The organism is Cytobacillus sp. FSL W8-0315 (genome assembly GCF_038002905.1).
GTDB classification, from domain to species: Bacteria; Bacillota; Bacilli; order Bacillales; family Cytobacillaceae; genus Cytobacillus; species Cytobacillus pseudoceanisediminis.
Map to the genome: position 1 here is coordinate 2,018,945 of NZ_JBBOOC010000001.1, position 227,515 is coordinate 2,246,459.

Annotated in this window: 269 protein-coding genes, 1 pseudogene, 1 riboswitch and 2 other annotated features (2 of these 273 cut by a window edge); of the genes and pseudogenes, 235 read left to right on the top strand and 35 right to left on the bottom strand. The window is 41.2% G+C overall.

Features of this window, described 5'->3' with window-relative positions; all coding sequences use genetic code 11:
* Positions 1–541, top strand: the 3' portion of a protein-coding gene (locus MKY20_RS10225) for a M24 family metallopeptidase (protein ID WP_009332912.1). The gene continues 521 nt to the left of window position 1, outside the view; only the last 541 of its 1,062 coding nucleotides appear in the window; the start codon falls outside the window, past its left edge; the stop codon is at positions 539–541.
* 25 nt (positions 542–566) lie between these two features.
* The gene (gene efp / locus MKY20_RS10230) at positions 567–1,124 is read left to right on the top strand and encodes an elongation factor P (RefSeq protein ID WP_009332911.1); all 558 of its coding nucleotides are present in this window, start codon (positions 567–569) and stop codon (positions 1,122–1,124) included.
* A gap of 35 nt (positions 1,125–1,159) precedes the next feature.
* On the opposite strand, the gene MKY20_RS10235 is transcribed toward efp, so the two are convergent.
* From MKY20_RS10235 to MKY20_RS10245, 3 genes are all read right to left on the bottom strand, one after another.
* Positions 1,160–1,327 (bottom strand): hypothetical protein, encoded by a 168-nt coding sequence (locus MKY20_RS10235; protein ID WP_009332910.1) that lies wholly within the window; start codon positions 1,325–1,327, stop codon positions 1,160–1,162.
* Between the two features lie 85 nt (positions 1,328–1,412).
* Complete coding sequence (locus MKY20_RS10240) at positions 1,413–2,099, bottom strand: SIMPL domain-containing protein (RefSeq protein ID WP_019380187.1); 687 nt, start codon at positions 2,097–2,099, stop codon at positions 1,413–1,415.
* Positions 2,100–2,172: 73 nt separating this feature from the next.
* The gene (locus tag MKY20_RS10245; RefSeq protein WP_251175083.1) at positions 2,173–3,555 is read right to left on the bottom strand and encodes an alkaline phosphatase; all 1,383 of its coding nucleotides are present in this window, start codon (positions 3,553–3,555) and stop codon (positions 2,173–2,175) included.
* Positions 3,556–3,746: 191 nt separating this feature from the next.
* Between MKY20_RS10245 and spoIIIAA the strand changes: the two genes are divergently transcribed.
* From spoIIIAA to MKY20_RS10325, 16 genes are all read left to right on the top strand, one after another.
* A complete protein-coding gene (gene spoIIIAA, locus MKY20_RS10250; protein WP_019380189.1) occupies positions 3,747–4,670 on the top strand; it encodes a stage III sporulation protein AA in 924 nt (307 codons plus the stop codon).
* Positions 4,671–5,186, top strand: coding sequence for a stage III sporulation protein SpoIIIAB (spoIIIAB, locus tag MKY20_RS10255; RefSeq protein ID WP_009332906.1), 516 nt, complete (start codon positions 4,671–4,673; stop codon positions 5,184–5,186).
* A 54-nt stretch (positions 5,187–5,240) separates the two neighbouring features.
* Positions 5,241–5,447 carry a stage III sporulation protein AC gene (gene spoIIIAC / locus MKY20_RS10260; protein ID WP_009332905.1) on the top strand — a complete coding sequence of 69 codons (207 nt, stop codon included), beginning with the start codon at positions 5,241–5,243 and terminating at the stop codon, positions 5,445–5,447.
* 15 nt (positions 5,448–5,462) lie between these two features.
* Positions 5,463–5,852: a stage III sporulation protein AD gene (gene spoIIIAD, locus MKY20_RS10265; RefSeq protein ID WP_172581968.1), complete on the top strand. Its 390-nt coding sequence runs from the start codon at positions 5,463–5,465 to the stop codon at positions 5,850–5,852.
* Positions 5,853–5,943: 91 nt separating this feature from the next.
* Complete coding sequence (gene spoIIIAE / locus MKY20_RS10270) at positions 5,944–7,143, top strand: stage III sporulation protein AE (protein ID WP_019380190.1); 1,200 nt, start codon at positions 5,944–5,946, stop codon at positions 7,141–7,143.
* Between the two features lie 12 nt (positions 7,144–7,155).
* Positions 7,156–7,788 (top strand): stage III sporulation protein AF, encoded by a 633-nt coding sequence (spoIIIAF, locus tag MKY20_RS10275; RefSeq protein WP_009332902.1) that lies wholly within the window; start codon positions 7,156–7,158, stop codon positions 7,786–7,788.
* Positions 7,781–8,449 carry a stage III sporulation protein AG gene (gene spoIIIAG / locus MKY20_RS10280; protein WP_009332901.1) on the top strand — a complete coding sequence of 223 codons (669 nt, stop codon included), beginning with the start codon at positions 7,781–7,783 and terminating at the stop codon, positions 8,447–8,449. The genes spoIIIAF and spoIIIAG overlap by 8 nt, the downstream gene beginning before the upstream one ends.
* A gap of 3 nt (positions 8,450–8,452) precedes the next feature.
* Positions 8,453–8,992: a SpoIIIAH-like family protein gene (locus MKY20_RS10285; protein ID WP_009332900.1), complete on the top strand. Its 540-nt coding sequence runs from the start codon at positions 8,453–8,455 to the stop codon at positions 8,990–8,992.
* A gap of 378 nt (positions 8,993–9,370) precedes the next feature.
* On the top strand, positions 9,371–9,877 hold the full coding sequence (gene accB, locus MKY20_RS10290) for an acetyl-CoA carboxylase biotin carboxyl carrier protein (RefSeq protein WP_019380191.1): 507 nt from the start codon (positions 9,371–9,373) through the stop codon (positions 9,875–9,877).
* Positions 9,878–9,890: 13 nt separating this feature from the next.
* Positions 9,891–11,243: an acetyl-CoA carboxylase biotin carboxylase subunit gene (gene accC, locus MKY20_RS10295; protein WP_009332898.1), complete on the top strand. Its 1,353-nt coding sequence runs from the start codon at positions 9,891–9,893 to the stop codon at positions 11,241–11,243.
* 20 nt (positions 11,244–11,263) lie between these two features.
* A complete protein-coding gene (locus MKY20_RS10300) occupies positions 11,264–11,671 on the top strand; it encodes an Asp23/Gls24 family envelope stress response protein (protein ID WP_009332897.1) in 408 nt (135 codons plus the stop codon).
* A gap of 278 nt (positions 11,672–11,949) precedes the next feature.
* Positions 11,950–12,339: a transcription antitermination factor NusB gene (gene nusB, locus MKY20_RS10305; protein WP_019380192.1), complete on the top strand. Its 390-nt coding sequence runs from the start codon at positions 11,950–11,952 to the stop codon at positions 12,337–12,339.
* Between the two features lie 107 nt (positions 12,340–12,446).
* A complete protein-coding gene (gene folD / locus MKY20_RS10310) occupies positions 12,447–13,322 on the top strand; it encodes a bifunctional methylenetetrahydrofolate dehydrogenase/methenyltetrahydrofolate cyclohydrolase FolD (RefSeq protein WP_009332895.1) in 876 nt (291 codons plus the stop codon).
* A 362-nt stretch (positions 13,323–13,684) separates the two neighbouring features.
* Positions 13,685–15,025 (top strand): exodeoxyribonuclease VII large subunit, encoded by a 1,341-nt coding sequence (gene xseA, locus MKY20_RS10315; RefSeq protein WP_019380193.1) that lies wholly within the window; start codon positions 13,685–13,687, stop codon positions 15,023–15,025.
* 5 nt (positions 15,026–15,030) lie between these two features.
* Positions 15,031–15,264, top strand: a complete 234-nt coding sequence (gene xseB / locus MKY20_RS10320; RefSeq protein WP_009332893.1) for an exodeoxyribonuclease VII small subunit — start codon at positions 15,031–15,033, stop codon at positions 15,262–15,264.
* Positions 15,265–15,266: 2 nt separating this feature from the next.
* Positions 15,267–16,157: a polyprenyl synthetase family protein gene (locus MKY20_RS10325; protein ID WP_009332892.1), complete on the top strand. Its 891-nt coding sequence runs from the start codon at positions 15,267–15,269 to the stop codon at positions 16,155–16,157.
* Between the two features lie 63 nt (positions 16,158–16,220).
* On the opposite strand, the gene MKY20_RS10330 is transcribed toward MKY20_RS10325, so the two are convergent.
* Positions 16,221–16,379 (bottom strand): hypothetical protein, encoded by a 159-nt coding sequence (locus MKY20_RS10330; protein WP_019380195.1) that lies wholly within the window; start codon positions 16,377–16,379, stop codon positions 16,221–16,223.
* Between the two features lie 162 nt (positions 16,380–16,541).
* Here MKY20_RS10330 and dxs point away from each other — a divergent pair, with 162 nt between their 5' ends.
* From dxs to spo0A, 6 genes are all read left to right on the top strand, one after another.
* Positions 16,542–18,434, top strand: coding sequence for a 1-deoxy-D-xylulose-5-phosphate synthase (dxs, locus tag MKY20_RS10335; RefSeq protein ID WP_019380196.1), 1,893 nt, complete (start codon positions 16,542–16,544; stop codon positions 18,432–18,434).
* 3 nt (positions 18,435–18,437) lie between these two features.
* Positions 18,438–19,280, top strand: coding sequence for a TlyA family RNA methyltransferase (locus tag MKY20_RS10340; protein ID WP_251175084.1), 843 nt, complete (start codon positions 18,438–18,440; stop codon positions 19,278–19,280).
* A 267-nt stretch (positions 19,281–19,547) separates the two neighbouring features.
* Positions 19,548–19,997, top strand: coding sequence for a transcriptional regulator AhrC/ArgR (gene ahrC / locus MKY20_RS10345; RefSeq protein ID WP_009332889.1), 450 nt, complete (start codon positions 19,548–19,550; stop codon positions 19,995–19,997).
* Between the two features lie 475 nt (positions 19,998–20,472).
* On the top strand, positions 20,473–22,155 hold the full coding sequence (gene recN / locus MKY20_RS10350) for a DNA repair protein RecN (RefSeq protein WP_251175085.1): 1,683 nt from the start codon (positions 20,473–20,475) through the stop codon (positions 22,153–22,155).
* 182 nt (positions 22,156–22,337) lie between these two features.
* The gene (gene spoIVB, locus MKY20_RS10355; protein ID WP_251175086.1) at positions 22,338–23,627 is read left to right on the top strand and encodes a SpoIVB peptidase; all 1,290 of its coding nucleotides are present in this window, start codon (positions 22,338–22,340) and stop codon (positions 23,625–23,627) included.
* A gap of 367 nt (positions 23,628–23,994) precedes the next feature.
* On the top strand, positions 23,995–24,783 hold the full coding sequence (gene spo0A, locus MKY20_RS10360; RefSeq protein WP_019380201.1) for a sporulation transcription factor Spo0A: 789 nt from the start codon (positions 23,995–23,997) through the stop codon (positions 24,781–24,783).
* Between the two features lie 132 nt (positions 24,784–24,915).
* Here spo0A and MKY20_RS10365 read toward each other — a convergent pair whose 3' ends face one another.
* Together MKY20_RS10365 and MKY20_RS10370 are read right to left on the bottom strand one after the other, a co-directional pair.
* Positions 24,916–25,056 (bottom strand): YycC family protein, encoded by a 141-nt coding sequence (locus MKY20_RS10365; RefSeq protein ID WP_009332885.1) that lies wholly within the window; start codon positions 25,054–25,056, stop codon positions 24,916–24,918.
* 19 nt (positions 25,057–25,075) lie between these two features.
* Positions 25,076–25,312 carry a DUF2627 domain-containing protein gene (locus tag MKY20_RS10370; protein WP_019380202.1) on the bottom strand — a complete coding sequence of 79 codons (237 nt, stop codon included), beginning with the start codon at positions 25,310–25,312 and terminating at the stop codon, positions 25,076–25,078.
* Between the two features lie 154 nt (positions 25,313–25,466).
* Between MKY20_RS10370 and MKY20_RS10375 the strand changes: the two genes are divergently transcribed.
* The 17 genes from MKY20_RS10375 to MKY20_RS10455 all read left to right on the top strand — a co-directional run bounded on the left by MKY20_RS10375 (position 25,467) and on the right by MKY20_RS10455 (position 46,344).
* The gene (locus tag MKY20_RS10375; protein WP_251175087.1) at positions 25,467–27,533 is read left to right on the top strand and encodes a sigma 54-interacting transcriptional regulator; all 2,067 of its coding nucleotides are present in this window, start codon (positions 25,467–25,469) and stop codon (positions 27,531–27,533) included.
* Positions 27,534–27,740: 207 nt separating this feature from the next.
* Positions 27,741–28,643, top strand: a complete 903-nt coding sequence (gene yqiS, locus MKY20_RS10380) for a phosphate butyryltransferase (RefSeq protein WP_009332882.1) — start codon at positions 27,741–27,743, stop codon at positions 28,641–28,643.
* A gap of 112 nt (positions 28,644–28,755) precedes the next feature.
* Complete coding sequence (gene bcd, locus MKY20_RS10385; RefSeq protein WP_009332881.1) at positions 28,756–29,850, top strand: branched-chain amino acid dehydrogenase; 1,095 nt, start codon at positions 28,756–28,758, stop codon at positions 29,848–29,850.
* A 163-nt stretch (positions 29,851–30,013) separates the two neighbouring features.
* Positions 30,014–31,123 (top strand): butyrate kinase, encoded by a 1,110-nt coding sequence (buk, locus tag MKY20_RS10390; protein ID WP_009332880.1) that lies wholly within the window; start codon positions 30,014–30,016, stop codon positions 31,121–31,123.
* Between the two features lie 14 nt (positions 31,124–31,137).
* Positions 31,138–32,559, top strand: coding sequence for a dihydrolipoyl dehydrogenase (lpdA, locus tag MKY20_RS10395; protein ID WP_009332879.1), 1,422 nt, complete (start codon positions 31,138–31,140; stop codon positions 32,557–32,559).
* A 79-nt stretch (positions 32,560–32,638) separates the two neighbouring features.
* Positions 32,639–33,634 carry a thiamine pyrophosphate-dependent dehydrogenase E1 component subunit alpha gene (locus MKY20_RS10400; protein ID WP_009332878.1) on the top strand — a complete coding sequence of 332 codons (996 nt, stop codon included), beginning with the start codon at positions 32,639–32,641 and terminating at the stop codon, positions 33,632–33,634.
* Between the two features lie 12 nt (positions 33,635–33,646).
* Complete coding sequence (locus MKY20_RS10405; protein ID WP_019380204.1) at positions 33,647–34,630, top strand: alpha-ketoacid dehydrogenase subunit beta; 984 nt, start codon at positions 33,647–33,649, stop codon at positions 34,628–34,630.
* A gap of 124 nt (positions 34,631–34,754) precedes the next feature.
* Positions 34,755–36,074 (top strand): dihydrolipoamide acetyltransferase family protein, encoded by a 1,320-nt coding sequence (locus MKY20_RS10410; RefSeq protein WP_019380205.1) that lies wholly within the window; start codon positions 34,755–34,757, stop codon positions 36,072–36,074.
* 199 nt (positions 36,075–36,273) lie between these two features.
* Positions 36,274–38,136 carry a methylmalonyl-CoA mutase subunit beta gene (locus MKY20_RS10415; RefSeq protein ID WP_251175088.1) on the top strand — a complete coding sequence of 621 codons (1,863 nt, stop codon included), beginning with the start codon at positions 36,274–36,276 and terminating at the stop codon, positions 38,134–38,136.
* The gene (gene scpA / locus MKY20_RS10420; RefSeq protein WP_251175089.1) at positions 38,126–40,318 is read left to right on the top strand and encodes a methylmalonyl-CoA mutase; all 2,193 of its coding nucleotides are present in this window, start codon (positions 38,126–38,128) and stop codon (positions 40,316–40,318) included. The genes MKY20_RS10415 and scpA overlap by 11 nt, the downstream gene beginning before the upstream one ends.
* Positions 40,319–41,434, top strand: coding sequence for a methylmalonyl Co-A mutase-associated GTPase MeaB (gene meaB, locus MKY20_RS10425; RefSeq protein ID WP_251175090.1), 1,116 nt, complete (start codon positions 40,319–40,321; stop codon positions 41,432–41,434).
* Between the two features lie 231 nt (positions 41,435–41,665).
* Positions 41,666–42,103, top strand: a complete 438-nt coding sequence (locus MKY20_RS10430; RefSeq protein ID WP_009332872.1) for a BrxA/BrxB family bacilliredoxin — start codon at positions 41,666–41,668, stop codon at positions 42,101–42,103.
* Between the two features lie 324 nt (positions 42,104–42,427).
* Positions 42,428–43,219 carry a transporter substrate-binding domain-containing protein gene (locus MKY20_RS10435; protein WP_009332871.1) on the top strand — a complete coding sequence of 264 codons (792 nt, stop codon included), beginning with the start codon at positions 42,428–42,430 and terminating at the stop codon, positions 43,217–43,219.
* A 97-nt stretch (positions 43,220–43,316) separates the two neighbouring features.
* On the top strand, positions 43,317–43,976 hold the full coding sequence (locus MKY20_RS10440) for an amino acid ABC transporter permease (RefSeq protein ID WP_009332870.1): 660 nt from the start codon (positions 43,317–43,319) through the stop codon (positions 43,974–43,976).
* A complete protein-coding gene (locus MKY20_RS10445; RefSeq protein WP_251175091.1) occupies positions 43,969–44,691 on the top strand; it encodes an amino acid ABC transporter ATP-binding protein in 723 nt (240 codons plus the stop codon). Before MKY20_RS10440 ends, MKY20_RS10445 begins: the two co-directional genes overlap by 8 nt.
* 117 nt (positions 44,692–44,808) lie before the next feature.
* A complete protein-coding gene (locus tag MKY20_RS10450) occupies positions 44,809–45,801 on the top strand; it encodes an aromatic acid exporter family protein (RefSeq protein WP_217026205.1) in 993 nt (330 codons plus the stop codon).
* 21 nt (positions 45,802–45,822) lie between these two features.
* A complete protein-coding gene (locus tag MKY20_RS10455; protein ID WP_009332867.1) occupies positions 45,823–46,344 on the top strand; it encodes a L,D-transpeptidase in 522 nt (173 codons plus the stop codon).
* Between the two features lie 208 nt (positions 46,345–46,552).
* On the opposite strand, the gene prli42 is transcribed toward MKY20_RS10455, so the two are convergent.
* On the bottom strand, positions 46,553–46,648 hold the full coding sequence (gene prli42 / locus MKY20_RS10460; protein ID WP_019380208.1) for a stressosome-associated protein Prli42: 96 nt from the start codon (positions 46,646–46,648) through the stop codon (positions 46,553–46,555).
* Positions 46,649–46,827: 179 nt separating this feature from the next.
* Between prli42 and mce the strand changes: the two genes are divergently transcribed.
* The 6 genes from mce to gndA all read left to right on the top strand — a co-directional run bounded on the left by mce (position 46,828) and on the right by gndA (position 53,591).
* Complete coding sequence (gene mce, locus MKY20_RS10465) at positions 46,828–47,238, top strand: methylmalonyl-CoA epimerase (protein ID WP_009332866.1); 411 nt, start codon at positions 46,828–46,830, stop codon at positions 47,236–47,238.
* Positions 47,239–47,241: 3 nt separating this feature from the next.
* Positions 47,242–48,792, top strand: coding sequence for an acyl-CoA carboxylase subunit beta (locus tag MKY20_RS10470; RefSeq protein ID WP_009332865.1), 1,551 nt, complete (start codon positions 47,242–47,244; stop codon positions 48,790–48,792).
* 77 nt (positions 48,793–48,869) lie between these two features.
* Positions 48,870–49,982, top strand: a complete 1,113-nt coding sequence (locus MKY20_RS10475; RefSeq protein WP_009332864.1) for a tripeptidase T — start codon at positions 48,870–48,872, stop codon at positions 49,980–49,982.
* A gap of 137 nt (positions 49,983–50,119) precedes the next feature.
* On the top strand, positions 50,120–50,596 hold the full coding sequence (locus tag MKY20_RS10480) for a chemotaxis protein CheW (RefSeq protein WP_009332863.1): 477 nt from the start codon (positions 50,120–50,122) through the stop codon (positions 50,594–50,596).
* 121 nt (positions 50,597–50,717) lie between these two features.
* Positions 50,718–52,010: a DNA polymerase IV gene (locus tag MKY20_RS10485; RefSeq protein ID WP_034296531.1), complete on the top strand. Its 1,293-nt coding sequence runs from the start codon at positions 50,718–50,720 to the stop codon at positions 52,008–52,010.
* 171 nt (positions 52,011–52,181) lie between these two features.
* Complete coding sequence (gene gndA / locus MKY20_RS10490; RefSeq protein WP_009332861.1) at positions 52,182–53,591, top strand: NADP-dependent phosphogluconate dehydrogenase; 1,410 nt, start codon at positions 52,182–52,184, stop codon at positions 53,589–53,591.
* 111 nt (positions 53,592–53,702) lie between these two features.
* Here the strand turns inward: gndA and zwf are convergent, their stop codons facing one another.
* Positions 53,703–55,205 carry a glucose-6-phosphate dehydrogenase gene (gene zwf / locus MKY20_RS10495; RefSeq protein WP_019380210.1) on the bottom strand — a complete coding sequence of 501 codons (1,503 nt, stop codon included), beginning with the start codon at positions 55,203–55,205 and terminating at the stop codon, positions 53,703–53,705.
* A 331-nt stretch (positions 55,206–55,536) separates the two neighbouring features.
* On the opposite strand from zwf, the gene rnz reads away from it, so the two are divergent.
* The 3 genes from rnz (at position 55,537) to MKY20_RS10510 (ending at position 58,805) form a co-directional block, all read left to right on the top strand.
* A complete protein-coding gene (gene rnz / locus MKY20_RS10500) occupies positions 55,537–56,475 on the top strand; it encodes a ribonuclease Z (RefSeq protein ID WP_251175092.1) in 939 nt (312 codons plus the stop codon).
* Positions 56,476–57,021: a histidine phosphatase family protein gene (locus tag MKY20_RS10505; RefSeq protein ID WP_009332858.1), complete on the top strand. Its 546-nt coding sequence runs from the start codon at positions 56,476–56,478 to the stop codon at positions 57,019–57,021. It begins immediately after the preceding gene.
* An 87-nt stretch (positions 57,022–57,108) separates the two neighbouring features.
* Positions 57,109–57,324 (top strand) — a binding site (T-box leader).
* 143 nt (positions 57,325–57,467) lie between these two features.
* Entirely contained in the window at positions 57,468–58,805 is a 1,338-nt protein-coding gene (locus MKY20_RS10510; RefSeq protein ID WP_009332857.1) for a sodium-dependent transporter, read from the top strand.
* 256 nt (positions 58,806–59,061) lie between these two features.
* Here MKY20_RS10510 and namA read toward each other — a convergent pair whose 3' ends face one another.
* The 3 genes from namA to proC form a co-directional block, all read right to left on the bottom strand.
* Entirely contained in the window at positions 59,062–60,081 is a 1,020-nt protein-coding gene (gene namA / locus MKY20_RS10515) for an NADPH dehydrogenase NamA (RefSeq protein WP_009332856.1), read from the bottom strand.
* Positions 60,082–60,178: 97 nt separating this feature from the next.
* Positions 60,179–61,318 carry a glycosyltransferase gene (locus MKY20_RS10520; protein WP_251175093.1) on the bottom strand — a complete coding sequence of 380 codons (1,140 nt, stop codon included), beginning with the start codon at positions 61,316–61,318 and terminating at the stop codon, positions 60,179–60,181.
* Between the two features lie 68 nt (positions 61,319–61,386).
* On the bottom strand, positions 61,387–62,217 hold the full coding sequence (gene proC, locus MKY20_RS10525) for a pyrroline-5-carboxylate reductase (RefSeq protein WP_009332854.1): 831 nt from the start codon (positions 62,215–62,217) through the stop codon (positions 61,387–61,389).
* A 67-nt stretch (positions 62,218–62,284) separates the two neighbouring features.
* Positions 62,285–62,533, bottom strand: a binding site (T-box leader).
* 360 nt (positions 62,534–62,893) lie between these two features.
* On the opposite strand from proC, the gene MKY20_RS10530 reads away from it, so the two are divergent.
* Together MKY20_RS10530 and MKY20_RS10535 are read left to right on the top strand one after the other, a co-directional pair.
* A complete protein-coding gene (locus tag MKY20_RS10530) occupies positions 62,894–63,868 on the top strand; it encodes an MBL fold metallo-hydrolase (protein WP_009332853.1) in 975 nt (324 codons plus the stop codon).
* 1 nt (position 63,869) lies between these two features.
* A complete protein-coding gene (locus MKY20_RS10535; protein ID WP_009332852.1) occupies positions 63,870–64,664 on the top strand; it encodes an SDR family NAD(P)-dependent oxidoreductase in 795 nt (264 codons plus the stop codon).
* 37 nt (positions 64,665–64,701) lie between these two features.
* Here MKY20_RS10535 and MKY20_RS10540 read toward each other — a convergent pair whose 3' ends face one another.
* On the bottom strand, positions 64,702–64,908 hold the full coding sequence (locus tag MKY20_RS10540; RefSeq protein ID WP_009332851.1) for a YqzH family protein: 207 nt from the start codon (positions 64,906–64,908) through the stop codon (positions 64,702–64,704).
* 239 nt (positions 64,909–65,147) lie between these two features.
* Between MKY20_RS10540 and MKY20_RS10545 the strand changes: the two genes are divergently transcribed.
* The 3 genes from MKY20_RS10545 to MKY20_RS10555 all read left to right on the top strand — a co-directional run bounded on the left by MKY20_RS10545 (position 65,148) and on the right by MKY20_RS10555 (position 66,996).
* Positions 65,148–66,407, top strand: a complete 1,260-nt coding sequence (locus tag MKY20_RS10545) for a Y-family DNA polymerase (RefSeq protein WP_009332850.1) — start codon at positions 65,148–65,150, stop codon at positions 66,405–66,407.
* Positions 66,408–66,421: 14 nt separating this feature from the next.
* Positions 66,422–66,757 (top strand): YolD-like family protein, encoded by a 336-nt coding sequence (locus MKY20_RS10550; protein WP_009332849.1) that lies wholly within the window; start codon positions 66,422–66,424, stop codon positions 66,755–66,757.
* A gap of 80 nt (positions 66,758–66,837) precedes the next feature.
* A complete protein-coding gene (locus MKY20_RS10555; RefSeq protein WP_019380330.1) occupies positions 66,838–66,996 on the top strand; it encodes a hypothetical protein in 159 nt (52 codons plus the stop codon).
* A gap of 19 nt (positions 66,997–67,015) precedes the next feature.
* Here the strand turns inward: MKY20_RS10555 and MKY20_RS10560 are convergent, their stop codons facing one another.
* Positions 67,016–67,234 (bottom strand): CDGSH iron-sulfur domain-containing protein, encoded by a 219-nt coding sequence (locus tag MKY20_RS10560; RefSeq protein ID WP_009332847.1) that lies wholly within the window; start codon positions 67,232–67,234, stop codon positions 67,016–67,018.
* A 114-nt stretch (positions 67,235–67,348) separates the two neighbouring features.
* Here MKY20_RS10560 and MKY20_RS10565 point away from each other — a divergent pair, with 114 nt between their 5' ends.
* The gene (locus MKY20_RS10565) at positions 67,349–67,675 is read left to right on the top strand and encodes an iron-sulfur cluster biosynthesis family protein (protein ID WP_009332846.1); all 327 of its coding nucleotides are present in this window, start codon (positions 67,349–67,351) and stop codon (positions 67,673–67,675) included.
* Positions 67,676–67,866: 191 nt separating this feature from the next.
* Complete coding sequence (locus tag MKY20_RS10570; protein ID WP_009332845.1) at positions 67,867–68,403, top strand: hypothetical protein; 537 nt, start codon at positions 67,867–67,869, stop codon at positions 68,401–68,403.
* A gap of 45 nt (positions 68,404–68,448) precedes the next feature.
* Here MKY20_RS10570 and MKY20_RS10575 read toward each other — a convergent pair whose 3' ends face one another.
* Both MKY20_RS10575 and MKY20_RS10580 read right to left on the bottom strand, forming a co-directional pair.
* Positions 68,449–69,375 carry an alpha/beta hydrolase gene (locus MKY20_RS10575; protein ID WP_009332844.1) on the bottom strand — a complete coding sequence of 309 codons (927 nt, stop codon included), beginning with the start codon at positions 69,373–69,375 and terminating at the stop codon, positions 68,449–68,451.
* 373 nt (positions 69,376–69,748) lie between these two features.
* Positions 69,749–70,657: a hydroxymethylglutaryl-CoA lyase gene (locus MKY20_RS10580; RefSeq protein ID WP_071157015.1), complete on the bottom strand. Its 909-nt coding sequence runs from the start codon at positions 70,655–70,657 to the stop codon at positions 69,749–69,751.
* A 192-nt stretch (positions 70,658–70,849) separates the two neighbouring features.
* Between MKY20_RS10580 and MKY20_RS10585 the strand changes: the two genes are divergently transcribed.
* The 5 genes from MKY20_RS10585 to MKY20_RS10605 all read left to right on the top strand — a co-directional run bounded on the left by MKY20_RS10585 (position 70,850) and on the right by MKY20_RS10605 (position 74,420).
* Complete coding sequence (locus tag MKY20_RS10585) at positions 70,850–72,037, top strand: acetyl-CoA C-acetyltransferase (protein ID WP_192907758.1); 1,188 nt, start codon at positions 70,850–70,852, stop codon at positions 72,035–72,037.
* 61 nt (positions 72,038–72,098) lie between these two features.
* Positions 72,099–72,788 (top strand): CoA transferase subunit A, encoded by a 690-nt coding sequence (locus tag MKY20_RS10590; protein ID WP_071157019.1) that lies wholly within the window; start codon positions 72,099–72,101, stop codon positions 72,786–72,788.
* Between the two features lie 24 nt (positions 72,789–72,812).
* Positions 72,813–73,481, top strand: coding sequence for a CoA transferase subunit B (locus MKY20_RS10595; RefSeq protein WP_009332840.1), 669 nt, complete (start codon positions 72,813–72,815; stop codon positions 73,479–73,481).
* 244 nt (positions 73,482–73,725) lie between these two features.
* Positions 73,726–74,097 carry a VOC family protein gene (locus tag MKY20_RS10600; RefSeq protein ID WP_009332839.1) on the top strand — a complete coding sequence of 124 codons (372 nt, stop codon included), beginning with the start codon at positions 73,726–73,728 and terminating at the stop codon, positions 74,095–74,097.
* A 77-nt stretch (positions 74,098–74,174) separates the two neighbouring features.
* Entirely contained in the window at positions 74,175–74,420 is a 246-nt protein-coding gene (locus tag MKY20_RS10605; protein WP_009332838.1) for a YqkE family protein, read from the top strand.
* 163 nt (positions 74,421–74,583) lie between these two features.
* Here MKY20_RS10605 and MKY20_RS10610 read toward each other — a convergent pair whose 3' ends face one another.
* Both MKY20_RS10610 and mciZ read right to left on the bottom strand, forming a co-directional pair.
* Positions 74,584–75,507: an aldo/keto reductase gene (locus tag MKY20_RS10610; RefSeq protein ID WP_009332837.1), complete on the bottom strand. Its 924-nt coding sequence runs from the start codon at positions 75,505–75,507 to the stop codon at positions 74,584–74,586.
* 72 nt (positions 75,508–75,579) lie between these two features.
* The gene (gene mciZ / locus MKY20_RS10615) at positions 75,580–75,714 is read right to left on the bottom strand and encodes a Z-ring formation inhibitor MciZ (RefSeq protein WP_019380336.1); all 135 of its coding nucleotides are present in this window, start codon (positions 75,712–75,714) and stop codon (positions 75,580–75,582) included.
* A gap of 78 nt (positions 75,715–75,792) precedes the next feature.
* On the opposite strand from mciZ, the gene MKY20_RS10620 reads away from it, so the two are divergent.
* Positions 75,793–76,344: an NUDIX hydrolase gene (locus MKY20_RS10620; protein WP_009332836.1), complete on the top strand. Its 552-nt coding sequence runs from the start codon at positions 75,793–75,795 to the stop codon at positions 76,342–76,344.
* 1 nt (position 76,345) lies between these two features.
* Positions 76,346–77,512: an endonuclease Q family protein gene (locus MKY20_RS10625; protein ID WP_009332835.1), complete on the top strand. Its 1,167-nt coding sequence runs from the start codon at positions 76,346–76,348 to the stop codon at positions 77,510–77,512.
* 15 nt (positions 77,513–77,527) lie between these two features.
* Here the strand turns inward: MKY20_RS10625 and MKY20_RS10630 are convergent, their stop codons facing one another.
* Complete coding sequence (locus MKY20_RS10630; protein WP_009332834.1) at positions 77,528–78,103, bottom strand: GNAT family N-acetyltransferase; 576 nt, start codon at positions 78,101–78,103, stop codon at positions 77,528–77,530.
* A gap of 169 nt (positions 78,104–78,272) precedes the next feature.
* On the opposite strand from MKY20_RS10630, the gene spoIIM reads away from it, so the two are divergent.
* From spoIIM to lysA, 16 genes are all read left to right on the top strand, one after another.
* Positions 78,273–78,917 (top strand): stage II sporulation protein M, encoded by a 645-nt coding sequence (gene spoIIM / locus MKY20_RS10635; protein WP_009332833.1) that lies wholly within the window; start codon positions 78,273–78,275, stop codon positions 78,915–78,917.
* A 235-nt stretch (positions 78,918–79,152) separates the two neighbouring features.
* Positions 79,153–79,626 carry a ferric iron uptake transcriptional regulator gene (gene fur, locus MKY20_RS10640; RefSeq protein WP_009332832.1) on the top strand — a complete coding sequence of 158 codons (474 nt, stop codon included), beginning with the start codon at positions 79,153–79,155 and terminating at the stop codon, positions 79,624–79,626.
* Between the two features lie 484 nt (positions 79,627–80,110).
* Complete coding sequence (locus MKY20_RS10645) at positions 80,111–80,338, top strand: YqzK family protein (protein ID WP_009332831.1); 228 nt, start codon at positions 80,111–80,113, stop codon at positions 80,336–80,338.
* A 9-nt stretch (positions 80,339–80,347) separates the two neighbouring features.
* Positions 80,348–81,241 carry a site-specific tyrosine recombinase XerD gene (xerD, locus tag MKY20_RS10650; protein WP_341000945.1) on the top strand — a complete coding sequence of 298 codons (894 nt, stop codon included), beginning with the start codon at positions 80,348–80,350 and terminating at the stop codon, positions 81,239–81,241.
* A 321-nt stretch (positions 81,242–81,562) separates the two neighbouring features.
* Entirely contained in the window at positions 81,563–82,747 is a 1,185-nt protein-coding gene (gene deoB / locus MKY20_RS10655; RefSeq protein WP_009332829.1) for a phosphopentomutase, read from the top strand.
* A gap of 30 nt (positions 82,748–82,777) precedes the next feature.
* Positions 82,778–83,599, top strand: coding sequence for a purine-nucleoside phosphorylase (locus tag MKY20_RS10660; protein WP_019380339.1), 822 nt, complete (start codon positions 82,778–82,780; stop codon positions 83,597–83,599).
* Positions 83,600–83,827: 228 nt separating this feature from the next.
* Positions 83,828–85,132, top strand: coding sequence for a pyrimidine-nucleoside phosphorylase (locus MKY20_RS10665; RefSeq protein WP_019380340.1), 1,305 nt, complete (start codon positions 83,828–83,830; stop codon positions 85,130–85,132).
* Between the two features lie 148 nt (positions 85,133–85,280).
* Complete coding sequence (locus tag MKY20_RS10670; RefSeq protein WP_009332826.1) at positions 85,281–86,444, top strand: D-alanyl-D-alanine carboxypeptidase family protein; 1,164 nt, start codon at positions 85,281–85,283, stop codon at positions 86,442–86,444.
* Between the two features lie 225 nt (positions 86,445–86,669).
* Positions 86,670–87,020: an anti-sigma F factor antagonist gene (gene spoIIAA / locus MKY20_RS10675; RefSeq protein ID WP_009332825.1), complete on the top strand. Its 351-nt coding sequence runs from the start codon at positions 86,670–86,672 to the stop codon at positions 87,018–87,020.
* Between the two features lie 3 nt (positions 87,021–87,023).
* Positions 87,024–87,464, top strand: coding sequence for an anti-sigma F factor (gene spoIIAB, locus MKY20_RS10680; RefSeq protein ID WP_009332824.1), 441 nt, complete (start codon positions 87,024–87,026; stop codon positions 87,462–87,464).
* A 12-nt stretch (positions 87,465–87,476) separates the two neighbouring features.
* On the top strand, positions 87,477–88,235 hold the full coding sequence (sigF, locus tag MKY20_RS10685) for an RNA polymerase sporulation sigma factor SigF (protein WP_009332823.1): 759 nt from the start codon (positions 87,477–87,479) through the stop codon (positions 88,233–88,235).
* Between the two features lie 226 nt (positions 88,236–88,461).
* Positions 88,462–89,082 carry a stage V sporulation protein AA gene (locus tag MKY20_RS10690; RefSeq protein WP_009332822.1) on the top strand — a complete coding sequence of 207 codons (621 nt, stop codon included), beginning with the start codon at positions 88,462–88,464 and terminating at the stop codon, positions 89,080–89,082.
* Positions 89,072–89,494 (top strand): stage V sporulation protein AB, encoded by a 423-nt coding sequence (locus MKY20_RS10695; RefSeq protein WP_113884466.1) that lies wholly within the window; start codon positions 89,072–89,074, stop codon positions 89,492–89,494. The genes MKY20_RS10690 and MKY20_RS10695 overlap by 11 nt, the downstream gene beginning before the upstream one ends.
* A gap of 56 nt (positions 89,495–89,550) precedes the next feature.
* A complete protein-coding gene (locus tag MKY20_RS10700) occupies positions 89,551–90,141 on the top strand; it encodes a stage V sporulation protein AE (protein WP_019380344.1) in 591 nt (196 codons plus the stop codon).
* Entirely contained in the window at positions 90,113–91,597 is a 1,485-nt protein-coding gene (locus MKY20_RS10705) for a spore germination protein (RefSeq protein WP_009332819.1), read from the top strand. Before MKY20_RS10700 ends, MKY20_RS10705 begins: the two co-directional genes overlap by 29 nt.
* Before the next feature lie 185 nt (positions 91,598–91,782).
* Entirely contained in the window at positions 91,783–93,102 is a 1,320-nt protein-coding gene (gene lysA, locus MKY20_RS10710; RefSeq protein ID WP_019380345.1) for a diaminopimelate decarboxylase, read from the top strand.
* A gap of 26 nt (positions 93,103–93,128) precedes the next feature.
* Here the strand turns inward: lysA and MKY20_RS10715 are convergent, their stop codons facing one another.
* Positions 93,129–93,998, bottom strand: coding sequence for a DUF1002 domain-containing protein (locus tag MKY20_RS10715; RefSeq protein ID WP_009332817.1), 870 nt, complete (start codon positions 93,996–93,998; stop codon positions 93,129–93,131).
* 488 nt (positions 93,999–94,486) lie between these two features.
* Here MKY20_RS10715 and MKY20_RS10720 point away from each other — a divergent pair, with 488 nt between their 5' ends.
* Complete coding sequence (locus tag MKY20_RS10720) at positions 94,487–94,861, top strand: GNAT family N-acetyltransferase (protein WP_019380347.1); 375 nt, start codon at positions 94,487–94,489, stop codon at positions 94,859–94,861.
* A 3-nt stretch (positions 94,862–94,864) separates the two neighbouring features.
* Here the strand turns inward: MKY20_RS10720 and MKY20_RS10725 are convergent, their stop codons facing one another.
* Entirely contained in the window at positions 94,865–95,386 is a 522-nt protein-coding gene (locus MKY20_RS10725) for a DUF309 domain-containing protein (RefSeq protein WP_019380348.1), read from the bottom strand.
* Between the two features lie 197 nt (positions 95,387–95,583).
* A complete protein-coding gene (locus MKY20_RS10730; RefSeq protein WP_019380349.1) occupies positions 95,584–95,682 on the bottom strand; it encodes a YjcZ family sporulation protein in 99 nt (32 codons plus the stop codon).
* Positions 95,683–95,893: 211 nt separating this feature from the next.
* On the opposite strand from MKY20_RS10730, the gene MKY20_RS10735 reads away from it, so the two are divergent.
* The 19 genes from MKY20_RS10735 (at position 95,894) to MKY20_RS10825 (ending at position 114,910) form a co-directional block, all read left to right on the top strand.
* Positions 95,894–96,655, top strand: coding sequence for a segregation/condensation protein A (locus MKY20_RS10735; RefSeq protein WP_009332813.1), 762 nt, complete (start codon positions 95,894–95,896; stop codon positions 96,653–96,655).
* Position 96,656: 1 nt separating this feature from the next.
* A complete protein-coding gene (gene scpB / locus MKY20_RS10740) occupies positions 96,657–97,244 on the top strand; it encodes an SMC-Scp complex subunit ScpB (protein ID WP_071157033.1) in 588 nt (195 codons plus the stop codon).
* Positions 97,245–97,363: 119 nt separating this feature from the next.
* A complete protein-coding gene (locus tag MKY20_RS10745) occupies positions 97,364–97,783 on the top strand; it encodes a hypothetical protein (protein WP_019380351.1) in 420 nt (139 codons plus the stop codon).
* Between the two features lie 31 nt (positions 97,784–97,814).
* Positions 97,815–98,303: a YpuI family protein gene (locus tag MKY20_RS10750; RefSeq protein ID WP_009332810.1), complete on the top strand. Its 489-nt coding sequence runs from the start codon at positions 97,815–97,817 to the stop codon at positions 98,301–98,303.
* Positions 98,304–98,485: 182 nt separating this feature from the next.
* Positions 98,486–99,376: a superoxide dismutase gene (locus MKY20_RS10755; RefSeq protein WP_071157035.1), complete on the top strand. Its 891-nt coding sequence runs from the start codon at positions 98,486–98,488 to the stop codon at positions 99,374–99,376.
* A gap of 224 nt (positions 99,377–99,600) precedes the next feature.
* The gene (locus MKY20_RS10760) at positions 99,601–100,752 is read left to right on the top strand and encodes a D-alanyl-D-alanine carboxypeptidase family protein (RefSeq protein ID WP_341000960.1); all 1,152 of its coding nucleotides are present in this window, start codon (positions 99,601–99,603) and stop codon (positions 100,750–100,752) included.
* Complete coding sequence (locus tag MKY20_RS10765) at positions 100,745–101,332, top strand: nucleoside recognition domain-containing protein (RefSeq protein WP_019380355.1); 588 nt, start codon at positions 100,745–100,747, stop codon at positions 101,330–101,332. Before MKY20_RS10760 ends, MKY20_RS10765 begins: the two co-directional genes overlap by 8 nt.
* Positions 101,333–101,339: 7 nt before the next feature.
* On the top strand, positions 101,340–101,876 hold the full coding sequence (locus tag MKY20_RS10770) for a spore maturation protein (protein ID WP_009332806.1): 537 nt from the start codon (positions 101,340–101,342) through the stop codon (positions 101,874–101,876).
* A gap of 457 nt (positions 101,877–102,333) precedes the next feature.
* Complete coding sequence (gene rluB / locus MKY20_RS10775; protein WP_019380356.1) at positions 102,334–103,059, top strand: 23S rRNA pseudouridine(2605) synthase RluB; 726 nt, start codon at positions 102,334–102,336, stop codon at positions 103,057–103,059.
* Positions 103,060–103,243: 184 nt separating this feature from the next.
* Positions 103,244–103,768 carry a thiol-disulfide oxidoreductase ResA gene (gene resA / locus MKY20_RS10780; RefSeq protein WP_019380357.1) on the top strand — a complete coding sequence of 175 codons (525 nt, stop codon included), beginning with the start codon at positions 103,244–103,246 and terminating at the stop codon, positions 103,766–103,768.
* A gap of 19 nt (positions 103,769–103,787) precedes the next feature.
* Positions 103,788–105,419: a cytochrome c biogenesis protein ResB gene (gene resB, locus MKY20_RS10785; RefSeq protein WP_251264360.1), complete on the top strand. Its 1,632-nt coding sequence runs from the start codon at positions 103,788–103,790 to the stop codon at positions 105,417–105,419.
* Between the two features lie 12 nt (positions 105,420–105,431).
* Positions 105,432–106,613 carry a c-type cytochrome biogenesis protein CcsB gene (ccsB, locus tag MKY20_RS10790; protein WP_009332802.1) on the top strand — a complete coding sequence of 394 codons (1,182 nt, stop codon included), beginning with the start codon at positions 105,432–105,434 and terminating at the stop codon, positions 106,611–106,613.
* Positions 106,614–107,313: 700 nt separating this feature from the next.
* Positions 107,314–108,030, top strand: coding sequence for a response regulator transcription factor (locus MKY20_RS10795; protein WP_019380359.1), 717 nt, complete (start codon positions 107,314–107,316; stop codon positions 108,028–108,030).
* Positions 108,027–109,811 carry an ATP-binding protein gene (locus tag MKY20_RS10800; protein ID WP_251175099.1) on the top strand — a complete coding sequence of 595 codons (1,785 nt, stop codon included), beginning with the start codon at positions 108,027–108,029 and terminating at the stop codon, positions 109,809–109,811. The genes MKY20_RS10795 and MKY20_RS10800 overlap by 4 nt, the downstream gene beginning before the upstream one ends.
* A 254-nt stretch (positions 109,812–110,065) precedes the next feature.
* The gene (gene sigX, locus MKY20_RS10805; RefSeq protein ID WP_019380361.1) at positions 110,066–110,617 is read left to right on the top strand and encodes an RNA polymerase sigma factor SigX; all 552 of its coding nucleotides are present in this window, start codon (positions 110,066–110,068) and stop codon (positions 110,615–110,617) included.
* Positions 110,592–111,860, top strand: coding sequence for a hypothetical protein (locus tag MKY20_RS10810; protein ID WP_251175100.1), 1,269 nt, complete (start codon positions 110,592–110,594; stop codon positions 111,858–111,860). Before sigX ends, MKY20_RS10810 begins: the two co-directional genes overlap by 26 nt.
* Positions 111,861–112,078: 218 nt before the next feature.
* On the top strand, positions 112,079–112,978 hold the full coding sequence (locus MKY20_RS10815; protein WP_251266916.1) for a LysM peptidoglycan-binding domain-containing protein: 900 nt from the start codon (positions 112,079–112,081) through the stop codon (positions 112,976–112,978).
* Positions 112,979–113,047: 69 nt separating this feature from the next.
* Positions 113,048–113,860 carry a histidinol-phosphatase gene (locus tag MKY20_RS10820; RefSeq protein ID WP_071157041.1) on the top strand — a complete coding sequence of 271 codons (813 nt, stop codon included), beginning with the start codon at positions 113,048–113,050 and terminating at the stop codon, positions 113,858–113,860.
* A 131-nt stretch (positions 113,861–113,991) separates the two neighbouring features.
* A riboswitch (FMN riboswitch) is annotated at positions 113,992–114,163 on the top strand.
* A gap of 162 nt (positions 114,164–114,325) precedes the next feature.
* The gene (locus MKY20_RS10825; protein WP_009332794.1) at positions 114,326–114,910 is read left to right on the top strand and encodes an ECF transporter S component; all 585 of its coding nucleotides are present in this window, start codon (positions 114,326–114,328) and stop codon (positions 114,908–114,910) included.
* A gap of 145 nt (positions 114,911–115,055) precedes the next feature.
* Here the strand turns inward: MKY20_RS10825 and MKY20_RS10830 are convergent, their stop codons facing one another.
* Positions 115,056–115,304, bottom strand: coding sequence for a ferredoxin (locus MKY20_RS10830; protein WP_009332793.1), 249 nt, complete (start codon positions 115,302–115,304; stop codon positions 115,056–115,058).
* A 260-nt stretch (positions 115,305–115,564) separates the two neighbouring features.
* Between MKY20_RS10830 and MKY20_RS10835 the strand changes: the two genes are divergently transcribed.
* The 5 genes from MKY20_RS10835 to MKY20_RS10855 all read left to right on the top strand — a co-directional run bounded on the left by MKY20_RS10835 (position 115,565) and on the right by MKY20_RS10855 (position 120,089).
* Positions 115,565–116,623 (top strand): helix-turn-helix domain-containing protein, encoded by a 1,059-nt coding sequence (locus tag MKY20_RS10835; RefSeq protein WP_019380366.1) that lies wholly within the window; start codon positions 115,565–115,567, stop codon positions 116,621–116,623.
* On the top strand, positions 116,620–118,119 hold the full coding sequence (locus MKY20_RS10840; protein WP_341000970.1) for a RecQ family ATP-dependent DNA helicase: 1,500 nt from the start codon (positions 116,620–116,622) through the stop codon (positions 118,117–118,119). The genes MKY20_RS10835 and MKY20_RS10840 overlap by 4 nt, the downstream gene beginning before the upstream one ends.
* Positions 118,120–118,125: 6 nt before the next feature.
* The gene (locus MKY20_RS10845; RefSeq protein ID WP_019380368.1) at positions 118,126–118,749 is read left to right on the top strand and encodes a CPBP family intramembrane glutamic endopeptidase; all 624 of its coding nucleotides are present in this window, start codon (positions 118,126–118,128) and stop codon (positions 118,747–118,749) included.
* Positions 118,750–118,803: 54 nt separating this feature from the next.
* Positions 118,804–119,538, top strand: a complete 735-nt coding sequence (locus tag MKY20_RS10850) for a LysM peptidoglycan-binding domain-containing protein (RefSeq protein ID WP_071157048.1) — start codon at positions 118,804–118,806, stop codon at positions 119,536–119,538.
* A gap of 92 nt (positions 119,539–119,630) precedes the next feature.
* The gene (locus MKY20_RS10855; RefSeq protein ID WP_019380370.1) at positions 119,631–120,089 is read left to right on the top strand and encodes a YpbF family protein; all 459 of its coding nucleotides are present in this window, start codon (positions 119,631–119,633) and stop codon (positions 120,087–120,089) included.
* A 57-nt stretch (positions 120,090–120,146) separates the two neighbouring features.
* Here MKY20_RS10855 and MKY20_RS10860 read toward each other — a convergent pair whose 3' ends face one another.
* The 3 genes from MKY20_RS10860 to MKY20_RS10870 all read right to left on the bottom strand — a co-directional run bounded on the left by MKY20_RS10860 (position 120,147) and on the right by MKY20_RS10870 (position 121,280).
* Positions 120,147–120,716 (bottom strand): manganese catalase family protein, encoded by a 570-nt coding sequence (locus MKY20_RS10860; RefSeq protein WP_009332784.1) that lies wholly within the window; start codon positions 120,714–120,716, stop codon positions 120,147–120,149.
* A gap of 76 nt (positions 120,717–120,792) precedes the next feature.
* Positions 120,793–121,053 (bottom strand): spore coat protein CotJB, encoded by a 261-nt coding sequence (locus tag MKY20_RS10865; protein WP_009332783.1) that lies wholly within the window; start codon positions 121,051–121,053, stop codon positions 120,793–120,795.
* A gap of 2 nt (positions 121,054–121,055) precedes the next feature.
* A complete protein-coding gene (locus MKY20_RS10870) occupies positions 121,056–121,280 on the bottom strand; it encodes a spore coat associated protein CotJA (protein WP_019380371.1) in 225 nt (74 codons plus the stop codon).
* Positions 121,281–121,426: 146 nt separating this feature from the next.
* Between MKY20_RS10870 and MKY20_RS10875 the strand changes: the two genes are divergently transcribed.
* The 7 genes from MKY20_RS10875 to MKY20_RS10905 all read left to right on the top strand — a co-directional run bounded on the left by MKY20_RS10875 (position 121,427) and on the right by MKY20_RS10905 (position 128,078).
* A complete protein-coding gene (locus tag MKY20_RS10875) occupies positions 121,427–122,059 on the top strand; it encodes a CBS domain-containing protein (RefSeq protein ID WP_019380372.1) in 633 nt (210 codons plus the stop codon).
* A gap of 59 nt (positions 122,060–122,118) precedes the next feature.
* The gene (locus MKY20_RS10880; protein WP_009332780.1) at positions 122,119–122,523 is read left to right on the top strand and encodes a hypothetical protein; all 405 of its coding nucleotides are present in this window, start codon (positions 122,119–122,121) and stop codon (positions 122,521–122,523) included.
* A gap of 28 nt (positions 122,524–122,551) precedes the next feature.
* Positions 122,552–123,322 (top strand): metallophosphoesterase, encoded by a 771-nt coding sequence (locus MKY20_RS10885; RefSeq protein WP_009332779.1) that lies wholly within the window; start codon positions 122,552–122,554, stop codon positions 123,320–123,322.
* Positions 123,323–123,393: 71 nt separating this feature from the next.
* On the top strand, positions 123,394–124,299 hold the full coding sequence (locus MKY20_RS10890; RefSeq protein ID WP_009332778.1) for a MerR family transcriptional regulator: 906 nt from the start codon (positions 123,394–123,396) through the stop codon (positions 124,297–124,299).
* Positions 124,300–124,422: 123 nt separating this feature from the next.
* Positions 124,423–125,004, top strand: a complete 582-nt coding sequence (locus MKY20_RS10895) for a genetic competence negative regulator (protein ID WP_009332777.1) — start codon at positions 124,423–124,425, stop codon at positions 125,002–125,004.
* A 418-nt stretch (positions 125,005–125,422) separates the two neighbouring features.
* Positions 125,423–126,697, top strand: a complete 1,275-nt coding sequence (locus tag MKY20_RS10900; RefSeq protein WP_009332776.1) for a Glu/Leu/Phe/Val family dehydrogenase — start codon at positions 125,423–125,425, stop codon at positions 126,695–126,697.
* 406 nt (positions 126,698–127,103) lie between these two features.
* Positions 127,104–128,078, top strand: a complete 975-nt coding sequence (locus MKY20_RS10905; RefSeq protein WP_445293096.1) for a YpdA family putative bacillithiol disulfide reductase — start codon at positions 127,104–127,106, stop codon at positions 128,076–128,078.
* Positions 128,079–128,109: 31 nt separating this feature from the next.
* On the opposite strand, the gene MKY20_RS10910 is transcribed toward MKY20_RS10905, so the two are convergent.
* Positions 128,110–129,078 (bottom strand): asparaginase, encoded by a 969-nt coding sequence (locus tag MKY20_RS10910; RefSeq protein ID WP_341000977.1) that lies wholly within the window; start codon positions 129,076–129,078, stop codon positions 128,110–128,112.
* Between the two features lie 132 nt (positions 129,079–129,210).
* On the opposite strand from MKY20_RS10910, the gene prsW reads away from it, so the two are divergent.
* The 9 genes from prsW to fni all read left to right on the top strand — a co-directional run bounded on the left by prsW (position 129,211) and on the right by fni (position 137,329).
* Positions 129,211–129,900 carry a glutamic-type intramembrane protease PrsW gene (gene prsW / locus MKY20_RS10915; RefSeq protein WP_009332773.1) on the top strand — a complete coding sequence of 230 codons (690 nt, stop codon included), beginning with the start codon at positions 129,211–129,213 and terminating at the stop codon, positions 129,898–129,900.
* A gap of 125 nt (positions 129,901–130,025) precedes the next feature.
* Complete coding sequence (sleB, locus tag MKY20_RS10920; protein WP_341000979.1) at positions 130,026–130,865, top strand: spore cortex-lytic enzyme; 840 nt, start codon at positions 130,026–130,028, stop codon at positions 130,863–130,865.
* 14 nt (positions 130,866–130,879) lie between these two features.
* Positions 130,880–132,229, top strand: coding sequence for a germination protein YpeB (gene ypeB, locus MKY20_RS10925; RefSeq protein ID WP_341000981.1), 1,350 nt, complete (start codon positions 130,880–130,882; stop codon positions 132,227–132,229).
* Between the two features lie 147 nt (positions 132,230–132,376).
* The gene (locus MKY20_RS10930; RefSeq protein ID WP_009332770.1) at positions 132,377–133,036 is read left to right on the top strand and encodes a flagellar brake protein; all 660 of its coding nucleotides are present in this window, start codon (positions 132,377–132,379) and stop codon (positions 133,034–133,036) included.
* A 90-nt stretch (positions 133,037–133,126) separates the two neighbouring features.
* Positions 133,127–133,309: a YpfB family protein gene (locus MKY20_RS10935; protein WP_341003322.1), complete on the top strand. Its 183-nt coding sequence runs from the start codon at positions 133,127–133,129 to the stop codon at positions 133,307–133,309.
* 190 nt (positions 133,310–133,499) lie between these two features.
* Entirely contained in the window at positions 133,500–134,180 is a 681-nt protein-coding gene (gene cmk / locus MKY20_RS10940) for a (d)CMP kinase (protein ID WP_341000983.1), read from the top strand.
* Entirely contained in the window at positions 134,177–134,758 is a 582-nt protein-coding gene (locus tag MKY20_RS10945; protein ID WP_009332767.1) for a lysophospholipid acyltransferase family protein, read from the top strand. Before cmk ends, MKY20_RS10945 begins: the two co-directional genes overlap by 4 nt.
* A 357-nt stretch (positions 134,759–135,115) precedes the next feature.
* Positions 135,116–136,255, top strand: a complete 1,140-nt coding sequence (gene rpsA, locus MKY20_RS10950; RefSeq protein ID WP_217028179.1) for a 30S ribosomal protein S1 — start codon at positions 135,116–135,118, stop codon at positions 136,253–136,255.
* Positions 136,256–136,267: 12 nt separating this feature from the next.
* Positions 136,268–137,329 (top strand): type 2 isopentenyl-diphosphate Delta-isomerase, encoded by a 1,062-nt coding sequence (gene fni, locus MKY20_RS10955; protein ID WP_071157058.1) that lies wholly within the window; start codon positions 136,268–136,270, stop codon positions 137,327–137,329.
* A gap of 380 nt (positions 137,330–137,709) precedes the next feature.
* Here fni and MKY20_RS10960 read toward each other — a convergent pair whose 3' ends face one another.
* Positions 137,710–137,853 carry a YpzI family protein gene (locus tag MKY20_RS10960; protein ID WP_217028182.1) on the bottom strand — a complete coding sequence of 48 codons (144 nt, stop codon included), beginning with the start codon at positions 137,851–137,853 and terminating at the stop codon, positions 137,710–137,712.
* A gap of 147 nt (positions 137,854–138,000) precedes the next feature.
* On the opposite strand from MKY20_RS10960, the gene MKY20_RS10965 reads away from it, so the two are divergent.
* The 35 genes from MKY20_RS10965 (at position 138,001) to MKY20_RS28680 (ending at position 168,032) form a co-directional block, all read left to right on the top strand.
* Positions 138,001–138,609, top strand: a complete 609-nt coding sequence (locus MKY20_RS10965) for a YphA family membrane protein (protein ID WP_009332763.1) — start codon at positions 138,001–138,003, stop codon at positions 138,607–138,609.
* Positions 138,606–139,493 carry a YIEGIA family protein gene (locus tag MKY20_RS10970; RefSeq protein WP_009332762.1) on the top strand — a complete coding sequence of 296 codons (888 nt, stop codon included), beginning with the start codon at positions 138,606–138,608 and terminating at the stop codon, positions 139,491–139,493. Before MKY20_RS10965 ends, MKY20_RS10970 begins: the two co-directional genes overlap by 4 nt.
* 3 nt (positions 139,494–139,496) lie before the next feature.
* A complete protein-coding gene (locus MKY20_RS10975) occupies positions 139,497–139,682 on the top strand; it encodes a capping complex subunit for YIEGIA (protein ID WP_009332761.1) in 186 nt (61 codons plus the stop codon).
* A 237-nt stretch (positions 139,683–139,919) separates the two neighbouring features.
* On the top strand, positions 139,920–141,230 hold the full coding sequence (der, locus tag MKY20_RS10980) for a ribosome biogenesis GTPase Der (protein WP_009332760.1): 1,311 nt from the start codon (positions 139,920–139,922) through the stop codon (positions 141,228–141,230).
* Positions 141,231–141,325: 95 nt separating this feature from the next.
* Positions 141,326–142,387 (top strand): NAD(P)H-dependent glycerol-3-phosphate dehydrogenase, encoded by a 1,062-nt coding sequence (locus tag MKY20_RS10985; protein WP_026041599.1) that lies wholly within the window; start codon positions 141,326–141,328, stop codon positions 142,385–142,387.
* 244 nt (positions 142,388–142,631) lie between these two features.
* On the top strand, positions 142,632–142,835 hold the full coding sequence (locus tag MKY20_RS10990) for a DUF2768 domain-containing protein (RefSeq protein ID WP_019380380.1): 204 nt from the start codon (positions 142,632–142,634) through the stop codon (positions 142,833–142,835).
* 25 nt (positions 142,836–142,860) lie between these two features.
* Positions 142,861–143,574 carry a hypothetical protein gene (locus tag MKY20_RS10995; protein WP_019380381.1) on the top strand — a complete coding sequence of 238 codons (714 nt, stop codon included), beginning with the start codon at positions 142,861–142,863 and terminating at the stop codon, positions 143,572–143,574.
* A 349-nt stretch (positions 143,575–143,923) separates the two neighbouring features.
* A complete protein-coding gene (gene spoIVA / locus MKY20_RS11000) occupies positions 143,924–145,402 on the top strand; it encodes a stage IV sporulation protein A (protein ID WP_019380383.1) in 1,479 nt (492 codons plus the stop codon).
* 437 nt (positions 145,403–145,839) lie between these two features.
* On the top strand, positions 145,840–146,112 hold the full coding sequence (gene hbs / locus MKY20_RS11005) for a non-specific DNA-binding protein Hbs (protein ID WP_009332755.1): 273 nt from the start codon (positions 145,840–145,842) through the stop codon (positions 146,110–146,112).
* A gap of 218 nt (positions 146,113–146,330) precedes the next feature.
* Positions 146,331–146,897, top strand: coding sequence for a GTP cyclohydrolase I FolE (folE, locus tag MKY20_RS11010; protein ID WP_009332754.1), 567 nt, complete (start codon positions 146,331–146,333; stop codon positions 146,895–146,897).
* 120 nt (positions 146,898–147,017) lie between these two features.
* Positions 147,018–147,254 carry a trp RNA-binding attenuation protein MtrB gene (gene mtrB, locus MKY20_RS11015; protein ID WP_009332753.1) on the top strand — a complete coding sequence of 79 codons (237 nt, stop codon included), beginning with the start codon at positions 147,018–147,020 and terminating at the stop codon, positions 147,252–147,254.
* Positions 147,255–147,534: 280 nt separating this feature from the next.
* Positions 147,535–148,344: a heptaprenyl diphosphate synthase component 1 gene (locus MKY20_RS11020; protein WP_019380385.1), complete on the top strand. Its 810-nt coding sequence runs from the start codon at positions 147,535–147,537 to the stop codon at positions 148,342–148,344.
* A gap of 3 nt (positions 148,345–148,347) precedes the next feature.
* Entirely contained in the window at positions 148,348–149,049 is a 702-nt protein-coding gene (gene menG / locus MKY20_RS11025) for a demethylmenaquinone methyltransferase (RefSeq protein ID WP_009332751.1), read from the top strand.
* An 83-nt stretch (positions 149,050–149,132) separates the two neighbouring features.
* Positions 149,133–150,095, top strand: a complete 963-nt coding sequence (gene hepT, locus MKY20_RS11030) for a heptaprenyl diphosphate synthase component II (RefSeq protein ID WP_341000994.1) — start codon at positions 149,133–149,135, stop codon at positions 150,093–150,095.
* 167 nt (positions 150,096–150,262) lie between these two features.
* Positions 150,263–150,709 carry a nucleoside-diphosphate kinase gene (gene ndk / locus MKY20_RS11035; protein ID WP_019380387.1) on the top strand — a complete coding sequence of 149 codons (447 nt, stop codon included), beginning with the start codon at positions 150,263–150,265 and terminating at the stop codon, positions 150,707–150,709.
* Positions 150,710–150,830: 121 nt separating this feature from the next.
* Positions 150,831–151,604, top strand: coding sequence for a CheR family methyltransferase (locus tag MKY20_RS11040; protein WP_341000996.1), 774 nt, complete (start codon positions 150,831–150,833; stop codon positions 151,602–151,604).
* 208 nt (positions 151,605–151,812) lie between these two features.
* Positions 151,813–152,985: a chorismate synthase gene (aroC, locus tag MKY20_RS11045; protein ID WP_009332747.1), complete on the top strand. Its 1,173-nt coding sequence runs from the start codon at positions 151,813–151,815 to the stop codon at positions 152,983–152,985.
* The gene (aroB, locus tag MKY20_RS11050) at positions 152,985–154,061 is read left to right on the top strand and encodes a 3-dehydroquinate synthase (RefSeq protein ID WP_019380389.1); all 1,077 of its coding nucleotides are present in this window, start codon (positions 152,985–152,987) and stop codon (positions 154,059–154,061) included. The genes aroC and aroB overlap by 1 nt, the downstream gene beginning before the upstream one ends.
* A 64-nt stretch (positions 154,062–154,125) precedes the next feature.
* Positions 154,126–154,500, top strand: a complete 375-nt coding sequence (gene aroH, locus MKY20_RS11055; protein ID WP_009332745.1) for a chorismate mutase — start codon at positions 154,126–154,128, stop codon at positions 154,498–154,500.
* An 86-nt stretch (positions 154,501–154,586) separates the two neighbouring features.
* The gene (gene hisC, locus MKY20_RS11060; protein ID WP_019380390.1) at positions 154,587–155,687 is read left to right on the top strand and encodes a histidinol-phosphate transaminase; all 1,101 of its coding nucleotides are present in this window, start codon (positions 154,587–154,589) and stop codon (positions 155,685–155,687) included.
* Between the two features lie 90 nt (positions 155,688–155,777).
* The gene (locus MKY20_RS11065; protein ID WP_009332743.1) at positions 155,778–156,884 is read left to right on the top strand and encodes a prephenate dehydrogenase; all 1,107 of its coding nucleotides are present in this window, start codon (positions 155,778–155,780) and stop codon (positions 156,882–156,884) included.
* A 43-nt stretch (positions 156,885–156,927) separates the two neighbouring features.
* Entirely contained in the window at positions 156,928–158,223 is a 1,296-nt protein-coding gene (aroA, locus tag MKY20_RS11070; RefSeq protein WP_217028187.1) for a 3-phosphoshikimate 1-carboxyvinyltransferase, read from the top strand.
* A 200-nt stretch (positions 158,224–158,423) separates the two neighbouring features.
* Positions 158,424–159,329, top strand: a complete 906-nt coding sequence (locus MKY20_RS11075) for a hypothetical protein (RefSeq protein ID WP_251175110.1) — start codon at positions 158,424–158,426, stop codon at positions 159,327–159,329.
* Between the two features lie 19 nt (positions 159,330–159,348).
* Positions 159,349–160,611, top strand: a complete 1,263-nt coding sequence (locus MKY20_RS11080) for a tetratricopeptide repeat protein (RefSeq protein ID WP_217028192.1) — start codon at positions 159,349–159,351, stop codon at positions 160,609–160,611.
* An 88-nt stretch (positions 160,612–160,699) separates the two neighbouring features.
* Positions 160,700–161,245 carry a ReoY family proteolytic degradation factor gene (locus tag MKY20_RS11085; RefSeq protein ID WP_341001002.1) on the top strand — a complete coding sequence of 182 codons (546 nt, stop codon included), beginning with the start codon at positions 160,700–160,702 and terminating at the stop codon, positions 161,243–161,245.
* Positions 161,246–161,369: 124 nt separating this feature from the next.
* A complete protein-coding gene (locus MKY20_RS11090) occupies positions 161,370–161,834 on the top strand; it encodes a YpiF family protein (protein ID WP_019380393.1) in 465 nt (154 codons plus the stop codon).
* 149 nt (positions 161,835–161,983) lie between these two features.
* Positions 161,984–162,490 (top strand): ubiquinol-cytochrome c reductase iron-sulfur subunit, encoded by a 507-nt coding sequence (locus MKY20_RS11095; RefSeq protein WP_009332737.1) that lies wholly within the window; start codon positions 161,984–161,986, stop codon positions 162,488–162,490.
* A gap of 3 nt (positions 162,491–162,493) precedes the next feature.
* Complete coding sequence (qcrB, locus tag MKY20_RS11100) at positions 162,494–163,168, top strand: menaquinol-cytochrome c reductase cytochrome b subunit (protein ID WP_009332736.1); 675 nt, start codon at positions 162,494–162,496, stop codon at positions 163,166–163,168.
* Positions 163,169–163,211: 43 nt separating this feature from the next.
* A complete protein-coding gene (locus MKY20_RS11105; RefSeq protein ID WP_009332735.1) occupies positions 163,212–163,979 on the top strand; it encodes a menaquinol-cytochrome c reductase cytochrome b/c subunit in 768 nt (255 codons plus the stop codon).
* Positions 163,980–164,102: 123 nt separating this feature from the next.
* Positions 164,103–164,699 carry a DUF1405 domain-containing protein gene (locus MKY20_RS11110; protein WP_009332734.1) on the top strand — a complete coding sequence of 199 codons (597 nt, stop codon included), beginning with the start codon at positions 164,103–164,105 and terminating at the stop codon, positions 164,697–164,699.
* A gap of 148 nt (positions 164,700–164,847) precedes the next feature.
* Complete coding sequence (gene ypjB, locus MKY20_RS11115; RefSeq protein WP_341001006.1) at positions 164,848–165,624, top strand: sporulation protein YpjB; 777 nt, start codon at positions 164,848–164,850, stop codon at positions 165,622–165,624.
* Between the two features lie 430 nt (positions 165,625–166,054).
* Positions 166,055–166,735, top strand: coding sequence for a zinc metallopeptidase (locus MKY20_RS11120; protein ID WP_019380396.1), 681 nt, complete (start codon positions 166,055–166,057; stop codon positions 166,733–166,735).
* A 124-nt stretch (positions 166,736–166,859) separates the two neighbouring features.
* Positions 166,860–167,063, top strand: coding sequence for a transposase (locus MKY20_RS28670; RefSeq protein ID WP_369010369.1), 204 nt, complete (start codon positions 166,860–166,862; stop codon positions 167,061–167,063).
* 136 nt (positions 167,064–167,199) lie between these two features.
* Entirely contained in the window at positions 167,200–167,736 is a 537-nt protein-coding gene (locus MKY20_RS28675) for an IS3 family transposase (RefSeq protein ID WP_369425969.1), read from the top strand.
* Complete coding sequence (locus MKY20_RS28680) at positions 167,715–168,032, top strand: transposase (RefSeq protein ID WP_445293097.1); 318 nt, start codon at positions 167,715–167,717, stop codon at positions 168,030–168,032. The genes MKY20_RS28675 and MKY20_RS28680 overlap by 22 nt, the downstream gene beginning before the upstream one ends.
* A gap of 99 nt (positions 168,033–168,131) precedes the next feature.
* Here the strand turns inward: MKY20_RS28680 and MKY20_RS11130 are convergent, their stop codons facing one another.
* A complete protein-coding gene (locus MKY20_RS11130; RefSeq protein WP_019380451.1) occupies positions 168,132–169,004 on the bottom strand; it encodes a YitT family protein in 873 nt (290 codons plus the stop codon).
* Positions 169,005–169,222: 218 nt separating this feature from the next.
* Here MKY20_RS11130 and MKY20_RS11135 point away from each other — a divergent pair, with 218 nt between their 5' ends.
* From MKY20_RS11135 to MKY20_RS11225, 19 genes are all read left to right on the top strand, one after another.
* Positions 169,223–169,555, top strand: a complete 333-nt coding sequence (locus MKY20_RS11135) for a nucleotide pyrophosphohydrolase (protein WP_019380450.1) — start codon at positions 169,223–169,225, stop codon at positions 169,553–169,555.
* A gap of 14 nt (positions 169,556–169,569) precedes the next feature.
* Positions 169,570–170,373 carry a 4-hydroxy-tetrahydrodipicolinate reductase gene (gene dapB, locus MKY20_RS11140; RefSeq protein ID WP_009332726.1) on the top strand — a complete coding sequence of 268 codons (804 nt, stop codon included), beginning with the start codon at positions 169,570–169,572 and terminating at the stop codon, positions 170,371–170,373.
* Between the two features lie 14 nt (positions 170,374–170,387).
* Positions 170,388–170,810, top strand: coding sequence for a methylglyoxal synthase (gene mgsA / locus MKY20_RS11145; protein WP_009332725.1), 423 nt, complete (start codon positions 170,388–170,390; stop codon positions 170,808–170,810).
* The gene (bshB1, locus tag MKY20_RS11150; RefSeq protein ID WP_009332724.1) at positions 170,797–171,513 is read left to right on the top strand and encodes a bacillithiol biosynthesis deacetylase BshB1; all 717 of its coding nucleotides are present in this window, start codon (positions 170,797–170,799) and stop codon (positions 171,511–171,513) included. Before mgsA ends, bshB1 begins: the two co-directional genes overlap by 14 nt.
* Positions 171,510–172,655 (top strand): N-acetyl-alpha-D-glucosaminyl L-malate synthase BshA, encoded by a 1,146-nt coding sequence (bshA, locus tag MKY20_RS11155; protein ID WP_217028271.1) that lies wholly within the window; start codon positions 171,510–171,512, stop codon positions 172,653–172,655. Before bshB1 ends, bshA begins: the two co-directional genes overlap by 4 nt.
* The gene (locus MKY20_RS11160) at positions 172,652–173,860 is read left to right on the top strand and encodes a CCA tRNA nucleotidyltransferase (protein ID WP_009332722.1); all 1,209 of its coding nucleotides are present in this window, start codon (positions 172,652–172,654) and stop codon (positions 173,858–173,860) included. Before bshA ends, MKY20_RS11160 begins: the two co-directional genes overlap by 4 nt.
* The gene (locus tag MKY20_RS11165; protein ID WP_341001013.1) at positions 173,833–174,816 is read left to right on the top strand and encodes a biotin--[acetyl-CoA-carboxylase] ligase; all 984 of its coding nucleotides are present in this window, start codon (positions 173,833–173,835) and stop codon (positions 174,814–174,816) included. The genes MKY20_RS11160 and MKY20_RS11165 overlap by 28 nt, the downstream gene beginning before the upstream one ends.
* A gap of 269 nt (positions 174,817–175,085) precedes the next feature.
* A complete protein-coding gene (panB, locus tag MKY20_RS11170) occupies positions 175,086–175,922 on the top strand; it encodes a 3-methyl-2-oxobutanoate hydroxymethyltransferase (protein WP_019380446.1) in 837 nt (278 codons plus the stop codon).
* Positions 175,919–176,776 carry a pantoate--beta-alanine ligase gene (panC, locus tag MKY20_RS11175; RefSeq protein ID WP_019380445.1) on the top strand — a complete coding sequence of 286 codons (858 nt, stop codon included), beginning with the start codon at positions 175,919–175,921 and terminating at the stop codon, positions 176,774–176,776. Before panB ends, panC begins: the two co-directional genes overlap by 4 nt.
* Before the next feature lie 14 nt (positions 176,777–176,790).
* A complete protein-coding gene (gene panD, locus MKY20_RS11180) occupies positions 176,791–177,174 on the top strand; it encodes an aspartate 1-decarboxylase (protein ID WP_009332718.1) in 384 nt (127 codons plus the stop codon).
* 173 nt (positions 177,175–177,347) lie between these two features.
* Complete coding sequence (dinG, locus tag MKY20_RS11185; protein WP_019380444.1) at positions 177,348–180,149, top strand: ATP-dependent DNA helicase DinG; 2,802 nt, start codon at positions 177,348–177,350, stop codon at positions 180,147–180,149.
* Positions 180,150–180,303: 154 nt separating this feature from the next.
* A complete protein-coding gene (locus MKY20_RS11190; protein WP_019380443.1) occupies positions 180,304–181,152 on the top strand; it encodes a hypothetical protein in 849 nt (282 codons plus the stop codon).
* Positions 181,153–181,460: 308 nt separating this feature from the next.
* On the top strand, positions 181,461–181,631 hold the full coding sequence (locus MKY20_RS11195) for a YpmA family protein (RefSeq protein WP_009332715.1): 171 nt from the start codon (positions 181,461–181,463) through the stop codon (positions 181,629–181,631).
* A gap of 15 nt (positions 181,632–181,646) precedes the next feature.
* A complete protein-coding gene (locus tag MKY20_RS11200; RefSeq protein WP_019380442.1) occupies positions 181,647–182,120 on the top strand; it encodes a cell wall elongation regulator TseB-like domain-containing protein in 474 nt (157 codons plus the stop codon).
* A gap of 59 nt (positions 182,121–182,179) precedes the next feature.
* Positions 182,180–183,364, top strand: coding sequence for a pyridoxal phosphate-dependent aminotransferase (locus MKY20_RS11205; protein WP_026041604.1), 1,185 nt, complete (start codon positions 182,180–182,182; stop codon positions 183,362–183,364).
* Between the two features lie 246 nt (positions 183,365–183,610).
* Positions 183,611–184,903, top strand: a complete 1,293-nt coding sequence (asnS, locus tag MKY20_RS11210; RefSeq protein ID WP_157888601.1) for an asparagine--tRNA ligase — start codon at positions 183,611–183,613, stop codon at positions 184,901–184,903.
* Positions 184,904–185,083: 180 nt separating this feature from the next.
* On the top strand, positions 185,084–185,794 hold the full coding sequence (locus tag MKY20_RS11215) for a DnaD domain-containing protein (RefSeq protein ID WP_019380439.1): 711 nt from the start codon (positions 185,084–185,086) through the stop codon (positions 185,792–185,794).
* 51 nt (positions 185,795–185,845) lie between these two features.
* Positions 185,846–186,502 carry an endonuclease III gene (nth, locus tag MKY20_RS11220; protein WP_009332710.1) on the top strand — a complete coding sequence of 219 codons (657 nt, stop codon included), beginning with the start codon at positions 185,846–185,848 and terminating at the stop codon, positions 186,500–186,502.
* Positions 186,499–187,023, top strand: a complete 525-nt coding sequence (locus MKY20_RS11225) for a YpoC family protein (protein WP_251175489.1) — start codon at positions 186,499–186,501, stop codon at positions 187,021–187,023. Before nth ends, MKY20_RS11225 begins: the two co-directional genes overlap by 4 nt.
* A 692-nt stretch (positions 187,024–187,715) precedes the next feature.
* Here MKY20_RS11225 and MKY20_RS11230 read toward each other — a convergent pair.
* Together MKY20_RS11230 and recU are read right to left on the bottom strand one after the other, a co-directional pair.
* On the bottom strand, positions 187,716–190,436 hold the full coding sequence (locus MKY20_RS11230) for a PBP1A family penicillin-binding protein (protein ID WP_251175488.1): 2,721 nt from the start codon (positions 190,434–190,436) through the stop codon (positions 187,716–187,718).
* 42 nt (positions 190,437–190,478) lie between these two features.
* Positions 190,479–191,090, bottom strand: a complete 612-nt coding sequence (gene recU, locus MKY20_RS11235; protein WP_009332707.1) for a Holliday junction resolvase RecU — start codon at positions 191,088–191,090, stop codon at positions 190,479–190,481.
* A 197-nt stretch (positions 191,091–191,287) separates the two neighbouring features.
* On the opposite strand from recU, the gene MKY20_RS11240 reads away from it, so the two are divergent.
* From MKY20_RS11240 to MKY20_RS11250, 3 genes are all read left to right on the top strand, one after another.
* Positions 191,288–192,280 carry a DUF2515 domain-containing protein gene (locus MKY20_RS11240; protein WP_251175487.1) on the top strand — a complete coding sequence of 331 codons (993 nt, stop codon included), beginning with the start codon at positions 191,288–191,290 and terminating at the stop codon, positions 192,278–192,280.
* A 569-nt stretch (positions 192,281–192,849) separates the two neighbouring features.
* The gene (locus MKY20_RS11245) at positions 192,850–193,113 is read left to right on the top strand and encodes a hypothetical protein (protein ID WP_019379767.1); all 264 of its coding nucleotides are present in this window, start codon (positions 192,850–192,852) and stop codon (positions 193,111–193,113) included.
* 333 nt (positions 193,114–193,446) lie between these two features.
* Positions 193,447–193,824, top strand: coding sequence for a YppE family protein (locus tag MKY20_RS11250; protein ID WP_019379766.1), 378 nt, complete (start codon positions 193,447–193,449; stop codon positions 193,822–193,824).
* Positions 193,825–193,850: 26 nt separating this feature from the next.
* On the opposite strand, the gene MKY20_RS11255 is transcribed toward MKY20_RS11250, so the two are convergent.
* Positions 193,851–194,066, bottom strand: a complete 216-nt coding sequence (locus tag MKY20_RS11255; RefSeq protein WP_009332703.1) for a YppF family protein — start codon at positions 194,064–194,066, stop codon at positions 193,851–193,853.
* Between the two features lie 320 nt (positions 194,067–194,386).
* On the opposite strand from MKY20_RS11255, the gene MKY20_RS11260 reads away from it, so the two are divergent.
* Entirely contained in the window at positions 194,387–194,959 is a 573-nt protein-coding gene (locus tag MKY20_RS11260) for a YppG family protein (RefSeq protein ID WP_019379764.1), read from the top strand.
* 6 nt (positions 194,960–194,965) lie between these two features.
* Here MKY20_RS11260 and MKY20_RS11265 read toward each other — a convergent pair whose 3' ends face one another.
* Together MKY20_RS11265 and MKY20_RS11270 are read right to left on the bottom strand one after the other, a co-directional pair.
* Positions 194,966–196,117, bottom strand: coding sequence for a site-specific integrase (locus MKY20_RS11265; RefSeq protein WP_341001021.1), 1,152 nt, complete (start codon positions 196,115–196,117; stop codon positions 194,966–194,968).
* 303 nt (positions 196,118–196,420) lie between these two features.
* The gene (locus tag MKY20_RS11270; RefSeq protein ID WP_341001023.1) at positions 196,421–196,759 is read right to left on the bottom strand and encodes a helix-turn-helix domain-containing protein; all 339 of its coding nucleotides are present in this window, start codon (positions 196,757–196,759) and stop codon (positions 196,421–196,423) included.
* A 234-nt stretch (positions 196,760–196,993) separates the two neighbouring features.
* On the opposite strand from MKY20_RS11270, the gene MKY20_RS11275 reads away from it, so the two are divergent.
* From MKY20_RS11275 to thyX, 16 genes and pseudogenes are all read left to right on the top strand, one after another.
* Complete coding sequence (locus MKY20_RS11275; protein ID WP_341001025.1) at positions 196,994–197,185, top strand: helix-turn-helix transcriptional regulator; 192 nt, start codon at positions 196,994–196,996, stop codon at positions 197,183–197,185.
* A 50-nt stretch (positions 197,186–197,235) separates the two neighbouring features.
* Positions 197,236–197,406 (top strand): annotated as a pseudogene (locus MKY20_RS11280) (helix-turn-helix domain-containing protein); the annotation flags it as partial.
* A gap of 15 nt (positions 197,407–197,421) precedes the next feature.
* Positions 197,422–198,207, top strand: a complete 786-nt coding sequence (locus MKY20_RS11285) for a phage antirepressor (RefSeq protein WP_341001026.1) — start codon at positions 197,422–197,424, stop codon at positions 198,205–198,207.
* Positions 198,208–198,438 (top strand): hypothetical protein, encoded by a 231-nt coding sequence (locus MKY20_RS11290; protein WP_341001027.1) that lies wholly within the window; start codon positions 198,208–198,210, stop codon positions 198,436–198,438.
* 79 nt (positions 198,439–198,517) lie between these two features.
* The gene (locus tag MKY20_RS11295; RefSeq protein ID WP_341001029.1) at positions 198,518–198,970 is read left to right on the top strand and encodes a hypothetical protein; all 453 of its coding nucleotides are present in this window, start codon (positions 198,518–198,520) and stop codon (positions 198,968–198,970) included.
* The gene (locus MKY20_RS11300; RefSeq protein ID WP_341001031.1) at positions 198,963–199,190 is read left to right on the top strand and encodes a hypothetical protein; all 228 of its coding nucleotides are present in this window, start codon (positions 198,963–198,965) and stop codon (positions 199,188–199,190) included. Before MKY20_RS11295 ends, MKY20_RS11300 begins: the two co-directional genes overlap by 8 nt.
* Positions 199,165–199,359 (top strand): hypothetical protein, encoded by a 195-nt coding sequence (locus MKY20_RS11305; RefSeq protein ID WP_341001032.1) that lies wholly within the window; start codon positions 199,165–199,167, stop codon positions 199,357–199,359. Before MKY20_RS11300 ends, MKY20_RS11305 begins: the two co-directional genes overlap by 26 nt.
* Positions 199,352–199,747, top strand: coding sequence for a YopX family protein (locus MKY20_RS11310; protein WP_341001034.1), 396 nt, complete (start codon positions 199,352–199,354; stop codon positions 199,745–199,747). The genes MKY20_RS11305 and MKY20_RS11310 overlap by 8 nt, the downstream gene beginning before the upstream one ends.
* A gap of 62 nt (positions 199,748–199,809) precedes the next feature.
* On the top strand, positions 199,810–199,956 hold the full coding sequence (locus MKY20_RS11315; protein WP_341001035.1) for a hypothetical protein: 147 nt from the start codon (positions 199,810–199,812) through the stop codon (positions 199,954–199,956).
* On the top strand, positions 199,949–200,593 hold the full coding sequence (locus MKY20_RS11320) for a hypothetical protein (protein WP_341001037.1): 645 nt from the start codon (positions 199,949–199,951) through the stop codon (positions 200,591–200,593). The genes MKY20_RS11315 and MKY20_RS11320 overlap by 8 nt, the downstream gene beginning before the upstream one ends.
* The gene (locus MKY20_RS11325; protein ID WP_341001039.1) at positions 200,574–201,230 is read left to right on the top strand and encodes an ERF family protein; all 657 of its coding nucleotides are present in this window, start codon (positions 200,574–200,576) and stop codon (positions 201,228–201,230) included. Before MKY20_RS11320 ends, MKY20_RS11325 begins: the two co-directional genes overlap by 20 nt.
* 13 nt (positions 201,231–201,243) lie before the next feature.
* Positions 201,244–201,468 (top strand): hypothetical protein, encoded by a 225-nt coding sequence (locus MKY20_RS11330; RefSeq protein WP_341001041.1) that lies wholly within the window; start codon positions 201,244–201,246, stop codon positions 201,466–201,468.
* Between the two features lie 23 nt (positions 201,469–201,491).
* Positions 201,492–201,809: a hypothetical protein gene (locus MKY20_RS11335; RefSeq protein WP_341001043.1), complete on the top strand. Its 318-nt coding sequence runs from the start codon at positions 201,492–201,494 to the stop codon at positions 201,807–201,809.
* Between the two features lie 337 nt (positions 201,810–202,146).
* Positions 202,147–202,389 (top strand): hypothetical protein, encoded by a 243-nt coding sequence (locus MKY20_RS11340; protein WP_341001045.1) that lies wholly within the window; start codon positions 202,147–202,149, stop codon positions 202,387–202,389.
* Positions 202,373–202,852: a hypothetical protein gene (locus MKY20_RS11345; RefSeq protein WP_341001046.1), complete on the top strand. Its 480-nt coding sequence runs from the start codon at positions 202,373–202,375 to the stop codon at positions 202,850–202,852. The genes MKY20_RS11340 and MKY20_RS11345 overlap by 17 nt, the downstream gene beginning before the upstream one ends.
* Before the next feature lie 250 nt (positions 202,853–203,102).
* Positions 203,103–203,852 carry an FAD-dependent thymidylate synthase gene (gene thyX, locus MKY20_RS11350; RefSeq protein ID WP_341001048.1) on the top strand — a complete coding sequence of 250 codons (750 nt, stop codon included), beginning with the start codon at positions 203,103–203,105 and terminating at the stop codon, positions 203,850–203,852.
* Positions 203,853–203,869: 17 nt separating this feature from the next.
* Here thyX and MKY20_RS11355 read toward each other — a convergent pair whose 3' ends face one another.
* A complete protein-coding gene (locus MKY20_RS11355; RefSeq protein WP_341001049.1) occupies positions 203,870–204,067 on the bottom strand; it encodes a hypothetical protein in 198 nt (65 codons plus the stop codon).
* A gap of 58 nt (positions 204,068–204,125) precedes the next feature.
* Positions 204,126–204,362, bottom strand: a complete 237-nt coding sequence (locus MKY20_RS11360) for a helix-turn-helix domain-containing protein (protein WP_341001051.1) — start codon at positions 204,360–204,362, stop codon at positions 204,126–204,128.
* 160 nt (positions 204,363–204,522) lie between these two features.
* Between MKY20_RS11360 and MKY20_RS28685 the strand changes: the two genes are divergently transcribed.
* The 40 genes from MKY20_RS28685 to MKY20_RS11555 all read left to right on the top strand — a co-directional run.
* The gene (locus MKY20_RS28685; protein ID WP_445293098.1) at positions 204,523–204,729 is read left to right on the top strand and encodes a helix-turn-helix domain-containing protein; all 207 of its coding nucleotides are present in this window, start codon (positions 204,523–204,525) and stop codon (positions 204,727–204,729) included.
* A 14-nt stretch (positions 204,730–204,743) separates the two neighbouring features.
* The gene (locus MKY20_RS11365; RefSeq protein WP_341001053.1) at positions 204,744–205,433 is read left to right on the top strand and encodes a DUF4373 domain-containing protein; all 690 of its coding nucleotides are present in this window, start codon (positions 204,744–204,746) and stop codon (positions 205,431–205,433) included.
* A 1-nt stretch (position 205,434) separates the two neighbouring features.
* A complete protein-coding gene (locus MKY20_RS11370; protein ID WP_341001054.1) occupies positions 205,435–205,704 on the top strand; it encodes a replicative helicase loader/inhibitor in 270 nt (89 codons plus the stop codon).
* Entirely contained in the window at positions 205,685–206,974 is a 1,290-nt protein-coding gene (locus MKY20_RS11375; RefSeq protein ID WP_341001056.1) for a replicative DNA helicase, read from the top strand. Before MKY20_RS11370 ends, MKY20_RS11375 begins: the two co-directional genes overlap by 20 nt.
* Positions 206,964–207,164 (top strand): hypothetical protein, encoded by a 201-nt coding sequence (locus MKY20_RS11380; RefSeq protein WP_341001058.1) that lies wholly within the window; start codon positions 206,964–206,966, stop codon positions 207,162–207,164. The genes MKY20_RS11375 and MKY20_RS11380 overlap by 11 nt, the downstream gene beginning before the upstream one ends.
* Positions 207,157–207,480, top strand: a complete 324-nt coding sequence (locus tag MKY20_RS11385; RefSeq protein WP_341001060.1) for a DUF3310 domain-containing protein — start codon at positions 207,157–207,159, stop codon at positions 207,478–207,480. Before MKY20_RS11380 ends, MKY20_RS11385 begins: the two co-directional genes overlap by 8 nt.
* Positions 207,473–207,619: a hypothetical protein gene (locus MKY20_RS11390; protein ID WP_341001061.1), complete on the top strand. Its 147-nt coding sequence runs from the start codon at positions 207,473–207,475 to the stop codon at positions 207,617–207,619. The genes MKY20_RS11385 and MKY20_RS11390 overlap by 8 nt, the downstream gene beginning before the upstream one ends.
* A complete protein-coding gene (locus tag MKY20_RS11395; RefSeq protein WP_341001062.1) occupies positions 207,619–207,804 on the top strand; it encodes a hypothetical protein in 186 nt (61 codons plus the stop codon). Before MKY20_RS11390 ends, MKY20_RS11395 begins: the two co-directional genes overlap by 1 nt.
* A gap of 15 nt (positions 207,805–207,819) precedes the next feature.
* Entirely contained in the window at positions 207,820–208,098 is a 279-nt protein-coding gene (locus MKY20_RS11400; RefSeq protein WP_341001063.1) for a hypothetical protein, read from the top strand.
* The gene (locus MKY20_RS11405; RefSeq protein WP_341001066.1) at positions 208,099–208,335 is read left to right on the top strand and encodes a hypothetical protein; all 237 of its coding nucleotides are present in this window, start codon (positions 208,099–208,101) and stop codon (positions 208,333–208,335) included.
* A complete protein-coding gene (locus MKY20_RS11410; protein WP_341001068.1) occupies positions 208,332–209,012 on the top strand; it encodes a DNA cytosine methyltransferase in 681 nt (226 codons plus the stop codon). Before MKY20_RS11405 ends, MKY20_RS11410 begins: the two co-directional genes overlap by 4 nt.
* Positions 208,970–209,302 carry an HNH endonuclease gene (locus MKY20_RS11415; protein WP_341001069.1) on the top strand — a complete coding sequence of 111 codons (333 nt, stop codon included), beginning with the start codon at positions 208,970–208,972 and terminating at the stop codon, positions 209,300–209,302. Before MKY20_RS11410 ends, MKY20_RS11415 begins: the two co-directional genes overlap by 43 nt.
* A 74-nt stretch (positions 209,303–209,376) precedes the next feature.
* Complete coding sequence (locus MKY20_RS11420) at positions 209,377–209,886, top strand: HNH endonuclease (protein WP_341001071.1); 510 nt, start codon at positions 209,377–209,379, stop codon at positions 209,884–209,886.
* 12 nt (positions 209,887–209,898) lie between these two features.
* A complete protein-coding gene (locus tag MKY20_RS11425) occupies positions 209,899–210,324 on the top strand; it encodes a single-stranded DNA-binding protein (protein WP_341001072.1) in 426 nt (141 codons plus the stop codon).
* A gap of 10 nt (positions 210,325–210,334) precedes the next feature.
* Complete coding sequence (locus tag MKY20_RS11430) at positions 210,335–211,009, top strand: sigma-70 family RNA polymerase sigma factor (protein ID WP_341001073.1); 675 nt, start codon at positions 210,335–210,337, stop codon at positions 211,007–211,009.
* Positions 211,006–211,338: a nucleoside triphosphate pyrophosphohydrolase family protein gene (locus MKY20_RS11435; RefSeq protein ID WP_341001074.1), complete on the top strand. Its 333-nt coding sequence runs from the start codon at positions 211,006–211,008 to the stop codon at positions 211,336–211,338. The genes MKY20_RS11430 and MKY20_RS11435 overlap by 4 nt, the downstream gene beginning before the upstream one ends.
* A gap of 106 nt (positions 211,339–211,444) precedes the next feature.
* Positions 211,445–211,735, top strand: a complete 291-nt coding sequence (locus MKY20_RS11440; RefSeq protein WP_341001076.1) for a hypothetical protein — start codon at positions 211,445–211,447, stop codon at positions 211,733–211,735.
* The gene (locus MKY20_RS11445) at positions 211,732–211,914 is read left to right on the top strand and encodes a hypothetical protein (RefSeq protein ID WP_341001078.1); all 183 of its coding nucleotides are present in this window, start codon (positions 211,732–211,734) and stop codon (positions 211,912–211,914) included. The genes MKY20_RS11440 and MKY20_RS11445 overlap by 4 nt, the downstream gene beginning before the upstream one ends.
* The gene (locus MKY20_RS11450) at positions 211,911–212,075 is read left to right on the top strand and encodes a hypothetical protein (protein ID WP_341001080.1); all 165 of its coding nucleotides are present in this window, start codon (positions 211,911–211,913) and stop codon (positions 212,073–212,075) included. Before MKY20_RS11445 ends, MKY20_RS11450 begins: the two co-directional genes overlap by 4 nt.
* Complete coding sequence (locus MKY20_RS11455) at positions 212,076–212,486, top strand: hypothetical protein (RefSeq protein WP_217032946.1); 411 nt, start codon at positions 212,076–212,078, stop codon at positions 212,484–212,486.
* Entirely contained in the window at positions 212,487–212,906 is a 420-nt protein-coding gene (locus MKY20_RS11460) for an ArpU family phage packaging/lysis transcriptional regulator (RefSeq protein WP_341001081.1), read from the top strand.
* A gap of 15 nt (positions 212,907–212,921) precedes the next feature.
* Complete coding sequence (locus MKY20_RS11465) at positions 212,922–213,155, top strand: hypothetical protein (protein ID WP_341001083.1); 234 nt, start codon at positions 212,922–212,924, stop codon at positions 213,153–213,155.
* 426 nt (positions 213,156–213,581) lie between these two features.
* Positions 213,582–214,349, top strand: coding sequence for an HNH endonuclease (locus MKY20_RS11470; protein WP_341001085.1), 768 nt, complete (start codon positions 213,582–213,584; stop codon positions 214,347–214,349).
* Between the two features lie 26 nt (positions 214,350–214,375).
* Positions 214,376–215,152 carry a metallophosphoesterase gene (locus tag MKY20_RS11475; protein ID WP_341001087.1) on the top strand — a complete coding sequence of 259 codons (777 nt, stop codon included), beginning with the start codon at positions 214,376–214,378 and terminating at the stop codon, positions 215,150–215,152.
* Between the two features lie 154 nt (positions 215,153–215,306).
* Positions 215,307–215,552, top strand: a complete 246-nt coding sequence (locus MKY20_RS11480) for a hypothetical protein (RefSeq protein ID WP_341001089.1) — start codon at positions 215,307–215,309, stop codon at positions 215,550–215,552.
* Entirely contained in the window at positions 215,549–215,803 is a 255-nt protein-coding gene (locus MKY20_RS11485) for a Gp49 family protein (protein ID WP_341001090.1), read from the top strand. Before MKY20_RS11480 ends, MKY20_RS11485 begins: the two co-directional genes overlap by 4 nt.
* Before the next feature lie 15 nt (positions 215,804–215,818).
* Positions 215,819–216,193, top strand: a complete 375-nt coding sequence (locus MKY20_RS11490) for a terminase small subunit (protein ID WP_341001092.1) — start codon at positions 215,819–215,821, stop codon at positions 216,191–216,193.
* Positions 216,186–217,862, top strand: coding sequence for a phage terminase large subunit family protein (locus tag MKY20_RS11495; RefSeq protein ID WP_341001093.1), 1,677 nt, complete (start codon positions 216,186–216,188; stop codon positions 217,860–217,862). Before MKY20_RS11490 ends, MKY20_RS11495 begins: the two co-directional genes overlap by 8 nt.
* 11 nt (positions 217,863–217,873) lie before the next feature.
* Positions 217,874–219,652, top strand: a complete 1,779-nt coding sequence (locus MKY20_RS11500) for a portal protein (RefSeq protein WP_341001095.1) — start codon at positions 217,874–217,876, stop codon at positions 219,650–219,652.
* Between the two features lie 69 nt (positions 219,653–219,721).
* Entirely contained in the window at positions 219,722–220,486 is a 765-nt protein-coding gene (locus MKY20_RS11505) for a hypothetical protein (RefSeq protein WP_341001097.1), read from the top strand.
* Between the two features lie 14 nt (positions 220,487–220,500).
* Positions 220,501–221,433 (top strand): N4-gp56 family major capsid protein, encoded by a 933-nt coding sequence (locus MKY20_RS11510; protein ID WP_341001099.1) that lies wholly within the window; start codon positions 220,501–220,503, stop codon positions 221,431–221,433.
* Positions 221,434–221,492: 59 nt separating this feature from the next.
* Positions 221,493–221,762 carry a hypothetical protein gene (locus MKY20_RS11515; protein ID WP_341001101.1) on the top strand — a complete coding sequence of 90 codons (270 nt, stop codon included), beginning with the start codon at positions 221,493–221,495 and terminating at the stop codon, positions 221,760–221,762.
* Positions 221,763–221,799: 37 nt separating this feature from the next.
* A complete protein-coding gene (locus tag MKY20_RS11520) occupies positions 221,800–222,339 on the top strand; it encodes a phage adaptor protein (protein WP_341001103.1) in 540 nt (179 codons plus the stop codon).
* Positions 222,339–222,563, top strand: a complete 225-nt coding sequence (locus MKY20_RS11525; RefSeq protein WP_341001105.1) for a hypothetical protein — start codon at positions 222,339–222,341, stop codon at positions 222,561–222,563. The genes MKY20_RS11520 and MKY20_RS11525 overlap by 1 nt, the downstream gene beginning before the upstream one ends.
* A complete protein-coding gene (locus tag MKY20_RS11530) occupies positions 222,564–224,618 on the top strand; it encodes a hypothetical protein (RefSeq protein ID WP_341001107.1) in 2,055 nt (684 codons plus the stop codon).
* A 34-nt stretch (positions 224,619–224,652) separates the two neighbouring features.
* Positions 224,653–226,023: a hypothetical protein gene (locus MKY20_RS11535; RefSeq protein ID WP_341001109.1), complete on the top strand. Its 1,371-nt coding sequence runs from the start codon at positions 224,653–224,655 to the stop codon at positions 226,021–226,023.
* A 13-nt stretch (positions 226,024–226,036) separates the two neighbouring features.
* The gene (locus tag MKY20_RS11540) at positions 226,037–226,858 is read left to right on the top strand and encodes a hypothetical protein (RefSeq protein ID WP_341001111.1); all 822 of its coding nucleotides are present in this window, start codon (positions 226,037–226,039) and stop codon (positions 226,856–226,858) included.
* Positions 226,855–227,115 (top strand): XkdW family protein, encoded by a 261-nt coding sequence (locus MKY20_RS11545; RefSeq protein WP_341001112.1) that lies wholly within the window; start codon positions 226,855–226,857, stop codon positions 227,113–227,115. The genes MKY20_RS11540 and MKY20_RS11545 overlap by 4 nt, the downstream gene beginning before the upstream one ends.
* Positions 227,116–227,256 carry a hypothetical protein gene (locus tag MKY20_RS11550; RefSeq protein WP_341001114.1) on the top strand — a complete coding sequence of 47 codons (141 nt, stop codon included), beginning with the start codon at positions 227,116–227,118 and terminating at the stop codon, positions 227,254–227,256. It abuts the gene before it with no gap.
* A gap of 1 nt (position 227,257) precedes the next feature.
* Positions 227,258–227,515, top strand: partial view of a hypothetical protein gene (locus MKY20_RS11555; RefSeq protein ID WP_341001115.1) — the beginning only. 372 nt of this gene lie beyond the right edge of the window; 258 of the gene's 630 nt are visible here — the first part of the coding sequence; its start codon is at positions 227,258–227,260; its stop codon lies off the right edge, out of view.

Sequence of the window (227,515 nt, forward strand, 5' to 3'; positions counted from 1 at the left end):
GGGTGCAGTTTCATCATCGTTTGATATTATCGTAGCATCCGGATACCGTTCAGCACTTCCGCATGGAGTCGCCAGTGATAAGGTTATCGAAAAAGGCGATTTTGTCACACTGGACTTCGGCGCTTATTATAAGGGCTATGTTTCAGATATTACCCGCACGGTTGCTGTTGGAGAACCTGAAGATAAGCTGAAAGAAATCTATACAATCGTGCAGGAAGCTCAGGAGCGGGGGATGGAAGGCATCAAACCGGGAATGAGCGGCAAAGAAGCAGATGCCTTAACTCGTGATTATATTTCTGGTAAAGGCTATGGCGAGTATTTTGGCCATTCTACCGGACATGGCATCGGGCTTGAAGTGCATGAAGGGCCTGCATTGTCATTTAAGTCTGATGTTATCCTTGAACCTGGAATGGTTGTAACGGTGGAGCCGGGCATTTACATACCGGGCCTTGGCGGTGTCCGCATTGAGGACGATACAGTCATTACAAAGGATCACAACGAAACGCTTACTCATTCTACTAAAGAATTGATCATTCTTTAATTGTACACAATAGGAGGACAAACTCATGATTTCTGTAAACGATTTTCGTACGGGATTGACGATTGAAGTTGATAACGGCATTTGGCGTGTAATGGATTTCCAGCACGTTAAACCTGGAAAAGGAGCGGCATTTGTACGTTCCAAATTGCGCAACCTCCGTACAGGTGCCATTCAGGAAAAAACCTTCCGCGCAGGTGAAAAAGTAGGGAAGGCACAAATTGATAACCGCAAAATGCAATACCTTTATGCAAATGGAGATCAGCATGTTTTCATGGACAATGAGTCTTATGAGCAAATCGAGCTGCCTGCATCTGCAATTGAGTACGAATTAAAGTTTCTAAAAGAAAACATGGAAGTTGCTATTATGCTTTACCAGGGAGAGTCTCTTGGAATCGAGCTTCCTAACTCTGTTGAACTTACAGTGACTGAAACAGAACCAGGCATTAAAGGGGATACTGCTTCCGGCGGAACGAAACCTGCTACACTTGAAACAGGCCTGACTGTACAAGTTCCTTTCTTTGTCAATGAAGGGGATAAGCTGATCATCAATACAACTGATGGTTCCTACGTGTCTCGTGCATAATTTGAAAAAAAAATCCCGATTTCTCGGGATTTTTTTTATCCTTTATATTTCCTGCCTTCAGCTCCAGGGGATATGTCAGTATCATTGCGATTATTATAATCAGGGTCAGATGCAGGAGCATTTCTGTTATCGCGTGTTCCGCCAAGATAAGCCCTGTCGCCTTTTTTCTGGTATTTTAAAAATTCACCTAAGTTCTCATTCATCCTTAAACCTCATTTCTCTGGGAAGTTACTAAGTGAGACATTATTAGTATTAGCTTTATCCTCAAGATTATAAGACGAAGATCTTTTAACTATAATATGTGAACTCTGCTGTGATTTGGCTTTCTATGTCTATGGTTCCCGGCTGGATAGGTGTACTGACGGCACTTTTCACAAAAGTGGAGGATTGAAACGAAATAGGCTGCTCCATGCCTAAAGTTCCTTCCGCAACGGATAGCGGGGTGCTGATTAATTGTACTCTTAGTGCAGAGGCAATTGTTTCTGCCTTTTTGTAAGCATCCATAACGGCCAGACTTAATGCCTGCCGGTACAATTCAGACTGGTTTTCAGCTTCAAAATGAATTCCTCTGATAGTGTTTGCACCATTATTCACTGCTGTATCCACAACGAGTCCCGTATTTTCTATCTCATCGACAGTAATGCCTAGTATATGCTCGACCCTGTATCCGCGGAAAATTTGCTTGCCATCCACAAAATCGTATTGCGGAAAAATGGTGAAATCGGACGTTTTAATCTGCTGATCTGTTATTCCAATAGCATTAAGAGCCTTTTTGACACTTGAAATGGCATCTGCATTCTGTTCCTGTGCCTTCAGAAGCTCCTTGTCTTCTGTTAAAACTCCCAGTTTTATGTTAGCCTGGTCAGGCTGTACAGCTAGCTTTCCCTCACCTGAAACCCTTAAAATATTTCTGTTTGATCTGGAATGGCTACCTGTTTGTACAGAATTGCGGACAAAGGGCTGATAATAATACATGAATTTCATTCCCCGCTTTCATTGAGGTATCATTCTAGAATTACGCCGGGGAAAGAGAGAAAATGCTACATAATTAATCCCAGCTGTAATTCATCAGCTCCGCAATTCTCTTTGGGATATCTGTATTCTCCATCACTCCTGTAAAAGTTTCGCTTCCATTGCCATAAGCAAATAAAGGGATCATATTGCCTGTATGTCCTCCGGTTGAGCTGAGAGATCTTACTTTATTTGTTAAAATGCCCCCATGATACTTTTCTGCAATCAGGCTTCCTATTTCCCATGCTGCTATATATTGAGGATAAACTTGGCTGTCTGTGGTCATCAGCTTGCCATTAAATGCTTTAATTTCCTGCTCGGTTAAATCAATATTTGCATACTTTTTTAAAACATCCTTCACGCTTTCTGACCGGTAAGTACCTCTGTTTTCACCTTTTGCAAATTGGCTGACCATATACTGCGGCGTCGCCTTGATTTCTTTTAACTGCTGTATATCCAGCGGTTCTGATGCTGATATCCCCATTGTTTCATGATCAGCGGCAACCAATACCAGTGTTTCTTTGTCCTTTTTTGCCCATTCAACTGCATATTTTACAGCTTCATCAAATTCAATGGTTTCTTTCCAGATGCTTGTAATATCGCCTGCGTGAGAAGCATGGTCAATCCTTGCGCCTTCTGCCATAAGAAAAAATCCCTGTTTTCCTTTTGAAAGTACACTGATCGCTTTTTCAGTCATCTCTTTTAAGCTTGGTTCTTTGCTGTTTTTTAGAGGACGGTCCAGTTTAAAGTTCATATATCCATTATTGAACAATCCGAGAAGCTTTCCCCCTTTGGCATTCTGCATTTCCTCCCGATTGGCTGCATAGTCATACCCTTTCAGCCTGGCCTCGTTAATTAAATCCTTCCCATTTTGCTTATCCGGGCCGAAATAGGCTCTCCCGCCTCCCATTAACACATCGACCTCATTATTCAGCTGCTGGCGTGCAATTTCCTCCTGTCCGGACCATCTGTTTGAAACACTTGCTGTAAAGGCGGCAGGTGTTGCATCTGTAATTGTATTGGTAGAGATAACCCCCGCCTTCTTTCCGTTTTTCTTGAATAAATCCAGAATGCTGTCTATTTCCTTGCCATCAGGAGTAACTCCAATCATTTCATTATTCGTCTTTTTTCCAATTGCAAGTGCAGTACCACCGGCAGCTGAGTCTGTAACGAAATTATTGGCAGATTCGGTATGCACCAATGCCGTGTGGGGGAGAGATTCCAGGAACAGCCGCCCATCCTTTCCATATTCCAGTTTTCTTGCAATCTCAATCTGGCCTATTCCCATTCCATCTCCAATCATAAGAATGACATTTTGCGGTCCTTTTGTATTTCCCTGAAGAGCCATTCCTTCTGAAGGGAAGATGCCAAGGACTAAAAGAAGAAAAATAACCAGAATGTAAGTGCATTTAGCTTTCATAAATTGACACCAGCCTTTTTCAATGTTCTTATTGGATTATTTTTTGAAAAAAAGATTTTTTTTACTCAGCAAAAAGCTTGTCCTAAATAATTATGAAGCTTGCAAATCTAAGTCATATTGTTTTGCCTCAGGCATACATTTTAAATAATGAGAAGCTAGTCCGAAATCAGATGATGAATGGAGGAGCAGACATGGAAACGATTATAGCCTTTTTGCCGAAAAAAATTGCCGAACAAATACAGAGAATCCCTCCGCAAATCTTAGAGGATCTGGAGGAAATCAGGGTCCGTATTTCCAGACCCATTGAGCTGACAGCAAGGGGGATGCCGCATTATCTCCCATATATAGTTGAGTCAGAGGATGCTGTGCATTTGCTGAATAAAATAAGCCATTTTTCCATTTACACACTGGAGGAAGAACTGAAGAGAGGTTATATCACGATTGAAGGCGGCCATAGGGTAGGACTAGCAGGGAAGGTCATTCTTGAACAAGGGAAGGTTAAGGCAATCAGGGATATTTCCTCTTTTAACATAAGAATTGCCAGGGAGAAAATTGGCATTGCCCAGAATCTGATTCCCAGAATTTACAGGGATGGGTGGCTGCATACCATGATTATTGGTCCGCCGCAGACTGGTAAAACCACCTTACTGCGCGACATTGCAAGAATCATTTCATCTGGTGATCCAAATAATGACTTTCCTGCCAGCAAGGTTGGGATTGTGGATGAACGCTCCGAAATAGCAGGATGTGTGAACGGGATTCCGCAAATGACATTTGGGAATAGAATTGATGTCCTTGATGCCTGTCCAAAAGCTGAAGGCATGATGATGATGATTCGTTCCATGAGCCCCGAGGTTCTGGTTGTTGATGAAATTGGCAGGCATGAAGATGCAGAGGCCATAATGGAGGCTGTAAATGCCGGAATAAAGCTGATAATGACTACACATGGGAATTCACTGGAAGAAATTAAGAAGCGCCCCACTTTAAAAGCCATATTGGAAATGGGCATTTTTCAGCGATTTATTGAACTGGGCAGGAAAGAAGGGCCAGGCAGCATTGTGTGCATTAGAAACTCAGACAGTGCGGGATATCCTCATAAAGCGGGCGTGATGTAAATGATGAAGGTTATTGGAGCTGTTTTGATCATCGTTGCTACAACGTGGGCAGGATTTGAAGCTTCGAGGCATCTGACCGAACGGCCGCGCCAGCTTCGCCAGCTTAAATCGGCACTGCAGTCCCTGGAGGCTGAAATTATGTATGGACATACGCCACTTCATGAAGCAGCCAGAAGACTTTCTGCCCAGCTTTCCAAGCCATTATCCTGGTTCTTTGAATCCTTTGCAAAGAAATTGACTGATTCCGAGACGACCGTTAAGGACGCCTGGGAAGAAAGTTTGAAGGAAATATGGAAAATGACGGCTTTTAAACAAGGGGAATTCGAGATTATGAAGCAATTTGGCGAAACACTTGGAAGACATGACCGTCTTTCCCAGCAAAAGCAGATTATGCTGACCCTTTCCCACCTGGAACGTGAAGAAGCAGATGCACATGACAGACAAGTGAAATACGAGAGAATGGTCAAAAGTCTGGGTTTTTTATCCGGATTGCTCTTAATCATTTTACTAATGTAGGAAACGCCGGCAGCCTGAATGCCGGACGCTGATCAGAGCTTAGGGGGAGAAAAGATGGGCCTAGAGGTAGATATCATATTTAAGATTGCAGGTGTCGGAATTGTTGTAGCCTTTTTGCATACTATTCTTGATCAGGTGGGCAAAAAGGAATACGCACAATGGGTGACGCTGTTCGGATTTATATATATCTTGTTCATGGTTGCTTCCATTGTAGATAACCTATTCCAAAAAATAAAATCTGTTTTTTTGTTTCAGGGTTAAAAGGGGGGCTCAGCCATTGAAATTCTGCAGATAGTCGGATTTTCGCTTGTAGCCACTTTCCTGGCGCTGATTGTTAAGGAGCAAAAACCCAATTTTGCTTTTTTGCTGATTGTTTTTGTCGGCTGTGCCATCTTTCTTTTTCTGGTAGACCAAATTTATGCCATTATCCATATGATTGAAAAGATTGCCGTCAATGCAAAGGTGAATATCGTATATGTTGAAACCATTTTAAAGATAATCGGAATAGCCTATATTGCTGAATTTGCAGCCCAGATCACGAAAGATGCAGGTCAGGGGGCCATTGCAGCAAAAATTGAAATGGGCGGGAAAATACTTATCCTCGCCATGGCTATCCCGATCCTTACTGTATTAATCGAAACCATCATTCGCATGATTCCGAGCTAGCTTATGCCGGCCTGCTGAATAGGCTGGGCGCCGGAATGGACAAGCACATATTGCGGGCATTAGACAGGGTCTTTTAAAAGAGGTGAAAAAAATGAAGCAAAGGATGCAGAAAACGTTATGGTTAAGCTTAATTCTATTCTTTTTCCTGGCACCAATTGTACAAGCCTCACCTAAGACCGGCGAAGCAGAGGAAACGATATCCCCCCAGGATTTAGTGGAATCACAGGTGGAGAAGTTAGATCTTAATGAATTGAAAGGGTTTTGGGAAGAAATCACAACAGAGTATGGAGGCTTTTTGCCTGAAAGCCAAAAGGGGAGCCTTTATGAATTTATAAAGGGAGAAAAAGAATTCTCACTAAAAGAGTGGGCTGCCGGCGCAATGAAGTTTGTGTTCCATGAGTTTATTGTAAATGGAAAACTGCTTGGAACCTTAATATTGCTGACGGTATTTAGCATGTTCCTCCAGTCCCTGCAGAATTCATTTGAAAAAAGCACTGTCAGTAAAGCGGCCTATTCAATCGTTTTCATGGTTTTAATAATTATTGCACTGAATAGCTTTCATGTTGCGATCACTTATACACAGGAAACCATTTCAACCATGGTGTCATTCATAATGGCTCTAATACCGCTGCTGCTTGCACTGATTGCTTCTTCGGGAGGTGTGGTATCCGCTGCTTTTTTCCACCCGGTGATTTTATTTCTGATGAATGTCAGCGGACTATTTATCCAGTATATCATCCTTCCACTCTTATTCTTATCCGCTCTGTTAAGCATCGTCAGTACATTGTCAGAGCATTACAAGGTAACCCAGCTTGCCAATCTGCTGCGGAATTGGAGCATAGGACTTCTCGGCATGTTCCTGACAGTCTTTTTAGGAGTCATTTCAGTTCAGGGAGCCTCAGCGGCGGTTACCGATGGAATTACCATACGTACAGCGAAATTTATTACTGGAAATTTCATTCCAGTCATTGGGAGGATGTTTACAGATGCGACCGATACAGTCATTAGCGCTTCGGTGCTATTGAAAAATACTGTTGGGATAGCAGGAGTCGCCATTCTCCTTATTATCGCAGCTTTTCCTGCAATCAAGATTTTAATGATTGCGTTTATATATAAATTCGCGGCTGCCATTTTACAGCCGCTGGGGGGAGGGCCGATCATATCCTGCCTGGATATAATCAGCAAAAGCATCATCTATGTTTTTGCCGCTCTGGCCATCGTCTCCCTGATGTTTTTCCTTAGTATTACGGTTATTATAGCAGCCGGTAATTTGACCATGATGGTCAGGTAGGGAGGGAATGAAGTGGATTTCATAAAAGAATGGGTAACGAACATCATATTATTTGTTCTGCTTGCCACTGTCATAGATATGCTCCTCCCCAATTCAAAGCTTCAGAAATACACAAAAATGGTGACAGGGCTGCTGCTGATTGCGATTATTCTTACACCGATTTTAAGAATTATATCAAGTGATTTTGAAGAGGCTCTTGTTTCAGTGCCAGTTTTTGAGGCATCTGGTGAAAAAAACATGGAAAATTTAATAGAAATGAAGAAAAAAGAAATACAAGCCTCAAGTGATGCATATATTTTAGAACAAATGGCTGTCCAAATGGAAAAGGACGCAGAAGAGGAGTTGATGGAACAGTACGGTCTGGAAATTGCCAACATTGATATTTTAGTAGATGAAAGCAGTGATCAAGCCTTCCCGGATAACCTGCAAAAGGTCATGATCCAACTTAAAGCAGAAGATGCAGAAGCAGAAGCTGTAGAAGTGGTTAAAACAGTGGATATCAATACCGGGGAACCTCTTCCATCCAGCGGACCCGATCATGAAGACACAAAAGGAATCGCTTCTTTTCTCGCACAAAAGTGGAATGTAGACGCAAACTCAATCGAAGTTCTGGCAGAAGGGGGGAATATGGATAAGGATGGATAATGAAAAAGGACCTTTCACGTGGATAAAAAAGATAATTTCCAAAGACGGGCAGTCTGACAAGAAGCCTGGGAAATTCCATTATTTGCTTCTAGTTCTCCTTTTTGGAGCAGCGATCATGCTGATCAGCAATACACTGTTTCAAGAAGACAGCTCCACCGAGGATTTGTCCGTTTTTAAAAATGGGGAAGAAGCGAAGCAGAAAGAAGAGGTGCCGGTATTCGGCCAGCAGAAATCCGGAGGAAATGATACAATCTCCAATTATGAAAAGGCATACGAAGCTCAAATAAAAGAGGCCCTTGATGCAATCGTAGGGGTTGAAGATGCAACAGTTGTGGTAAATGTGGATGCCACAGAGAAGAAAGTCCTTGAAAAAAATAAAACGACCCAAACACAGAAAACCGATGAAACTGATCGGGAAGGCGGCAAAAGGAAGGTTGAGGATCAGTCACAGGAAGAACAGCTTGTGATCGTCCGAAATGGAGAAAAAGAGGTTCCGATTGTCATAGAAACCAAGAAACCTGAAATAAGGGGAGTGCTGGTCGTGGCAAAAGGGGCAGAAAATATACAAGTGAAAAAATGGATTATTGAGGCAGTAACAAGGGCACTCGATGTCCCAAGTCATAGAGTATCCGTAATGCCTAAAAAAACAAAGGGGGAATAATAGATGCTTTTAAAGAAACAAACAGTCTGGCTTTTAACAATGCTAAGTTTGGTGGTTGTATTATCCGTATATTATGTAACATCTCCGGAGCAAAAAGGCAGTGACCTGGCTGCTATGGAAGAGAAGGCAAAGGGTGAAATGGAATCAGTTGAAAGTGAAGATGGCAAGGCGATTATTACAAACACTGCCAGTGATGAAATGTTTGAAACTTTGCGCCTTCAGCTTGACGATGAGCGCAGCCGCATGAAGGAAGACCTTACGTCAGTTCTTGGGCAAACAGATCTTCCGGCTGAAGAAAGAATGAAGGCAAAAGATCAAATTGATGAATTAAATGAAATCGCCCAAAAAGAAGCGATGCTTGAAACATTAATCAGAGCGATGGATTATGAAGATGTACTTGTCCGTGCTGACGGCAAGAAGGTTCAAATTACGGTTAAAGCAAAAGATCATTCAGCTTCTGCTGCAAACAATATCATTCAGGAAGTAAGGAACGAAATTGGACAGCTTGAGGCAGTCGCCGTTGAGTTCCAGGTTGAAAAGTAAATAATATAGAGGGAGCCTGCATAATTCCTGCGGGCTCCCTTTTATAATTTTATTTTATGTTTGGTAACTTTTTCATATAAGTGCATAATATAAAAGTCCTGTTTACTATAGAAATCTGGCTGAATTTCATGTAAAATCCTTAAATATTTCACAAAAAATTAGAAAAATATTAAAATGGAACACAGGATGGATAGAGAAATTATTATCCAGTACATAATAGGATGTTGAAGTTTTATAAGGTCTTATCGTATGATATTAGTATCTAGTCATAATTAAATCATGCAGAACATTCCTGCCGTATGTTCTAATTCTTTGCATCAAAAGGATAAATACGGATTAAAGGGATTGTCATGCAGTGAGAAAACAAGGGGTGCCAAAATGTTAAAAGTACAAGAAATCCGTGAACTGATTAAATTAGTTGATCAGTCAAATATTGATGAATTTGTATATGAGCATGAAGGTTCAAAAATTAAGATGAAGAAAAAGGGCAATGAAGCAGCCGTTGTTCAGCAAGTTCAGCCGGCAGCTGTTCAAGCGATAGCTCCTGCTCCGCAGCCAGTCCAGCCAGCTGCTGTAAAAGTGGAAGAGCCAAAAGCAGAAGCGCCAGCGCAAGTGCCGGCACCACAGGCTGATGCCGCGGAAGATTTACATAAGATTGTTTCACCAATGGTAGGGACCTTTTATCAATCATCTTCACCTGATGCCGATGCTTATGTAAAAGCCGGCTCCAAGGTTACAAAAGATTCCATTGTCTGCATTGTAGAAGCAATGAAGTTATTTAATGAAATTGAAGCAGAAGTTAATGGCGAAATTGTAGAAGTGCTTGTAAAGGATGGCCAGTTAGTAGAATATGGCCAGCCACTATTTTTAGTAAAGCCTGAATAAGGAGCGGTTACAGATGATCAAAAAACTCTTGATTGCCAACAGAGGAGAAATAGCGGTGCGCATCATTAGGGCAGCCCGCGAGATGGGGATAGAATCTGTAGCTGTATTTTCAGAAGCTGACAGGGAAGCACTCCATGTTCAGCTGGCCGATGAGGCTTACTGCATTGGCCCAACAGCGTCAAAGGACAGCTATTTGAATTTCACCAATATAATTAGTGTCGCTAAGCTTACAGGCTGTGACGCGATCCATCCAGGTTATGGATTCCTTGCTGAAAATGCGGACTTTGCTGAACTGTGCAGAGAATGCAATATTATCTTTGTCGGCCCGACTCCAGAAGCCATCAGCAAAATGGGCACAAAGGATATTGCAAGGGAAACCATGAAGGAAGCAGGAGTACCGATTGTTCCTGGCTCCAACGGAATCATAAAGGATACAGAAGATGCTATTCAGCTTGCTGAAAAGATTGAATATCCGGTAATTATTAAAGCGACTGCCGGCGGAGGCGGGAAAGGAATCCGTGTAGCCCGTACTGAGCAAGAGCTTATTAAAGGAATTACGATCACTCAGCAGGAAGCACTAACGGCTTTCGGAAATCCTGGCGTTTATATTGAAAAATATATTGAGGACTTCCGCCATGTGGAGATCCAGGTTCTTGCAGATAATTACGGGAACACCGTTCATCTGGGAGAAAGGGATTGCTCCATTCAAAGGCGTCTGCAAAAGCTGCTGGAGGAAACGCCTTCACCTGCCCTTGACGGGGAAACACGCGAAGAAATGGGAAATGCAGCTGTTAAAGCAGCAAAAGCGGTTGATTATACAGGCGCTGGCACGATAGAATTTATATACGATTATCAAAATCGCAAATTCTATTTCATGGAAATGAACACGCGTATTCAAGTGGAGCATCCAGTTACAGAAATGGTTACAGGGGTCGATTTAATCAAGGAGCAAATTAAGGTTGCTTCAGGTGAAAAGCTTAATTTCACACAGAGTGATGTTACTTTTAGCGGCTGGTCGATCGAATGCAGAATTAATGCGGAAAACCCTGAGAAGAACTTTATGCCATCAGCAGGAAAGATCAATATGTACCTGCCTCCTGGCGGGCTGGGTGTCAGAGTGGACTCTGCTGCCTACCCTGGCTATATGATTCCTCCATATTACGATTCAATGATTGCAAAAGTGATCACTTACGGCAATACTAGAGAAGAAGCCATTTCCCGAATGAAACGGGCATTAAGTGAATTTGTAGTGGAAGGGGTACATACAACAATCCCATTCCACCTCAAGCTCCTAAGCCACGAAAACTTTGTGGAAGGGCAGTTTAATACGAAATTTCTTGAATTGCATGATGTAATGAATTCTTAAAGACTTGTGGAGGTGCTAAAATGAGCGAAAATAATATTCTCGAAATGAGCCCTGAAAATTCTGGCCTTGGCAAGGTGGAAATTGCACCGGAAGTTATTGAGGTTATTGCCGGCATTGCTGCTTCGGAAGTAGAAGGCGTAGCGCAAATGCGCGGAAACTTTGCTACAGGAGTGGTTGAAAGGCTCGGTAAGAAGAACCATGGCAAAGGCGTAAAAGTCGAATTAACAGAAGAAGGCATCAAAGTTGATGTATATTGTCTGATGAAATTCGGCGTCTCCATTCCAAGCGTTGCCCAAAAAATTCAGGATAACATCCGTCAGGCCCTCCTGAATATGACAGCCCTTGACGCCCAGGAAGTAAACATCCACGTAGTAGGAATCATGTTTGAAAACCAAAAGCATGAGGTTGAATACGAACAGGAAATGTAACCCACCATCAAGCCAAAGACATAGAATTCGTCTTTGGCTTTTCTCATGGTTCAGTCTCCTTCATCATTCACTCCTTAAGACGTAATAAAGGAGTTTTTAAAGGGAAAATTAAATTTATAAGTTTCCAGCCTGAAATCATGTTTCTGTCCAAACATAATGCTCTTGTTGTAGTGCGAAGATTCCTTACTTATGCTATTATCTTCTTATGCAATTTTTGGACGTGCAAATGCTCAAAAATGAAAAATTACTATGTTAAGCCATAAAGGGGTTTTATAAAGATGAAGAGAAGAACAGCCAGAGAAAAAGCATTGCAGGCTTTATTTCAAATTGATGTAAGCCAGGCAGAACCGGAGACCGCCATCGAACATGTTTTAGAGGGTGAAAAAAGCGATGAGTACCTAAACAAACTAGTATCGGGTGTCCTGCAGCATAAAGAAACAATTGATGGCAAAATCAAAGGATTTCTTGAAAAATGGACACTGGAGAGGCTTGCTACTGTAGACCGCAATCTTCTGCGCTTATCCGTTTACGAGCTGCTGTATTTAGCGGAGGAAGTCCCGGCCAATGTGGTGCTCGATGAAGCTATTGAAATCGCCAAACTTTACGGTGATGATCAATCAAGCAAGTTTATTAATGGTGTTTTATCAAAGGTAAAAGAAAAGCTTTAAAAATAATAGAGTTCTGACTCATACTGGATGTGCTGGCACTTTTTAGATGCAAGCGAGCCGGCAGTCCTTATCATAGGCGCTTCCGAGTTCCTGATAGGGGGATGAAAATGGCTGCAGAATTAATAGATGGAAAAGAAATTGCAAGAAAGAAACAGGATCATATCGGTTCAGAAGTTCAAAAGCTGAAGGCGGAAGGGATCACGCCAGGCCTGGCCGTTATTTTAGCAGGGAATAATCAGGCATCCAGGACATATGTGAAAAACAAGCAGAAAACATGCGATAAGCTGGGAATGAATTCTATGCTTATTGAACTTCCCGAAAGCGTCAGTGAGCAAGAGCTTATCAGAAAAATCACTGAGTTAAACGAAAGTGAAGATATCCATGGAATCCTTGTCCAGCTTCCGCTCCCAAGCCATATTAATGAAAAAGCCATCATCGAGGCCATATCTCCTGACAAAGATGTAGATGGGTTTCATCCCATAAATATTGGCAGGATGATGACAGCTCAGGATGCATTTATCCCCTGTACTCCCGCAGGGATAATTGAAATGCTGGATAGCATTGGTACAGACATTTCCGGAAAGCATGTAGTGGTTATTGGGAGAAGCAACATTGTAGGAAAGCCCGCCGGGCAGCTGTTCCTCAATGAAGACGCTACTGTCACATACTGCCATTCGAAAACGGCTGATTTGAAGGAATATACAAAGCGGGCGGATATACTGGTGGCAGCAGCAGGCAAAGCGAAATTAATCACGAAAGACCACGTTAAAAATGGTGCAATCGTGATAGATGTCGGCATGAATCGAAATGAGGGAGGAAAGCTTTGCGGCGATGTTGATTTCGAGGCAGTGAAGCACAAAGCAGGATTTATTACTCCTGTTCCAGGCGGAGTGGGGCCGATGACAATTACCATGTTAATGCATAATACGCTAAAAGCAGCAAAGCTTTCCATAAGCAAAGTTAAAAGTAATGGCCGCCATTGATGCAAAATCTGTCCATTTCCATTATCCTGTATTTAGGAAACCTGTCATGCAGGAAAAAGCATGCAGGCAGAATGGAAGGACAGTTTTTTTGATAGATAGGAAAGTATAACCTTGAACTTTGATAACTGTCCAGCTTCGCAAGGAAAGCTTCGACAGCTTTATCATCGCACGAATAAAAGCGCTAGCTTTTAGAAGGAGCGCCTACCCCCTCGAGATCATAAGCCGTGCCTCACAAAAAGGCAAAGAACGCCTTTCTATGAGTCGCGTCTTGTGCTTATCAGTGGTGGGCAAGGCGCTTGTGCTTTTCTTGCGTTATTGCTCTGCAGGAGATGCAATGCAGCTTCAGCATAAAGGAGATTGTTATGAAGGAACAGCAGTATCTGACAGTAAACGCACTGACCAAATACATAAAACGAAAATTTGATGCCGACCCTCATCTGCAAAATATTTTGGTTAAGGGGGAAATCTCAAACTTTAAACAGCATTCAAGCGGTCATATGTACTTCACTTTAAAGGATGAGAAAGCCCGAATTTTAGCCGTAATGTTTGCAGGAAATGCGAGGACAATGAAATTCAGGCCGGAAAATGGCATGAAAGTCTTAGTTCGCGGAGCCATATCCGTTTATGAATCCAGCGGGCAATATCAAATATACGTACAGGAAATGCAGCCCGACGGGATAGGAGAACTTTATCTGGCTTATGAACAGCTTAAAGAAAAACTTGAGAAAGAAGGATTCTTTTCACCTGCGCATAAAAAAGATATACCGCGTTATCCAAAAACAGTTGCGATAATCACATCCCCTACTGGAGCTGCAATCAGAGATATTTTGACAACGCTCAAAAGGCGCTATCCAATTGCGAACATACTTATATACCCTGCGCTTGTTCAGGGGAACCAGGCAGCTCCCTCAATTGTGAAAGCGATAACGGAAGCTAATACCTCCAGGGATGCAGATGTCTTAATCATCGGACGGGGCGGAGGCTCCATTGAAGAGCTTTGGGCCTTTAATGAAGAAGCCGTAGCAAGGGCAATATTTAAGTCTGAAATACCTATAATTTCAGCTGTAGGCCATGAAACGGATTTTACAATAGCAGATTTTGTTGCAGATTTAAGGGCCCCAACCCCAACGGGAGCTGCAGAATTGGCTGTTCCGCATATCGATGACTTGACGGAAAGACTTTTCAACAGGCAATCACGGCTGATAAGAGCGATGAAAGAACAAGTTGCACTGCAAAATGAAAGGCTTCTAAGGGTGCAGAAATCATACGCTTTCCGATACCCGCAAAAATTGTATGAGCAAAAAATGGAACAGCTGGATAAAGTGACCGAACAGCTAATGAGAGGTTCAAGAAGGCTGCACGATTTAAAGCTTGAGCAGGCAGAAACCCTGCAAAAAAGGCTGGTTCGGAGTCATCCAGGGCAGCTGAAGAATCAGGCGAAAGAAAACAATGATCGGCTTCATAAACTTTTAAACAGAACAATGACAAACATCCTGGCTGCAAAAGAAAAGGACTTTGCGAGAGTTATTTCAACCCTCGAGGCGCTCAGTCCGCTAAAAATTATGGATAGGGGCTATAGCCTTGCTTATACAGAAAATGAAACCCTGATAAAGACCGTGTCCCAAGTTAAAGCGGATGATATGATAAAATTGAAGGTGTCTGATGGAAGCATTGAATGCAAGGTAACGGATATTGAGGAGTGAATGGCATGGCGGATGAAAAACAACTTTCATTTGAACAAGCAATGGAAGAACTTGAAGTTATTGTGGAAAAGCTTGAAGAGGGAGATGTTCCCCTTGAAGAGGCTATTAATATTTATAAAAAAGGCATGGAGCTTTCAAAATTATGCCATGATAAGCTTAAAAATGTAGAATCACAGCTTACGGAAATACTGGCGGAGGATGGCCGTAAATCGAACTTTGCCATTCCGGAGGAGGAATAATTTTGCATCAATCCTTAAGTTCTTTCTCTGAACTGCATAAAGAGAAACTGGAAATTCATTTAAAGGATTACGTACATAAATTAAATGCTCCTCCTGAGGTCAAGGAATCAATGCTGTATTCACTTGAAGCCGGAGGAAAGCGGATAAGGCCAATGCTGTTATTTGCTTCATTGGCTGCTTTTGGCGAGGATACGTCGAAAGGGCTGTGGACTGCGGCGGCGATTGAAATGGTCCATACTTATTCGCTCATTCACGATGACTTGCCAAGCATGGATAATGATGACTTAAGAAGAGGCAAACCGACGAACCATAAAGTATTTGGAGAAGCATTCGCCATCCTGGCAGGCGATGCCTTGCTTACATACAGCTTCCAAACAATTGCGGAAACGCCTGACGAATTTGCTTCTGCTGAAACAAAGCTTTCTTTAATTAAAGAGCTGTCGAAAGCTTCCGGTGCTGAGGGGATGGTAGGCGGCCAGGCAGCAGACATTAAAGGGGAAGGCAAGCAGCTGGGCTTAGAGGATCTTGAGTACATCCACGTGCACAAAACGGGCAAACTGCTGGAATGCAGTGTTGTATCAGGAGCAATTTTGGCAAATGCCAGTCAGGAAACAATTCAGGCTCTATCTAAATTTGCCTATCACCTGGGACTGGCTTTTCAAATCAGGGATGATATCCTCGACCTTGAAGGGACAGAGGAGATAATCGGGAAGCCTGTAGGCAGTGATGAATCAAAAGATAAAAGTACTTATCCATCTCTTCTTTCAATGAGCGGGGCGAAAGAGGCGCTTGAAGAACATATCAGATCTGCAAAAGAAAAGCTGAGGGAAACAGGCCTTCAAACAGAGCTGCTCGAAGAAATAACAGATCTAATTGCAAACAGGGATCACTAAATCGGAAGTCAGGGTGCCAAAAATGAATTAGAAAAACGATGGTCTTGCCGCTGTACTTTTGTATCAGCGGCATTTGCTGTTTAATAAAATGATGGTCTTCAATGTGTATATTTTGGTATCATAGGAATTGCTGCTGGAGAAGCTTGCACTTTTTTTCCTGTGGATGCATTGGCCAGCGGAAGAGACACCATCAAGACTAAAGCTGTTTAATATGAAAAGCATTTGGAAAATCTCCTGTAATAAGGTAATCTTAAGATACTATCTTTTAGACAGGCTAGACGCTGTAATAAATAGGCTTGTTTTGTTTAGGCTTATACAAACACTGCCTAACATTACGTAAAAAGAAAACGGATGAATAAGAAACGAAAGTGAGTGGTCCGCAGTATGGATCTGTTATCAATTAAAGACCCTTCCTTTTTAAAAGGGCTCTCGAATAAAGAATTGGAAAGTTTGAGTCAGGATATCCGCACTTTTCTAATAGAAAAGCTTTCAGGCACCGGGGGGCATATTGGGCCTAATCTTGGAGTTGTTGAGCTGACTGTCGCATTGCATAAATGTTTTGACAGTCCGAAGGATAAAATTATTTGGGATGTCGGACATCAGTCTTACGTCCATAAAATTCTTACGGGCCGTGCGTGTCAATTCGATACTTTAAGACAATATAAAGGTCTTTGCGGTTTTCCGAAAATGATTGAAAGCGAGCATGATGTATGGGAAACGGGGCACAGCTCCACTTCTTTATCTGCAGCAATGGGAATGGCTATTGCCAGAGACTTGAAAAAAGAGAACAATTATGTCATTCCAGTAATTGGGGACGGTGCATTAACAGGCGGAATGGCTTTAGAAGCCTTAAACCATATCGGTCATGAAAAAAAGGACATGATTGTCATATTAAATGATAATGAAATGTCAATTGCACCTAATGTTGGTGCTCTTCACAATGTACTTGGAAGGTTAAGGACTGCAGGCAAGTATAATTGGGTGAAAGATGAACTTGAATATTTATTAAAAAAGGTTCCGGCAGTCGGCGGAAAGTTGGCCTCAACTGCTGAAAGACTGAAAGATAGCCTAAAGTATCTGTTTGTGTCAGGCATGTTCTTCGAAGAATTAGGTTTTACCTATTTGGGACCTGTCGATGGGCATAACTATGAAGCCTTATTCGAGAACCTTGCTTATGCTAAGAAAACAGAAGGCCCAGTGCTCCTCCATGTTATAACGAAAAAAGGAAAAGGCTATCACCCTGCAGAAAGCGACCGGGTTGGCACATGGCATGGTACGGGACCTTATAAAATGGAAACAGGCGACTTTTTGAAACCTGCAAGTACACCGCCAGCATGGAGCAAGCTTGTCTCGGAAACCGTCAGGAAGCTTGCGAGAGAAGATGAAAGAATCGTTGCAATTACTCCTGCAATGCCTGTTGGCTCGAAGCTTGAAGGCTTTGCAAGTGAATTTCCGGATCGGATGTACGATGTTGGTATTGCTGAACAGCACGCAGCAACGGTAGCTGCCGGGCTGGCAACCCAAAACATGAAGCCGTTTCTTGCAATTTATTCTACTTTCCTGCAGCGTGCTTATGACCAGGTGGTACACGATATTGCTCGCCAGAACTTGAATGTATTTATCGGAATAGACCGGGCAGGACTTGTGGGTGCAGATGGTGAAACCCATCAGGGTGTATTCGATATTGCGTTTTTAAGGCATTTGCCGAATATGGTATTGATGATGCCAAAAGATGAAAATGAAGGCCAGCATATGGTAAAAACAGCTATAGAATATAATGATGGCCCTATCGCAATGCGTTTCCCGCGCGGAAATGGCATAGGAGTACCTATGGACACAGAACTTAAGCCAATTCCAATTGGAACATGGGAAGTTCTGCTCGATGGCAATGATGGAGCGATTTTAACCTTTGGGACAACCATTCCAATGGCTTTGAAGGCAGCACAAATCCTGGAGAAACAGGGACACTCCATTAAAGTCATTAATGCAAGGTTTATTAAGCCGCTTGATGAAAAGATGCTGCATGAATTGTTCACAGCCAATATGCCAATTCTCACTATAGAAGAAGCTGTGCTGCAGGGTGGCTTTGGCAGTGCAATTCTTGAATATGCTCACGAACATGGCTTCCATCATGCGGAAATCGACCGTATGGGGATACCTGATAAATTTATTGAGCATGGCAGTGTAAATGAACTATTAGAAGAAATCGGCATGACTTCAGAAGATGTTGTTGAGAGAATGGGAAAACTGGCAAGAAAAAAACAAAAAAGGGCTTAAAAAATGAAAACAAAGAAAGAACGATTAGACGTTTTATTAGTTGAAAGAGGTCTTGCTGAGACAAGAGAAAAAGCGAAAAGAGCCGTTATGGCCGGCCTGGTGTTCAGCAATGAAAGCAGGATGGATAAGCCGGGCGAGAAGGTTAGTGCGGACATTCCGCTTACTTTAAAGGGGAAGGTCATGCCTTATGTCAGCCGGGGAGGCTTGAAGCTTGAGAAAGCTCTAAAAGTTTTTAATTTAGAAATCGAAGGCAAGATCCTCCTTGACATTGGGTCCTCAACCGGGGGCTTCACAGATTGTGCCCTGCAGAATGGCGCCAAATTGTCATATGCATTAGATGTCGGATATAATCAGCTTGCCTGGAAATTAAGGCAGGATGAACGAGTAGTTGTAATGGAAAGGACCAATTTCCGGTATGTAACCCCTGCCGATCTTTCAGCCGGTATGCCTGATTTTGCTTCCATTGATGTTTCGTTCATTTCTCTAAAGCTTATATTGCCTGTATTAAAAACGCTGCTTGTTCCGGGCAGTGACACAGTTGCCCTAGTGAAACCCCAGTTTGAAGCTGGACGGGAACAGGTTGGGAAAAAGGGGATTGTCAGAGATCCTAAAGTACATGAAGCAGTGCTTGATAAAATTATCGGATTTGCACTGAGCCTCGGTTATGATGTCAAGGACGTTTCCTATTCACCCATTACAGGCGGAGACGGCAACATAGAATTTCTCCTCCATCTGTATTGGTCAGGCAGCAGAGAGGAAGGAGAAAACCTTCTTAAAGCCCAGACAGATGAAGTTGTTAAAGAAGCCCACGCCGAACTGAAAACGAAGGTTAGAGAAGAGGAATAGGCTGATGCCTGTTCCTCTTTTTAAAAAGGATATATAATGTCTGCTTCGAGAACTATCCAGCGCAAGCAGCCTGCCCTTCGAAGGTTTCGGGTGGGAATGGCCCTTGCGCTTTTCTTAAAGGAATTTGTCGAGTTTGAACGAATAATAATAAATAATATACGGGAAAATTGTACTTTATTGAGAAAATCAGCTAACATTAGAGTACAAAATACTTTAAATTAATTTTTTTCTGCCCGCTGTTAAGCGGCTGATTATAGAGGTGAAAAAATGAATAAAGGGCAAAGACATATTAAAATCCGGGAGATTATTACAAATAACGATATTGAAACACAGGATGACCTGGTGGATGAATTGAAAAACGCCGGGTTTAATGTAACTCAGGCGACTGTCTCAAGAGATATTAAAGAGCTTCATCTGGTAAAAGTTCCTTTGATGGACGGAAGATATAAATACAGTCTTCCAGCGGACCAGCGCTTCAATCCGCTGCAAAAGCTTAAACGAAATTTAATGGATGCCTTTGTCAGAGTGGATACTGCAGGACATCTCCTTGTAATGAAGACTCTCCCGGGCAATGCCATGGCTATTGGCGCACTTATTGATAACCTTGACTGGGAAGAGATTCTGGGGACAATCTGCGGGGACGACACATGCCTGATCATATGCAAAACCCCAGAAGATACAGAAGCAATTTCAAACCGTTTTCTTGAAATGCTGTAGATATTTCAAGCTCCGAGCGCCGTCGCTTATGCCGATAGGCTGGTGTTCATCGTGTTTCTTAAAAGATAAGAATGTATGAATACTGAAGTTAGATAACTGCCTAGCTCCAGAGACTGCCCCATCGAGGTCACAAGCTTGTCTAGTTGCGGCTCCTAGAGACTCTCAGATCTAAGCCGTTTCCTTACAGAAGAAACGCCTTCTTACAAGAACCGTCTTATGCCTGAGGCCCGCAGGACAAGGAAAGCTTCGTCAGCATAAACATCGCACGACCGAAAGCGGAAGCTTTTGGAAGTGTACGGGTCATGCAGACGTTGCCATAGGACGTGGCGCTTTTAGTCTGCATTCCTTGAAAGGGCAGTCGCCTTCACATTTCAAGCAAGCCCCCAAAAAGGCAAATAACGCCTTTCCGGGAGGCACGTCATGTGCTTGTCGGGGTTGGGCAAGGCGCTTGCGCTTTTCTTAAGAGGTGATATGATTGTTAAACGAATTATCCATACGAAATTTTGCCATAATCGAAGCCCTTTCTGTCTCATTTGAAAAGGGCTTAACTGTTTTAACTGGTGAAACAGGGGCGGGAAAGTCCATCATTATCGATGCCATTCACTTGCTGGCTGGAGGCAGGGGATCTGCAGAATTTGTCCGCCATGGTGAGGATAAGGCTGAAATTGAGGGGCTTTTTATCCTGGATGATCTTAAACATCCTTGCTATAAACGGTCTGCTGAATTTGGGATAGAGATTGAAGATGGAATGATTGTTCTCCGCAGGGATATATCAAAGACAGGGAAAAGCGTCTGCAGAGTGAACGGAAAACTTGTCACTATATCTGTATTGAGAGAAATCGGAAGTTCCCTTATTGATATACATGGCCAGCACGAACATCAGGAATTAATGGATGAAACCTTTCATCTTCCTCTCCTCGATCAGTTTGGGGGATCCAAATTATCCGCTGCTTTAACTGAATACCAGGATATCTACAGGTTATATGAAAACACACTGAAAAAGCTTAAAAATTTAAGTGAGAATGAACAGCAAATGGCGCACCGGCTTGATTTAATTCAATTTCAGCTGGATGAAATTCAATCTGCTCAGCTTAAATTGAACGAAGATGAAGATTTGATTGAAGAAAAAAGAAAGCTTTCCAATTTTGAACGTATTTTTGATTCTCTTCAGTCAGGCTATAATGCCCTTCAAGGAGAACAAAAAGGGCTTGATTGGATCGGAATGGTTATGGGCTATATGAATGATGCCGCGGAACTGGACCCCGCCTATAAAGAAATAGCGGAAAATGTGGCAAACAGTTTTTATTTGCTTGAAGATGCAGCGAGATCACTCCGCAATGAAATGGACTTTATGGAATATGATCCCCAAAGACTTAATGAGATAGAAAGCAGATTGAATGAAATTAATGGGTTGAAAAGAAAATATGGAAAAACGGTTGAAGAAGTGCTGGAATACGCTGCACAGATAGAAGAAGAAATTGAAACCCTGCTAAATAAAGAAACCCATATTGATAAGCTGCAAAAGGAAGTTGCTGCCCTGAAAAAAGACCTTCTGGTTGAAGGAGAAGAATTGAGCAAGCTGCGCAGAAAATCTGCCCTTAAACTTACCAAGTTAATTCACAAAGAGCTTAAGGAATTATATATGGAAAAGACAGTCTTTGAGGTCAGATTCTTTTCTGATTCCGAAGTCTTCCTGAAAAACGGAATTGACAGGGCTGAGTTCTACATTTCCACCAATCCGGGAGAACCGCTTAAGCCGCTGTCTAAAATTGCATCAGGCGGTGAATTGTCCCGAATCATGCTTGCTTTAAAGAGCATATTTTCAAAGCATCAGGGTGTCACAAGTATTATTTTCGATGAGGTGGATACAGGCGTGAGCGGCAGGGTTGCACAAGCCATCGCGGAAAAGATTCATCACGTTTCCGTGGATTCACAGGTTCTGTGCATCTCTCATCTTCCTCAGGTTGCGGCCATGGCAGATACTCATTTATTTATTGCTAAAAACACAAAGGATGGGCGGACAAAAACAACAGTAAAACCGCTCACTGAAGATGAGAAAATCAAAGAAATCGGCCGTATGATTTCCGGGGTGGAAATTACTGATTTAACAAAAGAGCATGCGAAAGAGCTGCTGCACCTGGCTAATCAGCTAAAGTAATTTTGATCCATTATAAGGTCTGTTCCCGCCAGCGGCGCTATCAGATCTAATACCTTGAAAAGCTATCCAAAGCAGGATAGCTTTTTTTATGTGAATGGCTGTTATAAATGCCCTCAATGCAGGCAAAATTAAAGATGTAGCCATTTGACGTGGATGGACTAGAAGCGAGGAGAGTGAAAAATTTGACATATGATGTTTTACGCAAAATAATTGGTGGAATTCTCCTTGTTTCATTAATTGCTTTAGGTTTTTCCAAGCCTGTTCAGGAATATTTGCAAGTACCTGCAAATATTACTCTTTTTGAAGGGCAGCAGCTGGACATTGCAAAGGCAGAAGCAGTGTCGGCCGGACTGTCCATAGATAATACAAGTGTTTCACTTAAAGAAGATAACCATTCGATTTCGCTTCATGCAAAAGAAAATGGAAAAAATGAAATGCTTCTCGAACTGGCAGGTTTTCCGATAAAGAAAGTTGATGTTAACATCTTAAAAGATTTTAAAGTTATTCCAGGAGGCCAATCGATTGGGGTTAAACTGAATACAGTAGGCGTGTTAGTAGTTGGACACCATCAGGTTAATACGGCTGAAGGAAAAGCTTCGCCTGGCGAAACGGCCGGCATAAAAATTGGAGATATCATTACAGAAATCAATGGAACGAAAATAGAAAAAATGTCAGATGTTGCTCCCTTTGTTCAAGAAGCTGGCAAAAGCGGCAATCCGCTCCAAATTATCGTAAGCCGTGAAAGCGGAAAGGTGAAAACAGAGCTGACACCCTTGAAAGAAAACGGGGAAGAAACCTATAAGCTTGGATTATATATACGTGACTCTGCAGCAGGTATTGGGACGATGACCTTCTATCACCCGGAATCGAAAAAATATGGAGCACTCGGCCATGTTATTTCCGATATGGATACAAAGAAGCCAATTGTGGTTGAAGACGGGCAAATTGTCCGATCAACTGTTACTTCAATTGAAAAAGGAAGCAATGGCAATCCTGGTGAAAAACTTGCACGATTTTCTTCAGATAAAGAAATAATCGGGAATATTGTCAGAAATAGTCCATTCGGAATATTTGGGGAATTAAACCGGGATATGAAGAACGGAATTTTTGACAAACCGATGCCTATAGCCTTATCTCATCAAGTCAAAGAGGGCGCTGCCCAAATTTTAACTGTGGTCGACAATGACGAAGTACAATTGTTCGATATTGAAATTGTCAGTACGATTCCGCAGAAGTTTCCGGCAACAAAAGGAATGGTCATAAAAGTGACGGATCAGAAGCTGCTTGATAAAACAGGCGGCATAGTCCAGGGGATGAGCGGAAGCCCGATTATCCAGGATGGCAGGATTATTGGAGCAGTGACCCATGTATTTGTAAACGACCCTACTTCAGGATATGGTGTTCATATTGAATGGATGTTAAATGAAGCAGGTATTGATATATATGAAAAAGCTGAAGAAAAAGCATCCTAATACTGAATGGATCTTAAAAAAGGCGGGTTAAACCCGTCTTTTTTTTACTGCTCTTGCAGTGAAAAAACAGGCCGCATTATAGGCTAAACAAAAACTATGAGTAAAATAGTTATGTTAAAATGAAAATAAAGAATTTTCGACAAAGAAACACGGATTGTAAAGAGTATGACGAAATCGGTCGAAAACAGAAGAAAACAAAAGAATAAATGAGGTTTAGTTGGTTTTTTAAGAAAATTTCAAAAAAGTAGAGGAATTTTTGTTGCATTGTCGAATTTCTCATTTAGAATAGAAAATAGATATCAAAAAGAGCATGTTCGAAAATGAACATTTATTAAAGAGACCATAATTGGACCGAGGAGGAAAGTAAGTGAAGAAAATAAAAGTTTGTGTTGTGGATGATAATAGGGAACTGGTCGGGCTTTTAGAGGAATATATATCTTCTCAGGAAGACATGGAAGTTGCCGGTGTGGCACATAATGGACAGGATTGCCTCGAAATATTAGAGCATACACAGCCCGACGTTCTTGTATTGGATATCATCATGCCTCACTTGGATGGACTTGCTGTACTCGAAAAAATGAGAGATTTAAATTTGAAAACACTCCCTAATGTAATCATGCTCACTGCATTCGGACAGGAGGATGTTACCAAGAAGGCAGTGGATTTGGGAGCCTCATACTTTATCCTTAAACCATTTGACATGGACAATTTGGCAAGTCATATACGCCAAGTCAGCGGAAAATCGAATTCATTTCTCCGCAAACCCGCTCAATCTTACCGTCCTCAGGGAGAAGCAAAGCCTAAGAACCTGGATGCCAGCATCACCAGCATCATCCATGAAATTGGCGTTCCTGCCCATATTAAAGGATACTTATATCTCCGTGAAGCCATTTCAATGGTATACAACGATATAGAACTTCTCGGTTCCATTACAAAAGTGCTGTACCCTGATATTGCTAAGAAGTTTAATACTACTGCAAGCCGTGTGGAGCGTGCAATCCGCCATGCGATTGAAGTTGCGTGGAGCCGCGGTAATATTGATTCCATTTCCTCTCTTTTTGGGTATACAGTCAGCATGACAAAAGCAAAGCCAACCAACTCGGAATTCATTGCAATGGTTGCAGATAAGCTGCGTCTGGAGCACAAAGCTTCTTGAAAGGGTAAGGACTTATAACAAAATCATTTATTTTTTATGCTGCGCTCCTTATGGGGCGTTTTTTTATTGTCCTCAAAATTCAGCGGAAACAAAAAAGTTCAGTTTGAAATTTTTCAAACTGAACTTATTAATTTATTTCTTTTCTTCATTCTCAAGCTCCATCATCTTTTGAATCAAAATGTGCTGAGGCATGTGCATGATTTGCTCAAGAGGAAGATTTAGTTTTTCAGCAAGCTTTAATGCTGTTTCCGGTGATAACTGCAGCGGCTTCACTTTTTATCCCCCCACTAACTTATTTGGTTTTAAATCGTTCCTGAACTTTGTTTCTCTTTCGATCGCGATAAAGAATAAATCCTGCGATAAAGCCAAGACCTATGATTAAGAAAAGGAAACCTGAAACAAATTGAAGCCATAAATATGGAAATGGGCTTTGCAGGATGCCAAAGACCATATCTCTCATTAATTTTATCCCATAGACAGCCAATATGCCTGGCAGGAGTAAAATTAATAAAGCAATTAGTCTAATCATAAAAAAATTCCCTTCAAATCGAATTACCTATCGAAATCATAAATCATTAAATAAATTTGTCAAGTACCGCTGCTGTGCTAAAATAAATTCATGAAGAATGTTGCACGGAATAATGTCAAGCGTGCAAGAATTTTCAATGAAAGCAGGTAGAAAAATGCAAACAGTAATGATTGTCGGTGCAGGTAAAGGCGGTACGGCCATCCTTAAAATTATAAAGGAAACGGCTGTTCTGGATGTAAAAGCTATGGTGGACATTAATCCGGGTGCTGAAGGACTTCGGATTGCCAAAGAAAGCGGCATCCCGATTGGCACTGATTGGCGTTATTTTATGGATCAGGATATTGATATCATTATTGAAGTTACCGGAAATGAACAGGTGTTTATCGACATCAGGGAAGCCAGGAGCAAAAATACGGTCCTGATTCCTGGAAGTGTAGCTTTCTTAATCGCGAAATTACTTGAAGAAAAGGAAGAACTGATTTCAAAATTCAGAAATGAAACGTATAAGCATGATTTGATTTTTAATTCGACTGATGACGGTATGATTGTAATCAACAACTTTAGTGAGATTACAGTCTTTAATCGAAGTGCGGAGAGAATGACAGGAATTAAGAGGAAAGACGCTTTAGGGAAAAAAATTAATGAAGTCATTACAGACAGCATGCTTCCCAGAGTTATGGCAACAAGGAGAATTGAAGCGAATCAGGAAATGACTTTGGCAAATGGCCTGAAAATTATTACGACAAGAATACCGATGCTTGGAGAAAATAACGAATTAATGGGTGCGTTTGCTGTTTTTAAGGATATAACAGAAGTAGTCTCGCTTGCGGAAGAAATTACGAATTTGAAAGAGATACAGACAATGCTTCAGGCGATTATTCAATCAAGTGAAGAAGCCATTTCTGTGGTTGATGAAAATGGGAAAGGGATTTTGATCAATCCGGCATATTCGAGGCTAACAGGCCTTGAAGAAGAAAAAGTGATCGGGAAGCCTGCCACAGCTGATATTTCCGAAGGTGAAAGTGTGCATATGAAGGTTCTTCAAACGAGAAGGGCAATGAGAGGTGTGGCCATGAGGGTCGGACCGAAAAGAAAGGATGTTATTGTAAATGTTGCGCCTGTCATTGTTGATGGAAAGTTAAAAGGAAGTGTGGGAGTTATTCACGACGTATCGGAAATTCAGAATCTGAATCGTGAATTAAGCCGGGCAAGACAGATTATCCGTACATTGGAAGCGAAATATTCATTCGAGGATATTATTGGATCATCTGAAGAGATGAAGCTTGCAATTGAACAGGCAAGACTCGGGGCTAAAACTCCAGCTACCGTTTTGCTAAGAGGAGAGTCAGGGACAGGCAAAGAATTGTTCGCCCACGCTATACATAATGCCAGCGACCGAAAATATAACAAGTTTATCAGGGTTAATTGCGCAGCATTATCAGAGTCTCTTCTGGAAAGCGAATTATTCGGTTATGAAGAGGGGGCGTTCTCAGGAGCAAAAAGAGGCGGCAAACGGGGTTTGTTTGAGGAAGCTGATAAAGGCAGTATCTTTCTGGATGAAATTGGCGAGCTGACAGCTAACACTCAGGCGAAACTGCTCAGGGTTCTTCAAGAACATGAAATTACAAGAGTGGGAGGGACCAAGCCCATTTCAATAGATGTTCGAGTTATTGCTGCGACCAATGTGAATTTAGAAAAAGGAATTGCAGACGGCACTTTCAGGGAAGACTTATACTACAGGCTGAATCGAATGCCTATACATATTCCTTCATTAAGACGCAGAAAGGAGGATATTCCTCTTCTATGCAGCAGGCTTATTCAAAAGATCAACCAGGAATATGGACGGAATGTAGAAGGTGTAACAGAACAAGCAGTTAATAAACTAATGGCCTATGATTGGCCGGGAAATGTGAGAGAACTTGATAATATCCTCGGCAGAGCCATTATTTTTATGAATTACAACGAAACAGATATAGAGGAAAGGCATATTCCGGATTTGATAGGTGCCAATAAGCCGTCTCCAAGTGTTGAAAAAAGTGAAGAAGCACAAACTAAAACATTAACTCAGCTGGTAGAGCAATATGAGGCAAAAATGATCAGACAAACACTTCACAAGCTGGATGGAAATAAAACCAAGACTGCTAAATCGCTTGGACTCTCTGTCAGGAATCTTTACTATAAATTGGAGAAATACGATATTGCAAAAGATGGCATGCAATAAATTTCACAGTGTGCAATTAATTGCGCACTTTAACTCAGTGAATAAAGCGTTTTCACAGTAATTTTAAGTTGGCACACTTCTTGCAGGTATAATAAACGGATGGACATCAAGAAAAAGGCGCCGGTAATTGTCTAGCACAATCAGCCTGCCCCGCGAGGTGCCGTGGGAGGGCGAGGCGCGCGCTTTTCTAGTAAGGGGGTTGAACAGATGAAATTGGATTCGCTTCTAACGAAAGCAACCCAATATGGTGAGAAAACAGTAGCCGTAGCCGCAGCGGAAGACGAAGAAGTTCTCGAAGCAGTTGCTGAAGCAATTAAGCTGAACTTAGCAAGCTTTTTATTATTTGGGGATCAAGTAAAAATCCGCGAAATCATAAATCGGAACCATAGCGCAGCAGCTGAAAGCCCTAAGCTTGAAATCCTTCATGCAGAATCGCCTGCATATGCTGCAGAATTGGCAGTAAGGGCTGTAAAAGAGCAGAAAGCCAATGTGCTGATGAAGGGAAATATCCCGACGGCAGGTATTTTAAAAGCTGTCTTAAATAAAGAATTCGGCTTAAGAACAGGAAATGTTTTATCACATGTGGCGGTATTTGAGGTTCCAGGTTTTGAACGATTTACGATTGTCACTGATGCAGCAATGAATATTGCACCGGACCTCAATCAAAAAGCACAAATCCTGAAAAATGCAGTTGAAATTGCAAGGAGCATAGGAATAGAAAAGCCTCTTGCAGCCCCGATTGCTGCAGTAGAGGTTGTTAATCCTGCTATGCAGGCAACTCTGGATGCCTCAGCATTAACTCTTATGAACCAAAGGGGCCAGATAAAAGATTGTCTTGTCGACGGTCCCCTGGCTTTGGATAATGCAATTTCTTTTGAAGCGGCTGAACATAAGGGGATCAAAAGTGAAGTTGCCGGACAGGCAGATATTTTATTGGTGCCGACTATAGAAGTTGGGAATACTTTATATAAATCACTTGTCTACTTTGCGAAAGCAAAAGTAGGAGCTGTTATCGCAGGTGCCAAAGCGCCGATCGTTCTTACTTCAAGAGCAGATTCGGCAGAAAGCAAGGTTTATTCCCTTGCTTTAGCGATATGCTCAGCAAAGTAATGGGCTCTGAAAGAAAGAAATTAATTCATTCAGTATTTTATAAATCGTAAATTAAATTTTTTTTAACAAAACGAACATATTACTTTTAAAGAATCCGGGGAGGAATTATAACATGGAAATCTTCAAATACCTAGAAACTTATGATTACGAACAAGTGGTGTTTTGCCAGGACAAACAATCAGGATTAAAAGCTATTATTGCTATTCATGATACCACTTTAGGCCCAGCACTAGGCGGTACACGCATGTGGACTTATGAATCTGAAGAAGCTGCTATTGAGGATGCATTGCGTCTTGCACGCGGCATGACATATAAGAATGCAGCAGCTGGTTTAAATCTTGGAGGCGGTAAAACAGTTATTATCGGCGATCCGCGCAAAGATAAAAACGAAGAAATGTTCCGTGCATTCGGACGCTATATCCAAGGTTTAAATGGACGTTACATTACTGCTGAGGACGTGGGTACTACAGTAGCTGATATGGACCTGATTCATGAGGAAACAGACTATGTAACAGGAATTTCACCTGCGTTCGGCTCTTCCGGCAACCCTTCACCAGTTACAGCTTATGGCGTATACAGAGGTATGAAGGCTGCAGCAAAAGCGGCATTCGGAACTGATTCTCTTGAAGGCAAAACAATTGCTGTTCAAGGAGTTGGAAACGTTGCGTTCAATCTTTGCCGCCATCTGCATGAAGAAGGTGCACAGCTGATTGTTACGGATATTAATAAAGAAGCAGTTCAGCGTGCAGTTGAAGAGTTCGGTGCTAAAGCAGTTGAACCAAATGAAATTTATGGAGTTGAATGTGATATTTATGCTCCTTGTGCTTTAGGTGCGACAGTTAATGATGATACAATCCCGCAGCTGAAAGCAAAAGTAATCGCTGGAGCTGCCAACAACCAGCTTAAAGAAACACGCCACGGTGATTTAATTCATGAGATGGGCATCGTTTATGCTCCTGACTATGTAATTAATGCAGGCGGAGTTATTAATGTTGCGGATGAGCTGTACGGATACAACCGTGAACGAGCAATGAAAAAAGTTGAAACTGTATACAATAATATTGAAAAAGTTATTGAGATTGCTAAAAGGGATGGAATTCCGACATATAAAGCGGCTGACCGCATGGTTGAGGAAAGAATTGAAAGAATGCGTAATTCACGCGGACAATTCCTCCAAAATGGCCATCATATTCTAAGCCGCAGATAAGCTTTAGGGAGGAGTAACTTTCCTGAAATGCAAAGCGCTGAATGGAATATTCAGCGTCTTTGCCTTTAAAAACAGAGTAGAAAAAATTCGGCGGCAGTTAATAGTACCTGAGTAAGAGTATACTTTTACAAGGGAGATTTCCGCTCTTTATGGAGGTTTAAACGTGCTAGAACAAGAACATCGAATTCTCGTCATCAATCCGGGATCCACTTCAACTAAGATTGGAGTTTTCGATAATGAGATCTCTGTCCTGGAGAAGACATTGCGCCATGATGCAGATGTCATTAACTCTTATGAAAGTATTATCGATCAATATGAATTCCGAAAGCAGACCATTCTGGAAACATTGGATCACGAAGGAATCAATATCTCCAAATTAAGTGCAGTGTGCGGCCGCGGGGGGCTGCTGCGACCGATTGAAGGAGGCACATATTCAGTTAATGATGCAATGCTAGAGGATCTTCGTGCCGGTTTTGCTGGTCAGCATGCTTCAAACCTTGGCGGAATACTGGCATATGAGATTGCTTCTGGTTTAAATATTCCTTCGTTCATTGTCGATCCGGTGGTGGTTGATGAATTGGATCCAATTGCCCGAATTTCAGGCTTTTCAATGATAGAAAGAAAAAGTATTTTCCATGCCTTGAATCAGAAAGCTGTTGCCCGGAGAGTAGCCAAAGAACTTGGCAAAAAGTACGGGGAGCTTAACCTAATCGTTACGCATATGGGCGGAGGTATAACTGTAGGTGCTCATAAAAAAGGCAGAGTGGTGGATGTTAATAACGGACTTCATGGAGACGGGCCATTCAGTCCGGAACGGGCAGGTACAGTACCTGCCGGTGATTTGGTGGGACTTTGCTACTCCGGAAGCTTTTATCGTGAAGAAGTGATGAAAAAGCTTGTTGGACAAGGCGGTCTCGTTGGTTACCTGGGAACAAATGATGCAGTAAAGGTTGAAAAGATGATTGAAAGCGGAGATGAGAAAGCAAAGCTTGTCTACTCCGCAATGGCTTATCAGGTGGCTAAGGAAATCGGATCTGCCAGTGCAGTGCTTGGCGGAAAGGTTGATGCCATCATCCTTACAGGGGGTCTTGCCTATGGCAAGGACTTTGTAAACGAAATCAGTGAACGGATTAACTGGATTGCAGATGTCATCGTACAGCCTGGTGAAAATGAACTGCAGGCACTCGCTGAAGGTGCTCTTCGTGTACTCCGCGGTGAAGAGACTGAAAAAGAATATCCTGGAAAAAAAGCTGACAAAGCAGCGTTGAAATAGAAGGGGGAAGCAATTTGGCACAGGAATATGATTTGGTGATTTTAGGCGGAGGCACAGGCGGCTATGTAGCTGCCATCCGTGCTTCACAGCTTGGTTTAAAAACGGCAATCGTTGAAAAAGGAAAACTTGGAGGTACTTGCCTTCATAAAGGCTGTATACCAAGCAAGGCTTTATTAAGAAGTGCTGAAGTGTTTGCTACCGCAAAGCACAGTGAAGATTTTGGCGTAGTGACAAGTGATGTATCCATCAATTTCAATAAGGTACAGGAAAGAAAAAATAAAATCGTTGATCAGCTTCATAAAGGTGTTCAGCACTTGATGAAGCAAGGCAAGATTGATGTATTCGAAGGAACAGGCCGCATACTTGGACCATCTATTTTCTCTCCGATGCCAGGCACAATTTCTGTTGAAATGAACAATGGGGACGAAAATGAAATGCTGATCCCTAAAAATGTTATTGTAGCAACTGGATCACGTCCTCGTACTCTGCCAGGATTGGACATTGATGGACAACTTGTAATGACTTCGGATGAGGCTTTAGCTTTGGAAGAAGTGCCAAGCTCCATTATAATTGTTGGCGGTGGAGTCATCGGCATCGAATGGGCATCTATGTTATCAGACTTTGGTGCTGAGGTAACAGTAATCGAATATGCTGACCGCATTATACCTACGGAAGATAAAGAAATTTCAAAAGAAATGCAGCGCCTTATGAAGAAAAAGGGAGTCAAAATTGTAACAGGAGCAAAAGTGCTTCCTGAAACCCTTCAGAAAGGCGACGGAGTTACGATTTCAGCTGAAGTGAAAGGATCTCAGCAGGAATTCTCCGCCGAGAAATTGCTTGTTTCAGTGGGGCGTCAGGCAAATACAGAGGGTATTGGCATTGAAAATACTGACATTCAGATAGAAAAGGGATTTATTTTAGCAAATGAATACTTCCAGACAAAGGAATCCCATATTTATGCGATTGGTGACGTCATTGGCGGCCTTCAGCTGGCTCATGTTGCTTCTCATGAAGGAATCGTAGCCGTTGAGCACATTGCCGGCAAGAATCCTTCTCCAATTGACTATAGCCTGGTTTCTAAATGCATTTACAGTTCACCTGAAGCGGCAAGTGTAGGATTAACAGAGGATGAAGCAAAAGAAAAAGGCCATAATGTCAAAACGGGCAAGTTCTCATTCCGGGCAATCGGAAAGGCACTGGTATTTGGTGAATCCGACGGTTTTGTGAAAATTGTGGCAGATAAGGATACCGATGATATCCTGGGTGTCCATATGATAGGCCCGCACGTTACAGACATGATCTCAGAAGCAGGTCTGGCCCGTGTTCTTGATGCAACTCCATGGGAAGTAGCACATACAATCCATCCTCATCCGACGTTATCTGAAGCAATCGGTGAAGCTGCCCTTGCAGTTGATGGAAAAGCTATCCACGGATAAAGTTCCAATTGAATAAACAGAAAAGTCCAGGCTTCTTTTGGGAGCCCGGTGATACATATTAGCTTAGGAGGTTGTATAAATGGCTGAAAACCGACATAAAGATTTAGGTTTAAGTGATGAGAAAGTTCTTGAAATGTATGAGACGATGCTATTAGCTCGCCGTATTGATGAGCGTATGTGGCTTTTAAACCGCGCGGGAAAAATCCCTTTCGTTATTTCTTGCCAGGGACAGGAAGCTGCTCAGGTAGGTGCTGCATTTGCACTTGATCGCGAGAAGGATTATGTCCTGCCATATTATCGCGACATGGGAGTAGTCCTTACGTTCGGCATGACAGCCAAGGAATTAATGCTGTCAGGGTTTGCTAAAGCCGAAGATCCAAATTCAGGCGGCCGCCAAATGCCAGGACATTTCGGTCAAAAGAAAAACCGAATCGTAACGGGCTCTTCACCTGTTACTACACAGGTGCCTCATGCTGTTGGAGTTGCTCTTGGCGGAAAGCTGGAAGGAAAAGATCTGGTAACCTTTGTAACTTTTGGTGAAGGTTCTTCAAACCAGGGGGACTTCCATGAAGGTGCGAACTTTGCAGGTGTTCATAAGCTCCCTGTTATCTTTATGTGTGAGAATAATAAATATGCAATCTCTGTACCGATTGAAAAACAGCTTGCTTGCGAAAACGTATCTGACAGAGCTATCGGCTACGGTATGCCAGGTATAACAGTTGATGGAAACGATCCGCTTGAAGTCTATAAAGCTGTGAAAGAAGCAGCGGACAGAGGCCGCCGCGGAGAAGGGCCGACATTGGTCGAAACCATTTCATACCGTTTAACACCACACTCATCTGATGATGATGACCGAAGCTACCGTGCTCCTGATGAAGTGGCTGAAGCGAAAACAAAAGATCCGATTATTACTTTTGGCGCATACCTGAAAGAAAATGGTGTAATGGATGATGCGATTGAAAAGGAAATTAATGACCGGATTATGAAATTGGTAAACGAAGCAACTGATTATGCTGAAAACGCTCCATATGCAGAAGCGGAATCTGCTTTAAAGCATGTCTATGCTGAACAGTAAGGGGGAGAGAATATGGCTGTAATTTCTTATATCGATGCGGTAACTATGGCAATCCGCGAGGAAATGGAAAGAGATTCAAAGGTATTTGTTTTAGGTGAAGACGTAGGTAAAAAAGGTGGCGTGTTTAAAGCGACACAAGGACTGTATGATAAATTTGGCGAAGACCGTGTAATTGATACTCCGCTTGCTGAATCAGCAATTGCAGGGGTTGGAATCGGTGCAGCGATGTATGGAATGCGCCCGATTGCTGAAATGCAATTTGCCGACTTTATAATGCCGGCGGTTAACCAGATTATTTCTGAGGCAGCACGCATCCGCTATCGTTCCAACAATGACTGGAGCTGTCCGATCGTTGTTCGTGCACCATATGGCGGCGGTGTTCATGGAGCACTATACCATTCCCAATCTGTCGAAGCAGTATTTGCGAATCAGCCGGGACTTAAGATTGTTATGCCTTCTACGCCTTATGATGTTAAGGGATTATTGAAAGCGGCAATCCGTGACGAGGATCCTGTACTGTTCTTTGAGCATAAGCGTGCATATCGCCTGATTAAGGGTGAGGTTCCTGATGATGATTATGTGCTGCCAATCGGAAAAGCGGATGTAAAACGCGAGGGTGAAGATATCACTGTGATCACTTATGGCCTATGCGTTCATTTCGCACTGCAGGCTGCTGAAAGACTTGCCAAAGATGGCATCTCAGCGCATATCCTTGATTTAAGGACGGTATATCCGTTAGATAAAGAAGCAATTATCGAAGCTGCGACAAAAACAGGAAAAGTGCTTCTTCTTACTGAAGATAATAAAGAAGGCAGCATTATGAGCGAAGTTTCTGCCATTATTGCAGAGAACTGCCTGTTTGAATTGGATGCACCAATCAAACGCGTTGCCGGTCCTGACGTGCCAGCAATGCCTTACGCCCCGACTATGGAAAAATACTTTATGGTTAACCCTGATAAAGTAGAAAAAGCAATGCGCGAATTGGCTGAATTTTAATAAAGGCATTAGTTAATAAAAATGGAAAGAGCAGATGGTGCAGCTTTCCGGCTGGAATTCATACCGGATCAGCTGTACTAGCTGCATGACCCGCAAATGCGGGCAGCTAGAAGGAGGTTACCCAATGGCTATTGAGCAAATTAAAATGCCCCAGCTTGGGGAAAGTGTTACTGAAGGGACAATCAGCAAATGGCTGGTTTCCGTTGGAGATAAAGTAAATAAATATGATCCGCTTGCTGAAGTAATGACTGATAAAGTAAATGCTGAGGTCCCATCCTCTTTCTCTGGTGTAATCAAAGAGTTGGTTGCAGAAGAGGGAGAAACTTATGAAGTTGGCCAGGTTATTCTGACAATTGAAACTGAAGGCGGCGGAGAAGCAGCTCAGGAAGCCCCATCAGAATCTAAAGCAGAGGACAAAGCTGAAGCTGCACCTTCAGGTGTGGCGCCTTCTGCACCAGCGGCACCTATTTCGGCAGATGCTCCAAAAGGAGTCCGCTATTCACCTGCCGTCTTAAAGCTTTCTCAAGAGCATGGCATTGACTTAAACCAGGTGACAGGTACAGGCGGAGGCGGACGCATTACGCGTAAAGACCTTATGAAAATCATTGAGTCCGGAGATATTCCTACAGCGGCAGCTGCTGCATCAGCACCAGCACCGGAAAAGACAGAGGCACCGGCTCCAGCACCTTCCCAGCCTGCACAGAAACAGGCAGCGCCAGCACCTAATGTTCCAGTAATGCCGGGTGATGTTGAAATCCCTGTTACTGGAGTGCGTAAAGCGATTGCAGCCAATATGCTTCGCAGCAAACATGAAGCACCACATGCCTGGACAATGATGGAAGTAGATGTTACAAATCTTGTTGAATACCGTAACAGCATTAAAGGTGAGTTTAAGCAAAAAGAGGGCTTCAACCTTACGTTCTTTGCTTTCTTCGTGAAAGCTGTTGCGCAGGCCCTTAAAGAATTCCCGCAGATTAATTCTATGTGGGCAGGTGATAAGATTATCCAGAAGAAGGATATCAACATCTCCATTGCAGTTGCAACAGATGACGCGTTATTCGTTCCGGTCATCAAAGCAGCTGATGAAAAAACGATTAAGGGTATTGCCCGTGAAATCAATGATCTTGCCTTAAAAGTACGTACAGGTAAATTGACTTCCGCTGAAATGCAGGGTGGAACTTTCACTGTAAATAATACCGGTTCATTCGGGTCTGTCCAGTCAATGGGCATTATCAATTATCCTCAGGCTGCAATTCTTCAGGTTGAATCCATTGTGAAGCGTCCTGTAGTAATGAACAATGGCATGATTGCTGTCCGTGATATGGTTAACCTTTGTATGTCACTCGATCACCGTGTATTAGACGGCCTGGTTTGCGGCCGCTTCCTGCAGCGTGTGAAGGAAATTCTGGAGAACACTTCTAAAGAAAATACAACTATTTATTAGTAATTAAAATTGCCGCTGTCCTGCTTTGGGACAGCGGTTTCTTATTGTTCATTGCTTGTTTCTCTTTTGTATACTAAAATAGGTATATGGAGAATTTAGAATTTTATTATAATTTTCTTGCGGCATTGTTTCTTATAAGAAACGGGTCCGCTGCCGCATGAGGGGAGGGAACGCTGTCAGCTACAAGGACAGCAAATTTATGTCATTAAAGAAAATGATTGAAGAAAAATTCCCGCAGCAGACAAATGAAGATTGGGAACAAAGTGCGGAAAGAACTCTTAAAGGGAAATCCTTAGAAACATTATCACGAAATACATATGAAAACATAAAATTGAAACCGCTTTATTCCAGAGAAGACCTGGAAACAGGTGCATTATCACAGTATCCGGGCTTAGAAGATTTTAGAAGAGGTTCCTATGCAGCCGGATACCTGTCTGAAGAATGGAAGGTTGCACAGAAAATTAGTGCTTCCTCTTCCGAAGAGCTGTCAGATAAACTTCTTGCTGCCATCAAGACAGGGCAGACAGCTCTTGCGTTTGAGCCTGAACAGTTAAAAAATCCAGAGAAGATAAGCCTGTCTGTAGGCGAACTTTATGAAAGGTACCCTTTCAGTGTGGATGCCGGACGAAATCAGCATGTATTAATAGCAGGACTTGGAAAAGTAAAAGAAAGAGAAAAAGTCTCCGGATATGTTGCCGCAGATCCACTTGCTATTGCTGCTGCCGATACATTGAACGACCGCTCAATCGATGAACTATACGAAGCTTTGAATAAAACGATGAGTAATGCAGAAGAAAATCTGCCAAGCCTGAAAACAATCATGGTGAATTCAGCGGTTTATCATAATAGCGGTGCAAATGCCGTCCAGGAACTTGCATTTTCTCTTGCAGCAGGAGTAAATCACCTGCAATATCTTCTTGATAAAGGCAAAGGCCTTGAACAAATATTATCTAAAATGGTCTTTAAGTTTGCTGTTGGCTCAAACTTTTTTATGGAAATTGCCAAGCTGCGTGCTGCAAGAGTATTATGGGGCAAAGTGGCGGAAGCATTCGGAGCTGGGGGTGACAGTAAAAAAATGGTCATTTCAGCAGAGACGTCCTTCTTTACAAAGTCTGCCTATGATTCCTATGTAAATATGCTGAGAGCGGGGAATGAAGCGTTCGCAGCAGTATTGGGAGGAATACAATACCTTCATGTCAGTCCATATAATGATCTGGAAAGAGCCAAATCTCCTTTTTCAGAACGGATTGCCCGCAATACTCAGTTGATTTTAAGGGAAGAGGCGCATTTACTAAAGGTCTCTGATCCAGCAGGCGGCTCCTGGTATATTGAGCATCTGACAAATGAACTGATTTCCAAATCATGGGGACTTTTCCTTGAGATAGAAGAGCTGGGAGGAATGAAGGATGCCCTTCAAACAGGATGGGTTCATGATCAGATTACCCAAATTCTTGAAAAGAAGAAGAAAGATGTTCATACAAGAAAACAAAGTATCATCGGAACGAATATATATGCAAATCTTGATGAAAAGCCGCTTCAGACAGAATTGGAAACCGTCCAGAACAGCAGGAGTGATCTCAAGATTATCCAGCAGGTTCGTCTTTCTGAGTCCTTCGAGGGTTTGCGGAATTTATCTGAAAGATTAAAAGGAAAGGGCATTCGTCCAGAAGCAGGTCTTATCTGTCTGGGAGCATTGAAAGACCATAAGGCGCGTGCTGATTTTATTTCAGGCTTCCTGGCTCCTGGCGGGGTTGAGGCAGTTAAAAGCGGTTCGGTATATAATCCTGAAGATGCTGAAGCATTTATTCAAAAAACAAATTGCAGGCATTATTTTATTTGCGGATCAAATGAACTATACGATAGCATAGCTGTACCTTTAATTAAACAATTGAAAGAAACTTTCCCGTCAGCTGAAATCTATTTAGCCGGCCTTCCCGAAGAGAGGAAAAAGGATGAATATCAGAACGCTGGCATCGGCGGATACATTCATGTAAAAAGCGATTGCTATGAAACTCTCTTAAATATGCTGAACGAGATGGAGGCGGCAAGCAATGGCCAATAAACCTGATTTTAAAAGCCTGGATATTCTTGAAGTAAAACAATCAGCCAAAGATGACTGGAAAAGAAAAGCAGAGGAAGAAATCGATTCATCCATTGATCAACTTCTCTTTGAAACAAATGAGCAAATAAATGTAAAGCCTCTGTACACAAATGAAGATCTTAGAGACATGGAGCACCTAAACGATAAGCCTGGACTGCCCCCTTATACAAGAGGGCCATATTCAACCATGTATGTGAACAGGCCATGGACTGTCCGGCAGTATGCCGGTTTTTCTACTGCAGAGGAAAGTAATGCCTTTTACCGGCGCAACCTTGCAATGGGTCAAAAAGGCTTATCAGTCGCTTTCGATCTGGCTACTCATAGAGGCTATGATTCAGATCATCCAAGAGTCGAGGGAGATGTCGGGAAAGCTGGCGTAGCCATTGATTCCATCCTGGATATGAAGATGCTGTTTGATGGGATACCTTTAGATCAAATGTCTGTATCCATGACGATGAATGGAGCGGTATTGCCTGTCATGGCTTTTTATATTGTTACAGCGGAAGAGCAGGGAGTAATCCAGGAGAAACTTTCTGGAACGATCCAGAATGATATCCTAAAAGAATATATGGTGCGCAACACATATATATATCCTCCGGAAATGTCCATGAAGATCATTGCCGATATTTTTGAATATACTTCAAAATACATGCCTAAGTTCAATAGCATCAGTATTTCTGGCTATCATATGCAGGAAGCGGGGGCTCCTGCTGATATTGAACTTGCCTATACGCTGGCTGATGGTCTCGAATATGTAAGAACCGGCCTTAAAGCTGGAATCGATATCGACTCCTTTGCGCCAAGGCTCTCGTTTTTCTGGGCAATCGGCATGAATTACTTCATGGAAGTGGCAAAAATGCGCGCAGCCCGCTTCATTTGGGCAAAAATGATGAAGACCTTCGAGCCGGATAATCCCAAATCAATGGCGCTTAGAACGCATTCGCAAACTTCCGGCTGGAGCTTAACAGAGCAGGATCCGTTTAATAATGTAACAAGGACTCTCATTGAGGCGCATGCAGCTTCAATGGGCCATACACAATCCCTTCATACTAATGCGCTGGATGAAGCCATTGCATTGCCGACAGACTTTTCTGCCCGTATAGCCAGAAATACGCAGCTGTACCTTCAGGAAGAGACAGGGATCACGAATGTAATTGATCCATGGGGCGGCTCTTATTATGTTGAAGCTTTAACAGATCAGTTAATTAAGCGAGCCTGGGAGCATATTAAAGAAATCGAAAATCTTGGCGGAATGGCCAAAGCGATTGAGACAGGCTTGCCAAAAATGAGAATCGAAGAAGCGGCAGCCAGAAGGCAGGCACAAATTGATTCCGGAAAAGAAACCATTATTGGTGTGAATAAATACCGGCTGGAAAAAGAAGAGCCGATTGATATTCTTGACATTGACAACACGGCTGTCCGATTAAAGCAAATCGAGAAGCTGGAGCAGCTAAAGGCTTCCCGCGACAATGAGAAAGTTGCTGAAGCTTTGGCGGCTATTACAAAAGCTGCAGATACAGGGGAAGGCAATCTTCTTGAGCTAGCAGTAAATGCAGCCAGGGTTCGAGCCACTCTCGGGGAAATTTCTGAAGCGATTGAAAAAGTTGCCAACCGCCATAAAGCAATTATCCGTTCTATCAGCGGCGTGTACAGTTCTGCTTTTTCCAACGAAGAAGAAATTGCAGAAGTAAAGCAGATGACAGATGAATTTCTTGAAAATGAGGGAAGGAGACCGCGGATTCTGATTGCCAAGATGGGGCAGGATGGACATGACAGGGGAGCAAAAGTGATTTCAACAGCCTTTGCCGATCTCGGTTTTGATGTGGATATCGGCCCTCTTTTCCAGACACCGGAAGAAACAGCCATGCAGGCTGTAGAAAATGACGTTCATGTCATTGGGATCAGCTCACTTGCTGCCGGTCATAAGACTCTTCTGCCGCAGCTCGTTGCTGAACTGAAAAAATTGGATAGGGGAGATATTATTGTCGTAATTGGCGGGGTTATCCCTGCGCAGGATTATCAGTATTTATATGAGCATGGAGCATCTGCCATTTTTGGACCGGGCACAGTCATTCCAGTGGCAGCCCAAAAAGTCATCAGGGAGATCTACAGCCGTCTCGGGTATGAGGAAGTGACCCAGTAAATGACTGAGGATAAGAAACCGGAATGGTTTGATGAAGAAAAGGCAGATAATTTTACAAGCATTGTGCGCGGTGGTGTGGATACAGGCGAGCCGGAGCTGAAATTTGAGAAAAAAGGCAGGTTTCAAAAAAAATCTGCCTCCCTCCCTGATCTAAACGTTCTTGAAGAAGGCATTTTGAATGGCAGCAGAGGTCTGCTTGCCAGAGCGATCACTCTGATTGAAAGTAACGCTGAACATCATTTTCTCCATGCACAGGAAATCCTGCACAAACTTTTGCCCCATTCAGGACAATCGCTTAGGATTGGGATAACAGGAGTGCCGGGAGCAGGAAAGAGCACGTTCATTGAATCTTTTGGGACATACTTATGTGATTTAGGGTTAAAAGTAGCGGTGCTTGCGGTCGATCCGAGCTCCAGCTTGAGCGGCGGCAGCATCCTTGGCGATAAAACAAGGATGGAGCAGCTTTCCAGAAATCCCCGGGCATTCATAAGACCTTCACCTTCTGCAGGAAAATTGGGTGGAGTTCACCGGAAAACGAGAGAGACCATGCTGCTGTGTGAAGCGGCAGGCTTTGATGTTATTCTGGTAGAAACAGTTGGTGTGGGACAAAGTGAAGTCATTGTCAGGGACATGGTGGACTTTTTTATGCTATTAACGCTGACAGGGGCTGGCGATGAATTGCAGGGAATGAAAAAAGGCATTATGGAACTGGCTGATGCGGTAATTGTCAACAAAGCCGATGGAAGCAACAAAAAATTAGCGGAGAAAACAAAAGCAGAGTATAACCGTATACTTCACTTTCTCCAGCCTGCTACAAAGGGATGGCAAACCAGAGCCTACACCTGCTCTTCTGTTTTGAAAGAGGGCATCCCTGAGATATGGAAAGTGATCAAAACGTTCGAAGATACTGCAAAATCTTCAGGTGTATTTGAGGAAAGAAGAAGACTCCAGACAAAACAATGGATCCATTCCATGATCCTGGATCAGCTTCAATTCAGCTTTTTTTATCATCCTGCCATTAAGCCGCTCCTTCCGAAAATCGAAAATGAGGTTATCTCAGGAAACAGGACGGTTACATCTGCAGTGGAAGAATTGTTTAATGTCTATTCGAAATGAAGCTGTCCTTCAACAGGGCAGCTTTTCCTGAAAAAAAATGGCCAGTGCCTTGTGGGCACTGGCGAATCTAGGGAGTTTAGGGGTATGGATCTAGCTGTAGTTTTATCTTTCCCCCATAACCCAGATGCTAAACTTTTTTATTCAAAAAAATGACTTGATTGTAAATTTTGTTCTTGTATTGGTATTATGTATATAGTGAAAAAGATTAATCAGCATAAGGAGCGATGATCTATGAATATGGATTTCAATTTATTTATGAATGATGTTGTAAGGCAGGCACGCCAGGAAATCGTGCATGCCGGCTATACAGAATTAACTACACCGGAGGAAGTGGATGAAGCCCTTAATAAAAAAGGCACCACACTTGTAATGGTGAACTCAGTCTGCGGATGTGCAGGCGGAATTGCCCGCCCTGCGGCCATGCATTCCCTGCATTATGATAAGCGCCCTGACCATTTGGTGACTGTATTTGCCGGCCAGGACAAAGAAGCAACCGAAAAAGCAAGATCTTATTTTACCGGCTATCCGCCATCATCACCATCTTTTGCTCTTCTTAAAGACGGAGAATTATGCACGATGATCGAGCGCCATGAAATTGAAGGCCATGAGCCAATGGCTGTTGTTCAAAAACTGCAGGATACCTTTGAGAAATATTGCGAAGAGCTTTAAACAGGAAAAGCGGAAGCGCCTTGCTCGCGAAGGAACGCCACTTCCTCCCAAAAGCTGCCGCTTTCGGTCGTGCGATGTAAAGCTGTCGAAGTATTCCTTTTGGAACTAGATAGTTTTCGACGTTCAAAGTTTTCTTTTTTATTTCACCAGGAAAAGTCCCGAATTACGGGACTTTTTTTATGTCCATTTATCTGAATAATTAAACTTCTAATAAATATTTAAAAATCTTATTGCATAAATATAAAAATCTGTTAAAATTCATTTTAGTGAATATTTATTAATAGTTATGCAGAGATTATTCATATTTTATAGGGGGAAACTAAAATGAAAAAAGTCATCATGTTTGCTTTAAGCATACTTTTAGTTGGCGTATTAGCTGCATGCGGCACAAGTGAAGAAGCCAGCACTGGAAGCGGCTCAGGGGAAAACTCAGATAAAAAAGTATTAACTATGGGTACATCAGCTGATTATCCGCCATTTGAATATGTAGATTCCGCAAAAGGGGAAGAAATCATCGGTTTTGATGTGGATTTGGCCAAAGCGATCGCTGAAAAATTGGGTTATGAGATACAAGTGAAGGATATGGACTTTAACGGACTGATTCCTGCATTGGAAACTAACCAGGTCGATTTTGTTCTTTCGGGGATGACACCTACTGAAGAGCGCAAGCAAAACGTTGATTTCAGTGATGTATATTATACAGCGAGTCATATGATCGTTTCGAAAAAAGGAAGCGGAATTGAGTCATTGGAAGATTTGAACGGCAAAACTTTAGGTGTGCAGCTTGCCTCTATTCAGGCTGATAAAGCAGAAGAAATTGGTGAGACAGTTGATATGAAAGTAGAAAACCGCAACCGCATCCCTGAATTGATTCAGGAAATTATGGCAGACCGTTTTGATGCTGCCATGATTGAAGATATTGTTGCAAAAGGATACTTTGAAAAAAATGAAGATCTTGCCGGTTTTACGATCGAAGAAGCTGAAGCGGAGGCAGGTTCTGCCATGGCTTTTCCAAAAGGCAGCGAATTAACTGAGAAATTTAATGCAGAGCTTGTGAAGATGAAAGAAAACGGTGAATTGGAAGACCTGATCGTAAAATGGTTTGATAACAAATAATTCCGCTGGGAATTGGCGTCCAAGGCATATTTTCCTTTGGACGCTTTATTCTTCTTGGAAACTAGTAAACTATTTATAGAGAGAGGATGGAAAGATAGTGAATCTGGATTTTCAGCAGTTCGTTCCCTCCCTTCCATATATACTTAAAGGCATTGGCGTTACGCTACAAATAGTTTCTATGGCAGGCATATTGGGTTTTGTATTAGGCATTATTCTATCATTCTTTAAAATCAGCAGATTTAAAATTCTTGGGTGGATAGCAGATGCCTATACCTCCGTTTTTAGAGGAACACCTCTTGTTCTTCAGCTGATGCTCATTTATTATGGATCGCCCCAGCTGATCGGGTATAAAATTGATCCGTCAACAGCTGCCGTCCTGTCATTTGGACTAAACTCAGCTGCCTATATTTCGGAGATTATCCGGGCAGGCATCCTGGCTGTTGATAAGGGCCAAAGTGAAGCGGCCATGGCTTTAGGTGTCCCATATAGGCCGGCCATGATGGATATTATTCTCCCGCAGGCGATGAAAAACATTTTGCCTGCTTTGATGAACGAGTTTATTACCCTTACAAAAGAATCTGCAATCGTAACAGTTATTGGGGTAACAGACGTGATGCGCCGGGCTTACATCGTGGGAGGCGAAAAGTTTTCCTACTTTGAACCAATACTGATTGCCGGGCTTATCTATTACATTATGGTAATGATCCTGACTGTGCTTGGAAAAGGGATTGAAAGGAGAATGAGACGCAGTGATTAAAGTGGAAAATTTGCATAAACATTTCGGTAAACTTGAAGTTCTTAAAGGAATTTCAACCAGTATTCAAGATGGCGAAGTAGTAGCTATTATTGGTCCATCCGGTTCCGGCAAGTCAACATTGCTGCGCTGCATCAATCTCCTGGAAGTGCCTGCAGATGGCAGGATCATGATTAACGGGCAGGACATTACGGATAAGGGCACAAACATTATGAAAGTGCGCCAAGATGTGGGAATGGTTTTTCAGCATTTTCATTTATTTCCGCACAAAACGGTTCTTCAAAACCTGACCTATGCACCAATGAAGGTTAAGGGAGTTTCGAAATCGGAAGCTGAGAAAACAGGGCTCGAGCTTTTGGAGAAGGTCGGATTATCGGCCAAAGCCTACGAATATCCAAATCGGTTATCCGGAGGACAGAAGCAAAGGGTTGCGATATCCAGAGCTCTTGCTATGAAACCTGATGTCATGCTGTTTGATGAGCCCACATCCGCTCTTGACCCGGAAATGGTGAAAGAAGTACTGGACGTTATGAAAAATTTAGCCCATACAGGCATGACAATGGCGATTGTTACCCATGAAATGGGATTTGCCCGTGAAGTGGCAGACAGGGTGCTTTTCCTGGATGGCGGCGTGCTTGTAGAGGATTCTTCACCTAAAGAATTTTTTTCTAATCCTAAGAGTGAACGTGCAAGGGATTTCTTGCAAAAAATGCTATAATCGATATATGCTATGGGAGAAGATGGTCAAAAGGATCATCTTCTCTTTCACTTTTCTTAAAACAAACAGCCTTCTTTAAATTTAGGTGCGGGCAAATGAATATAGGAGTTTGACTATATGAAATACAGAATTGGCTACCGGACAATCAAGACTGCCGTGGGAACTTCCATTAGCATCATGATTGCACAGATGCTGCAGCTTGACAATTTTGTCTCTGCAGGAATATTGACTATTTTATGCATAAAAGTAACGAAGAAAAAATCTCTGCGAGCTTCATGGGACCGTTTTTTTGCCTGCTTAATGGCAATGGTGTTTTCTTCCTTGTTCTTTGAGGGGATTGCCTATCATCCGCTTGTAATAGGACTGCTGCTTTTGTTTTTTATTCCCGCAGCTGTCATGTTAAGGGCCAGCGATGGTATTGTGACAAGCTCCGTTATTATTCTGCATATTTATTCAGCAGGGGAAGTTTCAAAGGAACTCCTGCTGAATGAGCTGGGCATTATTACTGTCGGAATTGGTGTGGCGCTCATCGCAAACCTCTATATGCCAAGTCTGGAATCGAAGCTTAAGGAGTATAGGCTCGAGATAGAAGATAACTTTAAGATTATCTTTGATGAAATCGTGAAGTATTTGCGTACACATGAAAGCAGCTGGGATGGCAGAGAAATCACTGAAACGATGGAATTAATCGATAAGGCTAAAACATTGGCCTTCAGAGATGTCGAAAACCACTTCCGAAGGAATGATAACTTATATTATCACTATTTTAAAATGAGGGAAAAGCAATTCGAGATTATTGAGCGTGTTCTTCCAAGCGTAACGTCCCTAGCCCTGCCTGTTGAACAGGGGGAGATGATTGCTGATTTTATTGAGGAGCTATCGGACCACATTCATCCAGGGAATACGGCCATTCAATTTCTGGATAAATTATACAGAATGAGAGTTTCCTTTGAAAATATGGAGCTCCCCAAGACAAGAGAGGAATTTGAGGCACGGGCTGCGCTGCTTCACTTTGTAAAAGAAATGGAACAGTATTTAATTATAAAAAGCTCTTTTAAAGGATTAAAGGATAGGGAAATGAATCAAGACCGGACAGCAGAAGCAAACTAAGGAAAAGGAATTGGAGCGTGAATGATCATGCTGAAGTTTGCTGCAGCGGCCATCATGTTTTTTTCATTTTCCCCAATCTGGCCATTGGGACCCAACCCGCTGCCCGGAGATCCATTTTTAATTGTCAATAAACAGACAAATGAAGTCGCGTTTATTCATGATCATAAAGTACAAAGTGTAATCACAGCTGCAACCGGGAAAACCGATGATCTTACACCTGAAGGGATGTTCACTGTCACTGTTAAGGCAGCTAATCCTTATTACAGGAAAAAGGATATTAAGGGCGGTGACCCACGTAATCCACTCGGGACTAGATGGATTGGATTTGACGCAGAGGATACAGATGGAAGGATTTATGGCATTCACGGTACGAACGACCCTGCATCCATCGGCAGGTACGTCTCAAATGGATGCATTAGATTGCAGAATGAAGCAGTCGAGTCGTTATATGAATCTGTACCGGTTGGTACGAAAATTTTAGTTGTCAGCTCCCCAAAAAATTTTGATGAACTTGGAAGAGAGTACGGGGCAATAAAAAAATGATCCTTTGAAATAATAATTAGCTGCATCTGAATGGATGCAGTTTTTTTATGCATTGCAGAGCGTTTAAGAAGTAAAATAAAATGGTATGCATGTTAGGTAAATTGAGAATATGCTGAATAAAAAATAGAACATAAGAAAAATTCATGCCAGAAAAAAAGCTGCCCGGAATTGCCCTCCGCAGCAGCTGAAAAAGTCTACATAATTTCTGTTATAAAAACATCGACATCCCCATAATGAGGGTAGATGCGAGCATTGCAAATATCATTAAATAAACAATCACTTTTGTCATTTTCTTATTTGACATTCTATTCCTCCTCGTTCCAATTCTTACTATTATTTTACTAAGAATCTTCAAATTGAACAACCGCTCAATTTTTAAAAGGATTTTCGACATTTTTAACGAATATTTAAATAATAGACCCAAAATATGCCCGCATTCTGCGGGAAATTGATAAATTCCGACATCCATGAGGAGGAAAACATATGATCAAGAAGGTGGACCATATAGGTATCGCTGTCAGGTCTCTTGATGAAGCGCTTCCATTTTATATTGAAGTGCTTCAGCTTGAATTTCTCGGAATTGAGGAAGTGGACAGCCAAGGAGTAAAGGTTGCTTTTATTAAAGCAGGGGAAACGAAACTTGAGCTGCTTGAGCCGACAAGTGAAGAAAGTCCAATTGCCAAGTTTATAGAGAAGCGAGGCGAAGGTCTTCATCATGTAGCATTAGGTGTTGACAGTATACAGGAACGCATTAATCAAATGAAGGAACAGGGCATCAGGATGCTGCAGAATGAACCGAAGATTGGTGCTGGCGGTGCCCAGGTAGCCTTTATGCACCCGAAATCAACAGGTGGCATATTATATGAATTTTGTGAAAAGAAAGGATTGAAATAAAGCATGGCAGACATCTATGAGAAAATAAATGAGTTATACGACCGCCGCAGGGAAGTCGAACTTGGCGGAGGGGATGAGCGTATACAAAAACAGCATGAAAAAGGGAAGCTGACTGCCCGTGAACGAATCGATTTATTAGTTGACCCGGGCACATTCGTTGAGCTGAATCCATTTATTGAGCACCGCAGCACGGATTTTGGATTGGAAAACCAAAAAGGCCCTGGCGATGGTGTTGTAACTGGCTATGGTAAAGTCAACGGACGTCCTATCTTCTTATTTTCCCAGGACTTTACTGTTTTTGGCGGCGCCCTGGGGGAAATGCATGCAAAAAAAATTGCTAATGTAATGGATTTGGCAGCTGAAAATGGGGCTCCATTTGTAGGCTTGAATGATTCCGGCGGTGCCAGAATTCAGGAAGGTGTTGTTTCCCTTGATGGGTACGGCCATATTTTCTACCGGAATTCCATTTATTCAGGAGTGATTCCGCAGATCTCTGTCATTATGGGGCCATGTGCAGGCGGAGCGGTTTATTCTCCAGCGATCACGGATTTTGTCTTCATGGTGGAAAAGACGAGCCAGATGTTCATAACTGGCCCAAAAGTAATCGAAACGGTTACTGGGGAAAAAATTTCACCGGAGGATTTGGGCGGTGCCCGTGTGCATAACACAATCAGCGGAAACGCACACTTTAGAGGCGAGTCCGAAGAGGAAGTTATTGAGCAGGTACGAAGTCTGTTAAGCTACCTTCCGCAGAATAATGAGGAAAAACCGCCAATGTCAGAACGGGATGAGGACGATGATTACCGTCCGGATCTCACAGACGCCATTCCTTTTGATGCCCTTCGTCCATATGACGTCCGAAAAGTCATTGAACAGGTAGTGGATAAAGATACTTTTATGGAGGTACAGCGTGACTTTGCTAAAAATATTGTAGTCGGGCTTGCCCGAATCAAGGGTGAGACGGTGGGACTTGTCTGCAATCAGCCGAAGGTAATGGCAGGAGGCCTTGATATTGATTCTTCCGATAAGGCTTCAAGGTTTATCCGGTTCTGTGATTCCTTTAATATTCCCCTTATTACATTTGAGGACGTTACAGGCTTTTTCCCAGGTGTTAAACAGGAGCATGGCGGGATCATACGGCATGGCGCAAAGATTCTTTATGCTTACTCAGAAGCAACAGTGCCAAAGCTTACTGTAATTTTAAGAAAAGCATTCGGAGGAGCCTACGTTGCCCTGAACAGTAAATCTATTGGCGCAGATCTTGTATTTGCATGGCCGAATGCGGAAGTAGCTGTAATGGGTCCTCAAGGTGCAGCCAACATTATTTTTGCAAGGGAAATCCAGAATAGTGAAGATCCTGAGGCTACCAGGGCACAAAAAATCGAGGAGTACAGAGAAAAGTTCGCCAATCCATATGTGGCAGCAAGCCGAGGCATGGTGGATGATGTCATCGATCCGCGAGAAACCAGAATCAAGATCATTCAGGCGCTTGAAATGCTGCGAAATAAAAAAGAAAGCAGGCCTCATAAAAAGCATGGAAATATCCCGCTATAATGGATTCCTGATTTGCTGTGCCAAAATATTGGAGTTATACTTGCTTAGTAAGCTTAAATTTGGAGGTTTGTACATAAATGATTAATGAGGAACGGTTATTAAACGAATTTCTGGAACTGGTGCAAATTGATTCTGAAACAAAGTATGAAGCTCAAATTGCAAAAGTGCTGAAGAAAAAATTCAGGGATCTTGGGGTTGAGGTATATGAAGACGATACAACTGCACAGACCGGACACGGTGCAGGCAACCTCATCTGCACTCTTCAGGGAACCAAAGAAGGAACAGATATAATCTATTTCACTTCCCACATGGATACGGTTGTTCCTGGAAAAGGTATTAAACCTTCCATCAAGGACGGCTATGTTGTAACCGATGGAACAACGATCCTGGGTGCCGACGACAAAGCAGGACTTGCCGTTATGCTTGAAGTTGTTAAAGTCCTGAAAGAGCAGAATATTGCTCATGGAACTATCCAGTTCATTATCACAGTTGGGGAAGAATCCGGACTGGTCGGAGCGAAGGTACTCGACCCTTCACTTGTTAAAGCGAAGTTTGGCTACGCACTGGACAGTGACGGCAAAGTCGGAAATATTATCGTTGCCGCCCCGACACAAGCGAAAGTTAAGGCTGCTATTCTAGGGAAAACAGCACATGCCGGTGTAGCCCCTGAGAAAGGCATTTCGGCTATCACTATGGCAGCGAAAGCGATCTCAAGAATGCCTCTGGGCCGCATTGATGAAGAAACAACGGCTAACATTGGCCGTTTTGAAGGCGGACAGCAGACGAATATCGTGTGTGACCATGTTGATATTTTAGCAGAAGCACGTTCATTAATTCCTGAAAAGATGGAACAGCAGGTTGCTAAAATGAAAGAAGCTTTTGAAAGTGCTGCTGAAGAAATGGGGGGCAAAGCTGAAGTGGATGTTCAGGTTATGTACCCTGGCTTTAAATTTGGCGAAGGCGACCATGTCGTTGAAGTGGCCCGAAAAGCGGCTGAAAAGATTGGCCGAAGCTCCGAGCTTCTTCACAGTGGCGGCGGAAGTGATGCGAACGTTATTGCCGGTTTAGGCATACCAACAGTCAACCTTGCTGTTGGCTACGAAGAAATTCATACAACCAATGAGCGCATGCCTATTGAAGAATTAAATAAACTGGCTGAAATGGTCATTGCCATTATCGAAGAAGTCTAAAGTCTAAGCTTAAAGAAAGGGAACCCGAAGCGGTTCTCTTTTTTATATCACTTAATTCTATTAGATCCTCTCTAGTTAGAAAATAATGCCTATGGTATATTAGTTCTATACATAAGAGTTTCCGGGGAGGAAATGGAATGACTGAAAATAATAAAGCTGTCGTTTTCCGGGCAGGAAATGAGGAATATGCCACACCCATTCCCTTTGTTATATCCATTGAGAAAATGGAAGGCATAACACCGATCCCTCATTTGCCCAGTTATGTAAGAGGAATTGTCAAAGTCAGAGGAGAGCTAATTCCTGTTGTTGATTTTGAAGAAATTCTTTACAGCCGGGCACTGTCCGATAGCGGTTCGGCAAGGATGATCGTGCTGCAGACAGAAGAGCTATCATTTGCAGTGCTGGTGACTGAAGCCAAGGAAATTTTAGATATTCCAGCAGACTGCCTGAAACAGCCAGGTTTGATTGCCTATCAAAAAACCAATTATTTTACAGGGGTAGCCAATATCGATCATAGGCTGATTACTATAATCGACCCTGCAAATCTGGTGGAATCTCTGGAAGGAATAAGGGAAATAAAAGAGTATATGAAAACACAGAAAACAACAGCATAGCGGGCGAATTCAAAAACAGAGGAGCAAGATTCTCTGTTTTTGCTTTTATAATCCTCATAATAAAAGAAAAGAAGAATATCTGCTAAAATAGAAGTGAATGATTTTACAGGGAAGTGCCGGCATGAAGCAAATGTATCCGAAAAACGGGAGAGTTATCCTCCATGTTGATATGAATAGTTTTTATGCTTCGGTTGAGATGGCTTATGATCCCACATTAAAGGGCAAGCCTTTAGCGATCGCAGGCAATCCGGAGGAGAGGCGCGGAATAATCGTGACTTGCAGCTATGAGGCAAGGAGCTTCGGGGTAAAAACCACCATGCCTCTGTGGGAGGCTAAAAAGCTCTGTCCCCAGCTGATTATTATGAAGCCAAATTTTGAGAGATATCGTGCAGCTTCTATGGGAATGTTTGATATATTGCACGAATATTCCACTCTTGTTGAACCTGTATCCATTGATGAAGGATATGTGGACATTACAGACAGCTATGAGTTTGGGAGCCCAATAGAAATTGCTGAGACGATACAGAAGCAGATTTTCCAGCAGCTCGATTTGCCCTGCAGCATCGGTGTTGCTCCCAACAAATTTCTAGCCAAGATGGCTTCTGACATGAAAAAACCAATGGGGATTACAGTTCTTAGAAAAAGAGATGTACCCCATATTTTATGGCCGATGCAAGTGGAAGAAATGCACGGAGTCGGCAAGAAGACCGGGGAAAAGCTGAGAAATCTGAACATCGCCACAATCGGTGAATTGGCAAAAGCGGATGAAATTGTATTAAAAGCAGCCCTGGGGATCAATGGCCCGAGACTGAAACAAAAAGCCAATGGCCAAGATCTTAGGAAAGTTGATCCGGAATCGGCATCCGAATTTAAAAGTGTAGGAAATTCCACCACACTGCCAAGGGATGTTTCGAATCAAAGAGAGCTGCTTCAAGTATTTGAAAAATTGTCTTCACAGGTTTCTTCCAGACTGAAAAGAAAAAAGGTAATGGCGGTTTCTCTGGGGATTACCATTAGGTATAAGGATAGAAAGACCATTACCAGAAGCCGCAAACTGAAGAATCCTATTCAGCAGGATGAAGAAATTTATCGAATGGCAAAGGAGCTTTTTATAAAACATTGGAATGGAAACGCTGTACGGCTGCTGGGCATTACAGGAACAGACCTTGTCGAACCCGATCAGGCAGTTAAACAGCTGGATTTATTCAGTTTTGAAAAAGATGCTAAAAAAGAGCCGTTATTTCAGACAATGGACCTTTTGCGAAAGAAATATGGGGCTAAAATAATTGACAATGCAGGTGCACTTTCGGAAATGAAATTGCCCCGCCCCAAAATCGGCACTGATACCAGCTTTAATAAAGACTTTTTGCAGAGTAGGCCAGGGAAGGGCAGTAAAAAAGATGATATTTCATGAGTTTTTCAGGCGGCTATAAGCTAAACTAAGACAGGAAAGTTGAATAAGAATAGGAATCTTGCTAAAGTAAAGTGGATTCTTTTATTGGATGATGTTCAAATAATCTTAATAAAGATCTTCTTTTTGAACAAGCAATTACACGCTTAAAGGCTGGAAGGGAAGTAATAAAAGATGACGAAATCACAGTTTGGTGTTATCGGCTTAGCCGTAATGGGCAAAAATCTTGCCATGAATATTGAAAGCAGAGGCTACTCTGTATCCGTTTTTAACCGGTCACGCGAAAAAACGGATGAGATGCTTAAGGAAGTCGAAGGAAGAAATTTTAAAGGTACATATACAATTGAGGAGTTTGTTGATTCCCTGGAAAAACCGCGCAAAATCATGCTTATGGTTAAAGCAGGCGGCCCGACAGATGCGACCATTGAGCAGCTAAAGCCTTTATTGGATAAAGGGGATATTTTGATTGATGGCGGAAATACCTTCTTTGTGGACACGCAGCGCCGCAATAAGGAATTAAGCGAGCTGGGCATACACTTCATCGGTACTGGTGTATCCGGCGGTGAAGAAGGCGCATTAAAAGGGCCTTCCATTATGCCTGGCGGCCAAAAAGAAGCCTACGAGCTGGTTGCCCCTATTTTTCAAGATATCGCGGCAAAGGTTAATGGCGAAGCATGCACAACATACATCGGTCCGGATGGGGCAGGCCATTATGTGAAAATGGTCCACAACGGCATTGAATACGGCGATATGCAGCTGATTTCCGAATCTTATTTTCTGTTGAAAAATGTGCTTGGTTTGACTGCTGAAGAGCTTCATGAAGTATTTGCCGATTGGAATAAAGGTGAGCTTGACAGCTATCTTATTGAAATCACCGCTGATATCTTCACGAAAAAAGATGATGAAACCGGCAAGCCGCTGGTAGATGTCATCCTAGACACAGCCGGCCAAAAGGGAACCGGCAAATGGACAAGCCAAAGTGCGCTGGATCTTGGCGTACCGCTTCCAATCATTACTGAATCCGTTTTTGCCCGATTCATCTCTGCCATGAAAGAAGAGCGTGTCAACGCAAGCAAAGTTCTTCGCGGGCCAGCTGCATCGGAATTCACCGGTGATAAAAAAGCCTTTATCGAAAGTGTCCGCAAAGCCCTTTACATGAGCAAAATCTGCTCATACGCACAAGGCTTTGCTCAAATGAGAGCAGCATCCGAAGAATATGGATGGGATCTTAAATACGGCGATATTGCGATGATTTTCCGCGGAGGATGCATTATCCGTGCCCAATTCCTGCAAAAAATTAAGGAAGCATATGACCGTGAGCCTGGTTTAAAGAACCTGCTTCTTGATCCGTATTTCAAGGAAATCGTGGAAAGCTACCAGGATGCTACCCGTGAAATTATCAGTACGGCTGTGAAGAACGGCATCCCTGTACCATGCTTCTCTGCGGCACTGTCCTATTATGACAGCTACCGCACTGAAACTTTGCCTGCAAACCTTCTTCAGGCACAGCGTGATTACTTTGGCGCACACACCTATCAGCGTACAGATAAAGAAGGCATCTTCCATACAAATTGGATGGAGTAATATAAAAAAACAGCGTTCAAAAGGCGCTGTTTTTTTTGTAATTGCAGGAAGCCGGATCATGGTATCCCCTAAACGAACCCCCCTGCCGCGGCAGGGGGGTTCGAAAATTATTTAACACTGTTCAACATCAAGGTCTGTTACAGGCCACCAGAAGAAACCGTCTTTTTCAAGCATCTGGTCTGCTTCTTTTGGACCCATTGAACCGGATTCATAGTTAGGGAAGCCTGCTTCTTTTGTGTTTTCCCATACGTCGGAAATTTTGTCGACAAAGCTCCAGGAAAGGGCCACTTCATCCCAATGGGTAAAGTTGGTTGCATCTCCGCGCATGCAATCATATAAAAGCCTTTCATAAGCTTCAGGCGTATTCATGTCATCGATGCCTTTGTTGGCAAAATTTAATTTTACCGGTGTGGCTTCCATGTTTTGTCCTGATTTTTGGGCATTCAAATATAGAGTAATGCCTTCTTCAGGCTGAATATGGATGACCAGCAGGTTCGGATTTAACGTTTGCTCAGTCTGATAGTATAAGTTCATCGGAATATCCTTGAACTGGATAACAATTTTCGTTGATTTTGCAGCCATTCTTTTTCCAGTACGAATGTAGATTGGTACACCTGCCCAGCGGAAATTGTCAATCATCAGCTTGCCAGCTACAAAAGTTTCGGTGTTTGATTGTTCATCCACCATCGGCTCTTCATTGTATGCAGGGACTTCCTGTCCGTTTAATTGGCCTTTTCCGTACTGGCCGCGGACAAAGTATTCTTTCACCTGGTCCCCTTCAAGCGGACGCATGGCTCTTAATACCTTCACTTTTTCGGATCTGATTTCATCTGTTGTCAGGCGGATTGGCGGCTCCATTGCCAGGAGGGCAACCATTTGCAGCATATGGTTTTGAACCATATCACGAAGGGCGCCGCTTTTTTCATAGTAACGGCCGCGTTCTTCTACACCCAGTACTTCGCTTGATGTAACCTGGATATTTGAGATGTAGCGATTGTTCCATAAAGGTTCGAAAATGGCATTGGCAAAACGGATAACTTCAATATTTTGTACCATATCTTTCCCTAAGTAGTGGTCAATCCGGTAAATTTCATTTTCTGAAAAAGCTTTTCGAATTTGCTTATTAAGCTGTTTCGCTGATTCCAAATCATGACCAAAAGGCTTTTCAATGACAAGGCGCTTAAAGCCATCCACATCCGTCAGTCCATCTGCTTTTAAATGCTCTGCAATGGTACCGAAAAATTCAGGGGCCATGGCAAGGTAAAAAATGCGGTTGCCTTCAAGGGAATAATGAGCATCCAATTTTTCAGCCACACTCTTTAATGCCAAATAGGAGCCTGAATCCGTTACATCGTGCGAATGATAGTAAAAATGAGAAATAAAATCTTCAAGTTCTCCGTTATCTTTAATAGCTGACTCAACAGAGGCTTTGACACTTGCCTGAAACTCTTCATTCGAGAGCGGCCTTCTGGCGATCCCGACTACCGCGAAACGTTCAGACAGCCTGCCTTTTTTGTACAAGCGGTAAAGTGAGGGAAACAATTTTCTTTTAGCCAAATCCCCCGTTGCCCCAAATATCATTATTAATGCGGTCGGTTTTTCGTTTGATTTCACGATTCTAGAACCTCTTTTCGAAAATATTTCTGTATGTAAGGCTGGACTGGCATTTGCCCGCCCGCAGCTTGAATAAAAGCTGTTATATTGCATTCGCAAAAAACGTCTGTACAAGTATAAAATTGTATCTGTTTAAAGCTATTTTCGCAAATATTAAGTTTGCCTTTTTAACATAGTTTCTTTCTAAAGGCCAGGAACTATCCTGTTAAATAAAACAAAAAACAATTGATTTAAATATTCCGCAGTTGCTGTGGTATATTGTTTATATTCGAACTGGCAAGCTCTGACAGATTTTTTTATCCTGACTGCTGGAAAGGAGGTTGTTTTTTCAATGGATGTTTTTTTCTTGGGAACGGGTGCAGGAATTCCAGCTAAACTGAGGAATGTATCTTCGATGGCTTTAAAGCTCCTGGATGAAAGAGGGAGCATTTGGCTTTTTGACTGTGGGGAGGCTACCCAGCATCAAATACTGCATACAAGCATTAAACCGAGGAGAATTGAAAAAATCTTTATTACACATCTGCATGGAGATCATATCTATGGTCTGCCCGGATTGCTCTCCAGCCGCTCTTTTCAGGGCGGTGATACTGAGGTGACTCTCTACGGGCCAAAAGGGCTGAAAGAATATATTGAAGTCTCGCTCTCTGTCAGCGGTACATACCTTAAATACCCTTTGAAAGTTGCTGAAATCAGTGATGGCACTATATTGGATGAAAAAGACTTTAAGGTGGAAGCGCGCTTGCTCGAGCACGGGATTCCTTCATATGGCTACCGGGTTACTGAAAAGGACCGTCCGGGAACATTGCTCGCGGATAAACTTGCAGAAGCGGGAATTAAGCCGGGTCCGATATATAAGAAAATAAAAAATGGCGAAAACATAGAGCTTGAGAATGGGAATATTCTGGAAGCAAAAAACTTTCTGGGCCCGGCTCAAAAGGGCAGAATCATCACGGTGCTGGGAGATACCAGGATTTGCGATGCGGCAATAGAATTAGCGGCTCATGCAGACCTATTAATTCATGAGGCAACCTTCTCACAGGGAGAAGAAAAGCTTGCACACGATTATTTCCATTCGACAACCCGGCAGGCTGCCAAAGTCGCGCGTGAGGCGAATGCAAGGAAGCTTTGTCTGAATCATATCAGTTCACGATATGAACGCCAGGATTGGGAACAGCTTGTGAAGGAATCGCAGACAATTTTCCCCAATACGGTAATTGCTGAGGACTTTAAAGAAATTCATATACCGCTGGATAAAGGAGAGGTGAATTAATTGAAAACTTTCTATGTCGTGCGCCATGCAAAGGCTGAGGGCCAGCCTTTCTCTGCCAGATTGACAGAAAGCGGAAGGGAACAGGCATTAAAATTAATTGATTTCTTTAAAGACAAGGAAATTAATCGCATCTATTCAAGCCCTTTTGTGCGGGCGATGGAAACTATCCGGCCGCTTGCACAGTCGAGAAACCTTGAGATTGTGGAGGAAAGCCGTTTGGGGGAAAGGGTGCTATCCTCCATTCTTTTTGATGATTGGCAGGAGAAGCTTAAGCAAAGCTTTTCCGATTTTGAACTGGTTTTCGAAGGGGGAGAATCCCATTCGTCAGGCATGGAACGAGCTGCTTCCCTGCTGGATGAATTAATCGCTTCCAGTGAAAATCATATCGTTCTGGTCAGTCATGGCAATTTATCCACTTTGCTGCTGCGCTATTTTGATGAAAATGCAGGCTTTGAGCATCTTATGAAGATGAGCAACCCGGATGTTTTCGAGATTAAGGCAGATAGTGAGGGTGCGGCATGGAGGCGGATTTGGAACGAAAAGTAATGTCTGGAAAAATTGAATTTTCAAATTTGGCATTGACGGTTTCCTGCAGGCATAATATAATCACACTTATACTTTAAAACATTATATTAAAAAGCTATGAAGAGACTCTATTAAGTCTTATCTCCCTGTTTATAGAGAGCCAGTGGATGGTGAAAACTGGCACAAAGATAAGATGAATTTCATCTTGGAGCTTATCTTTTCTGCTCAATAGCAGGAAAGACGGTTAATCCGTTATATTTCGAGTGGAAAGTCACATGCTTTCAAAAAGGGTGGTACCGCGTGAATCTGATTCGCGTCCCTTTTGAAGTATGTGGCTTTTTTGTTTTTTTGGGAAAGTTCTAAAAAATGGAAACCCAGCCGGTTTCTATTAAGAAAAGCTCCAGGCGCCAGCTTATCGCCGCCTGGAACCAGGCAGTATCTATATTGTAAATTATGGAGGTACAGGCATGCAGCAAAATGAGCAATGGTCATCGAAGATAGGATTTATTTTAGCCTCGGCCGGTTCGGCAATCGGACTTGGAGCTATCTGGAAGCTTCCGTATGTTACCGGGACAAGCGGTGGTGGAGCATTTATATTATTATTTCTGCTATTTTCACTATTAATTGGTTTTCCGCTTTTGCTGGCTGAGTTTGTGATCGGCCGCAGCACGGGGAAAGAGGCAATCTCGGCATACAAGGATATTGCTCCGGGAACTAAATGGCACTGGATTGGCTACCTTGGCGTATTTACCTGTTTTCTGCTTTTATCGTTTTATAGTGTAATAGGCGGGTGGATTCTGAAGTACATTGTATACGGGGTTACCGGTTCTATGAATGGAGCCGGCAATTATGAAGAGTTATTTGGCACATCCGTGTCAGACTCTGTGTCTGTTGTAGCGGCACAAGGGCTCTTTTTATTAATAACTGTTTTAGTGGTTGCTAAAGGTATCCAGAAGGGTATCGAGCAGGTCAGCAAAATTATGATGCCGGCTTTGTTCCTTTTATTTATTATCTTGATTGCACGATCCCTAACACTGGAAAATGCCATGGAAGGCGTCGCATTCTTCTTAAAGCCTGATTTTTCAAATCTGACGTCTGAAACCGTCCTTTATGCGATGGGTCAATCGTTTTTCTCTCTAAGTGTCGGGGTATCGGTTATGGTAACTTACAGCTCTTATCTATCTAAAAATGAAAATCTGATGCAGCCGGCCTTTTCCGTTGTCGGAATGAATTTGTTTATTTCTATTCTAGCTGGATTGGCTATTTTCCCGGCCGTTTTCTCACTGGGATTTGAGCCGGCTGCAGGTCCTGGTTTATTGTTCATTGTTCTGCCATCTGTTTTTGATCAGATTCTGTTCGGACGAGTGTTCTTGCTCTTATTCCTTGCACTGTTTCTATTTGCAACCTTAACTTCCGCTTTTTCAATGCTTGAGATAGTGGTGGCTGCTCTGACGAATAAGGAGGGAAGAGGCAGAATCCGTGCAGCCTGGCTGACAGGATTGGCAATCTTTATCGTAGGAGTCCCATCTGCACTTTCCTTCAGCAGCCTATCAGATATTTCAATTTTCGGCAAAACGATATTTGACAGTGCTGATTTTCTTGTCAGCAATGTATTAATGCCGGTAGGGGCGCTCTTCATTTCTATTTTTGTTTCATACAAAATGAAGAAGGATCTGCTGAGAAATGAATTGATTCAAGGTTCAAAATCGCTGAATGGAATCTTTTCCGCCTGGTATTTCCTTTTGCGTTATGTAGTGCCTTTGGTTATCATCATTGTATTCCTTGATTCACTGCAGATTATTTAATAGAAAAGGGATGGCGAACCGCCATCCCTTTTCTTTATTTTAATTTCAGAATTTATAACTTTGTATACCTTGAGAGCTGTCTAGCGCAAGCAGCCTGCCCCCTCGAGGTGAGGCCCCACGATGGGGGTCATGCAGACGTTGCCGCAGGTCAAGGAAAGTTGCGGCAGCGATCGCACATCCGAAAGCGGCAGCTTTTTGGGAGGATGTGGCGTTCTTAGTCTGCGTCCCTTCGTGGGCAAGGTGCTTCTGCTTTTCTTTAAATCCAGCCGCGTTCATATTGCTTAGGCGGTTCAATTGCTGCTCCAAGTTCCTTTGCTGCTGTGCGAGGCCAATAAGGGTCCCTCAGCAATTCCCTCGCAATGAAGATTAAATCTGCCCGTCCGTTTTGCAGAATTTCTTCTGCCTGCAGGCCGGATGTAATTAGCCCGACTGCACCAGTCTGAATATTGGCACCTTCCTTAATGGTTTCAGAGAATTTGACCTGGTAGCCCGGGTAGCTATTTATTCTAGCCGGCACTACCGCTCCGGAACTTACGTCAATAAGATCCACTCCCTGCTCCTTCATCCATTTTCCCATTTCTGCATAATCCTCTGCAGTTAACCCCTCATCATGATAATCATGTGCTGATACTCTAACAAACAAAGGCCCACCCCAAACGGTTTTAACTGCTTCAATGACTTCACGGAGGAAACGGTAGCGGTTTTCGGCTGATCCCCCATACTCATCACTTCGTTTATTGCTTAGCGGTGAAAGAAACTCATTGATCAAGTAGCCGTGTGCCGCATGAATTTCAATTACTTCAAAGCCGGCTTTCTTCGCCCTTTCAGCCCCTTTTTTGAATGCCTCCACAGTTTCAGACACTTCTTCTTTTGTCATTTCTTTAGGTGTTTTCATTTTTTCATTAAAAGCAATAGCTGATGGGGCGAGAATTTCCCCTTCGACAGTCGCTTTTCTGCCGGCATGTGCAAGCTGTATCCCAGCTGATGCCCCGTGTTCTTTCATTAGCCCGGTTAATTCTTTCAGGCCTGCGATATGGTCATCGTTCCATATTCCCAGATCCTGCGGAGAAATACGTCCCTGCGGAGTTACAGCAGTTGCCTCCAGGATGATTAATCCCACCTGGCCAACAGCCCGGCTCGTATAATGTGTCCGGTGCCAGTTTTCAACCATGCCGTCTTCATTATGGCTTGAGTACATGCACATCGGTGCCATAACAATTCTGTTCTTAAAGGTGATTCCTTTAATTGTTAAAGGGGAAAAAAGCTTTGTTTCCATAATCAATGCCTCCTTATTTCGCTATCCTAAATATTAAGTATATCAGGTGATTCCGCAAATGAAAAAGAACATGCACTTAGGAAGGTGTTTGCTTACTTCAGCGTTTATTCCTGAGTTCGCTTAATCTATATAATGTACCTCTCCAGACAATGCCGCCCCTTACAAAGGTTAGAATGCTGGCACGAAGTATGGAATAAATAAACAGGAGAGCTGTAATTGGAAATACAACAAACAGAAGCGGGGAAAATTTGGACATTCTTTTTGTAATAATTGTATAAACAACTGCTAAAAAAATGATGTTTACAAGGCTTAAACTGAAAATAACTTTTTCGGCTGAAAAAATTGTGATAAAGGGAAGCACCTGAGAAATGAATGTGCCGGCAATTGCAAACAGAACCATGCTAACCCGGTAATGAAGGCCTGCAAAAGTATTTTTCTCCAATCCTTTGAAGGCCTCTTTTAAGCTTTCATACCATTCAACTTCAATCAGGTTCATCGCCGTTGCAAATTTCTGTTTGAGGCCATTTTGTTTTATTTTCATTCCAAGCATTAAATCATCATCAGGCCGCATTCTTATTGCTTTATGTGTTCCGATTGCTTCATAGGATTGCCTGGATACCATGTTAAATGCCCCAATGCCAATGCCGGTTTTGGAACGTTGATTGTTCGCCAGCCAGGGGCGTTTATAATAGGAAAAACCGAAAAGAAAAAAAGCAATGAACGTGTTGAGCCAGAAACTCCTTCCCATCAAGCTCGGTGCCGCGGTTAAATGGTCAAGGTCATTCTTACTAAAATAATGAACCGCCCTGCTGAGGGCGTCCTTTTTAAATAATACATCAGCATCTGTGAACAAAATTAATTCCCCTGATGACTCCAAATATCCCATGTAAAGGGCATGGTTTTTTCCAAGCCATCCACTGGGAAGAGTCTTGATATCGATACACTTAACCCTTGAATCACTTTTCTGGAGGCGGTCCATGATGCTTCCTGTGCTGTCGGTTGAACGATCATTGACCAATATCCATTCAATGCGTTTATAGCTTTGCTGCAGCTGGGTTTTTAAGCTCTCCTCAAGCCTGGCTTCTTCATTCCTTGCCGCTGTTATGATAGAAAGAAGAGGGCCATCAGTCATCGTATTGCTATCTTCAAGGCGGTCCAGGCTTTTTAGTCCCAGAACGGCATCAATTAGTACTGCAATCCATACAAGGAGGCTTGCGCTTAATAGAATAGTGAGCATTTGCGTGTTTCTCATCCTTTTTTCATAGTTTGCAATAAGAAGACGTAATTACAGGGGAGATGCCCCAGTTAAATTTTCACTGTGCTGCTGAAGCTTTGGCCAAGCCGTCTGGATTGGGCTGTCGCTTCCTTGATGCATTCAATAAAGGCTCGCTGCACCCCGTTTGCTTCAAGCACTTTTACACCTGCTTCTGTGGTGCCGCCGGGGCTTGTTACTTCCTTCCTAAGCTGCTGAGGATCCTTGGCCGACCTGGCCAGCATTTCGGCTGCCCCGATGAGGGTTTGGATGATGAATTCTTTCGCCATCTCCTTTTCGAGCCCGATTTCTTCCGCGCTTTTTTCCATGGCTTCTGCAAGATAATAAATATACGCTGGTCCGCTGCCTGACAGACCTGTCACGGCATCGAGCTGACGTTCCTCAACAAACGCTGACTTTCCCACTGTATCAAAAATGCCTCTTACTGCTTCCATCTGTTCTTTGGTCACTCTTTCATTAGCCGATAAGGCGCTCGCTGACTTTCCGACGGCTGCCGATGTATTCGGCATGGCTCTCACGACTGGCAGCTTTTTTTCCGCCAATAGTTCAATGCTTTCGATTGAAACGCCTGCCAGAACAGAAATGATCAGCATATCTTCCTGTAAATAAGGTTTTATTAGAGTAATGGCATCCGCTGCATCTTTTGGCTTCATCGCTAAAATAACCGTTTCAGCCCCCCTGAACAGTTCACTGTGATTATAAGTTGCCTGAACGCCATAGGCTTTTTGCATGGATTGCAGCTTTTCCCTGCTGCATTTGTTTGTGACCCAAATATTGCTGCCGGTTATGAGCCGGCTTTCAATCATTCCTGATATTAACGCTTCTGCCATTGATCCTGCTCCAACAATAACTAATTTTTTCATTTGCTGTTATTCCTCCTTTATTGATCCAAATGCCGGCTGACTAAAATAAAAAAAGCCTTTCCATCCAGTAAAGGACGAAAAGACTATGCTTCCGCGGTACCACCTTCATTGCCTTTCCTTCTGAGTGCAGCATGCCTGCTGCATCCGCTGTCTTTGAAAAGGCATCTCGATCCCGATAACGCCGGGGGTGCGTTTAGGTTTTCCTAACAGCTCATAAGGCAGGTTCAATGGTCAAGTGGACTGTGAAGCCTTTCAGCCGCTGAGCTTCACTCTCTTTCGCCGTTTTCCATTTACTAATCTTATTCATCGCTATTTTCCTGCTGTCCAATAGTGCAGCTTGGTTTGTGAAATCAAATTTTAATTGTGATTATGCAAGAAGACACGCTTATTTGTCAAGCAGTATTTTCCTATAAAATATTAATAATGTGCAAAAGTTATGTGAAAATAATGACAATTGATAAAAAGAACGGTACACTTATTTTTATATATGAAGATTTCTAAATTATGTTATGGAATTTCGGTAATTTGTACGCATGGCAAATGCTGATATTTTAAGGGTAAAACAAGTTGGTTTATCTAAAGGGCATATGGACTGTATGACTTGGATGGCCTGCGGAAGTATATAAAAAAACAGCTTTATTTTATTTAAATATAGTGATTTAGGGGGATTGTTAAAATGGCAAATTGGAAGAATGGAATTGCAAAGCTTGTTATCCCGACACCTTTTCCTGTCGGTGACGTTAATGTATATGCAGTGAAAGGGGAAAAGCTGACTCTTGTTGATGCCGGCCCTAAAACGGATGAAGCATGGGAAGCCTTAAAATCCCAGCTTAAAGAGCTGAATTTAACTCCCGGTGATTTTGAACAGGTTGTCCTCACACATCATCATCCCGATCATGCCGGGCTGCTTGACTTTTTCCCTGATAATCTCGATGTGTTCGGGCACCGGGTTAACCAAAGGTGGCTGTCCCGGACGGACCAATTTCTAAAATTTCATGATGAATTTTACATAAAACTGTTCAATGAATTTGGGATTCCTGAAAGTTATTTTTCCTTTATAAATAAGATGAAAAAGACTCTGCGCTATTCCTGCAATCGTACTCTGACGGGCGAACTGGAGGAAGGCAGGCAGCCTGAAGGGCTGGACGATTGGACGGTAATGGAGACACCCGGGCATGCACAGAGCCATATAGGTTTGTTCAGGGAGAAAGATGGTGTATTTCTTGGAGGAGACCATTTGCTTGCACACATTTCTCCTAATCCCATCCTGGAGCCGCCGCTTCCCGGCAATACGGAACGGCCAAAGCCGCAGATTCAGTATAATGAGTCGCTGAAAAAGCTGCAGCAGCTTCCAATATCCCTTTTTTACTCTGGACATGGCGAGGATATTACAAATGTGAATGAGTTAATAAACGAAAGGCTTGGCCGGCAGCATGAGCGGGCAATGAAAGTAAAGGCATGGCTCGAGTCCGAATCGCTCACTGTTTTTGAAGTGTGCCGCCGCCTTTTTCCGAAAGTTTATGAGAAGGAGCTTTCCCTGACGATTTCCGAAACGGTTGCTCAGCTTGACTATTTACATTCAATAGGAGAGATTTATATAAATAAAGAGGAGGAAGCATTCTTGTATTCCGCATCAAAAGAGGTGGTTTGATTTGTCAGACAGATTAAAGAATAAAAATGTGATTATTACAGGTGCATCCGGAGGGATCGGGGCCCAGATGGCTGTCCTTTGTGCCGAGAGGGGAGCGAACCTTGTCCTTCTTGCCCGCAGTTTTGACAAATTGCAGGAACTGCAGGCAGATTTGCTTAGGCGTTTTTCAGTGGATGTTTACATACATAAACTTGATGTTTCGGACACTGACGAGGTCTCGGCTGTTTTTTCCGAGGTACTTGCCCGGTTTGATCATATAGATGTTCTTGTGAATAATGCCGGGTTCGGCGTTTTCCGGGAAGCGCATGAAGCAAACGTTGAAGAAATAAAGGGAATGTTTGATGTAAATGTAGTTGGTTTAATGGCTTGCACCAGCATGGTGCTGCCGGTGATGAGGAAGCAGAGGAGCGGCCATATTATCAACATCGCCTCACAGGCGGGCAAAATTGCCACACCGAAATCCAGTGTCTATTCCGCAACCAAGCATGCTGTTCTTGGCTATACGAACAGCCTTCGGATGGAGCTGGCTGACAGCAATGTCTTTGTGACTGCTGTTAATCCCGGACCGATTGAGACAAACTTCTTCAATATTGCCGATGAAAAAGGCACATATGTGAAAAATGTCAGCAAATTTATGCTTAAGCCCGAATATGTTGCGCTCAAGGTAGTTAATGCAATGCTCCGGCCGGTCAGGGAAATTAATCTTCCTCGGTGGATGAATGCGGGAAGCATCGTCTATACACTTTTTCCAGGGCTTTTCGAAAAAATTGGAAAGCGTGCATTCAATCAGAAATGAAAAGAAGCCGGAGCAATCGCTTTGGCTTCTTTTTCATTCAAAAATATGGTGAACCAGTAATATACCCGTATACCACATCATTTACTATTTCATGCAGCTCGCTGTCTGCTTCTTTATTTTTCTCCTCTATTACTTTATTGAATATCTCTGCAAATTCCCTGCTCTCAAACGAAATGGAATGGCTGTCCTCGTTATATTGCTTTAAACAGTTTTGAACCATTTTATATATCAGTTTTTTGTTCATTATTTTTGCACCTCAAGCTGATTATACTGGCTTCTGGTAATATCGGCACCTGGCAAAAGAACCTGTTTTAAGAAAAAACGCGTAAAATTTCCATTGAAACCGAACGCATATTCGCTTAATATAATGGGTATACATATATAGAACGGATGTTCTTGTTTGTTTTTATTGGATTCAGGAGCTGCCGGCCAGCATAAGCAGGTACGGCGCCTTGCGCTTTTCTGAAGGAGGATGTCGATGTCATGGTTGATTACAGCGCAATGCCGAATAATCAAATTTTGTGTGTTGATATGAAGAGCTTTTATGCAAGCTGTTCTGCTGTCATGCTTGGTCTGGATCCTCTTGATTGCTATCTTGTAATTGCCGGGAATGTGGAACGGAAGGGCAGCGTTGTTCTGGCTGCCTCTCCGCGAATGAAAAAAGAGTTTGGGATAAAGACAGGGGCCCGGCTTTTTGAGGTTCCAAATGATCCGCGCATTAGAATTGAGGAGCCGAAAATGGCGACTTATTTAAGAATCTCCACTGAAATCACCAGGGTGTTTAACCGTTATGTCCCCAAGGAAGCCATCCATACCTACAGTGTCGATGAAAGTTTTATAAAAGTAGACGGTGCAGTGCATCTCTGGGGTGATGCCCAGACAATTGCCTGGAAAATAAAAGATGATATTGAACGGGAATTTCAGCTCCCCTGTGCCATAGGAATAGGGCCTAATTTGCTTATGTCAAAGCTCTGCCTGGATCTTGAGGCGAAAAAAAAGGGGGTTGCTGAATGGACGTACGAAGATGTGAAAGCAAAGCTGTGGAATGTATCCCCTTTAAGGGAAATGTGGGGCATCGGCCGCCGTGTTGAAAAGACATTGAATGGAATGGGGATTTTTACAGTTGGACAGCTTGCCCGCTATGATCTGGCTAAGCTTGAAAAAAAGTTTGGGATTATGGGCAATCAGCTCTATCACCATGCATGGGGTATTGATCTGTCGGAAATAGGGGCACCGATCATGGAAGGGCAGATCAGCTTTGGGAAAAGCCAGATTTTACTGAGGGATTATAAAGAGGAAAAGGAAATTAAGCATGTGGTCCTTGAGATGTGTGAGGAAGTGGCAAGAAGGGCCCGCAGCCACCGCAAAGCCGGAAGGACCATCAGTTTTGGCCTTGGCTACAGCCAGGATGAATTTGGAGGAGGCTTTTACCGCTCAAGGACAGTTGACCAGCCAACCAATATTACGATGGATCTTTATCGCGTTTGCCTCGAGCTTTTTGACGAGAATTATGAGGGCAAAACAGTGCGTCAGATTTCCATTTCCCTCGGCAATATTACGGATGACAGCGAAATGCAGCTGAATCTGTTCGATTTGGATGGCTGGAAAAAAAGGGAGCTCGGCTACACAGTGGACCGGATCCGCTCCAAGTTTGGAGGAGGAGCTTTGCTAAGAGCCGTCTCTTATACAAGCGCAGGAACCGCCAAGCACCGTGCGACATTGGTTGGCGGCCATAAGATGTAAAAGGGGGTCAGCTCATGATTCGCGATCGGGGCAGAATAAAATGGACTTCTATGATGCTGCCGGAACATGTAAAGCTCTTGAGAGACTGGGCAGAGGAAGATACGTACGAGCAAAAGCGGGAATTGGATGAGCAGAAATTTGAATATATGAATGAAATTCTTTCGGAGGCAATGGAATTTCAAAAAAGCGTTACACTTACTCATTACAGGGGCAGAAATTATGAACTGGTCATCGGGAGCATCCATTACTGGGATGAACTTGGCCAAAAGCTTCATATTGTTGATCGATTTGGGGAGATTCACCGTATTTCCATTAACGCTATAGCGGATGCGCGGTTCACGGAAGAATAGAGCTGTCTGAACTGGATGAATTTAAAACGGGTAGTTTTTGGGCGCGGGAAGCACCTTAACAGCAGGGGGGTGTAAGAAATATGCCTAGAGGAAAAGAACTGGAACAGCTGCCGATGGCTAATATCGCACCAGGGGCAGGAGAAGACAGTACGGACAGGGACCGGGAAATGCTACAGGGGATTGTACAGGATGAAAGAGCAACACCCGCAGGAATAAAAAATGAAAAAAAACGGGGATGACTGTCCCCGTTTTCCACCCTTATTGCTTGTCGTCGAGAGCTTTCTCCGCACGGACACAGGATTGGAAAGTTCCTTTATGAGTGCCGTCACAAAATGGGATTTTTTGGGACCTCCCGCAGCGGCAAAGGGAGAAGGTTTGTTTTGTTTCAAATTTATTGCCATCCATATCAATTAACTCTACATCACCTGTTACACGCAGCGATCCATTATCCATTACTTTAATCTGCGCCTTTGACATATCCAATCATCCTTTCACATTTTGGTGGCTGAATAAGCAACTGTCTCTTTCAGAAGCATGTTATTCCTATCTGTGTTAAAATACAGCATATGCAAAGGGGAGGTAGTTTTAAACATGGAAATTGCATTAACTGAATTGGCGGCTGAAAAATTGTCCGAACGGATTGCCGGCAAAGATGGATTCATAAAACTAAAGTATGATATAGATGGCTGCGGCTGTGTAGTAAGCGGGGTAACGGCTCTCTGGCTTGTTAATGACCTGGATGAAGATGACAGGGAAATTAAAACGAACGCTGGCAGCATATATGCGGAAAAATCAAAGGAAGTATTTTTGGATGACGATTTAACAATAGACTTTTCAGTGAAAGCAAATTGCTTTCAGTTAAAAAGCCCAAATCAGTATTTAAACCCTAGGATGAGCTTTATTGATAAAACAAAATAATGATGTAGCAGGCGGCCGCTGAGGGAAGGCGGTCTTTTTTAATAGGTTACATAGGTAAAAATACCCTTCCAAAATTCTGGAAAATAAGGTTTTAATATATTAGTAAAAGGTTACAGGCTAAATAGAATAACAATAACAAAGATGTTTTGTCATTATTGGTGAAGAGAGAGTGCTGATGGGGGGAGATTCGAATGAAGCAGAAGTTATTTTTGCTGGCGGCAGCTTTCCTGATGCTGTCAGGGTGCAGTACAGCAACAATGGGCCAGGCGATTGATGATGGAATTCCATTCAACGTAAAAGAAGTCTTACATAAAGAAAAAGTAAAAGATGGAGTCATACTGCTGTATTTAACGCAGCAGAATGATGGACAAAACGAGGTCGAGGCCATGGCGGCTGCCTATTTGAAGGGCAGTGACAAAAAAGGCTGGAAAAATGAAGGCCATAACCATTGGGAATATTATGAGAATGAACATATGACCGTTTATAAAGATACTTTTTATGATTACGATAAGGAAGGTAAATTAGAAAACAGATTACCGATTATTTTTGGCGAGATTCAGAGCGGAGATATAAAAAAAGTAGAGGTGGCCGGCAAGGAAGAGAAATTTGAAGAAGCGGCTATTATTAAAAAAGAAAACAAACGCTATTATTTTAAAATGGGAGATTTTCATACTGCAAGAGGGCTGTCGGCAGAGGGCAAGGAAATCATAAAGAAAAAGAAAAATTAGAGGATCCTATATGAAGCAGCTGGCTCACATTGAAGCCAGCTGTTTCTATTGTGATAAAGTATCTTTGCTGCTGACATACTGATCCAAAAACTCGTCGATGACTTTTTCATAATCTTCTCTGTTTTCATTGAAGGATTGGGCATGGATTCCATTGACAGCAAGGTAAAGTTGTTTAGGGCCTTTTTTCTTCTCGTATAAAGCCTCGGACATGGTCGGCAAAATAAAATCATCTTTTTCACTGTGTATGAACAGGATGGGTTTCTTTATATTTTCAATTACAGAAATAGGCGATACATCTGCGATGGAGTACTTCTCACGCATCCGCAGAAATAGATCGGCAACAGGCAAAAAGAGCTTTGGAGACAGCCTCATTTCTGCTTTCAGACGGTAAGCCAGCTGCTCTTTAAAGTCTGAAAAAGGGCAATCGGCGATGTAAAAGTCGGCACCGTCTTCGAGCATTCCCGCATAGAGGATCATTGTAGCAGCTCCCATGCTTTCGCCATGAATGCCAATCTGAATAGTTGGCCCTTTTTCCGCTTTAAGCCAATCAATAATTGCTTTTAAATCAAACTTTTCATAATGCCCGTAACTTGTCGTTCTTCCTCCGGATTCTCCGTGGCGGCGATGATCATAGATAACCGCATTAAATCCCCGGTCCAAAAAAAGGTTCATATATTTAATCGAGTTCATTTTATTTTCCGTAACCCCGTGGGAAATAACAATATAGCGACTATTTTTATGCGGTTCGACAGCCACAGCTTTTAAGTTATAGCCAAATGGGGAGGGAATAAGCACTTCTCTTTTTGGCAGGCTTTCATACTTGATAAGATCAAGTCTGCCGGACTCCTTCTCCCTTTCTAAAATAAAGTCATCTTCCTTCTTTCTCATAAACATAAGCCTATTGGTAAAATAGACGCCGAGTGATGAAAGAAAGAGTACGATGGAAAATAAATAACGTAAAAACCTTCTCAAACCCATCCCTCCATCTTTTTTCTTTATTTTACCATTCCGGATAAAATTAAAACAGAGATGTGAGCCGGGACATGCAGAAATTTCAGAAGGAATCTCGGCATGAAAAAAGCCGCTTTTCGGCGGCTTATTGCTTTGCGTTTTGTCTTTTAGTTGGATGAATTGCCTTTTCTAAATCCTCGGCAGCAATCGTCTGGTTTACTGTATCGGAATTCGGCTTTCCCTTCTAGCTATATCCTTTATCACGTTTTTGGCTCATCGGATAATCCCCCTTCTAATAGGCTTCAGCTGATTTGAGTTCGTCAGCTGCTTTAGCAGTTGCTTTCATCTAATAAGATGCTATAAGAAAGGGCGTATTATTCATCTTAAGAAGCTGCTATTGAACAGTTTGAGCGTTCAGCCTGAAATAGGTGCTTTCAATCGGCCTGGAAAGATGAGGCTGAACAATTTTTACCGCTTCAAGTAATTGATCAAGATTAACATTGGTTTCAATTCCCATACGCTCTAGCATATACACAACATCTTCAGTTGCCGCATTGCCTGCAGCGCCCGGGGCAAATGGGCATCCGCCAAGTCCTCCGGCGGAAGTGTCAAAGCGGTCGACACCTGCCTGTAAGGCTGCAAAAATATTAGTGAGGGCCATTTTTCTTGTGTCATGAAAATGTGCAGCCAGCAGGGTAGTTGGAAACTCTTCTTTTAAACGGGAAAAAAGCCCGTGCGATTCATGGGGAGCAGCCATCCCGATAGTATCTGCCACGCTTAATTCATCAGCCCCTGCGTCAACAAATTGACGGCATAGCCCAACTGTATCTTCAGGGTCGATTGCTCCTTCATACGGGCAATGAAATGCCGTAGAGATGCAGGCGCGGACAAAGTAACCTTTCTCCTTCAGTTCTCCGATAATCGGCTTTAGTTCATCCATGCTTTCCTGAGTGGATTTATTAATATTTTTCTTATTAAATGTATTGCTTACACCGACGAAAACGGCAACGGCCCGGCATTCAGTCATATATATCCTTTCAATGCCCTTGCGGTTTGGGGCCAGCACGATATCCCTTGTATTTGCATCAAGGCAATCTGCCGTAATTTCAGTTGCATCCCCCATCTGCGGAACCCACTTAGGAGACACAAATGAAGTAAGCTCCAATTCTGTTAATCCTGCATTTTTTAAACTTCTAATAAAGTCTTTCTTGACTTCGGTGGGTACAAAGGACTTTTCATTTTGCAGTCCATCCCGAGGGCCAACTTCAATGATGGTTACTTTATTTGGAATTGCAAGCGTCATGTTTTCCTCTCCCGTTTCATATTTTAGATTGTGCCTGGTAAGCGCTTTCTTAAAAAGGTTAAATCCCTTGAATTTATTGTAGTAGGAAAGCATTTTTGATTGCAAGAATAATAAAAATTTTGACAAAATAAAAGGAATTTTGAGATCTTGGCACGAATATAAGCAGAGAGATGTTTTGAAAGGATGAGAGAGATGGCACAAACAGAAGTCGTAATAGTCAGCGCTGTCCGGACAGCAATCGGCAGTTTTAATGGAAGCCTTAAAGACGTATCAGCACCAGAGCTTGGGGCGATTGCGATAAAAGGCGCACTTGAAAAAGCAGGTGTAACACCGGATCAGATAGATGAAGTAATCCTGGGGAATGTCCTGCAGGCAGGTCTGGGACAGAATCCGGCAAGGCAGGCAGCTCTTAAAGCGGGCCTTCCTGAAAGCGTTTCCGCGATGACGATTAATAAGGTCTGCGGTTCCGGGCTGAAAGCAGTTCATTTAGCTGCACAGGCCATTTTAGCCGGTGATGCAGAAGCGGTGATTGCTGGCGGCATGGAGAATATGAGTCAGGCTCCTTACATACTGAAAAATGCAAGAAATGGCTTTAAAATGGGAGATCAAAAGCTTATAGATTCGATGATATCAGACGGGCTCTGGTGTGCATTTAATGATTACCATATGGGAGTTACTGCTGAGAATCTCTGCTCTAAATACGAGCTGAGCCGGGAAGAACAGGACGAATTCGCAGCAGCCAGCCAGGAAAAGGCGGCAAAGGCAATTGAAGAAGGAAAATTCAATGATGAAATCGTTCCTGTGGAAATTCCTCAGCGAAAAGGGGATCCGATTGTTTTTAATACAGACGAGTATCCAAAAAAAGGGACGAATGCTGAAAAGCTCGCAGGCCTGCGCCCGGCGTTTAAGAAAGACGGCAGCGTAACAGCCGGTAATGCTTCCGGGATTAATGACGGTGCTGCGGTATTGCTTGTTATGAGCAAAAAGAAAGCAGATGCACTTGGACTTAAGCCATTAGTAACGATTAAAGGAAATGCAAGTGCAGGTGTGGATCCAAGCATCATGGGCATTGGCCCTGTTGCTGCGGTAAAAAAAGCTCTTCAAAAGGCTTCTGTTTCCATGGATGAATTGGAGCTTATTGAAGCAAACGAAGCATTTGCAGCCCAGTCGCTCGCAGTTGACAGGGAGCTTCGTTTTAACAAGGAGATTCTGAATGTAAATGGCGGGGCAATTGCGCTCGGACATCCAATCGGCGCAAGCGGTGCAAGAATTCTTGTAACTCTTATTCATGAGATGCAAAAAAGACAGGCGAAAAAAGGCCTTGCAACTCTATGCATCGGCGGTGGCCAGGGGGTAGCCACGGTGGTGGAGCTTGCATAGGAATTTCGAAAATAAATGAAAAGCAAAAAAATTGAGTATTTCAATGAAAGGAGTGATTGAAGTGAAGAAAATTTGTACTTCCTTCAGTGAAGCAGTTCAGGAAATTCATGATGGCGCTGTCCTTATGGTTGGCGGCTTCGGTCTGTGCGGAATCCCTGAAAACCTTATTCTTGCTTTAGTTGATAAAGGGGTCAAGGACCTTACTGTCATTTCAAATAACTGCGGTGTTGATGATTGGGGGCTTGGGCTGCTATTAAAAAATAAACAGATTAAGAAAATGGTCGGTTCTTATGTCGGCGAAAACAAAGAGTTTGAGAGACAGGTTCTTTCAGGCGAAATTGAAGTAGAGCTGCTGCCTCAAGGAACACTGGCGGAAAAAATTCGTGCAGGCGGTGCCGGCATTCCTGCTTTTTATACGCCGGCAGGAGTAGGCACACCGATTGCAGAGGGGAAAGAAACCAAGGTTTTTGACGGCAAGGAATATCTCCTTGAAGAGGCACTGAAAGCAGACTTCAGCCTTGTAAGAGCATGGAAGGGCGATAAAATGGGCAATCTTGTATATCACAAAACTGCCCGGAACTTCAATCCGATGATTGCAGCAGCAGGCAAAGTGACAATTGCAGAAGTGGAGACACTTTATGAAATTGGTGAATTGGATCCGAACTATATTCATACGCCGAGCATCTATGTCCAGTCGCTGATTGAGGGAGCACAGGAGAAGCGCATTGAAAGACTGACTGTGAAGAAATAGATACGGACGGAAGGAGAGGGACTCATGAGTAACGATAAAGCAGCAGTCCGCGAGAAAATTGCCAGACGTGCTGAGAAAGAAATTGAAAATGGCTTTTACGTTAATTTGGGAATCGGCATGCCGACATTGGTTGCAAACTATATTTCTGATAATAAAGAAGTAGTCCTTCAATCTGAAAATGGATTGCTGGGAATTGGACCATACCCTGCCGAAAGCGAAGTTGATCCGGATTTAATTAATGCAGGAAAAGAAACAGTTACCGCAATTTCGGGGGCCTCCTATTTTGATAGTGCTGAATCTTTTGCGATGATCAGGGGAGGCCATGTGAATATTGCCATTCTCGGCGGCATGGAGGTTTCTGAAAAAGGGGATCTGGCCAACTGGATGATTCCCGGGAAAATGATCAAGGGAATGGGCGGTGCAATGGATCTGGTTCATGGCGCCAATAAAATCATCGTCATCATGGACCACACCAATAAAAATGGAGATTCGAAAATCCTTAAAGAATGCAGCCTGCCTTTAACAGGAAAAAACGTTGTTGACCGCATTATAACTGAGCGGGCAGTCATCGATGTCACTGATTCTGGTTTGAAGCTTGTTGAAGTCGCTAAAGGCTTCACAATCGAGGACATAATCAATTCAACAGAACCTGAATTGCAAATTGATGAAAACGTTGTAACAGAAGCTTATTAATTTCTTTTGAAAAGTACAGCTGCATGCTGTGCTTTTCATTATTTTTGAATTGTTTTTTAATAAATTTCAGTGTTTATATTTGCACATAACTCAATGTCCTGCGGGAGGAGGCTCTCGTTCCTCCCCGCGGGAAAGCTTGAGTGCCTGCAGCGGAAATCAACGGGCAGCATTCAAAAGTGCAAACAACTAATGAGAAATAGAAATAGGCCTCTTAATAAGAGGTTGAAAGAAAAGAGGAGAAAAAATGAGTTTTTCATTTAAAGGAATCGATCATATCCAGCTGGCAGCTCCAAAAGGCTGCGAGGATGCAGCGAGGAAATTTTACGGTGAGCAGCTTGGACTGAAGGAAATTCCCAAGCCTGAAAATCTTCAGAAGCGCGGCGGCTGCTGGTTTATATGCGGAGATCAGGAAATCCATATCGGGGTGCAGGAAGGCTTCCTGCCGGCCAAAAAAGCCCACCCTGGATTTATTGTAGAAAACCTCGAAGACTTGAGAAGCAGTCTCCAAGAGCAGAAGATAGCTATAAAGGAAGAACCGCCAATAGAAGGAAGGAAGCGATTCTTTGTTGATGATCCATTCGGAAACAGAATTGAGTTCCTGGAGTATTTGTCGTAATAGCCATGCAGCCTGTTCCTTCATGAATAGAAAAATATGATATAATAAATGGCAAAATTAGTTGATGAGGGGATTATATGAAAAAGAAAAAACACCATTCCCAGCCTAAAAAAGACGATAAGCCAGTCACGCTTGGCGATATGCTAAACCAGGACTTAATGGAGCAATTAAAAGGGAAAAAGCAGGAATTAAAAGCTGCCGAAGATAAACAGAAGGAAGAAGATGAGCGCAAAAAAAGAGAGGAAAGAAGACTGCGCGAAAAAAATAAAAGTTTTGAAGAACTGCTTGGAGAAAGCGATCTTAACTGGAAAGAGTTCAAATAATAAGAAAAGCGGAAGGCGCACGCTTAGCAGCTTAGGCCCGAGAGCCGATGGTGCCTGAGCTGGACAGTTATCTAACTTCAGAAATTACATATTCTTATCTTTCAAAAAAAGAAGGGGCTGACTTTCCATCAGCCCCTTCTTTTCTCATTATTACAAGCTATTATTATCGATGCTGCTCATATTTGTTTAGCTTGGCAATGGATTGAATAATAGTCAATTCATCTTTATTCAGGGGATTAGCTCTTATTGCTCTTGCATTTGCTCTAACTTGCTCTGCCTTGCTGGCACCTGCCGTCACGGAAGCGACAGCGGGATCCGCAAGATTATACTGAAATGCTATCTCAGTCATGGAGCGCTCATCCGAAATTTTTTCCCTGATGCTGGTAAGCGTTTCTTCCAATTCAGCATAGCTGTAATCCAAATAGCCTTTCTTTTTAACTGACTCCGTTGCCTTATACAGCATTTTGTCGCTGAGCAGACCTTTAGCGAGCGGACCTCTTGTAACCGCGCTGATGCCTTTTTGATTTAGAAGCGGTAAAGCTTCTTCTTCCGGTCGCCGATCTAGAATGCTGTATTGCATCATGACCGAAATGATGGAGGACTTTGAAGCATATTCACGGATCACATTTGGACGGATGGAGGATATGCCATATTGCCGGATGTATCCTTCTTCCTTCAGTTCCTCAAATGCTTCAATGGTTTCATCAATAGGATCTTCAATCGTGCCTCCATGAAGCTGATATAAATCAATATAGTCTGTGCCCAGCCTTTTTAAACTGTCCTTTACAGCTTCTTTGATGTGGCTTTTTGAGGGATCCCAGCTCCAGCCATCTTTATTATTATTCCAGCGGTTGCCGGCTTTGGTAGCAATGATAACCTGTTCCCGGACACTCTTTAAGGATTGTCCGACAAGCTTTTCATTTTCGCCAAAGTCATATAAGTCAGCTGTATCAAAATAATTGATTCCTTCCTCAAGGGCAGCTTCAATAATCTCCTGAGCCTGGGAAGGGTTGGTGCCAATTGACATGCAGCCCAGCCCAAGCTCGCTTACGTACAAGTCTGAGTTTCCAAGTCTTCTCTTTTTCAAGTACCCACCTCATTTGAGTGTTTTCTATAATTGTACATAAACAAATGAGGCATACTCAAATTTAGAGGCTTATCATTTTATATTGTTCTGAGATTCAACCCAGTCTTTTACAAGAACGTACTGCCTGCTGTATTGTTTTAATTTCTCACGGACTTCCCAGGCTTTTCCGGTCAGAATAATTCCCCTTTTGTGGACATACACCTTCATGCCATACTCCCCCTCATCAAGTATGATAAAATGTATGAGCAATCATTATCGGAATAGAACAGGAGTGACTTAAAAACAATGAGCCGCCTAGAAGAAAGAACGATTAATACGGAAAAAATCTTCACTGGTAAAGTCATTAGTCTGCAGGTGGAAGATGTTGAATTGCCGAATGGCAAAACATCGAAGCGGGAAATTATCAAACATCCCGGGGCAGTAGCTGTATTGGCTGTAACAGAAGATAATAAAATAGTGATGGTCGAACAATATAGAAAAGCGCTGGATAAGATTATTGCTGAAATCCCTGCCGGAAAGCTTGAAGCAGGAGAAGAGCCCAGAGTTTGTGCAGAAAGGGAACTTGAAGAAGAAACGGGGTACGGCTGCACGGAAATGGAATGGCTGATCTCATTCTACACTTCTCCTGGATTTGCCGATGAGCTGGTACATTTATATATAGCAAAGGGTCTTATGAAAAAAGAAAATGCCGCTTCGCCTGATGAGGATGAATTTGTGAATCTTATGGAAGTAACGCTTGATGAAGCAATTTCCCTGCTGAAGCAGCAAAGGATTTATGATGCGAAAACCGCTTATGCTATCCAATATCTGCAGCTGCAAGAGGCGCAGAAAAAATAGCATGAAGCGCTTTTTTACTGATCTCCATATCCATATTGGACGTACGTTTACGGGAAAGCCGGTTAAAATAACAGGCGCTAAATCCTTAACCTTCACAAATATCATCAGGCATGCCCGAAATGAAAAAGGGCTTGATATCATCGGCATTATTGATTGTCATTCTCCTGAAGTCATTCTTGAAATCGAGGATTTGGCTCAAAAAGGACTGGTAACTGAACATAGCGACGGGGGACTTCAGTATGGAGATTTAACGATTATACCTGGCTCAGAGCTTGAAATATATGATGAATTCTGTAAAGGCCCCATTCATGTTCTTTGCTTCTTTCCGACCCTTTCAGCTATGAAGGTTTTCTCAGCCTGGCTATCGGGACATTTAAAGAATATAACATTAAGCTCACAGAGAATTTATGCCTCAGGCAGAATTCTTCAGAAAAAAGTGAAGGAACTGGATGGGCTTTTTATACCTGCCCATGTTTTTACCCCATTTAAAAGTTTATTCGGGAAAGGGGTGGAGCGGTCGCTGTCAGAAGTGTTTGATCCTGGCTTAATTGATGCAATAGAGCTGGGGCTCAGTGCAGATACTATGATGGCTGATCAAATAGCTGAACTACACAGATATACCTTTTTAACCAACTCAGATGCCCATTCACTAAAAAAAATTGCAAGAGAATATCAAATCCTTGAAATGGAGTCACCAACATTTGCTGGCCTGAAAAAGGCTTTGGCTGAAAAAGAAAAATGCAAGGTGAAAGCCAATTTCGGGCTCGATCCGCTGCTTGGAAAATACCATCAGACTGTTTGCTCTGAATGTTTTGCCCCATTTGATGGAGCAAAGGGCATATGCAGAAATTGCGGTAACCACAAATTTATCAAAGGCGTGGCTGACCGGATCTCTGAACTAAAATCATCTGGAGAATTGCTCGTTGAACGGCCTCCCTATATTCATCAAGTGCCGCTTGAGTTCATTCCAGGGTTAGGCCCGAAAATGCTGGAGAAGCTGCTGAATCATTTCGGCACTGAAATGGCCATTCTTCACGATGTTCCTTTATCAGAAATAAGCAAAGTAATCCCTGAGAAAACAGCCAGGCTTATTGAGAAAGCCCGAGGAGGAACATTAAACCTCAAGGCAGGGGGCGGGGGCAAGTACGGCAAAATTATGGATATCTAAAAAACATAGAGCCCATCAGGCTCTATGTTTTTTAGATACTTTAGCATAAATGCATGTATCCCTAAGCTCTTTTCCATCTGCGCTCAGACTGTCATTGATTAGTACCCCTTCAAGCGTGTATCCCAGCCTTTCGGGAATCCTTCGGCTGTTTATGTTTTTCGGATCACATCTAATTTCCACTCTGTTCGCTTGAAAATGCTCAAAGGCAAATTTCGTCAAACCTTCGGCAGCTTCAGTAATATATCCTTTTTTCTGAAACCTCGAATCTCCCCAATAACCTATTTCGAATTTGCGGACATCCCAATCAATACGATGCAGGCCAGTGGAGCCAATAAAGACATCGTCTTCTTTCCTATAAATATGGATACGGAAATCTTCCCTAAGGATAAACTTGGCATAAGATTTGCGGATGCCAGCTTCAGTTTCTTCCACTGATTGTTCATTCTGTGCAAAAGGAAGCCATTTTCTTAGCTCAGCAGCTGAAACTAATATAGCTTCATGCACTGTTTTCCCATCTCCGGGCAAGGCAGGTCTCATATATAGCCTTTCGGTTTCAATCCTCTCTGGAAACTCATTTAAAATCGAATCCATTTTCTCATTCCCCTCTATGACAATTTAAATAATTTTGAAAATTATAGCGGAAATAACTGAAGTATTCAAGACTTTTTTTCCATTGGGGAGTAACCAATTCTTTGTCATACAAATCTGGGACAGGCATAGAATTTAATATCCAATCTGTTTTGTTTTAGGAGGAAGAGCAATGAAGAAAAAAATGTACCAGAACGCTGCAGCAGCCCACTTTCGCGAACATTCCTCAATCTATTTATTTGTTGTTGTATTATTCCTGATGGGTGTCATTTTTGGGGCTATCGTTGTGAATAGCTTAAGCTTTACACAAAAGGAAGATTTATTTTATTATCTGTCGCAGTTTTTTGGCCAGGTATCAGATGGACATGTTGCAGCAGCAGATGAATTATTCAAACAGAGCTTTTTTCATAATACAAAATTTATAGGACTGATGTGGATTTTGGGAATCTCCATAATTGGACTGCCTGTCATTCTGATTCTTCTATTTATGAAAGGGATGGTGGTTGGCTTTACAGTTGGTTTTCTCGTTAACCAAATGGGATGGGAAGGGTTTTTGCTTTCCTTTGTATCGGTCCTTCCCCAGAATCTGATCATTATACCTATATTTATTCTCGCTGCAGCACTGGCTGTTTCTTTCTCTTTAAAAATGATAAGAAGACAATTTATGAAAAAAGTCGGTCAGCCCATGATGCCTCTTTTTGGAAGGTATATGGTTGCTTTTGCAGTAGCCATTCTGTTTCTAATTGCTGCAGCCGGAGTGGAGGCGTTTATCTCGCCTGTCTTAATGAAGTCTGTTGTCAACTCAATCCAATCCTAACATATGAATGAATGTAATGGCAGAGCTACCAGCTCTGTCTTTTGTTTGTGCAGGAAAAGGGATAGAAACAAAGAAGATAGGGTACATATAAAGAGGTTTAAATATGTTTTGAATCATTTTATAATAATTATTATATGAAAGTAATTTTTATCTGTTATTTATAATTATTTTATTTTGAATGTGATCTCATTTCTGTTATAATGAGAATGTTAGTGGCGAGGGAGGGACTTTCGGTATGGAAAGCAGAATTGAAAGAATAAAAAAACAGTTGCATTCATCCAGCTATAAACTAACACCACAGCGAGAGGCAACAGTTCGCGTCCTGTTAGAACACGAAGAGGATCATTTAAGTGCGGAAGATGTCTACCTCCTAGTAAAAGAGAAATCGCCTGAGATAGGCTTGGCAACTGTATATAGAACACTTGAATTGCTGACTGAACTAAAAATTGTCGATAAAATTAACTTTGGTGATGGAGTTTCCCGTTATGACCTGCGTCAGGAAGGGGCAGCCCATTTTCACCACCATTTAGTCTGTATTGAGTGCGGAGCTGTTGATGAAATTCAGGAAGATTTGCTTGAAGACGTAGAGGAAGTGGTTGAACGCCGCTGGAACTTTAAAATAAAGGATCACCGCCTTACGTTTCATGGCATCTGCTACCGCTGCCAGGATAAACAGACAGACAACGAAACCGAAACAGAAGAAAACTAATATTTATTGACAAAGCTTATTCTTACATTAGAATGGGCTTTTTATTTTGATCTATTTTCACAAAGTTTGCTGTTTTCGAATGGATAAAAATATTTTTTACCGCAAAGTTGATCTTCGCTGTGGGCACTTGATCCTCGAAAATGCTATCGCATTTCCTTCGTGCGGTGTTCATTCAAGGAGGTTTATTCAATGTTCTGCGGGAGGAGAGGGAAGGGAGAGACGCGAAGCCGAGGAGGCTCTCATTCCTCCCCGCGGGAAAGCTGGAGTGCCCCGTGCTGAAATCAACGGGCTTCTTTCAGAAAAACAACAATCCATAAGAGCCTGGTTATAAAAGTAAATCCCCAATAACAAACAAAAAGGAAGAGTGCCCTGAAGAAACGCCAATTATGCAGATTCAGGTATAATTCTTGTCCAAAATGGCATACCTTTTAATAATAGAAAGCATTTGAATCTTTGCTTATTAAAAGTGATGGAGGACCAAACAATGAAATCCTGGCTGAGTATGGCTTTTCAGACCATTAAAGTGTTTGTCATTTTTACTGGATGCACAATCCTTTTTTATTATGGTATTATGTGGTTAAACGAAGAATACCAGGATTATCACCGCTATGACGAACCACAGGGAGCGGCTGTTAAGGTGTCGGCGAGCGGTACAGATGAAGATAGGAGCTTGCTGGACCGGTTAATTCTTTTCTATTTAAATGGGGAGTAATGCAATCATATGGATGATCAGTTAAGGGACTTTATTCATTATTTACTTGTAGAAAAAGGCCTGGCCAAAAATACAATTGTATCTTATGAAAGAGATTTGAAAAGTTATCTGAAATATCTCAAGTCTGAAGAGAAGATTTCAAGCCTTGAGAGTGTGCAGCGGACACAGATTGTCCAATTTCTCAGCTTTTTAAAAAAACAGGGCAAATCCTCAAAAACCTTGGCCCGGCATATAGCCTCCATAAGGGCCTTTCACCAATTTCTGCTCCGCGAAAAAGCAGTTGGCCATGACCCTTCGGTCCATATAGAAACACCGCAAATGGAACGTTCGCTTCCAAAAGTATTAAATATGCAGGAAGTGGAAACTTTATTGGATTTTCCAGAGATAAAGGATCACTTTGGTTTGCGCGATAAAGCCATGCTTGAACTTTTATATGCTACAGGCATTCGCGTAAGTGAGCTGATTGGCCTGAACATAGGTGATGTCCATTTAACGATGGGCTTTGTAAGATGTATAGGCAAAGGAAACAAGGAGCGGATTGTGCCTATTGGCAAAACAGCCTCAGAAGCGCTGGAAAAATATTTAAATGAAGGAAGAGGAAAGTTTGCTCCAAAAAAGCATAAAGATGAAGCGTTATTTTTAAATCATCACGGCAAACGTCTTTCAAGACAGGGATTTTGGAAAATATTGAAGCGGCTGGCTCAGGAGGCAGGGATCGAGAAGGAACTTACTCCGCATACGCTGAGGCATTCATTTGCTACTCATCTGCTTGAAAATGGTGCGGATTTGCGGGCAGTCCAGGAAATGCTTGGACATGCCGATATTTCCACCACGCAAATTTATACGCATGTAACCAAAACTCGCCTTAAAGATGTGTACAGCCAATATCATCCCCGTGCTTAAACCATTAATTAACTAAGTAAATATAAATGTCATAAAGCTGCCATGAAAAATAGGCAGCTTTTTCTTGTCTTTTTACCTGTTTATTATGTAAAATATAGATGTCAGACTTCTGACGAATGAAAGGGCTATCTATATATTTATTTAACTGAAAGAATTACCTTTTTTACTGTCCAGGTCCATCGCCTGCCTCCTTGAGGTGTGTGGGCAGACAAGGCGTTCCGCTTTTCTTTCAGCAAGAGAATCAGTGTTAAATAAACCTAAAAAGGGTACTATACGAATATGATTTTTGTAACCGTATTCAAATAATTAGGAGGTTTACATATGTCTGCATATACATATAAGCGCGTTTTTTTAATCGTCATGGACTCAGTAGGAATTGGAGAAGCGCCTGATGCCGATAAGTTCGGTGATAAAGGCGCTGATACGATTGGCCACATTGCAGAAAAAATGAATGGCCTGAAGATGCCGAATATGGGCAAACTCGGGCTTAGTAATATCAATGAAATCAAAGGAATCGAAAAAGCAGAGAAGCCAATGGCATTTTACACTAAAATGCAGGAAGCATCTAACGGAAAAGACACAATGACTGGACATTGGGAGATCATGGGCTTGAATATCCAAACCCCCTTTCGGGTATTTCCAGACGGGTTCCCGCAGGAATTGATTTCTGAACTTGAAGCCCGTACCGGGAGAAAAATAATCGGCAATAAACCGGCGAGCGGAACGGAAATTCTAGTTGAACTCGGGGAAGAGCATATGAAAACCGGCGCTTTGATTGTTTATACATCAGCCGATTCAGTACTGCAGATCGCGGCACATGAAGATATAATACCAATCGAAGAACAGTATGAAATCTGTAAGATTGCACGCGAACTGACGCTGGATGAAAAATATATGGTCGGCAGAGTGATTGCCAGACCATTCATTGGCGAGCCGGGAAATTTCCAAAGAACATCCAATAGACATGATTATGCGTTAAAGCCTTTTGACCGCACGGTAATGAACGAAATGGCAGACATTGGCCTCGATGTATTGGCAATCGGCAAAATTTCCGACATTTTTGATGGCGAAGGGGTAACGGAAGCCATTCGTACAACTTCAAATATGGACGGAATGGATAAGCTGATTGAAACATTTGAAAAAGAGTTTACGGGCCTGAGCTTTTTGAATCTTGTTGACTTTGATGCATTATTTGGGCATAGACGTGATCCGGAAGGCTATGGAAAAGCACTTGAAGAATTTGATGAGCGCCTGCCTGAAGTATTTGAAAAAATGCAGGACGGCGACCTATTAATGATCACTGCGGACCATGGTAATGACCCGGTCCACCATGGCACAGATCATACACGTGAATATGTTCCTCTTCTTGTTTACTCAAAAGACATGGAGGAAGGGCAAGAGCTTCCAATTAGCGAAACCTTTGCAGATATTGGAGCAACAATTGCTGATAACTTTAATGTAAAGATGCCGGCTTTTGGCAAAAGCTTTTTAAATCAATTGAAATAACGAATAAAAAAGCAGATGAGGAGAATGACGATGAATTATAGCAAAATTCAAAATGCGGCTGAATTTCTTAAAAATAAGTATACTGGACAGCCAAAGATTGGGCTGATATTAGGGTCAGGACTTGGAGTGCTGGCAGACGAAATTGAAGAACCGGTTAAAATCCCTTATAACGAAATCCCTGATTTTCCTGTATCAACAGTAGAGGGCCATGCAGGACAACTGGTATTCGGACGTTTGAACGGCATTGAAGTGGTTGCTATGCAAGGCCGTTTCCATTATTACGAAGGATACTCATTTGATAAAGTAACCTTTCCGGTAAGAGTTATGAACGAAATGGGTGTTGAGAAGCTTATTGTTACGAATGCAGCAGGCGGAGTGAATGAAGCCTATTCACCTGGTGATCTCATGCTTATTTCAGACCATATCAACAATATGGGCAGCAATCCGCTTATTGGTCCCAATGATTCCCGCATGGGTCCGCGTTTTCCGGATATGTCAGAAGCATATTCCAAAGAATTGAGAAAGCTTGCCAGAGATATAGCCGATAAGCTAGACCTGAAGATTCAGGAAGGAGTTTATGTCGGCAATACAGGGCCAACTTATGAAACACCTGCAGAAATTCGCATGCTGAGAACAATGGGCGGAGATGCAGTCGGCATGTCAACTGTTCCAGAAGTCATTGTGGCACAGCATTCAGGAATGAATGTTCTTGGAATCTCCTGTATCTCAAATATGGCTGCAGGTATCCTGGATCAGCCGCTGAACCACGAAGAAGTAATCGAAACAACTGAGAAAGTTAAAGCCGATTTCCTTCGTTATGTGAAAGCAATTGTTAAGGAACTTGGTGTATAAGATTTTTTAAGGCATGTTGATTCTGAGGCTATGCGGCTAACTTAGTTTAATTACTAAGTTGGTTGGAGCGGAGGGCACTTGACTCCTGCTCAGAGGAGGCTCTCGTTCCTCCCTGCGGGAAGCAAGTGTCCCGTGCTGAAATCAACGGGCTGCTTATTGAACAAAAACAACAATCCGATTAGATTAGAGCCATAAGAAAAGAATAAATGAAAGCAGTGGTGTTTGATGATGAGAATGGTGGATCTTATTGAAAAGAAAAGGGATGGACTTGAGTTAACAACAGAAGAAATTCAGTTTGTCATTAAAGGATATACAGACGGATCAATCCCGGATTATCAGGTAAGTGCTTTAACAATGGCTATCTTTTTCCAGGGAATGACAGAGAGCGAAAGAGCCGACTTGACTATGGCGATGGTAGAATCCGGTGATCAAATCGACTTATCGAAAATAGAAGGCATTAAAGTAGATAAACATTCAACTGGCGGTGTTGGCGATACAACAACACTGGTCCTGGGGCCGCTTGTAGCGGCAGTGGGTGTTCCGGTTGCGAAGATGTCAGGCAGGGGACTCGGACATACAGGCGGAACAATCGACAAACTTGAGTCTGTAGTAGGTTTCCATGTGGAAATTGAAAATGATGAATTTATAAAGCTTGTTAATCAAAATAAAATTGCAGTAATTGGACAGAGCGGAAACTTAACACCAGCTGACAAAAAGTTGTATGCACTGCGCGATGTTACAGCTACAGTCGACAGCATTCCTCTAATTGCAAGTTCGATTATGAGCAAGAAAATCGCTGCAGGTGCTGACGCCATTGTCCTTGATGTTAAAACAGGCGCTGGCGCATTTATGAAGACACTTGATGATTCACGTGAATTAGCGAAAGCGATGGTTCGAATCGGAAATAATGTTGGCAGAAACACAATGGCAGTTATCTCCGATATGAGCCAGCCGCTGGGCTATGCAATTGGAAATGCCCTTGAAGTAAAAGAAGCGATCGATACATTAAAAGGCGAAGGTCCTGAAGATTTGACAGAACTTTGCCTGACCTTGGGCAGCCATATGGTTTTCTTGGCGAAAAAAGCGAATTCATTGAAGGAGGCGCGTGAGAAGCTTGAAAATGTTATTAAAGACGGTTCCGCTTTAGACACATTCAAAGTATTCTTAAGCTCTCAGGGCGGAGATGCTTCCGTTGTTGATGATCCGCAAAAATTGCCTCAGGCAAAATATACATTTGAATTAGAAGCTAAGCAGGATGGCTATGTTTCTGAGATTGCAGCGGATGAAATCGGAACAGCAGCCATGCTTTTAGGAGCAGGAAGAGCAACCAAGGAATCCGAAATCGATCTTGCTGTCGGCCTTATGTTAAGAAAGAAAATCGGCGACCAGGTACAGAAGGGCGAATCTCTCGTAACCATCTACAGCAACTTCGAAAATGTAGAAGAAGTAAGAAATATGCTTTATGAAAACATTGCTATGTCGACTGAAAAAGTACCGGCTCCAGTATTGATTCATGAAGAAATAACTGAATAATATAGCAGCAAAAAGCCGCCAGGACTTCATGTCTGGCGGCTTTTTGCTGTGGTGCTGTTTCTCTTATTTTCTTTTTAGTCAGCCAGAACTGTATAAATTTTCTTTGAATGGAAAAAATGGAGGCTATAAAGAATGGAGGTATTGTGTGATGAAACGACTCGTCTCATTGATGTTAATAACATTATTAATGGCAACAATCTTTGTTCCTTCAGGATTTGCAAGAGAAAGCAGTGCAGATTTAGCGGATAATGTGAAATCCGCAATTCTTATCGAACGTGATACCGGATCGATATTGTATGAAAAAAATAGCGGTGAACAGCTGCCGCCTGCGAGTATGACTAAAGTAATGACAATGCTTCTAATCATGGAAGCTATAGATGAAGGAAAGCTGTCATGGGATGAGAAAATCCGGACAAGCGAGTATGCGGCATCAATGGGCGGCTCGCAAATTTTCCTTGAGCCAGGTGAAGAAATGACCACAAAGCAAATGCTGCAGGGAATCGCTATTGGTTCAGGAAATGATGCGTCCGTTGCAATGGCTGAGAGAATTGCCGGTTCAGAAGAAGCTTTCGTTGAAATGATGAATAATAAGGCAAAGGAATTAGGCCTTAAGAACACTAATTTCCAAAACCCTACAGGCCTGTCAGCTAAAGAACATTACAGTACTGCACATGATATGGCAATAATGGCAAAAGAGCTCCTTAAATATGAAAAGATAACAGATTTTACTGGAACCTATGAAGCCTATCTTCGTGAAGACACAGATAAAAAATTCTGGCTTGTCAATACAAATCGCCTTGTGCGATTTTATCCAGGAGTTGATGGGCTTAAAACAGGTTTCACATCTGAAGCAAAATACTGCTTGACAGCAACTGCCGAGAAAGATGGCATGCGGGTAATAGCAGTTGTATTTGGCGCACCGACTTCCAAAGAACGCAATGCCCAAGTGACTAAAATGCTCGACTATGCATTTAGCCAATATAAGACACATCCAATGTATGAAAGAAATCATGTCCTTGGCAAAGTTGCAGTAAGCAAAGGGGAGAAGAAAATGGTTGAAGCCCTGACAAGCGAACCGATTTCCCTATTAACTAAAAAAGGTGAAAGCATTGAGGAAATTGAACAAAAAGTTACATTAAATAAAAATATTAAAGCACCTGTCCAAAAGGGCGATCAAATCGGGACACTAACCTTGAAAAAGAATGGAAAAGTTTTAGTTGAAAGCCCTCTGGTTGCTAAAGAAGATAGTATGGAAGCATCATGGTGGACCTTGTTTAAGAGATCTATGGGATTATTTTCAAAAGCTGAATAAATAACCATTCATTTTTGTCGAAAAGAATCTTTATGTTAATTATTTTTAGCGAAAATGCACTAGTTTTGTCTCCAGGAAGGAAATGAAACATCATGCATCGAAATTGACTCACTATAAGGGCGGATACCGGAATTTTTTGAGATTCCGGCTTATCCTATCCGGAGAAAGAGCATGGAGTATTAGCGGCTTTTTCAGTTGCGGGTACCAGATAAGGAGGCTAAGATAGTGAGTCTTAACATTAATTTGGAAGTGAAGCATGATGTCTTATGTATTCGTTTAAGCGGGGAGCTGGACCACCATTCGGCAGATGAGCTGCGTGAACAGGCAACAAGGGCGATTGAAGAGCATGACATCCATCACATTATTTTAAACCTTGAGCAGCTTTCTTTTATGGATAGTTCAGGGTTGGGAGTTATTTTGGGCAGATACAAACAAATCAAACAAAAGCATGGTGAAATGGTTGTTTGTGCCATTTCTCCAGCGGTGCAGAGACTATTTGATATGTCGGGTTTATTTAAGATTATCCGTTTAGAACCGACAGAAGAAAACGCACTGCAAAGATTGGGGGTTGCCTGAAATATGAAAAATGTGATGAACCTCGAATTCAGCGCACTTAGCCAAAATGAATCATTCGCTCGTGTCACTGTTGCTGCTTTTATTGCTCAGCTTGATCCGACAATGGATGAACTGACAGAAATTAAAACTGTCGTTTCCGAAGCTGTAACCAACTCCATTATTCACGGCTATGAAAATGATCCTAATGGGATTGTCTATATTTCTGTCCTGATTGAAGATGGATTCATTGATTTGACCATTAAGGATAAAGGCCTTGGAATTATGGATGTGGAGGAGGCACGTCAGCCGTTATTTACAACAAAGCCTGAACTGGAAAGATCAGGTATGGGCTTTACCATCATGGAAAATTTCATGGACGAAATCGAAATCAAATCGCAGCCGGGGATAGGCACAGAGATCCGATTAAGGAAGCATTTATCAAATAGTAAAATGCTATGCAATTAAGGGAGTCTTGCTATGGATGTGGAGGTTAAAGCAGAGAAGGGCCAAACCTATTTAAAGGACAATGAAGTCAAGGAGCTTATAAAGCAAAGCCAAAGCGGAGATCAGGGTGCGAGAGACAAAATTGTTCAAAAAAATATGCGTCTTGTCTGGTCTGTCGTCCAGAGATTCTTGAATAGAGGATATGAACCGGATGACCTTTTCCAAATTGGCTGTATTGGCTTGTTGAAATCGGTTGATAAATTTGATCTCAGTTATGATGTGAAGTTTTCAACCTATGCGGTTCCAATGATTATCGGAGAAATCCAAAGATTCATCCGCGATGATGGAACGGTGAAGGTAAGCCGTTCATTGAAGGAAATGGGCAATAAAATCAGGAAGGCCAAAGATGAGCTATCAAAAACGCTTGGCCGCATCCCAACAGTTACAGAGCTTTCCGAGTTTCTGGAAATCTCTCCGGAAGATATTATCCTAGCCCAGGAAGCAAGCCGGATACCTTCATCAATACATGAAACAGTTTATGAAAATGATGGAGATCCCATAACGCTGCTCGATCAGATAGATGATGGCAATGAAGGGAAATGGTTTGATAAAATAGCTCTAAAAGAAGCGATCCGCGAATTGGATGAGCGGGAAAGACTGATAGTTTATTTGCGCTATTATAAAGATCAGACTCAATCTGAAGTGGCAGCAAGGCTTGGTATTTCCCAGGTTCAGGTATCGCGTCTTGAAAAAAAGATACTCCAGCAAATGAAAGATCGAATGGATATATAAATCCATCCGGTCTTTTTTTTTATTTTCAAAATACCAAAGCATAAAGCTTTGGACATCGATAACTGTCTAGATCCCCCACTTCTGCTGCTTTTCTAAACAGCCAATTATTGGAGTTCATGAAGCTAATATATGTAACTCATACTAAATATAGACACAAAAGCGGAAACGCTCTAAATAGTCGTACCAAGTTTATAAAAAGGAAATCACTTTGTGGGAAGTGAGCGTTTTGGAGAAAACAGTTTATATTCGCTTGCGGCACCGTCTGCAAATACGGCCCAATCAGATAATACTGCTTAAAGATATTGCACAGGTCATTGCCGATGATGATATTTATGTAAAGCTTTGTGCACTTCCGCTATATAAAGTAAATGAGCATGACCAAAATATTGTGATAATTGACGTTATGAAGGTAATTCGTGCCATTACCCAATTATTTTCAAACCTGGAGGTCCAGTCGATTGGGCCGGCTCAATCGATAGTTGAGGTTGTTACAAAAAAGCAAAAAGTATCATTCCCTCTTTTCCTGCTGGTTTGGCTGCTTCTGTTTATTGGTGCCGCCCTGGCAATTATGAATTTTCATGAAGATGTGAGCATGCAGGCTGTACAGCTTAGAATTTACACTCTCATAACTGGGGAAGTGGACAGAAAGCCCCTCATTTTTCAAATTCCCTATTCCATAGGCCTGGGGCTCGGCATGATCATATTCTTTAATCATGTTTTTAAGAAGCGGCTTAATGAAGAGCCTAGCCCATTGGAAGTGGAAATGTTCAATTATCAGCTGGATCTTGATAATTATGTTGCATTGAAAGAAAACAAGGAGAGTATGAAGTATCTTGATGACCATTAATGTTGTCCTGGTAATGATCATTGGATTTGCGGGGGGGCTCGCTGTTGGTTCAGGGTTCGTTGCCTTTCTGGCTGTTTTAGGCATTATCCCGAGGCTGACCCAGCTGACCAAAACGATGAAAATGATCCATCATTATGAAGCTGCAGTTGTTATGGGTGCTTTGGCAGGTGCCCTGGCAACTTTATGGGATCCGGTGCTCCAGTTAACACCGCTGCTTTTAATCCCCCTGGGGCTCGCGTCGGGAATATTTATTGGAATGCTGGCAGCAGCTTTAACCGAAGTTTTGAATGTATTTCCAATCCTTGCGAAAAGAATCGGAGTGGATGGGAAAATTGCGATTTTATTAATGGCATTTGTATTTGGAAAGGTGTTCGGATCACTGTTTCAATGGATTTATTTTGTAAATAAATAAGCAATCGGCTGGGCATATTTAAAGAAAAAATGAGGATTCGGAAAGGAAAAGCCGCTATGGATGAACGGAGGCACGTCATTCTTATAACAGATGGAGACGATTTTGCAAGGAAGACAGTTGAACTTGTTGCTAAGGAAATCGGAGGAAGATGTTTGTCCTTGTCGCATGGAAACCCTTCAATCTTAACCGGTCAGCAAATCGTCAAGCTAATAAAAAAGGTTTCCCATGATCCTGTCCTGGTTATGTTTGATGACAGCGGGTTTATCGGGGAGGGAACTGGAGAGAATGCGCTGAAATATGTTGCGTGCCATAAGGATATCGATGTTCTGGGAATCATAGCAGTTGCCTCAAAAACAAGACAGGCCGAATGGACAAAAGTAGATGTGTGTATTGATAATAATGGCGAATTAACCCCCTACGGAGTTGATAAGTTTGGAGTTCCCGAGATGGAAATAGGCAGAATCAATGGTGATACCGTTTATTGTCTGGATCAGCTGGATGTGCCGATAATCGTGGGAATTGGCGATATCGGGAAGATGTCCAAAAAAGATCATTATGATGCAGGATCACCGATTACTAAAAAGGCAGTAGAACTTGTATTGGAAAGGAGCGGCTATTATGGCACAAAGGAAGACGAAAGAAGATAAGACACCCATATTTGAATCCGTACATGAAATTGAAAAATATATGAAAAATAGAGTCGGCCTGGGAGAAAGCTTCGATCTGGGTGTCAGAAAGCTAACGATCTTAAGGAAGGATGTACATTTCTATTATATTAACGGATTAACGGATACGAATTATATCATTGCTATCATTGAGGGATTGGTTGGAATCAATGACAGTGAAAAACTTTCCGCTAACCTTTTTAAAATCATTGAAAACAGGCTGAGGCATCAATCAATTGAACACATTAAAACAATGGATGAGCTGGTCGATCAGGTGCTCTCAGGTCTAATTGTGGTTGTAGGCGAGGGAGAGGGAGAAGGGCTTGTCATCGATGTCAGAAGCTATCCCGGCAGAACCCCTCAGGAGCCGGATACTGAAAAAGTTGTCCGCGGATCAAGAGATGGCTATGTAGAAAATATTATAGTAAACACGGCCTTAACCCGCAGAAGAATTAGGGATGAGAGACTGCGATTTGAGATAATGCGCGTAGGTGAAAGGTCTAAAACGGATGTTGCCATTGGTTTCATTAAAGATGTGGCCAATCAGGATTTAGTTGATTTAATTAGAAAAGAAATAAAAGCCATTGAAATAGATGGCATTACCATGGCTGATAAAACAGTTGAAGAATTTATACTGAAACAGGGTTACAATCCCTTCCCGCTGGTACGGTATACGGAAAGGGCAGATGTGGCAGCAGCCCATTTGCTTGAAGGGCATGTTATTGTTTTTGTTGATACTTCACCAAGTGTGATTATAACACCTACTACTTATTTCCATCATTTACAGCATGCGGAAGAATACAGGCAATCGCCAGCTGTCGGCACATTTGTCCGCTGGATTCGCTTTTTAGGTCTCTTGGCTTCTGTTGTGCTTTTGCCGCTATGGTTCTTGTTTGTTTTGGAGCCTTCGCTTCTGCCTGAAAGGATCGCGTTTATCGGACCAAACGAAGAAACGAATGTGCCTGTCATAGCCCAGCTGTTTCTTGCAGACATCGGAATTGAGTTTCTAAGGATTGCAGCCATCCATACACCTACACCGCTTTCAACAGCTATGGGCTTAATAGCCGCTGTACTTATAGGCCAAATTGCCATAGATGTTGGCCTATTTGTTCCTGAAGTCATTTTATATGTATCACTTTCGGCAATTGGGACATATACGACACCAAGCTATGAACTGAGCATTGCCAATAAAATTCTGCGATTGTGTTTGCTTGTGGCAGTTGCCATTTTCCATACACCCGGCCTAGTCGTGGGACTCACACTAATCATTCTCCTGCTGGCAAGCATTAAATCTTTAAATACACCATATCTATGGCCATTTATTCCATTCAGCCCGGTGGCTTTAACCCAGATCCTGATTCGCCGTTCCATGCCCGGTTCAAAGATCAGGCCGAGTATTGTCCAGACTAAAAATCGTTATAAGCAGCCTGTTAAATAAGAAATACGCGTAATGCCGATTGCGGAAATACACGAAATATGGTAAAGTTTTTTTAATTAAATAAAGGATTAAAGGAAACAGAATAGACAGTCTCTTACGCAGCTGTCTTTTTCTTTCATAAACTGATTAATCACGGGGGCAGGGGAACCTGGCCTGGCTCCTGCGGAAAAGGAAGAGGGGGAACCATGTATTTTCACGGCACCATGAAGGTAAATGAAAAAGGGCATCTTGAAATTGGCGGTATGGACACAGTCGATCTTGCCGGTCAATTTGGAACACCTTTATACGTATATGATGTGGCATTAATAAGAGAACGGGCAAGGGGATTTAAGCAGACTTTCGATAAGCTTGGAATAAAAGCACAAGTGGCATATGCAAGCAAAGCTTTTTCTACAGTGGCCATGGTTCAGCTTGTTGATGAAGAAGGTCTTTCTTTGGATGTAGTTTCAGGCGGAGAGTTATACACGGCTCTTGCTGCAGATTTTCCACCTGAAAGAATTCATTTTCACGGGAATAATAAAAGCAGAGAAGAATTGAAAATGGCTCTTAAGAATCAGGTCGGCTGTATTGTTGTCGATAATTTTTATGAGCTGGAATTATTAGAGGAGATTTGCGAATCTCTTGCAGCCAGGACAAAAATCTTACTGAGGGTTACACCTGGAATTGAAGCCCATACCCATGATTATATCTTAACTGGCCAGGAAGATTCAAAATTTGGGTTTGACCTTCAGAATGGACAGGCGGAAACGGCTTTACAAAAAGCGCTGAATTCAAGCTGGATCGAAACACTTGGACTGCATTGTCATATCGGTTCTCAGATTTTCGATACAACAGGATTCATTTTGGCTGCCAAGAAAATTTTTGAAAAGATGGCAGAATGGAAAGAAAAGCATGCTTATGAACCTATAGTGCTTAACTTAGGCGGAGGTTTTGGAATCCGCTATACAGAAGATGATGATCCGATTCATGCATCTCAATATGTTGAAGAAATCATTGGGGAAGTTAAGAAACAGGCTGAACATTACTCAATGAAGATGCCGGAAATTTGGATTGAGCCGGGGCGCTCCCTTGTGGGAGATGCAGGGACAACTTTATACCAGACGGGATCACGCAAAGAGGTTCCAAATGTCAGAAATTATCTGGCTGTGGACGGCGGCATGAGTGACAATATCAGGCCGGCTCTTTATCAGGCTAAATATGAAGCGGTATTGGCAAACCGGGTATTGGATAAACCCGAAGAGACAGTATCAATTGCCGGTAAATGCTGTGAATCAGGCGATATGCTTATTTGGGATTTGCCTCTTCCAAAAGCAGGGGATCAAGACCTCTTGGCGGTTTTCTGCACCGGCGCATACGGCTATTCCATGGCAAACAACTATAACCGAATTCCAAGGCCGCCTGTCGTTTTTATTGAAAATGGAGAGGCAAAGCTGGTTGTTAAAAGAGAAACATACGAGGACATTTTAAGATTGGATTTGCCAATCAATGAAAAAATAAAAAATTAAGCTGCCCGTCAAGGCAGCTTAATTTTTTAAGAGAAGAAGGCTTTAACAGCGTCTATTACACTCACAAAAAAACGCTTTAAACTTTCTAAAAAACCTTGGCCTTCTTCACTTTCAAGGTATTTGGATATTTTGTCTTTTGCCTGGTTAAGCTGCTCGCCGACCTGATTCCAGTCGATATCAAGCTCTTTCAGCTTGTTGAACAAATCTATTAAACTTAAAATCTCCTGTTCAGTCAGAGTGATGCCGAGTTCCTTGGCGGCATTTTCGATAATAGTTCTTAGTTCTGCATCGGTTTCAGGTGAGTTTTTTGCAATTTCCTCTTTAATTTTGGCAATTAAAGCAGCAGCATTCTCGTTTCCGACCGAATCGCCAAGCTTAGCTGTTTCGACCATTTCTTCATTAGCCGCCTGTTTTACTTCTTCAGGGATTGTTTTTTCGGCCGAAATTTCATATGCCTTGATGATGCCTGTTAAGGCAGCTGTTCCGGAAACATTCGCAGGAGCTGTTATATAGATTTTCGCATCTTTTACACCTGCAGTAATCAAGGCATTAATATACATTTCATCAGTAACCCAGTTGATATTCTTTGTCTCAACTTCAAGTCCGGAGCCTTGTTTTGCTATTGTGACAGCTGAAGAAGATATCGCTCTCGTGCCTATTAAAGCTTTAGAGATATAATTGCCAAGATATTTATGTTCTTCTTCATTTGAAACAGTAATGATGGCCGCATCTTTCGGAGCTTTCATTTCAGCCAGAAGCATATTTTTTTGTTCTTCTGATAGATTCTCTCCTAGGGTGACAATTACGTCACCTTCTGCCATATCGGCAAATGCCTGTATCGGCATAATAAATAATAGCGAAATCATGAATAGCGCAAGCATTTTATTCCATTTCATGCGGTTTCCTCCCGAAGCAAAAATAGGTAAGCCATGTATGACAAGTCTGCCTTAATTATAATGGCTTCCTGTAAATAGACGATTCTTATGCGGAAAAGTTTCAATTCTTCTTTACCTGAAACATTAGCTCAAAATGCCTATTTCAGCAAGCAGAATGGAATTATCAAAAAGAATAGTGTAAAATGAATGATAGTTTGTGAGTCATAGGATTTATATAAATGGGGGCAGTAAGGAATCATGAAAAAAAGCAATTGGCTTCTTTTTATTTTATTGCTTGTCTTAAGTATCGGATGGGGACTGGTTTACTGGTTTTTTATAGTTTAGAGCCGTCTTGTATCAAAAAAGGCGCTAAGGCAATGAATTATACGGTTTTTATTCGAAAATAGCAACATTCAGCATGAATACATATACTGTTATGGTAAGTTTATAAATATTAAAAAGTGGGAAAAATAGTTATGATGTTTTTATTCAAATAATGAGGGATTAATATGCTAATTCGATATAAAAAATCATTTGAAAAAATTGCAATGGGTCTTTTATCTTTCATGCCTAATGAAAAAGACCTGAAAAGGCTGCAGCAGACGATGAAGCAATATGAATCAGAAGAAAATTGGCAGCTGTTTTTGTGGAAGGAAGACGAAGATATAATTGGGCTGGTTGGGGTTACATCAAGTGATCAGACCATGGAGATTCAGCATATCTCTGTTAACCCGTCACACCGGCATCAAGGGATAGGCAAAACAATGATAAAAGCATTGGATGAACTATACCCTGGCAAAACGTTAACTGCAACTGATGAAACGGAAGCTTTTTTGAACAAGTGTGATATCAATAATGAAAATAAAGAAAAAGGCAGCGAATAATTATTATTCCTGCCTTTTTTTCTGATTCAGGGCATCCAGTCTCTCTTTAATGACCATTGTTCTATCTCTTCTTTTATGGCGGTGAACAATTTCTTTATCCAGTAGAATGCTGTCAGAGCACCAGGCAAATCCCTTGGAGGAGCAAACATCCATGCATTTTTCCTTAAGCAAGTGGTCTGTTATTGGCAAATTAACGCTCGTGTACTTACCGCCTTTTTGTATCAGCTCGAGCCTGTCCTTAAGGTCTTTCATCAATTGATCTGCATTAAGTCCCAGTGCCGTCAAATCTGCAGGACTGCACTCCAATATGCCGATTCCTTTGCGGAGAGTACGTTCGGCACCATTATTATTTTCTCTGCGATGATGATAAAAAGAAACTGCCATGAGAATTAGCCCAACCCATGTAGAACTTTTATTGTTTCGATCTGTATTCTTCCAGTATTCCTCCAGTATTTCGTGACATTCAAAATAATCACGGTCACCATGAAAATGGACCATGAACTCGATATATGCATCAGGATACATACTTTCACTCCTTGACAATTCTTTCTTTATTTTAACATAGGAGAAGCGGTTATCAGAAAAATAAAAACCCGGCGATTTAACCGGGCTTTTGAACACGTATATTTTGGCGCTTCTGGCTGGTCTCTGAAAGGCAATCCTTGTTCAGGTCCAGCCAGCAAAGTGCTGAATTTGTTATTTACTGTATTTAACGCAACAATTTAGAAGCACCAGGAAGCTCCTACAATAATTAAAAGGATGAACAACACTACAATTAAAGCAAACCCGGTTCCGCAATCTCCAAATCCAGAATTAGACATTCAAAATACCTCCTGTATCTTTATTTCCATACATCGTATGTAGGCAATTGCCTGAATGATTGGGCGCATCAAAAAAATTTGAAAATGAAATTGGGGGCATTCCGGACATCAGGGTTATTTTTCTATTGGATAACATTAATGAATAATCTATACTAGATATAGTCTTTTGGCGTTTAACGGAATCAATATTAGGAAAATTTGGTGGGTATTTATGCAATATGATCATTATAACGTAAAAATAGATGCGTTCGAGGGGCCGCTGGATCTCCTTCTTCATCTTATCAATCGGCTGGAAATCGATATCTATGACATTCCTGTATCAGAAATAACCGAGCAATACCTCATTTATATACATACAATGAAAGAGCTCCAGCTTGACGTAGCAAGCGAATATCTTGTGATGGCAGCTACACTGCTGGCTATTAAAAGCAAAATGCTCCTGCCAAAGCATGAAGAGGAAGAGCTGGAGGATGAATTTGGAATGGAAATGGAGGAAGATCCAAGAGATGAACTTGTAGAACGGCTGATTGAATACCGTAAATATAAGGAAGCTGCAGAAGAGCTTAAGGAGCGCGAACAGGATAGAAGTTTAATGTATACAAAGCCGCCTGCAGACCTTTCAGAATATGTGAATGATTCTCAGCAGGAAAAAGCTGATTTGAATGTAAGTCTTTATGATATGCTTGGTGCTCTGCAAAAGTTATTAAGAAGGAAGAAACTGCAAAGGCCGCTTTCTGCGAAAGTTGCCCGTCAGGAGATTCCCATAGAGAAGCGGATGTCTGAAATTGTGGACCAATTAAGGAATTTTAAGGGGAGGAAAAAATTCACCGACCTTTTTCCAATATCAGACAGAGAACATATAGTGGTTACTTTCTTGGCGGTGCTGGAGTTAATCAAGCGCAAAGAAATACAGGTCGAGCAGGACAGAAACTTCTCGGATATCTTTGTAGCGTCCATGGAAGGAGACAAATAGTATGGAGATTATTAATTGGAAAGGAATTGCTGAAAGCCTTCTGTTTGCAGCCGGTGATGAAGGCTTATCCCTAAAGCAAATTGCCCATGTTCTGGAGGTGGAAGAACTTCAGGCCCGTGAAATCATGGACAGCCTTATTGAAGACTACAGCAATAGCAGCCGCGGAATTATGGTGGTTGAACTGGCAGGGACTTTTCAGCTGGTTACGAAAAAAGAGTTTTCTGCGTATTTAAAAAAGCTGGTAGAATCTCCATCGTCCGCTTCCTTATCTCAGGCGGCACTCGAGACATTGGCAATCATTGCTTACAGACAGCCTATTACAAGGACAGAGATTGAAGAGATAAGGGGAGTCAAGACAGAGAGGCCTCTTCAGACATTATCGGCAAAAGTACTGATTAAAGAAGTTGGACGGGCAGAAGGAACAGGGCGGGCCTACCTGTATGGAACGACTAAAGAATTCCTTGATTATTTTGGCCTTAAAAGCATAGAAGAGCTTCCGCCGCTCCCCGATAAGGTTAGTGAAGAAGAGGATTCCTTCCAGGAAGAGGCAGATTTATTCTTTGAGAAGTTCCAGGAGCTAGATTCTTGAGTTTTCTGACACATTACATAGGAAGTGTGGTAAAATAGATTTATATTTTTCCCTTTCCTTTTAAAACAGCTGTCATACATATCATCTTAAAACCGTCGGGGGAAATAGGAGGGTTTTGCTTGCTGATTAAACATTGCATTGGATACGAGCTTGAAAAAGAAAAGCCGAACACTTCGGAAGACTTTTTTAACAGAAGCGAGATTGTGTTCGAAGAAGATGGGCAGGAGAAAACTTTTCATGTTTTATATGTCCGTTTCTTTGATGAATCCATGAATGAGTTCACACCCTATGAACAGGACCCGGTCTTCATTGCTGGTTCGAGAGAGGTGCAGTTCAAGGATCTTGTTGCTCTTTCATGTTTATTAAAGAACCCGGGTTTTAGGCATCGTAAACGAATTTATCTTAACTCAAAGGCTGATTTTGCATCCTATTTTCAGGATCTGGACTTTTCCAAGCTTCCATCCATTTTTGAAGCGCTGGAGAATAAAAAATCCTTTGACCTGCGATCACCTTTAGATTTTATTGTTCAACCGCAGTAATAGCCAGTGTATAAATACGGGGGTGTAATGGATGGGGAATTCAATCGTTAAATCACAAATGGAAGATGTGAAAAATTTCCTCGGTAATAGCGTTGCCGCTTTTGAAGATTTCTTAAATAATACAACGATTAAAGATCTTGAAACAGAAAAACAGGGAAATGTGAATTATTATAAAAGCATTCTTTCACATGTCAGAAAACTCCTGGTTTATTGTGAAGAAGGGCTTGATACCTGCACGATCATTTTAAAAAGTGAACCCTTCCAAAAGGGGGCTGCCGAAAAGACATTATATCGGATTTACCATCAATGCATTGAAGAGTTTTTCTCTCCGAAAAATGATGCCTGGTTTGAGAATAGCCGTTCAGCATATACTGGAAAAAACTCAATCCAATTCCACGAGGAAGTTCCTGACAGCCTAAAAACAATGTTCAGGCAGCTGGAAGGAGAGTTCCAGCGGATTCGGGAGGAACTTGAATATTACGAAACCGACTACCGGACAAAAATGATTCAATCAAAATAGGAATGTTGAAGAACAGCAGGCGGCTGTTCTTTTTTTGTGGGCGGGTTTACTGCAGTCTAGCGGGCAGTAAAAGATTGAAGTTTCACTTTATATGCAGGTTTCCAATTTTCTTTGGAAAACGTACAAACTTCCACTCATACAAATAGAAAGTGAGCTATAAAAAGAAGTGAGTGAGGGATTGTATGAGTAAAATGGAAGATTACATCAAGGAAGTTACAAAATGGAACAAAGAGCTAAGAGATTTCTTAGACTCGGAGGATGTTGAACAAAACAATGAACTGTGGCAAAGGCTGGATCATTTTACCGAAATTATGGATGGAATAAACGGTCCCCTCGATATTGAAGCCCTCGAAAAGCTGCAGGAACACGTAGATACTCTTCATTCCGATATGGAGAATTATTTTACTAATAGACAGCAGCTTGGAAATATCTATATCAATGAACCGTACATTTCTGCGGGTAAGCACTTTTTGCCTCCGCTCCCTTATGATTACAGTGCACTTGAACCGCATATCTCAGGTGAAATTATGAGACTGCATCATGATAAGCATCATCAATCTTATGTGGATGGATTGAATAAAGCAGAAGTGATGCTTCAAAATGCGAGAGACAATAATGACTACAGTCTCGTAAAACACTGGTCCCGTGAACTCGCCTTTCATGGATCGGGCCATTATTTGCATACGATATTCTGGAATAATATGAGCCCTGAGGGCGGAGGAAAACCTTCTGGGGCACTCCTCAAAGAAATTAACAAATACTTTGGGAGCTTTGAGAGGTTCAAAAACCATTTCACTGAAGCAGCCAAACAGGTAGAGGGCGTAGGCTGGGCAATACTGGTCTGGTCGCCAAGAGCGCGCAGACTCGAAATACTTCAGTCGGAAAGACATATGCTCTTAACCCAGTGGGATACGATCCCATTGCTGGTTTTAGATGTATGGGAACATGCATATTATCTGCAATATAAAAATAATCGTGGAGATTATGTGAAAAGTTGGTGGAATGTTGTCAACTGGAAGGATGTAGAAGACAGGTATTTAAAAGCATCTGAGTTAAAATGGAAGCCGTTCTAAATAGGAGAAGAAATAAGAAAAAGGGGAGTACCAAGAGTATTCCCCTCATTTTTGATGGACAAGCCTTTTCCAAAGCCGCCTGACAAGTCAAACTTAATAGTCATATCACTACTTGTCCTGCATAAACTTGTACAAATAAATGAAAAACATGGAGCTCCTCTCTGCGGGGGGATCCTGTATTTCGCTCAATTTGACATTCCACAAAGGAGACGGGGTTTTGTGCAATGAAATGGTTTAGAAGGCTGATGGCCATGGTTTTGGCCACCGCGTTGATGGTGATGAATATTCCTCAGAAGGCAGAAGCGTCTGTTTCAGTAAGTGCCCGGAGTGCCATATTAATGGAGCAGGATTCTGGCCGTATCCTTTACCAGAAAGATGCAAATGAAGTGAGGAGAATAGCAAGTATTACAAAAATAATGACAGCAATTCTGGCTATAGAGTCCGGAAAAATGGACGACATGGTTAAAGTAAGTGAGCGTGCTGTCAGAGCGGAAGGCTCCTCGATTTATCTAAAGGCAGGCGAAAAAATTAAGCTTGAAGATCTGGTCTATGGACTCATGCTTCGTTCAGGCAATGACTCTGCTGTTGCAATCGCAGAGCATGTTGGCGGAAGTCTTGAAGGATTCGGCTTTTTAATGAATAAGAAAGCTGAAGAGATTGGCATGAAGAACACACATTTCGCAAATCCCCATGGTCTGGATGATCATGAAGACCATTATTCGACAGCGTATGATATGGCTTTGCTGACCAGGTATGCAATGAATAATGAGACATACCAAAAGATTGCTGGTACAAAGGTGCACAGAGCACCAAATCCGAATGAAAGCTGGGACAGGGTGTGGAAAAATAAAAATAGGCTCCTGACTGAATTATATGAGTATTGCACCGGGGGAAAAACAGGATATACAAAAAGGGCAAAAAGAACTCTTGTTACAACAGCATCCAAAGGCAGCCTTAATCTGATTGCAGTAACCTTAAACGGACCCGATGACTGGAATGACCATATTAATATGTATGAGAAAGCTTTTAAAACCTATGAAATTGTGGAAGTCCTGCCCGAGGGAATTATAGATGATATTGATGAAGAATATTATAAAGGCAAAGTTTATTTAAAGCATCCCTACCACTACCCTGTTTTAAAAGAGGAAAAAGACAAGTTTAAGATTAATATAGAGCTGCAGAAACCTGAAACAGAGTGGAAAGACAGCCGGACAATGCCTGAAGTCATAGGACAGGCAACAGTGTATTTTGAAGATCAGCCTGTTAAAAAACTTCCTTTATATTACAAGCATGATAAAGCAAAAGAAGATAAATCGCTTTTAGAATACTTTAAGGGTCTTTTTACCTCCATTGCGGGAGTGAAGATCAATGGTTAATATCATTTGGGTAATGCTTACCGCTATAGGCATTGTCTTTGCCATGATAAATGGCACCATAAACGAAGTGAACGAAGCCATTTTCAATGGTGCAAAAGAAGCGGTCACGTTATGTATCGGTCTAATCAGCATACTCGTTTTTTGGCTGGGAATGATGAGAATTGCAGAGGATGCCGGATTGCTGAAGAAGCTTGCTTCCTTATTCCGGCCTCTTGTGAAAAGGCTATTTCCAGAGGTGCCGGGTGATCACCCGGCGATGGGATATATGCTGTCAAACATGATGGCCAATATGTTCGGTCTTGGAAACGCAGCTACCCCGCTCGGTATAAAAGCTATGGAAGAGCTGAAGCAATTGAATGGGGGCAAAAATGAAGCGAGCCGCTCTATGATTACCTTTCTGGCCATCAATACTTCAAGTCTTACTTTAATTCCTACAACCGTGATTGCAATACGGATGAATTATAATTCCGCCTCGCCAACTGATATTGTAGGTCCCACTTTAGTGGCTACATTCTGTTCAACATTGGCCGCAATAATGATTGACCGTTATTTCTATTATCGAAGAACGCGTAAAGGATGAGGTTAGGATGGAGATTGTGTCAGCTGTTTCCCTTTGGTTAATTCCTATTTTAATAGGATTTATATTAATATATGGAACATTTAAGAAAGTTCCTACCTATGAAAGCTTTACTGAAGGCGGAAAAGAAGGCATAAAAATTGCTGTATCCATCATTCCGTTTCTTGTCGGCATGCTTGTAGCCATATCGGTCTTCAGGGCTTCCGGCGCTCTGGAGTATTTTATGGATCTGATCAGGCCCGGACTAGATGCCCTTGGAGTACCTCCTGATATCGTGCCCCTGGCTATTATCCGTCCGATCTCTGGTACTGCAGCTCTGGGAATGACCAGTGATTTAATCGCTGTCCATGGTCCCGACTCGTTCATAGGCAGACTTGCCTCAGTGCTTCAGGGCAGTACAGATACAACTTTTTATGTACTGACGGTCTACTTTGGGGCGGTAGGAATCAAAAAAATGGGAGATGCCCTCAAAGTCGGACTCTTAGCCGATTTGGCAGGCATCATTGCCTCCATAGTGATTGTAACACTTGTTTTTGGAAATATGTAAAACAGAATGGAAAATAAAAGGCGTTTAATATAGGGTCTTAACGATGAGTCAGGTTGTTGCTATTTAACTGCAAACGAAGTTTAACCATCGGGCTGATTGGACTGGAGAGCACTTGATCCTCGAAAATGCATTCGTATTTTCTTCGTGCGGTGTAAATTCACAGAAGAAAATCCAATGTCCGGCGTGAGGAGGCTATCGTTCCTCTCTGCGGATTCACTAGCCGCAGCGGAAATCAGCGGATATCAGTTTAAAAACAAAACATCCTATTAATTAAAAGATACCTAATTAGGTGTCTTTTTTTATTTTTATCTAAATTCCAACATTCAGTAATTACAGACTATTTCTGATGCAAGCTGTTTTAACTATGGTTTGCTTTGAAAACTTGACGAATTATGTCATAATTCAGTAGGAGTGAAAAAGTATGAAATACTGTTAATAAAACTTTGAGGTGACATATATGGAAAGATTGCAGAAGGTTATTGCCCATGCTGGGTTTGCTTCGCGAAGAAAAGCGGAAGAGCTAATGGCTGAAGGCCGTGTAAAGGTTAATGGAAAAACAGTGAAGGAACTGGGAGTTAAGGTCTCTCCTTCAGATCGGATTGAAGTGGATGGAATTCCAGTTGAGAGAGAGGAGCCCGTTTATTTCCTTCTCTATAAGCCAAGAGGAGTAATTTCTGCCGTTTCCGATGATAAAGGCAGAAAAGTCGTCACGGATTTCTTTGAAGGAATCAAACAAAGAATTTACCCTGTTGGCAGATTGGATTACGATACATCCGGAATTCTCATTCTTACCAATGACGGGGAATTTGCAAATCTTTTAATGCACCCAAGCAATGAGATTGAAAAAGTCTACGTTGCCAAGATAAAAGGCATCCCTTCAAAAGAAAGCATGAGAAGCCTTCAAAGAGGAGTGGTCCTCGAAGATGGAAAAACAGCGCCTGCTAAAACCAAACTTTTATCAATGGATAAGAAAAAACAGACAGCCATTGTGGAAATCAGCATCCATGAAGGACGAAATCGCCAGGTTAGAAGGATGTTTGAAGCCATTGGCCATCCTGTTCTGAAACTGAAGAGGGAGAGATACGGCTATCTTACTTTGCAGGGTTTATCAGCGGGAGATGCGAGAGAACTTACTGCCCATGAAGTTAAACAGCTGCGGGCACTTGCTATGAAGAAGAAATAGTGAGCACAATAAAAATTCATAGAAGTGTCACAGTTACGATAATTTGTTAACAATATAGGTATGATGAAAAATGCTATAATAGTAAACAGCTATGAGGCTAAATTCTTTTTCCATATGTTACATATTAACGTATTAAAGGTACGATTTTTGATCTGAAAAGGATGCCTTAGGAGGGAAGTTTTTTATGAAGAAGCAGCGTCTGGTAATGAGAACAGTCATATTGCTTGTCCTTGGTGCTGCCGTGGCATATACGCTATACGCTAATTTTACGAAAGACAAGATTCAAAAGGTTGCTGTAGGAGAAAAGGCACCTGATTTCGTTTTGACAGACATGGATGGAAATAAACACCGGTTATCAGATTATGAAGGCCAGGGTGTTTTCCTGAACTTTTGGGGAACATGGTGCAAGCCCTGTGAGAAAGAAATGCCATATATGAACAACCAATACAAACAATTTAAAGATGAGGGTGTTCAGGTTTTGGCTGTCAATGTAGGAGAAACAGATTTGGCAGTTAATAAATTTTCTGAGCGTTACGATTTATCTTTCCCGATTGTCATTGATAAGAATACCCAGGTTCAATCAGCTTACGGGATTAATCCTCTTCCTGCAACTTTCCTTATCGATAAAGACGGGAAGGTAGTCAAGTATATTACAGGAGAGTTGACTGAAGATACAATCAAGAACTATATGGAACAGATTAAACCATAAGTTACGGGGAGTTTTATATATGAAAGAAGTAAAATGCGACTGCGGCCATGTAAATCCCATAGGAACGATACTATGTGAGTCATGCGGCAAGGTATTGGAAGAAAAAGAAAAAGATAAGAAACTTCTGGATATGCGGTATGAAGGTAGTGCACGCCGTTCGCAAACCTATAACAAAACCATAATTGATAAAATATGGAATTTCTTCTCGTCTGTAAAGGTTGGAGTCTGGCTGATTGTCATAACGCTGATTGCTTCAGCCCTAGGAACGATTCTCCCTCAGGAAATGTATATTCCGCCGATCATGCCTGCTGAAGAATATTACGAAGATCAATATGGATGGATAGGCAAATTATACTATGATTTAGGATTCCATAACCTTTACAGCTCATGGTGGTATTTGATTTTGATTGCCTCAATCGGCATATCGCTTGTAATATGCAGTCTGGATAGGGTAATCCCTTTGTACAGGGCTCTAAAAAAACAGAGGGTAAGCCGTCATGAAAGCTATCTCCAGCGCCAGCGGGTTTTTGGGGTTTCACAGGCAGAAGACACTGATCAGGCATTTACTATGGCAAAAGAAAAATTAAAATCAAAGAAATACAGCATCAGAGAAGAGAATGGAAACATCCTTGCCGAGAAGGGACGTTTTTCAAGATGGGGCCCATACGTTAACCATGTAGGGCTTATCATATTTTTAATCGGCGGAATGCTGCGTTTTGTACCAGGCATGTACGTTGACAAAATACTCTGGATCCGGGAAGGCGAGACAAAGGTCATTCCTGAAACCAATGGAGAATACTACCTTAAAAATGATGGCTTCATCCTTGAAATGTACGATAAAGAGAAAGATAAAGAAGTGTTTGAAGAAGCGATCGATAAAGCAGGAATGGTAGCAAAAAATTATCAGTCCAATGTGACTCTTTATAAAAAACAGGGAGATACAGTTGCAGGGGAAGAGGCTGATCTCGAGAAAGTTAAGGATTTTGAAATTAAGGTAAATAACCCTCTGAAGTTTGAAAAATTTGCATTATACCAAGTAGATTACAAGCTTAATGAGCTTAACAAAATGTCCTTTGCCCTGACCAATAAAAAAACGGGTGAAGAATATGGTGATTTAACAGTCGACCTGAACGATCCTCAGGATGTATATGATCTTGGAAATGGCTATAAAGCTGAAGTTGTCAGCTATTTTCCTGATTTTGAATTTGATGAAAATGGGGAACCGATAACAAAGTCCAGAGTTCCTAATAATCCTGCCTTTGTTTTTAAAATGTTTACTCCGGATAAGCCAGATGGCGAAATTAGCTTCGTTGCAATCAGACAGACAATTGAACCTTTTGGTGATAATGAATATAAGATGGCATTTAAAGGCATAGATACTAAAAATGTATCGGCTCTGACTGTCCGAAAAGATTTAACCCTATGGATTATTGCATTGGGCGGTGTTATTTTCATGATAGGTGTTGCACAGGGGTCTTATTGGAACCATCGAAGAATCTGGCTGCGCCGTGTCAATGGAGAAGTATGGGTAGCCGGACACACTAACAAAAACTGGCATGGACTTAAAAGGGAAATAGAGGCAGCATTGGACGGAACCGGAATTAAGGTGCCGGAAGACCAGCTGCAAAATCAAAGTGAAAAGAAAGGCTAAGGAGGAATCTGAGTGGTTACAATAAGCAGCAATTTACTATACACAGCTTTTATCCTCTATTTAATTGCTACTGTCTTTTTTGCTGGCTCCATAAAGGATAAGAAAAATACAAACAAAGGGCCAAACAAATGGGCGGCAATCGGATTATGGATTACCATTATCGGGTTTGCTGCACAGTTGGGCTACTTTATTACGAGATGGATTGCAGCCGGGCATGCGCCTGTCAGCAATTTATTTGAATTTACAACATTCTTTGGAATGTCGCTTGTAGGTGCTTTTATAGTGATTTATTTAATTTATAAAACACCTATTTTAGGAGTCTTTACGCTTCCTGTTGCTTTGCTTATGATCGCTTATGCAAGTATGTTTCCGCGGGAAGTTTCACCCCTGATCCCGGCTCTGCAGAGTGATTGGCTTCATATTCACGTTACAACTGCAGCAGTTGGACAGGCTATTTTAGCTGTCAGCTTTGCTGCAGGAATTATCTATTTGGTTAAATCAGTCGATCAATCAAAGCAAAGCAAACAGAGATTCTGGCTAGAAGCCGTTATGTTTGGCTTGGTTTGTACACTTGGCTTTATTATTATAAGCTCAAGCTTTTCAGCTTCCGGCTACAAGGCCGAATTTAACTGGGTTGATAAAAACGGACAGGAAGATGTGCTTGAGTATCATATGCCCGCTTTAACAGGTCCTAACGAAGGAAAGCTGATTACGGAAGGGAAATTTGAACCGCTGGCAGAAATGCCTGCAATTATTAATGCAAAAAAATTAAATACAGTTATATGGTCATTGGCTTCAGGTATCATTTTATATCTTGCATTAAGATTGATTCTCCGAAAAAGAGTTGGAGCTGCGCTTCAGCCGCTTGCTAAAAATATTAATCTGGATTTGGTTGATGAGATCGGCTACCGTTCAGTATTAATCGGATTTCCGGTATTTACGCTCGGAGCGTTGATATTTGCCATGATATGGGCACAAATCGCCTGGACTCGTTTCTGGGGATGGGATCCAAAGGAAGTATGGGCACTTATTACCTTCCTATTTTATGCTGCCTATCTTCACCTTCGCCTTTCAAAGGGCTGGCATGGTGAAAAGTCTGCGTGGCTTGCAGTAATCGGATTTATCATTATCATGTTTAACCTGGTTGCGGTAAACCTGGTCATTGCAGGATTGCACTCCTACGCCGGATCATAACAAGAAAAGCGGAAGCCGCCTTGCTCACCCCCGACAAGCACAAGACGGGCCTCCCGGAAAGGCGTCCTTTGCCTTTTTGGGAGGATTACTCGAAATGTGGAGGCGACTGCCCTATCAACGTACGCAGACTAAGATCGCCTCGTCCTGTGGCAACGTCTGCATGACCCGCATCCTGCGGGCCTCAGGCATAAGACGGTTCCTGTAAGAAGGCGTTCTTCCTTCTGAAAGGAAACGCCTTATGACCCCGAGTCCCTAGGAGCCGAAACAAGACAAGCTTGTGACCTCGAGGGGGTAGGCGCTGGAGTTAGACAGTTCTCAAAATTCAAAGATAATAATTCTGATATTAATCATACAAGCCTTCACTTCACAACAGTGAAGGCTTTAATTAAAACTATAATTCTTCTGTGATTTTCTGCTCTATATTTACTATGTGTCACCGCGATTTGATTGGAGCGGAAGGTGAGAGATCCTCGAATATGCATCCGCATTTTCTTCGTGCGGTGTTCTTTCGAGGAAGCTCATTCAACGTCCTACGGGAGTAGCGTACCAGGGGAGACCCCGCAGACGCTAAGCGTCGGAGAATCCAGGCAGCCCCGTGTGTCGCTAAGTGCCTGCAGCGGAAATCAACGGGCAGAATTCTTTAGCTAAAATAGATTTTTGAGAAGAGCCATTTCTATTGAACGTTAGGGGGATTTGAAAAATGGAAAACCAAGTGAAAATTCTACTAGTGGATGATGAAGAAAGAATCCGCCGTTTATTAAAGATGTACCTTGAGCGTGAAAATTATTCGATTGATGAAGCGGAAAATGGAAACCAGGCTTTGTCAAAAGCTCTCGCAAATGATTACGATGTCATCCTTTTGGATTTAATGATGCCCGGCAAAGACGGCATTGAAGTCTGCAGAGAGCTGAGAGAGAAAAAAGCTACTCCTGTGATCATGCTGACAGCCAAAGGGGAAGAAGTTAACCGCGTACAGGGATTTGAAGTGGGCACAGATGATTATATTGTAAAGCCTTTCAGCCCGAGGGAAGTTGTGCTGCGAGTGAAGGCATTATTGCGCAGGTCTTCTAAAACTACCTACCTTCAAACAGAAACAACAGCAAAGGATGTAATTGTTTTTCCTCATCTAACGATTGATAATGACGCTCACAAAGTGTTGGCTGATGGAAAAGAAGTCAGTTTAACGCCAAAGGAATATGAACTTCTCTATTTCCTGGCAAAGGCACCGGATAAGGTTTTTGACAGGGAGCAGCTGCTTAAGGAAGTTTGGCACTATGAATTTTTCGGAGATTTAAGAACTGTCGATACACATGTGAAGCGCTTGCGTGAAAAATTAAATAAAGTTTCTGAGCAGGCTGCCAGAATGATTGTCACTGTTTGGGGAGTGGGCTACAAGTTCGAGGTTATTAATGAATGATGCTCTTTAGGAGTGTTGCAGGTAAGCTTTGGGGCACAATTCTTTTGTTAGTTTCCTTTGTACTGCTAATTTTAACAGTCATGCTGCTTGAGTTTTTTGAAAATTACCATATAAATGAAACAGAGAAAGGATTATCAAATACAGCCCATAAAATAACCAGAATTTTAAAAGAGCATAATCGTGAAGTCGGTTTGGAGATCTCCTGGGAACTTGTCGACGATGTTACAAAAGTAGTCATTATTAACTCGCCGAAAGAGTACTACTATTCTCCAAATCATACAGGTTCATTAAAACTCCCTATCTCCTACCTCACCGAGGAAGATGATTTAAAAGAAGTCCTCACGGAAGATAAGACTGTAAAAAAAGTAACATCCGTTAATCCTGAGTACACAGATGTAGCCGCAGATGATGACAGCAAGATTCTTATAATTGGGGTCCCTCTTGAAGGGGACAGCAGCAATGGGGCCGTCTTTATTTATCAATCCATTGAAGTCATGCATGAAACACTGCGTTCAACGACTAAATTTATTTTGCTGGCTGCAGGAGTTGCCATTATCCTAACAACCATCTTTGCATTTTTCTTATCGACAAGAATTAATGCTCCGCTCAGAAAAATGAAAGAAGCTGCCTTTGAGGTAGCAAGAGGTAAATTCGACACAAAGGTTCCGATCCTGACTAATGATGAGGTTGGCGAATTAGCCATGGCTTTTAATCAAATGGGCAGACAGCTGAAATTCAATATGAATGCTCTAAGCCAGGAAAAAGAACAGCTGGCAAGCATTCTAAGCGGGATGGCTGATGGGGTAATCACCTTCAACCGGGATGGCACGATCCTCATCACAAATCCTCCTGCAGAGCGGTTTTTGCAAAGCTGGTTTTATGAACTGGATGACATTGAGAATAATACAGAGGAAGTGCCATCCAAAGTCATGGAGCTTTTCCAGCTTGCTGTTAATACCGAGAAGGAGCAGATCGGAGAAATCTCTATACAAGGACGTTCCTGGGTGATAATCGTAAGCCCTCTTTATAATAATAAATATATAAGAGGAGCGGTTGCGGTTATCAGGGACATGACGGAAGAGCGTAAGCTTGATAAGCTCCGGAACGATTTTATAGCGAATGTTTCTCATGAATTAAGGACGCCGATTTCTATGATGCAGGGATATAGTGAAGCGATTGTCGATGATATTGCCGGAACGGACGAAGAGAAAAAAGAGATGGCAAGTGTCATTTATGATGAATCCCTGAGAATGGGCCGGCTTGTGAATGAATTGCTGGACCTTGCCAGAATGGAAGCCGGACATATTCAGCTGACAATGGAAGAAACTGAAGTGAATTCCTATCTGCAAAGAATTATCAGGAAGTTCCAGGGGCTGGCAAAAGAGAAGGAAATTAGTCTGGAACATGATCTGCAAAGCAAGGGTGTCCCTATTCAAATTGATCCGGACAGAATTGAACAGGTTATGACTAATCTGATTGATAATGCCATCCGGCATACCCCTCAGAATGGAGAGGTAAAAGTGCTCGAGAGAAGTGATGAACGGGGACTGTTTATCGAAGTGAGAGATTCTGGCTCAGGGATTCCTGAAGAAGACCTGCCGTTTGTATTTGAACGCTTTTATAAAGCGGACAAAGCAAGAACGAGAGGCCGATCTGGAACTGGCCTTGGCCTTGCAATTGCAAAAAATATAATTGAAGCTCATAAAGGACATATTACCGTTCAAAGCAAGACCGGACACGGTACGACATTTTCAATCTTTATCCCTCGAAATGAAGGATAAAGGCGAGAAATGTGGCGATTGTTCTTGATACACGGGAAACAATTTGTCATAGGCTTAGGGAAGGAGATGCATAAAGTTTCCTTCCCTTTTTTTTGAAATATAGTTCTAATCAACAGGCCGGGCGTTTTTGAAGGCAAGGGAGTAATCCTGCACCCAAACAGGCTCTTGCGCTTTTCTGCAAAATAATAATATAGTTAAACTGTAACTTTTTTTAGAGAGAGAACGACTATTTTATTGAACGGGGAGGGGAATCCATGGACTCCGTTTTTGATGATCTTTATAAAAAATACCATCATGACGTTTTTCAATTTCTATTTTATATGGTCAAAAACAAGGAACTGGCTGAGGATTTAGTCCAGGAAGTCTATATAAGAGTATTAAAATCATATGAAAAGTTTGAAGGGAAAAGCAGCGAAAAAACATGGCTCTTTTCCATTGCGCGGAATGTTGCCATAGATTCCTTTCGCAAGCAAAAGGGCTGGAAGCAAAGGATTATGGAGAAATTTGACTGGTCAACTCAGGAGGTAAAGGATGAACTTCCCTTGCCGGAAGAAATTGCCCTGCAAAGAGAAGAAATTCAGCTGATCTACCGCTGTCTGGATTTATGCACCATTGACCAGAGGCTTGTCATAATTATGAGATATATACATGAACTCAGCATTAATGAAACAGCTGATGCACTTGGCTGGTCCGAAAGCAAGGTTAAAACAACCCAGCATCGTGCCTTAAAGGTGCTTAAGAAACATATGGAAGATTTTAAGGTAAAGGAGGGAATGGATAATGAAGGAATCAAAGTGGAGCGATGAGCAGCTTCAGGAATTGCTGAGTCAGTTGCCTAAAATTAAAGATGATCGTGATCCGAGAGACATTTATCAAGCCATCGAAATTAAGATGGGAAAGCAAAAAAACAAAACATGGATCCTGCCATCTATCGCAGCGGCTGCTGCATTGCTCCTGCTTTTTATTCTCGTCCCAAACCTTATGAGCTGGCAGGAGTCTGCCGATAAGCAGGTCGAATCGAAAGCGGACCAATCAACCTCATCTGAACAAATAACAAGTGAAAATAACACTTTTCTGGAAGCAAAAGAGGAAGACTCTGAATTAATTGCTCAAGAGAAAGGCTCAGAAGAACAGGACCAGGCAGAGCTGTCCACTGAGCCGGAAGCGGAAGCGGAAGTAAATGATGAGGAGATAAGCCAGAAGACGGTTGCATCAGAATCTAGCCCTACTGCCGTTTATGAAGAAGATTTGGCAGGGAAAGAGGTACTGACTTATGCGATTCCAGATCAGGCGGCACAAAATATTGTACCCGTCAGTGTTTTAGTTGATGAAAATCCTGCCAGGACGAAATTTGAATTATTTGAAGACACAATGGGCAGGCTGACCGAAGATGAATGGGGTTTAGAGGATTACTATCCTCTGAAAGCAAATTTCACCTATGATCAGGGAAATAAAATGTTAACTGTTGATGTGCCAGCGGATCATCCATATAGTATGTCTTCCACGACAGAATTACTTTTAGAGAAGGTCTTGTCCAATATAATGAATAATCTTGATATTGAAAAGATTAACCTCATGACTGAAGGGGAAATCGGCATTGAATTTAGCCATTACGGATATAGAGAGGAATTTATCCCGGAAAATAGCAATGGTAACTTAATTTATTATTTCTTATATCCAAATGGCGCAGATTCAACACCATTCCTGGTCCCGCTAAGAGAGCAGCTCAACTCTATAAAAGATGCTCTAACAGCTATGAAGCAAAACCGGACTGAAAATAATTTACAGGCATCCATACCAGAAGACATTGATTTTGAAACAGAAGAAATACAGGATGGCAAACTCTTAATCCGTTTTAATAATGAATCAGAAATAATTGATGATGAATCAACACTTCATGCGATTGAAGCAATACTTCTGACGGCAAAAGACTTTGATTTTGACACGGTTAAATTGGAAAATGCAGATGTTGATAAAATAGGCAAGTTTGACCTTACAGAAGAATTAAAAGTACCAATAGCAGCGAATAAACGAGATTTGCCAAATTAGAGAGGTGGCCAATGTGGCTGCCTTTTCTTTTTTCAGGGATAAAAATCCCTCAGGTCTGCATAAAAACTATGCTGCTGGAAGTATACTAATAACTGTGCTTTTAAGAGCTTTATTATTAATTGTTCTAAAAGAGTACAAGCTGTCATAGGGTGAAAGAGAGTGCGGTCACTGAAAGGCACTCGTACGGATATTTCAGCTGACAACATAGGAGGAAAAGAATGAAGGATTACATAAGACGTTTCTTTATCGCAGGAATAATGGCTCTTTGTGTGAGTCTGTTATTTCTGGGAGGGAAGCATTCTAAAGCTGCCGAGCCAAAAATTCCGGAACTGACAGAGCATTGGGTATGGCCTGCAGATGGTGTAATTACAGACACGTTTGGGACAAGAGAAGGACAGCATAAAGGCATTGATATAGCTGGAGATTCCGGGTCTCCAGTTTATGCTGTTGACGCAGGAATTGTGTCCAGGTCTTATTATTCCCAAACATATGGAAATGTGATATTCATTAAACATAACAATCAAACTGAAACAGTATACGCCCATCTGGATAAACGCTTTTCTGCTGAAGGAGAAAGTGTTGGGCTGGGACAGAAAATCGGACTGATGGGAAGCACGGGTGACTCCTCAGGGGTGCATCTCCATTTTGAAATACATACGCAGGCATGGACAGCTGATAAAATAAATGCAGTTGACCCTTCTGTTGCATTTGGGATGGGAGAAGTTGGACAAGCTGTAAATGCAGTGATGAAAGATGAAAATGCGCGTGAAGTTTCAGCACGGCCATCTAATTTTGAGTCAGGGAAAATAAAAAATGGTTTCGAGGAAACTTACCATATAGTTAAAACAGGGGAAACATTATGGTCCATTGCTGCACACTATAATTTGCGGGCCGGGGAAATTGCGGATTTAAATAATATTAATCCTGATCACATTTTTTCAGGTCAAAAACTATTGATAAAACCCGTGAAATCTTTACAATACACTGTTAAACAGGGAGATACTCTATCTTCTATAGCAAAAATGCATGATACAACGGCAGAAACAATCAAAAAATTAAATAATGCTGATTCAGATACAATAAAAATTGGACAAATTCTAATCATTCGCAAAAAATAGAATAGAAATGATTGCACCGCTTTACTCCCTTAAAGTATAATGGGTAAAAAAACTGGGGGAGTTTGAGAAATGCTTACAGACTATCATAATCATCTCGAAAATGGCACGTTGAGCCTGGATTATTTAAGAAAATTCACAGATGCTGCAGCCCGGAAAGGCATTGAATCTTTTGGAATCTCAGAGCATGCATATCATTTCTATCAGACAGCAGACATCCTGCAGAATTCATGGGTAAACGAAAGGCGCTTTTATGATATGAAAGACTATGTGAATGTTTTTCATGAAGCGTGGAGCAATGACATAGATGTGAAGATGTCAATTGAAATGGACTACACGCCAGGCAAACACCGTGAAATGGCGAAGTTTATAAATAGTTATTCTTTTGACTATGTTATTGGATCCATTCATTGGGTTGGAGATTTCGGCATAGACCTGGCTGAATTTAGGAAAGAATGGGACAAAAGGGATTTATATGATGTATATCGTAAGTACTTTGATCAGGTGGTCACTCTGGCTCAGTCAAATTTATTTGATATTGTTGGCCATTTAGACCTCGTGAAAATTTTTAAATATGTTCCCCAGGACGAAGAATTCCTGCTGGAGCAATATGATCGTGCAGCCAATGCGCTGGCAGAATCCAAGACATGTGTTGAAATCAGCACGGCTGGTCTGCGAAAACCAGTGGGGGAACTATACCCGGACAAACGGCTTCTTCAGAAATGCTATGATAAAAATATCCCGATTGTTCTTTCGTCTGATGCACACTTTCCTGAACATGTAGGTGCAGATTTTGAAAAAGCAATTGATCTTGCAAGAGAAGTGGGGTATCAGTCCATCATGACATTCTCAAAAGGAGAAAGAAAGGAATTTCCGCTTGGATAATATAAAGGATGGCATATTGCCGTCTTTTTTTGTTATATCGATAAAAATCTGTAAGGCTCTCGGTTAGAATAAACATATCCCTTCACAGAATAACTTTTTTTCAGTATAATTAATTTGTATAAATAAATACGGTCTATCTTCGGGGCAGGGTGAAATTCCCGACCGGCGGTGATGGGTCATTCTTGACTCTAAGCCCGCGAGCCTGAAAGCAGAGTTTTTGAAGAGAAACCTTTGCGGTTAATTTGGGCAGGATTTGGTGCGATTCCAAAGCCGACAGTACAGTCTGGATGGGAGAAGATGGAGGTTCTGCAGACGTTCAAAAAATGCAGGTTTTGAACGTTATTAAGCGTGCCTTTGCAACTCTCCCTCAAGTTATATTAGCTTGAGGGTTATTTATTGCGAAGACATTTGCTTAGCTGAACCTTTCTTCTTTAGGAGAGATAGTCCTTAAAAGGAGAGAGGAACATGAAAAAACTTAATATCAAAACCATGGTTGCCATCGGAATGCTGAGCAGCATTTCTTACGTATTAATGCTTCTCAATTTTCCAATCCCGCCGTTTCCGCAATTTCTGATGATTGACTTCAGTGATATTCCTGCATTAATCGCTGCGTTAATTTTTGGGCCGGCAGCAGGGATTTTGGTGGAACTTATTAAGAATATTCTTGACTACTTCATGACAGGGAGTGCAACAGGAGTACCTGTTGGGCATATTGCAAACTTTGCCGCAGGCATTTTGTTCGTCCTGCCGACTTACTATATGTACAGCAAGCTGAAAACAAAAAAGGGCATGACGTTTGGACTTGTTATCGGCACAATGGTTATGGCTGTCATAATGAGTGTGCTTAATTACCTTGTAATACTGCCGGCATATACTTTCTTCCTTAACTTCCCTGCAATGTCAGCACCTGAAATGAGAACTATGATTGTGACAGGGATTTTGCCATTCAATATTATAAAAGGTTTAATCATTTCATTTGTTTTCATGCTTATTTTTACACGCATGAGAACTTGGGTGGAGAAGCAGGCTGTTATAAAAAGCGCAGCTTAATAATATATAAGTTTAAAGCAGCGGCAAATGTGCCGCTGCTTTTTCTATTCACTCCATTTAATCTTGTTAAATGTTAACATAAAAAACTCCCTTTCATGATGAAAGGGAGCAGCAGCTTAACAAAGGGTAAAGTATGGTTGAAGGATTATTCGTATTTAAGCGGATCGCCATCAAAAGCATCATCAGCTACTTTAATTGAATCGGTTGGGCAGCCTTCAAATGCATCCATCATATCATCAACTAATACATCAGGAATTTCAACGATACCCTGGTTATCATCAAGGGTAACGAAAGCGATGCCTTCATCATCATAATCATAAATGTCCGGTGCAGCTGCGCCGCAAGCTCCACATGCAATGCATGTTTCTTTGTCAACAATTGTATACTTTGCCATGAAAAAAACCTCCCAAGATTTAAACAATTAATCGTCCATCAAGATGATGGTAACACATTCCTCACATCTATTGTAAAACTGAATGTTCAACTTTTCAATAGAAAATGTATTGAGAATGCTTATCACACAAGGGTTTAGGCATAATTTACCCTGTGAATAAATAATTAAAACGGCCTGCCGATTTCTTTCATGATAAAATGGAAGAAGGGCAACAAGCTTCTTAAAACAAGAAAAAAATCTTTGGCCGTAAGGTGAAAAAAATGGAAAGATCTTATTTAAAAACTATAATAATGTACTGTATTAAAGAATTACAGGGACAAAGAACTATATATTCTATTTTACATTTGCTCAATGGAAAAAAATCTTCCCAAACCATTCAGGATGCTCATTTATTTCAGCTAACCCCGCTTTTTAGAACATTTGGAAGTTTAAGCCGGGATGTTCTGGATCAACTTGCACAAGAAATTGTAAGCAAAAGCTGGATGACTCCAACTGATGAAAAGCATTACATTTTGACTTCAGATGGTAAGGAAGAGCTGGAAAGGTCTCTTTTAGAATGTCCAATACCGTCTTCATTAAACGGATGGCTGTATCATAGTGCAGGTGACCTGTTTTGGGAGAGGATTACTCTTTTAATCCAGGTTATATCACATTTAAATAATAACAATGTAAAATACCTTCCTATTCAAAGAAAAAGAGATGTTCACGAATGGCTGAAATACTTTTTGAGAACATCTGGATTCGCCCGCAATGAAGTAGGAAGTGTGCTAAACAGGGAACTTTGCCAGTGCCTTGAAAGACTAAGTGATATTAATCCTGCTGTACTGACATTGAGGCTGACAGGCTATAACCGTATTGGCCTCACTGCTGTTCAGACTTCAGAACAGCTGGGAATCAGTCATGATTATTATCACCATCAGTTCCTTGGAGCCATTCATCATATCCTTGCAAGCGTAAGAGAAAATCCTGACGAATATCCGCTTATCGATAAATTAGTGAGCGGGACAGGAAATGAAGTTCAGCTAACGTTGTCTGCTCAAAAAACATATACACTGCTAAAACAGGGACTGGATTTGGATGTGATCGCAAAAACGAGAAACTTGAAAAAAAGCACAATTGAGGATCATGTTGTGGAGGTAGCGTTAAATGACAGCGGTTTTAATATCACAAGTTATGTTTCAGAAAAGAAGCAGAAATTGATTCTTCAAGCAGCGAACAGTGCTGATTCATTGCAATTAAAGCAAATACGTCAAATGGTGCCGGAATCCGATTATTTTGAAATCAGATTAGTCATGGCAAAGCTTGGAGAGGGACAATGAGATTAGAAGCGCTATTACAGAGCAAATTTGGATTTTCTGCCTTTAGACCTGGACAAAAGGAGATCATTGAATCTGTGCTTTCAGGGAGAAATACTGTTGCCATGCTGCCTACAGGTACAGGTAAATCCCTATGTTATCAGCTGCCGGGATATATGATTGAAGGTCAGGTGATTATTATATCTCCTTTGCTGTCCCTTATGCAGGATCAGGCTGAACACCTTATGATGAATGGGGAAAAAAAGGTGATTGCATTCAATTCCTTTTTAACCCGCGGAGAAAAAAAACAGGCATTGATTCATCTGAATCAATATAAGTTTATCTTTATTTCACCCGAAATGCTTTATTATGAGTCAGTACTATCACAGTTGAAGAAATTGCGCATTGCTTTATTTGTTGTGGATGAAGCTCATTGTATTTCCCAATGGGGGTATGATTTCAGACCCGATTATTTAAAGCTGGGGGAAGTCAGGAAAATTATAGGGAACCCGGTTACTCTGGCATTAACAGCTACAGCTACCGCTGAAGTTAAAGCAGATATAAAAAAGTCACTTGGCATACTGGACTGCAGCGAATTTATATACTCCGTTGACCGTCCTAATATTGCATTATCTGTAGAAAGGTTAGAGAATTTCCGTGAAAAAACAGAGAGACTTGTGGAGCTTGCTGAAATCCTTCAGGGCCCTGGAATTATTTATTTTTCCAGCAAAAAAATGGCGGAACAGTCAGCTGAGCTGCTTAGGGACAAAGGAGCCAAAAGAGTGATGGCTTACCATGGGGGAATGGACCAGGAAAGCCGTATCCTTGTGCAGCAGCAGTTTATTCATGGGCAGCTCGATCTTATTTGTGCTACAAGCGCCTTTGGCATGGGGATTAATAAAGATAATATCAGGTATGTAATACACTTTCATATGCCTCTTCAGATTGAATCCTATTTGCAGGAAATTGGCCGGGCAGGGAGAGATGGAAATCAAAGTATAGCCATTATGCTCTATGCACCGGGTGATGAGCAGCTTCCCATACAGCTTGCAGAAAGTGAATTGCCTGACAAAGCACAAATTGATTGGATTAAGGAATGGATAGAAGAAAACCCAAATGCGATCCAGAATATTGGTCCTTTTGAAGAGCTAATTAAGCAGCGTTCCGGTTTGACCGATGTTCAGTGGCGAATTTTTAATGATTTTTTTGAAAAGAAAAGCAAATCTGGACTCGATTACAGAAGGATTCTGCAGGAGATGAAGGAGTATTATGAAGGCAGAATCAAACTGAAAAGGGATAGCATTGAGGAAGTATATAAGTGGATCTACAAGAAGACATGCCGGAGAGAGAGTATACTTTCCTGCTTTGATGAGGAAAAAAATGCCTCAGTCCCATCCTGCTGCGATATTTGCGGTTTGCAATTGGAAAATTTCTTAAGGAATACAAATTCAGATAATCAGGAAAGCCCGCTGTATGATTGGAAAAATCATCTGGAATACCTCCTGATTCCAAGTGAGTGAACCAAAATGAGGAAAAGATACGCGGACATTATTAAGGAATTGACTGACAAGGAACTATTATTCCATCTTTATCTTACTCAGGTGCTTATTTTATCCATTTCTTTGATACTAAGTATTATATTGTTTAATAGTTTTGGGGAGTTCCAAGCTCTTTTTGAATTCAATGATATAAACATTTTTGTAATTGGAGCGGCGGCAGGAGCTGCAGTTGTCCTGATTGATATCGTGTTGATGAAGGTTCTCCCTGAAGTGCTGTATGATGATGGAGGATTAAATGAGAAAATCTTTCAGAATCGCAGTTTTATCCATATTGCTTTTATTGCGGCTGTGGTGGCGTTTAGTGAAGAACTTCTATTCAGGGGAGTCATTCAGACCCATTTCGGCCTTGCTATTTCCAGTCTTATTTTTGCGCTTGTTCATTATCGATATCTTTTTAATTGGTTTTTGTTTGTAAATATTATTACATTAAGCTTTTTAATAGGTTATATTTATCATATAACCAATAATTTGCTTGTTACGATTGTTATGCATTTTCTGATTGACTTTCTTCTTGGTATTCTTATTCGAAAACGTTACCTGAAAAAAACTATAAGGAAAGCTGAAGAGGACAATTCAATTAACGATCATTAACAGCAGCACACAAAATATACTTCTTATGATTTTTATTACAGGAAGGGATGAAACATGAATAAAGAAGACCCTTATAGAGATCAAGCTGAAAGACTCCGTAAGAAGATTGACCGAAAACAGGAAGCGGAATATAGCGGGCAAAAATCCGCTTTGCCGCCACGGAGCCGTGTTCACCAGGAAAAAAGGAAAAAGAGTAAATGGAAGGTTAAATACCCAGTTATTCGCCTGCTTGCTTTATTTTTTATCCTTTTGCCCATCACCATTTTCAGTATATATCAATATGTAAGTAGTGATAAAAGCATTAATGCCGGGTTAAATGCAGAAAATGAAGAAACCGGTTCTGAAACGGTCGTTTTTGCCACAAATGATGAAGGGGAAGGGACAACCATAGAAGTAAGAGAAGAGCCGGAATCCCAGGAACCTGAGAAACCTGAAAAAGCTGAGGGCGTTCAAGTAAAAGAAGATGCCAAAGTCCAGCAGGAAAAAGAGGCCTCTCAAACGACTGATAAAGAAGATAAAGGATCTGAATCCAATTCCAAAAAGCAAGCCCAGCAAACAGCACCTGAAAGTACAGACTCTTCCAAAACTGCCGGGAAACAGGAACAGGAAGAATTAAAAACGGAAGGCAAAGTTGTTTACCATACGGTCAAACCAAAGGAAACAATTTTTAGAATTGCCATGACCTATTATAAATCCCAGTCGGGAATTGAAAAAATAAAGCAAGCCAACAATTTGCCGTCGAATGAAATACAAACGGGCCAGGTATTAAAGATTCCGCTTGAGCAATAGAAGGAGCGGAAACAGGTAAGGCAGCGGCCTCTCTTTCTTAGTCATATAATAATGGACAGGCTCATACATTATTGAGAAAGGGAGGGAGAGTATTGGAATCGCCAATTAGAATGCTTGACGAACGTACAGATCAGGCTACCAGAAAAATGCTTGAGAAAGTGGTAGAGAGAAAGCAAAAATTTGATCGATTCAAGTCCTGGCATTTACTTGCCATGTGGGCAACTGTTTTTATTTCTTTTTTATTCTTTTTATATATTTATAAAAGTGTTATGCAGCCTTACTCTTACTCGTTTGCTTCCATGTTTTCGGCTTTTGTCAATCAGTCAGCTAATTTCTATTTGCTCGTTTTTTCTGTTGGCCTATATGGGCTTATGAACCTTCTGAGGGAAAAAAGAGAAAAAGCAGAAAAAGAATATCATGCTCTAAGGTGTGAAATAATAGATAAGAGCAAAGACCTTTGGAAAAAAGAAGATGAATGGAAAAACCGCCATACTGTTTTCGAAATGATGAAAAAAAATTATGATATAAATCTTTATCATGAGAATAAATGACAGTGCAGTTAATGGAAAAAGAAGCAGCTTGCCTGCTTCTTTTTTGTTAAGTATCTTTTAAAAGAATTTCTTCTTATCCCGTTCTTCCTTAAGAATTTCCACGGCTTCTCTAAAGCGCTGTGAATGAACAATCTCTCGTTCTCTTAAAAACCGGAGTCCGTCATTTAAATCCGTGTCATCACTCATATTAATGATCCACTGATAGGTTGCTCTGGCTTTCTCTTCTGCTGCGATATCTTCGTATAAATCTGCAATTGGGTCTCCCTTTGCCTGGATATAAGTAGCTGTCCAAGGAACACCTGCAGCATTATGGTAAAACAGTGCGTTATCATGGTCAGCATAATGATCACCGAGACCAGCGGCTTTCATTTGATCAGGCGTAGCGTCCTTCGTTAATTTGTATACCATTGTTGCGATCATTTCCAGGTGGGCAAACTCCTCTGTTCCAATATCTGTAAGTAGCCCGATGACCTTATCAGGTATAGAATAACGCTGGTTCAAATATCTTAGGGCAGCAGCAAGTTCTCCGTCAGCCCCCCCATATTGTTCAATTAGAAACTTTGCCAGTTTGGGGTTGCATGTGCTTACCCTTACCGGATATTGCAGCTTCTTTTCATAAACCCACATTCTTTCTCAGCTCCTTTCAAATATCCAGATATATTCCTATTTAGCGCCTTCATATAAGAAGGCGCCGGGAAAAAATTTATACTTGCCAAGGCCACGGTGCATCATCCCAATTCCAAGGCTGGCCGGAATAGCTGTGTCCAAATTGCATTAATGGACCATACTTGCTCTCAATGGCATTTCTCAGTTTTTTTCGTTCCTTTGCATAGTGATTGAATTGCTTAATGGCTTCAGAATCATTGTTATGAGTGTCAAGGTATAGAGTCAGTTCAACAAGGACAAAATCCACAGCCTGGAGCTGTTCAAGAAGCTGATAGTAATCTGCCGGCAATTGTTTCATGGCTATTGTCCCTCCCTGGCTTTTTCATAGGGACTGTACCATGGATCATAGAAAGCCTTCCAAAGCGTTCCTGCTCTTAAAGCCTCCATTGGCGTAAATTGTTCAAGCCCTGGCGGCTGAAATCCCATATATAGATTTGGAGGAGTGGAATAAGTTTTGACCTTTATAGGAGTGCAAGGGTCAAATGGGCTTACATAAGGGTGCCAGGTTTTACGGAGTGTATTCATCATAATCCCTCCTTTTTATGCGTCATTGAAACTTATGAAAAGTGCAGTGTTTTTATGATTGTTTACTCTAATAAAAAGAAGGGAAAGTTGAGGTGATGGCGAAATTAAATGTTAGGTCTAATTAATATTACTCTGAGGTGATGGCAATGTTTGTGAAAAGTATCATGATCCCCAAACATACCTGTTATACAATCGGACAGGATGCACCATTGAAAGAAGCTCTGGCTCTGCTGGAGGACCATCAGATTGACGGGCTTCCTGTATTGGATGGCGAACAATATGCCGGCATAATTACGAGATATGGAATATATGAGAACTTCTTTTTGTCAGGTAATTCAAAGGAGGGTTTCCTGGAAGGAACACTGGTCAAGGATATTGCCACACATCAGGAGCAATATTTAAAAGGAAATGAGATTTTTGAAAAAACGCTTCTGGATTTAAAGGATTTCCCTTTACTTGCAGTTTTGGGCGATAATCGAAAATTTCTGGGCATTGTTACACGCTTTGATGTTCTCGCTCAATTCCAATCGGCCTTCGGAACCAATAAATCCGGTGTCAGGATTGCGTTTACTTCGGTAGAAGCGGAAGGGCGAATTGCACGTTTAGCCGAAATCGCCCATTATTTCCATGAACACATCATTTCCCTTGTTACCTTTGATGAAACAGACAAGCTGGTCCGCCGCATCGTGATGAAGGTTGAAAAAAATAATAATATGGATAAGTTCATCAGCCGGCTTGAAAAATCCGGTTTCCGTGTTTTGGACATAACTGAGGACTAGAGTAAATATAGTCAACAAAATAAATCCTTCTCATACACTTTGTATGGGAGGGATTTATTTTGTTTTTTATTTTGCTGAAGCTATTTACAGGCTTTATTAGCGGCATATTATTTATTAAATTTTTTCCGGTGTCTATTCCAATGGGCATCTCGGATATGATTGTCATTTTTGTACTGGAGCCGGCGGGCTTCGTCATGGGAATGATTTTTTTCCTTATCGCTTTTATAGCCAACGCAGAGATCATCAGAAGTATTATCGAGTGGACTGCCAGGCTTTTAAAAAATATGAGGTCATTAAAACATATGGATGCTTTATTTGGGCCTGTGCTGAGTTTATTGCTAATTGGAGGCTTTTTTGTTTTGTCAGTCCTTTCGCCATGGGAAGCATTTGCCCTTTTCTGTTTTTCAGTAATTTATGGTATTATTTCTTTAGATTTCAAGAAAATCAATCTTGCCGAAGACTGATCGAAGGCGATTGATGGCAGGAGGATTTATGATATACCTAATAGCTTTGGCCATAATTGGCGGTGCGTGTTTACTAATGTATATGTTTAGTGAGGCATTTGCAGATAGAATTATATATAAAGAGCTTTCTTTTCCTGAGTTTCCGGAAAGCTTCGGTGAAGTAAAGCTTTTTTTTATTTCGGATATTCATAAGAGGACGGTGTCAGAATCGATAATCGGGGAGGTTAAAGAAAAGAAGCCTGATCTGGTCATCATCGGCGGCGATCTCTTGGAAAAAGGAGTCCCTTTTGAAAGAGTAAAGAAGAACCTTTTGGGATTAAAGGAATGCGGGCCCGTCTATTTCGTTTGGGGAAATAATGACTATGAAGCGGATTACCACGAGCTCGATGCTCTGCTTCTCGAATGCGGAGTAAAAATTCTAGATAATACTGCCCTTTCCTTTGAATCAAATGAAGGAGAACGTTTTATTTTGATGGGAACAGATGATCTAAGCAAGGATAGGGATCGGCTCGACCTTGCACTTAAGGATGCAGGCTCAGGGGGGTTTCAGGTGCTGGTCAGCCATGATCCAAGAATCATTAACAGTATAACAAAAGAACAAAATATTCACCTGGTGTTAAGTGGACACACACATGGCGGGCAAATTCGCATTTTCGGGTTTGGTCCTTATGAGAAGGGCCGGATAAAAGTGCTGCCGCAAACAACTATTCTGATCAGCAACGGCTATGGTACGACCGGTGTGCCATTGAGGCTGGGGGCAAAGCCGGAAACTCATTTCATTACAATTAATAAGGGCTGAAAATAAAACACACCCAGATTTTACAGTTCCACCGGCGGTTTTTATAATTAGTAATGAATGGAGGGCTGGGTATGGCAACTGAAGAAGGAAAGTATAATATTAAGGCTGTATCTAAGATGCTCGGCATTCAGCCAGGAACGTTAAGAGCATGGGAGAGACGGTATCAAATTGTTGCTCCAAAGAGAAATGAATCTGGCCATAGGCTTTATACAGAGGAACATATCAAAGTGTTAAAATGGCTGATCAGGAAAGTGGATCAGGGTTTTTCCATAAGTCAGGCTGTTTCCCTTCTGGAAAATAAGGAACTGAATGCCGAGCCGCTTCAGATGGATAAGGAAGGTGATCGGTCTGGTGCCCTCGCCAATGAGCTGCTTGAAGCTCTCCTTCAGTTTAATGAAACAAAAGCACATGATTTAATTAATCAGGCTTTCAGTTTTTATACAATAGATAAAGTTCTTATTGATATATTAGGTTCACTTCTTGTAAAAATCGGGCATCAATGGGAAGAGGGGAAAATAACAAGTGCACATGAGCATTTTGCCTCATCTATATTAAGATCCAGAATTGGGATGATTCTGCATTCTTTTCCGCATAACGGAGTTCTGCCAAAGGTGATAGCAGTCTGCGGACCAGGTGAAGCTCACGAATTAGGGCTATTAATTTTTACTTTATTTTTGCGCAGAAGAGGATTTGAAGTCGTTTACCTTGGGACAAGCATCGCTGAAGAAGATATCGAAACTGTGATTGAGATAGTTAAACCAAAGTTTATATTCTTATCCTGTACGATGAAGTCCAACGTACCAGAAACCCTAAAACTGTCAGAGAGCCTTGCAGAGACTTATGGGAATTTGCATGTAGGCATTGGGGGATTCGGGATTGATACCCTCAGTAATGAAGAAAAAACGAAGTATGAACAGTTAATTCCCGGCAGTTCCACAAATGAATGGGAAGAATGGATTAGAAAACGGCTCCAATAAGATAAGATCTGGCGGTAAATTGCCGGGTCTTTTCTTTTTAGCCATACAAAATAAGACGACTCACAAACTGCGCAATGTTTCATACACTAAATCAAAGAGTTGGTTCAGGTCAGGGGGCTTATTATGCGCTTAGAACGTTTGAATTATAATAAAATCAAAATCTTTCTCACATTAGATGATTTAAATGATAGAGGACTGACTAAGGAAGATGTCTGGAAGGATTCACTTAAATGGCATCAGCTTTTTCATGAGATGCTGGAAGAGGCAAGTGAAGAATTTGGTGTAGATATTCAAGGTTCAGTTGCTGTGGAGATATTCTCCATGCAGTCTCAGGGAATGGTTATGATCGTTACAATGGAGGAGCAGATGGATGATGAAGAGCTCCTTGAGGATGGTTTTATTGAAATGCAAGTAACTGTTGAGGGCAGTGAAGATATATTATTCGAGTTCCAGGATTTTGAAGATGTAATTCAAATGGCTGCAGAGCTGAATCGTGTACAGATTGAGGAAGGAAGCCTTTATTCTTATAAAGAGAAGTATTATTATCATGTTACTGATATAGCGGCAGAAAACGTTCATAGAGTAATTGCCATACTAGCTGAGTACGGTGATTCAGCCTTTACCAGCATACATGTTATTCAGGAATATGGGAAAGTACTTATCGAGTCCCAAGCAGTAAAGGAGCTGGTAAAATACTTTTCATAAGGCTGAAAAGAGGGAAATCCTCTTTCTTTTTTTTGAACATAGGCAATCTTCCCCGCACAGATTATCAGGGAGGATGATTACAGCGAAATACAGTGATTTTGGATTAAATGGTCATGAACTATATAAAAATTGGGTAAAACAAGTATAGTCAATCAAATGCAATAATAGCATAAAAATGGAAAAGTTTTTAACTAAACAGTAAAGAGGGAAATGGATGTTTCCTTTAGGTTAAAACGGGAAAACGGGTACTAGGAGTAAACAGAAAATTCCCTTTAATACCAGGGCTGATAGCGGTTTCATGAAAATATTAAAAAATGAGGAAAAGTACATTATTCTTCTTGCATAAATTAGGCAAAGGTGTATACTAATCCATGGAAGCGGACAACTAATGAAAGTGATTTTTCTAGGAGGTTTACAAATGGTAGCCGAGAAAGGTACTGATTCAAATAAAGCTGAAAAATTGGACGTCTTAAGGTCGACTCAAACTGTCATACATAAGGCTTTAGGGAAGCTGGGATATTCTGATGAGGTCTATGAGCTTCTAAAAGAGCCAATTCGCATGATGACAGTGAAAATCCCTGTACGGATGGATGACGGAACAGTAAAAGTCTTTACTGGCTACCGGGCCCAGCATAATGATGCTGTTGGTCCTACTAAAGGCGGTATTCGTTTTCACCCGAATGTAACTGAAAAGGAAGTAAAGGCACTGTCAATCTGGATGAGCTTAAAATGCGGAATTGTGGATCTTCCATATGGCGGAGGTAAAGGCGGAATCGTTTGCGACCCTCGCGATATGTCCTTCGGTGAGTTAGAGCGGCTAAGCCGCGGTTATGTACGGGCAATCAGTCAAATTGTGGGACCGACTAAGGATATTCCTGCACCTGATGTATTTACCAATTCGCAGATCATGGCATGGATGATGGATGAATACAGCCGGATTGATGAATTTAACTCTCCAGGCTTCATTACAGGTAAACCACTTGTACTAGGCGGTTCACATGGACGGGAATCAGCAACAGCTAAAGGGGTTACAATTTGCATACGCGAAGCTGCAAAGAAAAAAGGCATTAATCTGGAAGGTGCAAGAGTAGTTGTTCAGGGATTCGGTAATGCTGGAAGTTTCCTCTCAAAGTTTATGCATGATGCTGGTGCAAAGGTTGTTGGCATTTCAGATGCTTATGGCGGTTTATATGATCCAGACGGTCTTGATATCGATTACCTCTTGGATCGCCGTGATAGCTTTGGCACTGTGACAAAGTTGTTTAATGATACAATTACAAATAAAGAGCTGCTTGAACTTGATTGCGATATTCTGGTTCCTGCGGCCATCGAAAATCAGATAACAGAAGAAAATGCACATAATATAAGAGCGAGCATTGTAGTGGAGGCGGCTAACGGCCCAACTACTTTGGAAGCAACACGAATTCTTTCCGAGCGCGGAATTCTGCTTGTGCCTGACGTGCTGGCCTCGGCTGGAGGAGTAACGGTTTCATACTTCGAATGGGTGCAAAATAACCAGGGATATTACTGGACCGAAGAAGAAGTAGAAGAAAAGCTTGAGAAGGTAATGGTTAAGTCATTTGATAATATTTATCAGACTTCCCAAACCCGCCGTGTGGATATGCGCCTGGCTGCTTATATGGTTGGTGTGAGAAAAATGGCGGAAGCTTCAAGATTCCGCGGATGGATTTAATTATAAATCCCATTGGTGAAAGTAAGACATTTGAATAATCATAAAAAATCTCCTATCATAAACTGATGGGAGATTTTTCAGTTGTTTTCAGTAAAGGTTGTTGCTTTTTATCTTCAAACTAAGTTTACCTGTTGAGTTTATCTTCGCTGTGGGCACTTTATCCACGGAATTCATCCGCATTTCCTTCGTGGGGGGTTATTTCTAGGACGCTTATTCAGTATCCTGCAGGAGGTTAGGGAAGTGAGAGACCCCGCAGGCGGAAGCGAGGAGGCTCTCATCTCTCCGCGCGGTAAGCAAGTGCCCCATGCTGATTTGAACACGCATATTATAGGCTAAAACAATTATTTGTAAGAAAAACAGCAACATGAAACTTTTTTTCATGGGTATTGATTAAGGAGTGAGAATCTTGAATATAGACGCTATTATTGTTGGCGGAGGACCATGCGGATTGGCAGCTGCCATAGCCCTTCAGGAAGCTGGGAGAAACCCGCTTGTTATCGAAAAAGGCAATATTGTAAACGCAATTTACCACTATCCAACACACCAAACCTTCTTCAGCACGAGCGAAAAGCTCGAAATCGGCGGGGTACCCTTTATAACAGAAAATTATAAGCCTAAGAGAAACCAGGCACTAACTTATTACCGGGAAGTTGTAAAAAGAAAAGGGATTAAGGTAAATGCCTTTGAAAAAGTTCTCAAAGTAATTAAAAATCCATCTGATGTATTTGAAGTACAAACAGATAAGGGCATTTATACCGCCAATTACGTAGTAATTGCTACAGGCTATTACGACCATCCAAATTACATGGGAGTTCCAGGGGAGGATCTGCCAAAGGTGTTTCACTATTTCAAAGAAGCCCATCCTTATTTTGATAAAGACGTAACGGTAATTGGCGGGAAAAACTCAAGCGTCGATGCTGCGATCGAACTGGTTAAAGCAGGAGCCAGAGTTACGGTGATCTATCGCGGAACAGAATATTCACCCAGCATAAAGCCATGGATTCTCCCTGAGTTTGAGTCCTTAGTCAGAAACGGCGTCATCAAAATGGAATTTAATGCACATGTGAAAGAAATCAGTGAAAATAAGCTGACCTACATGGCAGGTGGCCAGCATTTTGACATTGAGAACGACTTTGTATTTGCCATGACCGGCTACCATCCTGACCATGAATTTTTAAGGGGTATGGGAATTCAAATAAATGAAGAAACGGGCCGCCCTCAATTTAATCCTGAAACGATGGAAACGAATGTCCCTGGAATGTTTATTGCGGGTGTAATAGCTGCCGGGAATAATGCCAACGAAATTTTTATTGAAAATGGCAGATTCCATGGCGGACAAATAGCAAAAGCTATAATTGAAAAAGGCAATAACAAAGGCTGATCACAAGTGATTAGCCTTTGTTATTGCCAATTTATATTTGGAAAATCTCTTCGATATTTTGCTGGGTTTCCAGTCCGATAAGCAGTTTAATTCTTGCTTTTTGCCCGTTTAGTCCATTTGAGAAAATAACACCCATGTCCTTTAGATGCTTTCCGCCTCCGTCATAGCCATACACATCTTGTGCAATTCCATTGAAACATCGGGAAACCAATACAATCGGAATGTTCTTTTCTGTAAGAGCCTTAATGCCTTCAATTGTGGCTGGAGGCAAATTGCCTTGTCCAAGTGCTTCAATCACAACTCCGTCAAAATCTAAATCACCTATCGCATAAAGCAAAGAAGAATCCATTCCGGCAAATGCTTTAATAAGTGTGACTTTTTTAACAATAGCATTTAAAGGATAAAATTCTCTATTTGTGGGCGTGTTGTGGAATAATACACCTCTCTTTGTGACTATTCCGATTGGTCCATACTGCGGGCTTTGGAAAGTAGATACATTGCTTGTGTGTGTCTTTGTCACATTTTCCGCAGTATGAATTTCATCATTTAGAACAACCAGAACCCCTTTGTCTTTTGCTTCTTCACATGAAGCCACGCGAATGGAGGAAATTAGGTTGTAAAGTCCGTCAGAGCCGATTTCATTACTTGATCTCATTGCACCAGTAACAACGATGGGAAGAGATGTTTTAACAGTCAGATCCAAGAAATAGGCTGTCTCTTCTAATGTATCTGTTCCATGGGTAATGACTACGCCGCTAATTTTTTCTTTTGCCAGGTTTTTTTCAATGATTTCCTTCAATTTAAGCATTTCTCTAGGTGTTATATGAGGTGAAGGGAGATGAAAAGGCTCTTCAACCAGTAATTCTGCAAGGGAAAGCAGTTCCTTTGTTTTTTCAGTTAATGGATTATTATCTGTTGGCTTAACAGCACCAGTTGCTGCATCCTCACTCATTGAAATGGTGCCTCCAGTGTGTATAACAAGTATCTTTTTTTTCTCCATGTTAATCCCCCAATTCTAGCTTTGACTCAAAATATGATGTGAAATATTTTGTTTTCCAATATTTGAATAATCATTTTAATTCTTTCTATATCATGATACGATTAAGAAAACAGATTGAAAAGAGGGCAGCTCATGCTGGGAATATTATCCGCTGGCATCGCGCCGGGGTTGGCATTATTAAGCTATTTTTATTTAAAAGATCAATATGAGTCTGAACCCATATCAATGGTTTTTAAAACTTTTTTGTTTGGTGCTTTGCTCGTTTTCCCTATCATGTTCATCCAGTATGTTTTAGAGACTGAAGGGGTGCTGCAGTCTAGTTTGATGGATGCATTTCTGTCATCAAGTCTGCTGGAAGAATTCTTTAAATGGTTTATATTATTTTATACTATTTATCAGCATATAACATTTGATGAACCATATGATGGAATTGTGTATGGTGCTTCTGTATCACTTGGCTTTGCCACTGCAGAAAATATCTTCTATCTCGTCGCGCTCGGTGTGGAACACGCTCTTGGAAGGGCCTTGCTTCCGGTTTCCAGTCATGCTCTCTTTGGTGTTATCATGGGCTATTATATAGGAAAAGGAAAATTCTCGGCAACCTCGACAAAAAAATGGATAGCCTTTTCGCTCTTTATACCTTTTCTCCTTCACGGTATTTACGACTATATCCTGATCTCCTTAAAACATTGGATTTTTATCATGTTCCCATTTATGATCTTCCTTTGGTGGCTGGGCTTAAGAAAAGTCAAAAAAGCAAGGGCACATAGTCTAAACCACATGAATAATCAATTTGATTTACAGAAAACTCTCCATTCTTGATGGAGGGTTTTTTATTTTGCCGAAAATAAACCAAAAGTAAAAAGACTCAAGTTATTGAATAAAAAGCCAAGGACTACAAAAAATAGGGTCAATGAAAAAAGATTGACTTTTGGAGGTTAAAATCCATGAAAAAGAATTTTTTGGCAGGAAAGGTTTTACTCATAATCTCCCTTTGTATTCTAGGAATTCCTTTTAGCGGGAATATGGACAAAGCTAATGCCTTTTCGAACCAGGTTATCCAGCACGGAGCAGTGGGAAATGATGTAATCGAGCTTCAGTCCCGCCTGCAGTATTTAGGATTCTACAATGGGAAAATCGATGGAGTTTTTGGGTGGGGAACCTATTGGGCACTCAGGAATTTTCAATATGAATTCGGCCTTCCGATAGATGGGCTTGCTGGCCAGGAAACAAAAAATAAGCTCGTAAAAGCATCCAAGTATAATGAACAGTATGTGAAAGAACAAATTAATAAGGGCAATAAATTTACCCATTACGGCGGGGTGGACACTGAAAAGCAGACTAAGCCTCAGCAAGGTGGAACTTCCGGGGGAACGGCACAGCAGCAGGAAGCTCCTAAACAGCCGACTGCTGCAAATGTGCCTAACGGATTCTCAGATAATGATATCCAGTTAATGGCCAATGCGGTTTATGGAGAATCAAGAGGAGAGCCGTATACAGGCCAGGTGGCAGTTGCCGCAGTTATCTTAAACCGTGTAGAAAGTGCATCATTTCCGAACACTGTATCTGGCGTTATTTTTGAGCCGCGTGCTTTTACCGCTGTGGCCGATGGACAGATATGGTTAACGCCGAATGAAACTGCAAAAAAGGCCGTCCTTGATGCCATTAATGGATGGGATCCAACAGGCGAGGCACTGTATTACTTTAACCCGGATACAGCAACAAGCGGATGGATTTGGACACGGCCGCAAATCAAGCAGATTGGAAAACATATATTCTGTAAATAGAGGGGTGAATGATCATGCTTAGAGGAATTCTCATAGGCGTACTTGCACTGGGTGTTGCCGGTACAGCGTTTTGGGGTTATCAGGAACACCGGGAGAAAAATGCAATCCTAATTAATGCCGAAAATAATTATCAAAGGGCATTTCATGATTTAACTTACCAAATTGACCTATTGCATGACAAAATCGGAACAACCTTAGCAATGAATTCGAGAGCTTCACTATCACCTGAATTGGCAGAAGTGTGGAGATTGACTTCAGAAGCCCACTCAGATGTTGGCCAGCTGCCTCTCTCACTTCTTCCTTTCAATAAAACAGAAGAGTTTCTATCCAATATTGGAGATTTCAGTTATCGGACAGCAGTAAGGGATTTGGAGAAGGAACCTTTATCGAATAAAGAATATCAAGCGCTAAAGCAGCTCTATAAACAGTCGGCTGATGTTCAGCAGGATTTGCGCAAAGTTCAGCATATGGTGCTTGAAAAGAACTTACGGTGGATGGATGTAGAAATGGCGCTCGCTTCCAATGGGGAAGCTGCAGATAATACAATCATAGATGGATTTAAGACAGTGGAAAAAACGGTTGAAGGCTATGGAGAGACAGACTTTGGACCGGCATTTGTAAATATGCAGAGGAAAGATGAAAATTACAAATATCTTAAAGGTAAAGAAATAACAGAAGAAGAAGCTGCACGAATAGGTCAGCACTATGCAAAGTTGGGAAAAAATGTAAATATGAGAGTGACTGAAAACGGCAAAGGATCTGATTACGGGTTCTATAGTGTCAGTATTCAAAATAAGAAAACAAAAGAAGAAGCAAACATGGATATCACTAAGAAAGGCGGGTATCCTATCTGGTTCATACTGGATCGGGAAGTGGCGAAACAAAAAGTAAGCCTTAATGAAGCAAGCAATAATGCGATTAAATTTCTGAAAGAAAATGGCTTCAAGGACCTTGATTTATTCGAGAGTGCTCAGTATGACAATTTAGGCGTATTTACCTTCGTATCCAATCAGGATGGCGTAAGAATTTATCCGGACTCCATTCGTGTGAAAGTTGCGCTTGATAATGGCAGTATGGCAGCCTTTTCTGCTGAGGATTATTTAAAAGCTCATCACCAGAGAGAAATTCCTGAGCCTGCAATTACTGCAGAAGAGGCGAGAGCCAAGGTGAATCCACAGCTGAAAGTCATGGAAGACAGACGGGCAATCATCATTAATGATTTAAAACAGGAAGTTTCCTGTTATGAAATTCTAGGCACATTGGGTGAAGATACCTACAGAATCTATATAAACGCAGAAACAGGACAAGAAGAAAAAGTAGAAAAGCTAAAAAATGCTGAGCCAGTATTTGAAGATGTACTGTAGAGAAAGCCGTATAGGCTTTCTTTTTTTGCCTTAGGAAGCACTTGGGTCTTTTTGCCTAAGTTTTTTAAAAATGCTATTGCGGGAATCTTTTATACCGGTCATAATTAAATGACAAGATTATCCTTTTAATAAGGGAAGTGTGTCAGTGTGATAAATATTGGAGAGACAGTGCTGCTCGAATTAACATACTCGGAAAAATCCGAGAAATATAAATGCAAGCTTGTTGAAAGAGAAGGAAATAATCTATATATTGATTATCCGATAGTACAGGAAACAAATAAAACTGCTTTCCTGCTCGATGGGACTCAGCTGAAGGCAACCTTTTTGGCTGAAGATGGGACGGTATATCTTTTCGAAAGCGAGGTTATGGGAAGAGTTAAGTTGAAGATCCCGATGATTGTTTTATCATATCCGGGGGACGAACATTTGGTAAAAATTCAGCGGCGTCAGTTTGTCCGGGTTGAAACACCCGTTGATGTTGCTATCCACCCGGAAAGTAATGAGTTTAGTCCTTTTGTATCCGTTACGGATGATATTAGTGCTGGCGGGGCTGCAATCATCGCACAAACAGGCAGCTCTTTAATAGCGAATATGCAAATACTCACTTATTTCGTATTAACTATGCAAAACGGCGACAATTATTATTTACGGCTTAAAAGTAAGGTAATCAGAGTTTCTGAACCTCAAAATGGAAAATCGCTTATTTCTGTTCAGTTTTTGGAGGTAAGCCCCCAGGATAGACAATTGCTCCTGCGATTTTGTTTCGATAGGCAACTGGCAATGAAGAAAAAAGGCCTGGAAATATAAATAAAGGAATATTTTTTATATTCATCTCTCATAATAGATGGTGAAGTCTATTGGCTTATTCTTATTTTACCAGTTGGAGAGATGGCATTGATGAAAACGGTGGAGAGGATTATTCTAAAGTTAATTATTGTGCAATTTGTTTTCTTGCTGTTCACTCAATTTTTCTTTCATCATATGGATGCTTTTCCGGAATTAAAGCAGCTGACTCAGTATGAGGGTGTTACAGATCAGAATTTCACTGAGCTGCTTGAAACGTTCTGGGAAAATTATTAGCAGGCAGGCGCCTGCTTATTTTTTGTCCCGGCAGTCGGGAAAATCGATCATCTATAAGCCTTTCAGGGGCTATTTTTTAATATTTGCAAGACTTAAAAAACAGCTTAATTATGCACTGATGCAGACTTATTATGTTAAAATAAAGCTGAATGAACCTGGGAAAGAAGCGGCCAGGGGTACAGGAGGAACTATGAGCAAACGTATATCAATTGCAATTGACGGCCCAGCTGCTGCGGGGAAAAGTACAGTAGCAAAGATTGTGGCAGAAAAATTATCTTACATATATATTGATACTGGTGCCATGTATCGCGCCTTGACTTATAAAGCTATTCAGAAGAATGCAAGTCTTGAAGATGAAGCTTCTCTTATGGAGATTCTAAACAATACAGCTATTGAACTGCAGCCAGGCGAAAAAGGGCAATTAATTTATCTGGACGGGCTGGATGTGACAAATGAAATCAGGACTTCTGAAGTGACAAATTCTGTTTCTATAGTCTCCATGCATAAGCTAGTTAGAGAAGAAATGGTATTGCGCCAGCAAAGCTTTGCTTTAAATGGAGGAGTTGTAATGGATGGCCGGGATATCGGAACTCATGTCCTGCCCCATGCAGAAGTAAAGATTTTTCTTTTAGCCTCTGTCGATGAAAGAGCTGTAAGGCGACATAACGAAAATATCCAGAAGGGATATCCATCTGATCTTGAAAAACTAAAGGAAGAAATTTCCTTAAGGGACAAGTTGGACTCTGAGCGCGAAGTAGCTCCCTTAAAGAAAGCAGATGATGCAAAGGAGATTGATACAACTTCTTTGTCAATTGGACAGGTAGTCGATAAGATAATGGATCTGGCTATTGAAAGGATTGGTTCAAAGTGAATCTCTATTCTTTTGCTAAAGCAGCAGTCTATGGAGTTCTAAAACCCATATACAGATTTGAAGTAATTGGGAAGGAGAACTTTCCTGCTGAAGGGGGCGTCCTTTTATGCTCCAATCATATAGATAATCTCGATCCTCCGGTAGTCGGCATTAATGCTCCAAGGCCAGTTTATTTTATGGCCAAGGAAGAGCTTTTTAATGTACCGGTTCTGGGGAAAATTCTTCCCGATCTCAACGCATTTCCTGTCAAGAGAGGAATGAGTGACAGAGAGGCATTGAGAAAAGGGCTTGGAATATTAAAAGAAGGAAAGGTTTTAGGGCTGTTTCCAGAGGGTACTAGAAGTAAAACGGGGCAGCTGGGGAAAGGACTGGCAGGTGCAGGTTTTTTTGCTCTCAGGTCAGAAGCGAATGTCGTTCCCTGTGCCATTATTGGCCCCTATAAAGCTTTTTCAAGATTAAAAGTTGTATATGGTAAACCAATTGATATGAAAGAGCTAAGGGAAAGAAAGGCCTCGGCAGAGGAAACCACTGAATTGATTATGTCAGAAATACGTAAATTAATTGAAGATTATTCATAGACCTTCTTGCTTGACAAAAAACTTCTTTTGTAAGAAGTTAGTAAAAAGGCATTTTTTAAAAAGGCGAAAATATTCGAAAAATAAGGCTGTCCTTTACTTTGAACTTCAAGAATTGTCTAGCGCAAGCAGCCTAACCCTTCGAGGTCACAAGTCTTGTTCTTGTCGGGGGTGGGCAAGGCGTTTACGCTTTTCTTATGAGGGCAGAAAGAGACATTCAACAACAGTTGAAAAATAGCCTGCAAAATAAATAGCCATTCGAGTATTTCTGCTGCTGACACAGGGTTCTTGCCTGGATGGCAGGCAGTTGAATACAGATTAAAAATTTGAAAGCAGCCATTGGATTAAGGAGGAATACATATGTCAGAGGAAATGAATCAAGTAGAAGTTAAAAATTTTGAGGTGGGTGACAAGGTAAAAGGCCAAGTTACCAAAGTGGAAGAAAAGCAAGTCATTGTTGACCTTGCTGACAGCAAATTGGATGGGATTATCCCAATCAGCGAGCTTTCAAGCCTTCATATTGAAAAAGCAAGCGATGCGGTTTCAGAAGGAGATGAGCTCGAGCTTGAAGTTTTAAAAGTGGAGGAAGAAGCCCTTATTCTTTCTAAACGAAAAGTGGATGCCGGGAAATCCTGGGAAACCCTTGAAAAGAAATTCAATGATGGTGAAGTTTTTGAAGCAGAAATAAAAGATGTTGTTAAAGGCGGCTTAGTAGTAGACTTGGGTGTGCGCGGATTTGTTCCTGCTTCCCTGGTTGAAGCTCACTTTGTTGAGGACTTTACTGATTATAAAGGCAAAACGATGACATTTAAAATTGTAGAGCTTGATAAAGATAAAAATCGCCTTATTCTTTCTCACCGCGCTGTAATAGAGGAAGAAAAAGGAAAACAGAAACACCAAGTGCTTGAATCCCTTCAGGCAGGTCAGGTTTTAGATGGAACAGTTCAAAGAATTACTGACTTTGGAGCATTTGTTGATATTGGCGGGATCGATGGTCTTGTTCATATTTCCCAGCTTTCTTATGAGCATGTAGAGAAGCCCTCAGATGTTGTGGAAGAAGGCCAAAAAGTGAATGTGAAAGTATTAAGTGTAGACCGGGATAATGAACGCATTTCACTTTCCATTAAGGAGACTTTGCCAGGACCATGGGATAATATCAGTGAAAAGGCTCCTAAAGGAAGCACTCTTGAAGGAACAGTAAAAAGACTGGTTTCATATGGAGCATTTGTTGAAGTTTTCCCAGGAGTGGAAGGCCTTGTCCATATTTCTCAAATTGCGCATAAGCATATTGGAACTCCTCACGAAGTATTGAGCGAAGGACAGGAAATAAAAGTAAAGGTTCTTGATGTGAACGAACAGGACCAGCGCCTGTCATTGAGCATCAAAGATCTTCTTGAAAAAGAACAGGAAGAAGTGACTGACTATGAACTTCCTGAAGAAAATAAAGGCTTCTCGCTTGGTGATATGATAGGCGACCAGCTAAAGAATTTAAAAAAGTAATGGTGATAAATTTTGTCTAGATCAAAACGTAAATGGGATCATATCCAGCATGCTTTGGCAACGGGCCAAAATAGCAATACCGGTTTAGAGGATATTGCATTTATTCATCAAAGTCTTCCTGATGCGTTTCTTGATCAGGCTGATTTAGGCACTTCAATTGGCGAACTTTCATTAAGTTCGCCAATTTTTATAAATGCCATGACAGGGGGAGGAGGAGAAAGAACGGTTCAAATTAACCGGGATCTCGCCCTGGCTGCCAGATCAACAGGCCTTGCTATGGCAGTAGGGTCTCAAATGTCTGCACTGAAGGATCCAAGTGAAGCAGAATCCTACAGGGTTGTCAGGAGAGAAAACCCCTATGGAATTATTATTGGCAACTTAGGCAGCGAAGCTACAATCGATCAGGCAAAAGCAGCGGTTGATATGATAGAAGCAGATGCTTTGCAAATTCACTTAAATGTAGTCCAGGAATTGACCATGCCTGAAGGTGACCGTGATTTTCGGGGTGCCCTAAAAAGAATTGAACATATCGTCTCCCATTCTGAAGTTCCAGTAGTTGTAAAAGAAGTGGGGTTTGGCATGAATAAAGAAACAGTATCAATGCTTGCATCAGCCGGTGTTACAGCAATCGATATCGGCGGATTTGGCGGAACGAATTTCTCCCGCATAGAAAATGCAAGAAGAGAAAGACTGTTAACGTTTTTTAATGAGTGGGGAATCCCGACAGCAGTTTCCATAGCAGAAGCTGTATCTTTGGAAAAAGATATTGCTGTCATAGCTTCTGGGGGGATCCAGTCAAGCCATGAAATAGCTAAGGCAATTGCTCTTGGTGCAGGAGCTGCAGGGATGGCGGGATACTTTTTGAAAGTACTCATGAAAGAAGGACTTGAAGCACTCATTGAAGAGATTAACAATATGCATATCGAATTGAAAGTGATCATGACGGCCTTGGGGGCAGCAAACATCGCCCAGCTTCAGCAGTCTCCAATTATCATAACTGGAGGGACCCATCATTGGCTGAATGAACGTGGCATTGATACAAAGGCATATTCCCAGCGGATCATCCCAAAGTAAAGCTCTCGTCAAATGACGAGAGCTATTTTTTTGCTTTCAGAGGCGTGTATATTAGATTTTTGAACATCGATAACTGTCTGGGTCCACAAGGAACACTTCGACAGCATGACCATAGCACGATTAAAAGCGTTAGCTTTTATGAGGAGCGCCTCCACCCTCGAGGTCACAAGTTTGTCCGGTTTCGGCTCCGGACGAAAGCTAACCATTCCATTCCAGAAGGAAAGAACACCTTCCTGCAGGGCTAATCTTGTGCTTGGTGCCCCCAGGAAAGGAGGGTTTTGTCAGCATAATCATCGCACGATCAAATGCGCCAGCTTTTGAGAGGATGTGGCGTTTTTAGTCTGTGTTCCTTTGTGAGCAAGGCGCTTGCGCTTTTCTTTTTAACTGTATTTTGAATCATTCAAAGATCTGGCTTCTTCGGGGCTCTGCATCTTGGCAGCTCCAGCATAATGAAGTGCCTGGTCGCGATCGGATTCCACTTTTCTGCTATTTTTAAGTTTTTTTTCCTGTCTGTCTTTACCCATATTAAACACCTCCATGTTATTAAGATGAAATGAGTGCAAAAGAATTATGCAAAAAGATAGCTTTGATTCCAAAGGAATTATCCTTTTGAACTTGCAGGGTTATTTTACATATGAAAAAGCCATAATGGAAATGATAGGAGGTAGAGGATGGAAGGATTAATTTTCTATTGGATTTCCTGGATGGTTTGGATTATGGCGACTTTTTTTATGGATCGAAATAATAAATACAGGTTTCTATTATCTGCCTGGATTTTATTCTTCATTATGCTGTCACCCTGGACACTTAAAATCTTCAATGTTGAAACTGGTATTGGTGGCCTTTTTCTGCTTGTATCTTTATATATTTTTGCTGGGAGATTAAAAAAACTGAGTAAACTTTATTTCCTTTTTTGTGCTTTCATCCTGATGATGGCATATGTCACATTTCATCTGTTTGAACTGTTTGATCCGGTTTGGGTAATATTCTCACGAAATTGGATGCTGTCAGTCCTTCTTGTTTATTTGGCAGTTCTCCTGCAAAAAAACAGAATGCTCAGACTGCCGTTAATATTGCTCGGGAGCATCCAGGGAGAAGTTCTTTATGCGCTCATACTTAATCAATTTTCCTTTCCGTACACTATTGGATCATTGGCCTTTCTGGATATCATGGCAATCTCTGTTTCCATATCGGCCGTATGGATTGCAGTGCAATGGGCCGTCAAATATATTGAAGCCAACTTTAAACATTTCGAAAGGGAGAAACAAAAATTATCATGAGCGAATATACGTACCCGATACTTTTTGGTCTGGCAGCCGGAACTTTGACCCGTATTTATATGCTGCGGACCGATTACCGGCAATACCCTACATACTTACATGGAAAAATTATACATGTTGCATTGGGATTCATTGCTGCTGGCCTGGGAACGGTGGCCATCCCTTCAATTATGGAGGAAGAATTCACAGCCATTACCTTCCTGACCCTTGCTGCATCCCAGTTTAGGGAAGTCAGAAACATGGAGAGAAACACGCTTACTGAACTGGACAGCTACGAAATGGTTCCCAGAGGCAAAACGTATATAGAAGGCGTGGCGATCGCCTTCGAAAGCAGAAATTATCTTGTGATTTTTACATCTTTATTAAGTACGCTTGGCTATCTGCTATTTAATATATGGGGAGGGCTTGCGGCAGCCATTCTGGCCGTACTTATTTCAAAGAAATTAATGTCAGGGGGAAGGCTGAAGGAAATCGTTGAAGTTGAGTTTGTAGAGCCGCGATTTGATGGAGCGGGCTTGTATGTTGACAATATTTATATCATGAATATAGGTTTGCCTGAAAGACAAGAGGAAGTGCTGCGATATGGGATGGGATTTATTTTAAAACCTAAAAATTTCAATGCCCGCTCCACTATTGCGAATCTTGGGCAGAGACAGGCTATATTGCATGATGTTTCTACTGCTTTGGGTGTTTACCGGGATTCCGGAACTCCTGCGCTTGTTCCGCTTGCGAAAAGGGACCTTGATGATGGGCGTGTGGGGGTTTTTGTATTGCCGCAGGAAAAGAATATCAATAAAGCCATAAAAATCATCGAAGCGGTTCCGACACTCGAAAACGCGATTAGGATGCCTACTGAACGGCAAACGAATGGGAAAGGAAGTTAGCGTATGGTGCTTGAAAAATTCATACTGGCTGCAATTACAACAAATCCAGCCAAGATACCCTCAGGAACCGCCGTATTTCATTGTGAAGATAAAAAAGAAATGGAAATCATCGCAGCCAATCTCGAAGCTATTCTTGACGGTATTGCCCATGCTTTAACAGATGAACTATATGTAATTGTTAAGCATTAATCCAGCTTCCAAGTTTTTCATTGCTAGGAAGGTTTCTCTTTGTTAAAATATCTAAGTTAGACCCTTCTATCTTTGAGAAGGGTTTATTTTATAAATGTACAGCTGTTTGGATGGTTTTAACATCAATGTAGTGTTATTGTGGACAGCCATCTGTATGCTTACTCAAGGTAAAGGCATTTCTGGAACATAGATGGGATGTTTAAACAATTTAAATAAAGAATTGAAAGGGTGATGTTCATGGCAAAACCAGTGGTGGCTATTGTCGGGCGTCCTAACGTTGGGAAATCAACGATATTTAACAGAATTGTAGGAGAACGGATATCCATTGTCGAAGATATTCCGGGAGTGACAAGGGACAGGATTTATAGTTCTGCAGAATGGCTGACTCATGATTTTAATATTATTGACACAGGCGGAATTGATATTGGAGACGAGCCATTTTTAGAGCAAATTCGGCTTCAGGCAGAAATTGCGATTGATGAAGCAGATGTCATCATTTTTCTTGTAAACGGGCGAGAGGGTGTTACCTCTGCAGACGAGGAAGTTGCCAAAATTTTATATAAAGCCAAAAAGCCTGTAGTTCTTGGGGTAAATAAGATCGATAACCCTGAGATGCGGGATTTAGTCTATGACTTTTATGCACTTGGCTTTGGTGAACCATTTCCTATTTCAGGTTCTCATGGGCTTGGTCTTGGAGACTTGCTTGATGAAGCAGCCAAGCATTTCCCGAAACATGGCCAAACTGAATATGGAGAAGATGTCATTAAGTTTTCTTTAATTGGGCGCCCGAATGTCGGGAAATCCTCCCTTGTAAACGCAATGCTTGGTGAAGAACGGGTCATTGTCAGCAATATCGCAGGCACCACAAGAGATGCTATCGACTCGAAGGTGAAAGTTGACGGACAGGAATATGTCATCATCGATACTGCAGGAATGCGAAAAAAAGGGAAAGTCTATGAAACAACAGAAAAATACAGTGTACTGAGAGCTTTGCGGGCAATCGAACGTTCCGATGTTGTCCTAGTGGTCATCGATGGGGAAGAAGGAATCATCGAGCAGGACAAGCGCATTGCCGGTTATGCTCATGAAGCAGGCAGAGCTGTTGTTATTGTAGTCAATAAGTGGGATGCAGTTGAAAAAGATGAGAGAACAATGAAGGCATTTGAACAAAATATCCGTGAGCATTTTCAATTCCTTGATTATGCACCAATTGTTTTCCTTTCAGCTAAAACGAAAAAGCGTATTCATACTCTTATCCCGATGATTAATACAGCCAGTGAAAACCATGCTTTGCGTGTTGAAACAAGCGTCCTCAATGATGTCGTTATGGATGCTGTTGCGATGAATCCAACACCTACAGATAAAGGAAGACGCCTAAGAATTTATTATACAACACAGGTTGCTGTGAAGCCGCCGACATTTGTTGTGTTTGTTAATGATCCTGAACTTCTTCATTTTTCATATGAACGTTTCCTTGAAAACAGAATTAGAGACGCTTTTGGTTTTGAAGGCACACCTATTAAGATATTTGCAAGGGAAAGAAAATAATGCGATGATGCCAGCCGGAAAGCTTTAATGTTGTCTGGCAGGCAGAATCGGATGAATTTTTGATGCATCCAAATACATTGAAAGGCAGTGATCAAATGGAGCGGAAAAAAGAAAGTGTAGCTGTAGCAGGTGCTGGCAGCTGGGGTACTGCCCTGGCGATGGTGCTTGCGGATAATGGGCATGACGTCAGACTGTGGGGCCATAACCCTGATCAGATAGAAGAAATTAATAAGCACCATACTAATCAAAAATATTTATCAGGGATACATCTGCCTGCAGAAATAAGGGGATACACGTCGCTTGAAGAGGCTTTAACCGGAACAGACACTTTGATTTTGGCAGTACCGACAAAGGCAATTCGTGAAGTAGTCGGCAAGATCAAGGGAAGTAGAAAAGAGCCTCTAACCATTGTACACGTAAGTAAAGGCATTGAACCTGATTCACTTCTCCGGATTTCTGAAATGATTGAAGAAGAAATGCCTGGAAATCTTCTGGATAGTGTAGTGGTACTCTCTGGTCCAAGCCATGCAGAAGAAGTTAGTCTGCGGCATCCAACTACTGTTACGGTATCATCAAAAAATATGGTTGCTGCCGAAAAAATCCAGGATTTGTTTATCAATAACAATTTCAGAGTATATACAAACCCGGATATCATTGGAGTGGAAATTGGCGGGGCTTTGAAAAATATTATTGCGCTTGCAGCTGGAATTACAGATGGCTTAGGCTATGGAGACAATGCAAAGGCAGCCCTGATAACCAGAGGCCTTGCTGAAATTGCCCGTCTCGGTATGAAGATGGGGGCAAGCCCGCTTACTTTCTCCGGTTTAGCGGGAATCGGTGATTTGATCGTTACATGCACTTCTGTCCATTCACGCAATTGGCGAGCTGGCAACCTTCTTGGAAAGGGCCATAATCTGCAGGAAGTCCTTGATAATATGGGGATGGTCGTAGAGGGAGTCAGGACAACAAAGGCAGCACATCAGCTGGCTCAAAAATATGATGTAAAAATGCCGATTACTACTGTCCTGTATGATGTTCTTTTTAATAATGTAATTGCGAAGGATGCTGTTGATCTTCTGATGGCAAGAGGAAAAACACATGAGATGGAAGATCTTGCGAACGTTTTGGAAGATCAAAGCGGGAATAAAAAGGACTGAAATGTTTATTAATTGAAAAATATAGGCATTAGATGATGCGAGACAGCAGGTTCCTGCATACAATGCAACGAAGCAAACTAGTGTAATGAACAGGGTGCTGGGTTATTTAGTCAAATGGCTGAGGTAAAGAATTGCCCCTTCTTTGCCTCAGTTTTTTTTGTGTTTAATTTTTTCGTAATGAAAAGTTTTTAGATTTATTCAATTAGTATGTTATAATACATTTCGGAAAAGGGAGTTGATTTGTATGTCGCCGGCTTTAATGAAAATGTGGATATCCCTTGCTTCTATGGGATTTATGTTTTTATCTATAATATTAATTTATCTTAGCCGCTACAAGCTGAAACCTGGAGTTTTTAAGATTATAACAGCCATTGTTGCCTACTTTTTAATGATAATAAGCGGGATTATTATAGTGATTGTCGTGTTCAGCGGTCCGACAAGCAGCTAGCACTTTTACATAAAGGGTTGATTAAATGAAAAAAGCTTTTAATATATTTTTGCTCTTGTTGAGCGGTGCTTTGATTCTGACGGGCTGTATGTATCCTGAAGAGAAATTATCACAAAATCAGATAGCCTATAAGGATCAGCTTCAGTCTGTCCAGTCGGCAGTGGACCAATATCGGGAAGCAAATGGAGGCCTTTTGCCGATCAAAACCAAGGATCAGACGACCCCTATATATCAAAAATATCCGATTGATTTTAAGAAAATTGCCCCCGAATATATGGCAGAGCCGCCTGGGAATGCCTTTGAATCCGGCGGAGTTTTTCAATATGTAATCGTTGATGCAGAAACAGATCCAAAAGTGAAGATTTTTGATTTAAGAATTGCTGAAACCATCAGGGATATTAACCTGAGGGTTAAGGCACATGGGTTCCCGCCATATAAAGAGCAGATAGCAGAAAATGTCTTTACGATGGATTTCAAAAAATTAGGGTTTAAGGAAGAACCTAAAGCCCTCAGTCCATACAGCGGCCAGAGCCTCCCGTATGTTGTTACCGGCAATGCAGAGGTATACGTGGATTACCGGGCTGATTTATATCAGGCATTGGAGAATAAGGAAAACAAGCCTAAACCTGGAGAAGATATTAGAGATCTTCTTGTAGAGGATTCTGATTTTGTTCCTGCCTATTCCCTGCCTTACACAATCGATCCCGCCACAAATGATCCAATCTTTTTGGTGAAATAGTCATAACCCTTCTCCTGCAAAATATATTGTAGGAGAAGGGTTATTTTTTTATATACTTTTATAGCCACTCTTCAACTATTGACTATAAGCATAAAGGTAAAGGAATAAAGAGTAAGGGGAGTTTGAAAATAAAAAAGGAAATTTGGAATGGTAAGCTGTCCATTTCAGACTGTCATTGGTTTGGAGATTTCCAGCTGGGCTGGCAGGTGCAATGCACATTCCTGATAGGGGGTAAAAATTTTAAAAAACTGTCATAACAATGTAGGACAACATCATACACATATAATGTCCAAACATAATAGATAGGATAATATTATCCCATTAACTCAAGATTTCAGGAGGGGATCACTTGGAAAAGGTTGATATTTTTAAAGATATTGCCGAAAGAACTGGCGGCGATATATATTTTGGAGTAGTTGGCGCAGTTCGCACCGGCAAATCTACATTTATAAAAAAGTTTATGGAACTAGTTGTTCTGCCAAATATGGAGAATGAAGCAGAACGTGCCCGCACACAGGATGAGCTTCCTCAAAGTGCTGCTGGCAAGACGATTATGACAACAGAACCGAAATTTGTCCCTAACCAGGCTGCTACAGTGCATGTTGCAGAAGGGCTGGATGTAAATATCAGGCTTGTGGACTGTGTGGGATATACAGTACCGGGGGCGAAGGGCTATGAAGACGAAAACGGCCCGAGAATGATCAATACACCTTGGTATGAAGAGCCGATTCCTTTTCATGAAGCTGCTGAAATAGGAACTAGAAAGGTAATTCAGGAGCATTCGACTATCGGAGTAGTGGTTACAACTGACGGAACAATTGGAGAGATCCCGCGTGCGAATTACCTGGAAGCCGAAGAAAGGGTTATTGAAGAGTTAAAGGAAGTTGGCAAGCCATTTATCATGATCATTAACAGTGTCCAGCCTCATCATCCGAATACGGATGCCCTGAGAAATGATCTCGCTGAAAAATACGATATCCCTGTCCTGGCCATGAGTGTTGAGGGCATGAGGGAATCAGATGTACTAAACGTTATGCGTGAAGCTCTTTATGAGTTCCCGGTACTGGAGGTCAATGTAAACCTTCCGAGCTGGGTAATGGTGCTGCATGAAGATCACTGGCTTCGTGAAAGCTATCAGGAAGCTGTTAAAGAAACGGTTAAGGATATAAAGAGGCTAAGAGATGTCGACCGAGTGGTCCATCAATTCAGCGACTTTGAATTCATTGACCGGGCAGGCCTCGCAGGTATTGAAATGGGGCAGGGAGTAGCCGAAATTGACTTATATGCGCCAGATGATCTTTATGATGAGGTACTTAAAGAGATAGTGGGTGTTGAAATCCGCGGAAAAGACCACTTGCTTGAGCTGATGCAGGAATTTGCTCATGCCAAAGCAGAGTATGATCAAATTTCCGATGCATTGAGAATGGTAAAGCAAACCGGCTACGGCATTGCTGCTCCTTCGCTGGCTGATATGAGCCTCGATGAACCGGAAATTACACGCCATGGTTCCCGCTTTGGTGTAAGGCTAAAAGCCGTTGCCCCATCCATTCATATGATTAAAGTGGATGTAGAATCTGAATTCTCACCTATCATCGGAACAGAAAAGCAAAGTGAAGAACTTGTCCGCTATCTGATGCAGGACTTTGAAGACGATCCGCTTTCAATTTGGAACTCCGACATCTTTGGACGCAGCCTAAGCTCCATCGTAAGAGAAGGAATTCAGGCCAAACTCTCCCTAATGCCTGAAAATGCAAGATACAAACTGAAAGAAACATTAGAAAGAATCATCAACGAAGGCTCTGGCGGATTAATAGCGATTATTCTTTAATGAAGGCTCCTTTTGGAGTCTTTTTTTACGTTTATTCTAATTTAAAGGAAATGTTTGAAAAATTCACTGCTTAATTTGCAATTGATTTTCTAAAATAGTGTTTTAAAAAGCGCCGTAAGGGTAATAAAAACAGGTCAACTTATTACAAATATGTTGCAAAGAAGAAAAGATTCCCATTAAATCATGAAATATTCTTGATAACAGCATTTGATTGTGATAATCTTTTAACAGAATTACCGTTATGGCGGCCGAAACCCTTATATTTAAAGGGTTTATAATGATTTTTGGATTGAAAAATTTCAATTTATCATTTATTATAGGGCTTGTTATACAAAAAAAACGCCATAACGTATAGAATTCAGTAATTTTGTTTACAAATGTATGTAAGGAATCTTATTTTACTGGGTTTTATCCATATTTGGGAGGAGGTGAAAGGCATGAACAAAACAGAACTAATTAACGCAGTTGCTGAAGCTGGCGAACTTTCTAAAAAAGACGCGACTAAAGCAGTTGATGCTGTTTTCGATACAATCCTTGATGCTTTGAAAAATGGTGATAAGGTACAACTAATCGGTTTCGGAAACTTTGAAGTTCGCGAGCGTGCAGCCCGTAAAGGACGCAACCCGCAAACTGGCGAAGAAATCGAAATCGCTGCAAGCAAAGTTCCTGCTTTCAAACCAGGTAAAGCGCTTAAAGATGCAGTTAAATAATCTACATACAAGTGCTTAAAGCTTATGCTTGAGCTAAAAACCGCGAATAATCGCGGTTTTTTCTTTTTTATCCGATCTGAAATCACCCTGGCTACAGGGGAAAGAGCTGTATATTTAAATTAGAGAAAGACACGGAAGTTTCAGTTTTGCCTGAATGAAAGGGTTATGCTAATATGAACATATTATTACCACAGTGTTAATACATAGGAGGCATAATTATGGCAGAAGTGAATCGTGCCCAGATAGAGGATGCGGTGCGTTTAATATTAGAAGCTATCGGAGAAGACCCGAATCGTGAAGGACTTCTTGATACGCCTAAGCGAGTCGCAAAAATGTATGAAGAAGTTTTTATGGGGCTTAACCAGGATCCTAAAGAATACTTTGAAACAGTATTTGGCGAAGATCATGAAGAACTTGTTTTAGTTAAAGATATTCCATTCTACTCTATGTGTGAACATCATCTTGTACCTTTCTTTGGTGTTGCTCATGTAGCTTACATCCCAAGGGGCGGCAGAGTAACAGGTTTAAGCAAACTTGCCAGAGCAGTGGAGGCGGTTGCCAAGCGTCCTCAGCTTCAGGAACGCATTACATCTACTGTGGCAAATTCCATTCTGGAAAAGCTTGAGCCCCATGGTGTAATGGTCGTTGTGGAAGCGGAACATATGTGCATGACAATGCGCGGAGTTAAAAAGCCTGGTTCAAAAACGGTGACATCAGCAGTAAGAGGTGTGTTTGCAGAGGATGCAAGAGCACGGGCTGAAGTGCTTTCGCTTATTAAACAATAATAATGAGAACTCTGTAATGAAGGAGTTCAGGCTATAAAAAGGTCAAAGGCTGAAAGATAAAACTTTTAGCCTTTTTTTGTAAGTAATTATCATGAACATATGAAGCAAAGGATGGTTTAAATGGAAAAGAAAAGTCCATCAGCAAATGAATATATTGTGATAAAAGCCAAAGAAGACGGTGTTAATGTCATAGGGTTAACAAGAGGCTCTGATACAAGATTCCATCATTCAGAAAAACTTGATCAGGGAGAAGTAATGATTGCACAATTTACCGAGCATACATCCGCGATTAAGATCCGGGGGAATGCAAGAATAATGACAAGCTATGGGGAACTTGAAAGTGAAGCTAAGAAATAACCTTCCCTTTGAAAAGAAGGATAGGATATTTTCACAAGAGAATGTCCTGACATGTTCCTGTAATTTATGATATAATTGTTTCTGCTTGATTATTTCTCTTGAATACAAGATACCGGGTAAAAGGCTTTTTTTTGCCCGTTTTACTTTAATAGTAACCAATGAATTGGCTAAAATAGATAAGATGTGTAAGGCAATTTGTGCCCGTTCTCTTTGTCGCAGTATTTACATGGAGAAAGCGCGCGGCTGAAAAAGAAAACTAAGGGGAAACAAGGGTGATGGCATGCATGATGTGAAGATTAAATTAGCAGATATAAAAGAACAGATTGAGAAAAAAGTTAACCACCCTTATCTGCTCAGGTATATTGATTCTCCTGTTATTGATGAAGACAAGCTTCTGCTTCTGATCTCTTTCCTGAATGATGTGGAAATACCTGACACAAAAGCAGAAAAATATGCAGTTACTGCAATGCTTATCCAAATCGCCCTTGATACCCATGAACTTGTTAAGAACGATGAATCTGAAGACAAAGGTCTTAAGCATAGACAGCTCACTGTCCTTGCAGGTGTTTATTACAGCGGTTTATATTACAAGATTCTCGCAGCTTTTGATGATATTAAAATGATCAGGGCCTTCGCAGATGGGATTAAAGATGTAAATGAGCATAAAATTTCGCTATATCAGAAGTCTCCTGATGCAGTTGACAGCCTGATGAATTCAGTCAAAAAAGTTGAGGCGTCCCTATTTGAAAAACTGGCTGATGCATTCAGCAAGGCAGCTTGGAAAGAGGTAATATCCAATCTTTTATTCATCAAGCGATTGATTGCAGAGAAGCAGCAGTTCATTAAGGAAGGAACCTCAGTCGTTTTTGAAGCCCTGAAAAAGCTGACTTTCCCAAAAGTGAAAGACATGTCTGCTGAGCAGCGGAGATATCTGATTCTCATTTGTGATAGATATATTGATTTTTCAAGGAATATAGTTGATCAATCCCTGAGGAAATTCCCTCTTGCAAATGAATTATTAGAGCAGCGTATTCACTGCATTTTTAATAATAGTCAGTCTGTGGCTAAAACTTTTGTGGAAGAAGGATAAAATATGCAGCAATCAAAAGAAGAACGTGTTCATAGCGTATTTGAAAAGATTTATGGCAACTACGATAAAATGAATTCAGTTATCAGCTTTCAGCAGCATTTAAGATGGCGCAAAGATACAATGAAAAAGATGAATGTTCAAAAGGGTTCAAAGGCTCTTGATGTTTGCTGCGGTACTGCCGATTGGTCCATTGCGCTTGCTGAAGCCGTAGGTGAAAACGGTAAAGTTGTAGGTTTGGATTTCAGTAAAAATATGCTTAAAATCGGTGAGGAAAAAATTAAGGATCGGAAACTGAAGCAAGTCGAGCTTGTGCATGGAAATGCAATGGAACTTCCTTTTGCGGACAATTCCTTCGATTATGTTACAATCGGTTTCGGTCTTCGCAATGTTCCGGATTATCTGCAGGTATTAAAAGAAATGCACCGTGTTGCAAAGCCTGGCGGTATAGCAGTGTGTCTGGAGACTTCTCAGCCAACTCTGTTTGGATACAAGCAGGCTTATTATTTCTACTTCCGTTTTATCATGCCTATGTTTGGCAAGCTTTTTGCCAAAAGTTTTAATGAATATTCCTGGCTGCAGGAATCAGCCAGAGACTTTCCTGGGATGAAAGAACTTGCAGGAATGTTCGAAGAAGCAGGCTTTAAGAACGTCACATTCAAGCCTTATAGCGGCGGTGTGGCTGCAGTACACATTGGAACGAAATAAAAAATAATAACTTGTTCTGTATGTTTCTCATTGAACGATAGAGAATAGATCAGACGGGATCGATAAGCTGGGTGAGTAAGCAAATGAAATTGAAAATGATGTATTCATTTTTAAATTCAGATTTAACTGTTATAGAGAACGAGCTTGAGGAGACGATTAAAGCTGAGTCTCCTCTATTGCATCAGGCTTCCCTGCATCTGCTGCAGGCCGGGGGGAAAAGAATCCGGCCAGTTTTTGTTTTGCTTGCTGCAAAGTTCGGAGAATATGATATTGATAAAATTAAAAACGTAGCGGTATCACTGGAGCTTATCCATATGGCGTCGCTTGTCCATGATGATGTTATTGATGATGCAGAACTGCGCCGGGGGCAGCCTACCATTAAAGCAAAGTGGGATAATAAGATTGCCATGTATACCGGTGATTATATTTTCGCACGCGCTTTGGAATTAATAACCAATATACAAAATCCGCATGCTCACAAAATTCTCTCCCATACCCTTGTGGAACTTTGCATAGGAGAAATTGAGCAAATTAAAGATAAGTATAACTATGATCAGAATATAAGGACATATTTCCGGAGAATTAAAAGGAAAACAGCCATGCTTATTGCGGTGAGCTGTCAGCTTGGCGGCATTGCAGCTAATGTGGAGGAAGATATACATAAAAAGCTCTTTAAATTCGGCTATTTTGTGGGAATGTCCTATCAAATCATTGACGATGTCCTGGATTTTGTCGGTACAGAAAAAGAACTTGGCAAGCCGGCGGGAGGAGATCTCCACCAGGGTAACATTACGCTCCCTGCTTTATTTGCAATGGAGAACAGCATCATCTGCGATCAAATCAGCAGAGTCCACGAAGGAACTGAACGAAGTGATATTGAGAAGATAATTGCTTTGGTCAAAGACTCCGGTGCAATTGAAAAGTCTCTGCAAATTAGTGATAAATATCTGCAGAAAGCCTTGGGGGTTCTCGAAGAGCTGCCTCCTTCCAGGTCAAAGAAAGCTTTGCGGGATATTGCAAAATTTATAGGCAAAAGAAAATTTTAATCCGCCAATTAATTGCCAGCACTTTTACAGGTGCCGGCAATTTTGTTTAGGAGGAAATTATTAAGTAAAAGCGCTTTCAGATTTCTGTTGCTAAATTTTCAAAACAATGTTAATATTTTCGTGGATTAACATAAATCACTATACATAAAGTTTTAGGAGTGGAATCAATGGAAAGAACATTTTTAATGGTTAAACCAGACGGAGTACAGCGCAATCTAATCGGGGAAATCGTTTCCCGTTTCGAAAAAAAAGGCTTTCAGCTTGTTGGCGGCAAGCTAATGAGCATCAGCAGGGAACTTGCTGAAGAGCATTATGGAGAGCATAAAGAGCGTCCATTTTTCGGAGAACTTGTTGACTTTATTACATCCGGACCAGTATTCGCAATGGTTTGGGAAGGTGAAAATGTTATCGCTACAGCTCGTCAGATGATGGGTTCAACAAATCCTAAAGATGCTGCTCCTGGAACAATCAGAGGAGATTTCGGCATTACAGTTGGGAAAAATGTAATCCATGGATCAGATTCACCTGCAAGTGCAGAACGTGAGATCGGCCTTTTCTTCAAAGAGGAAGAAAAAGTGGAATACAAAAAACTAATGAATGAATGGATTAACTAATATTCAAAAAAAGTACTTGTCCCTGACAAGTGCTTTTTTTGTAACCGAATTCATTTTTACGGCTGGGCGGGCATAGATAGAAGTCAAAAAGCTCACCAATTATTATAAGAGGGGAAAAGGAATGGCTAACGATTATCAGGATTTTATTCTAAATATTAAAAGAAAAACAGGAATCGACCTATCTCTGTACAAAGAAGCACAAATGAAAAGAAGGCTCATTTCATTGTATGAGAAAAAAGGCTTTAATTCATTTGGAGATTTTTTTAATGGCATAGTCAAGGATAGAGAACTCCTGAATGATTTTTTGGACAGGATGACGATAAATGTTTCCGAATTTTACCGTAATGCGCAGAGATGGGAGGTGCTCGAAAAAAAAATCCTGCCGGGGTTATTAGAGCAGAATAGGAATTTGAAAATCTGGAGCGCAGCATGCTCCACTGGTGAAGAGCCTTATACAATTGCCATGATTTTATCAAAAATGCTGCCGCTATCCCAAATAAAGATTACTGCAACAGATATTGATGAAAATGCCCTGGCGAGGGCCCGGATGGGTGTATACCCTGAGCGTTCGCTTAATGAGGTTCCTAAAACCATGAGACAGAAATTCTTTGGGCGTGAAGGAAGTTTCTTTAAAATATCCGAGGATATAAAAAAGACGGTAATTTTTAAAAAACAAAATCTTCTTGCAGACGATTTTGGCGGGCCGTTCGATTTAATTGTATGCAGGAACGTTCTTATTTATTTTACAGAGGAAGCAAAGGATCAGCTTTATCATAAATTCAGCAGCGCATTAAGAAAAGATGGCATATTCTTTGTTGGGAGTACTGAACAGATTTTTAACTCAGGCCGCTATCACTTGGAATCTGCTGAAACCTTTTTTTATAGAAAAGAATAAAAAAAGTAACCGCATAGGGGATGATTTTCTGACATCCTCTTTCTTTTGTTTTTCTCCGTTTTGTAGTAAATATCTATTCGTGTTAAAATGGCTCCATTCATAAGAAGAAATAAAATATTATAGGAATTTTCAATTTTATCTATTCTTATATTTATCATTATGTTATATTGATACATAATCCTTTAATGAGTTGAAGGGGGAAAGAGTTTTGAGATATCTTACATCTGGTGAATCTCACGGACCACAGCTGACCACTATAATTGAAGGGCTGCCTGCAGGAATGCCGCTGATTGATTCAGATATAAATGAAGAACTTGCCAGACGCCAGAAAGGCTATGGCAGAGGCAGAAGGATGCAAATTGAAAAGGATACTGTTCAAATAACAGCGGGGATCAGGCATGGATATACATTAGGATCGCCGGTGGCACTTGTGGTTGAGAATAATGATTGGAAGCATTGGACAAAGATTATGGGCCAGGACCCTCTAAGTCCTGAGGATGAGGGTGAAGTGAAGAGAAAAATATCGCGTCCCCGTCCAGGCCATGCTGACTTAAATGGAGCACTAAAATATGGGCACAGGGATATGAGGAATGTGCTGGAGCGATCTTCAGCCAGAGAAACGACAGTGAGGGTGGCAGCCGGTGCAGCTGCCAAAAAACTGCTCTCTGAATTGGGGATTGAAGTTGCAGCCCATGTTATTGAAATTGGCGGGGTTGTTTCAAGCAAAAGAGATTATTCTTCACTAAAAGAGTTAAAGGAAATCACAGAAGAATCGCCTGTTCGCTGTCTGGATCAGAATGCCGGCCAAAAAATGATGGATGCCATTGATTCCGCGAAAGAAAATGGGGATTCCATTGGCGGAGTAGTAGAGGTTATTGTTGAAGGCATGCCTCCGGGTGTCGGAAGTTATGTACACTATGACCGCAAGCTCGATTCAAAGCTTGCAGGGGCAATGGTGAGCATTAATGCGTTTAAAGGTGTTGAGTTTGGCATTGGCTTTGAGGCTGCAAGGAAGCCTGGAAGTGAAGTTCATGATGAGATCACATGGGATCCTGAAAAAGGCTATTATCGGAAAACGAACCGGCTTGGCGGCTTAGAAGGGGGCATGACAACGGGTATGCCTATTGTTGTCAGAGGAGTGATGAAACCAATTCCTACCCTCTATAAGCCTCTTCAAAGTGTCGATATTGAAACAAAGGAACCCTTCTCAGCAAGCATAGAGCGTTCTGACAGCTGTGCAGTACCTGCAGCTGCAGTCGTTGCAGAAAATGTAATTGCCTGGGAATTGGCTTCAGCTATTGTGGATCAATTTTATTCTGACCGTTTCGAAGCATTAAAAGCTTCGGTTGAGCAGCAAAGAAAATTTGCGAGGGAGTTTTAATGAATAGTATTTCAATCAAAACCCCCGGGAGGACCTATCCAGTTTATATAGGGTCAGGAGCAATTGAGGGATTGGGATCATATATTAAAGATACTTTTCCGGCTCTAACCAATTTAATGATAATTACAGATGAAACGGTCCGGGCCATACATCTGCCTGTGCTGGAAACAGCACTTAGGGGTATAGATGCAAAAGTCTGCACAGTGCCAAGCGGGGAGAGAGCAAAGACATTTGAAGTTTACTATCAATGCTTGTCATTTGCTTTGGAACATAAGCTTGACCGAAAATCTCTTATTCTGGCGTTTGGCGGGGGAGCTGTCGGAGATTTGGGAGGTTTCGTGGCTGCCACATTTATGAGGGGGATACCCTTCATTCAGATTCCTACTACCATTTTGGCGCATGATAGCGCCGTTGGAGGGAAAGTGGCCATCAACCATCCTTCAGGAAAAAATATGGTGGGATCCTTTTATCAGCCTCAAGCTGTATTTTATGATTTGAATTTTCTTGATTCCCTTCCTCCAAAAGAGGTGCGCTCAGGGTTTGCAGAAGTAATAAAGCATAGCTTGATACATGATATGAACTTTTATTTGAGTCTTAAAGACAACATCCGCTCGCTTGAAGGGCTTCCTTCTGATGAATTAAGCGGAATGCTTACAAAGGGGATAGAAATCAAAGGCATGATCGTTGCTGAGGACGAAAAGGAAGCTGGTGTTCGCGCATTCTTGAATTTCGGCCATACCTTGGGTCATGCAATTGAAGCAGAAAAAGGCTATGGAGAATGGACACATGGAGAATCTGTTGCAGTAGGAATGCTATTCGCACTCCAATTAAGCAATAAAATGCTTGATCTGCGTTTTGATGTTAACGAATTCCGGTGCTGGCTTGATCAGCTTGGCTACCAAACGGATCTCCCGGAAGATTTATCGCATTCAAAACTGCTGGAACGGATGAAGCAGGATAAAAAATCAGAAGGCCAGAATGTCCGCTTTGTTCTTTTGAAAGAAGTGGGCAGTCCCGTTATACACCAGGTTTCTGATGATTTTATTCTGCAGGAGCTCGCAATATTTTTAAAATAAACAAGGAAGACTTTATTACTAAGAGATAAAAAGGCTGGTGAATCAGCTTTGGGAGGTGCTGCAAGTGATTCGAGGGGTGAGGGGAGCCGTCACCGTAGATAAGAATAGTGAATCTGAGATATTAGAGGCAACTGAGATGCTGATCAGACAAATGATTCAGGAGAATAAGATTAATTCTGAGGATGTTGCTTCTGTATTCATATCCGTTACGGAAGAATTAACAGCAGCCTTTCCCGCAAAGGCAATGCGTTCAATAGAGGGCTGGACCTATGTTCCTGTCATGTGCATGAGGGAAATACCTGTTGAAGGATCACTTCGTAATTGTATTAGGGTAATGATGCATGTGAATATAGATGTCCCTCAGGAGAATATCTGCCATATATATTTGCGTGAAGCCATCCAGCTCCGGCCAGATCTAAAGACCACAGACTCTCCTTAATGGAGAGTTTTGTGATAATATAGGAGCAGATCAAATAACGCTTTAATACGATAATAAGTAAAAGTGATAAAAAGAGGTGGATTTGAATGAAATGGAAGGAACAGCTGTTGGATTTAACTCCTTACCAGCCGGGAAAATCAATTGATCAAGTAAAAAAGGAATACGGTCTGGATAAAATAGTTAAGCTTGCGTCAAATGAAAATCCGTTTGGATGCTCTGAAAAAGTTCTTTTTACTATGAATCAGTCGACATCATTTTTTGCGCTGTATCCCGATGGCTATGCTTCTGAACTGCGGACTGCTCTGGCTGGACACTTAAGCATACAGGAAGATCAGCTGATTTTTGGAAACGGATCGGATGAAATAATTCAAATGATTTCCAGAGCTTTATTAAGCCCGGAAACAAATACTGTAATGGCTGCGCCAACATTCCCTCAATATAGGCATAATGCTGTAGTAGAAGGGGCCGAGATCAGGGAAATTCCATTAGTTGATGGGGGACATGATCTTGATGGAATGCTGGCTGCAATTGATGAAAATACAGCTGTAGTATGGGTTTGCAGTCCAAACAATCCGACAGGAAACTATGTTAATGAATCTTCATTGCTTTCCTTTCTGCAAAAGGTGCCTCGTGATGTATTGATAGTCCTTGATGAAGCTTATTATGAATATGTTATTGCTGAGGATTACTACAATGCATTGGATTTGATCCGGAAATTCGAAAATTTGATTGTCCTTCGTACATTTTCGAAAATTTATGGCTTAGCAAGCCTTCGGGTAGGCTATGGAATTGCAGATCCTCAAACTATCAAAGCTCTTGAGCCGGTTAGGGAGCCGTTCAATGTAAACAAGTTTGCTCAGGCTGCAGCAGCTGCAGCCATAGGGGATCAGAACTTTATCGAAGAGTGCAGACAGAAAAATCGGGAAGGGCTGGAACAATTCTATGCTTTCTGTGAAGCACATGGACTGGAATACTACCCTTCACAGGGAAATTTCATTTTAATCAACTTTAATGCAGATTCAAATGAAGTGTTTCAATTTTTGCTTGAAAAAGGGTATATCGTCCGCTCCGGCAAAGCACTTGGCTTCCAGGGATATGTCCGTGTCACAGTAGGTTCCAAGGAACAGAATGATGGTGTGCTTGCCGCCATGGATCAATACCTTGCAAAGCAGGCTGCAGCATTGTAGGCAATATGGGTTCTTAGTATTAATACTTTTTGATATCCATTCAGAGGCATATAGATGCCTCTGAATTATTTTTAATAAGGCGGTGAGAGGATGAGAGGGAAAATCTTTATTATCGGCCTTGGTTTGATCGGCGGCTCTTTGGCATTATCGATAAAAAGAAGCCATAGTGAAAGCATGATCATCGGCTTTGATGTAAATAAAGAGCAGGGACGCCTTGCTGAAATGCTTGGGGTCGCAGATGGAATTTCTTCTACAATTGAGGATGGAGCAAGGGACGCCGATTTAATTTTAATAGCTGCACCTGTGCAGGAGACACAAAAAATTATACATATATTAAAAGAGTGTGAATTAAAAAACACGGTCATCATCTCGGATGCAGGCAGCACTAAAAAGGAAATTGTCAGCTGCGCTAAGGTACTGAAGGAAAAAGGAATTACGTTTATCGGAGGCCACCCAATGGCTGGCTCTCATAAGAGCGGTGTTACTGCAGCAAAAGCATTGCTTTTTGAAAATGCCTTTTATCTGCTCACTCCTGAAGAGCACGTTTCCACGGCAGAGGTTGAAAGGTTAAAAGAATGGCTCACAGGGACGAAAGCAAAATTTCTAACCTTATCGCCTGAAGAACATGATTATATAACTGGTATTGTGAGCCATTTTCCGCACATGGTGGCTGCTTCTCTAGTGCATCAGGCAGAAAAAACAAGCCGTTCACAAAAGCTGATTCCAAGACTGGCTGCCGGCGGATTCAGGGATATTACCAGGATTGCCTCCAGCAGCCCTGCAATGTGGAGAGATATCCTGCTTCAGAATAAAGAAGTGCTTCTTAAGTTAATGGAGGATTGGCAGGAGGAAATGGAGAATGTTAAATCAATCCTCAGGCAAGAAAACAGTGAGGGCATTTTTGAGTATTTCCTCCGTGCAAAATTGTTCAGGGATGAACTTCCGCAAAAAGAAAAAGGCGCAATTCCGGCATTTTATGATCTCTTCGTCGATGTGCCGGACTACCCAGGTGTCATTTCAGAAATAACTGGATATTTAGCTAAGGAAGAAATCAGCATTACGAATATCAGAATTCTGGAAACAAGAGAAGAAATTTATGGAGTTTTGGTTATCAGCTTTCAAACTGAAGAGGACCGGGAACGGGCCATTAATTGCTTAGAACAATATACAAGCTATGAAACAACCATCGGTCTATAGTTCAGCAGGGAAGACCTTTATAAACCAGCAAAGGGTGATTAATATGATTCCGGCAAATTTAAGGACAAATCTTAAGGGATTAAGCGGAGAAATTGCGGTACCAGGTGATAAATCCATATCTCATCGATCTGTGATGTTTGGATCAATTGCAAAGGGAAAGACTGTTGTAACCAATTTCCTGCTTGGTGAGGACTGCTTAAGTACTATAGCCTGCTTTAGAAAGCTGGGTGTATCTATTGAACAGGAAGGCAATAAAGTCACAATTATGGGGAAGGGGATGGATGGATTACATGAACCCGAAGCTATTCTGGATGTTGGCAATTCCGGTACAACCATTCGCCTTATGATGGGAATCCTGGCTGGCCGTCCATTCCATTCAGTCCTTGTCGGGGATGAATCAATTGCAAAAAGGCCAATGACAAGAGTTACCGCACCGCTTAGTTTATTTGGGGCGAAGATTTATGGCAGGAAGAATGGTGAATTTACCCCTTTATCAGTAATTGGCGGACCGTTGGCCGGGGCAGCATACGAGCTTCCTGTAGCGAGCGCACAGGTAAAATCCTCGCTGCTCTTTGCCGGCCTGCAGGCCAGTGGGGAAACAGTCATTATTGAACCTATGAAGACGCGTGATCATACCGAAAGAATGATTAAGCAATTTGGCGGGGAAGTTGCAGCAGATGGGCATACCATTCGGATTAAAGGCGGTCAAACGCTAACAGGGACGGAAATCCATGTTCCAGGCGATATATCTTCTGCTGCCTTCTTCCTGGCTGCAGGAGCCATTGTGCCTAACAGTGAGATTAAACTGAAAAACGTCGGGCTCAATCCTACAAGAACCGGCATCATTGAGGTATTGCAGCAGATGGGTGCAAATATTAGCATTGAGCCATATGAAAATGGCTTAGCCGAGCCCGCAGGAGATATTACCATTAGAACATCCACTCTTAAAGGAACCGTTATCGAAGGGGCGCTCATTCCCCGGCTTATCGATGAAATTCCTATTATAGCCCTGCTCGCAACACAGGCAGAGGGAGAAACAGTTATCAAGGATGCAGAAGAACTTAAAGTCAAGGAAACGAATCGCATTGATACGGTTGTCAAGGAACTGTCAAAGCTTGGAGCCGATATTACTGCTACGGAAGATGGAATGGTGATCAAAGGGAGGGCATCCCTTTCTGGAGGTACTGTTTCAAGCCATGGGGACCATCGAATCGGCATGATGCTTGCAGTTGCCGCTGCCATTTCAAAGGGGGAAGTTCAGCTTCAACAGAAAGAAGCTATTTCTGTATCCTATCCGTCGTTTTTTGAGCATTTTGAAAGCCTGATTTCGGAGACGTAAGAAAAGCTGTAAGCGCCTTGCACGCCCCGGCACATCGAGGAGGCAGGCTGCTTGCGCTGATAGTTATCAAACTTCGGAATTTTGGACATTCTTGTCATTTAAAAAAGAGCTGATTTCCTGCAGCTCTTTTTCTATTGAATCAGTCATATTTGCGAGAAAAATTCATAGCTTGTCATAAGACCGTTTTAGAGGGTGGTTTTATGACTTATATTATTGAGAATGCAAATATTTTAAAGGAAGACAAGCTGATAAAAACATCACTGCTGATCAAGAATAATGAGATTTCACTGATGCAGGCAGAAATGAGAAGGTTTCAGTTTGCCAGAATGGATGCCGCTGCATTTATTATGGCTGCAGGATTTGTGGTTCTGGATACATCTATACCGCTGGAAAAGCCTTTTATTGAACTCAAAGAGTATTATATAAGGGAGTTCCTATTAAAAGGCTGTACAGCCTTCCTAACAGCCGCACCTGTAAAGCATGAATATTCCATGAAGAGTGACCTGAAATGCTTTAAGGCAAGTTTGTTAAGCAGTCCAATCGATTATATTATTGGTGTTAAGATTCCTGTCCGTCTCCTCACACCTTCATTTATTAGAAGATGCAAGAGGGAAAGGGTTCCTGTTGTTTTTGTTGAAATACAGGATGCAAAGGAGCTTGAAGCTGTACCATGGGGGTGGCTGCGGGAAGCCATGTTTCCTTATAATTGCCCGCTTTCCCCAATCTTTGCAAGCAGGAATGAAAAGGAGAAAAGCAGAATTAATACATTATGGAAAAAAATGATGCAGGAGCAGAAAATCCCTTCCATGCCAAATGAGCTGAATGAACACGAACCGCTATCCCGGTCAGTCCTTTCCAAAGCAGGAATTTACCCGTTAAAAGGAAATATCCATCAGGGTGGTGAAATCAGCTATAATTTATATGAAAAACCTGCAGAAGGTCTTACCGTTGAAGAATCACAGCTGTTTCATTATCATAGAGATAAACTTGCTGTTTCTGTACTGAGGGGGAAAGTGATACGAGCCGGGCAAGAAGTGGTTTTCCGTTCAGGGTCAGGCGAGCATGTTAATATCAGTACGCCAGCTTACTTTAAAATAGCCGATTAGCATTCGAAAGGAATTTAGTATGGATAAAGTAAATAAAATCATTACTCTTTTAGAAAACGGTCATCACGAAGAAGCATTGGAGAGCTATCAGCTAATACTGCTGGATGGTTCACATGAAGAAAGGTTCCTGCTGGCAGAAGAACTGTTCCAGTATGGGTTCCTTGAAGAATCAAAAGCATTATATGAACGTCTTCTGGAAGCATATCCGGAAGAAGGGGAACTGCTCGTTCTGTTAGCTGAAACACATATTGATCTGGGAAATGAAGAGGAAGCCATCCTCGTCCTTGAAAGAATAAATGAGCATGATCCAAGCTTTCCGCAGTCGCTTCTTCTATTAGCAGACCTTTATCAAATGGATGGTCTATTCGAAGTCAGCGAACAAAAGCTGCTGAAAGCAAAAGAAATATTACCTGAAGAAGTAATTGTAGATTTTGCTTTGGGAGAACTTTATGCAGAGCAGGGAAGATTCCTGGAAGCAAAGCGGATTTACGAAAATGTTCTCGGTAAAGAGGAAGTCATTGCGGGGATAAATGTAAATCAGAGAATGGCGGATATTCTCAGCGCAGGAGGAGCATTTGAAGAAGCCCTTCCATATTACGAAAAAGCGCTTGCTGATAAACTGGAGATTAATACCCTATTCAGCTATGCTTTTACAGCGCTGCAAGCGGGCTTTAACCGTACAGCAATTGAAAAGTTGACAGAACTGAAGGATCTGGACCCCGAGTATCATTCACTGTATTTATATCTTGCCCAGGCATATGAGAGGGAGGAAGAGGCTGGAAAAGGCCTTGAAGCGGTAAAGGAAGGCATTAAACTGGACGAATTTAATAAAGAACTATTTTTCTATGGCGGTAAGCTTGCCCTGAAAAATGGCAATGAAAAAGAAGCTGAAGATATGTTCAGACAGGCTCTTGCACTGGATCCCGAATATGTCCAGGCAGCCATTTATTTAAATAGACTGCTTCTGCAGCACGAAAGATATGAAGATGTAATCGAGATCACTGATATTTTGAACGAGCTTGAAGAGCCGCAGCTTATATGGGATTCAGCTGTTGCCTTTCAGCATACTGAAGAATATTCAGAGGCATTAAACAAATACCAGCTTGCATATACTTTCTTTAAACAGCAGCCTGATTTTCTTTCAGATTACGGATATTTTTTAGCAGAGGAAGGAAAAAGGGAAGAGGCTGCCGAAATTTTTAATACATTAATCAAACTGGAGCCAGGCAATGAAGAGTACCTCGATGTTCTGGAAAGACTTACTGATGATTTTCTTGATTAAATAAGGAAGCTGTTTTTTTAGCGTAGGGTGCCCTTATTGTAATTTCAGTTAGGCCAAATTTGTCTGTAAGCAGAGGAGGGAATCAAAAATGGCGACCCCTGTATCTGTCAACGAGAAGAAAGATTTTATCCGCTGGTTTTTAAACCATTATCAGCTCAAAAGAAGAGAATGCGTATGGATTCTCAATTATTTGATGAGCCATGACCAGCTTATGGAGAAGGTGCATTTTGTGGAACAGGCACAGTATTGTCCAAGAGGCCTGATCATGTCCGCCCACTGTGTGGATGAAGTTCCTTTCCGTTTTTATAAAGAGAATGTAATGACTACAGATGCGGAGAAGTCCTTCCATGATATCCGCTTAAACAGGGATGAAGAGATTTACATTCAGCTTAATTTCCATGCTTCCAACAAGGCCCATCAGTATGCAGCTGTCATGGAGGAAAATCCCTTTATGCCTAAAACACTTCAGATTAATGAAAAGGACCGGCTGATCGCGGAAAGGTTCCTGACAGAAAGCCTGGAGAAGTTCAGAAGAGAAAAACTTCTTGAGCTGATTGATGAAGCACTGGATAAGCAGGATAAAAAAGCTTTTAAAATTTTGACTCAGCAGCTGAATAAATTAGAAACAACCTAAGCCTTGCTTTTATAAAAGCAGGGCTCTTATTTTTGTCTGCGCCCTATAGCGTAATCTGATTTGAAGCACTCTAAGCATTAATGATATATTAAGGGAGGCAAATATATGTAATGGAGTGAATGATATGAAATGGGTATCACAGGATATCGAAATGTTCCTTAAAGAAAAGCAATATGTAGACACTGCAGTTCTGCCGCTCCTTCCAGTATCATTTGGTGATGATATTAAACAGTCTGTAGCCATGACAGAATTTATATCGCTTCTAAGTGTCCAGCTTGAACGGCAATTCAGAGGACGTCTGATCATGCTTCCTGGCTATGCCTATCTGAAATCAGCAGGGGAAGAAAGCCTGCTCAGCGGCTTGAGTGAATGGGAAGCAGAATTGAAGGCACAGGGATTTAAGCACATATTCCTTCTAACTTCAGATAGCATGTGGAAATCCCTTGAAGACCGCTTGGAAGGAGGTTTGATTTGGCTGCCATCCCTGCCTCTTGAGCATATGGATGAAAACTATCGAAATTCCATTCTGGATGACCAGGTGAAGCAGCTGTTGAATTTATTCGTGCAAAAGTGGCAAAATGGTGAATAGTGTGAATGTTAAGCCGCCCTATTTACATGTTTCGCCAAAGGATTATATTGACCTTACATAAAGATTGATATATCATTGTTATGTCCTAGTTTTATATTGTGTTGAATTTTGTCCGTTGGACTTAACTTCATAATAGAGGGGGGAAAAGTATGAGCAAAAATCGAGTTTCTAGACGTCAATTCCTAAACTATACACTTACTGGTGTAGGCGGTTTCATGGCAGCTGGCATGCTGATGCCGATGGTCCGTTTTGCGGTCGATCCTGTATTGCAGGCAGCTGGTGAGAGTGATTTTATCCCAACAAAGCAAAAAGTGGCTGAAATTACTGAAACGCCAACAAGGGTTGATTACACATTTGAACAGCAGGATGCTTGGTACACATCCGAAGTTACCGGCACTGCTTGGGTTTATAAGGATGAAAAAGGTGAAATTGTAGCATTGTCTCCAGTATGTAAGCATTTAGGGTGCGTAGTCGACTGGAATACTGACAAATCAAACCCTGATCATTTCTACTGCCCTTGCCATGGCGGCCTTTATACAAAGGATGGGACAAACGTTCCAGGTACACCGCCGGTTGCAGCGCTGGATGTATTTCCTTACACAGAAAAAGACGGCTTTTTGTATTTAGGCAAGGCTGAACCGCGAAAGGAGGCGTAATAATTGTTAAACAAAATTTATGATTGGGTAGATGAACGTTTAGATATTACGCCGATCTGGCGGGATATTGCTGACCACGAAGTTCCAGAGCATGTAAACCCTGCACATCATTTCTCTGCATTCGTTTACTGTTTTGGCGGTCTGACGTTTTTTGTAACTGTAATTCAGATTTTATCCGGTATGTTCCTGACAATGTATTATGTTCCGGATATTAAAAATGCATGGGAATCCGTGTATTATCTTCAGAACCATGTTGCATTTGGACAGATTGTCCGCGGAATGCACCACTGGGGAGCAAGTTTGGTAATCGTAATGATGTTCCTACATACGTTACGTGTTTTCTTCCAGGGAGCTTATAAGAAGCCCCGTGAATTAAACTGGATTGTCGGAGTGCTCATTTTCTTCATTATGCTTGCACTTGGACTGACAGGTTACTTATTGCCTTGGGATATGAAAGCCCTTTTCGCTACAAAAGTAACAATCCAGATCGTAGAATCAACTCCGCTGATTGGAGAATATCTGAAAATACTTATTGCCGGACATTCTGATATTGTCGGCGCTCAGACGATCACCCGATTCTTTGCCATCCATGTATTCTTCTTACCGGCTGCACTATTCGGGTTAATGGCTGCCCACTTTATTATGATTCGTAAACAGGGTATTTCAGGACCGTTGTAAGAAATAATTTTTTGATCATTGCAAAAGGAGGGGAAATCGCCCAATGCATCGTGGTAAAGGTATGAAATTCGTAGGTGACTCTCGTGTTCCTGCAGAACGCAAACCGAATATCCCGAAAGACTATTCGGAATATCCAGGAAAAACAGAAGCATTCTGGCCAAACTTCCTGTTAAAGGAATGGATGGTAGGGGCTGTATTCCTTATCGGTTTCCTATGCTTGACAATTGCGCATGAGCCGCCATTAGAAAAAATTGCTGATCCTAGTGATACAGCTTATATCCCGCTGCCAGACTGGTACTTCCTGTTCTTGTACCAGCTTCTGAAATACAGCTATGCTTCAGGACCTTATAATGCAATCGGTGCTTTCATTATACCGGGTCTTGCATTTGGAGCTTTGCTGCTTGCGCCATTCATTGACCGCGGACCTGAACGCCGCCCATCCAAGCGTCCTTTAGCAACTGGCTTCATGCTATTGGCTCTTGCCGGCATCACTTTCCTGACTTGGGAGTCTGTTGCACACCATGACTGGGAAGCTGCTGCACAGCAAGGTAAGATTGTAGCTGAAGTAGAATTTGATAAAGAGGACGAAGGCTACAAGATTTTTGAAGCGAACGGCTGTATTTCCTGCCATGGAGGAGATCTTCAGGGTGGAGCAGGTTCACCCGCACTTGTTGATACTGGATTAACACCTGAAGAAGTTGCTGACATTGCTAAAAACGGTAAAGGCGCCATGCCTCCGGGAATGTTCAAAGGCACTGATGAAGAACTTCAAAAGCTTGCTGAGTTTATTTCTGGCCTTGAAAGCAAATAATTTGTAAAGAAGCTGGCACTGCCAGCTTCTTTTTTATGCACAAAAATTGTTCGGTTTTTTTTACAGGCATTTGGTGTGGTAAAATAATGAAATAATCGTGTACATAGAGAAGGAGAACAAAATATGAAATGGATCTATCCTTTATTAGGCAGCAGAGCTATGCTGATACTGCTACTGGTCATTAACACGGCAGGCACAATTTATGGGTATGTATGGTATAAGTGGCAGCTTGTCGATACACCGCCGATTTTTTTGCCTTTCGTACCGGACAGTCCTACAGCGAGCCTGTTTTTTATGTTTGTGCTTATCGCCTTTCTATTGGGCAAAAATTGGCCGCTGTTTGAAGCGCTAGCTATTGTAACCCTTATTAAATACGGAATATGGGCTGTGGTTATGAATTTGCTCGTTTTTCAGGTGACAGGTGAATTGGATCCTGTAGCGCTCATGCTGATATTCTCGCATGGTGCAATGGCAGTCCAGGGTGTTTTGTATGCACCATTCTACCGTTTTAAACTATGGCATCTAGTTTTAACAGCAATTTGGACTCTTCATAATGATGTAATTGATTATGTCTTTTTCATGCTGCCGCGCTACCCTATTTTAAATCTTTACACACCGCAAATTGGCTACTTTACATTTTGGCTCAGTATTTTTTCCTTAGGAACCGCTTATTACTTCGTCTTAAGAAAGAATCGGTTTAGTCTGGATATAGTGAAATAGTGCTCCGATTGTCCTAATCCAAACCATTGAGTGATTTGGTTCCTCGTTTGTTTGAAAGAAATATCCTGGCTGGCTGAATTAATTTCTGGTCTAACCTTGTCCCTCTTTTCATATTTATCTAATAGTAATTTGAGGGGGGACAAGTTTAATGAGGCGAAAAGTAATCGCATTCTTATTCATTATTATGTTATTGCCTGGAATGGTGTCTGCGGATAAGACAACACAAATAGATAAATTAGATCAATTATCTAATGAAGCCTTACAGATGGTTAAGCTTCATAGGTATGAGGATGCCAAGAAGCTTTTGGAGTATTTTTCCGAGCAATTTGTTGCTGTGAATGGCAAGGAAAGGCCATTTACAATGGACGAACTCCGGATTATTACAGTCTCTCATGATGATGCTGTACAAGCTGCTGTCAATACATCAATGAGCCATGAAGAACGGCTGAATCATGCAACAAAGTTCCGCCTGGTTATGGATGCAATCTCCTCAAAGTATCAGCCTTTGTGGACCGAAATGGAGAAGCCGATTATGACTGTATTTGGAGAAGTTAAGGAAGCGGCATACAGAGGCAATAACGAGAACTTTCATTCACATTTGAATTCCTTTTTGTCTTTATATGAGGTTATTTATCCCAGTTTAAAAATTGATGTTGATGCCGAAAAGGTACAAAAACTGAACGCACGCATTAATTTTATCGATCATTATCGGCCGCAGGTGCTTTCTCAGCAGGCAAGTCAGCAGGAGCTGGCGGCATTGGAAAATGATCTGCAGACAATCTTTGATGAAATGAAAGAAGATGAAACGGACCCATCCCTTTGGTGGGTAATCATTTCAACCGGGAGTATTATCATCATTACATTATCTTACGTAGGCTGGAGAAAATATAAGGGAGACAGGGCAAGACAAAAAAACAGATCGTGATAAGAAAAGAGGAAGCGCCTTGCCCACAAAGGAACGCAGACTAAGAACGCCACGTCTTCCTAAAAGCTTCGCTTTCGGTCGTGCGATGTTTTTGCTGACGAAGCCTACATTGTCCTGTGTGCCTCAAGCACAAGACGAGCCTCATGAAAAGGTGTTCTTTGCCTTTTTGGGGGGAGTCCCCGAAATGTGGAGTCCCTAGGAGCCGTAACTAGACAAGCTTGTGACCTCCAGGTGGTAGGTGCTGTAGCTAGACAGTCCTCGAAGTTCAAAAATTTCTACACCCTTATTTTTGAACAAAAAGAATAATTGAGCGTCTTTTCCGTTTTGCAATAAAGGAAAATGGGAAAAAGATAATTAGAACTACTCATATGCTGGAGAGAAAAGCCAGCGGTTAAAATTCAACATGATCAGCTTGATGGGGGGTAACAAAATGGGAGGATATCTCATTTATTTTGCAATAATTATTCTTGTTCCGCTCTGGGCACAAATGAAAGTTAAGGGAGCTTACAGCAAATATTCAAAAATTCCTTCATCCACACAAATGAGAGGTGCTGAAGTAGCCAGAAGAATCCTGGATGAAAATGGCCTATATAACGTTGGCGTGGAAGAGACCAGGGGACATTTAACGGATCATTATGATCCGCGTTCTAAAACTGTCAGGCTATCAGCAACAAATTATCACGGCCATTCAGTGGCAGCAGCTGCCATTGCGGCCCATGAGGTTGGCCATGCAATTCAGGATAATCAGGATTACGCTTTTCTGCGTTTTCGCCATGCGCTTGTGCCTGTTGCAAATCTTGGTTCAAACTTCTCCTGGATTCTGATCATGATCGGTTTTTTTGCAGGATTGAGCGGAATGGTGCTGCTGGGAATTATCTTTATGGCAGCTGCAGTGGTATTCCAGGTTATCACTCTTCCTGTGGAGTTCAATGCTTCTAATCGTGCAATGGATCAGGTAGTGTCCCTCGGAATTATCAGAAACGATGAAGAACGGGAAACAAAAAAAGTTTTGAATGCAGCTGCATTGACATATGTGGCGGCAGCAGCTGTTGCTGTGCTGGAATTGCTGCGTTTAATCCTTATTTACACAGGTATGACAAGATCCGAGTAAGAAAAGCTGCTAGATAGTTATCTTAAAAAAGCCGGCTAGTGTTAATGTCCCCTTTAAGTAGACATTCAAAAAAACCTTCATGTTACCATGGAGGAAAGAATGCTACTTGGAGGGGATTTTTTCTATGGCAAAGAAAGGACAAACTTTTAATAGCTATTCGGAGGAGTTTAAACATAATGCTGTCATGAGATACGTGAATGGGTCTAAGAGCTATAAAGTGTTGTCAGAAGAATTGGGAATTCGTCACTGCAGCCAGCTTAAAGTGTGGGTTAAGAAATGGAAAGATGGAGTACCATTTGATGAGCGTAAGGAGTCTCTAACCCTTTAAAAGGCAGGCCTAGGACTAAATTTAAATCGGTTGAAGAGGAAAGAGATTATTTAAAAGCACAGGTTGAATTTCTAAAAAAGCAGTATCCAAATCTGGTAAAGGAGGAGGAAACATACCCAGAAGAATAAAATATGAACTGGTTGATGAGTTAAGGGGGACCTATCCGGTCTCCTGGCTGCTGGAGATTGCCTATATCAAACCGGCTAGCTATTACAAATGGAAAAAAACGAATGTTAAACGGGAAGAGAAGGCTAAGGATGAACAAGTCATCCGTGAGCACATTTTGGGGATCCATTTCATGCATCCTGAATTTGGCCGGCCTCGTATTACAGATGAATTAAATGAAAACGGGTATTTAATTAACCACAAGAAGGTCTGCAGGCTGATGATGGAAATGGACATACAATCAGTCATCCGAAAGAAGAGAAAATGGCACGGTCGTAGTCCTTCTATCCTCTTCCCTAATCGCCTTAAAAGGAATTTCAGGGCTGCAGGACCTAATCAAAAGATGGTAACGGATATAACATATGTGTCTGTTGGAGAAGAATTTTATTATGTATCGGTCATACAGGATCTCTTTAATAACGAAATAGTAAGTTGGGAGCTATCTAAGAGAAATGATCTGGAACTTGTGTTAAATACAGTAGAAAAATGGACAAGAAAAAAGACGTAGCTGAAGCCGTTCTCCATTCAGATCAAGGTTTCCAGTATACGTCAAAGCTATACAGCAGCCGATTAGAGGATTATGGCATCAAGGGCAGCCACTCTCGAAAAAGAAACTGCCTGGACAATGCCAGTGTAGAATCGTTCTTCTCACACCTCAAAACCGAGAAGCTGTATATAAATAAGTGTAAGTCAGAAGAAGAACTAGAACAAGCTCTTGAGAATTACCTCTACCATTACAAACGAAGACAAAAGAAACTAAAGATACGCGCGCCGATTGAATATCGACACGCGCTCACTGCTTAGCTTTTTATGTTGTCTACTTGACAGGGGCAAGACCACTAGCTGGCTTTTTCTTTTTGCTGAAAAAAGAGATGCCATTATGGCATCTCCTGGATCTATTCTTTAGCGTTCAACCGGCTTTTTATTTTCATCCAGAGTAAAGCCTTCCCCCAGTACGTCATGGACAGCTGTAACCGATACAAATGCATGCGGATCAACAGCTGTGATGACATTTTTCAAACGAACAATTTCATTGCGGCCAACTACACAATAGAGCACTTCCCGTTCTATCTTAGTGAAGGAGCCGTGGCCTTTTAACACGGTGACACCCCGGTCCATTTCTTTCATGATTTTATCGGCAATCGCTTCATTTTGTTCTGAAATGATCATCGCTCCCCTTGCTGCATAGGCGCCTTCTTGCATAAAATCAATTACTTTGGCACCGATAAAAACAGCAACAAGAGTATACATGGCCTCCCTGTAATCCAAGTATGTAATTAAAGAAAGTGCTATAACAAAAAAGTCAAAAATGAACATCGTTTTTCCCATGCTTACCCCTGCGTACTTATGGGTAAGCCTCGCGATTATATCCACTCCGCCTGTTGTGCCCCCATACCTGAAAATGGTCCCAAGTCCAATCCCGATGAAGACTCCGGCGAATAGAGAAGCAAGAGTTAAATCCTCTTTTAGAGGCATTTCGATCTGGTACCGCTGAAAAATCCACAAGAAAATGGACACAGCGACCGTTCCGATAATCGTGTAAACAAAAACATTCCTGCCAAGAAGTTTCCACCCTATAAAGAAAAGGGGTATATTCAGCAGCAAGTTTGTATAAGAAGGATCCCACTTGAACAGGAAATATAAGAGCAGTGTTATCCCGGTGAATCCGCCTTCAGCCAAATTATTCTGCATATTAAAATGAACAAGGCCCCACGAAAAAATGGCCGCACCAAGCAAAATGAAAAAAATATTCTTAAATTTTACTCCAAAATGCATATTATCCCTCCACTGCCTGAATATCACAATACCAAAGCGTATCTAATTATATAAGATACAGAATATAAGAGCAATGACCTTTCCGGGACAAGATGGCAGAGGGGAATCAAATAAGCTCGATGATAAAAAATATTTGTAAAATAGCCGATCTTTAGCTTAACATGAAAAGTGGTAATCTCCGTATATAGATACACCTATAAAAAGCAGAGGTGAAATAAATGCAACCAGCAAAATCAATGAAAGATATGCAAACAGAAGTAGACACATACATAAGCCAATTTAAAGAAGGTTATTTCAGTCCATTGGCCATGCTTGCAAGAATGACTGAAGAACTTGGGGAACTATCCAGGGAAGTAAACCATTACTATGGTGAAAAACCCAAAAAATCCACCGAGGAAGAAAAAGCGATCGAAGAAGAGCTTGGAGATATGCTTTTTGTTCTAATATGCTTTGCTAATTCCTTAAATATTGACTTGGAAGAAGCGCACGATCGTGTCATGAAAAAATTCAGCACACGTGATAAAGACAGATGGACAAGAATTGAAGAATAGAAGGAGAGAAAACAATGGATAAAGTTAAAATTGTTATAGCGGGACCGCGGGGACGAATGGGAAGTGAAGCCGTCCAGCTTGTTAATCGAACAGAAAATTATGAAATAGCTGCAGTGATCGACCATAAAAATGGAGGAGGCTTTCTTGGCGATTTTGAAGGGTTTTCACAGTTTGGCCAGGTTCCGGTTTACACAGATCTTGCCTTATGCTTTCAGGAACTAAAACCAGATGTGCTTATTGATTTGACCACTCCGGAAGTAGGAATGTTCCACACGAAAACAGCACTGGAGTATGGTGTTAGACCAGTTGTTGGGACAACAGGCTTTTCGAAGGAAAATTTGAAAGAGCTTGAAGAACTTTGCCAGGAAAAAGGAATCGGCTGCATTATTGCCCCAAACTTTGCACTTGGTGCTGTATTAATGATGAAATTCTCACAATTAGCAGGAAGATATTTTAACGATGTGGAAATTATAGAGCTCCACCATGACCAGAAATTGGATGCTCCATCTGGAACTGCAGTGAAAACAGCAGAAATGATTGCTGATGTAAGAGAGAACAAAGAGCAGGGCCATTCACAGGAGAAGGAAACGATTCCTGGTGCAAGAGGCGCAAACTTTGATGGCATGCATATACACTCTGTACGGCTTCCTGGCCTGATTGCTCATCAGCAGGTTATGTTCGGTTCGGAGGGACAAACATTGACCATCCGCCATGACTCCTATAACAGGGCTTCCTTTATGTCTGGAGTAAAACTTGCTGTCGATACAGTTTTAAAAATTGATACTCTCGTCTACGGCCTCGAAAATATTATTGATTAGAAAGGGGTGCCACCATGAATATTGCCTTAATTGCCCATGATAAGAAAAAGGATGATATTGTAAGATTTGCAATCGCCTATAAATCAATTCTTGCTGAACATACCCTTTACGCTACTGGAACAACCGGTTCACGCATCATGAAGGAAACTGGCCTTTCCATTCATCGTTTTCAGTCTGGGCCACTTGGCGGGGACCAGGAAATTGGTGCTTTAATTGCTAACAATAAAATGGATGTAGTATTTTTCTTTAGAGATCCTCTGACTGTTCAGCCTCATGAGCCGGATGTTTCAGCTTTGGTGCGCCTCTGTGATGTATATGCCGTCCCATTGGCGACTAATATGGGCACTGCTGAAATTATTATTAAAGGACTGGAACGCAATGATTTATCATGGAGGAATATTGTAAGTGAAAAAGGTGACATGAATGAACCTGGATAATCTTGATATTCTGGCATTTGGTGCGCATGCTGATGATGTTGAAATTGGCATGGGCGGCACAATTGCCAAATTTGCCTCAATCGGAAAAAAAATTGGAATATGCGACTTGACCCGGGCCGAGCTTTCTTCTAATGGGACGGTTGAAATCCGTAAAGAGGAATCACTGAAAGCAGCTGATATTCTGGGGGTTAGTGTGCGGGAAACACTTAATCTGCCTGACAGGGGTTTATATTATAATCAGGAATACATAAAAAAGATTGCGGAAATGATCCGTAAATACAAGCCTGTTCTTGTGTTTGCACCTTACATGGAGGACAGGCATCCTGACCATGGCCATTGTGCCCGGCTGGTGGAAGAAGCCGTCTTTTCGGCCGGAATAAGAAAATACGAAACAGGGGGGGATTTTGCTCCGCATAAGGTGAAAAGCCTTCACTTTTACATGATAAATGGTTTCCATAAGCCTGACTTCCTAATTGATATCTCATCTTTTATGGATAAAAAAGCTGAAGGGCTGGAGTCTTATCAAAGTCAATTTGTAAAAAAACCTGGTTCATTTGATACTCCGCTTGTCAACGGTTATATTGAGACTGTTGCAGCGAGGGAAGGCCTATTTGGAAAACAGGCAGGGGTGGAATATGCAGAGGGCTTTAAAGTCAATAAGCCCTTAATGATTAATATGGATATATTCGGTGGAGAATTATGAGAAAAAAATTAAAAATAGGTATCACCTGCTATCCCACGGTGGGAGGATCAGGTGTTGTTGCAACAGAACTGGGTAAAATGCTGGCTGAAAAAGGCCATGAAATACATTTTATTTCATCAAGCCTCCCTTTTAGACTGAAAAGGATGTACCCAAATATTTTTTATCACCAGGTAGATGTAAATCAATACTCCGTGTTCCAATATGCTCCTTACGATATCGCGCTTGCAAGTAAAATGGCAGAAGTGATAAAACGTGAAGGACTTGACCTTCTTCATGTGCATTATGCAATCCCGCATGCAGTTTGTGCGATTCTGGCTAAGCAGATGAGCGGCACGGATATTAAGATTGTTACCACCCTTCATGGAACGGATATTACAGTTCTCGGGTATGATCCATCCCTGACAGATGCGATCCGTTTCGGAATCGAAAAGTCTGATGGCGTTACAGCTGTATCCAATGCGCTCATTTCGCAAACTTATGACCTGATAAAACCTGATAAATCTATAAGAGCAGTTTATAACTTTATAGATGAAAGAATATACAAGAAAACCGACTCTGCTTATCTTAAAGAAGAATATGGCATAAAACCGGATGAGAAGGTTGTCATCCATGTTTCCAATTTTCGCGGTGTAAAGCGGGTACCTGATGTTGTTAAGGCTTTTGCAAAAATCACGGAAGAAGTTCCTTCCAAGCTGCTATTAGTAGGAGACGGACCGGAAATGACCGTTATATGCAGGCTGGTGAATGATCTGCAGCTTAAAGATAAGGTCTTGTTTTTGGGAAAACAGGATAATCTGGAGGAGCTATACAGCATCAGTGATTTAATGCTCTTATTATCCGAAAAGGAAAGCTTTGGACTTGTTGCTCTCGAGGCAATGGCATGCGGAGTGCCGTGCATCGGCACTAATACTGGGGGAATTCCAGAAGTAATCAGCGACGGTGAGACAGGTTATATTTGTACTCTGGGGGATATAACTGATATCTCAAAAAAAGCAATTAAACTGCTTAATGATGAGTCCCTGCTTGAAAGGTTTGCTTCCCAATCCATTTCACTCGCTAAAGGAAGGTTCAGTGCCAGTCAGATTGTCATTCAATATGAAGAGTTTTATTATGAACTTTTGGAAAAAGGTGACCTTCGATGAATGAAGCTTTTTTAAGGGCAGTTCCTGTCCTCGAGAATATAGAAGCGGCAGGTTATGAGGCCTATTTTGTAGGAGGCTCCGTACGGGATTTTATCCTTGGCAAGGAAATTGCGGACGTCGATATTGCCACTTCCGCTGCCCCTGAGGAAGTCAAAACCATATTCCCAAGAACACTTGATGTGGGCATCGAGCATGGCACTGTGGTTGTACTGCATAATGGCATACCCTATGAAATTACAACTTTCAGGTCAGAGGCTGAATATCTGGATTTTAGGAGGCCTTCAAAGGTTCAATTTATCAGGTCTCTAAAAGAGGATTTGAAAAGAAGAGATTTTACAATGAACGCCATTGCTATGGATAAGAAAGGGCATCTTATTGATCCATTTAACGGCAGGGGAGCAATAGAAGAGAAAAGAATCTGCACCGTTGGACAGCCTGCTGAGAGATTTACTGAAGATGCACTTCGAATGATGAGAGCAGTCCGCTTTTATAGTCAGCTTGCATTCGAAATTGAAAAAAACACTTATGATGCTTTGGCATCTTTGGCTCATTTACTTGAAAACATTGCAGTTGAAAGAAAGCTGGCAGAATTCGAAAAACTATTAGCAGGAACCAGCCGGATGAAAGCTCTTATGATAATTGGGGAAACAGGACTATCTAAGTATCTGCCAAATATGTCTGGCTTCCAAAAGGAATTAATGCAGGCAGAAGATTATAATGCAGCTGAACTGACAGTGGATGAAATGTGGGCCTTTCTTGCATGCATCTTTAACTTGGACGAGTCGCAGGCTGAAGCCTTTTTCAAAAGCTGGAAACTGCCTGTAAAGAAAATAAAAAAGATATTGGCAATTAATAAATGGATTCGGTATAGAGCCAAAAATATGTGGGATGCCTATTCCCTTTACCAGGCAGGATGCGTTTCACTAAACGCCGAGCGGGTCCTCAACGTAATCGTGCATGAGGACTCAAGCAGGGGAACCGATATCCTGGTGAGTAAATATAATTGCCTGCCGATTAAAGAGAGAAGCGATCTTCAGCTTACCGGAGATAACCTGATGGATTGGTTTGGCAAACCTCCTGGACCCTGGATTAAAGCAATTCTTGAAAAAACGGAGGAAGCTGTCTTGCGCGGCGAATTGAATAATAGCAATGAATCCATAAGGGAGTGGCTCATAAATTGCAATCAGAAATTAGGAAAAAATTGATTGATGCTTTTACGAAGAGCAAGGAGGAATACCTTTCAGGCCAGTATTTAGCCGACCTGATTGGCTGCTCAAGAACGGCTGTATGGAAGCATATTGAAGAGCTGAGGAAAGAAGGCTTTGAACTGGAAGCGGTCAGAAGAAAGGGATATCGGATTACGAAAACACCTGAAAAGGTTACTCCTGATGAAATCAGGCTGGGTCTGCAGACTGAAACACTTGGCCGTCAAATTCATCATGAAGAAAGTGTTGACTCAACACAGAAGATTGCTCATCGCCTTGCTTACGAAGGTGCGCAGGAAGGAACGGTCGTCATCGCGGAGGAACAGCTTTCAGGCAGGGGAAGAATGGACAGGATATGGCATTCCCCGAAATCAACAGGCGTATGGATGAGTGTTATCCTGAGGCCGAATATTCCACCTCCGAAAGCACCGCAGCTGACGCTCATTACAGCGGTGGCTGTTGTACAGGCGATTGAAGAGCTGACAGATTTAACACCGCAAATTAAATGGCCGAATGATATATTAATGAACGGGAAGAAAGTTACAGGAATCCTGACGGAACTGCAGGCGGATGCAGACCGCATTATTTCAATAATCATCGGCATCGGAATCAATGTTAACCAGGAGCTTGATGATTATCCAGATGAACTTAAAGACATTGCCACTTCTATATCCATTGAAAAAGGCGAAAAGCTTTCAAGAGCGGAGCTGATTAGAGTATTACTGGCAAAACTGGAAAACCTTTATAAACTGTATTTAGATAAAGGCTTCTATCCGATTAAGCTTTTATGGGAAAGTTATGCTGTCAGCATTGGTAAGAACCTTACTGCAAGAACTATTACCGGCAGTATATATGGCAAGGCTCTTGGAATTACAGAAGATGGAGTCCTGATGATCGAAGACAGCAGCGGAAAGGTCCATCATGTCTATTCTGCGGACATTGAGCTGGATGTTTAATTGTTTGCCTAAAATTTTTATAGCCAATTCTTTTGCCTTTTTGATATACTTTTTATGGGCAGTATCCTTAAAAGAACTGCACCTTTTTTGAGCGAATCATAAAATAAATAGATATCTGCCTAGATCCAAAAAAATGGACCGGGACAGAGGGATGAACTGATATATGAGCTATTGCAAAATCCTTCTGCCTACAGAAGGATTTTTTAATGTTCTGTTTTTTAACTCATTTGGAAGTTTTATTGCCTCTTCCTGCATAAGGAGGACGAATGATGAAGCAAACAACTGATTTTCTAAAAATGAAGGAACATGAAGAGAAAATTGTAATGCTGACAGCTTATGATTTCCCTGCTGCCAAACAGGCCGAAGGGGCCAATGTGGACATGATTCTTGTGGGGGACTCGCTTGGGATGGTAGTGCTGGGCTATGATTCAACTGTTCCAGTTACAATGGAGGATATGATTCATCATGGAAAGGCTGTCAAACGTGGAGCAAAAAATACATTTATTGTGATTGATATGCCGTTTATGAGCTATCACTTGTCCGCAAAAGATACACTTATAAATGGAGCAAGGCTCATTCAGGAAACAGGGGCACATGCTGTTAAGCTTGAAGGCGGTGATGAAGTCGCACAACAAATCGGAGCGTTAACAAAAGCAGGCATTCCTGTTGTTGCCCACCTGGGCCTGACACCACAATCTGTGGGGGTCCTTGGGGGATATAAAGTTCAGGGGAAAAACGCTGAAGCAGCCAGAAAGCTGATTGATGATGCCAGAGAATGTGAGAGGGCTGGAGCTTTCGCTCTTGTCCTTGAGTGTGTTCCAAAACAGCTGGCAAAGCAGATTACTGATGAATTGACGATTCCTGTCATTGGGATCGGGGCCGGCAAGGATACAGACGGACAGGTTCTTGTTTACCATGATGTATTGGGATACGGTGTAGAGCGTGTTCCAAAGTTTGTGAAACAGTATGAAAACCTGAACCCAATTATCGCCGATAGTCTTGCAGCTTATTCCGCAGAAGTGAAGAACGGATCATTTCCTGATGATTCCCATTCCTTCAAGATGAAAGAGGAAGAGCTGCTGAGCTTGTACGGAGGAAAAGCATGAGAACGATTACTGATATAAGAGAAATGCAAAGTATTGCTTTACAGCTTAAGAGGGAAGGAAAGACAATTGGATTCGTCCCGACAATGGGTTATTTACACGAAGGTCATCTCTCCTTATTAAGTGCCGCCAGAGAAGAAAATGATGTGACAGTGGTAAGCATCTTTGTCAATCCGCTTCAATTCGGCCCTAAAGAAGATTTAGCGACATATCCCAGGGATTTCGAGCGTGACAGCAGCCTTGCAGAGAAAGAGGGGAATGACTACATCTTCTTTCCTTCAGCAGAGGAAATGTATCCTGAGACTCCGTCTGTAACAGCTAAAGTACAGGATCGTACGGATGTTTTATGCGGAAAATCCAGGCCGGGACATTTCGATGGTGTTGCAACGGTCCTTATAAAGCTCTTTAACATTGTACAGCCTGATAAAGTATATTTTGGGATGAAGGATGCTCAGCAGGTGGCCGTTGTTGATGGGCTAGTACGAGATTTCAATATTCCAGTGGAAATTGTCCCTGTTCAGACGGTCAGAGAAGAAGATGGATTGGCTAAGAGCTCAAGAAACGTACATCTTCTTCCGGCAGAACGAGATCAAGCAGCAGCTCTCCATCAAAGTCTTAAGATGGCGGAGTCCGCTATAGATGAAGGGGAACAAGATCCCCGGAAGATTCTAGCCTGCATGAAGGAATTCATCACAAAAAATACAAGCGGGGAAATAGATTATATTGAAATCCTATCCTATCCCCACCTTAAACAGCTTTCCCGCCTGGAAGGTAAAATCATCATCGCAATGGCCGTTAAATTCTCAAAGGCCCGTTTAATAGATAACGCTATAATATCAGTAAAAAAACAAAGCTAAGGGAGGAAGACAGCATGTTTCGCACCATGATGAATGGCAAGATCCATCGTGCAACAGTAACAGAAGCCAATCTTAATTATGTTGGCAGCATCACTATCGATACAGACATTATTGAAGCAGTAGGCATGGCTCCCAATGAGAAAGTTCAAATTGTTAATAATAACAATGGAGCACGATTTGAAACCTATATTATACCCGGTGAAAGAGGGAGCGGCGTAATCTGTGTTAATGGTGCAGCTGCACGCCTTGTACAGGAAGGGGATATTGTCATTATCATTTCATATGCTCTCGTTCCTGATGAAAAGGTGCCTTATCATGAACCAAAGGTAGCGATAATGGACAGCAGCAATCGGATCGCTGACATGATACATGCAGAGCCGGAAAGTACAGTTTTTTAAATAGAGTTTTATAAAGTGCTGAACTCCTATGGAGATTCAGCTCTTTTTTATAAACAGCCTGAATAACTGCATAGTTCAAGTGGAAGAAAAATAATAAGGGGAAAAGCTATTTGCCTTTTTCTTTTTCCGTTTTTATGATACCGTTTGAATGACTGAATATTGAGGTGTTAGCCATGGGTAATAAATATGTTGTAGTGGATTTGGAAACAACCGGGAACGCCCCGAAAAAAGGCGATAAAATGATACAATTTGCTGCTGTGGTGATTGAAAACGGAAAAATCACAGAGGAATACTCCTCCCTTGTAAACCCGGAGCAATCCATCCCCCCGTTTATAGAAGAACTGACAGGATTGTCAGATGAAATGGTCGAGAATGCCCCGCTCTTTTCGGAAATTGCCCCTAAAGTCTTGACTTTGCTTGAGGGTGCTTATTTTGTGGCTCATAATGTTTTATTTGATTTATCTTTTTTACAGGAAGAATTAATTGAGGCAGGATATAACGGATTTTACGGTCCTGTTCTTGATACAGTTGAGATGGCCCGTATTCTTTTTCCGACTGCAGATAGCTTTAAATTATCTGATCTTGCACTCCGGGAAGGCCTTAATCATGAACGTCCCCATCAGGCAGACAGTGATGCGTATGTGACCGCTGAGCTCCTGTTAATATTATTGAATAAGCTTAAAAACCTTCCCCATAACACCATAGACCTGCTGCATAAGCTGTCTGGAGGCTTAAAGAGTGATCTTGATATATTATTGGACGAGTTCATTGCGGTTAATGAAAGTAGGATTGGTTATTTAGATGATGGTATTGAAGTTCACAGAGGGATTGCACTGAAAAAAGAAATGAAACCACGGGAACTAGCAGGCTCCGAATTTCAGGGCTTTCCTTTCAGTGAAGAGGAAAAGCAGGAAATGTTCATTAAAGCCTTCCCTTCTTTTGAAAAAAGAGATGGCCAGTTTATCATGATGGATTCGGTTTATGGAGCGTTCAAAAATAAACGGCATGCATTGATTGAGGCAGGCACTGGTGTTGGGAAGTCCTTGGCATATCTTGTTCCATCAGCTGTTTATGCAAAGGAAAGCGGAAGAACTGTTATTATCAGTACATATACAACACAGCTTCAGGAGCAGCTGCTGAGGAAGGATGTTCCACTGCTTCAAAAAATGCTGCCATTCCCGCTTAAAGCTGTATTGCTGAAGGGAAGAAGCCATTATATCAGCCTTGCGAAGTTCGCTCAAACGTTAAGAGATGATGAAGATAATTATGATACAACCCTTAGCAAAATGCAGATTCTTGTCTGGCTGCTGGAGACTGACACAGGTGATATTGATGAATTAAACCTGTCAAGCGGCGGGATGATTTACTGGAGCAGGATAAAGAATGATGAAACAGCTTTTTTACAGGATAAGTCGTGGATTTCCAGAGATTTTTATCTAAGGGCAAGAAAGGATGCCCAAAAGGCAGATATCATTATTACGAATCACTCACTGCTTTTAACGGATCTAACAGCAGATAATGTTATTTTGCCTGAATTCAGCCATGTGGTGATCGATGAGGGACATCATTTTGTTAAGGCTTCTGGGAAACATTTTGGCAATAAGCTTGATTATCTATCAGTTCGGCTGATGCTTGGTCAAATTGGATTATTTGAACAGAAGCAGCTGTATTATAAGCTTGAAAAGCTGGTGGAAGAGAAAGCAGCGGCACCTGATGATGTCATGCATTCTTTTGAAATCAACCAAACAATAGCTGACATTATTCATGAAATGGATGAGTTGTTTAGAGTTATAGCGATTTATGCTAAAAAATATACAAAAGCAAAAAAAAGCGTAAATCGAATTACGGTCCGATTTAATAGAAATGCTGATAACAAGGAAACGAATGTCGTATTAGCGAGTGCCGAACGTTTTAAATTTATGCTTAAGGAATTGATCCAGGGCATAGACAGCCGTGTAGGAGCAGTTACAAATATTAAATCAGCTCTTTCTCTTGAGGAGAAGGCATTAATGGAGGAAGTGGCTTCCATTCTGGATGATTTAAGGGGAATGTATGAGGATTTAAACCATATCTTTCACTTGCCGTCCCGGGAATTTGTTGTTTGGATTGAAATGGATACTCGCTCTGCACAAAATGCTACAACTGTTTATGCACAGCCTGTATCAGTTTCTGAATATCTTAATGAACAATTCTTCAGCCAAAAGGAAAGTACGGTCATTACATCTGCCACTTTATCTGTGAAAAATTCTTTCAGTTTTATTCTAAAGGAACTAGGGCTTGAGGAACAGCAATGCACTCTAAAGCAAATTCAATCTCCTTTTGATTATCAAAGGCAGGTTAAGCTAGTGATTTCTGATGATTTGCCTGAAGTGAATGCAGTACCGCTCGAGGAGTATGTGGCATCAATTACCGAGCATATAATTTCAATTGCGGAAGCAGCGAAAGGAAGAATGCTGATTCTTTTCACTTCGCATGAGATGTTAAGAAGAACCTATGAGCTTATAAAGGAATCAGGGTTCCTGGAGGATTATGTTCTCATTGCCCAGGGTGTTACAAGCGGAAGCAGATCAAGACTTACGAGGAATTTTCAGCGATTTGATAAAGCCATTCTTTTAGGGACAAGCAGCTTTTGGGAAGGTGTGGATATCCCTGGTGAGGATCTTTCCTGTCTTGTAATTGTCAGGCTGCCATTTTCACCTCCAGATGAACCGATGGCACAGGCGAAAAATGAGCAAATTGCAAAGGAAGGAAAAAATCCGTTTTCCGAATACTCATTGCCCGAAGCAGTTATCCGCTTTAAGCAAGGTGTCGGGAGATTAATTAGAACAAGTTCGGATAGAGGAGTCATCGTGATATTTGACCGAAGAATTATCACCGCAAGGTATGGAAAGGCATTTCTGGATTCCATTCCGCCTATTCCTGTCCAGAAAAGTAATATTGATGAAATTGTCGAATTAATTTATACTTGGCTGTAAAAAATTCCGCGATTTTCACCGGAATCCTACTATGAGAACAAGGCATCTGGTTTTTATCAGGATAAATTTAGATGATTAACGCATTATAATTTTGTGGGTTCTTTATTTATAAATCCTCAGTATGCTTTTGTTCATATGTAGGAGGAATGGAAAGATGAACGTGCTGTTCGCCTTTATGCTACTGTTCACGAATTGGTATTACATACCTAAGGATTCACCAGCAGTTCCTGTTAAAGTGGAAAGCATTGATCTAAAACTAAAAAGTGATGAGCTGGCTTTTACGTTTTTTTCCTTGTCTGATGGCGAGGCTTCCTTGCTTCATCATGGAAATGACGAAAAAGTCCTTATTAACACCGGCGGGCCAGGAACAGAGGAAGAATTAAAGAAGCTTCTTGAATTATATGGCGTAAATAGGATTTCAGCTATTATCCTGACAGATGAGGAATTATATAACGTGGCCAGCCTTAAATGGCTGATAGAAGATTTTGGGGTTAAAGAAATTATTGCCTATGATTCTGCAGTTTCTGAGTTGAGGGCTGAGAACGGAATCAGTGACCTTAGTCTGCATGCCTGGAATCAGAATTTTAAGCAGCAGCTATTTCCGGGGTTGCTTGCAGAAGTTCTTTACGCAGGTAATGAATCGGGGGAAGGAATGGATATTTCCTTTACATTTGCAAGGCATCGTGTATTATTTATGAACTCGACTAGTCCAAAATCTAAAGATTTTCTCATGAAAAAAGAGTTATCCAATGTTAATATTGTAAAACTTCCTGCGTTTGGCAGGAACGATTCCATATCAGAAGAGATGATCAAACATTTGGATCCGCAGATCGCCATTCTTTTTTATAAACCATCCATAAAACATGATTCGGATCTGTTCGGGCTGTTAAACGATGCCTGGGTTGATGTATATTATACAAGAAAGCACGGAACCGTCACCATCAAATTTACAGACATTAATTATGAATTATTCACGATTTTCCAGGGCGAGGAGTTCAAATAAACATATACCTTCACCAAAATATCAAAGGGAAATATTTTGTGAAGGTAATGACTTTTAGGGGGAATTTTATCACTTTCAACAGGCCAAATAATTAGCAATCAAAATTTAATGGCCAAATGGAAAAAAGCTGCGCTTGCGGCGCAGCTTGACGTGGTGGACCAGAAGAAAATTTGTAGTTGTTTTAATACCAGTTAATCAATTCTGCTGTTATACTGTTACTGAGATTTATTTCTTTGTAAAATTAGTTTAACCTTAACGGCTGGGTATATAAGTTACAAATATTGTAGAGGCTGAGGAGGAATTCCAGAATGGAAAGCAAAATTGAGGTTTTATCTACCGTGAAGATCCAGCAAAGCCCGGATCTGTATAAAATTGTTGATGCACTGAACAGAACTTTAAAAGAAAAAGATTTGATGTTCGGTTTGGCGCTTGATCAGGAAGACCAAAATAAAGCGATTTTTACGATTTATCGTACATAAAAGAGTGATTGAGACATGAAGAGAGCAATATGGGGTATCATTATTCTGCTTGTCATATGCATTGGAGCAGGCTCTTTAATTTATTTCAACAGCATGAAGCCGGTTAGAGCGGCAGAATCAAAGGCTGTAGAGCTTGCGAAAAAGGAAACAGATCTTGCTGAAACTGAAGATTTCAATTTATATCATGGCACTGAGACCTACTATGTAATCGAGGGTAAAGATCATGATGGGACAAGTATATATGTGTGGGTTCCAGAAAAAAAAGGGAAAATCGTTACACTGAAAGAATCTGAAGGAATTTCCAGAAATGAGGCCATTAACAGACTTAAGCAGGAGAAAAATGCTGCTGAAATCATGTCTGTGCGGCTTGGAATGGAGAAAAATATTCCATTATGGGAAATTCATTACCGTTCCGGCAGTGATTTAATAAATTATTATTATATAGATTTTAAAACAGGAGAATGGCTAAAAAAAATTGAAAATCTATAGCCTGAGGCATTACAGCGCCTTAGTGCAGGAGAAAATCGGGAGGAAGCAAGCAAATGGAGATTCAACTGGCACAAAGAGTAAAAGCGTTGACACCATCAACAACTCTGGCAATCACAGCAAAAGCAAAAGAGCTAAAAGCCCAGGGACATGATGTTATTGGATTGGGAGCAGGCGAGCCGGATTTTAATACGCCGCAGCATATTATCGATGCAGCAGTGAAATCAATGAATGAGGGACATACAAAATATACGGCTTCAGCAGGTCTTCCAGCATTAAAGAAAGAAATCGCAAACAAGTTTAAAAAAGACCAGGGACTTGAGTATGACGCTTCAGAAATCATCGTTACCAATGGTGCAAAGCATGGCTTATATACACTTTTCCAGGTTTTGCTTAATGAAGGGGATGAAGTCATTATCCCGACTCCATATTGGGTCAGCTATCCTGAACAGGTTAAACTAGCAGGAGGTATTCCTGTTTATGCAGAGGGAAGAGAAGAGAATGATTTTAAGATCACACCGGAACAGCTGGCTAAAAGCATAACTGACAAAACCAAGGCAGTGATTATTAACTCACCAAGCAACCCGACCGGCATGCTTTATTCAGCGGAGGAATTAAAGGAGCTTGGCGAGGTTTGTTTAAAGCATAATGTCCTTATCATTTCTGATGAAATCTATGAAAAACTGGTATATGGCGGCCACCAGCATACTTCGATTGCTGAAATTTCACCTGAACTTAAAGAACAAACCATTATCATTAATGGGGTATCCAAGTCTCATTCCATGACAGGGTGGAGAATTGGATATGCAGCAGGTAATAAGAATATTATTAAGGCCATGACCAACCTTGCCAGCCACAGCACATCCAACCCGACAACAACAGCACAATATGGTTCAATCGCTGCATATGCCGGATCACAGGATACACTGGAAGAAATGAGAGAAGCATTCGAACATCGATTAAATGTTATCTATGATAAATTAATCAGCATACCAGGCTTTACTTGTGTAAAACCACAAGGAGCATTTTACCTGTTTCCCAATGTGAAAAAGGCAGCAGAATTGACCGGTTTTGAGAGTGTCGATGAATTTGTTAAGGCTCTTCTTGAGGAAGCGATGGTTGCAGTAATTCCAGGTTCTGGTTTTGGCTCTCCGGATAATATCCGTTTATCATATGCAACTTCTCTTGAATTATTAGAAAAAGCTGTGGAACGGATGCATGGATTTGTAGAAAAGAACATGAAGTAAAGAAAAGCGGAAGCGCCTTGCCCACCCCGTACACTTCAAGGCTTACGTTAGAAATCGACGTTCAAAATTTTGGACTTTCTAATTTTTGTGAAACAGGAGCGCTGGATTATATCCGGCCTCCTTCTGTATTTTTCGTAAGAACACTTAAAATATTACTAATATTGCTTGTCAATGTGCTTGAAGGTATAATATATAGCGTTACATAAGAAGTGATTGCTTAGATTTTTTTGGAGGGAACATAAATTGATAAAAACAACAATTTCTCAAGTTCATAAATATGTTGATCAGGAAGTTACGATTGGAGCTTGGATTGCCAACAAGCGCTCAAGCGGAAAGATTGCATTTTTACAGCTGCGCGATGGGACTGGTTTTATTCAAGGTGTTGTAGTGAAAGCGGAAGTGCCGGAAGAGATTTTCCAGGGTGCAAAATCAGTTACACAGGAATCTTCCGTTTATGTTACTGGCAAGATTCAAAAGGATGAGCGTTCACCTTTCGGATTTGAAATGCTGGTTACAGGCCTGGAAGTTATTCATCAGGCTGTGGACTATCCGATTACTCCTAAAGAACATGGAACTGAATTCCTAATGGACAATCGTCACTTATGGCTGCGCTCCCGCCGACAGCATGCAGTCATGAAAATCAGAAATGAAATTATCCGGGCAACTTATGAGTTTTTCAACGAGCAAGGTTTTTCAAAGGTTGACCCTCCAATTTTGACGGGAAGCGCCCCAGAAGGTACATCGGAACTTTTTGCGACAAAGTATTTTGATGAAGATGCTTATTTATCACAAAGCGGCCAGCTTTATATGGAGGCAGCTGCTATGGCTCTTGGAAAAGTATTTTCATTCGGGCCGACCTTCCGTGCTGAAAAATCCAAAACTCGCCGTCATTTAATCGAATTTTGGATGATTGAACCTGAAATGGCTTTCTGTGAGTTTGATGATAACCTGAAAGTACAGGAAGAATATGTAGCTCATATTGTACAATCTGTTCTTAAGAACTGTTCAATTGAACTCAAAACACTAGGCCGTGATACGGAGAAACTTGAAAAAATTACGGCACCATTCCCGCGCATCACGTATGATGAAGCAATTAAGTTTCTTCAGGAAAAAGGTTTTGATGATATCCAGTGGGGAGACGACTTTGGTGCACCGCATGAGACAGCAATTGCAGAAAGCTATGATAAGCCAGTCTTTATCACACACTATCCAACTTCACTGAAACCATTCTATATGCAGCCTGATCCATCAAGAGAAGATGTTGTATTATGTGCCGACTTGATTGCACCTGAAGGGTATGGAGAAATCATCGGCGGCTCTGAGCGTATTCACGACTATGACCTTCTAAAGCAGCGCCTTGATGAACATAAGTTAGATAGGGATGCTTACAAATGGTACCTGGAGCTTCGTCAATATGGGTCCGTACCGCATTCGGGATTTGGTCTTGGACTTGAAAGAACAGTTGCGTGGATAAGCGGCGTCGAGCATGTACGTGAAACAATTCCTTTTCCTCGTTTATTAAACCGCCTATATCCATAATTTTTTAAAAAACTGATAGATAAAGCAGAAATCCGCCTTCCGCGGATTTTTTGCTTCTTCAGATTCCCGCAACATCTTCCAGAAGAAAGCAGTCAAGCTGAATCTTCATGGAAAAGTTACCGGTTTTTCATCTCACTTTGGCCACTGTGTTCATGATATACTGAGAAGGAGGTGTCCCGAATGTCTAAAAATAGTTTATTAAAATGGCTTCAGGAAGGAAATATTTCAATACCTGGAGTCCTGCTTTCTCAATATAAAGAAATGAATTTGAATGAGCATGAACTCGTCTTAATTCTTCATGTAATTTCCTATATTGAACATGGGAATGAATTTCCCACCCCTGTAGAATTATCTTCGCGCATGACCATTTCTGTGGCTGAATGTACGGATATGCTAAGGAAACTAATCCAAAAAGGATTTTTTGATATCAAAGATAGCTACTCTGCTGATGGCATCAGATATGAAAAATACCATCTAGATCCGCTTTGGGAGAAGCTCATTGATCAGTTTCTGCTCAGCGGCAAGAAAGAGGAAGCTGTTAAGATACAGCAGGAGGAAACAGATCTTTATACTTGCTTTGAAAGGGAATTCGGCAGGCCGCTTTCACCTTTTGAATGTGAAACACTTGCGCTCTGGATGGATGATGATCATCATGATCCCCATATTATAAAAGCTGCATTAAGAGAATCTGTCCTGTCCGGCAAACTGAATTTCAGATATATAGACAGGATTCTTTTTGAGTGGAAAAAGAATGGCATAAAAACGATTGAACAGGCTAAAAGCTATGGAAAAAAATTCAGGCAGAACCAGGCACAGCTAAGGACAAAGAGGGAAGACACTCCGTCACAGACGACGAAATCTGTTCCCTTTTATAATTGGCTTGAACAGTAAGCAGGTTAAAGCTGCACCCAAAATATTGAAGATAGTAAGTTGGTGATTTCTTTGTTAAATAAAACACAAATAAGATACTGCCTTGATGCAATGGGGGAAATGTTCCCGGAGGCACATTGTGAATTAAATCATTCCAATCCATTTGAATTAGTCATAGCTGTAGCACTATCTGCACAATGTACTGATGCACTGGTAAACAAAGTGACAAAAAACCTGTTCCAAAAGTATAAAACACCCCAGGATTACCTCAATGTTTCCATAGAGGAACTGCAGGAAGATATCCGCTCAATTGGTCTTTATCGCAACAAAGCTAAAAATATCCAAAAGCTGTGCAGATTGCTTCTGGATGAATATGAGGGTGTAGTGCCGCGTGACAGAGATGAGCTGACAAAGCTTCCTGGAGTAGGCCGCAAAACTGCCAATGTCGTTGTCTCAGTGGCTTATGGAGTGCCTGCTATTGCAGTCGATACTCATGTTGAACGAGTAAGCAAAAGGCTTGGCTTCTGCCGCTGGAAGGACTCTGTACTGGAAGTTGAAAAGACATTAATGAAGAAAGTGCCGATGGATGAATGGTCAATTACTCATCATCGTATGATCTTTTTTGGGAGATATCACTGTAAGGCACAGAATCCTCAATGTGAGATTTGCCCTCTGCTAGATTTATGCCGGGAAGGCAAGAAACGTATGAAGGTGAAGCAAGCAAAATGACCGGGGAGATAGTCATTCCTGTTACAGAACAATTATGCCATTCCCTGTTTTACAAAATGAATGATTCATTGGCTGTAAAAGAAAGATCCCTTTCCGCTTATCAGCCTCTACCGCCATTTCTATATGAAGCGGCTTTTTATAGGGGCATACCTGCTGTAAGGCCTTGGGAAACCAGCGAAAAATTTATTCCTGTCTTAATGAATGAGTGGGCAGGGCAGAAACATCTTCTGGGTATGCACTTTTCGAACCGGGACCAGAAGGCAGCATTAGATCCGATGAAAGTATCTTTGGGAGTATTTTTACAGCTATTGTATTGGGCAAACAGCAAGCCGGTAAACCTTCAGTCAGATCCTGGAGAATTGCCAATAAAGCCAGTGAACCTTAAGGAACGGCTGAATTTCATTTTTGCACGACCGGCTTTTTATCATTCTTATATACAGCTGTCTGAACTAATGTCTGAAATGGAAAAGCAATATATGAAGATGCTTGCATTGGAAAAATCGAAGAGAAAGCGCCTTTAAATGATAGGCGCTTTTTTCTATGGCTAGAGAAAACAATAGCCTGCGCGAACTACAAGTCCCGCGCATAAACCCCATTAAGGCCGCGCGCGAAAGGAGAGAAAGCGCGCACAAGAAATGCGAGCGTAAAAGACCGGAACCCGCGCACAAAAGGAGGGAAAGCGCACACAACGGAAGAAATGCGAGCGTAAAAGACCAGGACCCGCGCAAACCCAAAAGTCCCGCGCATAAATCCCATTAAGCCGCGCGCAAAAGGAGGGAAAGCGCGCACAAATGGAAGAAATGCGAGCGTAAAAGACCAGGACCCGCGCAAACCCAAAAGTATCGCGCACAACTCCAAAAAAGCCGCGCGTAAAAGGAGAGAAAGTGCGCACAAACCGGAGAAATGGGCGCACAAAAGACCGAGACTCGCGCGAATCCAAAGGTCTCAGCGCAAAAATCTCATTAAACAGCGCGGAAAGTGAGGAAACCGCGCACAAACGGAAGAAATGCACGCGCAAAAGACCGGGATCCGCGCGAACCCAACAGAATCGCGCACAACTTCAAAGAATCCGAGCGCCAAAGGAGGAAGCTGCCTACAATCACGAATTACCCGGACACAATTGTACCAATACCGTCCATTCCATAAAACCTCAGCAGGACAAAGATAAAAAAGAGCCGACTCAACCCTGAGCCAGCTCTTCATTTCTATTTAGTTATGTGCCAGATCCATTTCCAGAACCGCTCGAGCCTGAAGTGCCGCTGCCATTGCCGTTTCCGCCGCTGCCAGTACCTCCAGTACCTCCAGTATCTCCAGTACCTCCTGTATCTCCAGCACCCGCTCCATTTCCTTCTCCGGTACCGGTGTCGCCATCTCCGGAACCTTCACCATTACCTTCACCGTTTCCGGCTCCTTCGCCATCTCCGGAACCATCACCGGAACCTTCACCTTCACCATTTCCAGAACCGTCGCCATCTTGGTTTCCGTCCTGGCCGTCTTCACCATTTTGTCCTTCTTGACCTTCCTGTTCCTCTTCGCCAGTTCCATCTTGTCCTTCACCTTCAGTTTCATCTTCTTCGATGACGCCTGGATCAGGGATTTCTACTTTTACAGAGGCAGGATCACTTTGCTGATCACCTTTAAATGCTGTTACTTTAAAGGTATAAACAGCTCCTGGCTGAGGGTTGGCAATTTTTAAGCCTTTTTCAGAAGTGACGCTAAGCTGCTGATCTCCGCCTTCATTTACGGATACCGTCACTTCAAATTGAGTGCCTTCTGCGTCTTCTGGGTATTCCCATGATAATGCAATTTCATTTGTCTCCTGGTCAAAGTTCGCTGACAGACCAGAAGGGGAGTCGAGTTTATCAAACTTCTCAGACACTTGTGTCGGAGCATTGCCTTTTACAGCATATTCATAAATGATTTGGTCCTTAGGTGTAAATTGGCTTGCCCGTTTGGCAGGGTTGCTTCCTTTTTCAATGGCAACCTCCTCCACGGAGTTAGGGACCTTGAAGTCTTCTGTTTCTTTTCCTTCTGAAACATGTGCCATTAGACTGCTGAAAAGTCTTTGCGCAATTTTTTGCTCATCGCCTGCAGGGATATAGTTTTTTCTATCCTGATAGCCGGTCCATATAGCTGCTGTATAGTTCGTCGTATAACCTGCAAACCATGCATCAGGCACAGCACCACTAGGAATTCCCCATTCCTGTTCCTGTTCATCAGTGTAGTTTGTAGTTCCTGTTTTTCCTGCTACAGGCAATCCTTGAACATCTGCCTGTCGGCCAGTTCCATACGAAGATTTAACTACACTTTTCAGCATGTCACTAATCATAAATGCTGTATAATCTTTCATCACTACTTCAGACTCTGGTTTCAAGTCAAGCTTCGTGCCGTCACGCATTTCAATTTGCTTGATGGCATGAGGCTCAGTGTAAAAGCCATTATTCCCAAAAGCACTATATGCGCCGGCTACCTGCAGAGAGGAAACCTCATATGCGCCGATAGAATATGACTCATACATTTCTTCCATTGGGATGCCTAATCTATTGGTGAATTCTAAAGCCTTATCAGTTCCTACTTCCTGAAGGGTTTTCAGGGCCGGGATATTACGTGAACGGGCGAGGGCTTCACGCATGGACATAGGGCCCATATGTTTTCCGTCCCAGTTATTAATTTTTGTTCCGCCGGAATATGTGTGGGGTTCATCAACAATAGTCTGGTAGGTTCCCCATTTTAGATACTCGATTGCTGGGCCATAATCGACAATCGGTTTAAAAGTTGAACCAGCATGTCTTTTTTGATCTACAGCATAGTTAAACCCGCGTTTTACTTCCTGGTTGCGACCGCCGCCAATTGCTCTTATTTCCCCAGTTTTTGTATCCAGCAAAGTGATTCCTGCCTGGAATTCGTCATCTGGATACGCTACCGCTGCATCAGTGTTTAAGATGTTTTCTACGTGTTTCTGTGCATTTGGATCCAGGGTCGTATAAATTTTTAATCCATCAGAATATGGGTTAAGATCCGGGTATTTCTTTTCTACTTCATCCAAGACAACATCGATGAAAGAATCATATTTTGATTCGTTTGTTTCTCTTTTCTCTTCAGCCACAAGTGTAGATTCCACAGGAACTTTTTGGGCTGCTTCCATTTGTTCTTTTGTAATGAAACCATGCTGATTCATCAGTGAAAGGACAATATTTCTCCTTTTCTCTGCCTTGTCAGGATGATCAAAAGGATTATAATTGTTCGGGCTTTGCGGCATGCCGGCTAAGAGGGCCGCTTCATGCAGCTCCAGCTCATCTAGTTCTTTATCAAAAAAGATTTTCGATGCCGTTAAAACTCCATGCCCTTCTGACATGTAAATCTTGTTCACATACATCTCAAAGATTTCCTGTTTTGTATACTTGCGCTCAAGCTGGAATGCGAGCCAGGCTTCCTGGGCTTTCCTGCTTAGCGTTTTTTCATTATTTAAGAAGGAGTTCTTTACCACCTGCTGGGTAATCGTACTTGCCCCTTCAGAACCAAATCCGCGAGTTACGTTGGCTATTACTGCACCGCCTAATCGAATTAAGTCCATGCCATTATGTTTGTAAAAGCGAACATCCTCAGTTGCCAAAAACGCGTCTTCCACTAGTTTTGGTATGTCTTCATAAGCGACATAATCACGGTTTTCGGAGCCTACATCAGTAATGAATTCGCCCTCCATATCGTAAATCTGTGAAGAAATTGGATCCTTCAGCAATTTTTCATCAAGCTTTGGTGCGTCTTTCACCATAAAAGCAAAAGCGCCTGCTCCTATAAGCATTCCAGCAATCCCGAGGGCAATTAAAATTAGGAAAATACGTTTAAAAGTGCCTGTGCCTTTTTTTCTGCCCTTCTTTTTAGGCTTGGATTGCTGTTTGCGGCGCTCCTCTCTTGATTGATATTTTTCAGTCATATCTATGTTCATCCTTTCTTGACAATGGAACTGTAAAAAAACTTATTTAAGGGTATAAAGATAATCTATTATCTTAATATAGTCAATTCTGGGCTGAAATCCAAGCGGAATGTGGTGGCCATGCATTTCGATTTCCCCCTTGGTAATTGATTTTCTTCCCCCAGCCTTCATTCTCTCCCAGTATGAGAGCAAATAATGTGCCTCTAAAAGGAAAACTTCTTCGGTAGCAGAAAAGCGGAGAAGAACAAAACAAATCCCTTGCTGGGCTAATACCTTCTCCATGTGCTTCACCTGGTGTTCATGAAAATTCTTTAGAGGGAAGGAGGTCGTGTTCTGAGTTTCTTTTGCTTCAAAATCAATATATCTCCCTTTATACACACCATTATAATCTGTTGTTGATGCTTGTTTGAAATATGCTTCTTTAATAACTGCCGCACTTCTCTTTGGATAATCAACCTGGACGATTTGAACAGGCGTTGGTTTTTTATGAATAGTGGCTATTCCATGTTCCAGATAGAATTCATTCGTTTCGTTTATATCTTCCTCCAGTGTCATTCCACGATTGCTGTAGGTCCATTTCTTCTCTGGTGTTAATTTTTTGGCGCTATTGGGAGAAGGAGTATATCTCCTGCCATTAGGATAATGGAAATTCATGCATTCACCTCGTTTTAAACTACTCCCTATAATAACAAAAGTAAGCATGATTTGGTTGAATAAAAAGTTCTAAATAACAAAGTATATAGGAAACTCCATTTGAGCGTTACTTTCCAGTTTTATTCGTTTTACAGAGTCATTTGGAGTGTCTGCCTGCTGGCCAAATACAGACCATTCATTTTCTGAGGTGAAATGCGATGTTTCTTCCTGGGAAATTCTTGAATAGCCATGAGAAAAAGGAACAGGCAATAATGGATCATATTATGAAGATGACTGCAAAATATAACCTGGACAATATTTCAAGAACGGAAGCATATTTCAGATTTTATAAAAAGCATCCTGAGATACGCTGGGCGTTTCTTGCCTCCATGGTGTCTCGAAATGCCGGCTGGAATATGTGTGATCTTGAAGGAAACTGTTTTCCTAAATTGATAGGAAAGAAATTGCGGGACATGCTTTATATTACATATGAAAGGGCCAATTGGCTGATTTTTCAGGATGCATTTCCGCAATTGCTCCTCTATCATTATTCGACGAAAATAAATAGGCCAATGTTTCATTTATTAAAAATTTTTCGTGTATCGGCATTTATGGAACAGGAGTGGCTTTCTTTCTGGAAAAATAGAAATAAAAAGAGGTTAATGATTTCACTGATTATCAATGAACAAAATGTTATCCAAGAACCTGTAATGGAACATGAAATTTATAAGAATAAAGTTTTTCATACATTGCTTTTTTCCTTTCAGGACTATCTTCATTTTAGTTCTGTAATCTTCCCTACTTGTAAAGGGGAATTATACGGGGCAAGTGTCAATGGTTTCCGCTCGGTGTCGAAAAGAATTGATCTTGGAAAACGGCTGGCAGAAATCTTATTTGACACCAGCTATTATGGGGACGTGTATGAATTTGCTTCAGGCACAATTCATACTGGTTCAAGACATGATTATGAGAAATACTTTGAGGGAAGACAACGGAGAACCACCCCTTTCTTACGCTGTACATACCCGATAATCACCCATCACATTCATCAATTTAATGATTGGTCCGAAAAAAAACGCATTAAAAGTAAATGGGCATCTGAATCGGTTGTCTTAAAGCACCCTGTCCATATTACCAAATGGTATTTGCATAAGCAGAAACAGCTTCATACTGCTGCAAAGCTGGGGAAATTATTTCGCTTGCTTTGTTAGCGGAAAAGTGAAAAAAAGCAAGGAATCCCTTGCTTTTTACAATGTCTATGAAATTATAAAATATAACAATGTGGATAACTTTGATGAAAAATATCTGCATCCAGCTCCAGCGCCTAGCCCCTCGGGTCATAAGCCAAATCACTCCAGAAATCTGCGTGATTCGTCTTATGCCTGTCGGGGCTGATCAAGGCGCTTCCGCCTTTGTTCTTTTAAGTTGAAGGGCGGTCAGGGCCTTCAAGTTTCTTATTGCCATAGCCTGTTTTTGTTTCTTCCAGCTTTTTCGGCTGTGCTTTATTTTGTTTTTCTTTTTCTTTTTTTGCCATTACATTACACCTCCGTTAATTAGTTTGTTCAATGACGCTGTTTTCATTCTTCCGGGGGCTGTCGAAACCATGTTGCTGCCATGCAAATAAGTACTTTCTTTGACGAATCACTTCTAGTTTTGTCATGCATGGAGGAAACCTACAAACGAAATAGAATTATGTAGGCACACAGCAAAATTTTCACTGTATCCTTCGTCGTATTTATTGCAGGAAGCAAGGAGAAAAAGAAATCGGGAGGTTTTTTGTATGCAGGGAAAAATGGTAGAAAAAGATGAATTGCTGGCCATGCTTACAGAAATATATGATCAGCTGGAAGAGCTTGAAAATGTCCTGGAGTCTAATTTGTCTGGGCTTCGCCAGGATTGGTATTATGAACAGTCAGAAAAACTGGAGGTTTGCGAAAGCAGGCTGGAAGCGATTGAAGAGGGCATGACGGTAATCAGGTCTGAGGCAGACAATATAGAAGATACAAAAAGGTCAGCAGCAATGAAGCTTGAACTTGGCTTCTAAGTGGCATAGAATAGCAGTATCCTTCAGTAGCTAATGTTGACTAGCTACTTTTATTTTTTAATAAAGCGTATAAGATCTGAAGTTAGAAAACTGTCTAGCTCCAGGCGCCATCGGCTCTCGGGTCTAAGCCAATCCGTCCAAAAGGTTAAAGAGTCTTATGTATGAGGCCCACAGGACATGGAAGGCTTCGTCAGCATAAACATCGCACGACCGAAAGCGATAGCTTTTGGGAGGATGTGGGTCATGCAGACGTTGCCACCGGACGTGGCGTTTTAGTCTGCGTGCCTTTATTAAGCGGGCGCCTTCCGCTATTCTAATTGGAGTTGATGCTGAATGGTTCATGAAAATTCCCTGCTGCAAATGACAGAACAGCTGCTTGAATGTGTGGAAATCTCAGACAGCAGGTTTAAAAAGGTTAAGGAATCAGGTGAGAAGGGTGATTTTTATAATGAAGTCAAACCTTTTGCCGATGATGTTAAATCCATAAATGAAAGATGGAAAGAAGAAGCCCTGGAGTGGATTGGCATTCATAAACCCCGAAATCTTTATCCTCAGCAGATTGAATCTGCTGCTGAACATATTGAACTGGTCTCCATTCAGGCATTTTTCCCTGAAACAAGCAAAACCAGGTTCATTAATTATGTTAATTCGGCCGTGTATGTCCTAAAGCAATTGATAAAATTAGTAGGTGAAGAAAAAAAGGGAACCTGAAATAGGGTCCCTTTTTTAAATATTTCTTATGCATTTACTGAATCCTGGAGGGTGTTATCTTTGTAGCTTTCCGGAACGGCCGCTCCTTGAGCTTCAAGCTCACGAACGAGATTTCGATAATCTGTACTGGAAATTTCATTATGGATATAGGCCTTTTTAGCAAAATCCAATAATTCATTAACATTTTCAGGAGTATACTCCCGCAGCTGATGAAACTTCATTTTTAGTTCGTGAACATTCATGATATTGCCTCCTCAGAATATTGATTCGCGGAGAAATTTCTTCCCCGCAGCCCGGTAAATGAAAAAGGGGACAAGAAACTGTTTTGTTTTTTATATCCTATCATGAAAATTTATTTTTCATCGTTTTTAAAAAAATCAAACTTCCGACATGATTCTTCATAGTTAGACAAAAACGGAAACCGCTTCCATTTTTAATGTTAATTGATCCTTTCACATTCTGGGCAAAACTTTCATATATTATATTGGTGATAATTAGAAGGCTTTTGCCTGGAATTATTGCTAATATACTTATATTTTTTGAATGGGGAGGATGTTTGCCCATGTTTGGCCGAGTAATGAATAGAGCGAGCCATCTGCAGCCATACGGCCATTTAAATCAAAGTATATACATGGATCCATTTTATATGGGGCCGAATGGCCAATTTTATATGAGGCAGCAGCCAATGCAGAATTATAATAATTCTGCTGGACAGTATAACCCTTATTATTTGCCTTATAATATGGAGTATCATCAGCCGCCTCAGATGGCAGGATTGCAGCAGCAAAATTATTCACCAAATCCCTATCCGCAGCATAACTATGACCAAGGATACTACGCAAAGACCGGTTCGAAAAATGCTGGTGTTTTTCAAAACCCATTAGAATCTGAAGATTATTACGGAACTCAGGCAAGCAAGTCCGCTGCGCAGCAGATGCCGTATATGAATCCGTATCCTAAACAATCATTCATTCCTAAACAGCCATCTGGAGTGCAAAGCATTATGAATTCCTTTAAAGCCCAGGATGGTTCGCTTGATCTCAATAAAATGGTGGATACCGCAGGTCAGATGATGTCAGCTGTAACGCAAGTGTCATCGATGGTTAAGGGAATAGGGGGAATCTTTAAGGCATAGGGTTTCCTATGCCTTCTTTGTATCTTTGACCACATTTTGACCACTTTTCATCACTTTTGAGAATTGGTCTGATAAATCTTGTTGCATAGAAGGCAATACATGCGAATAAGTATCTAATGTAATCTTTACAGATGAATGCCCAAGACGATCAGCAACTATTTTAGGGTTTACTCCCATTTGCAATAGAATAGTCGCATGAGTATGCCTTAAATCGTGAAAACGAATAACCGGTAAATCAGTTTGCTTAATATACCTTACAAATAGGATGTTTGCAGCTGATGGATATACGAATTCACCTGATTCTTGCGCAAATACCATATTATGCTCTTTGTAAACACCGCGATACTTCATTCGTTCAACATTCTGTTTGGCTTTTTGTTTCTTTAACACTTTAACCAAATCATCATCCATATATATAGTTCTTATGGAATGTTTGGTCTTTGGTTCGTGCAAAAGGAACTGCCCTTTAATCTTGTATAGCGTTCTGTTCACTTTGATGGTTTTTGCTTCAAAATTAATATCATCCCAAGTTAAACCAAGGATTTCCCCTTTGCGCATCCCGGTGTATGCAGCTAAATAGAAAACTGGATGATACCTGGAGTGTTTGGTATGGTCTAAAAACTCATTAATTTGTTCGACTGACCACACTTTCATTTCCTTTTTCATAAGGCGAGGAGCTTCTATTAGACTCGCTATATCCTTTGGAATAAGCTCCCATTTATAAGCAATCTTCAGTAACATATTAATAACTTCATGCATTCTCTGAATGTAAGAGGAAGATAACCCTTCCTTAATCTTTTCATCGTAAAATTGGTGAATTAAAAATTGATCTATATCCTTTAGACCAATGTTGCCAAACCATGGGAAAATTTGATTTAATAATAAAGAATGTAATCGTTCATACGTCGAAGCCTTTACCTTGTTCTTGTACGATTTTTCAAGGTATTCAAGAGCGAAGTCTTGTAGCTTTTGTTTAGTTGGTTCGATGTATGAACCTTTCTCAACATTATTAATTAACTCAGCAAGCGCAGCCTGCGCTTCTTTTTTTGTCCTAAATCCCGACCGCGTTTTTTGTTTCCTCTTTCCTGTTTTGAGATCCTTCCCAATATCTACAGTGTAAGAATAAGTTTTTCCCCTTTTCCTGATGTAACCCTTCATCGTTCTTCACCTCGTCATTGTATTTTAGTCCAGTTCCTTCAACAATGTGTGTTGCGGTAAAGTAGATGAAGCCTTCTGGTAATTCGTCAACCCTTAAAATTTTTCTCATGTTAGTAGCCCCCTCGAAATGAACAGAACCCAAATGCGAACAGACGCGAACAAATGTTCCCAAATGCTTCTAAAGCCATTATATAACTTTTTTACCAGTAGGGAAACAATTTACGATATGTCTTATTTCGACAAAGAGGGGCTAAATTTGTCGATTGTGTTTTATTTGTGGATAAGGAGGAATATAATGTTAAATTATTTGTTTTTATCTTTTTCTATCTCTTCTTGAGCCATCCTCAAAAACACTTCTCCTGGTGAAAAACCTCTATCTTTTAGTCTTTTTACTACAAAAGCCCAATCATCTTCTCCGGTGAATGGATTTCGTACTTTTTCTTTATCAGAAAGAAACTCGATCATATCAACATCAAGTGCACTAGCTATCAATTGAAGATTTTCTAAATTAATTTTCTTTTTCCCAGTTTCCAATTTGGAAATAAAGCTTTTTGATTTCCCAATCTTGTTTCCTAACTCTTCAAGCGTTATCTTTTTTTCTTCCCTTATCTCCCTTATACGATAACCCACTTCTTCAAACATTATCTCTCACCACCTACTACTTTAAATAAGAAGCAACATACATATTATGCGTTTTTTTGTCTCAAATCTCAACTTATAAAAAGAGTTTGGATTTACTTTTTTTACCTATTGAAACTAAATGACCTAAAAAATCTTTAAAAGAAATTATCAGAAACTTGTTGACCTTTTGGGAAACATGAGTATAATAAGGATTATAAAGTTTCCCCATAGGGAAATTAAGAAAGGGGTGATGAAGTGACCAACCGCATGAAAGAACGCAGAGAAGAATTAGGTCTCACACAAAAGCAGTTGGCAGAAAAACTTAAAATGAGCGAAGCGTATATAAACAAAATCGAAAATGAGACGAGAAACATAAATGTTGTTTTAGCTATAAGAATAGCCAAAGCATTAGAAGCGACTGTAGAGGAAATTTTTTTACCTAACTAGTTTCCCTATAGGTTAACAAAAAGGAGGAAGAACTGGTGAAACGTAAAGAAGATTACCCAATTGTTTTAACTGTTAAAGAAGTCATGGAGATTTTGGGAATCGGAAAAAGAAAGGCTTATGAGTTAATGGATCAACCTGGATTTCCATGTGTCAAAATCGGCGAAAAACTAAAAAGAGTTAATCGCGATGCATTTTTCAGATGGTTAGAAAAGGCGTCCTGATAAGGAGATGAAGAAATGAACGAACTAACAAAAGTATTCCAATACGGAGCAAATGTACTAAGAACAGTTGTTAAGGATGGAGAACCTTGGTTTGTTGCTAAAGATGTTTGTGAAGTTTTAGAAATCAAAAATAATCGTGATGCATTATCTCGACTTGATGAGGATGAGAAGGGGGTAGATTTAATCGACACCCTAGGCGGAAGGCAAGAAGTGACAATTATTAATGAACCTGGTCTTTACTCATTAATCTTAGGAAGTCGTAAATCAGAAGCAAAGAAATTCAAAAGATGGATAACGCACGAAGTCATCCCTACTATCAGAAAACATGGAGCATACATGACTGATGAGGTTTTAGAAAAAACAGTTAATGATCCTGATTTTATGATTGGATTACTCACAAATCTAAAAGTTGAAAAGCAAAAGCGCATTGCTGCTGAACAGACAATTGTAGAACAACGTCCAAAAGTTGTTTTTGCAGAAGCAGTTGAAGTTTCTAAGAACTCCATCTTAGTAAAGGATTTAGCAACGTTATTAAAACAAAAAGGAATTGATATTGGTCAAAACAGATTATTCGAATGGCTTAGAAATAATGGTTATCTCTGCAAGAAACTAGGAGCTATGTATAACAAACCAACTCAAAAAAGCTTGGATAAAGGTTTGTTTGAACTAAAGCCATATGTTCGCTCTGGTTCAAATGGAGAAATGAAAACCGAATTCACACCTAAAGTCACTGGGAAAGGCCAGATTTACTTTGTTAACAAGTTCATGAAAGAGCTGCAACTAACCACGGAGGTTATTTAAATGTCAACTATCAAACGATTAACAGAAGCGATCGAAGTATTAGAATCAGCATTCGAAGATAAAAAACCGTTTTATGAAGTAACCATTATCGACAATAACGGTCCAAGAAAAGAAATTGAGTCAAGGGAGCAACACCTTGAATCCCTAATCGATATAGCCATTCAAATTCTAGAGGATGTACAAGAAAGAGTAGTAAAAAAAAGCAATTTCAAGGTAGTAGCCAAACAATGACCATAATCGAACAGCTGCATAAAGAGATCCTCACCAATGATTGGTCTAAATACTTCAATACCATAAAGGAGGAAGAGAAATGAAAGTAAAATTCAATTTTCGGGGACAGGTAAACGAAGGTATTGTAATCGACACTTACAAAAGCGATTATGACGGTCGCAAAATGCTAGTTGTTAAGTGTGATGAGAAAGGAAAAGTTGTTGAATGTGTTCCTGCTGATTGCACGCAAGAAATAAAAGAAGAATCCGGTGGAATGACTGACAAAACCAAATTAGCTTATCTCGCCTACAAACTCGAATCAATGTTAGACACACACCAAAGTGACATAGATAAGCCTTTCAATGATTCAGATTTCTTAAAAGTCTATAACCAAGGCAAAAAGCATGTGGTTGATACTACACACTCACTCGCTAAAGAGATCCTTGAATTAGCAAACAAACTCAAAGATGAACAGTTCAAAGGTTATCTAATCGAAGATGTTGATTTATCAGGCTCTGAACACATCGGTCAAAGGATTGATAAATATGCTTAGAAATTACATCTGGGCCTATATCAATGACAGGTATGAAAACGATGGTGTTCTCCCTGATGCAGATGAAATTTATGAAAAGTTTCAACTTGAATTCGATAACGGAGCAGACCTTAGTTGGATTGATTCAGCCATGGAAGGTTTCACTCGCACGCACGATTTAAGCGGGATAACAGTCTTATGGGAGGGAGTTATAAATGAAAAGCGCCTTACAACGCATTAAAGAAGATATGAACCACCACATAGACCAAATCAGCAAAAACAACCACAAAATTGACAGCTACATGGAATCCATCAGAACCCTGGAGGATTGCAACGCTAAAGAGCAGCAGTTAGTTGAGGAATATGAAGAAATCATTAAACGAATAGAGGGAGCTGGAGAGAGTGCGTGAGATTAAGTTTAGGGCTTGGGATTTAGATACACAAGACAGAATGTACAGTTGGGATGAAATTAAACTTCATTTTAATGAACATCTTGAACACGAAAGAGTGGTAACAATGCAATTTACTGGCCTAAAAGATAAAAACGGCAAGGAGATTTATGAAGGGGATTTAATCAAAAAGAAATTCAAAGATAGAGAAATCGGAGAGTTTTACGCAATCGGTGAGGTGGTCTATGGATATTGGTATGCAGGTTTCACTGTTCCATATAATTACCACGGTTATAAGAAGCTTGAACGATTAAGCAATAGTTTTGATAAAGATGGTTGGGTTGTAGCTAATCGTGATATGGAAGTAATCGGAAACATTTACGAAAACCCAGAATTAATAAAAGACTGACCCCGACCACAGAAGTCAGTCCATTAAAAAACATTACATCCTTATTATAGGAGGTTTATCCAATGAGTACAATAACGGTTTACCACATACACGGGAAATACTTTCTTCCGGTCTCAAACGGAGTAAGGGAAGTTTCTTCATGGCAAGTAGTTGAATGGCAAAGCAAAGGCTTAGAAGTACACGTTGAGGAGGGTGAACACTTTGACTAACTTCATCCAGATGAAAGGAGAGAAGTTTGGTCGATGGACTGTCCTAATGAGAGATAAAGAATCAAATTACACATCGTGGATTTGCCAATGCGATTGCGGAACTATCAAAAGCGTTATTGGTGGAAACCTTAGGAGAGGTAAAAGCATTAGCTGCGGTTGCCATCGTAAAGAGTTTCACAGCAAAAACAACAGTACTCACGGCAAATCTAAGACCGATTTATACAAGATCTGGAGAGCTATAAGAAATAGATGTTACAACTCTAACACAAAAGATTATAAAAATTACGGAGGTAGAGGGATTTCTGTCTGTGAGGGTTGGTTAGAAAACTTCGAGAATTTTTACGAATGGTCAATAAATAACGGTTATGAAAAAGGTTTGACTATTGATCGTATAGACAACAACGAAGATTATAGACCAACGAATTGCAGATGGGCAGAACGCAAAACCCAAAATAACAACCGTAGAAATAATCATTTCATTGAAATAAATGGCGTCACTAAAACATTGGCAGAATGGGCTGCATTTGCTGGACTTAGCAGAAAAACCATTACAAGCAGGATTGCATACGGTTGGACAGGAAAGGATTTGATTTTACCAACGAAAGGTCGTGGAGCAAATGGAACAACAGCAAGATAGCTTGAATATATATCAAAAATTAATCGAAGTGAGGAAGTCGGTTCCGTACCTAAAAAAAGAGTCACAAGGCCATCAGTATCAATATACAGGCAGCTCGCAAGTTTTAGCATCTGTCAGAGCAAAGATGGATGAATTAGGATTACTGCTTATTTGCAAGGTGTTGAGTCATAACTTGATTGAAGGCAAGACAAATAAAGGCGCAAAAGAATATATGACAGAGCTGGACCTTGAATTTACATGGGTTAATGCAGAAAATCCAGACGAAAAAATTGTTTGCCCTTGGTATGGTCAGGGTGTTGATAGCGGAGAAAAAGGTGTAGGGAAAAGTCTTACGTATGCGGAAAAATACTTTATTTTAAAACAGTTCAACATTGCCACAGATAAAGATGATCCAGATTCATTCCAGGAGAAGGCGCAGACATACCGGAAGCCCGACCCTATCTCATCTAAAGAAGTAGGAGAGTTGAAAACTAAGGTCCTGGAATTTGCCCAATTAAGAAGCAAAACAGATACAGATGTTTATCAGGCTCTTGGAATTGAGGATATTACGTTATTAACTTCTAAAGAAGCTAAATCTGTCATTGCAAAAGTAAATAGTTGGATTACGGCTGCGAAGAAAGAAAACAAATCAGCGTAAGGAGCGATCCATCATGAGAGAAGAAGATTTACTACTTATCAGGTCTTGCTTCGCCCTCTCTCCAAACATAAACGCAGATGAACTCCGACTAGTAGACGAACTCATAGAAGAAATCGTTGACCTGAACGACCAGTTAGACCGTGCAACAGCTGCTAACCGTCACTATTTATTCCATTTCTTTAACGGAAGTGTAGAAAAGATGGCGGAGACTTTTAAATATATGAAGAGTGAACAATGAAACAAAAGGTAGGAGGAGTTAATTTGGATCAGGTACAGGCTTTCATAGCAAGAAATCAACATCAGTTTGGATATATCATGCAGGAAGCAAGTAGACAGTGGAAAACTAAAGACCCGATAGGCGCTTTAACGGTTGGACCTTGTAACCTTTTCGTTGAAAAGTACGGTGATTATCACGAAATGCAAGACAAGAAAGAAATTGCTGAGAAACAATGGGAACTTTTAAAACTTGAATTAAAGAATTTAGAAGAGTTTTATGAGCGAACAGATGACACCAATGAATTACATGTAATACATGATATTCAATCGCTTATCAGCAAAATAGAAACAGGCGAGTATTAGAAATAGGAAACACAAGATAGATTCAGTTAACTATCCAGGGGTTAACTTCCCGTTAGCCCCTACAAGGGAGAGAACCATATGCAGCCTTTACGAAGCGATATTTATAACACTTTACAAGATGGCACTACATACTCCTTAGAATCGTTAGCACACAAATATAGAACCAACAAACATGTTATCAGAGTACAGCTGGACCGACTGCAGCAGGAAGGTAAGAAGCTGAAAGTGACTGATGAGGAAGTTTCAGTATTCTTAGACCACAATCGTCCTTTCTGGCTCTATGCAGGTTGGGTCTTCATGGGATTCATTCTATACGTCTTATTCTCCGGTGTTATCCATGGGTAGACAAAGATTCAATGAGATCACCATCACACGCCAGCGGGAAAACGAAATAAATCAAGCAATTAAAGACCTTACAGACCGTGGATTCATCCTTAAAGCCAAGAAACAGCTGCACCATGACGGCAAGGTGTACAAGCGCTCCTATTACGGCCGGTATCAGTATGACGGTAATTCCTCACACTCCGTATGGGTGGCAAGACTCCGCAGGGAGGTAGCTTTAAATGGAACTAACGGTTAAAGAGTACCTTTCCTTAAAGGAACAAGGTGTATCAGATAGCGAACTACTCAGAATGTTTCATTACAGCGAAAACAGCGGCATGATGCTGTATTACTGGAAAAAGAAAAACGGTTTGTTAAACAAGTACGGCAAAAAGGATATGCCAAAGAAAACAGATGTATTAGACGAACACATTGAGGAAATCAATCAAATGCGTCTATCAAACTATACAACTAAGGAAATAGCTTTTAAGTTTGGCGTAAAGCGCTCATCTTATGAATATTGGGTTAAAAAGAAAAAAGAAGAAGGCTTGTTAAACTCCATTCCAAGGGCGAAGAAAAGGACAACACAACTAAGAAAGTACGCAGCTGAGTTGAGCGATAACAGAGAGGCTTCTTTCCATCCGGGCTCAATCAAAGGAATGGTTAGCAGGAAAAGGCAAGATGCTTTGAACGATGTTAGAAGATCGTTGATGAACAATTGACATATATTGTGCAATAAGGAAGGAGCGTTGAAAAATGTATTATGTGGTAAATAAAAGAACTAACGAAACATTATATTCAAGTGTGTCTTGGACAGTTTGTGACGTATGGATTCGCAGAAGATACCCTGAAAATCACGAGGATTATAAAAACATTGAAGTTATAACAGATGAAGGAGTAAAAGTTTTCTAGTTATGTCGCAGTGCGAACATTTAGCGCACTAAAATACAGCAATATACTGGAGGAATTAAAATGCAAATTAAATTAATAGGTCACACTCAATTATCATGCGAATTTTACGATGAGGTTTTTCTTGGAACAACTGACGGGATTTATTATAGATCAACTAACGAAGGAGATATTTCAGACGGACAAGCAATCGCTCTTTCTGCTATCCGTACGTGTTACAGTCACAACAAACCAAGCGAGATTGTGAAACTGGAAGGTGAAAAGTATTTCAGCACTGATGCTAAAGATGGAGAAGGCGGCACAGATGCAGACAGATTACTTCGCCACATCGTCAAGAGCGGGCATACAAGCACATTAGAACACATTAACTTTACCTTTGCTATAGAAGGTGTTTCACGCTCTTTATTAGCCCAAATTACACGACACAGGCATTTCTCTTTTAGTGTACAGTCTCAACGCTATGTAAAGCTAGAAAGCGATTCTAAGAGTGGTGGATTTGAATATGTAACACCTGAATCCATTTCAAAAAATCCTAAAACTCATGCAGCTTATGACTTTGCAATGACAGAAATACAGCGAATTTATAATGAATTAAGAGCAAATGGAGTAGTAGCAGAAGATGCACGATATGTCTTACCAAACGCAGCCACTTGCAATTTAGTCTTAACCGGCAATCTTCGTTCTATCCTGGAGTTTTACTCGAAACGGGGAGCGAAACAAGCGCAGTGGGAAATTAGGGAATTAGCGGAGTTAATGAAATCTGCAGTTATCGAAGTTGAACCTTGGACAGAAGCCTTCTTCAAGGTCAAATAAAAAAGCGCTCGATTGATTCATCCAAGCGCTTGTCTAGCTTTCTTTTTCTCAACTAACTCTGCATATTTTAATCCCATCTGGAGTAGATCAGCGATAGCAGCGGAACGGTTTTCTTTTCTTTTTGAAAATCTGTAGTCTTCCACCATTGCCAAAAGCTTTTCCTCTAAAGAAATTGTAGTTGTAGGCTTGCTTGAGTCTTTACGTATATGGGCCATGTGTATTCTCCTTTTTTAATAAGTTTTCGTAATACGATATTAGGTTGATAAGGGGTGGTTAGTTTGAGTCGGGATCCTCCAGGTAAAGCAATTCGCCAACGTCTTTAAGTTCCAGGATAGTGCAAAGAGTAGCAAGAGTATCCCAATCTATACGATTAGATTCGTTGTTATAAAACTTATCTAATGTTCTTCGGCTCATTGTCATTCCTTTATCTTGAATCATACGATGAAGCTCCGATACGCTGCGAATTCCTTTCTCAGCCATTCGAACAGCTAGTTTATTCTTAACTTTCATTGTATATTCTCCTTTTTGTGTAAAAAATTTTCACCTTTATAATAAAACATATTCGTAAGGTAGTCAAATTTATTACAAAAATAATTTTTATTAATTGCTAATTTAGTACAATTGTAGTAAAATTAGGTATGAAGGTAATAATAAAGAAGGGGGCTTTGGAGTGAAAATCCAGCACAACTTAAAACCTTTGATGAAGCAACATGACATACGCAATATCACTCATCTATCTGAAAAAACGGAGGTGGATTATCGGAAGTTACATTCTTTCTACACTTATAGGAGTAAGAAGATTGATCCAGAGGTAGTTGAGGGGATCTGTAAGACATTTAAATGTGAAATTGGTGAACTATTAACCTTAAGGAAATAAAGGAAGGTGTGATAATGGCACGTCCAAAAAAAGAAGGAATGGACTACTTCCCGCATGATACAGACGCGGTAAACGATGAAAAGATTGAATCACTTCGGCTGCTGTATGGCAATGACGGTTATGCGTTTTACTTCATATTACTGGAGCGTATCTACCGCACAAAACAGTTTGAATTAGATGTTTCTGATGCAGAAACTATTCAGATACTCGCCAAAAAGGTGTCAGTAAGTGAGGATAAATTCCTCAAAATGCTGGAAACATCTTTGAAGAGAGATTGTTTTGACAGACAAGCTTATGAAGAACGAAAGGTATTAACATCAGAGGGCATTAAGAAAAGAGCTTCTGTAGTAGTGGATAAGCGTGTAAAGATGCGTGATAAGTACCAACAGACAAAAGAAGAGGTTTCTGACGCAGAAACTACCCAAGAAACAGGGGTAGAAAGTACACAAAGTAAAGAAAAGAAAAGAAAAGAAAAGAAAAGTAAAAATAAATATGCTGAATATGTTTCTATGTCTCTTGAAGAATATGAAAAGCTTACAGAACAATTCGGAGAACAGGGAGCCAAAGACAGGATTGAAAAACTTAATCTCTATAAAGGCTCTACTGGAAAGAAGTACAAAAGTGATTACCTAACCATTCTGAATTGGGAACGAAAGAACTCAAAGAAAGAGACTAGCAAGCAAATAGATTGGGAGGGTTTATAAAGTGACGAGGGATCAGGTTAAAGAAGTCTTTAAAATCCTTAAATACGCTTATCCTCTATTCGAAGTAACGAGTGAAAAAGTGGATACGTGGACCAGGTTGCTTAAAGACCAAAATCCTGCGGTAATTATGAGGAATGCTGAAAGGTTCATCTTAGAAAGCAAGTTTCCCCCTTCGATTGCAGATTTAAGGGAAAGAAATCATGCTGCTTATCAGTCAAACATCTTGGATCAAATAAAGGAGTGGGAAAAGAATGCATATAGAAAACAATGAACAGGCATTACTTTCCTGCATCATAAAAAAAGGTGACCTCATAAAAGAAGTCACATTAAACGAAGATCACTTTGATTATTTGCCACATAAAAAAATATTTCAAGCTATGCGACAGCTTGAAAGGAAAAATATTCTTATCGACATTGTATCACTAAATACAGAGATAGGGCAAGAGCTGTTATTTCTTGGTGGGAGTGACTACCTTGCCGACTTATATAACATTATTACCACGGAATCGAATTTTAAAACCTATGAAAGATATGTTTTAGAAGAATTTAAGATTCGTAAATCCAAAGAGCTGCTAAAAGGCCTGGAAGAAGTTCATACCCCTAAAGATATAGAGAAACTGAACCAGGCAATTGCAGAAATTAATGAACTATTGGAACAAGGGCAAGAAAGTGAGTTTGATTTAATCGAAACGCTTTTTGACCTTAACGAAGATATAGAAGCAGAGAAGGACGGTATCAACGGCATTCCGACAGGTTACACAGAGTTAGACCAGTTACTTGATGGACTAAGCGAAGAAGAATTAATCATCTTAGGAGCTCGCCCATCAGTAGGGAAAACAGCTTTCGCTTTGGGGATCACAACGAATGTCTGTTTAAAAGGACACTTTGTAAACTTCTTCTCACTTGAAATGTCGGACAAGTCCTTACTCACTAGAATGATATGTAACATCGGAAACATTAATTCCATGAAAATAAAAAATGCAAATCAGCGCTTTGATAAAGAGGATTGGGATAAGTACAGAAAAGCCCAGGGGGTTGTTGCAAGATTTAAAAACAATTTTGCAATCTATGACAACTCAAAGGTGACGGTCCAGGAAATCCGGTCAAAGGTAAAACAGAACATGAACAAGCACCCTGAAAGAAGGCATCTGGTAGTCATTGATTATCTTGGATTGGTACAGGGCAGCGGCAGGAAAGAACGCCATTTAGAGATTGGTGAAATAACACGTAATTTAAAGCGCATGGCGAGGGATTTGAAGGTTTCAGTCCTTCTCCTAGCCCAGCTATCTAGGGGAGTCGAACAACGCCAGGACAAGCGCCCTATGCTCTCTGATTTAAGGGATAGCGGAGAGATAGAACAGGATGCAGATAAAATCCTCTTTCTCCATCGTGATGATTACTACGACAAAGAAACAGAAAACAAAAACATCGTGGAAGTTATTGCAGCTAAAGTCCGGAACGGATCCCTTGGAACAGTTAATTTAGCTTTCGTGAAGGAATACAGTAAATTCGTCAACTTAGAGCGCAGATATGACGGTTAGGGAAGTCTATGCCGAAGCCATTAAAGGAAAGCATTACAGCTTAAAGTTACTAATTGAATTTGCGGTGTATGAAAAAGGGGTGCTGAAGATGACAGACAACCAAGAAGCTTTACATAAATTCTTCAACCCCAAACACCGGGATTATGTGAATAAACATTTACAAGAATACGAGGTGCGAAAAAATGGATGAGTTAGAGCGTGGAGCATACGACTTTATGAATGACCTTCACAAGAATTGTGAACCATTGCCGAATATAAATTACGAAAACATGCCAGAGGACATTATAAACAAACCTAATCACTACCACAAAAACGAAATAGATGTGAATGGATACCTAGAAAAGCACTTCCCAAAAGAATCAAATGTAACGGTAGTGGAAGGGTTTTATATCGGAAATATCATCAAGTATGTAAGTCGGCACAAAGAAAAGAACGGAATGCAAGACCTGGAGAAAGCAATGTTCAACCTTAATAAGCTCATGGAATGGAGAGAGAAGAATGGCTGAAAAATTCATTCGAGGACAAGAGGAAATAGATTATAAAGCAAGACTGAAAGCCTTCATGCAGGAGATCAACCCAAAGCCTTCACTTGAAACCATTGAGAAGCTAAAGCAAGAGCTTATTGCGAAAAGGGGCGTGAAGTAATGTCTAATATTTGTGAAGAGCATGGTGTATTAAAACGGAGTTGCCATATTTGTGAGCTTGAAGAAGAAAACAAAGAATTAAAAAGTTTATCTTTATGGGCTATAAGAAGGGTCCATAGAAGTCAAAAAGAGTTTGGTTATGACGAATACAAAAAGATTACAGGTGAAGAACCAGAAAGGTTATAAAAAGGGGGAGAAAGCTTGAAATCTGGGTCATGGATTCAATCAAAGCTGTCACTATACACAGTCTATGGGTATTTAGTAGAAGTCGGTGAACCACATAAAGTACTGCAAGTATATAGAGTATACAACACCGGAGTAAAAGAGTTTTACTATCCGTTCAGAGAAACCACCTTTTATAATGTTGAGCCGGTAGACACAGCTATCCATCCAGACGATCTCCAAGAATTAGTGAGCATGGCATTAGATACAAAGGATGAGAAGTGGTTCCGAGAATTAACCGGAAGGGAGCGGGTTTGAATGGATACTGCTGCTGACTTACGTAATTTAGTGGACGAACTAAGTAAAGAACTGGAAGCAGAAAAGAAACTGGCTGCAAAATACCATGACCAGCTGCTTGATACCCGGCATGAATTAGTGCAAAAAGATATAACGGTGGAGAATCAAAAGAAGGCCCTGGAACAGACAAGGGTAACACTTGAACGGTATGAGAAAGAAAACCAAGCCTTACGGCAGTTAGTGGAGTTGTGGATATGAAGGTATTGGAACTGTTTGCTGGAACCAGGAGTATGTCGAAAGCTTTTGAAGCTGCTGGACATGAAGCATATACGATCGAACTTGATGAGCAGCATGAGAATATCAGCATGTATGCTGATGTTTTAACGGTAACGCCAGAAATGATATTAAAAGAGTTTGGTAGACCGGATATCATATGGGCGAGTCCACCTTGTACAAGTTACAGTATAGCAGCAATATCGCACCATCGAACAAGAGAAGATAACGAAAACCTCTTGCCGAAAAGTGAGTTCGCTAAAGTGTCAGACGAATTGGTGAAACACACGCTTTATTTGATTCAAAGATTAAGGCCGAAATACTGGTTCATCGAAAACCCACGGGGTGGCATGAGGAAAATGGATTTTGTCCAAATGTTACCTAGATACACGGTCACTTATTGTCAGTATGGGTGTTTCAGGATGAAACCAACAGATATATGGACGAACCACACTGATCCTCAATTCAAGCCAATGTGTAAAAATGGGGATTCGTGCCATGAGGCAGCTCCAAGGGGTTCCAAGACAGGTACGCAGGGATTGAAGAATGCTAAGGATAGATCAGTAATCCCTCAAGGTCTTTGTGAACATATCGTTAAAATTAGTGAAGGCGGTGCTAAATGTTTAACGAAGTCAGGAGTTACAGTAAAGCAGACCAGTTAAAGGGAAAGCGGAAAGCACCTAAGAGGGGTGACAAAGGTAAATTCTCCACTAAAACAATAAAAGAAATCCTGGAGCGTGATAATTACCAATGTGTAAGGTGCGGTTCATACCATTTAGAAGCAGTACCACATCACGTTATATACAGATCGCAAGGCGGGGAAGGAATCAAAAGGAACGGAGTTTCAATATGTCTAAGCTGCCATCGAGAAGCGCACAGACTGAAAGAAGTAAGGAAATGGTTTGAAGATTGGGTAGAGCGGAATCTTGATGAAAACGGTGATAAGTTTTAGCTCAAACAAGAAAAAGGCAATAAATCACCATTTATACAGTATACGTCAACGAAAGGGGCGAACGTCAAGCGAACATGATTAAGCCTATTCCCGGATATGAAGGTTATTTCGTAGATTCGTCAGGTAATGTCTTTTCTAAATGGATAAACAAAGGGCGGCACGGCAAGGTTATGGGTCGAGAACTCAGAAAGATTAAAGGAAGTAAAACAAAAAGAGGGCATGTTTATGTGAGGTTTGGTCGTAAAGCTAAACCGTTATATATCCACAGATTAGTATATCAAGTGTTTGTAGGGGAAATAGCAGAAGGTTTGTTAATAAGACACTTAAATGACATTCCGTATGACAATCGAGTAGAAAACTTAGCGATGGGTACTCAAAAAGAAAATATGGAAGATGCGAGAAAAAATAAATTGTTCCCGTTAGGTTCTAAGAATGGACAAAGCAAATTAACAGAAAAAGATGTAAAAGAAATTAGAAAGCTTGCAAAAACAAATACCAAAACAGAATTAGCTAACAAATATCAGGTTTCAAGAGCTGCTATAAGAGAAGCCGTTAATAACAATACATGGAAGCATGTTAATTAGGAGGAATTACAAATGAATGTAATCGTATTGACTGGAAACGCAACTAAGGAAGTAGAAATCCGTTATAACCAAAAAGGCACACCTATTGCAAATGGAACTCTTGCAGTAAGAAGGGATTTTAAAAACCAACAAGGTGAATATGAATCAGATTTCTTTAACTTTGTTGTAATCGGGAAGCTCGGAGAGGTCATTGCAAATCATGTGAAAAAAGGTGATAAGTTCGGAATCAGAGGAAAGTTGCAAAATAGAGTTTGGGATTCAGAAAACGGCAAGAAATACTTTACAGAGGTAGTCGTAGAGGGCTTTGATTTCCCTTCTAAGACCAATAACTCTCCTGCACCAAACAACGGCAACAGAGGGGCTTCAAATACGCCACAGGATGACCCGTTTCAAAATGATGGACAAATAAATATTTCAGATGATGATCTGCCGTTCTGAGGTGAATAACATGGACTATTCAAAAGCGACCTCTGAACAGTTGTCGGATATTGTAGCCAATGATATTGATTGCCCTACTCATTTATTGAGTGGGGTGGTCACAGAGTTATTAAATCGGAATAAATTTGAAGGGCTAATAACCAAAACCATTATTAAGCGGTTTAAACATACCAGAATTGCCATTGATGTGTTAGGGATGCCTGAGGAAGATATAAGGCAGCTGTGCCGCATGTCATTGTTTACATCAATTGAAAAGTTCACTCCTGGAAAGAGCTCCTTCTTATTCTTTGCTCATATGCGAATGTACAGTGATCTAAAGGATAAAGAGAACAGGGTGAAGGCCGGCAAACGAAAAGTATATGAAAATATCCAAAGTATAGATTGCCAGCGGAATGAAAAGGGTGAAAGTTTCGTTGAAATATTCCCTTCTACAACGAATGTAGAGAGGGAAGTCATCAGAAAGTTATCACTTGAAGAAAGTATGCAGCCTTTAACTCGGTTAGAAAGAAAAACGCTGCTGCTTTACCTGAAGGGATACAGTAGTACAGAAATTGGACAGATGATGGATAAATCAAGAAAAGCAGTCGCCAGGCAGATTAATAACGGATTAAGCAAAATGTGCGGATATAAAACATCAATAAAAGAATTAGGAATGTTGAACACAGGGAAGGCGGAAACGGCATGAAATTAAATGAATACCAGGAATTAGCGAAAAGAACACATAACGAGGATTTACCACAGCCACAGGCTTTATGTAATTATGCTCTAGGAATCACAGGAGAAGCGGGAGAGGTAGCGGATCACATTAAGAAGGGTGTCTTTCATGGACATGAAATGAATCGTCATGAGCTCGCTAAAGAGTTAGGAGACGTCATGTGGTATGTGGCTAATCTGGCAAACTTAGCAGGATTCACATTAGAACAGGTTGCCACAATGAATGTAACTAAGCTGATGAAGCGGTTTCCAAATGGATTTAATTCAGAAGATAGCAAGAAACGAGTTGATGCTAAATGACCAGAGCGGAATTAATTTCATGGCTTGAATCGTTTACGTATTATTCGATGGAGTATCTTAAAACGCTGTCAACAGAGAAGCTGCAGCAGATATACGAGGATAAGCGATGAGCGGGCTTAAATCCAGGAGAAAAGGACAATCAGCGGAAAGAGAGTTTGCTAAGTTAATAGGTGGTCATCGTGTGCCGTTATCAGGGGCGCAAGAAGGCTATCGAAATGATGTTATAGGGTTAGGGCTAGAGTGGGAAGTGAAAAGGCGCAAGAGTGGTTTTAAACAGCTGTATGAGTGGATAGAGGATGAACGGGAAAGACCGGATGCAGTGGCATTGAGAACGGATAACAAGCAATGGATAGTGTGCATGACATTAGATAAGTTTAAGGGGTTGGTGGAGAAATGACTGAATCATTAATGTTTTTCCTTTTGGGAATACTTACTTTTGCATTAGGGTTGGCTTCCGGATGGAATATGAGGGGAAACACAAAGGAAGAGGAATTGATAAGGTATAAGGAATTAGGCGAAAGTTTTAATAAATTGAAGTGGCGAGTTATCGATTTGATAGAGCAGGTGAAAAAATGATAGAAATCAAGGCGAGTTTTGAAGTTTGGTGTAATGAATGCCATTCAAATGATGTTGGGTTCGAGTTGGTACGTTATGAAAGTATGGATGATTATGATATTTCAATTGAATGTATGTCATGTGGTTATGAAGAATTACTCGATTTCGGAGAAGGTGAATAAATGACCAGAACAGAAAAGCTCCAAGAATTATATAGCAGGGTGAGTTCTCTTAATGAGGACTTACCCAAAGAGTTAATGGACAAACTTTCACTTTACGGACAGATACTTGAATATATCGGGCGATTCCATGCAGATGCAACGAAAGCCTGGAAGTTGGCAGAAGCCAAACGAAGAGAAACCATAGCAAGTGCTATTGTATACGGTGCTGAAGCGGCTGGAATGGAGATTAAAACAGCAAAGGATAGAGAAGCTGCAGCAGAGGTTATCGGAGCTAAAGCAAGGCAGGAAGAAGCTCTGACAGAAGCAGAAGCGCAGCGGTGGAAGAATGCTTATATCTCTACACAGGAAATGATACAGATCCTTAAAAAGAAATATGACCATCTAAAAGAGGTAGCTAAAGGGGGAGTTTAAATGCAATTAGCTTTCTTAGATACCAAACTAAGCAAAGAAGTAAAACGCAAGACAGAGAAGCTTATAAGCAGTTATAAGAACTTGGAAGCGATAATTGAATCAAAGAAAATGGATGCAGAGCACAAGATGACTGTTAATTATCAGCCAAGTGAATCGCAAAGAGGTAATCAGTTTCATAGTGAAACAGAAAAAATTGCTGAACTGAATATAGAAATAAAAGAACACCTTTTGACAATGAGAAAGTTGAATGTAGTTTATCACTCCTTGAAGCCTATACAGCAAAGAATATGGGACCAGAAGTTCTTGCGAGGCCGGTATGATGTGGATGTATATTCAGATTTAGATATACCGGATAGGACGTATTACAGGTTGAAGCGGGAAATGATTGCAGTTGTAGCGGAAGCGTTTGGATTTATTTAAGAAGGGGTGGCAAACGTGGAAAAGAAATTTGTTGTTGAATGCCAGATGCAAGAGCGGTGGATTCCACATTTTATGTCTATGCTCAAAACGATGGAAAAGCTAGGGAGCGTTGGATCTAGTAAAATGGTTAGCTTATATTCAGATGGTGATGGAGACTTTAGGCCGAAGTTTAAGGCGAATATTAACTTTGCAGAAGAAGAACCATCAGTAATTGACGGTGAAGGTAATTTTGAATATGATGCGGGTTAAAAAAAATGGCAGAATAATGCAGTAAAAAAGCCTTACATGGCACGTTTTTTCTAGATAAAATGGTAATATCAAAGACTATCGGAAAATGGTCTATAACCAAATATTCTGATGGATTTGGTAAACGTTCTGTTTTAAAGAGTCTGCGTGAAGGCGCAGTAAATCCTTCAAAATTCGACAAAGTGAAAAGACGGCGGTGCTGATTGGGTCCAGCATCGCCGTTTTATTTTGGTGTGCCTTCGGGCGGGTAAATATCTCCTTTAAAACCATTTGCACAAAGAGGGGTGCAGGAGATAAAAACCTTTATATATCAAGGGTTTGTAATGGTATTTAAGGTTAAAATTTGGTATAATTAAGACATGAGAAAAGCCCTAGCGGTGCGGGAACACCCTAGAGCATGATAACCAACTAATTAGGAGTTGATTACAATTGAATAATAACATAGTTGTCCTGAAAATGAAAGCATGTAATACATGCGAAAGGGAATTACCTGAAACATCAGAATACTTTTATAGGAATAAGAAAAACGGAAGAGCATTCTATTATTCCGTATGTAAGGAATGTAAAAACAAAAAGTATAAAAGGAAACAACCGGAAACTAAGGTTTGCCTTAATTGTGGTGTAAAAATAGAAGGTAAAAGAAGCAATAAAAAATATTGTTCTAGAAGGTGTTTGGTATACTTCAATAAAACACCTGGTTACCTACCTGAACCCAATAAGAAAGCTGTTACTCACGAGTGTGTGAATTGTAGGGAAAATACCGTTAAGGGTAGATATAGATTTTGTGATAAGTGTAAAAATTTAATTGTAAAAAGGAATTGCAGGGCTTGTGGTGATTCTTTCGCTGTAAAGATTCATAAATTGAATAAATTTTGTTCTGATACATGTAGAAATAGAGATACAGTAAGAAAAAGAAAAATACATGATGAAGTAAATGATGTATTCGTTTCTAGAGATGAAGTATTTAAGGTAGAGAGTTATAAGTGTAAGTGTTGTGGGTGCAATACAGAGAAGAAATTTTCTTATATAAAAGGTACTCAAATACCGAAACCAACATCACCAACGATAGATCATATAATTCCTTTAAATCATGGTGGAACACACACGTTAAACAACGTTCAATTGCTCTGTTACAGATGTAATAATAGTAAACAAGATGGGTTTTTAGATTTTGGTGAACAATTAAAAATGTTTTAAAGCATCCTTTATGGGTGCTTTTTATTATGGGTGGTGAATCTCTATTGGAGTTTATAAGGAAGAAGTTAAAGCCACATAAAGAATGGAATATCCTGTGTCTCAATGATTGGCATTTAGGGAGCCATGCAGTAAATGAGGAATTAAAGAATAAGATTCTAAGCTTTATAGATTCCAATAGGGAAAACACCAGGATCTTATTGAATGGGGATTTATTTCATAACATTACGAAGCACAGTAAGGGCAGTCAGAAGGACCAGCATCTAACACCACAAGAGCAATTTGATTTAGCGGTAGAGATATTTAAACCGTATGCAGATTTGATTGATGGGGTGACATTGGGTAATCATGACTGGCGCACAGAGGATGAAACAGAAATAGATCTCATGTTGATGTTCTGTAAGATGATTGGCATAGAGGATAAATACTTAAAGTATCGAGGGGTAGTAGGGTACAGCGCAAACAAGAACTTCTACTCCATTGAAATGTTCCATGGTACAGGGTCAGGAGCAACCATAGCAGCGGCAGAGAGAAACTTAAAGAAGATGAAACGTTCTACTGCTGATGTGATGTATTGCGGACACTGGCACAAGGAATATGCAAAGCCATACAAGGAATATCACATAGACCCATACAATCATCAGGTAAAAGAATATAAACGGTGGTTCTTATGTGGGAATACATTAGTGGATACAGAAAGCTATGCGAAGAAGTTCTCTTATGATGAGTCATTCCCTAGTCAAGCGGTGATTAAGTTGAGTGGGATAAAGGGGAAACGGAGTATAGAAGTGGAGTGGATCAGGTGAAAAGCATTTTGGATAGGGTGATAAAACGATTTAAAGAAAAATTCTTTATGGAATTCCCTTTACAGGAAGCAGGTGAATAGATGGGTACTACAAAAGAGCCTAAGTGGGATGAAACTAAATGGGATAACGGGAACAAATGGAAGTAGGTGATTAAATGATATACCTAACAGCATTAGCATTAATCCTAATTGCTTTTATCACATATGTAGTGTTAAGTATGCAGCACCAGCGAAGTTTAGAGGAACTATGGAGAGAAGAGCGCCAGGACTTATTAAATAGAGCGATGGCTAAAGATATACAGGAATATAAAGAAATGACAGCAGAGCCTGTTAAGTATGAGCCGGTTACAGTATCAGAGGAAAAAGAATACTGGATGGAAGTGGAGGAAAATAAACGATGAGTAATAATAAAGTGACACAGGAGCATATTCAGAAAATCATGGATAATTCAGAATTTGAAATATCGACTGCGTTTGATAAATGTACAGTGGTCTCTTGCAAATTACCGAGTGGTTTTGTAATTACAGAAAGTTCAGCGTGTGTTGATCCAGCTAATTACGATATTAAACTTGGTGCTGAAATCTGCACAAAGAGAATTGTAGATAAAGTATGGGAGTTGGAAGGATATAAACTTCAACATTCAATGAAGTAAGCGAGGTGATGTTTTGTGTTATCTGAACAACAAAAGAAATTCGCTGATCTATACATTGCTTCAGGTAATGCAAAGCAAGCTTACATTGAGGCAGGGTATAAAGCGAAAGGGAATGCTGCTGAAGCCTCTGCCAGTCGTTTGCTAAGAAATGTTAAGGTGGCAACATATATAGAAGAACGTAACAATAGCCTGCAGAGTGACAGGATAGCCGATATGGAAGAGATAAAACGCTTCTGGAGTGAAACTGTTAGGGATGGAGAAGTGGACTTAAAACACCGTTTAAAAGCTTCTGAGTATATAGCGAAAACAAACGCTGCTTTCATCGAGAAACGGGAAGTGGCTAACACCCATTCCTTTGAATCTTTATTAGAGGAATTAGAGGATGAGTAAAGAGAAGCTAAAACGCATCTTAAAAGACTCTGAAAGCTATATGCAGAAGTTCTTAAAGATCCGTACGAAAAAAGGTGACATGGTTCACTTCAAGCTTAACTCCTCACAGCGGCGTTTAAATGAGAAAATAAACGAGCTGAAGAGAGAAGGCAAGCCAGTACGTATCATTATCCTTAAAGCACGTCAGATGGGCTTCAGTACACTGACAGAAGGCAGAATCTTTTATGAGACTGCCACAACTAAGCTTATGAACAGTTTCATTATTGCTCATAAGGAAGAAGCATCCACTAACCTTTTTAATATGTCTAAGCTGTTTTATGAGGAATTACCGCAGCTGTTAAGGCCGATGAAGAAAGCTTCCAATGCTAAAGAGCTCATCTTTGAGAATCCTACAGCGGATTTAGATGAAAAGAAGCGAGCTCCAGGGCTTAGAAGTAAGATTAAGATTGATACAGCGAAGAACTTAGACGCTGGGAGATCATCCACTATCCATAACCTTCACGCTTCAGAGGTAGCTTTCTGGGATAATGCAGAGACGGTTATGTTAGGTCTGATGCAAGCGATCCCGAACACAGCTAATACCATGGCAGTTATCGAGAGTACGGCAAATGGTGTGGGTGGTTACTTCTATGATATGTGGCAGAAGGCAAAGCGTGGAGAGAATGACTTCGTTGCAATGTTCTTTCCCTGGTATGAACATGATGAATATAACATGGATGTTCCGAGTGACTTCACCTTAACGGATGAAGAGAAGGAACTGAAAGAGCTATACAATCTGAAAGACAGTCAATTAGTCTGGCGCCGTTGGGCCATCCGGAATAACTGTGGTGGCGATGTGGAGCAGTTTAAACAAGAATATCCTTCTAATGATGAAGAAGCCTTCCTAACAAGCGGAAGACCACGATTCCATGTTCCTGTTCTTAACAAGTGGTATCAAGCAGCCACACAGGGAGAGCGAGGGAATATTGAGCGTGGATCATTCATCCAAGAGGATAAGGGATATCTTGAAGTATGGGAGCATCCTAAAGTTGGTAAGCGCTATGTGATTGGTGCTGATACATCAGAAGGGAAATTAACTGGAGACTATTCAGCTGCTACGGTATGGGAAGCAGAAACCTATGAACAGGTAGCTAAGTGGCACGGACATATTGACCCTGACCTATACGCTGATGAATTAGTGAGATTAGCTAAGTATTACAATACGGCTCTAATCGCACCAGAGAAGAACAATCACGGATTTACAACCATTAACAAGCTGAAGAAGCTTAATTATCATAACGTGTTCCAGATGGAGAAATATGACCAAGCAACGGATAAGACAACTAAAGAGTTAGGATTCCTGACCAACAAGAAAACGAAACCTTTAATCATAGATCATATGGCAAGTTTAATCAGAGAAAATCAAATCAAAACGAGAGATAAAGCGCTAATCAGTGAGTGCATTACTTACATACGTGAAGATGACGGGGCAACAAACGCCCAGGAAGGCTGTCACGATGACTTAGTAATGGCTTCTGCTATAGCGCTTTTTGTGTTGTCTAACTTTATCAGTGATTACTTTGAACACTTCGAATACAACGCACTCTCGCACATTAATAAAGATGATGAACACTTACCTCATGCGCTGCAGGATGATTCAGATGATGATTACAGCTGGCATGACTTATAAGGGGTGATACCTTGGAGAAGTTAGAGAAAGAGAACACAGGCGAACGAGAGGAATATAAACGCATCGTCTCCCATTTCCGTGAAGCATTAAGCGCACAAGCTAACATGCGGGATGAGTGGAGAGAGTACGATGATTTCTACTTAGGGAAGCATTGGAACAAGGAAAGAGCCAGTTGGCGACCTGATCCAGTCATTAACTATGTATCGTATGTAGTGGACCAGAAGGCACCACAATTAACAGATACCAAACCTAGCGGCTTAATCCTTCCTACAGCACAGGACGATGAAGAAGCAGCAAAGCTATTCACGCAGGTAACAGATGTAGTTGCTGAACGAGTGGACTTAGACGACAAAATAGACCAGGTAGTTAGAACTGGACTCTTATTGGGTACCGGCTTTTTTAAGGTTTATTGGGATAACTCATTATCGGGCGGAAGCAAGGAAAAGAACAACATCTGGAAAGGTGATGTGTCCATTGATGTGCCGGACCCTTCCAATATCTTTATAGATCCTTCAGCTGTGACGGTTGATGAAGCACGTTACATTATTTACAACGTGCCTAAGACTGTTCAATGGGTTGAAAAGGTGTTCGGGCAGAAGGTAGACCCTGACCAGGCAATTGAAACAGAGATCTTTGACAGACCTTCTACAAACCACGGTAAAGACCGAGTGGCATTTTACGAGTACTGGCATCGGGATAAGAACGGTGTGCATGTTACGTATGCTGCAGGCGGAAAGATCCTTAAAAAGATTAAACAAGTCTATAAACATGGCAAATACCCATTCATTCCGTTTGTAGCTAAGAAGAATCGTAAGAGCATTTGGGGCATTGGTGAGCCTAAGAACATCATTGATAATCAGAAGCTGCTTAACAAGCTTGTGGAACTACCTGTAACTCATGCTATGCTGCACGCTAATCCTATTACTCTAGTGGATCCTACCTCTGGTATTAATCCGAATAAGTGGACCAACAAGCCGGGTCAGATATGGAACGCTAAAAACCCAAAAGAAGCTGTACACTTCTTGCAGCCGCCACAAATGTCTAATGACGTTTATAAGCTTGCAGATAACATCATCAGTTACATTGAGCGCATAGGTGGTGTATATGACTCTGTAACAGGAGAAACCCCTGGAGGAGTCACAGCAGCTACAGCTATTCAATTGCTGCAGGAACAAGGCTCTATACCAATCAAAGGTATTCTTCGAAACCTACACCAATCCATTAAAGATGTGTATGAGCTCATCATTGAATTGGTAAAGGAGAATTACACAGAGACCCGTTATATTCGGATTATTGATGAAGATGGAACAGTGGAGTTTAAGGAATTCAATGCTGTTCAGTATTCAGAGATTGATTTAGATGTAAAGGTAACAGCTGGAGCATCCACACCAACAAGCAAAGCATATGTAGCACAATTAGCAGCGGATCTATTCCAACAGGGCTTATTACTTGGTAGTGAGTATGTGGAAATGCAGGAAGGCTTGCCGAATAGAGACCGTATTGTATCCCGTTTAAGGGAGCAAGAAGAAATGCAGCAAGCAATGCCGATGGGTCCTGATGGTGCGCCAATGGGTCCAGAGGGTATGCCTATGCCTGGTGAAATACCAATGGAAGGTATGCCGATGGATGAAGGCGCTAGTGCTGTACCTGATGACCGTATGGCGTTTGCTGAGTTTGTACAAGGTTTATCACCGGAAGCGCAGGAAGCAGTCGCACAAGCCCTAGAAGAAGGGGAAAGCGAAGAAGATATAATGCAAGCCATTATGGAAGGGCAAATGAGCCAGGGATGAGAGTTCCTTGGCTCTTTTTATTGATAAAACACTCGCAGGAATAGCGCAAAAATCCAAGGAGGAACCACAATGGAAGAATTAGAACAAAGCGTAAACACGGCGGAAGTCGCTGAACCGTCAACAGTAGTAACTGAAACACCTGAAGTAGTAGAAACGCAGGAACCAGGCGTAAACGATTCTGAAGTCGCTGATCAGAAACCTGTGCAAGATGCTGAAACAAATGCTCGTTATGCTGAAATGAGACGCAATCAAGAAATTAACGAGTTTAAGACAAAAGCATCTACCTATGAAGAAAACTTAAACCGTATTGCTCGATATGCCGGTTATGAGTCTCACGATGAAATGATTAAGGCAGTAGAGGAAGCGGAAAGGCAGCAACAGATCCAACAGGAAGCGCAGCGGTTAGGCATTAATGAAGATGCTTATAAACAGCACTTTGAGCCTGTTAACAGCAAGATGGGTGAGCTTGAAAAAGAGTTAGAAACCCTTCGCACTAAGGAAAAAATGAGGGAAGTCGAAACTGAACTCAAAACTTTATCTGAAAAGTACCCTGATTTCTCTGAATATGAAGAAAAAGTATTTACTGTGGCAGCTGAAAAGGGTTATTCCCTGGAAGATGCCTATAAAATCGCTACCTATGACGATAGGTTGGCTAAAGTAGCGCGCGAAAAAGAACAAGAAGTATTGGCAAAGGTCACGGGTAGGGATGAAAAGCAAGTACTTGCGAGTAATGACCAGCCGAATAATACCAAATTTGATCCTAATTCTATGTCATTGGAAGAAATTGAAGCACTCTCACGCCGAGCAAGGTTAGGAGAGCGCATAACATTCTAAGGAGCTGATTAACCATGGCAGTACAAACTACAGGCCTAGCTGGATTAAGTCCAGAAATGAAAACATATTATGATAAGAAACTTCTTTCTCGTTTACTACCGAATCACGTATTTGGGCAATTCGCTCAAAAGCGCCCGATTCCAAAGAACGGCGGTAAAACAATTGAATTCCGTCAGTTTACTTCATTAGCACCTGCGACTACTGCTATTACAGAGGGTGTAACACCTGCTGGTAACAGCCTAAACGTCACTAATAAGACTGCTACAATCGCTCAATATGGTGACTTTATCGAGATCTCTGATGTTCTAGATATGACAGCTATTGACCCTGTATTAGATGAATCTGCAGAGCTTCTAGGTGAACAGTCTGCTGAAACTTTGGATGTTCTTGCTCGTGATATCATTGTCGCTGGCACAAACGTTCAATATGCAAACGGTCGTGCTTCTCGTATCACGGTAGCTGCAGGAGATAACCTAACGGTTCTTGAAATCCGTAAAGCGGTTAGAACAATGAAGCGTAACAAAGTTAAGCCTCTTGATGGTGGCGATTATGTAGCTATCGTTGAACCAGGTGCAACTTTTGACCTTCAATCCGATGCTAAATGGGAAGCTGCTTCTCAATACGCTGGATCTAAGCAAATCTTCTCTGGTGAAATTGGTAAACTATACGGAGTACGCTTTGTAGAGACTCCACTTGCTAAGAAGTTTGCTGGTGCCGGTGCTGCGGGTGTAGACGTGTACGCAACAATCATCCTTGGTAAAGATGCTTACGGCATGGTGGACGTTGCAGGAAGTGGAGCGGTTCAGAACATCGTGAAGCCCCACGGCTCTGCCGGTACTGCTGACCCATTAAACCAGCGTGCTACAAGCGGTTGGAAAGCAATGTTTACGGTTGCTCGTTTGGAAGAACTTGCAATCCTTCGTATCGAACACACTGTATCTGGATAATTAAATTCATGGGAGGGGGCTTTGGTCCTCTCCTTTTTCTATTATGAGGAGGAATAATAATGGCTAAACAAGTGACCGAAAAAGAAATGCAGAATGTAACTGAGAATACAGCGGATGCCCTTAAAAAGCAGGATAAAGTCAAAGTACGCCTTCATATGCCCCAAGATCAACTAAATAAGTTAAGAGCAGCAGAGGAAGCTGGGAAAAAGGTTGAATGGCCTTATCAAACGGTAGCAGTTAACGGATATATTTTTCAGATTCAATTAGGGAAATCGGTAGAAGTCCCTCAAACAGTTGCGGAAATCTTAGAACAGGCAGGGTTAATCTAAAACTCTGCCTTTCTTTTTATGCAAAGGGGGTTTTTAGATGAATCTTACAGAGATTATTGAAGAAGTAAATAAAGATATAGATGATTCGCTTGATAATGGAGAGATTTCCGGATGGGTTAATCGAGCATTAGATGACTTGACACCGATTGCAAAAGCCGAAGCTAAATATAATAGTGATTCTGCACCGTTTCAATTACCTAATGACTTTTTCGATATAGCACACCTTTTTGTAGGCGATGAAGAATACTTCCCTGTGGAGTTAAATGATCGCGTCAGCAGAGGTTATCGGCTATGGGGAAAAGAAGTAACGCTGCAAAAAAACACAGGTTCAGGTGAAATAGAACTTTATTATTATAAAAGGCTAACACACCTTGAGAACGGCGACGATGTGCCAGAGATAGACCCGGCTTTTCATGATTTGTTAATTTTATATACAATTGCATACAGTCAATTTGCGGATGAGGAACCTGAAAGGCAAATGGATGCCATGAATCGTTATTTCCAGCGGAAAAGGGAGTTTGAAACGTTTGCCTCAAAGCATTCTTATCAAACCTTCCAGATTAGGTTGGTGGAATAATGGCTAGAAAAGAAATTGTCGGCATAACTGATTTTAGCCAAGGGATTAATGTCAAGGATGCAGCGAATTTGATTCCCAAAAATGCTTTGACTGATGCGCAAAATGCAGTAATTGGAAGAGGGTTTATCTCCAAGAGGCCAGGATATGAGCGGTTTATTTCTGCTGCAATCGAACGCCCTGTGAACTGGCAGGATATTGGCGGTAAGAAATGGAGTGATTTATAAATGGCGGATTATACACCGAATTATAACTTATACAAGCCTAATCGAAATGATACAGAACCCGTAGATACAACTCTCTCAGCAAATTTTGAGAAGGTTGACATAGAACTGTGGAAGAAAGAAGTAGATATTTTAACTTTAAATCACGATCTTACTACTAACACTAACCTCCTGCAAGAGCAGATTAATAATAACTCCTTAGCACTTCAGGAGCAAATCAATACGTTAGTAGCGAATGGGGATTCCTCTCCTGCAATAGAGCAGGCATTGGCTGGAACTCCTTATGTTACACTTCGCCAAAAACATGAAGCTATAGATTCGCGTATTGCTGCAAGAGCTGTGGATCTAATAGATTATGAATCATTAGTGGTAGAAGGCAATTGGACAGAAGCTATAAAGGCAGCTTGTGCAGATATACAGCTAATGGGCGGCGGGAAGTTATTTATCCCAAAAGGAGAATATCATTTTACTGCAACAAAAGGCACATTTCTTTATGAATTTAGTGGGTTAAATTATTTCGAATTAGAAGGAAATAACGCCAAACTCATTGATGATCAAATATATAGCACGACTGTCGCTGAACAAGCTATTTTCTTTCAATTCAGAAACTGTAAAAATGTTTCAACCCAAAACGGATTAATCTTACAAAGTCAGTTGTATGAAAGTTTCACGACGGGATTGATTTGGTATAACTTTGTTCAGGGCTGTGAGAACCTTGATATTAATGCAGATATTATTGGAGGAAGAAACGGCGTTAGACTGGAAAGGGCAGAGTCCGAACCACTTGATTATGTTTCTAAAAACATCAAAGCTAATATTAAAGCTGTAAATGTTCGCTACCCTTATTCTAGTACTCGCTCTGGTGACAGTGCAGAGGTCAGATTGAACACTGATTACTGTGGTAGATCATTTTTTGTATACAACTGCAAAAACGTCAAAATTCATTGCGTTGCTAAGAATGATCTTACTTCACTCATTAAGGTTTATACCGGTGGAGTTACAGAAAATATTGATGTGTACTATGAAAACACAGACTCGACACGTAACACAGGTCAAGTTGGGGAAAAAGTATCTGTGCATTTTGGTGATATTACCCCAGCGACATTTAAAAATATCAAGGTAAGGCTAAATGTTAAAAACTATGCGGGTGGGTGGGGTTCGCCTTTTTCTATCGTTAAATGGCTAAATGACCCGAACGATTCCGATAGCGTAGGACGAGGACATGTAATAGATGGGCTTACTATATCAGGATATTCCAAAGGTATTAGTGGAGTCAGTCAGATCACTACCATGGGGAAATTAGCTGCGCCTGACGTTGTAAAGAACTTAAAAATAGATGATTTCACCTTAGTTGACGGTGGTTCTTTAAATCTTGATTTAGGAGATACCCTTCAAGGAACTGCGCACATTAGAAACTCATCTAACAATACAGGGAATCTTAATATTATTAACAGCACCGGTCTGGCTCTGTTCGAGAATTGTAAAACATTAAATTTTGGAGGTTCCAATACCAGTACTTCCGTTCATAAATATGTGAATAGCGAAATTACTAACGGAGCTTCGCAGAACTATAGTAACAACAAGGAATTTGTTAATACTAACACGCCTATCGGCACAATAACATCTGCTCGACAAATCGGAACACCAGGGAACAGCAAAAGCAGTGTTACGGTATTAGGCAGCTTAGCAACTGGGAAAAACATCTTTAAAATCAATACAAAATCATCAGGATACTATAGATTGTCTTATTATCTGAGTTTAGATCGAGGGAATGTAAATCCCGGCACAAGAACTGAAAAATTTGGTGCTAAAAGTTGGACGATGACCGTCAATGGAAGCGGTGTGCTAACATTGCAATCTCCTGTTTCGGATGAAGTAACAGAAAGAATTAAAGGTGATTTTACCGGTGCTTTAGAGGTTACTTTAGTAAATGGAGATGCGAACGGAGCATTTGTGAATGTTAAGAACACCCAAATGACAGGAACTAACGCGTCCGGGACTTTCTCTTTAGAGTGTTTGGCGCAAAATGGTGACGCTTCAATTCTTCCAATACAGTAGGGTATATCTATGTCCCTGAAAGAGGTGAATACGCGTGACTACATGGGATAAAACTTTATATATCCGTCATCCTATAACCAAAATGTATCAATTTTATAAAAGTGATGGAAATGAAGAGTTGTTGATGGCTTCTAATAATCAACTGCACAAGCAAAGCGGCGAATCTTTTGTATCTGTAGGGAACCTAACTAGCAGCAAAGTGAAATTCCTGACATATAAGGATCGGTTTGTGAAAGATGTTGTCTTAGTTGCGGATTATGGACAGTTAAAGAAATATGATGGAAACAGCGTCAGTTCGGTTATTCCATATGACCCAAGTGTTGAAGAACAAACCAACCCGGGTTTAAACGACTTAAATATTCTAACCAACTTTCGAACCTTCGCCGTGAAAAAAGATCGTATTTATGCAGCTGCGCACCCCACCGTTAAAAATAGGGTGTCTTTTTGTTTCATTGACCCTATTATTGGTTCGGCAGTATATGATTATTTTCCGGCATCATATTTCTTTGATGTTGCCACTGAAGATAATGACGAAATCATTGAGTTGAAGGTATTCAGAGATACACTGATTATCTTCTGCAGAAGAAGTATATGGGCACTTCATGGCGATGGTCCTGATTTAGCTAATTTCCAATTAGTAAAAATTAATGTGCCAAAAGGTTGTATTGCTCCGGGTAGTATCCAAGAGGTGGGCAACAACCTTTTTTATTTATCTGATGATCATGTATACAGCCTTTTCTCCACTGATAGGAATTTTATATCTGCAGAGCCGGTGAGTGTAAACATTCATCGGATTCTCAAAGATATGGGTATATCGGATAAAGAAAAAGCGGCTGGAGTATTCCATGACAATAAATACTTTCTTAGTTTCCCAAGCGGACTTACGCTTGTTTATGATACTACATTAAAATCTTGGACCAAATACACGAACATAAAAGCGAATGACTTCCTTGTATTGGATGAAGTACTGTATTTCAGTACGAATGAGGGGTTTATTTATCGTTTCTCTGACACTAAATACTCTGATGATGGGTCACCAATTCCTTTCTTGTTGAAAACGAAAATAATCGATTTCGACTCTCCTATCCATCGGAAAAAAGTTAAGCGTATGTGGATTGCGCAAAAGCAATGGGCTGGCTATCATTCCTCATATGATTTATTTGGAACAATAGATCAATATGAACTGATTGATTTTAAGCAAACCCAAGTTTTAAATGGAGCTGGAGCGGTATGGGATGAAAGCGAATGGGATAACTCACTTTGGGACTTTAGCGAGGTTTCCCAAGATGAGATTAAACTCCGTAAAAAAGCAAAATCATTACAATTACAAATTAGCAACAATAAGGCAGACGAGCCAATATCAATTTTTGGCTTATTTTTTGAGTATCAACGTAAAAAACCATGAGGTGGTGAAGTAGGTGCCAATTCAAAGGAAACATGATTTTCAGCCAGGAATGAAAATTAGTTCTTCTCATATGGATGATGAGTTAAATCAATTTGTTGCTCAACTAAACAAAATTGAGTCTGATGATGATAAAAAAGATGCACTCTTGAGATCTATTGCTCAATTAACAAAGATAACCAATGATCTTGGGGGAGCAAAACTAAACATCACAGACAGCAAACAAGATTTATTTGTAGAATTGTTGAAACTAGGAACAGGGTTTCATACTTTCTACGCTGTGGATGGTACAGCAAACCTTCCAAACGGGAAAAGCACAAGGGGGATTTTTCATAATACCGGGTCGAATATAGGATGGCTACTAGCTTTTGACTATACAAACACCTTGTATTATAACTATTTCAATTCAGGTACTTGGATGGGGTGGAACACAAAGCCGTTTTTAGATGTGTCTAAAACGGATGCAGCTGTTATTTCGGTTAATACCTGGACAAAGATCATTCCGAATTCTCTCGTTTCCAATATTGGAGGGGGAGATTGGGGAGGTGGTACTTATACCATCCCTTCGACTGGTGTGTATCAAATTTACATGAGTGTTAGTATGGCTGGAATGATTGCAGGACATACCATATACACAGCTGCCTATGTAAATGGGAACCTTTTCGACAAAACCAGGATTGCTCAAAAACAGATGTCAGGTGAAAATGATGGCATAGTCATTGGAAGCACAACACTTCACCTTTCTGCAGGTGATAAATTAGACTTTTGGGTTTATCAGAATAGCGCGGGAGCTAAGAACTTGAATTACAGCTATATAAGGGTGGTTAAAATAACATGATACTTGAAAAAGCTATTTTAAAAATCTATCCGGATGCTGTACCGAATAGAGATTTTCTAATAATGGATTCAGGAAGCGGACCCGAAATTAAGCATTGGAAATATAACAAACCTATCCCTACAAAAACGCAATTACAAACTGCGTGGGAAAAAGTCCTGGCTGATCCTAAAGAACTTTCTCCAATCGAAAGACTTGAACAGCAGCAAAAGTTAATGCAGAAGGCGATAGACGATATCATTCTGGGAGGTGCTTTGTAATTGAGTGAATACATGGGGCAAAGAATTATAGACGGAGCATACACCTATGAATATGTAATTACAAAGCGTCCAGACCTCAAAGAAGGGATAGACGCTTATTTTATTTCTCAAGGAAGAGAAGATTTAGTAAAGGTGGGATAACATGGCTGGATTTTCTTACAATTATAACGGCTTAAAGTATAAAGATGCCGAGAATCAAGTAGGAAAACAAGTTAATCCTTTGTATGACCGGGCTATTAGAGGTGTGCAACAGCAAAGGTATCAGAACGATGTTCAATCTGGACAAGTTGCGGCTGCTCGTGGTTTGGGTCGAAGTGGATTAGCTGCGGATGCTCTTAATAAAAACGGCATTGCGGCACAATCGCAAATTGGTGATCTTAATTCTCAGCGCGCTTCCCAG

Coding starts and splice junctions, on each gene's coding strand:
- efp (WP_009332911.1), top strand. CDS start 567: ATGATTTCTGTAAACGATTTTCGTACGGGATTGACGATTGAAGTTGAT.
- MKY20_RS10235 (WP_009332910.1), bottom strand. CDS start 1,327: ATGAATGAGAACTTAGGTGAATTTTTAAAATACCAGAAAAAAGGCGAC.
- MKY20_RS10240 (WP_019380187.1), bottom strand. CDS start 2,099: ATGTATTATTATCAGCCCTTTGTCCGCAATTCTGTACAAACAGGTAGC.
- MKY20_RS10245 (WP_251175083.1), bottom strand. CDS start 3,555: ATGAAAGCTAAATGCACTTACATTCTGGTTATTTTTCTTCTTTTAGTC.
- spoIIIAA (WP_019380189.1), top strand. CDS start 3,747: ATGGAAACGATTATAGCCTTTTTGCCGAAAAAAATTGCCGAACAAATA.
- spoIIIAB (WP_009332906.1), top strand. CDS start 4,671: ATGATGAAGGTTATTGGAGCTGTTTTGATCATCGTTGCTACAACGTGG.
- spoIIIAC (WP_009332905.1), top strand. CDS start 5,241: ATGGGCCTAGAGGTAGATATCATATTTAAGATTGCAGGTGTCGGAATT.
- spoIIIAE (WP_019380190.1), top strand. CDS start 5,944: ATGAAGCAAAGGATGCAGAAAACGTTATGGTTAAGCTTAATTCTATTC.
- spoIIIAG (WP_009332901.1), top strand. CDS start 7,781: ATGGATAATGAAAAAGGACCTTTCACGTGGATAAAAAAGATAATTTCC.
- MKY20_RS10285 (WP_009332900.1), top strand. CDS start 8,453: ATGCTTTTAAAGAAACAAACAGTCTGGCTTTTAACAATGCTAAGTTTG.
- accB (WP_019380191.1), top strand. CDS start 9,371: ATGTTAAAAGTACAAGAAATCCGTGAACTGATTAAATTAGTTGATCAG.
- accC (WP_009332898.1), top strand. CDS start 9,891: ATGATCAAAAAACTCTTGATTGCCAACAGAGGAGAAATAGCGGTGCGC.
- MKY20_RS10300 (WP_009332897.1), top strand. CDS start 11,264: ATGAGCGAAAATAATATTCTCGAAATGAGCCCTGAAAATTCTGGCCTT.
- nusB (WP_019380192.1), top strand. CDS start 11,950: ATGAAGAGAAGAACAGCCAGAGAAAAAGCATTGCAGGCTTTATTTCAA.
- folD (WP_009332895.1), top strand. CDS start 12,447: ATGGCTGCAGAATTAATAGATGGAAAAGAAATTGCAAGAAAGAAACAG.
- xseA (WP_019380193.1), top strand. CDS start 13,685: ATGAAGGAACAGCAGTATCTGACAGTAAACGCACTGACCAAATACATA.
- xseB (WP_009332893.1), top strand. CDS start 15,031: ATGGCGGATGAAAAACAACTTTCATTTGAACAAGCAATGGAAGAACTT.
- MKY20_RS10330 (WP_019380195.1), bottom strand. CDS start 16,379: ATGCTTTTCATATTAAACAGCTTTAGTCTTGATGGTGTCTCTTCCGCT.
- dxs (WP_019380196.1), top strand. CDS start 16,542: ATGGATCTGTTATCAATTAAAGACCCTTCCTTTTTAAAAGGGCTCTCG.
- MKY20_RS10340 (WP_251175084.1), top strand. CDS start 18,438: ATGAAAACAAAGAAAGAACGATTAGACGTTTTATTAGTTGAAAGAGGT.
- ahrC (WP_009332889.1), top strand. CDS start 19,548: ATGAATAAAGGGCAAAGACATATTAAAATCCGGGAGATTATTACAAAT.
- MKY20_RS10370 (WP_019380202.1), bottom strand. CDS start 25,312: ATGATTAGACTAATTGCTTTATTAATTTTACTCCTGCCAGGCATATTG.
- MKY20_RS10375 (WP_251175087.1), top strand. CDS start 25,467: ATGCAAACAGTAATGATTGTCGGTGCAGGTAAAGGCGGTACGGCCATC.
- yqiS (WP_009332882.1), top strand. CDS start 27,741: ATGAAATTGGATTCGCTTCTAACGAAAGCAACCCAATATGGTGAGAAA.
- bcd (WP_009332881.1), top strand. CDS start 28,756: ATGGAAATCTTCAAATACCTAGAAACTTATGATTACGAACAAGTGGTG.
- MKY20_RS10400 (WP_009332878.1), top strand. CDS start 32,639: ATGGCTGAAAACCGACATAAAGATTTAGGTTTAAGTGATGAGAAAGTT.
- MKY20_RS10405 (WP_019380204.1), top strand. CDS start 33,647: ATGGCTGTAATTTCTTATATCGATGCGGTAACTATGGCAATCCGCGAG.
- MKY20_RS10410 (WP_019380205.1), top strand. CDS start 34,755: ATGGCTATTGAGCAAATTAAAATGCCCCAGCTTGGGGAAAGTGTTACT.
- MKY20_RS10415 (WP_251175088.1), top strand. CDS start 36,274: ATGTCATTAAAGAAAATGATTGAAGAAAAATTCCCGCAGCAGACAAAT.
- scpA (WP_251175089.1), top strand. CDS start 38,126: ATGGCCAATAAACCTGATTTTAAAAGCCTGGATATTCTTGAAGTAAAA.
- meaB (WP_251175090.1), top strand. CDS start 40,319: ATGACTGAGGATAAGAAACCGGAATGGTTTGATGAAGAAAAGGCAGAT.
- MKY20_RS10430 (WP_009332872.1), top strand. CDS start 41,666: ATGAATATGGATTTCAATTTATTTATGAATGATGTTGTAAGGCAGGCA.
- MKY20_RS10435 (WP_009332871.1), top strand. CDS start 42,428: ATGAAAAAAGTCATCATGTTTGCTTTAAGCATACTTTTAGTTGGCGTA.
- MKY20_RS10450 (WP_217026205.1), top strand. CDS start 44,809: ATGAAATACAGAATTGGCTACCGGACAATCAAGACTGCCGTGGGAACT.
- MKY20_RS10455 (WP_009332867.1), top strand. CDS start 45,823: ATGATCATGCTGAAGTTTGCTGCAGCGGCCATCATGTTTTTTTCATTT.
- prli42 (WP_019380208.1), bottom strand. CDS start 46,648: ATGTCAAATAAGAAAATGACAAAAGTGATTGTTTATTTAATGATATTT.
- mce (WP_009332866.1), top strand. CDS start 46,828: ATGATCAAGAAGGTGGACCATATAGGTATCGCTGTCAGGTCTCTTGAT.
- MKY20_RS10470 (WP_009332865.1), top strand. CDS start 47,242: ATGGCAGACATCTATGAGAAAATAAATGAGTTATACGACCGCCGCAGG.
- MKY20_RS10475 (WP_009332864.1), top strand. CDS start 48,870: ATGATTAATGAGGAACGGTTATTAAACGAATTTCTGGAACTGGTGCAA.
- MKY20_RS10480 (WP_009332863.1), top strand. CDS start 50,120: ATGACTGAAAATAATAAAGCTGTCGTTTTCCGGGCAGGAAATGAGGAA.
- MKY20_RS10485 (WP_034296531.1), top strand. CDS start 50,718: ATGAAGCAAATGTATCCGAAAAACGGGAGAGTTATCCTCCATGTTGAT.
- gndA (WP_009332861.1), top strand. CDS start 52,182: ATGACGAAATCACAGTTTGGTGTTATCGGCTTAGCCGTAATGGGCAAA.
- rnz (WP_251175092.1), top strand. CDS start 55,537: ATGGATGTTTTTTTCTTGGGAACGGGTGCAGGAATTCCAGCTAAACTG.
- MKY20_RS10510 (WP_009332857.1), top strand. CDS start 57,468: ATGCAGCAAAATGAGCAATGGTCATCGAAGATAGGATTTATTTTAGCC.
- namA (WP_009332856.1), bottom strand. CDS start 60,081: ATGGAAACAAAGCTTTTTTCCCCTTTAACAATTAAAGGAATCACCTTT.
- MKY20_RS10520 (WP_251175093.1), bottom strand. CDS start 61,318: ATGCTCACTATTCTATTAAGCGCAAGCCTCCTTGTATGGATTGCAGTA.
- proC (WP_009332854.1), bottom strand. CDS start 62,217: ATGAAAAAATTAGTTATTGTTGGAGCAGGATCAATGGCAGAAGCGTTA.
- MKY20_RS10530 (WP_009332853.1), top strand. CDS start 62,894: ATGGCAAATTGGAAGAATGGAATTGCAAAGCTTGTTATCCCGACACCT.
- MKY20_RS10540 (WP_009332851.1), bottom strand. CDS start 64,908: ATGAACAAAAAACTGATATATAAAATGGTTCAAAACTGTTTAAAGCAA.
- MKY20_RS10545 (WP_009332850.1), top strand. CDS start 65,148: ATGGTTGATTACAGCGCAATGCCGAATAATCAAATTTTGTGTGTTGAT.
- MKY20_RS10550 (WP_009332849.1), top strand. CDS start 66,422: ATGATTCGCGATCGGGGCAGAATAAAATGGACTTCTATGATGCTGCCG.
- MKY20_RS10555 (WP_019380330.1), top strand. CDS start 66,838: ATGCCTAGAGGAAAAGAACTGGAACAGCTGCCGATGGCTAATATCGCA.
- MKY20_RS10560 (WP_009332847.1), bottom strand. CDS start 67,234: ATGTCAAAGGCGCAGATTAAAGTAATGGATAATGGATCGCTGCGTGTA.
- MKY20_RS10565 (WP_009332846.1), top strand. CDS start 67,349: ATGGAAATTGCATTAACTGAATTGGCGGCTGAAAAATTGTCCGAACGG.
- MKY20_RS10570 (WP_009332845.1), top strand. CDS start 67,867: ATGAAGCAGAAGTTATTTTTGCTGGCGGCAGCTTTCCTGATGCTGTCA.
- MKY20_RS10580 (WP_071157015.1), bottom strand. CDS start 70,657: ATGACGCTTGCAATTCCAAATAAAGTAACCATCATTGAAGTTGGCCCT.
- MKY20_RS10585 (WP_192907758.1), top strand. CDS start 70,850: ATGGCACAAACAGAAGTCGTAATAGTCAGCGCTGTCCGGACAGCAATC.
- MKY20_RS10595 (WP_009332840.1), top strand. CDS start 72,813: ATGAGTAACGATAAAGCAGCAGTCCGCGAGAAAATTGCCAGACGTGCT.
- MKY20_RS10600 (WP_009332839.1), top strand. CDS start 73,726: ATGAGTTTTTCATTTAAAGGAATCGATCATATCCAGCTGGCAGCTCCA.
- MKY20_RS10605 (WP_009332838.1), top strand. CDS start 74,175: ATGAAAAAGAAAAAACACCATTCCCAGCCTAAAAAAGACGATAAGCCA.
- mciZ (WP_019380336.1), bottom strand. CDS start 75,714: ATGAAGGTGTATGTCCACAAAAGGGGAATTATTCTGACCGGAAAAGCC.
- MKY20_RS10620 (WP_009332836.1), top strand. CDS start 75,793: ATGAGCCGCCTAGAAGAAAGAACGATTAATACGGAAAAAATCTTCACT.
- MKY20_RS10625 (WP_009332835.1), top strand. CDS start 76,346: ATGAAGCGCTTTTTTACTGATCTCCATATCCATATTGGACGTACGTTT.
- MKY20_RS10630 (WP_009332834.1), bottom strand. CDS start 78,103: ATGGATTCGATTTTAAATGAGTTTCCAGAGAGGATTGAAACCGAAAGG.
- spoIIM (WP_009332833.1), top strand. CDS start 78,273: ATGAAGAAAAAAATGTACCAGAACGCTGCAGCAGCCCACTTTCGCGAA.
- fur (WP_009332832.1), top strand. CDS start 79,153: ATGGAAAGCAGAATTGAAAGAATAAAAAAACAGTTGCATTCATCCAGC.
- MKY20_RS10645 (WP_009332831.1), top strand. CDS start 80,111: ATGAAATCCTGGCTGAGTATGGCTTTTCAGACCATTAAAGTGTTTGTC.
- xerD (WP_341000945.1), top strand. CDS start 80,348: ATGGATGATCAGTTAAGGGACTTTATTCATTATTTACTTGTAGAAAAA.
- deoB (WP_009332829.1), top strand. CDS start 81,563: ATGTCTGCATATACATATAAGCGCGTTTTTTTAATCGTCATGGACTCA.
- MKY20_RS10660 (WP_019380339.1), top strand. CDS start 82,778: ATGAATTATAGCAAAATTCAAAATGCGGCTGAATTTCTTAAAAATAAG.
- MKY20_RS10665 (WP_019380340.1), top strand. CDS start 83,828: ATGAGAATGGTGGATCTTATTGAAAAGAAAAGGGATGGACTTGAGTTA.
- MKY20_RS10670 (WP_009332826.1), top strand. CDS start 85,281: ATGAAACGACTCGTCTCATTGATGTTAATAACATTATTAATGGCAACA.
- spoIIAB (WP_009332824.1), top strand. CDS start 87,024: ATGAAAAATGTGATGAACCTCGAATTCAGCGCACTTAGCCAAAATGAA.
- sigF (WP_009332823.1), top strand. CDS start 87,477: ATGGATGTGGAGGTTAAAGCAGAGAAGGGCCAAACCTATTTAAAGGAC.
- MKY20_RS10695 (WP_113884466.1), top strand. CDS start 89,072: ATGACCATTAATGTTGTCCTGGTAATGATCATTGGATTTGCGGGGGGG.
- MKY20_RS10700 (WP_019380344.1), top strand. CDS start 89,551: ATGGATGAACGGAGGCACGTCATTCTTATAACAGATGGAGACGATTTT.
- MKY20_RS10705 (WP_009332819.1), top strand. CDS start 90,113: ATGGCACAAAGGAAGACGAAAGAAGATAAGACACCCATATTTGAATCC.
- lysA (WP_019380345.1), top strand. CDS start 91,783: ATGTATTTTCACGGCACCATGAAGGTAAATGAAAAAGGGCATCTTGAA.
- MKY20_RS10715 (WP_009332817.1), bottom strand. CDS start 93,998: ATGAAATGGAATAAAATGCTTGCGCTATTCATGATTTCGCTATTATTT.
- MKY20_RS10720 (WP_019380347.1), top strand. CDS start 94,487: ATGCTAATTCGATATAAAAAATCATTTGAAAAAATTGCAATGGGTCTT.
- MKY20_RS10725 (WP_019380348.1), bottom strand. CDS start 95,386: ATGTATCCTGATGCATATATCGAGTTCATGGTCCATTTTCATGGTGAC.
- MKY20_RS10730 (WP_019380349.1), bottom strand. CDS start 95,682: ATGTCTAATTCTGGATTTGGAGATTGCGGAACCGGGTTTGCTTTAATT.
- MKY20_RS10735 (WP_009332813.1), top strand. CDS start 95,894: ATGCAATATGATCATTATAACGTAAAAATAGATGCGTTCGAGGGGCCG.
- scpB (WP_071157033.1), top strand. CDS start 96,657: ATGGAGATTATTAATTGGAAAGGAATTGCTGAAAGCCTTCTGTTTGCA.
- MKY20_RS10750 (WP_009332810.1), top strand. CDS start 97,815: ATGGGGAATTCAATCGTTAAATCACAAATGGAAGATGTGAAAAATTTC.
- MKY20_RS10755 (WP_071157035.1), top strand. CDS start 98,486: ATGAGTAAAATGGAAGATTACATCAAGGAAGTTACAAAATGGAACAAA.
- MKY20_RS10760 (WP_341000960.1), top strand. CDS start 99,601: ATGAAATGGTTTAGAAGGCTGATGGCCATGGTTTTGGCCACCGCGTTG.
- MKY20_RS10765 (WP_019380355.1), top strand. CDS start 100,745: ATGGTTAATATCATTTGGGTAATGCTTACCGCTATAGGCATTGTCTTT.
- MKY20_RS10770 (WP_009332806.1), top strand. CDS start 101,340: ATGGAGATTGTGTCAGCTGTTTCCCTTTGGTTAATTCCTATTTTAATA.
- rluB (WP_019380356.1), top strand. CDS start 102,334: ATGGAAAGATTGCAGAAGGTTATTGCCCATGCTGGGTTTGCTTCGCGA.
- resA (WP_019380357.1), top strand. CDS start 103,244: ATGAAGAAGCAGCGTCTGGTAATGAGAACAGTCATATTGCTTGTCCTT.
- resB (WP_251264360.1), top strand. CDS start 103,788: ATGAAAGAAGTAAAATGCGACTGCGGCCATGTAAATCCCATAGGAACG.
- MKY20_RS10795 (WP_019380359.1), top strand. CDS start 107,314: ATGGAAAACCAAGTGAAAATTCTACTAGTGGATGATGAAGAAAGAATC.
- MKY20_RS10800 (WP_251175099.1), top strand. CDS start 108,027: ATGATGCTCTTTAGGAGTGTTGCAGGTAAGCTTTGGGGCACAATTCTT.
- sigX (WP_019380361.1), top strand. CDS start 110,066: ATGGACTCCGTTTTTGATGATCTTTATAAAAAATACCATCATGACGTT.
- MKY20_RS10810 (WP_251175100.1), top strand. CDS start 110,592: ATGAAGGAATCAAAGTGGAGCGATGAGCAGCTTCAGGAATTGCTGAGT.
- MKY20_RS10815 (WP_251266916.1), top strand. CDS start 112,079: ATGAAGGATTACATAAGACGTTTCTTTATCGCAGGAATAATGGCTCTT.
- MKY20_RS10820 (WP_071157041.1), top strand. CDS start 113,048: ATGCTTACAGACTATCATAATCATCTCGAAAATGGCACGTTGAGCCTG.
- MKY20_RS10825 (WP_009332794.1), top strand. CDS start 114,326: ATGAAAAAACTTAATATCAAAACCATGGTTGCCATCGGAATGCTGAGC.
- MKY20_RS10830 (WP_009332793.1), bottom strand. CDS start 115,304: ATGGCAAAGTATACAATTGTTGACAAAGAAACATGCATTGCATGTGGA.
- MKY20_RS10835 (WP_019380366.1), top strand. CDS start 115,565: ATGGAAAGATCTTATTTAAAAACTATAATAATGTACTGTATTAAAGAA.
- MKY20_RS10840 (WP_341000970.1), top strand. CDS start 116,620: ATGAGATTAGAAGCGCTATTACAGAGCAAATTTGGATTTTCTGCCTTT.
- MKY20_RS10845 (WP_019380368.1), top strand. CDS start 118,126: ATGAGGAAAAGATACGCGGACATTATTAAGGAATTGACTGACAAGGAA.
- MKY20_RS10850 (WP_071157048.1), top strand. CDS start 118,804: ATGAATAAAGAAGACCCTTATAGAGATCAAGCTGAAAGACTCCGTAAG.
- MKY20_RS10860 (WP_009332784.1), bottom strand. CDS start 120,716: ATGTGGGTTTATGAAAAGAAGCTGCAATATCCGGTAAGGGTAAGCACA.
- MKY20_RS10865 (WP_009332783.1), bottom strand. CDS start 121,053: ATGAAACAATTGCCGGCAGATTACTATCAGCTTCTTGAACAGCTCCAG.
- MKY20_RS10870 (WP_019380371.1), bottom strand. CDS start 121,280: ATGAATACACTCCGTAAAACCTGGCACCCTTATGTAAGCCCATTTGAC.
- MKY20_RS10875 (WP_019380372.1), top strand. CDS start 121,427: ATGTTTGTGAAAAGTATCATGATCCCCAAACATACCTGTTATACAATC.
- MKY20_RS10885 (WP_009332779.1), top strand. CDS start 122,552: ATGATATACCTAATAGCTTTGGCCATAATTGGCGGTGCGTGTTTACTA.
- MKY20_RS10890 (WP_009332778.1), top strand. CDS start 123,394: ATGGCAACTGAAGAAGGAAAGTATAATATTAAGGCTGTATCTAAGATG.
- MKY20_RS10895 (WP_009332777.1), top strand. CDS start 124,423: ATGCGCTTAGAACGTTTGAATTATAATAAAATCAAAATCTTTCTCACA.
- MKY20_RS10900 (WP_009332776.1), top strand. CDS start 125,423: ATGGTAGCCGAGAAAGGTACTGATTCAAATAAAGCTGAAAAATTGGAC.
- MKY20_RS10910 (WP_341000977.1), bottom strand. CDS start 129,078: ATGGAGAAAAAAAAGATACTTGTTATACACACTGGAGGCACCATTTCA.
- prsW (WP_009332773.1), top strand. CDS start 129,211: ATGCTGGGAATATTATCCGCTGGCATCGCGCCGGGGTTGGCATTATTA.
- sleB (WP_341000979.1), top strand. CDS start 130,026: ATGAAAAAGAATTTTTTGGCAGGAAAGGTTTTACTCATAATCTCCCTT.
- ypeB (WP_341000981.1), top strand. CDS start 130,880: ATGCTTAGAGGAATTCTCATAGGCGTACTTGCACTGGGTGTTGCCGGT.
- MKY20_RS10935 (WP_341003322.1), top strand. CDS start 133,127: ATGAAAACGGTGGAGAGGATTATTCTAAAGTTAATTATTGTGCAATTT.
- cmk (WP_341000983.1), top strand. CDS start 133,500: ATGAGCAAACGTATATCAATTGCAATTGACGGCCCAGCTGCTGCGGGG.
- rpsA (WP_217028179.1), top strand. CDS start 135,116: ATGTCAGAGGAAATGAATCAAGTAGAAGTTAAAAATTTTGAGGTGGGT.
- MKY20_RS10960 (WP_217028182.1), bottom strand. CDS start 137,853: ATGGGTAAAGACAGACAGGAAAAAAAACTTAAAAATAGCAGAAAAGTG.
- MKY20_RS10965 (WP_009332763.1), top strand. CDS start 138,001: ATGGAAGGATTAATTTTCTATTGGATTTCCTGGATGGTTTGGATTATG.
- MKY20_RS10970 (WP_009332762.1), top strand. CDS start 138,606: ATGAGCGAATATACGTACCCGATACTTTTTGGTCTGGCAGCCGGAACT.
- MKY20_RS10975 (WP_009332761.1), top strand. CDS start 139,497: ATGGTGCTTGAAAAATTCATACTGGCTGCAATTACAACAAATCCAGCC.
- der (WP_009332760.1), top strand. CDS start 139,920: ATGGCAAAACCAGTGGTGGCTATTGTCGGGCGTCCTAACGTTGGGAAA.
- MKY20_RS10985 (WP_026041599.1), top strand. CDS start 141,326: ATGGAGCGGAAAAAAGAAAGTGTAGCTGTAGCAGGTGCTGGCAGCTGG.
- MKY20_RS10990 (WP_019380380.1), top strand. CDS start 142,632: ATGTCGCCGGCTTTAATGAAAATGTGGATATCCCTTGCTTCTATGGGA.
- MKY20_RS10995 (WP_019380381.1), top strand. CDS start 142,861: ATGAAAAAAGCTTTTAATATATTTTTGCTCTTGTTGAGCGGTGCTTTG.
- hbs (WP_009332755.1), top strand. CDS start 145,840: ATGAACAAAACAGAACTAATTAACGCAGTTGCTGAAGCTGGCGAACTT.
- folE (WP_009332754.1), top strand. CDS start 146,331: ATGGCAGAAGTGAATCGTGCCCAGATAGAGGATGCGGTGCGTTTAATA.
- mtrB (WP_009332753.1), top strand. CDS start 147,018: ATGGAAAAGAAAAGTCCATCAGCAAATGAATATATTGTGATAAAAGCC.
- MKY20_RS11020 (WP_019380385.1), top strand. CDS start 147,535: ATGCATGATGTGAAGATTAAATTAGCAGATATAAAAGAACAGATTGAG.
- menG (WP_009332751.1), top strand. CDS start 148,348: ATGCAGCAATCAAAAGAAGAACGTGTTCATAGCGTATTTGAAAAGATT.
- hepT (WP_341000994.1), top strand. CDS start 149,133: ATGAAATTGAAAATGATGTATTCATTTTTAAATTCAGATTTAACTGTT.
- ndk (WP_019380387.1), top strand. CDS start 150,263: ATGGAAAGAACATTTTTAATGGTTAAACCAGACGGAGTACAGCGCAAT.
- MKY20_RS11040 (WP_341000996.1), top strand. CDS start 150,831: ATGGCTAACGATTATCAGGATTTTATTCTAAATATTAAAAGAAAAACA.
- aroB (WP_019380389.1), top strand. CDS start 152,985: ATGAATAGTATTTCAATCAAAACCCCCGGGAGGACCTATCCAGTTTAT.
- hisC (WP_019380390.1), top strand. CDS start 154,587: ATGAAATGGAAGGAACAGCTGTTGGATTTAACTCCTTACCAGCCGGGA.
- MKY20_RS11065 (WP_009332743.1), top strand. CDS start 155,778: ATGAGAGGGAAAATCTTTATTATCGGCCTTGGTTTGATCGGCGGCTCT.
- aroA (WP_217028187.1), top strand. CDS start 156,928: ATGATTCCGGCAAATTTAAGGACAAATCTTAAGGGATTAAGCGGAGAA.
- MKY20_RS11075 (WP_251175110.1), top strand. CDS start 158,424: ATGACTTATATTATTGAGAATGCAAATATTTTAAAGGAAGACAAGCTG.
- MKY20_RS11080 (WP_217028192.1), top strand. CDS start 159,349: ATGGATAAAGTAAATAAAATCATTACTCTTTTAGAAAACGGTCATCAC.
- MKY20_RS11085 (WP_341001002.1), top strand. CDS start 160,700: ATGGCGACCCCTGTATCTGTCAACGAGAAGAAAGATTTTATCCGCTGG.
- MKY20_RS11090 (WP_019380393.1), top strand. CDS start 161,370: ATGAAATGGGTATCACAGGATATCGAAATGTTCCTTAAAGAAAAGCAA.
- MKY20_RS11095 (WP_009332737.1), top strand. CDS start 161,984: ATGAGCAAAAATCGAGTTTCTAGACGTCAATTCCTAAACTATACACTT.
- MKY20_RS11105 (WP_009332735.1), top strand. CDS start 163,212: ATGCATCGTGGTAAAGGTATGAAATTCGTAGGTGACTCTCGTGTTCCT.
- MKY20_RS11110 (WP_009332734.1), top strand. CDS start 164,103: ATGAAATGGATCTATCCTTTATTAGGCAGCAGAGCTATGCTGATACTG.
- ypjB (WP_341001006.1), top strand. CDS start 164,848: ATGAGGCGAAAAGTAATCGCATTCTTATTCATTATTATGTTATTGCCT.
- MKY20_RS11120 (WP_019380396.1), top strand. CDS start 166,055: ATGGGAGGATATCTCATTTATTTTGCAATAATTATTCTTGTTCCGCTC.
- MKY20_RS28670 (WP_369010369.1), top strand. CDS start 166,860: ATGGCAAAGAAAGGACAAACTTTTAATAGCTATTCGGAGGAGTTTAAA.
- MKY20_RS28680 (WP_445293097.1), top strand. CDS start 167,715: ATGGACAAGAAAAAAGACGTAGCTGAAGCCGTTCTCCATTCAGATCAA.
- MKY20_RS11130 (WP_019380451.1), bottom strand. CDS start 169,004: ATGCATTTTGGAGTAAAATTTAAGAATATTTTTTTCATTTTGCTTGGT.
- MKY20_RS11135 (WP_019380450.1), top strand. CDS start 169,223: ATGCAACCAGCAAAATCAATGAAAGATATGCAAACAGAAGTAGACACA.
- dapB (WP_009332726.1), top strand. CDS start 169,570: ATGGATAAAGTTAAAATTGTTATAGCGGGACCGCGGGGACGAATGGGA.
- mgsA (WP_009332725.1), top strand. CDS start 170,388: ATGAATATTGCCTTAATTGCCCATGATAAGAAAAAGGATGATATTGTA.
- bshB1 (WP_009332724.1), top strand. CDS start 170,797: ATGAACCTGGATAATCTTGATATTCTGGCATTTGGTGCGCATGCTGAT.
- bshA (WP_217028271.1), top strand. CDS start 171,510: ATGAGAAAAAAATTAAAAATAGGTATCACCTGCTATCCCACGGTGGGA.
- MKY20_RS11160 (WP_009332722.1), top strand. CDS start 172,652: ATGAATGAAGCTTTTTTAAGGGCAGTTCCTGTCCTCGAGAATATAGAA.
- panB (WP_019380446.1), top strand. CDS start 175,086: ATGAAGCAAACAACTGATTTTCTAAAAATGAAGGAACATGAAGAGAAA.
- panC (WP_019380445.1), top strand. CDS start 175,919: ATGAGAACGATTACTGATATAAGAGAAATGCAAAGTATTGCTTTACAG.
- panD (WP_009332718.1), top strand. CDS start 176,791: ATGTTTCGCACCATGATGAATGGCAAGATCCATCGTGCAACAGTAACA.
- dinG (WP_019380444.1), top strand. CDS start 177,348: ATGGGTAATAAATATGTTGTAGTGGATTTGGAAACAACCGGGAACGCC.
- MKY20_RS11190 (WP_019380443.1), top strand. CDS start 180,304: ATGAACGTGCTGTTCGCCTTTATGCTACTGTTCACGAATTGGTATTAC.
- MKY20_RS11195 (WP_009332715.1), top strand. CDS start 181,461: ATGGAAAGCAAAATTGAGGTTTTATCTACCGTGAAGATCCAGCAAAGC.
- MKY20_RS11200 (WP_019380442.1), top strand. CDS start 181,647: ATGAAGAGAGCAATATGGGGTATCATTATTCTGCTTGTCATATGCATT.
- MKY20_RS11215 (WP_019380439.1), top strand. CDS start 185,084: ATGTCTAAAAATAGTTTATTAAAATGGCTTCAGGAAGGAAATATTTCA.
- MKY20_RS11225 (WP_251175489.1), top strand. CDS start 186,499: ATGACCGGGGAGATAGTCATTCCTGTTACAGAACAATTATGCCATTCC.
- MKY20_RS11230 (WP_251175488.1), bottom strand. CDS start 190,436: ATGACTGAAAAATATCAATCAAGAGAGGAGCGCCGCAAACAGCAATCC.
- recU (WP_009332707.1), bottom strand. CDS start 191,090: ATGAATTTCCATTATCCTAATGGCAGGAGATATACTCCTTCTCCCAAT.
- MKY20_RS11240 (WP_251175487.1), top strand. CDS start 191,288: ATGTTTCTTCCTGGGAAATTCTTGAATAGCCATGAGAAAAAGGAACAG.
- MKY20_RS11245 (WP_019379767.1), top strand. CDS start 192,850: ATGCAGGGAAAAATGGTAGAAAAAGATGAATTGCTGGCCATGCTTACA.
- MKY20_RS11250 (WP_019379766.1), top strand. CDS start 193,447: ATGGTTCATGAAAATTCCCTGCTGCAAATGACAGAACAGCTGCTTGAA.
- MKY20_RS11255 (WP_009332703.1), bottom strand. CDS start 194,066: ATGAATGTTCACGAACTAAAAATGAAGTTTCATCAGCTGCGGGAGTAT.
- MKY20_RS11260 (WP_019379764.1), top strand. CDS start 194,387: ATGTTTGGCCGAGTAATGAATAGAGCGAGCCATCTGCAGCCATACGGC.
- MKY20_RS11265 (WP_341001021.1), bottom strand. CDS start 196,117: ATGAAGGGTTACATCAGGAAAAGGGGAAAAACTTATTCTTACACTGTA.
- MKY20_RS11270 (WP_341001023.1), bottom strand. CDS start 196,759: ATGTTTGAAGAAGTGGGTTATCGTATAAGGGAGATAAGGGAAGAAAAA.
- MKY20_RS11285 (WP_341001026.1), top strand. CDS start 197,422: ATGAACGAACTAACAAAAGTATTCCAATACGGAGCAAATGTACTAAGA.
- MKY20_RS11290 (WP_341001027.1), top strand. CDS start 198,208: ATGTCAACTATCAAACGATTAACAGAAGCGATCGAAGTATTAGAATCA.
- MKY20_RS11295 (WP_341001029.1), top strand. CDS start 198,518: ATGAAAGTAAAATTCAATTTTCGGGGACAGGTAAACGAAGGTATTGTA.
- MKY20_RS11300 (WP_341001031.1), top strand. CDS start 198,963: ATGCTTAGAAATTACATCTGGGCCTATATCAATGACAGGTATGAAAAC.
- MKY20_RS11305 (WP_341001032.1), top strand. CDS start 199,165: ATGAAAAGCGCCTTACAACGCATTAAAGAAGATATGAACCACCACATA.
- MKY20_RS11315 (WP_341001035.1), top strand. CDS start 199,810: ATGAGTACAATAACGGTTTACCACATACACGGGAAATACTTTCTTCCG.
- MKY20_RS11325 (WP_341001039.1), top strand. CDS start 200,574: ATGGAACAACAGCAAGATAGCTTGAATATATATCAAAAATTAATCGAA.
- MKY20_RS11330 (WP_341001041.1), top strand. CDS start 201,244: ATGAGAGAAGAAGATTTACTACTTATCAGGTCTTGCTTCGCCCTCTCT.
- MKY20_RS11340 (WP_341001045.1), top strand. CDS start 202,147: ATGGGTAGACAAAGATTCAATGAGATCACCATCACACGCCAGCGGGAA.
- MKY20_RS11345 (WP_341001046.1), top strand. CDS start 202,373: ATGGAACTAACGGTTAAAGAGTACCTTTCCTTAAAGGAACAAGGTGTA.
- thyX (WP_341001048.1), top strand. CDS start 203,103: ATGCAAATTAAATTAATAGGTCACACTCAATTATCATGCGAATTTTAC.
- MKY20_RS11355 (WP_341001049.1), bottom strand. CDS start 204,067: ATGGCCCATATACGTAAAGACTCAAGCAAGCCTACAACTACAATTTCT.
- MKY20_RS11360 (WP_341001051.1), bottom strand. CDS start 204,362: ATGAAAGTTAAGAATAAACTAGCTGTTCGAATGGCTGAGAAAGGAATT.
- MKY20_RS11365 (WP_341001053.1), top strand. CDS start 204,744: ATGGCACGTCCAAAAAAAGAAGGAATGGACTACTTCCCGCATGATACA.
- MKY20_RS11375 (WP_341001056.1), top strand. CDS start 205,685: ATGCATATAGAAAACAATGAACAGGCATTACTTTCCTGCATCATAAAA.
- MKY20_RS11380 (WP_341001058.1), top strand. CDS start 206,964: ATGACGGTTAGGGAAGTCTATGCCGAAGCCATTAAAGGAAAGCATTAC.
- MKY20_RS11385 (WP_341001060.1), top strand. CDS start 207,157: ATGGATGAGTTAGAGCGTGGAGCATACGACTTTATGAATGACCTTCAC.
- MKY20_RS11390 (WP_341001061.1), top strand. CDS start 207,473: ATGGCTGAAAAATTCATTCGAGGACAAGAGGAAATAGATTATAAAGCA.
- MKY20_RS11395 (WP_341001062.1), top strand. CDS start 207,619: ATGTCTAATATTTGTGAAGAGCATGGTGTATTAAAACGGAGTTGCCAT.
- MKY20_RS11405 (WP_341001066.1), top strand. CDS start 208,099: ATGGATACTGCTGCTGACTTACGTAATTTAGTGGACGAACTAAGTAAA.
- MKY20_RS11410 (WP_341001068.1), top strand. CDS start 208,332: ATGAAGGTATTGGAACTGTTTGCTGGAACCAGGAGTATGTCGAAAGCT.
- MKY20_RS11415 (WP_341001069.1), top strand. CDS start 208,970: ATGTTTAACGAAGTCAGGAGTTACAGTAAAGCAGACCAGTTAAAGGGA.
- MKY20_RS11420 (WP_341001071.1), top strand. CDS start 209,377: ATGATTAAGCCTATTCCCGGATATGAAGGTTATTTCGTAGATTCGTCA.
- MKY20_RS11425 (WP_341001072.1), top strand. CDS start 209,899: ATGAATGTAATCGTATTGACTGGAAACGCAACTAAGGAAGTAGAAATC.
- MKY20_RS11430 (WP_341001073.1), top strand. CDS start 210,335: ATGGACTATTCAAAAGCGACCTCTGAACAGTTGTCGGATATTGTAGCC.
- MKY20_RS11435 (WP_341001074.1), top strand. CDS start 211,006: ATGAAATTAAATGAATACCAGGAATTAGCGAAAAGAACACATAACGAG.
- MKY20_RS11440 (WP_341001076.1), top strand. CDS start 211,445: ATGAGCGGGCTTAAATCCAGGAGAAAAGGACAATCAGCGGAAAGAGAG.
- MKY20_RS11445 (WP_341001078.1), top strand. CDS start 211,732: ATGACTGAATCATTAATGTTTTTCCTTTTGGGAATACTTACTTTTGCA.
- MKY20_RS11450 (WP_341001080.1), top strand. CDS start 211,911: ATGATAGAAATCAAGGCGAGTTTTGAAGTTTGGTGTAATGAATGCCAT.
- MKY20_RS11455 (WP_217032946.1), top strand. CDS start 212,076: ATGACCAGAACAGAAAAGCTCCAAGAATTATATAGCAGGGTGAGTTCT.
- MKY20_RS11460 (WP_341001081.1), top strand. CDS start 212,487: ATGCAATTAGCTTTCTTAGATACCAAACTAAGCAAAGAAGTAAAACGC.
- MKY20_RS11475 (WP_341001087.1), top strand. CDS start 214,376: ATGGGTGGTGAATCTCTATTGGAGTTTATAAGGAAGAAGTTAAAGCCA.
- MKY20_RS11480 (WP_341001089.1), top strand. CDS start 215,307: ATGATATACCTAACAGCATTAGCATTAATCCTAATTGCTTTTATCACA.
- MKY20_RS11485 (WP_341001090.1), top strand. CDS start 215,549: ATGAGTAATAATAAAGTGACACAGGAGCATATTCAGAAAATCATGGAT.
- MKY20_RS11495 (WP_341001093.1), top strand. CDS start 216,186: ATGAGTAAAGAGAAGCTAAAACGCATCTTAAAAGACTCTGAAAGCTAT.
- MKY20_RS11505 (WP_341001097.1), top strand. CDS start 219,722: ATGGAAGAATTAGAACAAAGCGTAAACACGGCGGAAGTCGCTGAACCG.
- MKY20_RS11510 (WP_341001099.1), top strand. CDS start 220,501: ATGGCAGTACAAACTACAGGCCTAGCTGGATTAAGTCCAGAAATGAAA.
- MKY20_RS11515 (WP_341001101.1), top strand. CDS start 221,493: ATGGCTAAACAAGTGACCGAAAAAGAAATGCAGAATGTAACTGAGAAT.
- MKY20_RS11520 (WP_341001103.1), top strand. CDS start 221,800: ATGAATCTTACAGAGATTATTGAAGAAGTAAATAAAGATATAGATGAT.
- MKY20_RS11525 (WP_341001105.1), top strand. CDS start 222,339: ATGGCTAGAAAAGAAATTGTCGGCATAACTGATTTTAGCCAAGGGATT.
- MKY20_RS11530 (WP_341001107.1), top strand. CDS start 222,564: ATGGCGGATTATACACCGAATTATAACTTATACAAGCCTAATCGAAAT.
- MKY20_RS11545 (WP_341001112.1), top strand. CDS start 226,855: ATGATACTTGAAAAAGCTATTTTAAAAATCTATCCGGATGCTGTACCG.